Genomic DNA, 199,766 nt, shown 5'->3' with positions numbered 1-199,766 from the left:
AGGGTCTACCATCCGCCGCTCGTTCCTCGCGGCTCCCGCCAGGCCCGCCACGACCCGGCGCCACCGCCCCACCCACCCGGCTTCATCTCACCCCCGGCGCTGCTTCCTCAGCACGGCGGCAGCCGGTCACCTCGCGGTGACCGCCACGCACGACGGCGGCCGGTCACCGTGAGGTGACCGGCCGCCGTCGTGCGTGGCTCGGGTGCGTCAGTAGAGGCTGATCGCGAGGCGCTGGCGGGCCTTGCCGACGCGGGGGTCGGTGGGGCCCACGACCTCGAAGTAGTCGAGGAGGCGCACGCGGAGCTTCTCCTTGCCGTCCGCGTCGGCGCCGGGCAGGAGGTCGAGGAGCCGGTCGAGGGCGTCGTCGACGTGCCCGCCGAGCAGGTCGAGGTCGGCGATGGCGAGCTGGGCGTCGACGTCCTGCGGTGCGGCGGCGGCCGCGGCGCGGACCGTCGCGAGGTCGGCGTCGCGCGTGCGCTGGAGGAGGCGGACCTGCGCGAGCCCCGCGACGGCGAGGGCGTCGCGCGGGTCCTGCTTGATCGCCTTCTCGTAGGCCGCGACCGCGGCGTCGAGGTCGTCGCGCTCGATCGCGTCGTACGCCTCCTGGTGCAGCGGCGGGAGCTCGGGCTCGGGCTCCGCGACGGGCTCCGCGGGGCGCTCGGGCTCGCCGTCGGCGCCCTGTGCAGGCGCGCGGCCCGTCACGCCGTTCGCCTCGGCCGCCTGGAGCACCTGGTCGAGCACGGCGCGCACCTGCTCGACGGGCGCCGCGCCCTGGAACAGCGGCACCGGCTGGCCCTGGAGGATCGCGACGACGGTCGGCACGCCCTGGACCTGGAACGCGGCCGTGATCTGCGGGTACGCCTGGGCATCGACCCGGGCCAGGAGGAAGCGGCCGGCGTACTCGTCGGCCAGCGCGCCGAGGTCGGTGCCGAGCTGCGCGTTCGCCTGGTCCGTCGGGATCCACAGGAGCACGACGACCGGGTACTGCGCCGAGTCCTGGACGAGCTGACCGAACGTCTCGTCCGTGACGTCGACGACGTACCCGCCCGCGGCGGGCGCGCCGCCCTCCTCGCCGGGCGGGGGTGACTGCGGCCTGGTCAGCGCGGACAGGTCGACCGCGCCGCGCACGTCGAACGTGGGCTGGGTGGGTTCGCTCATGGACGCAATCCTACGGAGCGTCAGGAGTTCGCGACCGACGTCGCGACGTGCTCGTTGCCCACCACGCGGATCTTCTCCTCGGAGCCCGCCGGCGGCACGTAGAGCGCGACGACGTCGACGTACCCGACCTTCAGCACGTTCGTCGGGGCCGCGTCGCCGTACAGCGCCTTGATCGTCTCGGTGTCCGGCGGCACCTGCGCGCCCTCCTCGGCGGTCATCGACTCCTGCGAGGTCATGGCCCCGACCACGAGGGCGCCGCCGTCCGCGGTCCGGACCGCGCGCACGGGCTCGTCGGGGTTGGGCGTGAACGTCAGCGCGTAGGCACCCGCGGCGGGCTCGAGCGCCGTCGTCCAGTCCTGCGCGCGCTTCGCGAGCAGGGCGCGGAACGAGTCCTCCTCGAAGGACCCGGCGAACCCGGAGCCCCCGCCCAGGTTGAGCACGTCGGCGTACTGCGCGACGGCGTCCGTGGGCGTGACGAGCAGGCTCGAGTCGTCGGGCGCGACGTCCTCGCTGCCGATGCTCGGGTCCGCGAAGCTCGGCATGGTGACGCCCGGCAGGAGGCGGACCCAGGCCCAGAGCTGGTAGTCGCCGCGCGCCGTGTCCTGCTCCAGGACGGACAGGCGGGGCGTCTGCAGGTTCTCGGGCTGCACGCTCACGGCGAACGACGTGCGCGGCCAGGTCTGCGTCGTCGGGATGACGACCTGCTGCGCCTCCGTCGGGAGCTCGGTCACGAGGTCGGCGTTGCCCCGCGCTGCGGCGACGGCGAGCTGGCTCGATCGGATCGCGAGGGCGGGGCCCGTGACGCGGCCCTCGAGCTGCGCCGCGTCGTTGGTCTCGCTCGCTGCCGCGAGCGCCGCGGCGACCGCGTCGAGGACGGCGGTCTCCTGCGCCTCGGTGAGCACGGGCGGCGGCGGGTCCTGCGTGGGGTCGGGCTCGGGCGTCGGGAGGGGTGCGGAGCAGGCGGCGAGCAGGAGCGCGCCGACCAGTCCCCCGGCCACCCCGCCGAGGTGACGACGGGCGCGGCGGGCGCGGGCCGTGTCGCGGGCGGTGCTGGTCATCGGGTGCTGTCCTTCGTCTCGTCCGGGTCGCTCTCGGGTGCGGGCGCCGGGGCGCTCTCGCCGCTGCCGGGCGTGAAGCCCCACGCCCGGCGCCAGGCGTCGGCGCGCGTGGTCGCGCTGTCCTCCGTGGTCGGGTGCGCGCTCGCGTCGACGGCCGGCTGGGCCGCGGTCCGCGGGCGGCGCTCGCCGCGCGCGACGATCGGGATCTGGCCGGTGAGCCACGCGCGGCGCGGCTTCTGCCCGCGGGCCTGCTGCTGCGCGAGGCGGTCGGCCTCCTCGCGCTCGCGCAGCTCACGTCGCGTGAGCATGCGCACCTGGGCCGTGTCGGTCGGCACCTCGCCGTCGGGCGTGCCGTCGTCGTCCGACGACGTGCCCTCCGTCGCGCCGGCCGGCGAGACCGCGGGGGTCGCGGAGGTCGTGGTACCGCCGGAGGGACCGCGGCGGCGTGGCCGCAGGCTCGCCGCCCCGATGCCGAGACCGAGGAGGATGAGGACGGCACCGCCGATGACACCGGGCCACAGGAACGGCGTCTCGACCTGGCGCGGCCACGACAGCTCGACGGTCGGGGCGACGGCGCCCTCGCCCACGCCGGCAGCGAGGAGCTGCCAGCGGCCGGGCTGGTCGGACCAGCGCAGGCTCGCCGAGCCGGCGCCCGTCGCCTCCTCCAGCCACATGTCGGAGCCCGCGGGGTCGACGCCGGCCACGGGCGTCTCCGCGGTCGCGCCGCCCTCGGCGGGCGTCTCTCCCTCGGCCGGGCTCTCGCCGTCGGCGGGCGCGTCGCCCTCCGCGGGCTCGTCCTCCGCGGCCGGCGCGTCGACGGCGCGCGTCGCGAGCGCGTCCCAGTCGGACAGGCCGGTGACCACGCCGTGCGGGTCCTCGCCCACCCACCCGGTCACGTCGGCCTCGCGGCCGATCGCGAGGGTGACCTGCTGCTCGCCGGGTGCTGTCGCGCGGACCGTCACGTCCTCGGCGACGAGGTCCAGGACCCCGGGCGCGGTGACGAGCACCGTGCCGTCGCCGGTGTACGCCGTGGTCGCCACGACCGTGTCGCTGTCCCGCCAGACGGTGGCGGACGCGACACCGAGGCCGACGGCGACCAGCCCTCCTGCGAGCAGGAGGGCGGCGATGATTCGTTGCAGCACCGAGGTTCCCTTCGTCGATCGACGTTCCAGGATAGGTGCGAAACCCCTCGTAGATCGACCGAGACGGTTCGGCTGTGGATCCTCACGAACCGTTCACGCGCCCCTCCCGCGACGGTCTCACCGCTCCCAGGGAACGCCGCGCCCGACGGCCGGACGGGCCGCCGTCCGCGCGGGGGACGACGGCGCGCGCAGCACTGCGACCATCGTCTCACCCCCACCAATCCGGGTATTCAGGACAGCGTGATCCCCGTATCCTGGTCGGAGCACGGCGGGGCCGTGGCACGACCGCCGCGCCCTCCCTCCCCGGGAGGGGACGCCGCCCGGCGGCGGAAGCCGCGACGACTCAGCACCGGAGGTCATCGACGTGTCCGACGAGCGCACGCTCTTCCCCATCACGATGCGCGGGTACGACCGCGTCCAGGTCGAGGCCCAGCTCGCCAAGCTGGAGAAGGCCGTGGAGGACGCGCGGGCGCGCGTCGAGGCGGCGGACGCCCGCGCCATGCAGCTCACGAGCGAGCTCAACGACGCCCAGCGCCAGCTCCGCGAGGCGGACCGGCCGTCGTACGCGGGGCTCGGATCCCGCATCGAGCAGCTCCTGCGCTCGGCGGAGGAGCAGTCGGCGGACATCCTGTCGCAGGCCAACGCCCAGGCGGCCGACATCATGGCGCGCGCGAAGCTCTCCGCCGGCCAGGTCCGGTCCCGCGCCGAGAACGAGGTCGCCGAGCTGCTCAACAGCGCGCGCCTGGAGTCGGAGGAGATCCGCTCCACGAGCGCGTCGGAGGCCGAGGGCACGCTGCTCAGCGCCCAGCGCCGCGCGGAGGAGCTCGTGGGCTCCGCGGAGCGCGAGGCCGCGCGCATCCAGAGCGCGCTCGCCACGGAGGAGAGCGAGCGGCGCGCGTCGCTCGAGCGCGAGCTCGGCACGCTGCGTGCGACGGCGGAGCGCGAGACGACGGAGCTGCGCGTCACGACCGAGCGCGAGGCCGCGGAGCTCCGCGCGCGCGTGGCGGCGGAGACGGCGGCGCAGCGCGAGGCCGCCGAGCGCGAGTCGGCGGAGCTGCTGGAGAACGCCCGTCGCGAGGCGCAGCGCCAGGTGGACGAGGCGCAGCGCAAGGCGACCGAGGCGGCGAACGCCGTCACGTCCGAGATGGAGGCGCTGCGCGACCAGGCCCGCACCGCCCTCGCGGACGCCGAGCTCGAGGTCGTGCGTCGCCGCGAGGAGGCGGAGCGCGAGAACGCCGAGCGCCACGCCGCCGCCAAGGCGGAGACGGAGAAGCTCGTCTCGACGGCCGAGGAGCACGCCGCCGAGGCGGAGAAGCGTGTCGCCCACGCGCTCCGGCAGGCGGAGAAGGTCCGCAGCGAGTCCGACGCGTACGTGAAGGACCTCCTGTCGACGGCGCGCCGCAACGCCGACCAGGTCGTCGCCGAGGCCCGCGCGTTCGCCGACCAGACGGTGAGCGACGCCAAGGCCGAGGCCGAGCAGCAGCGCAACGTCGCCCAGCGCCAGCTCGAGGACCTCACGCGTCAGCACGACTCGATCAACACCTACCTCGACGAGCTCCGCGGTCTGCTCGGCAGCGAGGGCGAGGCCACGAAGGCCCCCGCGAAGAAGGCGGTGCCCGCCGGGACGCCCGCCCAGCAGGCGCGCGCCGCGACGCTCATGACGGCCGAGTTCCCGGTCGTCCCCGAGGAGTCCGCGCAGCGGGTCGGGACGGTCGAGGCGCCGGCGAAGCGCGGCCCGGCGAAGTCGGCCGACGCGAAGCCCGCCGACGCGAAGCCCACCGACGCGAAGCCCACCGAGACGAAGCCGGGCGCGGAGTCCGACGCCCCCGCCTCGGCCTGACGCGGTGCCGACCGGCGCGGGCCCGTCGGGCCCCTCGGGGTCCGCTGCCGACGACTGGCGTCGGCAGCGGACCGAGGCCGCCGCGCACCAGCAGCGCGAGCTCGACCGGCAGCGCGCCCGGGAGAGCGAGGTGGCGCGCGGCCTGCTCGCCGACTTCGTCGCGCGGGCGCGCGCACGGGGTCTCGCTCCGGAGCCGCTCCGCGCCCGCGCGTTCGACGGCACCGCGACGTACCGCACCCCGCTGCGCGGGTGGTACCTGCGCCGCAACCGCAGCGTCGCCGTCGGTGAGGACGGTGAGTTCTACGTGCTCTCCGTGCCCGGCGGCGTGCGCGCGCGCCTGCGCGGCGTCGCGGTCGAGCCGTCCGACCCGCCGCTCGTGCTCGGCAAGGGCGGGCGGGACGGCGAGTCGATCGACCTCGCCGACGCGCTCACGCTCGTGCTCGACGGGCGCTGACGCGCGGTCAGCGGCTCAGACGGCCGCCCGCGCCAGGAGGTCCGCGAGCGCATCGGCCACCGCGGCAGGGTCCTCGACCGCGCTCATGTGGCCCGCTCCCGTCACCTGCACGAGCTGCGCGGCCGGCGCGGCGGCGGCCATGTGCTCCGCCTCCGCGACGGGCGTGACCTGGTCCTCCTCGCCCACGACCACCGCGACGGGCCCCGCGAACCCCGCGAGGACGGACGTGCGGTCGGGGCGGGCCGCCATCGCCCGCTGCGACCACGCGACGCCGTCGGGCCGCTGCGCCCGGATCCACTCCTCGAGCCGGGGCGTCAGGTGCGGGCGCGCGGCCTTGCTCGTCTCGCCGAGGAGGACCCCCGGCATGCCGAGGACGGCGTCGACGGTCTGCGAGCTCGCCGCCTCGTCGGCGATGCGCAGCCGGTTGGCGCGGGCGTCGTCGGAGTCGGCCGTGGACTTGGTGTCGACGAGCCCGAGGCCGGCGACCAGCTCCGGCCGGCGCTCCGCGAGCGCGAGGGCCACGTAGCCGCCCATCGACAGGCCCGCGACGACCGCGCGCGTGATCCCCGCCGCGGCGAGCGCGTCGGCGGTCGCGTCGGCCGCCGCCTCGATCGACGGCGGCTCGTCCCCGAGCGGGCTCGCGCCCAGGCCCGGGAGGTCGACGGCGACGACGGTGGGCTCGCCCGGCAGGGCCTCCGCGACGTCGGCCCACATCCGGTGGTCGAGCGGGAAGGCGTGCAGCAGCACGAGCGGGGTCCCGTACCCCTCGCGCAGCGTGAAGGTCTCGAGCGGTGCCGTCGTCACGTGGTCCTCCTGGGGTCGGTCGGGTGCGCGCGGCGCCTCGCGCCGCGACGCGGTGTCAGTCGACGACGCCGTCGGACCGGCTCGCGTCGTAGCTCGCCTGGTCCGAGTCGGCCGTGTCGCGGTCCGCGGTCGCGCCGGCCTCGCCGTCCCACGTGGTCGGCAGCGGCAGCGGGAACCCGGGGCGCACGTGCCCCACGATCTCGTCGAGCACGCGCCGCACCGACGACTCCCCCACCCACAGGTGCTTGGCGCCCTCGACGCCGATCACCTCGGCGTTCCGCACGCGCGCGAAGCGTCGGCGCGCCTCGTCGGGGCGCAGGTAGTCGTCGAGCTCGGGCACGAGGACCACCAGCGGCTTGCCGAACGCGTCCCAGCGGTCGAGGTCCGCGTCCGTCGCGCGGTGCAGCGGGGGCGAGAGCAGGATCGCGCCCTCCACCGCCGGGTCCGTGCCGTGCTTGAGCGCGAGCTCCGTGCCGAACGACCACCCCACGAGCCACCGGTTCGGGAGGTCGTGGAACTCGGCGAACTCGATCGCCGCCGCGACGTCGAAGCGCTCGGCCTCGCCGCCGTCGAACGCACCCTCGCTCGTCCCGCGCGGGGACGACGTGCCGCGCGTGTTGAACCGCAGCACGGCCAGGTCCGCGAGCGCCGGCAAGCGCCACGCCGCCTTGCGGTAGACGTGCGAGTCCATGTACCCGCCGTGCGTCGGCAGGGGGTGCAGCGTGACGAGGGTCGCGACCGGGTCGCGGTCCGCGGGGAGCGCCAGCTCGCCGACGAGCGTGAGGCCGTCGGCGGTGTGCAGCTCGACGTCCTCGCGTCGCGCGGGCAGGACGCTGAGCGACCGGATGGGGGTCGGCTCCGTCGAGGCTCGGGCGGGGTCGGGCGCGGTCTCGGGTGCGGTGCTCATCGTCCCGAGCCTAGTGCGTCTACCGCGGCCGACGGCGGCCGCGCGCCTCCCAGCACGACGTGTGCCAGTGGCGACGGTGGTCGAGCGCCGTCTGGGCCCCGAAGAAGGAGTCCTCCTGCCACGCCACGACGTGCCCCGTGCCCGGCGGGATCTCCTGCTGGCAGCCCGGGCAGAGGTACGTCTTCGCGCCGCCGCGCACCGTGCGGACCTGCCACTCGCCGTCGGCTCCCGACTCCCGGCGCGCGCCGCCGAGGGCGCGGTCCAGGTCGAGGGGAGCAGGCTCCGCACCCCAGGGTCGCTTGCGGGACGGTCGGCGGGACGGCATGGGCCCATTCTCCCCCGCGGCCCCGTCGACGACCTCTTCGCACGGCGCTCGCCGGACCACGGGGCGGGGCGACGAGCAGCACGGCGCAGAGCGCCAGGCACGGGGGCTGCCGCTCCCAGCGGGCGTCCAGCCGCGACCGCTAGAGTGTCCGGGCCGGTGCTGCACCCGGCGTCCGACCGCGAGGTGGCCCGTCCCCGGGCGCCGACGACCGCCGTCGTGCGGGTGCGGCCCAGACCCGACGGCCCCCGCCGTCCCCCCGACCCGAAGGACCCTCCTCGTGAAGCACCGCACCCTGCGCGGCGTCGCCGCGCTCACCCTGGGCGCCGCCCTCGTTCTCTCCGGCTGCTCGTCGGAGGGCGGCGGTTCCGACGACGAGACGTCGGCGAGCCCGTCCGCCTCCGACGGCGCGACGTCGTCGCCCGAGGACGTCGCGGCGCTCGAGGCCGTGACGGTCACGGGCGACCCCGGCAGCGAGCCCACCGTCGAGTTCGAGGCCCCGCTCGAGGTCTCGGGCCCGGTCGCGCTCTCGCTCGGGGACGGCGACGGCGACGAGATCGCGAAGGGCCAGGAAGTGACGCTGCACCAGGCCGCGTACTCCGGCACGGACGCGTCGAAGCTCGGCTCCACGTGGGAGGACGACTCGGCGCAGCAGATCGTCCTCGACGACCAGGTGTACCCCCAGCTGCTCGACACGCTGGTCGGCAAGAAGGTCGGCACCCGCTTCCTGTTCGCCGCACCGGGGCAGGACGGCAGCGCCGTCCTCACCGTCGCCGAGGTGACCGAGGTCCGGGACGCCCCGGTCGCGCCGGACCCCGCCGACGTGCCGGACCGCGCCGAGGGCGAGGCCGTGACCCCGGCCGAGGGGCTGCCGGTCGTCACGCTCGACGACACGGGCAAGCCGTCGATCGAGATCCCCGAGGGCTACACCGCGCCGACCGAGCTCGTCGTGCAGCCGCTCATCAAGGGCACCGGCCCGGAGGTCACCGAGGACCAGACGGTCATCGCCCACTACACGGGCTGGAAGCTCGACGGCGAGCAGTTCGACTCGTCGTGGGACCGCGGCGAGCCCTCCACCTTCCCGCTGAGCGGCGTCGTCGCCGGCTGGACCCAGGGCCTGTCGGGCCAGACCGTCGGGAGCCAGGTGCTCCTCGTCATCCCGCCGGCCCTCGGCTACGGCGAGAAGAGCGACACCAACACGAACGAGCTCGCGGGCGAGACGCTCGTCTTCGTCGTGGACATCCTCGCGGCCTACTGATCCGGCGCCGCGTCACGGAGGGCCGCACCCCGCTCGGGGTGCGGCCCTCCGCACGTCCGGGGGCGTGTCGGGACGCGGCGCGGGCGGGTCGTAGGCTCGACGCATGACGGACGCCTCCACGACCTCGGTCCCACCCGTGCCCGACGACGCCCCCGCGACCCCCTCGGCCGCCCCGCCCGAGCGCGAGGTGCTCACATGGGAGACCTTCGGCGTCGCCGCGCGCGAGCTCGCCGAGCAGGTCGTCGCGAGCGGGTTCCGCCCCGAGGTCGTCGTCGCGGTCGCCCGCGGCGGGCTGCTCCCCGGCGGCGCGGTCGCGTACGCGCTCGGGACCAAGGGCGTCGGGACGCTCAACGTCGAGTTCTACACCGACATCGGCCAGACCCTCACCGACCCGCGCGTGCTGCCGCCCCTCATGGACACGTCCGACCTGCCGGGCGCGCACGTGCTCGTGGTCGACGACGTCGCCGACTCCGGCCGGACGCTCGCCCTGGTCATGGACATGCTCAGCACCCACGGTGCCGAGGCCCGCTCCGCGGTGCTCTACACGAAGCCGCGCACGATCATCCAGCCGGACTACTCGTGGAAGGACACCGACCTCTGGATCACGTTCCCGTGGTCGGCCGACCCGCCCGTCGAGGGCGCACAGTCCCGGCCGAACGACTGACCCGCCCGGACGACTGAGCCGGCTCGACGACGAAGCGGCCGCCCCCGTGGAGGGACGGCCGCTTCGTCGTGGATCAGGGTCGCGCGGGGATCAGAAGTCCCAGTCGTCGTCCTCGGTGTTGACGGCCTTGCCGATGACGTACGACGAGCCGGACCCGGAGAAGAAGTCGTGGTTCTCGTCGGCGTTCGGCGACAGCGCCGAGAGGATCGCCGGGTTGACGTCCGTCTCGTCCTTGGGGAAGAGCGCCTCGTAGCCGAGGTTCATGAGCGCCTTGTTGGCGTTGTACCGCAGGAACTTCTTGACGTCCTCGGTCAGCCCGACGCCGTCGTAGAGGTCCTCCGTGTACTGCACCTCGTTCTCGTAGAGCTCGAAGAGCAGCTCGAACGTGTACGCCTTGAGCTCGTCGCGCTCCTCCGGGGAGAGCTTCTCGAGGCCCTTCTGGAACTTGTAGCCGATGTAGTACCCGTGCACGGCCTCGTCGCGGATGATGAGGCGGATGAGGTCGGCCGTGTTCGTCAGCTTGGCGCGCGACGACCAGTACATCGGCAGGTAGAAGCCGGAGTAGAAGAGGAACGACTCGAGCAGCGTGCTCGCGACCTTGCGCTTGAGCGGCGAGTCGCCCTTGTAGTACTCCATGACGATCTCGGCCTTGCGCTGGAGGTTCGGGTTCTCCTCCGACCAGCGGAACGCGTCGTCGATCTCGCGCGTGGAGCACAGCGTCGAGAAGATCGACGAGTAGCTCTTGGCGTGCACCGACTCCATGAACGCGATGTTGGTGTACACCGCCTCCTCGTGCGGCGTGATCGCGTCGGGGATGAGCGACACCGCGCCGACCGTGCCCTGGATCGTGTCCAGCAGCGTCAGGCCGGTGAACACCCGCATCGTGAGCTCCTGCTCCTGCGCGGTGAGCGTGTGCCACGACTGGATGTCGTTCGACACCGGCACCTTCTCGGGCAGCCAGAAGTTCCCGACGAGGCGGTCCCACACCTCGAGGTCCTTCTCGTCCTCGAGACGGTTCCAGTTGATCGCGCTCACGCGATCGATGAGCTTGAGCTTCCCCGTGGGCGACATCTGCCTTCTTCTCTCCTGCTGACCCCGGACCGACCGGGACGACTTCGTGGGACCGAACCCCGCGCCGTCGGCCACGCCTCTCCGAGAGGGTGGCCGACGGCACCGGGCATCGAGGCAACCGGTAGCTGCCTCAGGCGACTACAGCATGCAGCTGACGCAACCCTCGACCTCCGTGCCCTCCAGAGCCATCTGACGGAGGCGGATGTAGTAGAGCGTCTTGATGCCCTTGCGCCACGCGTAGATCTGCGCGCGGTTGACGTCGCGCGTCGTGACCGTGTCCTTGAAGAACAGCGTGAGGCTCAGGCCCTGGTCGACGTGCTGCGTCGCGGCGGCGTACGTGTCGATGATCTTCTCGTAGCCGATCTCGTACGCGTCCTCGTAGTACTCGAGGTTGTCGTTCGTCAGGTAGGGCGCCGGGTAGTAGACGCGCCCGATCTTGCCCTCCTTGCGGATCTCGATCTTCGACGGCACCGGGTGGATCGAGGACGTCGAGTTGTTGATGTAGGAGATCGAGCCCGTCGGCGGGACGGCCTGGAGGTTCTGGTTGTAGATCCCGTGCTCCATGACCGAGGCCTTGAGGGCCGCCCAGTCGTCCTGGGTCGGGATGTGCACGCCGGCGTCGGCGAAGAGCCGGCGCACGCGCTCGGTCGCGGGCTCCCACACGCGGTCGGTGTACTTGTCGAAGTACTCCCCCGTCGCGTACTTCGAGTCCTCGAAGCCGCCGAACGCACGCCCGCGCTCGATCGCGAGGCGGTTCGACGCCGCGATCGCGTGGTAGGCGACCGTGTAGAAGTAGATGTTCGTGAAGTCGATGCCCTCCTCGGACCCGTAGTGGATCCGCTCGCGCGCGAGGTAGCCGTGGAGGTTCATCTGGCCGAGGCCGATCGCGTGCCCGGACTCGTTGGCCCGCTTGATCGACGGCACCGACTCGATGCTCGTCTGGTCGGAGACCGCGGTGAGCGTGCGGATCGCGGTGTCGATCGTCTTCGCGAAGTCGGGCGAGTCCATCGTCTTGGCGATGTTCAGCGAGCCGAGGTTGCAGGAGATGTCGCGGCCGACGTGGTCGTACGAGAGGTCCTCGTTGAACGTCGACGGCGTCGAGACCTGGAGGATCTCCGAGCACAGGTTCGAGTGGGTGATGCGGCCCTTGATCGGGTTCGCCTTGTTCACCGTGTCCTCGAACATGATGTACGGGTAGCCGGACTCGAACTGGAGCTCGGCGATCGTCTGGAAGAAGTCGCGCGCCTTGATCTTCGTCTTGCGGATGCGCGAGTCGTCGACCATCTCGTCGTACTTCTCGGTGACGGAGATGTCGGCGAACGGCTTGCCGTAGACGCGCTCGACGTCGTACGGCGAGAAGAGGTACATGTCCTCGTTCTTCTTCGCGAGCTCGAACGTGATGTCCGGGATCACGACGCCGAGCGACAGCGTCTTGATGCGGATCTTCTCGTCCGCGTTCTCGCGCTTGGTGTCGAGGAACCGCATGATGTCCGGGTGGTGCGCGTGCAGGTACACGGCGCCGGCGCCCTGGCGCGCGCCGAGCTGGTTCGCGTAGGAGAACGAGTCCTCGAGCAGCTTCATCACGGGGATGACGCCGGACGACTGGTTCTCGATGTGCTTGATGGGCGCGCCGTGCTCGCGGATGTTCGACAGGAGCAGGGCGACGCCGCCGCCGCGCTTGGAGAGCTGCAGCGCGGAGTTGATGCCGCGCGCGATGGACTCCATGTTGTCCTCGATGCGCAGCAGGAAGCAGGACACGGGCTCGCCGCGCTGCGCCTTGCCGACGTTGAGGAACGTGGGGGTCGCGGGCTGGAAGCGGCCCGAGATGACCTCCTCGACGATGTCCAGCGCGGCCTGCTCGTTGCCGTCGGCGAGGCCGAGCGCGACCATGCAGACGCGGTCCTCGAAGCGCTCGAGGTAGCGCTTCCCGTCGAACGTCTTGAGCGTGTACGACGTGTAGTACTTGAAGGCGCCGAGGAACGTCTCGAAGCGGAACTTCTTCGCGTAGGCGAACTCGAACAGCGACTTCACGAACTCGCGGTCGTACTTCGCGAGGACGGCCGGGTCGTAGTACTTGTTCTCGACGAGGTAGTCCAGCTTCTCCGCGAGGTCGTGGAAGAAGACGGTGTTCTGGTTGACGTGCTGCAGGAAGTACTGCCGCGCGGCCTCACGGTCCTTGTCGAACTGGATCTCGCCGTTCGGGCCGTAGAGGTTGAGCATCGCGTTGAGCGCGTGGAAGTCGAGCTGGGTGCTCGCGAGCGGCACCTCGGTGACCGTGCCACCGCCTGCCACGCTCACGCCGGAATCCGTGACTGTCGTTGCCAAAATCGTCCCAATCCGTCGCGGACGCGCGCGGCGTCCTCGGCTGTTCCCAGGAGTTCGAAGGCGTACAGGTAGGGCACCTGGCACTTCGCGGAGATGATGTCGCCGGCGATGCAGTAGGCCTCGCCGAAGTTGGTGTTGCCGGCGGCGATGACGCCGCGGATCAACGACCGGTTGTGCACGTCGTTGAGGAACTTCACGACCTGGCGCGGGACGGCACCGCCCTCGTTGCCGCCCCCGTAGGTCGGGACCATGAGCACGTACGGCTCCTCGACGCGCAGGAAGCCCTCGGTCGGACGCAGCGGGATGCGCTGGACGTCCATGCCGAGGGCCGACAGGTCGAGCCGCTGGACGAACCGGTGCGTGTTCTCGCTGACGCTGGAGAAGTACACGAGCGACCCCACGGGGACGCACCTCCGTCCTGCCCTGCTCCGCCTGCTTCCGTACGTGGTCCGGGCGCCTCGCGGCGCCGCGGGGAGACCGGTCAGGCGACGACCGGCGCGACCTTCTGCGCGAGGGCGGTGATCTGGTCGGGGCGGAACCCGGACCAGTGCTCGTCCCCCGCCACGACCACGGGCGCCTGCAGGTAGCCGAGACCGCGCACGAGCTCGAGCGCCTCGGCGTCCTGGGTGATGTCCACGACGGAGTACTCGATGCCCTTCTTGTCGAGAGCGCGGTACGTCGCGTCGCACTGGACGCAGGCCGGCTTGCTGTAGACCGTGACGCTCATGGGGTGGCTCCTCGTCTCGCGCTCTCGTCCGGGACGGTCCTCGGGGAGGGAGAAACTTCTCTGACCTCGAAGGACACCGGTGGAACTACGTCTGTGTGATTCGCCAGAAGGCCTCCGGCCCCCTGGGTGTGCAACCACTATACCTAGTGGTCGAGACCGTGCCACCGCACTAGATGTCGTGGTGGAACTTCACCCTGGCGGTTGTGCTAGGCGCCATGGATCCATGGTCCCAGGACCCTCTGACACTCCCTCCGAGCGGTCGTCCACAGCTCGTCGTCCACCGCTCCGGCGGTCCCGGAACGGCGTCTTCTCGCGGTCGGCGAGAGACCGTCCACAGGGTGGGGACGGCGTCGATCCACACCCTGTGCGGACTCGACCGGGCCACCTCCCCGGCCCGGCGCCGTCCTCCGGGACCGGCCCGGCGGCCCTCCCGAATCCCCCCAATCCGGACACGCAAGCCCTCCAACTCGTCGGCGTGTCGCGTTTCCTCGGCGTGTCGCGCCCCGGGACGCGCCCGTGCGACAAAGGTCACCTCGGCGCGGCCTGCCGCTCGACGCGCGACCGCGGGCGAGAGCGGCTGGGGGGCGAGCGCACGAAGGCCCGCCCGGAAGGACCGGGCGGGCCTGTCGAGGCGGTCGGCTCAGGCGGTCTCGTCGACCGTGGGGAGCGTGTTCGACGTCGCGAGCCGGCGGTACCAGTGCGCGGAGTCCTTCCACGTGCGCTCGAGCGTGTCGTAGTCCACGCGGATGATGCCGAAGCGGCGCTCGTACCCGTAGCCCCACTCGAAGTTGTCGAGCAGGGACCACGCGAAGTACCCGCGCACGTCGGCGCCGGCGTCGATCGCGGCGCCCACGGCGTCGACGTGGTCGTGCAGGTAGGCGACGCGGCGGTCGTCGTGCACGCGGGGGGTCCCGTCCGCGTCGACCGTGACCTCGTCGGCGAACGCGGCGCCGTTCTCGGTCACCATCATCGGCTGGTGCGGGTACGCCGTCGCCACGGAGACGAGCAGCTCGGTCATGCCGGCGGGCTCGATGTTCCAGCCCATGGCGGTGTACGGGCCGGGCTGCTGGACGAACTCCACGTCGTCGACGCCGATCCACGGGCTGTGGCTCGACGCGCCGTGGCCGTCGTTCTCGGACCGCTCGCCCTCGCCGGAGAAGTGGCGCACGCGCACCGTCGAGTAGTAGTTGACGCCGAGGATCGACAGCGGCTGGCGCACCGTCTCGAGGTCGCCCTCCTGCACGAACGACCAGTCGCTCACGTGCGCGGTGTCGGCGAGCAGGTCGGCGGGGTACTCGCCGTCGAGCATGGGGGCGAGGAACGCGCGGTTGGCGAGCGCGTCGATCTTCCGCACCGCGTCGAGGTCCGCGGCCGACGACGGGTCGTCGGGCCGGATGACGTGCAGGTTGAGCGTGACGGACGTCTTCGCGTCCTCGCCGAGCTCGTCACGGATCGCCTGGACGGCGAGGCCGTGCGCGAGGTTGAGGTGGTGCACGGCCGCGAGCGCCGCGGCGGGCTCGGTGCGGCCGGGCGCGTGCACGCCGGAGCCGTAGCCGAGGTAGGCGGAGCACCACGGCTCGTTGAGCGTCGTCCAGGTGTCGATCCGGTCCCCGAGCTCGCGCGCCATGTGGCGGGCGTACTCGGCGAACGCGTACGCGGTGTCGCGGTTGGCCCAGCCGCCGGCGTCCTCGAGCTCCTGCGGGAGGTCCCAGTGGTAGAGCGTGACGACGGGCTTGACGCCCTTCTCGAGGAGCGCGTCGACGAGGCGCGAGTAGAACGCGACGCCCTCGGGGTTGAGCGGGCCGGTACCGCCCGGCTGCACGCGCGACCACGAGATGGAGAACCGGTACGCGCCGAGGCCGAGGTCGGCGATGTGCTGCACGTCCTCCTGCCACCGGTGGTAGTGGTCGTCCGCGACGTCGCCGGTGTCGCCGTTGAGCGTGCGGCCCGGGGTGTGGGAGTACGTGTCCCAGATGGACGGCGTGCGTCCGCCCTCGGCGGCGGCGCCCTCGATCTGGTAGGCGGCGGTGGCGGAGCCCCAGAGGAAGTCGGTGGGGAACGTGCGGCGGCCCGACGACGCAGGCGCGGCCTGGGCGTCGACGTCGACGGGGGCGGTGGTGTCGGTGGTCACGAGGGTCCTCGCTGGTCGGTCGTCGGACGACGCGGTCCGCGACGGTGGTCGGGTCGGTGGTCGGCGCGGGCCGACGCCGGGCGGACGCACCATGGGAGCGCTTCCATGGTGCGTCCGCCCAGGATACGTCCTCAGCCGAGGTCGATCGTCACGCTCGTCGCGCCGTGCGCCTCGGCCGACGCCGCGCCGGCCCGCACGGACCAGGCCGCGGGGGCGTCGTCGGACGAGACGGTGAGGGTCGCACCCGACCGGCGCACGCGGAACGTGGCCCCGGCCGCGCCGTCCGACGGCGGGACGACCACGAGCTCGTCGTAGCCGTCGGGCAGCTCGAACGCGTGCAGCGTGACGCCGTCGGCCCAGTCGTAGTCCGGCCGGTCGGTGCGGGCGCCGACCGGGAGGACGGTCCCCGGGCGCACGAGCACCGGGAGCGAGTCGAACCCGTGCGTCTCGGTGACCCAGCGCGGGCCGGTCACGGTCTCGCTCAGGGCGGGGCCGCCGTCGGGCTGGACGAGACGCGTCCACGTGCCCTCCGGCACGTAGTACTCGACGCGGCCGTCCGCGCGGAACACCGGCGCGACGAGGAGCGCGTCGCCCAGCAGGTACTGCGTGTCCGCGGTGTACCCGGTGCGGTCGTGCGGGAGCTCGAGCACGAGCGGTCGCATCATCGGCACGCCGTCGGTGTGCGCCTCCTCGGCCACCCGCCCGAGGTACGGCATGAGCGAGAGCTTGAGGTGCGTGAACTTGCGCGTCACGTCGACGGCCTCGTCGTCGAACGCCCACGGGACCCGGACCGATCCCGAGCCGTGCAGGCGCGAGTGCGACGACAGCAGGCCGAACGCCGTCCAGCGCTTGAACACGCCCGGGTCGGGCGTGCCCTCGAAGCCGCCCATGTCGTGGCTCCAGTAGCCGAACCCGGACATCGACATCGACAGGCCGCCGCGCAGCGACTCGGCCATCGACGCGTACGTCGAGTCGCAGTCGCCGCCCCAGTGCACGGGGAACTGCTGCCCGCCCGCGGTCGCGGACCGCGCGAACAGCACCGCGTCGCCCTCGCCGCGCTTGCGCTCGAGCAGCCGGAAGACGGCCTCGTTGTAGAGCTGGGCGTAGTAGTTGTGCATCTTGCGCGGGTCGGAGCCGTCGTGCCACGCGATCCCGTCGACGGGGATCCGCTCGCCGAAGTCGGTCTTGAAGCAGTCGACGCCCTGGTCGAGCAGGCCCTCGAGCTTGCCCACGTACCACGCGGTCGCGTCGGGGTTGGTGAAGTCCACCAGTCCCATGCCGGCCTGCCACAGGTCCCACTGCCACACGGAGCCGTCCTCGCGCTGCACGAGGAAGCCCTGCTCCGCGGCCTCCGCGAAGAGCGGCGAGCGCTGCGCGACGTACGGGTTGATCCACACGCACACCTTGAGCCCGCGGTCGTGCAGGCGCCGGAGCATGCCCTCGGGGTCGGGGAACGTGCGCGGGTCCCACTCGAAGTCGACCCACTGGTACTCGCGCATCCAGAAGCAGTCGAAGTGGAAGACCGACAGCGGCAGGTCGCGCTCAGCCATGCCGTCGATGAAGCCGTTCACGGTCTGCTCGTCGTAGCTCGTCGTGAACGACGTCGTGAGCCACAGCCCGAACGACCACGCCGGCACGCGCGCGGGGCGGCCCGTGAGCGCGGTGTACCGGCGCAGCACGTCCTTGGGGGTCGGGCCCTGGATGACCAGGTACTCGAGCGCCTGGCCCTCGACGGAGAACTGGACGCGCGTGTTCACCTCGGACGCGACCTCGAACGAGACCTTCTCCGGGTGCTCGACGAACACGCCGTAGCCCTTGGTCGTCAGGTAGAGCGGGACGGACTTGTACGCCTGCTCGCTCGACGTGCCGCCGTCCTCGTTCCAGATGTCCACGACCTGGCCGTTCTTGACGAACGGCCCGAACCGCTCCCCCAGCCCGTACACGAGCTCGCCCGGCTCGAGCGCGAGCTGCTCGTGCGTCCACGTGCCGCCGTCGTCGGACGTGACGTGCCCGACCGACTTCGGCAGCGAGGACGTGAGGACCTCGCCGTCCGCCTCGAAGTCCACGCGCCAGCGGTCGCCCCGGTGCACGCGCACGGCGAGGTCCTTGGACCGCAGGACGGCGACGTCGTCGTGCACCTCGACCTCGGGCCGGAACCCCGGCTCGCCGGTCACCTGGAACGCCGGGCCCCGGCGCACCGCGCCCTGGTGGTGCTCGACGCGCACGCGGATCACACCGGGCGCGGGCGAGGAGTACGTGGTCGTGAGCATCGGGCGGTTGAGCGTGTCGCCCCGGCCGCGGATCTTCGCCGTCGGCGCGTACACGGTGAGCGTGCCGGCCGCCTCGTCCGCGCGGACGTCGTCGACCTCGACCGCGTAGAGCGGGTCCATGCCCGGTCGGACCTGCCAGTACCCGTCGGTGAACTTCATGGGTGGTGCTTCCTTCGTCGGTGCGTATCGGTGTCTCGGGGCGTCAGGCCGGGGGCCTCACTTGACGGCGCCGGCCGTCACGCCGCGGGTGAGGGTGCGCTGGAAGATGAGGAAGAAGATCAGCGCGGGGATGAGCGAGACCAGCGCGCCCGCGTTGGTCGTCGGGGCGTCCATCATCCGGTCGCCCTGGAGCGACGCGAGCGCGATGGGGATCGTCTGGGTGTCGTTGGTCGTGAGCATGACCAGCGGGATGAAGAACTCGTTCCAGGTCCAGATGAAGAAGAAGATCATGAGGACGCCGAGCGTCGGCCGGACGATCGGGTACACGACCTGCCACAGGATGCGCCAGCGGCCGGCGCCGTCGAGCTGCGCCGCCTCGAGGAGCGCGGGCGGGAACGTCCCGAGCACGGACGAGAGCAGGTAGGTGCCGAACGCCGCCTGGATGACCGTGAAGATGATGATGATCGACCACTGCGAGTTCGACAGGCCGACCTTCTGCGCCATGTCGAACAGCGGGTAGATGAGCGCCTCCTGCGGCAGCATGTTCGCCACGAGGAACAGCGTGACGATCCACAGCCGGCCCTTGATGCGGCCGACGCCGATCGCGTACGCGCTGAGGAGCGACAGGAGCGTCCCGAGCACGGCGACGAGCGCCGAGATGAAGACGGAGTTCCAGAGCTTCTGCGGGAAGTTCGTGCGCGTCCAGAAATTCTGGACGCCGTCGAGGTAGAGCTCGCTCGGGATGCTCAGCGGCCCGTCCTGGGAGTACTCGGCCGGGGACTTGAACGCGTTGAGCACCATGATGACGAACGGCGACAGCATGAGGAGCGCGACCAGGACCGCCGCGGCGAGCACGAACCAGCGGCCGATCCCGCGGCGGTAGCGCTCGTCCTGCCGCGTCGCACGGAGGGCGCGGCGGGGGCGGGACGCGTCGGCGCCCGGCGCCACCGCGTCCGCGGGGGTGGTGGTGACGGTGGACATCAGCGGCCCTCCTGCTCACGACGCTCGGCGCGGCTCTGCAGCGCGAGGATCACGACGGCGACGACGATGATGACGAGGGTGAGCACGGTCGCCACCGCGGCGCCGTAGCCGACCTTCGACTTGTCGAAGAAGTTCAGGTACGAGTAGTAGCTCGGGACGAGCGTGGAGCTCTCGGGGCCGCCGCGCGTGAGCACGTAGATCGGCCCGAAGACCTTGAGCGCCGCGACGGTGCAGGTGAGCGTGACGACGAACGTCTCGGGACGGATCTGCGGGATCGTGATGGCCCCGAAGCGCCGCCACCAGCCGGCGCCGTCGAGCTCGGCGGCCTCGTAGAGCTCGGGGTCCACGCGCTGGAGCGCGGACATGAAGATGACCACCGGGTAGCCGATCTGCACCCAGATGAGCACGAGCATGACGCTCGGCAGCGCGGTCGAGGTGTCGCCGAGCCAGTTCGGCGGGTTCTCGACCCCGATCCCGCGCAGCATCACGTTCAGCGCGCCGGTCTGGGCGTTGAGGATCCAGTTCCACAGCACGCCGGCCACGGCGACCGGGAGGATCTGCGGCAGGTAGTACGTCGCGCGCAGGAACGCCGCGACGCGCGGCCCGAACCGGCGGCCCAGGTAGTCGAACAGCACGGCCGCGAGGACGAGACCGACGAGCGTCGGCACGACGACCATCGCGAGGATCATCGCGATGGAGTTCTGGAACGAGGTCCAGAACGCCGAGTCGTGCATCAGGTCGGCGTAGTTCCCCAGCCCGTACCAGCGCATCGGCGCCATGCCGCCGCGCCACTTGAACAGGCTGTAGTAGACGTTCATCGCGAACGGGTAGCCGATCACGACGACGAACGCCACCGCGCCGGGCAGGAGGTAGGGCAGGTACGGGAGCCAGGCGGGCCGGCGACGACGGCGGCGTGCCGCGGTCGCGCGCGACGCCTCGCGCGCGGGTCCGGGCCCGGCCTCGGGCACGGTGTCGGTGCGGGTGGTCATGACGGTCTCTTTCGCGGGAGGTCCTCGGGTGGTGCTCGGGTGGTGCCCGGGCGGCCGGCCGACGCAGGTGCCGGCCGGCCGCCCGGGGCGGGCGGTTCCGCTCAGCTGTCGAGCAGGTCCGCCTTGCCGTCCACGTAGGCGGACTCGAGGCCGTCGAGCACCTCGGTCGGCGACTTCGACTGGTTGATGAGGGACTGGAGCTCGCTGACGATCACGTCGTAGTAGCCGGGCACGGGCCAGTCGGGGTAGAACGCGAGGCCGTCGTCGTCGAGGATCGCCTGGAAGTTCTCGGTGAGCTGCTGCGTGCGCTCGTCCGTGATGACGGACGCGTCACCGGCGACGGGCAGGCCGCCCTTCTCCGCGAGGATGTTCTGCACCTCGGGGCGCAGCGTGACGTCGATGAACTCCTCGGCGAGGTCGGGCGAGTCCGCGTTCGCGGGGACGACCCACAGGTTGCCGGACGAGCCGACCTGGAGCGTGTTGCCGGGGAAGTTGAACTGGCCCCAGTCGGCGTCCATCTCCTCGACGATGCGGCCGAACCACCACGAGCCGGAGACCATCATCGGGTAGGTGCCGTTGATGAAGGAGACGCCCATGTCCTCGGCGGTGAGCGCCGCGGAGTCGGACGCGACGTAGCCGTCCTTGATCCAGGAGTCGAGCGTCTCGGTCGCCTGCGTCATCTCGGGACCGTGGAAGTCGGGGTCGCCGTCGAAGAGCTGGTACTGGTCGACGAAGTCGCGGTCCGCGTTCGCGAGCACGAGCTCGTACCAGAGCTGGCCCATCGGGTACTCGGCGCCGGCCTCGGCGAGCGGCGTCACACCCTGGGCCTTGAAGGCCTGCATGACAGTCTCGAGCTCCTCGAGCGTCGTCGGCACCTCGAGCCCGAGCTCGGCGAACATGTCCTTGTTGTAGTAGACCTGCACGAACTCGCCGTAGTTCGGCACGCCGTACCACTCGCCCGAGCCCATGAGGCCCTGGTCGTCGTAGGTCGCGGTCGTCTGGAGCGAGCCGCTGAGCTTCTCGTCCCAGCCGCGCTCGGTCGCCGCGTCGGTGAGCGGGGTCAGCAGGCCCTGCGCGGCGAGCTGGCCGGCGGTCGCGTTGCCCTTGTTGTACTCCATGACGTCCGGCACGTCGTCGCCGGTGAGGACGATCTTGGCGTTCTTCTGGATCTGCTCGAACGTCTGCTTCTCGACGACGACGTCGACGTCCGGGTTCTCCTCCTCGAAGATCTCGATCGCCTTGGCCCAGGCCTGGCCCATGGCCGAGTCCTCGTTCTCGTAGTGCCAGATCGTCAGGGTCTGGTCGTCGGACCCGCCGCTGCCGCCGGAGCTCCCGCACGCCCCGAGGGCGAGTGGGAGCGCTGCCACGGCAGCGACGAGCGAGATCTTCCGGGATCGCAGCATGTGCGTGTCCTCCTCATCGAGTGTCCGGCGGGGGCCGGAGGGCGGCCGGGCGTCGCCCGGCCGGTCGGTTCTCAGCGAGCCGCGGGCTCGGGGTCGTCGTCCGGTGCCCGGCCCGCCGCGGGGGCGACGCTGCTGCCGGGCTCGAGGACGCACGGGATGAGCACGTTCGGTGTGCTCGGACGGGAGCCGTCCACGAGGGACAGCAGCTTCTGCACGCCCAGGCGGCCGAGCTCGGCCCCGGGGGCGTGCATGGTGGTGAGCGGCGGGTTGCTCATCTCCCCGACGCCGGGCGACGTGACGATCGACAGGATCGACATGTCGCCGGGGATCGCGACGCCGCGCTGCTGGAGCTCGGCCACGACGCCGAACGTCGCGATCTCGTTCATGGTGACGAACGCCGTGAGGCGGGGCTCGCGCGCGAGCAGCGTCGCGACGGCGTCGCGGCCCGCGCTCGGCGACTCGTCGACGCGCAGCGCGACCGGTTCGAGCCCGCGACGGCGCATCGCCGCCTCGAAGCCCTCCTCGGCGCGGAACGTCGGCGCGTAGCCGTCGTCCGCCGTCGCCTGCGAGTGGTTAACGAGCGCCACGTGCCGGTGGCCCAGGTCGACGAGGTGCTGGACCGCGTCGTCCGTCGTGCGCTCGAAGTCGATGTCGACCGACGGGCGGTCGGAGACGTCGCGCGTCCGGCCGATCATCGTGTACGGGACGCCGGCCTCGTGCAGCACGTCGACCCGCGCGTCGTCGAGCGCGACCTCCATGAGCAGGACGCCGTCCGCCATCCCCTGGCGCACGAGGTCGCGGACCTCCGGCGCCTGGGTCGTGCGGAAGGGCCACAGGACGAGGTGGTAACCGTTCTCGCGCGCGGTCTCCGCCGCCGACGAGACGAACTCGGCGACCGTGCCGCCGAGACCCTTCTCCATCGCGGGGTAGATGAGCGCCAGCACGTGGCTGCGGCGGGACGCGAGCCCGCGGGCCATCGCGTTGGGCTGGTAGCCGAGCTCGGCCATGGCGTCCTCGATGCGCCGGCGCGTGGCGTCGGAGACCGGGCGCGTGCCGGACAGGGCGTACGAGACCGTGCTCAGCGAGACCTGCGCGCGTCGCGCCACGTCCTGCATCGTCGCCATCCTCACCACTCCCCTGTGGTCCGGTCCCGCACCTCGGCCGTCGAAGCGCTTCGTCGAAACGCATCGTCGAAGCGCTTCGATGTTACGAGTATTGGTTGAACAAATGGGTGGAGTCAAGTCCGTCGGGCGAGAGCACGCTCTCTCGTTCCCCGCGGCACCCCGACCTGCGGCGACGTCCGGACGCGCACGAGCCGCCGGGCGGCAGCACTGCTGCCCGGCGGCTCGACCGGCACCACGGGCGCCGGGTGCGTCAGGCCGAGAGGTCGACGCTCTCCCCGGCGCGCAGCACCTCGCGCACCCGCAGGTCGGGGTCCGTCACGACGACGTCGGCCCGCAGCCCGGCGACCAGGCCGCCGCGGTCGTCCAGGCCGAGCACCCCGGCCGGGGTCCACGACGCCGCGCGGACCGCGTCCACGAGCGGCACGCCCGCCGCGACCGTCTCGCGCACGACGTCGAGCAGGTGGTACGTGCCGCCCGCGATGGCGCCGCCCTCGGTGAGGCGCGCGACACCGTGCGCGACCGTGACGCGCATCGGGCCGAGCTCGTACGAGCCGTCCGCCATGCCCGCCGCCGCCATCGCGTCCGTCACGAGCGCGACGGCGTCGGGCCCGGCGACCGCGCCGTCCGCCCCGACGTGCGCGCCGACGAGCTCGACGACGCTGCGGATCGTGCCGTGCGCGAGGTGGGTGCCGTCGGCGACGAGCTCGACGACCATCTCCCCGCGCGCGGCCGCCGCGAGGCACGCGGCGACGGGCCCGGGCTCGCGGTGGTGCAGCGGCCGCATCCCGTTGAACAGGTGCGTCGCGGTGAGCCGCGCGCCCGGCCGGCCCGCGGCCGCGAAGGCCGCGAGGCCCGCCGCGATCGCCGCCTCGGTCTGCTCGGTGGTCGCGTCCGTGTGCCCGATCGAGGGCACGGCGCCGACCTCGACGAGCGTCTCGATCACACCCCCGGGCCCGACGACGCCCGGCACCTCGGGCGCGACCGTCATGGTGCGCAGGTACCCGCGGGCCGCGGCGGCGATCTCCCGGACGAGGCCCGGGTCGCCGTCGAGCATGTCGTGCGGGTTCTGGGCGCCGCACCGCACCTCCGAGAGGAACGGGCCCTCGAGGTGGATGCCGACGATCTCGCCCGCCTCCGCGAGGTCGGCGAGCGTCGCCGCACGGGCGAGCAGGACGTCGCGCGGCGCGGTCACGAGCGACGCGACGAGGCTCGTGGTGCCGTGCCGCAGGTGCTCGCGAGCCCCGCCGAGCGCGTCGGCCGCGCTCGTCGCGTCGGGGAAGCTCGATCCGCCGCCGCCGTGGTCGTGCACGTCCACGAGGCCCGGGAGCAGGGTCGCCCCGTCCCCCGCGGGGACGTCGGGGAAGCCGGCGGCCGCCGCCCCCGCGCGCGGCCCGACCCACGCGACCCGTCCGTCGCGGACGGCCACGACGCCGTCGTCGAGCACCCCGTCCGGGGTGACGACGCGGCCCGCGAGGACACGCGCGGTGCCGGGCTGCTGGTCGGGACGGGGGCTGCGGGCGGCGTCGGTCATGAGGCCATTCTGGCGCACTTCGTACACCCGGCGTGCAAACCTCTCGGGTCAGCCGTCGGACGCCTCGAGGAGCCGCCGCGCACCCCGCCCGAGGTGCAGCGCGAACAGCCGCTGGAACGTCGGCACGGCGAACGAGAACGGGCGCACCCACCAGAGCACGGGCCGGCTGAAGACGTCGATGCGCCACCACAGGTCGCCGGCGTCGTCGCGCTCGACGGCGAAGCGCTCCTCCCCCACGAACGCGTGCCCCGGGAGCGTCCCGTACGCGAAACCCACGCGGTCCTCGGTGCGCTCGACCCACACGACCTCGCACGGCTCGTAGAGGCGCAGGCGGCCGACGCCGAGCAGCGTCGTGACCCGCACCCCCGGCGCGGCGACCGCGGCGTCCGTCTCGAGGCGTACGCGTGCCGCGGCGTGCACCTGCCACGTGAGGAGCTGCTCGCCCAGCCGGGCGAGGTCCTCGGGCGGCCGGGCGCGGTCGGTGAGGCGTCGGCGCACGTGCAGGTGCCGGTAGCCGGTGGGCCAGCGGTCCGTGCGCGTCGCCCCGACCTCGGGGTAGGTGAACGTCATGCCGTGCTCCTCTCGGCCCCCGGGCGGGGGCTCGTCGGGCCCGAGTCCCCTGCCGGGACCGGGGTCGTGCCGTCGCGCGCGAGCAGCCGGACGCCGAGCAGCGCGCACAGCACGAAGCCGAACGCGTTCCCGACCCCGTGCGTCGCGGCCATGACGTCGAGGCTCGGGTGCGCGAACCCGAGGGCCTCGCCACCCGCCCACCACAGCGCGAGCACCATCGACGCGCTCACGACGACGGCCGCCGTGCCGAGCAGCGCCCGGGCCGCGGCCGGTCGTCCGCCCGGCCGCGCGAGCGACCGCACGACGGCGGCCGCCGTCGCCCACAGCGCGAGCGTGAGGACGACCGCCCCGACGAGCTCGGCGACGTCGCCCACGAAGTACCCGACGAGCACGAGCGCCGTCCCGGCCGGGACGCCCCAGGCGCCCGCGGTCGCGAGCCGGTCGTCCGGGGCGAGCCGGGCCACCGCCCCGGCGACGAGCGCCGCCCCGAAGCCCGCGTAGAGCATGTGCGGCACCGTGAGCGCGAGGTAGGTGCCCGAGAACCCGAGCAGCCCCCACTCCGCCCGCTCGGCGACGAGGGCGCTCGCCCCCACCGCGGGCAGCACGAGCGCGGTCACGGTCGCCACCCGTGCGGCGAGGTCGACGCGCGGCGGTACCTCGCCCGGGATGTCGCCTCGGCCGCCAGGCCCGACGGCGCGTGCTCGCGGCCGGAGGGATCGTCCGGTCGCGGGGCGCAGCGTCCGCACCGCCAGACGGACGCCCGCCCCGAGCAGGACGGCGGACGCGAGCACGAAGGGCAACGCCAGCACGACGGCCAGCCGGCTGTGCGGCAGCAGGAGGCTCGCGACGGCGGCGGCACCGGCGAGCGGCCAGGCGGCGCTGCGCGGCGCCGGGACGACCTGCGGCCCGAGGAGCCGCAGGCCCAGCGGGAGCACGACCACCGCGCCGAGCGCCACCAGCAGCCCGACCACCGCCTCCCCCGCGGGGCTCACGACGACACCTCGCGGCCCGGGGTCGGCGCCGAGACGTCCCGGACGAGGCGCAGGGCGTCGTCGACCACGCCGCGCGCGACCGGCAGGCGCGCGAGCCGGACGAGGCTGCCGACGAGCGCGGCGCCGCCGTCGACGAGGCGGTGCGTGCGCGCGAACCCGGGCGACGAGTCGTAGACCCAGAAGAGCGTGATGCCGAGCTGCGCGAGCCACAGCAGCTCGGGAAGGCGCGGGCGGAGGTACGCCGGCACGCGCGACGACGTCCCCGCCACGACCTCCTCGAAGAGGTCCCGCGAGAGGTCGCGCGCGTCGGTCGACGCCGCCGAGAACGGGCTCGCGTCGGAGTCCGGACGGACCGCCACCGAGACGAACTCCGCGCCGAACGCGTGGAACGGGGCGAACGCGTCGATCGCCGCGCCCCACACCCCGCGCAGCCGGTCGGCGAGCGACCCGCCCGCCGCAAGGACCGGCGCGGCGAGCACGGCGTGCTCGCGCTGCACGTCGAGGTAGAGCTCTTGGACGAGCGCGTCCTTCGACGGGAAGTGGTAGTACGCGTTCCCCGTGCTCACGCCCGCCTCCGCCGCGACGGCGCGCATCGTCGTGCGCTCGTAGCCGACGTCGCGCAGCATCCGGATCGCGACCTCGCGCAGGTGCGCGCGGGTCCGCTCGGACTTCGGCGTCGCGCTCATGCGTCAGGGCCTTTTTTGAACATGTTCAAAAACTACCACGGCACGGTCCCGTCCCGTGCGAGCGCCCGGCGTGCGGTGCGGTGACGGCGCGAACGCCGAGTGGCCAGTTCCTGCTGTCAGCCGCCGAGCAGGCGGTCCTGGCGGGACGAACAGGCGGTGGTGGCTCGTCCTGGGGTCAGGACGAACCACGACCGCCTGCTCGGCGGGCGGGGGCGGGCGTCAGAAGAGGCGAGAGTCGACGTCGTCGACGCCGCGCATCGCGTCGTAGTCGAGCACGAGGCAGCCGATGCCGCGGTCCGTCGCGAGCACGCGCGCCTGCGGCTTGATCTCCTGCGCGGCGAACACGCCGCGCACGGGCGCGAGCAGCGGGTCGCGGTTGAGCAGCTCGAGGTAGCGCGTGAGCTGCTCGACGCCGTCGATGTCGCCCCGGCGCTTGATCTCGACCGCGACCGTCGCGCCGAGCGGGTCCTTGGCGAGGATGTCGACGGGGCCGATCGCCGTCGGGTACTCGCGGCGCACGAGGGTGTGGCCCGAGCCGAGCAGCTCGATCTGCGCGGCCAGCATCTCCTGGAGGTGCGCCTCGACGCCGTCCTTGACGAGCCCCGGGTCGATGCCGAGCTCGTGCGAGCTGTCGTGCTGCACCTCGTGCAGCTCGATCTCCAGCCGGTCGTCGCTCTTCGCGTGCTGCACGGCCCAGACCTCCGTGACGCCGCGCTCGCGCGCCTCGTCGGACGGCGCGCGGACTGCGAGCGAGCACGGCGGGCTCATCCAGTTCAGCGGCTTGTACGACCCGCCGTCCGAGTGCAGCAGCACGCTCCCGTCGGCCTTGACGATGAGCACGCGCGTCGCGAGCGGCAGGTGCGCGGACAGGCGGCCGGTGTAGCGGGCGGAGCAGCGGGCGACGACGAGGCGCATGAGGCGGGTCCTCCGGGTCGGTGGTGGGCGGTCCGGTCACGGCGTCTGCCCTCCGGGCGACGCCTCAGACGACGACGTCGCGCCGGCCCGGGGGCGCGGCCTCCAGCCAGGAGGCGAGGCCCTCGTAGGCGGCCCGCGACATCGTCAGCTCGAAGTCCTCGCCGCGGTAGCGGCACCGGACGAGGTAGGTGTCGGCGCTCCCGCCCGCGAGCGGTTCGCGACCCGCGATGACGAGGTCGTAGCGGGACCACGTGCGGGCCGGCCGGAGCGAGACCGACCACAGGCGCCACCAGTCGATCCGGCCGACGCCGTAGTGCGCGATGCCCGCGACCCACGGGGCCCCGGGGGCGGCCGCGCGTCGCGCGCCGCACTCGAACGAGCCGACGCGGTGCGACAGGGCCCGCAGACGCCACACCCCCAGCCCGATCGCGACAAGGACGAGGACGAGCAGTCCGAGCGCGATCCAGGCCAGGGGCGTCATGGTCGGGAGAGGGTCAGCGGGCCGGTACGGACTCGACCGAGTCCGCGACGATCGTGACCTGGTTCGAGTCGACGGAGAGGAACCCGCCGGAGACGCGGACCTCGAGGGACTCCCCCTCGCCCGCGATGCGTACCGAGCCCTCCTGCAGCACGGAGAGCAGCGGCGAGTGGTCCGCGAGGATGCCGATCTCGCCGTCCGCCGCGGGGGCCGTGACCCGCTGCGCGCGGCCCGACCAGATCTTGCGGTCCGCCGCCACGAGGTCGACGTTCAGCTGTGCCACGGGAACTCCTTCATGGGCGGTTCATGCCCGGTGTGCTGTCCGGGACGACGCCCGGTCCGCGTGCGGCGGACCGGGTCGGGAGCGACGCCCACGGGGCCGGACCGTGCGGCCCGGCCCCGTGCGAGCGTCGGGTCAGGCGCCGTACTCCTTCTGGATGCGGGCCCAGTTGCGCTCGAGGTCCTCGAGGCCACCGATGTTGTAGAAGGCCTGCTCGGAGATGTGGTCGAACTCGCCGTCGGCGATCTTCTTGAACGCCTCGATGGTCTCGCTCAGCGGGACGGTCGAGCCCACGACGCCGGTGAACTTCTCGGCCATGTAGGTGTTCTGGGAGAGGAACTGCTGGATGCGACGCGCACGCGCGACGACCGTCTTGTCCTCCTCCGAGAGCTCGTCCACACCGAGGATCGCGATGATGTCCTGGAGCTCCTTGTTGCGCTGCAGGATCGACTTCACGCGCGTCGCGACGTCGTAGTGCTCCTGGCCCACGTAGCGCGGGTCGAGGATGCGGCTCGTCGAGGCGAGCGGGTCCACCGCGGGGTACAGACCGCGCGAGGCGATCTCACGGGAGAGCTCGGTCGTCGCGTCGAGGTGCGCGAACGTCGTCGCCGGCGCCGGGTCGGTGTAGTCGTCCGCCGGGACGTAGATCGCCTGGAGCGACGTGATCGAGTGACCACGCGTCGAGGTGATGCGCTCCTGGAGCAGACCCATCTCGTCGGCGAGGTTCGGCTGGTAGCCGACCGCGGACGGCATGCGCCCGAGCAGCGTCGACACCTCGGAACCCGCCTGCGTGAAGCGGAAGATGTTGTCGATGAACAGGAGGACGTCCTGCTTCTTCACGTCGCGGAAGTACTCCGCCATGGTCAGCGCGGAGAGCGCGACGCGAAGACGCGTGCCCGGGGGCTCGTCCATCTGGCCGAAGACGAGGGCCGTCTTGTCGAAGACGCCCGCGTCCTCCATCTCGTGGATGAGGTCGTTGCCCTCACGCGTGCGCTCGCCGACGCCGGCGAACACCGAGACACCGCCGTGGTCCTGCGCGACGCGCTGGATCATCTCCTGGATGAGGACCGTCTTGCCGACGCCCGCACCACCGAAGAGACCGATCTTCCCACCCTGCACGTACGGGGTCAGGAGGTCGATGACCTTGATGCCCGTCTCGAACATCGTGGTCTTCGACTCGAGCTGGTCGAACGCCGGGGGCTTGCGGTGGATCGGCCAGCGCTCGGTGATCTCGATCGTCTCGCCGGGCTCGGCGTTGAGGACGTCGCCCGTGACGTTGAAGACCTTGCCCTTGGTGACGTCGCCGACGGGGACGCTGATCGGGGCGCCCGTGTCGGTGACCTGCGCGCCGCGGACGAGGCCGTCCGTGGGCTTGAGGGCGATCGCGCGGATGAGCGAGTCGCCCAGGTGCTGGGCGACCTCGAGCGTGAGCGTGAAGGACTTCTCGCCCTCGCCCTGCGACGACAGGTCGATGTCGACGGTCAGCGCGTTGTAGATGTCGGGGATGGCGTCCGCCGGGAACTCGATGTCCACGACGGGGCCGATCACACGAGCGACTCGGCCCACGCCGGGACCGCTGGAGTGCTCGACCTGTGCTTCCACGGTGGTGGCGGTCATTGCTGGCCTCGCTTCGCAGTGCCGGAGTGGTCCCCGGCGGGTTCGGTCAGGATGTCGGTGATGGTGCTGGCCGCGCGGGCCTCGCGGCCCGTCATGACGCCGCCAGGGCGTCGGCACCCGAGACGATCTCGCTGATCTCCTGGGTGATGTCCGCCTGGCGCGCCTGGTTCGCGAGCCGCGTGTAGTTGCGGATGAGGTCCTCCGCGTTGTCCGTCGCGGTGTGCATCGCCCGCTGACGCGCCGCGAGCTCGGACGCCGCCGCCTCGAGGAGGCAGCTGAAGATCCGGCTGCGGACGTAGCGCGGGAGCAGCGCGTCGAGCACGGCCTCCGGCGAGGGCTCGAAGTCGTACAGCGGGAGCACGTCGTGCTTGCCGGCGGGGGCGACGCCCTCGACGACCTCGAGCGGGAGCATCCGCACGACGCGGGGGCGCTGCGTGACCATGTTGACGAACTGCGTGTAGACGATGTGCAGCTCGCTCACGCCGCCCTCGGCGGCCGGGGCGAGGAACGCTCCGAGCAGGGTCTCGGCGATCTCGCCGGCGACCTCCGCGTTCGGGGCGTCCGAGCCGTACGACCACGTGCCCGCGAGCTCGCGCCCGCGGAACGTGTAGTACTGGATCGCCCGACGGCCGGCCGCGTAGAGCGCGACCTCCTTGCCCTCGGTGGTGAGCCGCTCCACGAGGCGCTCCGTCTCGCGGATGATGGACGCCGAGTAGGCGCCGGCCATGCCGCGGTCGGACGCGACGACGAGCACCGCGACACGGTTGGTGTCCGTGCGCTCGCTCGTCAGCGGGTGCTGCGTCGTCGTGTGCGTCGCGACGGCCGACACCGCCCGGGTGATCGCCCGGGCGTACGGCGCCGCGGCCGCGGTGCGGTCGCGGGCCTTGCCGATGCGCGACGCGGCGATGAGCTCCTGCGCGCGGAACATCTTCTTGAGCGACTGCGTCGACTTGATCCGCTGCTTGTAGACGCGCTGGGATCCGGCCATGCTCAGGCCCTCTTCTGCCGGACGATCTGCTCCTGCTCGATCTCCGTCTCGGTCTCGTCCTCGGTGTCGCCGCCGACGAGCGGCGTGCCGTCACCCTTGAGGAAGCCGGCACGGAAGGCGTCGACCGCCTCCGAGAGCTGCGCCTCGGTCGCGTCCTCGAGCTTGCCCGTCTCGACGATCGTCGAGAAGACGTCCGTGTTGCGACGCAGGTGGTCGAGCATCTCGGACTCGAAGCGGCGCACGTCCTCGACCGGGACGTCGTCGAGCTTGCCCTTGGTGCCGGCCCAGATCGACGCGACCTGCTCCTCGACCGGGAACGGGGAGTACTGGCCCTGCTTGAGCAGCTCCATGAGGACCGCACCACGCTGGAGCTGGCCGCGCGACGCCGCGTCGAGGTCGGACGCGAACATCGCGAACGCCTCGAGCGAGCGGTACTGCGCGAGCTCGAGCTTCAGCGTGCCCGAGACCTTCTTCATCGCCTTGACCTGGGCGTCACCACCGACGCGGGACACCGAGATGCCGACGTCGACGGCCGGACGCTGGTCCGCGTTGAAGAGGTCGGACTGGAGGAAGATCTGCCCGTCCGTGATGGAGATGACGTTCGTCGGGATGTACGCCGAGACGTCGTTCGCCTTCGTCTCGATGACCGGCAGACCCGTCATCGAGCCCGCGCCGAGCTCGTCCGAGAGCTTCGCGCAACGCTCGAGGAGGCGGGAGTGCAGGTAGAAGACGTCACCGGGGTACGCCTCGCGGCCCGGCGGGCGGCGCAGCAGCAGCGACACGGCGCGGTACGCCTCGGCCTGCTTCGACAGGTCGTCGAACACGATGAGGACGTGCTTGCCGCCGTACATCCAGTGCTGGCCGATGGCCGAGCCGGTGTACGGGGCGAGGTACTTGAAGCCCGCCGGGTCGGACGCCGGGGCCGCGACGATCGTCGTGTACTCGAGCGCGCCGGCCTCCTCGAGGGCGCCGCGGACCGACGCGATCGTCGAGCCCTTCTGGCCGATGGCGACGTAGATGCAGCGGACCTGCTTCGTCGGGTCGCCCGACTCCCAGTTCGCCTTCTGGTTGATGATCGTGTCGATCGCGATCGCCGTCTTGCCCGTCTGGCGGTCACCGATGATCAGCTGACGCTGACCGCGGCCGATCGGGATCATCGAGTCGATCGCCTTGAGGCCCGTCTGGAGGGGCTCGTGGACCGACTTGCGCGCCATGACGCCGGGCGCCTGGAGCTCGAGGGCGCGGCGGCCCTCCGTCGCGACCTCGCCGAGGCCGTCGATCGGGTTGCCCAGCGGGTCGACGACGCGACCGAGGTAGCCGTCACCGACCGGGACGGAGAGGACCTCGCCCGTGCGACGGACCTCCTGCCCCTCCTCGATGCCGGTGAACTCGCCGAGCACGACGACACCGATCTCGCGGACGTCGAGGTTGAGGGCGAGACCGAGGGTCCCGTCCTCGAAGCGCAGCAGCTCGTTGGCCATCGCGCCCGGGAGACCCTCGACCTGGGCGATGCCGTCGGCGGCCAGGGTGACCCGGCCCACCTCCTCGGACACGGCACCCTCGGGCTCGTAGGACTTCACGAAGCTGTCCAGAGCGGCCCGGATCTCCTCCGGCCGGATCGTCAGCTCAGCCATTGCTCTTCTCCTGTCGTGGCCGCACCTCGTGGTTCGGGTGCGGTCGAACGTTTGTCGGTTGTGCGGCCGGTGGCCGGCAGGACGGTCGTCGGTCGGAAGGGTGGGCTTCTTCAGCTCACGAGACGTCGGCGTGCGTCGGCCAGCCGGGACAGCACCGTGGAGTCCACGACGTCGGCACCGACCTGGACGCGCATCCCGCCGAGGACGGCGGGGTCGACCGTGACGTTGAGCTGCACGGCGCGCCCGTAGGCCCGCTCGAGCAGCGTCGAGAGCCGGTCGAGCTGTGCCTGCGTGAGCACCGTCGCCGACGTCACGGAGGCGACGAGGCGCTGCCGACGCTCGGCCGCGACCTCACCGATCCAGCCCAGCGTCGGGACGAACCGGCGCCCGCGCAGCGCGCGCGTCGCGTGGACCGCGAGGACCTCGGTCGCACGGTCGGCCTTCCCGCCGAGCAGCGCGTGCACGAACGCGGCGCGACGCTCGGGGGCGATCGTGTCGTCGGAGAGGATCTGCCGTGCCTCGCGCTGCCCGACGAGCGCGCGCGACGTCCGGAAGAGCTCGTCCTCGACCTGCTCGAGCGCACCGCGCGCCTGGGCGGACGCGAGGACCGCCTCCAGGCCGAGACGCTCGGTCGCGTCCGCGAGGTCGCTCTCGCGCGACCACCGCGACCGGACGAGCCCGGCCATGAGGTCGACGACGCGCTCGTCGAAGCCCGACGCGAGGACGGCCGTGACGAGCCCGGCCTTGTCCGCACCGGAGCGCGACGGGTCCGCGAGCGAGCGCCGCAGCGGCGCCGACTCGTCGAGCGCCGCCGTGACCGCGAAGAGCTGCTCGCCGAGCGCGAGCGCGCTCTCGCCCGCCGAGCGCAGGACCGGCTCGAACCGGTCCCGCGCCTGCGTCAGGGACTCGCCGCTCGTTCCGCGCATCAGCGCTCCTCGGTGCCGGGACCGGTGCCCGCCGCGCTCGCCGCCGCGGGACCCGCGGCCTCGAGCTCGTCGAGGAAGCGGTCGACGACGCGGCTCTGGCGTGCCGAGTCGGCGAGCGACTCGCCCACGATCTTGGAGGCGAGCTCCGTCGCGAGCAGACCGACGTCGTTGCGCAGCGAGACCGCGGCCTGCTGGCGCTCGGCCTCGATCTGGCGGTGCGCCGTCTCGACGATGCGCGCGGCGTCGTCGGACGCCTTGGCCCGCAGGTCGGAGACGATGGCCGAACCCTCGGCGCGCGCCTCCTCACGGATCTTCGCCGCCTCGGTGCGTGCCTCCTGGAGCTGCTGGTGGTACTCCGCCAGCGCCGCCGCGGCCTCGGCCTGGGCGGACTCCGCCTTGGCCAGACCGCCCTCGATCTTCGCGGTGCGCTCGTCCAGGACCGCCTGGAACTTCGGCAGGACCGCCTTGTAGAAGACGACCGCGATGATGACGAGGACGACGGCCGACCACAGGATGTCGTAGCCGGCGGGGAGGAACAGGTCGATGCCTGCCGGCTCCTCGCCGGTCTCCGCCGCGAGGGTCAGCGCGGCGTCAGCCAGCGCCGTCATCACTGGAAGAGGAAGCCGGCGACGAGCCCGAGCAGCGCGAGCAGCTCGACGAACGCGACACCGAGGAACATGGTGGCGCGGAGCTGGCCGGCGACCTCAGGCTGGCGGGCCATGCCCTCGACGGTCTTGCCGATGAGGATGCCGAGGCCGATGCCCGGGCCGATCGCGGCGATGCCGTAGCCGATCGTGTTGATGCTGCCGGAGACCTCGGCGAGGGTGGTGACGTCCACGTGTGCTCGTTCCTTCCGTTGGGCGCCCGACCGGTCGGCCGGGCGTCACATTGAGTGGTGCGTGGTGGGAGAGGGTCGGTCGGGGCGCGCGGTGCGGCCTCGGGTCAGTGCTCCTCTTCGAGCGCGATGTTGAGGTACACCGACGCGAGGAGCGCGAAGATGTAGGCCTGCAGGGCCGCGACGAGGAGCTCGAAGAGCGTGAAGATCAGCCCGCCGGCGAGCGTCAGGACGCCGAAGGCCTTCATCGCGGGGACCGCCTCGAACACGAAGTACTGCGTCGCGGCGAAGCACAGGACCAGCATGATGTGGCCGGCGACCATGTTGGCGACGAGACGGATGGCGAGCGAGGCCGGCCGGATGATGAGGATCTGGAGCAGCTCGATCGGGGTGACGATCAGGTAGATCGGCGCCGGGATCCCCGGGGGGAAGAGGCTGTTCTTGAGGTAGCCGCCGAGGCCGTGCGCCTTGATGCCCACGGCCCAGTAGGTGACGAGCACCCACAGCGCGAGCAGGAAGGGCAGGCCCATGCGGGCGGTCCCCGCCATGTTGAGGCCGGGGATGATGCCCGTGAGGTTGAAGGCGAGGACCGCGAAGAAGATCGTCGTGATCATCGGGACGAAGCGCTTGGCGTGCTCCTTGCCCATGATCTCCTCGACGATCTGGACCCGGACGAAGTCCAGCATCATCTCGATCGCGTTCTGGAAGCGCCCGGGGACCAGGCGCGCCCGGCGCGCGGCGACGACGAAGATCGCGAGGAGGACGATCGTGGCCACGATCCGGACGATCCAGATCCGGTCGATCTGGAAGATGGTGCCCTCGAAGAGGATCGCCGGCGGGAAGAAGTCGGCGATGGACGGCGCGTGGAAGCCACCTTCGCTCTCGGATGCAGCGAGGAGCACGGGGGTCGCAAGCGTGGACAGGGTGGACTCCCAATGGTCGTGTGGTCCGGGCAGCCGTCACCCGTGGGTGGGCACGCCGTCGGACCTGGCCGTCATGGATTCGCCAGTAGCCTAACGTATGGATCCGCGTGCTCTCGCCGTTCCCGGCCGCTTGTGACATTTTGCTCATGCTGCGGGACGAGGGTCCCTCCCCCGGCGCGGCGACCTCGTGGTACGTCGGCCGCCCGCCGGTGGTACGTCAGCGCGCCGCTGGGTCGACGTAGGGGATCCGTCCCCTGCTCACGGCCCGGTAGTCGAGCGCGGCGGAGCCCATCACCCCGACGAGCAGGACCCCGGCGAACACCCACCGGTCGTAGAAGTCCATGCCCCGCAGGACGACGAGGACCGCGACGAGCACCACCATCTTGCCGAGCCAGCTCGCCATGACGACCGCGGCCGTCGTGGTCGGGCTCGCGTCGACGGTGCGCAGCATCGTCCAGACCGTGGTCGCGGAGAAGACGAGCGCGACGCCCACGCCCAGGAGCGCGCCCCAGACCCCCGGCAGCCCGGCGACGAGCGCGCCGACGGCGACGCCGAGCACCGTCAGCGCCCCCAGCAGCACCAGCACGTCGCGCAGCGCGGTGCGGAACACCGCACGCACCGCGCGGCCGTGCGCGCCGATCGTCTGCTCGACGGGGACGTCGGTCGCCGTACCGTCCGACCTGCCGTCCGACGTGCCCTCCGACCTGGCGTCCGGTCGGTCGTCCGGGCGGGCGGGCTCGGGCTGGCTCGTCGTCATCTCAGGGCTTCCTTCGGCGGGGTGGGGACGGCGGACGGCGCGGCCGGGTCTGTCGACCCGGGCGCGGAGGAGGCAGGGGGCGCGAGGACCGGCGGGACGTCGACCGCCGCGGCGGCGTCGTCGTCGAGGAACCGCCCGCGCGTGCGCAACGGTCCGAGCGTGAGGAGCGCCGCGGCCACGACGGCCGCCGCGAGGCCCGCGGCGACGCCGTGCCAGTGCCACTGGACCAGCGCGACGGCGGCGAACGCGAACACGGCCGTCCAGACGTAGAGGATGAGCACGGCGCGCCGGTGCGAGTGCCCGATCGCGAGCATCCGGTGGTGCAGGTGCATGCGGTCCGGGTGGAACGGGGACTTGCCGCGCGCGACGCGGCGCACGACCGCCATGACCATGTCGAGCAGCGGCAGGAGGATCACCGCGAGCGGCAGGAGGAGCGGGATGAACGCCGGGATCTGCTGGGCGCCGGAGAGCGTGGCCGTGTCGACGCGCCCCGTCACGACGATCGCCGCGGCGGAGAACACGAGGCCGAGGACCATCGAGCCCGAGTCCCCCATGAAGATCCGGGCGGGATGGAAGTTGTGCGGCAGGAACCCGACGCAGATGCCGACGAGGGCCGCGATGACGAGGGTCGCGAGGCTCGAGTAGTCGTCGGCGCTCGCCTTCTGCGTGAGCACGTACGAGTAGAGGAAGAACGCGGCGCCCCCGATCGCGACGAGGCCGGCAGCGAGCCCGTCGAGGCCGTCCACGAAGTTCACGGCGTTCATGGCCACCACGACCACGAGGATCGTCGCGACGAGCTGGAGGCGCGAGGACCAGATGAGCTGCTGCTCCCCGATGGGGATGGGCAGCGTGAACAGCACGACGCCCTGGCTCGCCATGAGCCCGGCCGCGAGCACCTGGCCCGCGAGCTTGGTCATCCAGTCGAGGTCCCAGATGTCGTCGGCGATGCCGAGGAGGCAGACGATCGCCGCCGCCCCGACGATCCCCCAGATCCGGGCGTCGGCGACCATCCGCCCCGCGACCTCGCCGACGAACACGCTCTCGAGGAAGGGCATCTGCGACGCGAAGACGACCGCCACGACCAGCCCCAGCAGCATCGCGAGGCCGCCGAGCCGGGGGGTCGGGATCGTGTGGACGTCGCGGTCGCGCACCGCCGTGATGGCGCCCGTGCGCAGCGCGACCCAGCGCGCGAAGGGTGTCGCGAGGAACGTCACCGCCGCGGCGACGAGCATCACGAGCAGGTAGACCCTCACCCGCCGTTCGCCTCCGGCTCCCCGGCGTCGCCGGAGCCTCGGGTCTCGGCGGACGCGTCGGCCAGGGCGTCGGTGGGCGCGGACGCCGGCTCCTCCCGGGCGGCCTCGACGCCCGGCTCGACGCCCGGCTCGGCGGCCGGCTCGTCGTCGGGGCCGAGGACGGGCGCGACCTCGCGCAGCCGCTCGAGCGTCACGGCGCCCTGCCGCACGACGCGCAGCGCGCCGGACGTCGCGTCGACGATCGTGGACGCCACTCCCCCGGGTGCCGTCCCGCCGTCGAGGTAGACGCCGACGGCGCTGCCGAGCTGCGCGCGCGCGTCGTCGACGTGCAGCGCCGCGGGGCGGCCCGTCGCGTTCGCGGACGACACGGCGAGGGGCCCGGTGCGGCGCAGGAGCGCGAGCGCGGCCGGGTGGTCGGGCATGCGGAGCGCGACCGTGCCGTGGGTCTCGCCGAGGTCCCATGCGAGCGACGGCTGGGCCCGCAGGATGATGGTGAACCCGCCGGGCCAGAACGCCTCGACGAGGCGGCGGGCGTCGTCGGGCACGTCGGTGGCGAGGCCGTCGAGCGTGCGCGCGTCCGGGACGAGGACCGGCGGCGGCATGTGCCGGCCGCGGCCCTTCGCGGCGAGCAGCGCGGACACCGCCTCGGCGTCGAAGGCATCGGCACCGATGCCGTAGACGGTGTCGGTGGGCAGCACGACGAGGCCACCGCGGGAGATCGCGTTGACCGCCTCGTCGATGCCGGCGCCCCAGGTGTTCGGGTCGGTCACGGGGTGGACGGAGCTCACGGGTCCATCCTTCCACGCCCGTGCGGGGACCCTGGGTCACCGGCAGCACCGGCTCGGCGTGCCACGACCATGCGGTCGCGGCCCGTGAGGTCCGTCAGCGTGCGCACCTCGACGAACGCGTCCGCGGCACCGGCGGCGGCCCGCACGTCGGCGGCCTGCACCTCCGCGTGCTCCATGACGAGCAGGCCGCCGGGCCGCAGCAGGCGCGCGGCGGCGCGCACGACGGCGCGCGGCACCTCCAGGCCGTCGGCGCCGCGCCCGTAGAGCGCCAGGTCGGGGTCGTGGTCGCGGACCTCCGGGTCGACCGGCACCGCGTCCGGCGGGATGTACGGCGGGTTCGACACGACGACGTCGACCGTCCCGTCGAGCTCGGCGAGGAGCGCGGGGTCGCCCACGTCGCCGACGAGCGTGCGCTGGGTGCCCGACCCCACGCGCGCGGCGTTCGCCGTCGTCGCCCGGACGGCCTCGGGCGAGAGGTCGACCGCGACGACCCGCGAGCCCGGCACCTCGACGTCGACGCTGATCCCGATGACGCCCGACCCGCAGCACAGGTCCACGACGAGCGGCGGCCGGTCCGCGCGCTCCGGGTCGCCGCGGAGCCGTGCCGCCTCGTCGATCGCGACCTGCGCGACCGTCTCCGTCTCCGGGCGGGGCACGAACACGTCGTCGAGCACCTCGACCGTGACGTGCCGGAAGACCGTGTGCCCGACGATGCGCTGGAGCGGCTCGCGTCCGCGCCGGCGCTCCACCGCCTCCGCGTAGTCGGCGAGGAAGCGGTCGGTCGCGCCCGCGGGCAGCGCCGGGCCGAGCGGGGCGTCGCCCGCGGGCAGCCGGTACCACTCGAGGCGCGGCAGTCCGAGGCTCCAGGCCGCGAGGGCCTCCGCGTCGTGGCGCGCGGACGGGACGCCGGCCTCCGCGAGGATCCCCTCGGCGGCCCGCACGGCGCGCCGGAGGTCGTCCACGGTGAGCGCGGCCGGGACCGCGGTCCCGGCGGTCACCGCCGCCTCCGCGGGCACGGACGGCTCGACCGGCACGGGCGACCCGGAGCGCGCGTCGCGCATCTCAGGCCTCGCCCGCGGCCGCGAGCCGGGCCGCCTCGTCCGCCTCCACGGCCGAGCGCACGACGGGGTCGAGGTCGCCGTCGAGCACCTGGTCGAGGTTGTACGCCTTGTACCCGGTGCGGTGGTCCGCGATGCGGTTCTCCGGGAAGTTGTACGTGCGGATGCGCTCGGAGCGGTCGACGGTCCGCACCTGGGAGCGCCGCAGGTCCGCCGCCTCCGCGGCGGCCGCCTCCTGCTGCGCGGCGAGCAGGCGCGCGCGCAGCACGCGCATCGCCTGCTCCCGGTTCTGGAGCTGGGACTTCTCGTTCTGCATGGACACGACGATCCCCGTCGGCAGGTGCGTGATGCGCACCGCGGAGTCCGTCGTGTTGACGGACTGCCCGCCCGGGCCCGACGAGCGGTAGACGTCGACCCGCAGGTCGTTCGGGTCGATCTCGACCTCGCCCGCGTCCTCGACCTCGGGGAACACGAGGACACCGGCGGCGGACGTGTGGATGCGGCCCTGCGACTCGGTCACGGGCACGCGCTGGACGCGGTGCACGCCGCCCTCGTACTTGAGGTTGGCCCAGACGCCCTCGGCCGGGTCGGACGGCGTGCTGCGCGCCTTCACCGCGACCTGGACGTCCTTGTAGCCGCCGAGGTCGGAGTCGGTCGACTCCAGGACCTCCGTCTTCCAGCCGCGGCGCTCGGCGTACCGCAGGTACATGCGCAGCAGGTCGCCGGCGAACAGCGCCGACTCCTCGCCGCCCTCGCCCGCCTTGATCTCGAGGATGACGTCGCGGCCGTCGTCGGGGTCGCGCGGGACGAGCACGCGGCGCAGGCGCTCGCGCGCCTCCTCCTCGGTCGCGCGCAGGCCCGGGAGCTCCGCGGCGAACGCGTCGCCGTCGTCGCCGCCCAGCGCGGCGAGCTCGGCCGCTGCCTCGGCGTCGTCGCTCGCCTCGCGCCACGCGCGGTAGGCGCCCACGACCTGGTTGAGCTCGGCGTAGCGGCGCCCGAGCGTGCGGGCGCGGCCCGCGTCGGCGTGGACCGCCGGGTCGGCGAGCTGCGCCTCGATCTCGGCGTGCTCGGCCAGCAACGGCTCGACGGCGGCGAACGACTCGGTCACGGACGGCTCCTCGGACGGTACGGCGGTGCGGGACGGCGGTCGCGGCCCGGCGCGGCGGCGCCGGGCGTGCGGTCGCACGCGGGCGCGTCGCGGGGCCGGCCGGTCCGGCCGACCCCGACAACGCGACAGCGCCGGTGGTCCGAGCGCACCGACTGCCCCTGGAGAGGTTGTCGGGCTCGGACCACCGGCGCTGCGGTGCTGCTACTTGCCGGCGTCCTTCTTGCCGTAGCGCGCCTGGAAGCGGGCCACGCGACCACCGGTGTCGAGGATCTTCTGCTTGCCCGTGTAGAACGGGTGGCAGGCGCTGCACACGTCGGAGCTGATCTTGCCCGACGTCTCGGTGCTGCGCGTCACGAACGTGTTCCCGCAGGTGCACGTCACCTCGGTGACGACGTACTCGGGGTGGATACCAGACTTCACGGTTTTCTCCTTGGGGTGACGTCTCCGGGTCAGGTGCGGCTACCGCGCCTGTGAACCGGCGACAAGCGGCCTGACGAGCGCAGGCCGACGAACCATTGTGCCAGAACGCGCGGGGGCCCCGAGAACTTCCCGGGGCCACCCGCCGTCGGTGACCGGGCGACGCGTCAGATCGTGCGGCCGACGTTGTCGTCGTCGGCCAGCCCGCCGGGCGTCGTCTTCTGGACGTGCAGCAGGAACTCGACGTTCGTCTGCGTCTTCTTGAGCTGGCCGAGCAGCAGCTCGATCGCCTGCTGCTGGTCGAGGGCGCCCATGACGCGGCGGAGCTTGTAGATGATCTTCAGCTCGTCCTGCGACATGAGGATCTCCTCGCGGCGCGTGCCGGACGCGTTGACGTCCACGGCCGGGAAGATGCGCTTGTCCGCGAGGTTGCGGGACAGGCGGAGCTCCATGTTCCCCGTGCCCTTGAACTCCTCGAAGATGACCTCGTCCATCTTCGAGCCCGTCTCCACGAGCGCCGAGGCGAGGATCGTCAGGGAGCCGCCGTTCTCGATGTTGCGCGCCGCGCCGAAGAACCGCTTGGGCGGGTAGAGCGCGGACGCGTCCACACCACCGGACAGGATGCGGCCCGAGGCCGGTGCCGCGAGGTTGTACGCGCGCGACAGGCGGGTGAGCGAGTCGAGGAGCACCACGACGTCCTGGCCGAGCTCGACCAGGCGCTTCGCGCGCTCGATCGCGAGCTCGGCGACGATCGTGTGGTCCGACGCGGGGCGGTCGAACGTCGAGGCGATGACCTCGCCGCGGACCGTCCGCTCCATGTCCGTGACCTCTTCGGGTCGCTCGTCCACGAGCACCACCATGAGGTGGACCTCGGGGTTGTTCGCGGCGATCGCGTTGGCGATCTGCTGCATGATGATCGTCTTGCCGGCCTTGGGCGGCGCGACGATGAGACCGCGCTGGCCCTTGCCGATCGGCGCGACGATGTCGATGACGCGCGGGGTGAGGCGCGTGGCCTCGGAGTTCTCGAGGCGCAGGCGCTCCTGCGGGTACAGCGGCGTGAGCCGGTTGAACTCCGGACGCTCGCGCGCCGCCTCGGGCGACATGCCGTTGACCGTGTCGAGGCGGACGAGCGCGTTGAACTTCTGGCGCGCGGTGTTGCCCTGGTTCTCGCCCTCGCGCGGCTGGCGCACGGCGCCCGTGACGGCGTCGCCGCGGCGCAGCCCGGCCTTCTTCACCTGGCCCAGCGACACGTAGACGTCGTTCTGGCCCGGCAGGTAGCCGCTCGTCCGGACGAACGCGTAGTTGTCGAGGATGTCGAGGATGCCCGCGACGGGGAGCAGCACGTCGTCCTCGTTGACCTCGATGTCGTCGAGGCCCGAGAGGTCCGGTCCCTGGCGGTTGCGGCCACGCTTGCGGTCGCGGTCGCGGCCCCGGTCGCGGCCCCGACGACGGCGCCCGCCGCGCTCGTCGTCCAGGAGCTGACGGTCGTCGCGACGGTCGCCCTGGCGCTCGCCACGGGTCTGCTGACCGGGCTGCTGGCCGGACTGCTTCTCCGGCTGCTGCTCGCGCTGGCGCTCGCCGCCCTGCTGGTCGCGCTGACGGTCGCCGCGCGGCGCGTCGCCGTCGCCCTCGCCCGTGCGCGGTGCGCCGGCACCCCGGCCCGCACGGCGCGAGCCGCGCTCGCCCGTGACGAGACCGACGGCGGCGGCGGCGCGCGCGGCGCGCTCGTCGGGCGACTCGTTCGCGGTGTCCCGCGTGCGCACGCCCTCGCCGAGCGCCTCGGCGACCGCCGCGGCGGCCTCCGACCGCGCGTCGCGGCGGCCGTCGCGGCGCTCGCCACGCTGCTCCGTGCGCTGCTCGTCGGCGCGCACCGGGAGGTCGAGCACGGGAGCGGCGGTGCGCTCCTCGCGGCTCGCGGCCGACGGCGCGTCCTGGCGCGCCGCCGAGGAGTCGGTGCCGGCCGCGGGGCTCGCGGCGGGCCGCTCGGCGCGGCGGCTGCGGCCGCGCCCCGAGGCGACGGGCGCCTCGTTCGTCTCACGCGACGCGGCGGGCGCCGCGTCCGTGTCGCGCCGCGACGCGGCGGGGCGCTCGGAGGCGCCCTGCTCGCCGGTGCGGGCGCGGATGACGTCCACGAGATCGCCCTTGCGCATCTTGGACGTGCCCTTGACCCCGAGCTGCGAGGCGAGCGCCTGCAGCTCCGGGAGGCGCAGGGTGGAGAGCGCGCCGTTCCGGGCGGTACCGCCGGCAGCGGCCGAACCGGTCGCGCTGCTCGTGGCGGTGTCGATGGTGTCTGTCACGAAGGACCCTTCCCCCTCGTTTGCGTCCGTCTCTCAGAGGGCGGACCGCGGGTGGTCGACGCCCGGCCGTGACGGCCGGTGCGCAGGTGTCACCACGCGTCAGTGGTACGACGACGTCATCTGACGCGGGCTGGATTGCCTTCTCTCGGACGGGCTCTGTCGCGGCACTTCCGCGCTGGAGAACGCTCGACTGCTGATGCGAGAGCGTGACCGAAGGCTGAGACCATCCTAGCACCGGCAGGACAGCGGTCAGAGCCGTTCGGCCACGACCCCGCGCGTGTCGACGTCGAGGCGGCGGACCGACCAGTCCGCGCTCCCCCCGACGAGCTCGTCCGCGACGCCCGCGACCTCGTCGAGGCGCTCCGCCCCGGACAGGACGAGGACGGTAGGACCGGCACCCGACACCGTCGCCGCGAGCCCTCGCGCCCGCAACGCGCGGACGAGCTCGGACGTCGTCGGCATGACGCCGGCGCGGTACCCCTGGTGGAGCCGGTCGTCGGTCGCGTCGAGCAGCAGGTCGGGGCGCCGCGTGAGAGCCTCGACCAGCAGGGCCGACCGCCCCGCGTTGAACGCCGCGTCGGCGTGCGGCACCTGCGCGGGGAGCACCCCGCGCGCGCGGCTCGTCGCGAGCCGTGCCGAGGGGACCAGCACCGTCGCCCGCAGGTCGGGGTGCACGTCGAGCCGGACGGCACGCGCCCCGGCACCTGGCGTCCCGCTCTCCCACGCGACGGTCGCGCCGCCGAGCAGCGCGGGCGCCGCGTTGTCGGGGTGCCCCTCGATCGCGGTCGCGAGGCCGAGCGCGACGTCGTCGTCGAGGACCGACGGGTCGGCGACGAGCGCGCGCGCCGCGACGATGCCCGCGACGACGGCCGCGGCGGACGAGCCGAGGCCCCGCCCGTGCGGGACGCGGTTGACGCACGTCAGGTGCAGGCCCGTCTGCGGCGCACCCGCCACGTCGAGCGCGGCCCGCAGGGCGCGCACCACCAGGTGCGACGCGTCGCCCGGCACCTCCCCCGCCCCCTCGCCCTCGACGTCGACCACGACGTCGTCGCTCGCGAGCGCGCGCACCTCGAGCACGTCGTGGAGCGCGAGCGCGAGGCCCAGCGCGTCGAAGCCGGGGCCGAGGTTCGCGCTCGTCGCGGGGACGCGCACCCGTACGTGGTCCGCGCCGAGCTGCATCAGTCGAGCCCGAGGGCGTCGGCGATGGACACGACGTCGGCGGTCACGCGCGTCGGCTGGACCTCGGTGCCGTCGAGCGTGCGCAGCGCCCACTGCGGGTCCTTGAGCCCGTGCCCCGTGACCGTGACGACGATCCGCGCGTCGGCGGGCACGAGCCCGCGCTCGGCGCGCGCGAGGATCCCGGCGACGCCGGCGGCCGACGCGGGCTCGACGAACACGCCGACCTCGCTCGACAGGACGCGGTGCGCCGCGAGGATCTGCTCGTCGGAGACGGCCTCGATGACGCCGCCCGACTCGTCGCGCGCGGCCTCGGCGAGCGCCCACGACGCGGGGTTGCCGATGCGGATGGCGGTCGCGACGGTCTCGGGCTCCGTGATCGGGTGGCCCGCGACGATCGGTGCGGCGCCCGCCGCCTGGAAGCCCCACATCTGCGGCGTGCGCGTCGCGACGGCCGGCAGGCCCTCCCCCGCGTGCCCCGCGGCGCCCTGCCCCGCGTACTCGCGGAAGCCCTTCCAGTACGCGGTGATGTTGCCCGCGTTGCCGACGGGCAGCGCGTGGATGTCCGGGGCGTCGCCGAGCGCGTCGACGATCTCGAACGCGCCCGTCTTCTGGCCCTCGATGCGGTCGGGGTTGACCGAGTTCACGAGCTCGACCGGGTAGGCCTCGGCGAGCTTGCGCGCCGCGACGAGGCAGTCGTCGAAGTTGCCGTCGACCTGGAGCAGCCGCGCGCCGTGCGCGATCGCCTGGCTCAGCTTGCCCATCGCGATCTTGCCGTCCGGGACGAGCACCGCGCACGTCATCCCCGCGCGCACCGCGTACGCGGCCGCCGACGCCGACGTGTTGCCTGTGGACGCGCACACGACCGCCTGCGCGCCGCGCCCGGCGGCCGCGGAGATCGCCGTCGTCATACCGCGGTCCTTGAACGACCCCGTCGGGTTCATGCCCTCGACCTTGACGAAGACCTGGGCCCCCGTGCGCGCCGACAGGGCCGGCGCCTCGACGAGCGGCGTGCCGCCCTCGCCGAGCGTGACGATCCGCTCGGACACGTGCGCGGGCAGCCGGTCACGGTACTCGGCGATGATGCCTTGCCACTGGTGGGCCATCTCGTGGGCCATCAGGCTCCCTCGACTCTCAGGACGGACGTGATCGTGCGGACGGGCTCGAGCTCGGCGACCGCCGCGACGGTGGCCGACAGCGCCGACTCCGGCGCCGCGTGCGTGGTGATGAGGAGCTCCGCGACGCCGGGCTCGGCGACGTCGGCCCCGCCGCGCGCCGTCGGCTGGCGGACCGCCTCGATGGACACGCCGTGCTCGGCGAGCGCGTGCGCGACCTGCGCGAGCACGCCCGGGCGGTCCTCGACGTCGAGGCGCACCTGGTAGCGCGTGACCGCGGCGCTCGCCGGGAGGATCGGGAGCTCGGCGTACGTGGACTCCTGTGGTCCCTTGCCCCCGAGCACGCGGTGGCGGGCGGCGGAGACGACGTCGCCCAGGACGGCGGACGCCGTCGGGGCGCCACCCGCGCCGCGCCCGTAGAACATGAGCTCGCCCGCGGACTCCGCCTCGACGAACACCGCGTTGAACGAGCCGCGCACGTTCGCGAGCGGGTGCGAGGTCGGCACGAGCGCGGGGTGCACGCGCACGGACACGCCCGCCTCGGCGCCGGTGGCGTCGCGCCGCTCGGCGATGGCGAGCAGCTTGATGACGTGGCCCGTCTGCGCGGCCCACGCGACGTCGTCGGCCGTGATGGCCAGGATGCCCTCGCGCGCGACGTCGTCGAGGGACACGCGCGTGTGGAACGCGAGGCTCGCGAGGATCGCCGCCTTGGCCGCGGCGTCGTACCCCTCGACGTCCGCCGTCGGGTCCGCCTCCGCATAGCCGAGGTCCTGCGCCTCGCGGACGGCCTCGTCGAGGCCCCTTCCCGTCGAGGCCATCTGGTCGAGCACGTAGTTGGTCGTCCCGTTGACGATGCCGAGCACGCGCCGCACGCGGTCGCCCGCGAGCGACTCGCGCACCGGGCGGACGATGGGGATCGCGCCCGCGACGGCGGCCTCGAAGTAGATGTCCACCCCGGCCGCGTCGGCCGCCTTGTAGAGCGTGGGGCCGTCCTCCGCGAGCAGCGCCTTGTTCGCCGTCACGACGGCGGCGCCCGCCTCGATCGCGCGCAGCAGCAGCGACCGCGCGGGCTCGGTGCCGCCCATCACCTCGACGACGATGTCGGCGCGCTCGACGAGGGCCGCCGCGTCCTCCGTGAGCAGCGACCGGTCCACCACGGCGTCGCGCGGCGCGGACGCGTCGCGGACCGCGATCCCGACGAGCTCCAGGGGCGCCCCGACCCGGGACGCGAGGTCGTCGGCCTGCTCCGTGAGCAGCCGCGCGACCTGGGTGCCGACGACGCCGCACCCCAGCAGGGCGACGCGCAGGGGCGGGTGGGACTCGGCGGCAGACGGCACGACGGACCTTCCTCGGGTGGTCAGGACGGGTGCGGCACCGCGCACGGCCCGGGTCGTGCCCGGGTGGCTCGGGAGCCGCAGGCACAGGATACGGCGACGGGTCCGCCCGCCCGGGGCGTGCCCACAGGTCGGATGCCGACCGGCGGGCACGACCCCGGTGGGGTCAGCCCTCGTCGAGCGCGAGCAGGTCCTCGACGGTCTCGCGCCGCACGAGCACGCGGCTCGCGCCGTCGTGCACGGCGACCACGGGCGGACGCGTCAGCAGGTTGTAGTTCGACGCCATCGAGCGGCCGTACGCCCCCGTGGCGGGCACCGCGAGCAGGTCGCCCGCCCGCACGTCGCCGGGGAGCCGCACCTCGTGCACGACGATGTCGCCGCTCTCGCAGTGCTTGCCCACGACGCGCGCGAGCACGGGCCCGGCCTCGGACGCCCGCCCGACGACCTCCGCGTGGTACTGCGCCGCGTAGAGCGCGGGGCGGATGTTGTCGCTCATGCCGCCGTCCACCGACACGTACGTGCGCACGCGCCCGTCGTCGAGGGTCACGGGCTTCACGGTGCCGACCGTGTAGAGCGTGAGGCCGGCCGGCCCGACGATCGCGCGCCCCGGCTCGATCGAGAACCGCGGCAGCGGCGTGCCGAGCTCCGCAGCCACCGCCTCGACCGCGCGCGCGACGTCCTTCGCGACGCGCTCCGGGTCGAGCGCGACGTCGCCCGGGAGGTACGCGATGCCGTAGCCGCCGCCGATGTCGACCTCGTCGACGAGCACGCCCGAGCGGTCGGCGAGCCGCGCCCGCAGCTCCAGCACGGCGCGCGCCGCGACCTCGAAGCCCGAGGGGTCGAGGATCTGGGAGCCGATGTGCGAGTGGATCCCGAGCAGGTGCAGCTCGGGGCGCGCGACGACGTCGAGCAGCGCGGCCATCGCCGGGGAGTCGCCGGGGGCGCTGCCGTCCGCGGGGAGCGGCGCCGCGATCGACAGCCCGAACTTCTGGTCCTCGTGCGCGGTCGAGATGTACTCGTGCCCGCCCGCGTGGACGCCCGTCGTCACGCGGACCATGACGGGCGCGACGACGCCGCGCTCCCCCGCGAGACGTGCGACCCTCTCGACCTCGACGAGCGAGTCGACGATGATCCGGCCCACGCCCTCGTCGAGCGCCCGCTCGATCTCGGCGTCGGACTTGTTGTTGCCGTGCAGGCCGATCTCGGGACCGGGGACGCCGGCGCGCAGCGCGACGGCGAGCTCTCCCCCGCTCGCGGTGTCGACGCGCAGGCCCTCCTCGCGCGCCCAGCGCGCGACGGCCACGGTGAGCAGCGCCTTGCCCGCGTAGTAGACGTCGACGTCCGACCCGACGGCGCGGAACGCCGTCTCGAACGCCGTGCGGTACGCGCGCGCCCGGGCGCGGAAGTCCGCCTCGTCGAGCACGTACGCGGGCGTCCCGTGCTCGGCCGCGAGCGTGCGGACGTCGACGCCCGCGACCTCGACGACGCCGTCGTCCCGGCGCCGCACGCCGCGCGACCACGGCTCGCCGGGGTGACCCGGCAGGCTCGTGCTCACATGCGCTCCGGCGCGGTCACGCCGAGCAGCCCCAGGCCGTTGGCGAGGACCTGGCGCACCGCGTCGTTGAGCCACAGGCGCGTGCGGTGCGTGTCCGTGACCTCCTCGTCCGGGTACGGCAGGACGCGCTGCGACTTCTGCTGGTACCACGTGTGGTAGTCGCCGGCCAGGGCCTCGAGGTAGCGCGCCACACGGTGCGGCTCGCGCAGCTCCGCCGCCTGGGCGACGATGCGCGGGAACTCGGTGAGGCGCCCGACGAGCGCCGCCTCGCTCGGGTGGTCGAGGAGCGCGGGCTCGAACCCGTCGGCGCGCGAGACGCCGCGGTCGGCCGCGTTGCGGTCCACCGCCGCGGTGCGCGAGTGCGCGTACTGCACGTAGTAGACGGGGTTCTCGTTCGTCGCCCGCGCGAGCAGGTCGAGGTCGAGGTCGATGTTCTGGTCCGCGGACGAGCGCGCGAGCGAGTAGCGCGCGGCGTCGACACCGACGGCGTCCACCAGGTCCTCCAGCGTCACGACCGTCCCGGCACGCTTGGACATGCGCACCGGCTGGCCGTCCTTGACGAGGTTGACCATCTGCCCGATGAGCAGCTGGAGGTTCTTGCCCGGCGTGTCGCCGAAGGCCGCGCAGACCGCCATCATGCGGCCGACGTACCCGTGGTGGTCGGCGCCGAGCATGATGATGACCTCGTCGAAGCCGCGCTCGCGCTTGTCGAGGTAGTAGGCGATGTCGCCCGCGATGTACGCGGCGTCGCCGTCGGACTTGATGACGACGCGGTCCTTGTCGTCGCCGAAGTCGGTCGTGCGCAGCCAGGTCGCGCCGTCCTTCTCGAACATGTGCCCGGACCCGCGCAGGCGCTCGACCGCCCGCTCGACGGCGCCCGACTCGTGCAGCGAGTCCTCGTGGAAGTACACGTCGAAGTCGACGCCGAAGTCGTGCAGCGACGCCTTGATCTCGCCGAACATGCGCTCGACGCCGCGCGCGCGGAACACCTCCTGCGCCTCCGCGTCCGGGAGCGTGCGCGGGTCGGGGTCGCCCGCGGCGACGGCGTCCGCGACGACCGCGTCCGCGATCTCGGTGATGTACTCGCCGCCGTACCCGTCCTCCGGTGCCTCCTGGCCGCGCGAGCGCGCGAGGAGCGAGCGCGCGAAGCGGTCGATCTGCGCGCCGTGGTCGTTGAAGTAATACTCCCGCGTCACGGTCGCGCCGCTCGCCTCGAGCACGCGCGCGAGCGAGTCGCCGACGGCGGCCCAGCGGACCCCGCCGATGTGGATGGGCCCGGTCGGGTTCGCGGAGACGAACTCGAGGTTGACCTTCTTGCCCGCCTCGGAGTCGCCGCGCCCGTACGCCGGGCCGGCCTCGACGATGGTGCGCGCGAGCTCGCCCGCGGCGGCCGCGTCGAGGGTGATGTTGAGGAAGCCGGGGCCCGCGACGTCCACGGCCTTGATGCCCGGGTGCGCGGCGAGGCGGCGCGCGAGGTCCTCGGCGAGCGCGCGCGGCGTCGTGCCCGCCTTCTTGGCGAGCTGCAGCGCGACGTTCGTGGCCCAGTCGCCGTGCTCGCGCTGCCGGGGTCGCTCCACGTGGACGCGCTCGGGGACCGCGGTCGGGTCCAGGTCGAGGGTGCCGTCGGCGACGGCGGCGGCCAGGGCAGCGCTCAGCGCTTCGGAGAGCTCGTCGGGGGTCACCGGGCGATTCTACCGAGGCGCGGGCACCGTCCGTCGCGGGATTTCACCGGGTCGGCGCCGGGTCGGCGCCGGGCTGGCGCGCAGTCGGCTCGGGGGTCGGCCCAGGGGTCGGGCCGGAGGTGGGCCCGGAGGTCGGCGCACCCCGCGCGGGCTGGTAGTCTCGTGCATCGCGTCGGCGGTCACCGTCGGCGCTCGCCCTCGTAGCTCAGTGGATAGAGCGTCTGCCTCCGGAGCAGAAGGTCGTAGGTTCGAATCCTATCGAGGGCACCCGCACCGCTTCACGAGCCCGGCCCGCCTCGCGCGGCCGGGCTCGCGCCGTCTCCGGCCCACGCACGAGGTCCCGCCACGACCCCCGCGCTCCCGCTACGGTGGGGCCATGACCGACGGCGGCTACGGGGACTTCGAGTTCGAGCGCCGGTTCCTCGTGCGCGAGCTGCCCGAGGACCTGCGCGACGCGCCCGCCCTCATCGTGCAGAGCTACTACCTGGCCGACGAGGGCTACGCGCTGCGGCTGCGCGCCAAGGTGCCCACGGTCGACGCGACGATGGACGCCACGACCGACCCGGTCCGGCTCCTCGACCGCTACGCACCCGCCGTCGACCTGTGCACGCTCACCGTCAAGGGCCCGATGGCCGGCGGCACGCGCTACGAGGCGGAGCGCGAGGTCGACGTGGCGGTCGGCGTCCAGATGATCCGCCGCGGCGGTGCGCGCGTCGTCAAGACGCGGTACTCCGTGTGGGTCGGGGCCGACGGCTGGGTCGTCGACGTGTTCGGCGGGGCGAACCACCCGCTCGTCGTCGCGGAGTGCGAGCGCACCGGTCCCGTCACGGACCTGCAGATCCCCGCGTTCTGCGTCACCGAGCTCACGGACGACCCCCGGTTCTCCAACGACGCCCTCGCGGGCCGCCCCTACGGCGCGTGGCGCGAGGAGTTCGAGGCCGAGCTCGCCGCGTCCGGCCCGCGGTTCCTCCGGGACTTCGGCCGCAACGAGCGGCTCTCCGGCCCGTAGCCGCCGCGCGGCCGCGCCCGGCGGCGGTCCCCCGACCCGGTCAGCGCAGCGCGTCCGCCGCCGCGCACACCGCGGCGACGTCGAACCGGACCGTGCGCCCGTCGACCGGCACCCACCCGGGCTCGTGCCCGAACAGGACGGCCCACGGCAGCGCGCCGGGCGACACGTGCTCCCGTGCCCGGTCGTGCGCACGCGCCTCCGCGACCTCGCGCTCGACGGCGTCCTCCAGCGCGACGAGGTCGGCCCGCACCGCGTCGCCCTTCTCCGTGAGCCGGCGTGCCCGTCCCGCCTCCAGGTAGCCGTCGTGGCGCGCGCTGCGCACGACCCGGCGGGCGGCGTCGTGCACGCGGAGGCGCAGGGCGTCGTCGGCGGGGTCGAGCGCGACGCGGGCACCCTCGCCCGCCGTCTCGCCGAAGAGGGTCGACAGCGCGAGGTGCTCGCGCTCGGAGGCGGGCGACGCGTCGAGGAGGACGAGGACGGGGGGCTCGCCGGGCGCCGTCGGCTCCACGCGGACGAGGCCGCTCACGGCGAGGCTCAGCACCTGCGCGGCGAGCGCGTGCTCGGGGCGGCGCAGGACGACCGCGGCGAGGAGCAGGTCGGCCACGGTCCGACGATACGGCGCGGCACGGCCGCGCGCGGGGCGACCGGCCGGAGGCGCGTCAGGAGTTCTGGATCTCCTCGACGCCCTGGACGAACTCGAAGTGCCAGGGCTCATAGGCGCCGCTGCCGCCGCGCTTGGCCCACGCGGGGTTGGCCCAGCCGTACGTGGCGCCGTTCTGGTTGATCCACGCGTAGACCTCGCGCGAGCCGGTCTCGACGGAGCAGAGGTCGATCGCGAGCCCCCACCCGTGCATGGACCAGCCGGGGGGCGCCGCGAAGGCGCCGCGGGAGGACTTGAGCGAGACCTGCGTCGAGAGCGTGCGGTACGACGACACGAGGCAGAGGTCCCGGCCGAAGGTCGCCCGGAACGCCTCGTTCATCGCGGAGAGAGCGACGGCCGCGTCGGGCCGCAGGTGCTCGTCGGCCTGCCACAGCTCGCACAGGGCGTGCTCGTCGAGGTTGCCGTTCGTGCCCTCGGGCTTCACGGTCGGGTCGCAGCCCGGCAGCGGGTCGCGCGCGGCGGAGCGGGAGGCCGCCTCGCGGCGCACCTCGACGCGGGGGGCGGCGGCGACGCTCGGGGAGACGGCGGGCGCCGTCGGGGCGGCGGTCGCGAGGTCGAGTGCGCTCGGGCCGACGGGGCGGGTGTCCGGCTCGAAGGGCGAGCCGGTGCCGAGCGCGTCGTCGGCGCCCGCGGAGAGCGGCATCGCGATGGTCGCGGCGGCGAGCGTCCCGAGGACGGCGACGCGCGGCACCCAGCGGTGCTGGCTGGAGACCTGTGCCTGGGGGCGACGACGCCGGGAGCCCTGCTCCGCCTCGCGTCGGGCCCGTCGTGAGTCGAGGGCGGGTGCGCCGTTCTGCGACTCCACCCGCCACCTGCCTCTCACGTCGTCGGGGTGGCTCCGAGCCACCGATGACCGATCAATCACGGAACAGTAACGAAGGGCTCCGGCGATGCCAAGTCCCCTGCTCAGGGCCTCGGCGGAGCGTCCTCGGGGAACCCTGCGCCGACCGGGCCGCCGGCCTACGGCCGACGCTGCATCGCGTCGCGCACCTCGCCGACGAGCTCCTCGAGGATGTCCTCGAGGAAGACGACCCCGAGCGCGCCCCCGCCCTCCGGACCGTCGACGCGCGCCAGGTGCGCCCCCGAGCGCTGCATGGCGCGCAGCGCGTCCTCCACCTCGTCGTCGGGCGCGGCGGCCGCGAGCGCCCGCACGCGCCACGACGGGACGGGGGCCTCGCGCGTCGTCTCGTCCGCGTAGAGGACGTCCTTGACGTGCAGGTAGCCCACGAGGTCGCCCGTGACGTCCGCGACGGCGAACCGGGAGAAGCCGGTCTTCGCGACGAGGCGCTCGACCTCGTCGGGCGTGCAGCCATCCGTCACGGTGACGAGGTCCGCGACGGGCACCATGACGTCCTGCGCGGTGCGCTCGGAGAACTCGATGGCTCCCGAGAGCAGCCCCTGCTCGTCGCGCAGCACGCCCTCGGCCTGGGAGTGCTCGACGATGGACTGCACCTCCTCGGCGGTGAACGCCGACGCCACCTCGTCCTTCGGCTCGACGCCCGTGGCGCGCACCGCGTGGTTCGCGAGCCAGTTGAGCGCGACGATGACGGGGCGCAGCACGCGGCCGATCCACACGAGCGGCGGGCCGAACCACATGACGGCCGTCTCCGGACCGGAGACCGCGAGGTTCTTCGGGACCATCTCGCCCAGCACCACGTGCAGGTAGACGACGATCGCGAGCGCCACGACGAACGCGATCGGGTGCGCGAGCGCGGTGCTCACGCCGAGCGCGTGCAACGGGTCCTCGATGAGGTGCGCGATGGCGGGCTCCGCGACGACGCCCAGGCCGGTCGAGCACACCGTCACGCCGAGCTGGGCGCACGCGAGCATGAGCGACACGTGCTCCATCGCCCACAGGACCGTCTGGGCGCGCCGGTTGCCCTGCGCGGCGAGCGGCTCGATCGCCGAGCGGCGCGCGGAGATCACCGCGAACTCGGCGCCGACGAAGAACGCGTTGCCGGCGAGCAGGAGGAGTGCGACGAGCAGTGCCGTGGTCGAGCTCATGCGTCTCCCTCCGTCGGCGTCGCGCGGACCGAGAGCCGCTCGACGCGCCGCCCCTCCATCGCCTCCACGCGCAGCACCACGCGGTGCCGGCCCGCGCCTGCGGCGACCTCGTCGCCCGGCTCGGGCACCCGGCCCAGGCGGGCCATGACGAGTCCGCCGAGCGTCTCGTAGGCGCCGTCCTCCGGGACACGGAGCCCCGTGACCTCGGTGAGCTCGTCGGGCCGCATGACGCCGGGCACGAGCCACGAGCCGTCCGCGCGGCGGGCCGCGCCGGAGCGCCGGGGGTCGTGCTCGTCCGCGACGTCGCCCACGAGCTCCTCGACGACGTCCTCGAGCGTGACGACGCCCGAGGTGCCGCCGTACTCGTCGACGACGACCGCCATCTGGAGACCGAAGCCGCGGAGCTCGACGAGGAGCGGGCCGAGCCGCACCGTCTCGGGCACGCGCGGGGCGTCGGCCATGAGGGCCGCCGCCGGGACCTCGTGCCTCCGGCCGTACGGCACGGCGACGGCGCGGCGCAGGTGGACGAGGCCGACGACGTCGTCGCGGTCCTCGCCGATGACGGGGAACCGCGAGTGTCCGGTCCGGCGGGCGGCGTCGACGACGTCCGCGGCCGTCGCGTCGCGGTCCACGACGACCATGCGCATGCGGTCGGTCATGACGTCGACGGCGCTCAGCTCGTCGAGCTCGATCGAGTTGGTGAGGAGGGTCGCGACGGAGACGTCGAGCGTGCCCTCCTGGGCGGAGCGGCGCACGAGCGCGGCGAGCTCGGACGCCGAGCGCGCGCCCGACAGCTCCTCGCGCGGCTCGACCCCGACGCGGCGCAGGATCGCGTTCGCCGAGCCGTTGAGCACGGCGATGACCGGCCGGAACAGCTTGGTGAACTGCCGCTGCACGGGCACGACCTGCCGCGCGGTGGCGTAGGGGGCGCTGAGCGCGAAGTTCTTCGGGATGAGCTCGCCGAAGAGCATCGAGACGAAGTTCACGACGAGCAGCGCGAGGACGCCCGCGAGGACCGCGGAGGCCGCGCGGCCGAGCGGCGTCGAGCTCAGGGCCTCCCCGAAGAGCGAGAGGAGCGCCGGCTGCGCGGTGTACCCGAGGAGGATGGTGGTGAGGGTGATGCCGACCTGCGCCGAGGAGAGCTCGGTCGACAGGTGCTTGAGCCCGGCCCGGACGCTGCGGTCGCGGCGGTCGGGGCCGCCCGTCCCGCCCGACGGCGGGGAGCCGCGTCTGTCGCCCTCCTGGTCGGCGTCGTCCCCGGCGGGGAGGACGGCGGGGTCGAGGGTGACCAGGGAGAACTCGCTGGCCACGAAGACGGCGGTACCTGCGGTGAGGAGCACCCCGAGCGCGACCATGACCCAGTCGCCTACCACGAGGTGCTCCACCGATATCGGGAGGTGCTCTTCATCGTGCCGACGATGTTAGCGCTCGCCCGTCGGGCGGCGCCCGGGAGGGAGGGCGCGACGGCGCCCGACCGGCCGGCCGGGCCACGCGACCTCGGGCCCGGGACGACGACGAAATCCGGCCGACCTGGGCCGACGTGTGCCACGCTGTATCCCATGGCAGATCCGAGGGCAGCGAGCGCAGCACCGACCGGCGCGGGGGCCGGTCCCGTCCCCGGCCGCGGGCCCGTGCCCACGACCGCGCCGGTGGCCGGTGGCGGCACCCCGCAGCAGGCGGCCACGGTCCTCGTCGTCGAGGACGAGCCGGCCATCGCGACCGCCATCGCCCAGCGGCTGAGCGCCGAGGGCTGGCGCGTCGAGGTCGCGCGGGACGGTCTGTCCGCCGTCGACGCCGCGACGCGGCTGCGCCCGGACGCGATCGTCCTCGACGTCATGCTCCCGGGCATCGACGGGCTCGAGGTCACGCGCCGCATCCAGGCGGAGCAGCCCGTCCCGATCCTCATGCTCACCGCGCGCGACGACGAGACCGACATGCTCATCGGGCTCGGCGTCGGCGCGGACGACTACATGACGAAGCCGTTCTCCATGCGCGAGCTCGTCGCGCGCATCAAGGCACTGCTGCGGCGCGTCGACCGCGCCACGCAGGCCGCGAGCTCCGCCCCGAGCGACCCGCCCATGACGGTGGGCGACGTGACGATCGACAAGGCCCAGCGCCGCGTCTACCGCGCGGGCGAGGAGGTCCACCTCACGCCCACCGAGTTCGAGCTGCTCGTCATGCTCGCGAGCTCGCCGAAGACGGTCCTCACGCGCGAGCGCCTGCTCGCCGAGGTGTGGGACTGGGCGGACGCCAGCGGGACGCGCACCGTCGACTCCCACATCAAGGCGCTGCGCCGCAAGCTCGGTGCGGACCTCATCCGCACGGTCCACGGCGTCGGCTACGCGTTCGAGCCGCCCGCCGGATGACCTCCTCCCCCGCTGCCGACCCCACCGACCCCGCCGACGGCACGGACCAGGGGCGGGCGCAGGCTCCCGGCCCGGCGCGGCCGGGACCGCACCGGGCCCACACGATCCGCCCGCACCTGCCGGACGTCCGACCGCTCGACTCGTTCCGGTCGCTGAAGATCAAGCTCGGGGTGCTCGTCGCCGCGACGGTGACGCTCGCCGTCCTCATCACGTGGATCGGGCTGCAGAACCAGCTCGGGCCGTCACGCACGTTCCCGCTCGCGATCGTGCTCTCGCTGCTGCTCACGCAGCTCCTCGCGCGCGGCATGACGTCCCCCCTGCGGGAGATGACCGCCGCCGCCCGCGCGATGGCCGACGGCGACTACACGCGCCGGGTGCGCGCGACGAGCCGGGACGAGGTCGGGCAGCTCGCGGTGGCGTTCAACGTCATGGCGGAGGACCTCGCGACGAGCGACCAGGTGCGCCGCGAGCTCATCGCCAACGTCTCGCACGAGCTGCGCACCCCGATCGCCGCGCTGCAGGCCCAGCTCGAGAACGTCGTGGACGGCGTGACGCCCCCGACGCCCGCGACGATGGAGATGTCGCTCGCGCAGACCGAGCGCCTCACGCGGCTCGTCGCGTACCTCCTGGACCTGTCGCGCATCGAGGCGGGCGCGGCGGCGCTCAACATCACGCAGATCGACGTCGGCGACTTCCTCGAGGAGAACGCCGAGGCCGTGTCGATGGTCGAGGCGGGCAAGCAGCTGCGCTACGTCGTCGACGTCACGCCCCCGGACCTCGTGCTCGAGGCGGACCGCGAGCGGCTGCACCAGGTGGTGACCAACCTCCTGCAGAACGCGATCCGCCACTCGCCGCAGGGCGGGGAGATCCGGCTCGAGGCGTACCCGGTGGACGACGACGTCGTGCTCGAGGTCGTGGACGAGGGGCCGGGGATCGCCAAGGAGGACCGCGAGCGGATCTTCGAGCGGTTCGCCCGGGCCAGCGCGACGGGCGCGCACACGACGACGGGCGGCTCGACGGGCGGCACGGGGATCGGGCTCGCGATCGTGCGCTGGGCGGTGGACCTGCACGGCGGCCGGATCGAGGTCGCGGACTCGCGCCGCGGGGCGACGATGCGGGTCACCCTGCCCGCGCACGCGGGCTCCGCGCCGTTCCCGCCCGAGGACGGCGACACGTCGTACGCGGCGCACCCCGACGTGCGGTGACCCCGTCCTGACAGCGCGCGCACCAGCGCGCACCCCTGGGTGAGATGCGTCACACCGTCGCGCGGAGATACCTCGGGATGGCGTGGAATTCCGCGATCTTGCCCTCTGACGAGGTGCGCGTGGGGTCGCGTTTGCCTGGCCCAGACACGGCGTGAAGAACCCGCGAACAGGCCGCGCCGGAACGCTCCGCCCAACCCCCGAGGCCGACGACGAGGGCCTAGGCTGGAGTGGTCCGGAACCCGGACGAGCCCGTGCCGACGTCGGGGGCGCCGCAGGAGCGGTGCGCCGTCGTGCCACGGTCGCGGGCTGTGACCGACAGCGACCTGTGTGTGAAAGTGGGCGATCCTCGCGTGTCCCCGAAGGCTGAGTCAGAGGCGATCAGCGACGCAAGCTCCGTGTTCGGAGCGAACGAGTGGCTCGTCGACGAGCTGTACGAGCAGTACCTCCAGGACAAGAACGCGGTGGACCCCGCGTGGTGGGACTTCTTCGAGGACTACCGCCCTGCGGAGCGCTCGGACGCCGACACCACGAGCGACGCCCCCGCAGCGCCCGCGAACGGGGCCCGCCCGGCCGCGGCGCCGGTGAACGGCTCGTCCGCTCCGGCGGCGCCCGCCGCGCCCGCCCCCGCCGCGCCGGCTCCGGCAGCGCCGACCGCCGTGACCGACGGCTCGGCCGCCGCCGAGGCCGCGCAGCGCGTCAAGCCGCCGAAGCTCCCGGCCGACCCGGCGGTCAACGCCGCGGTCGAGGCCGTCCACGCGTCGCGCCCCGTCGCGACCGCCCAGCCCGCGACGGCGCCGTACGCCCAGGTGCCCGCTCGCAAGGTCGCCGGCGCCCCCGCGCCCGAGGACGAGGCCACGGACGACGTGCAGAAGCTCCGCGGCCCGGCCGCGCGCGTCGTGACGAACATGGAGGCCAGCATCCAGGTGCCGACGGCGACGTCGGTCCGCGCGGTGCCGGCCAAGCTCATGGTCGACAACCGCATCGTCATCAACAACCACCTCGCGCGCGGTCGCGGCGGCAAGATCTCGTTCACGCACCTCATCGGGTTCGCGCTCGTCGAGGCGCTGGCCGACATGCCGGTGATGAACGCGAGCTACACGCAGATCGAGGGCAAGCCCGCGATCAACCAGCCCGCGCACGTGAACTTCGGGCTCGCGATCGACCTGGCCAAGCCGGACGGCTCGCGCCAGCTCCTCGTGCCGAGCATCAAGAAGGCCGAGACGATGGACTTCGCCCAGTTCTGGGCGGCCTACGAGGACCTCGTGCGCCGTGCGCGCGGCGGCAAGCTCGGCGTCGACGACTTCGCGGGCACCACGATCTCGCTGACCAACCCGGGCGGCATCGGCACCGTGCACTCCGTGCCGCGCCTCATGCAGGGCCAGGGCACGATCATCGGCGTCGGCGCGATGGACTACCCGGCGGAGTTCGCGGGCGCCTCGACCGAGCGGCTCGCCCGACTGGGCATCTCGAAGGTCCTGACGATCACGTCGACCTACGACCACCGCATCATCCAGGGTGCGCAGTCCGGCGAGTTCCTGCGCATCCTGTCGCAGAAGCTCCTCGGCGAGGACGGCTTCTACGACCGCGTGTTCGCCGCGCTGCGCATCCCCTACGAGCCGGTGCGCTGGGTCCGCGACAACACGACGGACGCCGAGATCGAGGCGGCCAAGCCCGCCAAGATCGCCGAGCTGGTCCACTCCTACCGCTCGCGCGGGCACCTCATGGCGGACACCGACCCGCTCGCGTACCGCCAGCGCAAGCACGGCGACCTGGACATCCAGAACCACGGCATGACGCTGTGGGACCTCGACCGCACGTTCCCCACGGGTGGGTTCGGCGGCCGGACCAAGTCGACGCTGCGCGACATCCTCGGCCTGCTGCGCGACTCCTACTGCCGCACCGTCGGCGTCGAGTACATGCACCTCGCCGACCGCACGCAGCGCAAGTGGCTCCAGGAGCGCCTCGAGTCCGGGTACGCGCGCACGCCGCGCGAGGACCAGCTCCGCATCCTGCGCCGCCTCAACTCCGCCGAGGCGTTCGAGACGTTCCTGCAGACGAAGTTCGTCGGGCAGAAGCGCTTCTCGCTCGAGGGCGGCGAGGCGCTCATCCCGCTGCTCGACGCGATCCTGTCGAAGGCCGCGGAGAACGGCCTCGACGAGGTCGGCATCGGCATGGCGCACCGCGGGCGGCTCAACGTGCTCGCCAACATCGCGGGCAAGAGCTACGCGCAGATCTTCGCCGAGTTCGAGGGCAACCTCGACCCGAAGAGCGTCCAGGGCTCGGGCGACGTGAAGTACCACCTCGGCACCGAGGGCGTCTTCACGGCCGAGACCGGCGCGACCACGAAGGTCTACCTCGCGGCGAACCCCTCCCACCTGGAGGCGGTCGACCCGGTGCTCGAGGGCATCGTGCGCGCCAAGCAGGACCGCATCGACCTGGGCGGCGACGGGTTCTCCGTGCTGCCGATCCTCATCCACGGCGACGCGGCCTTCGCGGGCCAGGGCGTCGTGCCCGAGGTGCTCAACCTCGCGCAGCTGCGCGGGTACCGCACCGGCGGCACCGTGCACGTCATCATCAACAACCAGGTCGGCTTCACCACGGGCCCGTCGTCGTCGCGCTCGACGACGTACGCGACGGACGTCGCCAAGGGCTACCAGGTCCCGATCTTCCACGTGAACGGCGACGACCCCGAGGCGTGCGTGCGCGTCGCCGAGCTCGCCTTCGCGTTCCGCGAGCAGTTCGACCGCGACGTGATCATCGACATGATCTGCTACCGCCGCCGCGGTCACAACGAGGGCGACGACCCCTCGATGACGCAGCCGCTCATGTACAACCTCATCGAGGCGAAGCGCTCGGTGCGCAAGCTGTACACCGAGAACCTCGTCGCGCGCGGGGACATCACGCTCGAGGAGGCCGAGCACGTCCTCCAGGACTACCAGGCCCAGCTCGAGCGCGTCTTCACGGAGACCAAGGAGGGCGGGTTCACGCCCGCCGCGGACCGCGAGCCGGTCGCCGGTCTCGAGCGCCCGGAGTCCCAGCTCGAGGACGCCGGCACGATGGTCGGCTGGAAGACGGCGATCGACCGCTCGGTCCTCGAGCGCGTCGGCCAGGTGCACGTCGCGCCGCCGGAGGGCTTCACCGTCCACCCCAAGCTCGCGCAGCTCCTCGAGAAGCGTCGGCAGATGTCCGTCGAGGGCAACATCGACTGGGGCTTCGGCGAGCTCGCCGCGTTCGGCTCGCTCCTCGTCGAGGGCACCCCGGTACGCCTCGCCGGCCAGGACTCGCGCCGCGGCACGTTCGTGCAGCGTCACGCCGTCCTGCACGACCGCGAGACGGGCGCCGAGTGGACGCCGCTGCTCTACCTGTCGGCGGACCAGGCGAAGTTCTGGGTCTACGACTCCTCGCTCTCGGAGTACGCCGCGCTCGGGTTCGAGTACGGCTACTCGGTCGAGCGCCCCGACGCGCTCGTGCTCTGGGAGGCGCAGTTCGGCGACTTCGTCAACGGCGCCCAGACGGTGATCGACGAGTTCATCTCGTCCGCCGAGCAGAAGTGGGGCCAGTACTCCTCGGTCGTCATGCTCCTCCCCCACGGCTACGAGGGCCAGGGGCCGGACCACTCGTCCGCGCGCATCGAGCGCTTCCTCCAGCTCGCTGCCGAGGACAACATGACGGTCGCGCAGCCGTCCACGCCGGCGTCGTACTTCCACCTGCTCCGCCGGCAGGCGTACGCCCGCCCGCGCCGTCCGCTCATCGTCTTCACGCCGAAGCAGCTGCTGCGCCTCAAGGCCGCCGCGTCGAGCGTCGAGGACTTCACCACCGGTACGTTCCGCCCGGTGATCCCGGACGCGTCGGCCGACCCGGCGAAGGTCGACCGCGTGCTCCTGTGCACGGGCCGCGTCTACTACGACCTGCTCGCCGAGCGCACCAAGCGCGGCGACGAGGGCGTGGCGCTGGTCCGCCTCGAGCAGCTGTACCCGCTCGACGTCGACGGCATCCGGGCCGAGCTCGCGAAGTACCCGGGCGCCGAGGTCGTCTGGGTCCAGGACGAGCCCGAGAACCAGGGCGCCTGGTCGTTCGTGCACATCAACCTGCCCGAGGACCTGCCGCGCGTGAGCGTGGTCTCGCGCCCGGCGTCGGCCTCCACGGCCGCCGGCACGGCCAAGAAGCACCAGGCGCAGCAGGCCGTGCTGCTGGAGCAGGCGTTCGCCCGCTGACCGGCCCGCACGACCCGCGCACGGCGAAGGCCCCCTCCGCACGGAGGGGGCCTTCGTCGTCGGTGCGTCCGTCGCCCGCCGGCGCGGCTCGCGCGGGCCCCGGCCGGGAGTGGTGAGGTCGACCCGAGCGCCCGAGATCGGCCCTCAGGAGGCCGACGAGGCGACGCGCGGGTCGACCTCGCGGGACTTACCAGCGGTCGTGGATCTTCTCGCGCAGGTAGCGGTCGTAGATCTCGCGCACGCCGGACGTGAAGAGGGGGCCGAGGACGTCGGCGTCGCCCGCGGCGGCGTTCGAGCGCGCCTGCTCGATGTTGCGCGCGCCGGGGATGACCGTCGACACGCCGGGCTGCTGCCAGACCCACGCGATGGCCACCTGGGCCGGGGTGAGGTCCTGCCCGACGACGTCGTGCACGAGCGTGGTGAACTCGGCCGCCGCCTGGACGCCGGTCTCGAAGTCGACGCCGGAGAACGTCTCGCCCACGTCGAACGCGCTGCCGTCACGGTTGTACGTGCGGTGGTCGTCCGCGGCGAACGTCGTGTCCTTCGTGTACTTCCCGGACAGCAGCCCGGACGCGAGCGGGACGCGCGCGATGACGCCGACGCCGGCGTCGGACGCCGCGGGCAGCACCGCGTCGAGCGGCTTGAGCCGGAACGCGTTGAGGATGATCTGGACCGTGGCGACGCCGGGGCGCGCGATGGCGGTGAGCGCCTCGTCCACCGTCTCGACGCTCACGCCGTAGCTCGCGATCGCGCCCTCGGCGACGAGCGTGTCGAGGCCGTCGTAGACCTCGTCGCGCGAGTAGACGGCGGTCGGCGGGCAGTGCAGCTGCACGAGGTCGAGCCGGTCGGTCCGCAGGTTGCGGCGCGAGCGGTCGACCCACTCGCGGAACTTCGCGAGCGTGTAGTTGTCGGAGTCCTGCGGCTCCCGGCGGCCCATCTTCGTGGCGACCGTGATCCCGTGGCCGGGGTTGTCGGCGAGGTAGGAGCCGATGATCTGCTCGCTGCGCCCGTCGCCGTAGACGTCCGCGGTGTCGAAGAACGTCACGCCGGCCTGCGCGGAGGCGTCGAGGACGGCACGCGCGTCGTCCTCGCTCACGTCGCCCCAGTCGGCGCCGAGCTGCCAGGTTCCCAGTCCGACGACCGAGACGAGCCGTCCCGTCCGCCCGAGCACCTGTCGTTCCATCGTTCCTCCTCGTGCTGCGTCGGGTGCGCCGGAAGACACACCCGGGCACCGAGTCTGACGGGCGCGGGCGCATCGCGCACCCGCGCACGCCGAGTACCGTATGTGAGCGTGAACACCCATGCCCCCTCGGGGACCCAGGTCCGCATCGCCCACGGCGACCACGCAGCGACGATCACCGAGGTCGGAGCGGCCGTCCGCGAGTACGCGGTGGGGGGTCGGCCGGTCTTCACGCCCTTCGGCGAGGACGAGGTCTCGCCCGCGTTCAACGGCGCCGTCCTGCTCCCCTGGCCCAACCGGCTGCGCGACGGGCAGTACACGGTCGACGGCACGACGTACCAGGTCCCGATCTCGGAGCCGGACCGCGGGACAGCGCTGCACGGCCTCGCGTGCTGGCAGCGCTGGACGGTCGTCGAGCACGAGGCCGCGCACGCGACGCTCGAGCTGCACCTGCCGCCGTCCCCCGGCTACCCGTTCGACCTCGTCGCGCGCGTGACGTACTCGCTCGACGACGCGGGGCTGCGCGTCCACGTCCGCACGACGAACGTCGGGAGCGCGACCGCGCCGTACGGCGTCGGGTTCCACCCGTGGCTCTCGGCCGACGGCGCGGACCTCGACGCGTGCACGCTGCGCCTGGACGCCGCGACGCGTGTCACGACCGACGAGCGCCTCCTGCCGACCGGCACCGAGCCCGCCGCCGGCACGTTCGACCTGCGCGAGCCGCGCCCGCTCGCGGGCGTCGACCTCGACGACGCGTACGTCGACGTCCTGCGCGACGAGGACGGGCTGTCCTGGATCCGCCTCACCGCACCCGACGACCGCACGGCAGCGGTGTGGATGGACGGCTCGATGGACACGTGGCAGGTCTGCACGGGCGACCACGTGGGCGACGTCGCGTTCCGCCGCACCGGCGTCGCCGCCGAGCCGATGAGCTGCATCGCGGACGCGTTCCGCACGGGCGACCGCCTCGTCCGGCTCGAGCCCGGGGCGTCGCACGAGGTGACCTGGGGAGCGACGCTGCTCTGAGGCGTCCGCTTCGATTTCAACCCCCTTCCCAACCCCCCACGCCGTCCGCACCGGCTCGGATCGACCCGCGCGCCCCGCGTCGGGGAGAATGGCGCTCGTGGAAGACGCGGTGAGTCGTGAGGTACGGATCTGCGTCGTCGGCGACGAGCTGAGCGCCGGCGTCGGCGACGCGAAAGCCCTGGGGTGGGCGGGGCGCGTCGTCGCGCGCACGCGCTTCCCCCAGCCGGCGTACGTGTTCCCGCTCGCCATCCCCGGCGAGACGACGACGGCGCTCAGCCAGCGCTGGGAGGCGGAGACCGCGCGGCGGTTCTCCCCCGAGCCGGACGTCGACAACCGCCTCGTCATCGGCCTCGGCCGCCACGACCTCGACGCGGGGCTGTCGGTCGCGCGCTCGCGCCTCAACCTCGCGAACGTGCTCGACGTCGCGGAGTCCCATCGCCTGCCCACGTTCGTCGTCGGGCCGCCGCCCGGGCACGCGCAGGACGCGGAGCGCCTCGCCGAGCTGTCCCACGCGTTCTCCGACGTCGCGAACCGGCGCCGGGTGCCCTACGTCGACACGTTCAGCCCGCTCGTCACGCACGAGCAGTGGCTCGCCGACCTCGCGCAGAGCGGGAACGGCTTCCCCGGCCAGGCGGGCTACGGGCTCATGGCGTGGCTCGTGCTGCACACCGGCTGGCACGCGTGGCTCGGCCTGCCCGACGACACCGTCTGAGCCTGCGTCGGCACCCGCACCAGCAGGGGCGGACGCGCGAGGGGGAGGCATGGTCGCCGACCATGCCTCCCCCCCGCCGCCGGAGCGGCGCCGCTCAGCCGCGCGAGACCGTGAGGTCGCCCGACACGGTGCTCGCCGACACGTAGGCGCCGCCGGCGCCGTGCTGGTCGACGTGGTCGACGGACGTGGTGCGCTGGGCGCTGGAGTCGAGGCGCACGCCGTCGAGCACGGCCTTGCCGGTGACGCTGCGGGCCTTGAGGTTCACGGCCGAGCCGGCGCCGAGACGCACCGCCACGTCGCCGGAGACCGTGCGCGCGTCGACGAGCGGGGTGCTCTCGCGCGCGACGACCTCGACGCCGCTCGTGACGGTGTTGACCGACACGCGCCCGAGCGTCCCGCCGAGCGTGACGGTGCCGGACGCCGTGCTCACGTGGACGTCGCCCACGTGCTCGCCGACGTCGACGGACCCGGTGGCCGTGCGGACCGACGCCGTGCCGGAGACCCCCTGGACGCGGACGGCGCCGGTCCCGGTCGTGACGGACACGTCGGCGCGCGTCCCGACGACGGTCGCCGCGGCGCGCGCGGTCGTCACCTTGAGCGGCACGTTCGCGGGCACGGTGACCCGCACGACGGCGCGGTCCTTGTCGCGCAGGCCCTTCGCGCGGTCGACGAGGCCCTCGATGCCGGCGAAGTCGTACCCGACGCGCAGCTCGCCGTCGTGCACGCTCACCTGCAGCGGGCGCTCCGACACCTCGCTCACGTCGAGGTGCGCCCCGCTCTCGCGGCCGGGGTCGGCGACGACGTCGACCGACCCGTCCGTGAGCTGGACGACGACGCGCCGGACGTCCGCGACGTCGACGCTCCGGGGGGCGTTGATGACCCAGGACTCGGTGCTCATGCGCTTCTCCTCGTTCGGTTCTCTGGTGCGTGGTCGGTCGTTGCGGGTTCTGGGATCGTCCGTCAGGGCAGGGTCGCCCGCACGGCCCGGCGGGCGCTGTCGAGCACGGTGCGCAGGGTGTCGACCGTCAGCTCGGGCACGCCGCCGGTCGCGTCGGCCCGGCGCAGGTCCGCACGGAGCTCGTCGCGGAACCGCTGGAGCACGGCCTCGGCCTCGGCGCGCCGCGCGGTCGACTCGCGGCGACGGGTGTCGGGCTCGCCGTCGCGCGGACGGGCGCGGGCGGTCTGGGCGGCGGCCGCGAGCTCGGCGCGCAGCCCGCGCAGCGACCCCTGCACGTCGGCGCGCAGCGCCTCGGCGCGCTGGCGCACCGTCTCGGCGATGCCGTGCTCGAGCGCCGCGACGTCCGCGCGTCGCGCCTCGATCTCGGCGCGCCCCGCGGGGGTCAGCTCGTACGTCGTCTTGCGCCCGTCGGCGCTGCGGTGGACGAGGCCCTCGTCCTCGAGCCGCGCGAGGCGCGGGTAGATCGTCCCGGCGCTCGGGCGGTAGGTGCCCCCGAACCGCTCGGAGAGCTCGGTGATGAGCTCGTACCCGTGCTTGGGGCCCGACGCGAGGAGCGCGAGCAGGTAGAGCCGGAGCTGGCCGTGGGCGAAGACGGTGGCCATCAGCGGTCCACCGGGCCGCTCGCGGGAGCCGGCCGCCCGGCGGGAGCGCCGGGGCTGCCCCACGCCGGGGCGTCGGGGGCCGCGTCCTGCACCGGGGGCGCGTCGGCCGGGGCGGACGGCGCCCCGGCCGTCCCCCGCAGGACGGTGACGTCGCCCGAGACGGCGGAGACGCGGACGGGCGCCCCCGCGCCGCGCCGCGCCGCGCGGTGGAAGGAGCGCGCGGACCCGCGCTGCTCCTCGCCGTCGACCACGAGCCGGCCGCTGAGGCAGCGCACGGCGTAGTCCATCGCGTCCGGGTCGGGCAGGCGCACGAGCACGTCGGCGGAGACGGCGCTCACCGTGATCTCGTCCGGGGTCGTGCGCGTGTCCACGGTCACGGAGCCGGAGACCGAGTCGAGCCGCAGCGAGCGCAGTGCGCCCGTGGCGGTGAGGCCGCCCGAGACGGTCTCCATCCGGACCGGGCCGTCGTGCTCGCTCGCGGCGACCTCGCCGGAGACGGTGTCGACGCGCAGCGGGCCGCGCGTCCGGCTCGTCATCACGGCGCCGGACACGGTCGCGAGCCGCACGCCCTCGCGGGCGCCCGCGACGAGCGCCTCGCCCTGGACCGTCGCGACCTCGACCTGCACGCCCGCCGGGACGGCGACGTGGACCTCCGCCGAGTCCTTGCCGGTGTACGTGCGGAAGCGCTCGAGGAAGCCCTTCCAGCCCGCCTCGAACGGGCCGTAGCCCACCCGGAGCGTCGTCCCGTCGAGCCGCACCTCGAGCGCGCGCCCGCTCACGGAGTGCACCTCGACGCGCGCGTCGGTCCGGGCCGGGTCCTCGTGCGCGACGACGTCGATGCGCCCGCCGATCATCGTCGCGTCGAGCCGGCGCACGAGCGCGAGGTCGATGGCCTGCGGACCGGTGAGGGTCCAGAGCTCCTGCGTCATCCCGCGCTCCGTCCTGGTCGCCGCGCGCGCCGGGGCGGCCGGGGTCGGCCAGGAGGGCACTCGCGATATATCTCGTTCTGCCAGACACGATATATCGCGTGCTCGACCGTGACAAGGGGTCGCGTGTGGGACCATGGGAGACGGACTGGACACGCCGAGACCGGTCGTTCCACGTCGACACCCGTCGAGAACCGCCGAGACCGGCAGCACTCCCCGACCGTCAGGAGAACACCATGAGCAAGCGCGGACGCAAGCGTCGCAGCCGCAAGGGCAACGCCGCGAACCACGGCAAGCGCCCCAACGCCTGAGACGGCGCAGCCCCCGCGAGGGGGAGCAACGTGGAGAGGGCCCGGACCGACATCGTCGGTCCGGGCCCTCTCTCGTGTCTCGCCCCGCGCGCGGCCCGGGGATCCGCGCCGCGTGCCGCGGTCAGCGGGTCTCGACGACCGTCGTCGTCGTGACCATCACGGTGAGCTGCGTGTGGATGCGCTCCCGCAGGCCCGCCGGCGCCTTCTCGTGGCACGAGCGGCGCACGAGCTGCTTGACGAGCTCCTCGACGCTCAGCTCGGCCAGGCACGGCGAGCAGTGCGCGACGTGCTGGCGCATGCGCAGCTCGTCGTCGGGCGTCATCTCGGAGTCCAGGTACTCGTACAGGTGCGTGAGCGCGTGCTCGCACTCGGACTCGCCCGCGGTCGAGTGCGGGATCGGGGTCACCGGCTCCTCGACCGGACCCCGTCCGGGCTCACGGGTCTCTGACGTGCTCACGACTCACCTCCGGGGCTCTTCGCGCCCACCAGTCCTCGCCTCGCGGCGTAGTCGGCCAGCAGCTCGCGCAGCTGGCGCCTGCCTCGGTGCAGGCGGGACATGACCGTGCCGATCGGTGTCCCCATGATCTCCGCGATCTCCTTGTACGGGAAGCCCTCGACGTCGGCGTAGTACACGACCATGCGCCGGTCCTCGGGGAGCTCCTGGAGCGCGCGCTTGACGTCCGAGTCGGGCAGGCGGTCGAGCGCCTCCGCCTCGGCCGAGCGCAGCCCCTGCGACGTGTGCGACGCCGCGCGCGCGATCTGCCAGTCCTCGACGTCGTCCGTCTGCGCCTGCTGCGGCTCGCGCTGCTTCTTGCGGTACGTGTTGATGAACGTGTTCGTGAGGATCCGGTACAGCCACGCCTTGAGGTTCGTGCCCGGCCGGTACTGGTGGAACGCCGCGAACGCCTTCGCGAACGTCTCCTGCACCAGGTCCTCGGCGTCCGAGGGGTTGCGCGTCATGCGCAGCGCGGCGGAGTACAGCTGGTCGAGGTACTGCAGGGCGTCCCGCTCGAACCGGGCGGCGCGCGCGGCGTCGCTCTCGGCCTCCGGGGCGCGGTTCGTGTCCTCGGCGTCCGTCGCGTCGGCGGGCAGCGTCGTGCCGGCGGGCGCACCGGCGTCCGGCGTCGTTCCCGACGTCGTCGCGGGGCTGCCGGAGACGTCGCTGCCGGAGATTCGCTCTGTCATCAACAACGAGCCTAGTCCCCCGTTCGTCTGGGTGTTCGATGAGGCGTCCCGCGCACGGCTCGGCACCGACCACGCGGCGGCGAACGCGGCGTCCGGCGCCGGGGACCCCGGGGTCGGCGACGCGACCCGGGCGGCGGGTGCGGGGGTCTGGAGCAGGGCGGTCACGAGGGGTGCAACCCGCGAGCGTCCCCAGGCATTCCCGGCCCGGGCACCGCCGCGGGTGGCGCCGTCCCGGGGGGCGCGGCAGGCTGGGACCCACCGGAGGACGCCCGCCCAGGGCACCGGCGAGTCACCAGCGATGAGGAGAGAACCGATGCTGCTGCGTCACCTCGCGAGGCCCATGCTGGCCTCGTGGTTCGTCTACGACGGGGTCCAGGCCGCGCTCAAGCCCGCGGAGCACGTGCGAGCCGCGCGCGCGGGCGTCGAGCTCGTCGAGAAGCGCGTCGGGATCGAGGCCCCGCTGAGCGAGCGGCAGGTGACGACCCTCGTCCGCGCCCACGGTGCGGCGACGGCGGTCGCCGGCCTGTGCCTCGCCGTCGGCAAGGCGCCCCGGACCGCCGCGCTCACGCTCGCCGCGCTCACGGTCCCGCTGGCCGTCGTCAACCAGCCGTTCACGGGCGGCGAGGCCACGCGGACCGAGCGCACGCGGAAGTTCGTCGCGAACCTCGGTGCGATCGGGGCCGCCCTCATCGCCGGCGCCGACTACGAGGGCCGGCCAGGCGTCCAGTGGCGTCTCGAGCGCGCGCGGCACGACCTCGCGCTCGCCAAGCAGGCGAAGCAGGAGGCCGTCGTCGCCGGGGCGAAGAGCACGGCGAAGGACGTGTCGCGCTCGGCACGACGGGCCGCCAAGGCCGCCCAGGACGCCGCGCAGCACGCCGCGAGCAGCACCGCGGGCGCCGTGCACGACGCCGGGGCCGCCGTCCGCGCCAAGGTCGCCTGACGCGTCGCCCCACGCGGCGGCGAGCCGTCCGCCCGGCGGGACCGGCCGCCGTCGGGCCGCGACGCTCCACTAGCCTGGACGCCATGACGACGCAGCCCCCCGCGCCCACCGACGCACCGTCCCCCGCCCCGGCCGACGCCTGGGTCGCGCCCACGGCGCGCGGGCCGCTCGACGCGACGGTCGAGGTCCCGGGGTCGAAGTCGCTGACGAACCGGCTGCTGGTGCTCGCCGCGCTCGCCGACGGCCCGGGGACGCTGCGGGGCGCGCTGCGCAGCCGCGACGCCGACCTCATGATCGCGGCGCTGCGCGCGCTGGGCGTGGGGATCGAGGGGGGCGCGTCGCCGACCGAGCTGCACGTGACGCCCGGCGCCCTGCGCGGACCGGTCGACGTCGACTGCGGCCTCGCCGGGACGGTCATGCGCTTCCTCCCGCCGGTCGCGGCGCTGGCGGACGGCGCGGTGCGGTTCGACGGCGACGAGGGCGCACGGGTGCGGCCGATGGGCCCGGTGGTGGCGGCGCTCAGCGCGCTGGACGTCCCGGTCGCGGGCGACGACGGCGGCAGCCTGCCCACGACGCTCCCGTTCACCGTGCGCGGGCGCGGCCGGGTCCGCGGCGGGTCCGTGGACATCGACGCGTCGGCGTCGAGCCAGTTCGTCTCCGGGCTGCTCCTCGCGGCGGCGCGCTACGACCAGGGCCTCACGGTCCGGCACGTCGGGCACACGCTGCCGAGCATGCCGCACATCGAGATGACGGTGGAGGTCCTGCGCGAGGTCGGGGTCGTCGTCGACGACTCGCGCCCGGCGATCTGGCGCGTCGAGCCGGGGCCGATCGCGGCGCGCGACGTGCAGGTCGAGCCCGACCTGTCGAACGCCGCGCCGTTCCTCGCGGCCGCGCTCGTCGCCGGGGGCACCGTGCGCGTCACGGGCTGGCCGACGACCACCACGCAGCCCGGCGCGATGGTCCCCGAGCTTCTCGAGACCATGGGCGCCACGTCGTCCCTCGACGGGGACGTGCTCACCGTGACGGGCACGGGCGAGGTGCGCGGCGTCGACGTGGACCTCCACGCCGCCGGCGAGCTCGCCCCCACGATCGCCGCGCTCGCGGCCCTCGCCGACGGGCCCAGCCGCCTGCGCGGCATCGCGCACCTGCGCGGGCACGAGACCGACCGCCTGGCCGCGCTCGCGACCGAGATCACGCGCCTCGGCGGGCAGGCCGAGGAGACGCGCGACGGGCTCGTCATCACCCCGCGCCCCCTGCACGGCGCGGTCTTCCGCACCTACCACGACCACCGCATGGCGACCTCGGCCGCCGTCATCGGGCTGCGGGTGCCGGGCGTCGGCGTCGAGAACGTCGCGACGACGGCCAAGACGCTCCCCGGGTTCGCGGGCATGTGGGAGCGGATGCTCGGCGGCTCGGCCGGGCCGGGCGCCGGCTCGGGCACGGGCCCCGCAGCCGGCTCGGGGGCGGCGGCCCGCTGATGGCCCGCGTCCCGGACGAGTCCGACTTCCGCTCGCGCCCCGGCAAGCGCGGCAGCCGCCCGCGCACCAAGCAGCGCCCCGAGCACGCGGACGCGGTGACCGGGTTCGTCACGGGCGTGGACCGGGGCCGGTACACGCTGCTCGTGGGCGGGACCGACGACGGGACGGCCGTCGGCGCCGAGGACGAGCGCACGGTCCTCGCGATGAAGGCGCGCGAGCTCGGGCGCACCCGGATCGTGTGCGGGGACCGCGTCGACCTGGTGGGCGACGTCACCGGGGACGACGGCTCGCTCGCGCGGATCGTCCGCATCCAGGAGCGGTCGTCGGTGCTACGCCGCACCGCCGACGACACCGACCCGTACGAGCGGGTCATCGTCGCCAACGCGGACCAGCTCGTCGTCGTCACCGCCCTCGCCGAGCCCGAGCCGCGCACGCGCATGATCGACCGGTGCGTCGTCGCCGCGTACGACGCCGGCATGGACGTCCTGCTGTGCCTCACCAAGGCGGACCTCGCGGACCCCGCGCCGCTGCGCGCGCTGTACGAGCCGCTCGGCGTCTCGGTCGTCGTCACGCGGCGCGCGCCCGACGGTCTCGCGCCGGAGGGCTGGGCCATCGAGCCGCTCGACGCCGTGCGCGAGGCGCTGGCCGGGCGCACGTCGGTGTTCGTCGGGCACTCGGGCGTGGGCAAGTCGACGCTCGTCAACGCGCTCGTGCCCGACGCCCGGCGCGCGACGGGGCACGTCAACGACGTCACGGGGCGCGGCCGGCACACGTCGACGTCGGCGGTCGCGCTGCGCCTGCCGGGCGGCGGGTGGGTCATCGACACGCCCGGCGTGCGGTCGTTCGGGCTCGCGCACGTACAGGTCGACCACCTGCTGCGCGCGTTCGAGGACCTCGACGCCGTCGCCGCCGCGTGCCCGCGCGGGTGCACCCACCTCGACGACGCGCCGGACTGCGCGCTCGACGACTGGGTGGCGGACTCCCCCGACGACGCGACCCGCGACGCCCGCGCGGCGCGGTTGGAGTCGTTCCGGCGCGTGCTCGCGTCGCGCACCGGCGCCGCCTGAGCCCGCACCCCGCGCGGCGCCTCCCCCGGCCCGCGCGCGCACCGCTACGGTGTGAGCCATGACGCCCCCCTCGACGCGCGGCTACGACGACGACCTGCGCCTCGCCCACGTGATCGCCGACCAGGTCGACGCCCACACCCTGTCGCGCTTCAAGGCGCTCGACCTGCACGTCGAGTCCAAGCCCGACTCGACGCCCGTGAGCGACGCCGACCGCACCGCCGAGGAGATCATCCGCGGCCAGCTCGGCCGGGCCCGCGGCCGCGACGCGATCGTGGGCGAGGAGTACGGCGAGACGGGCCACGGAGCCCGGCGCTGGATCGTCGACCCGATCGACGGGACGAAGAACTTCGTGCGCGGCGTGCCCGTGTGGGCCACGCTCATCGCGCTCGCCGACGGCGACGAGGTCGTCGTCGGGCTCGTGTCGGCGCCCGCGCTCGGCCGCCGCTGGTGGGCTTCGAAGGGCACCGGCGCGTGGACGGGCAAGTCGCTCGCCGCCGCGTCGCGCCTGCACGTCTCGGGCGTCTCGTCGTGGTCCGACGCGTCGCTCGCCTACGCGTCGCTCGACGGCTGGGAGGAGCGCGGGAAGCTCGAGCCGTTCCTCGACCTCATGCGCGGCGCGTGGCGCACGCGCGGCTACGGCGACTTCTGGTCGTACATGCTCGTCGCCGAGGGAGCGGTCGACGCGGCCGCGGAGCCCGAGCTCGAGCTCTACGACATGGCCGCGCTCGTCCCGATCGTCACCGAGGCGGGCGGGCGGTTCACGTCGCTCGACGGCGCCGACGGCCCGTGGGGCGGGAACGCGGTCGCGACGAACGGCCTGCTGCACGACGAGGTGCTGGGCCGCCTGGGCTGACGGCGCTCGTCGCCCCGGCGGCGCCGCGGGTCCGTCCGGGGTTCGCCCCGGTCCGCCCAGGGGTCGCCCCGGCGTCAGCCGCGCGGCACGTCCTTGAGCTCGGACCAGTCGTACCAGAGCAGGTCGCGCTCGCCCACGCGCTCGATGGCCGCGTCGAGCGCGGCGTCCGCGTCGGGCCCGTCGTCGTCCGCCGCGGCGAGCACGGCCTCGACGTCCGCGACCGCCTCCGGCTCGTCGACGTGCACGCACACGATCGCGACGTCGGGCACCGTCCGCAGCACCTCGACCGCGCTCGGCGCGGGCGCGTCCTCGTCGTCGGAGTCCTCGGCCCCCACGACCTGGACCGCACCGTCGGGCACCTCGAGCGTGACGACGAGCCGCTGCCGCGGCGCGTCCGGGCGCGAAGCGACGAGCGCGAGCGAGTCGTCCGCCGCCTCGAGCGCCGCCGCGTACTCGAGGCCCTCCTCGTCCTCGTCGGGCAGCGCACGCGTCAACGCGGCGGTCACGGCGTGGGCGCCGCGCGGGGCGACGGTCCAGCGGGCGGCGTCGGCGGTCACGGTGACGGCGTCGAGCTCGTCGAGCGTCGCGGGGAGATAGATGCGCATGGGTTCAGTGTGCCGCCTCGAGCACCGGACCGGGCGCCGCACCACGCCCGGACGGGACGGCCTCGCGCACGTGCTCCGCGAGGCGGGCGAGCGCGCGCCGGGCGGGACTCGCCGGAGCGGTCTCGACGAGCGTCCTCCCCTCCCGGAGCGCCGCGTCCACCGCGGCGTCCTCCGGGACGACGTGCAGGTCCTCGACGCCGGCGTACCGCGCCATCGCGTCGCGCACCGCGCGCTCGGGCCGGGGCCCGACGACGCTCGCCCGCACCCGGTTCACGACGACGACCCGGGCCGCGGCGGCCGCCGCCCCGGAGTCCCCCAGCTCGTCGAGCGCGCGGACGAGGCGCTGGAGCCCGACCGGGTCGCCGCCGCCCACGACCACGACGACGTCCGCCGCCCCCAGCGCGCTGAGCGTCGCGTCGTGCCGCTGCGGGGCGCGGGTGTCGTAGCTGAGCAGCTCGTCCTGCTCGATGCCGAAACCGCAGTCGACGACCGTCCAGTCCGCGACCGACCGTGCCACCTGCCACACCGCGTCGAGCGACGGGCCCGGCAGCTCGGGCCAGCGCGCCGCACGGGCGAGACCCGTGAGGACGCGGACCCGGGGCACGAGCACCGGGGCCAGCGCCAGCAGGCCCGGGGCGTCGAGCACGCCCTGCCCGGAGCTGCGGGCGGCGGCCGCGAGCCCTGGGGACTCGTCGAGCAGCCCGAGGCGCTGCGCGACCGTCCCGCCGTAGGTGTCCGCGTCGACGAGCAGGACCTCGGCCGGTGGTGCCGCGGTGGTCGTCGCGGGCGCGTCGACCTCCGCCTCGCGGCGTCCGGCGCGGCGCCGCCGGGCCCGCCCCGCGGGTGCCGGGCCCGCGAGCTCGACGGCCAGGTTCGTCGCGACGGTCGTGCGGCCCGGCGCCCCGGTCGGGCCCCAGACGGCGACGGTCCGGCCGTCGCGCCGGTCGCCCTCGCCGTCGGCCGGCACGGGCGCCGGGACCCGGGCGGGCGCGCCGGGCGGGCCCGCGTGCGCGGTGCGCGCCGGCACGACCGCCCGGACGGCGTCGCACAGGGTGCCCGGGGACCGGTCCACGTCCACCACGGTGTCCACCCCGTGGGCCCGCAGCCGGTCCTCCTCCCACGTGCCCCCGGGGGCGAGCGCGACGACCCGGACGTCGTGCGCGTGCAGCTCGGCCACGGCCTGCCGGTCCAGCGCCGGGAGGTCGTGCGAGACGACGGCGACCCGCCCCGCCCCCGCGGCCGCCGCGGCGAGCAGCTCGACGACGTCCGCGCAGCGCCGCGTCACCCGCAGCCCCGACGCGTCGAGAGTCGTGACGACCTCCGCCTCGCGCGACCCGCGGACCGCGCACAGGACCGTCGTGACCGTGGTGGCGCCGCTCACCCCGCACCGCCGACCGGGACCAGCGCGAGGGTGCCCTCCCCCGCGACGGCGGCGAGCACGGCGGGGAGGTCGTCGACCTCGACGAGCAGGTGCACCGTCACCGGTCCGCCGACCACGAGCGTGCCCTCGCCCTCGTCGACCTGCGCGACCGTGACGCCGCCGACGAGCATCTCCGGCACGGCGCCCGGCCCGTCCGGGGCGTCCTGCGCAGCGTCCGGGGACGGCGCGGCGGCGGCCTCCGGGACGTGCCAGAGGTCGACGTCGGCGCCGGCCACGATCCGCTCCGAGAGACCGGAGGTGACCGGCACCGCGACCGCACGCACCGTGAGGTCGGTGGCGGCGCCGACCGCCGCCGCCGGCACGAGCTCGCCCGCGGCGACCGTCCGCAGGACGACCGCCTCGTCCGGGAGACCGTCCTCGACGAGCAGGTAGCGGTCGGTCTGCGCGCCGAGCCGGACCTCGACGGTGCGCAGCTCGGCCGCGCCCGCGGTCGTGCCGGGCGTGAGCGGCGTCCCGGCCGCGTACACCGCGACCGTCCGGCTCGCGCTGCTCACGGCCCAGGACCCCAGCGCGACGGACAGCGCCACCACGACGACCCCCACGAGGAGCCGCGGGTCCTTCCAGCCCGGCCGCCGCAGCCGCGCGGCGGGCGGGGGCGTCGTCGCCCCCGGGACGGGTCTTTCCACGGTCGTCGTCATCCATCTCCCCCTCGGTGGTCGGCACGTCGCCCGTGCCGCGGCTTCATGATCCCCGCTCGGCGGGGTGCGTGGCAGGGCCTGTGGACGAGCACCTCTCCGGGGCTCGTGCGTGCCAGACTGACGCCATGCCCCAGCGGTTCCTCACCCTCGCCGACGTCACAGACGAGCTCAACATCTCGGCGGCGCAGGCGTACGCGCTCGTCCGCTCGGGAGAGCTGCCCGCGATCCAGGTAGGCGGTCGCGGCCAGTGGCGGGTCGAGGTCAGCGAGCTCGAGGCGTACATCCAGCGCATGTACGCGCAGACGCGCCAGCGCATCGAGGCGGGCGACTTCGACGGCTGACGGCACGCCGTCGCGCCTCCGCCGCCCCGTGGCGCGTCCCCGCGCCGTCGTGCGACGGCGTGCCCGCTCCCCCGGCTCCCCCTGCCGCGTGCTCACCTCGGCACGAACCCCGACTCCGCGTCGCTGACGCACACGACGGCGGACCACGGGACCACCCGCGCGCCGTGCGCGCTGCCGGGTGACGGCTCGAGGTCGAGATGGTCCTTCCCCACGCGAGCGACCCACCCGGAGAACGACCCGGCGCTCGTCCGCACCTGGACCGGTCTCCGGTCCCGCTGGAGCGCGCGCAGGGCGTGCCCCAGACCGAGCGTCGCCGAGCGGGACGAGCGCGGCGGGTCGGCGTGCCGCCCGAGGCCGCGCACCGCGACGACGGCGCCCAGCGGGACGAGGTGCTGGCGGCGGCCGTCGGCGACGAGCGTCCACTCCTGCGCGACCTCCCGCACCTCACCGGTCACCGCGGACGCGTCGCGCAGGTCGAGCGTCACGGCCCCCGGCGCGGCGCGCAGCCGCTCGGCGAGCGAGACCGTCGCGTGCTCGGCCCGCGTCAGGTCGGCCACGGCCGCGACGCGGTCCTGCGACTCCGCTGCGGCGAGCTGCGCCGCGAGGTCGTCGAACAGGGCGTCCCATCGCATCGGCACACCGTAGCGGGGTGCCACCTCCCCGCCCCCTCGGTCGTCCACATCACGGGACGGCCCTGGACAGGCGCCGGTCCCGACCGATTAGATCGGGCCTGTCGTCATCAAACGACGTCAAACGACATCAAAGGCCGTCGAGTGCGCGACGGCAGGCAAGGGGGCATCGATGGACCGGGGTACTGCTGCACCCGGACGAGCCGGGGGTCTGCTCGTCCTCCTCGCGCTCGTCCTCGTCCTGGGCGGCGCGACGACCGTCCTGTCACTCCGGGCGGTGTACCTGGTTCCCGCGCTCCCGACGCATCGTGTGGAGCCCCTCGTCGAGCTCGGCGCCGTGTCGATCGGCGCGCTGGCGGCCCTCTGGGTGGCCCTCAGCGCGCTGGTCGCACTGGTCTGCGTCGCCGTCCGCGCCGCCGGACGGTCCTGGTCGACAGGCGAACGGCTGCTCCGCCGCGCGGCTCCGGGTGTCGTCCGGCACGCGGCGCGGGCCGCCGTCGGTGTCACCGTCGGTGCGGGCCTGCTCCTCGCCGGCGGGACGGCGCACGCCACGACGGCCTCGGCGGACGATCCGGGCGTCGTGGCCGTCGACCTCGGGTGGCGACCCAGCGGTGCCGGCGCCGGGACCGAGAGCGCCGTGCCGGGGAACGCCGCGTCGGAGGGCATCGCTTCGACGGCCCAGACGCCCGGCACCCCGCCTGCCGCAGCGAACGGCTCCACGGCGGCGACCAGTGGTCCGTCGGGCACCACGGCGGACACCGCACCGGGCCGGGCCGCGCCGGTCACCTCGGTGCCGCCGTCGTCGGTGCCATCGTCATCCGTGCCGCCCTCCGGGGTGTCGGGTGGCGCCGAGAGCACGGGTGCGAGGGACGCCGTGGACTCCGGAGGCACGCACGCCGCCGGGCCGGGCGACGTCGGCCAGAGGCCGGAGGCCTCTGGCGCCGCGAGACCGACGGTCGCCGTGGAGGCCGCCTCGCCGGACGCCGCCCGCCAGCGCGACGCGGCGCTGGCCGTGACGCGCGACGTGCCCGGTCCGGAGGCCGCGCCGGAGGTCGTCGTCGTGCGCGGCGACTCGCTGTGGTCGATCGCCGCCCGGCACCTGCCCGCGGGCTCCACCGACCGCCAGGTCGCGGACGCGGTGGAGCGCTGGTACGCGACGAACGCCCACGTGGTGGGTGCCGACCCGGACCTCGTCCGGCCGGGCCAGGTCCTCGTCGCACCGCTCGCCTGACCACCGCCGACCTCGAAGGAGCCCCACCATGACCGCTCCCCTGCTGGCCGGCGCGCACGCCCCGGTCGTGACCACGACGCCCACGGCCGCTCCGGCGGCCCCACCGACGAGCGGGGACGGCACCCGCCCGCTCCGCGCGACGAGCGTCCCGTCCGCCCCGCCGGCGCGGCTGCTCCGCTGCCTCGGCGACCCGACCGTCGCCGCGGTCGACGTGTCCGACCCGACGACCGCCCGCGTGCCGCAGCACGTCGTCCGGGGCCGTCCCCTCGGGCGCCCGACGACGCCCGTCCCCCTGCCGGACCCGACCGCGCTGTGCTGCGCCGTGGTCCGGGCGGCGGTCGAGGTCGTCCGGGGCGAGCGCACGGTCGGACAGCTCGCGCGATGGGTGTCGCCCGAGATCTACGAGGCGCTCGCCCGGCGCGCCCGGCTCGTCGCCGACGGTCCCGGCGAGACCCCGGCCCGCCCGGTCGCCGTCCGTCGCGCGCGGGTGCTGCGGATCGGCGACGGCGTCGCCGAGGGGACGGTCGTCGTCCAGGACGGGGACCGGGTCCGCGCCGCCGCGGCGCGACTGGAGGCGCGCCGCGGGGCGTGGCGCGTGGTCGCGCTCGAGATCGGCTGAGCCCTTCCCGGACCGGGCACGACGACGCCCTTCCCGGACCGAGGCACGACGACGGCGAGGCGCCCACCCGCAGGTGGACGCCTCGCCGTCGTCGTCAGGGCACCCGGCCTACGGGTGCCCGGTCAGTCCTCGTTCTGGCCGTGGCAGACCTTGTACTTCTTGCCGGAGCCGCACGGGCACTGCGCGTTGCGGGGTGTGCCCGGGAAGGTCCGGCCGTCGCTCTCGACCGCCGTCGCCTCGCCGTGCAGCGCGCGGCGCGAGCGTCGGCCCGCGTCGCCCGACACCACGGCCTGGCCGGTGCCGTCCTCGCTCGGGGCGGTGTACGACAGCGGGACCTGGCGGTCGGGGCCGTCGAGGCCCTTCGCGATGAGCGTGCCAGGGCGGTCGCCGCCCGGGCCCTCGGCCGCGGCACGTGCCGCCACCGGCTCCGGCGCGACCGGCGCGTCCTCGACGGGCGCGTCCTCCACGGAGGCGTCCTCGACCGGCTCGTCCGCGACGGGGGCGCCGTCGACGGGCGCGTCCTGCGTCGGAGCCGCGTCGCGCTGCGCCGCCGCCGCGAGACCGGCCGCCGCCCCGGCCGACGCGGCACCGGCCGCGCCTCCGAGCGCCTGGCCCGCGGCCGACTGCGCGGCCTGCGCCGCGCCCGCGACGGAGATCGCCGGCGCCTGGCCCGTGGCCGCGCCCGGCTCGGCGACCTTGACCTCGAGGTTGAAGAGGTACCCGACCGTCTCCTCCTTGATGGCCTCGGTCATCGCCTGGAAGAGCTGGAAGCCCTCGCGCTGGTACTCGACCAGCGGGTCGCGCTGCGCCATCGCGCGCAGCCCGATGCCCTCCTTGAGGTAGTCCATCTCGTAGAGGTGCTCGCGCCACTTGCGGTCGAGGACCGAGAGCGTCACGCGGCGCTCGAGCTGGCGCATGTTCGCCGCGCCGAGCTGCTCCTCGCGGTTCTGGTAGGCGATGCGGGCGTCCGAGAGGATCTCCTCGAGCAGCATCTCGCTCGTGAGGCGCGTCTCGCCGCCGGCCTGCTCCACGACCTCGTCCACCGTGATGGAGATGGGGAACACCGCCTTGAGCGCGGTCCACAGCCCCTCGAGATCCCAGCTCTCCGGGTTGCCCTCGGTCGTCGCACCCTCGACGTACGCGGTGACCACGTCGGTGAGGAAGTGCTGCACCTGCTCCTGCAGGTCCTCGCCCTCGAGGACGCGGCGACGCTCGTCGTAGATGACGGTGCGCTGGCGCGACAGGACGTCGTCGTACTTGAGGACGTTCTTGCGGATCTCGAAGTTGCGCGACTCGACCTGGCCCTGCGCGCTCGCGATGCCGCGCGTGACCATCTTCGACTCGAGCGGCACGTCGTCGGGGAACCCGGCGCGGTTCATCATCGACTCGGCGAGGGTCGAGTTGAACAGGCGCATGAGGTCGTCCTGCATCGACAGGTAGAACCGGGACTCGCCCGGGTCGCCCTGACGGCCGGAACGACCACGGAGCTGGTTGTCGATGCGGCGCGACTCGTGCCGCTCCGTGCCGAGCACGTACAGGCCGCCGAGCTCGCGGACCTCGTCGTGCTCCGCGGCGACCGCGGCCTTCGCCTTCTCCAGCGCGTCGGGCCAGGCGGCCTCGTACTCCTCCGGGTTCTCCGCCGCGTCCAGACCGCGCGCCGCGAGGTCCGCGACCGCCATGAACTCGGCGTTGCCACCGAGCATGATGTCCGTACCGCGGCCGGCCATGTTCGTCGCGACCGTCACGGCGCCCTTGCGACCCGCGAGCGCGACGATCGCCGCCTCGCGCTCGTGCTGCTTCGCGTTGAGGACCTCGTGGGGGACGCCCTGCTTCTTCAGCTTGGACGACAGGAGCTCCGACTTCTCGACGCTCGTCGTGCCGACGAGCACCGGCTGGCCCTGCGCGTGGCGCTCGACGATGTCCGCGACGACGGCGTCGAACTTGCCCTCCTCGTTCTTGTAGACGAGGTCGGGCTGGTCGACGCGCTGCATCGGGCGGTTCGTCGGGATCGGCACGACGCCGAGCTTGTAGGTGCCCTGGAACTCGGCCGCCTCGGTGTCGGCGGTACCGGTCATGCCCGCGAGCTTGGAGTACAGGCGGAAGTAGTTCTGGAGCGTGATCGTGGCGAGCGTCTGGTTCTCCGCCTTGATCTGCACGCCCTCCTTGGCCTCGATGGCCTGGTGCATGCCCTCGTTGTACCGGCGGCCGGGCAGGATGCGGCCCGTGTGCTCGTCGACGATCATGACCTCGCCGTTGAGCACGACGTAGTCCTTGTCGCGCTTGAAGAGCTCCTTCGCCTTGATGGCGTTGTTGAGGAACCCGATGAGCGGCGTGTTGAGCGACTCGTACAGGTTGTCGATGCCGAGGTAGTCCTCGACCTTCTCGATGCCGGGCTCGAGCACGCCGACCGTGCGCTTCTTCTCGTCGACCTCGTAGTCCGTCCCGGGGTTGAGACGGCGCACGACCTTGGCGAACTCGCCGAACCAGCGGTTCGTGTCGCCCGAGGCCGGGCCGGAGATGATGAGCGGCGTGCGCGCCTCGTCGATGAGGATCGAGTCGACCTCGTCGACGATCGCGAAGTGGTGGCCGCGCTGCACGAGGTCGTCCGTGGACCACGCCATGTTGTCGCGCAGGTAGTCGAAGCCGAACTCGTTGTTCGTCCCGTACGTGATGTCGGCGGCGTACTGCTCGCGCCGCTGCGCGGGCGTCTGGCCGGACAGGATCACGCCGGTCGACAGCCCGAGGAAGCGGTACACGCGGCCCATGAGCTCGGACTGGTACTTCGCCAGGTAGTCGTTCACCGTGACGACGTGGACGCCCTTGCCCTCGAGCGCGTTGAGGTACGCGGCCGTCGTCGCGACGAGGGTCTTGCCCTCACCGGTCTTCATCTCGGCGATGTTGCCGAGGTGCAGCGCCGCGCCGCCCATGAGCTGGACGTCGAAGTGCCGCTGGCCGAGCGTGCGCCGCGACGCCTCGCGCACCGCGGCGAACGCCTCGGGGAGCAGGTCGTCGAGGGTCTCGCCCGCCTCGAGGCGCGCCTTGAAGCGGTCGGTCTCCTCCCGCAGCTCCTCGTCGGTGAGATCCTCGAAGCCGGGCTCGAGCTTGTTCACCTGGTCGGCGATGCCGGACAGCTTCTTGAGGATCCGGCCCTCGCCGATGCGAAGGACCTTGTCGAGGATCGAAGGCACGCAGGACTCCCGTATCGATCGGTGCCCGGGCCGGGTGGTCCGGGAGCAGAGCCGACGCTCTGCCGCGCGGGCGCGCACGGCAGCGGACGTCGGCAACGTCACACAACATCGTAGGGGAGTCGGGGCCGCGCCGGTCCCGTCCGGGTTTCGCCGACGACGAACCTCTCCCCCGCGACGTCGACCGCCAGCCTACGGCGGGAGCACCCGGGCCGGGCGCCCCGTCCACCGCCGCCGCGGCGGTCCGGACGAGCGCGAGGGCGGCGACGCCGGCGACGAGGGCAGCGACGACGTCAGTGCGCCGCGACCTCGGCGGCGAGCGCCGGCGCCAGGTCCCCCACCGGGGCGACGTCGACCTCCGGCACCCCCAGCCACCGGCCGAGCACGTGCAGCTCGGCGGCGAGGCGCGCCGCCGTCTGCGGCCCGGCCGCCTGCTCACGGTGCGCCGACTGCACCCGCAGCACCCCGGCCCGGCGGTCGGCCTTGAGGTCGACGCGCGCGGTGAGCACCTCGCCCTCGAGGAACGGCAGGACGTAGTAGCCGTGGACCCGCTTCGCCGCGGGCACGTAGATCTCGATCCGGTAGTGCACGTCGAACAGCCGCTCGAGGCGGGTGCGCTCGAAGACGAGCGGGTCGAACGGGTTGAGCAGCGTCGTCGCCGTCGCGCGCCGCGGGAGCGCCGCGTCCGCGTGGAGGTAGGTCGGCTCGTCCCAGCCGCGCACGGTCACCGGGCGCAGGGTGCCCGCCTCGACGAGCTCGTCGAGCGCCGTGCGCACCGCGGGCCCCTTGAGCCGGAAGTAGTCGCGGAAGCAGCGCAGCGTCCCGACCCCGTGCGCGCGGGCACCGATCTCGAGCAGCGACCGGACGGCGTCGGCGTCCGCGACCGGTGGCGCCGTGACGACCTCCGGCGGGAGCACGCGCTCCGTGAGGTCGTAGCAGCGCTCGAACGCGCCGTTGCGCCGCGCGGACGTGATCTCCCCCGTGAAGAAGAGGAACTCGAGCGCGCGCTTCGCGACCGTCCAGTTCCAGCCCCACTGCGAGCGGTCGCGCGGGTGCGCCCGCCCCTCGGCCTCGAGGATCTCGTGCACCTCGCTCGCGGTGATCGGGCCACGCTCCGTGACGAGGCGCCGCACGTCCTGGACCGCCTCGGAGTGGCTCATCTCGACCGCGCTGATGGTGCCCCACGCCTCCGTGCGGTACCGGCGACGGCGCCACTCGAGCAGCGGCCACGTGCTGGGCGGCACGTAGGACGCGACGTGCGCCCACGTCTCCACGAGCCGACGCGGCGCGCGGCCCGCCGCGCGGTCGAGCAGCGCCGTGTCGTACGGGCCGAGCCGCGCGTAGAGCGGCATGAGGTGCGCCCGCGCGAGCACGTTGACCGAGTCGATCTGCAGGAGCCCGAGGCGGTCGATGACCCCCTGGACCTGGCGCATCGTCGGCGCACGGCCTGCGGACCCGGCACCCGCGCCGCCGTCCGGGCGCTCCCGGTGCAGCCCTTGCGCGGCGAGCGCCACACGGCGCGCCTGGGACAGGGACATCGACTCGGACCTCGACGACGTGGCGACCACCCCCCGATCCTGCCCGCCCCCACCCACACGCCCACCCTTGCGCGCACCCCGCCCCCGCCGAGCAGGTGGTCCTGGCGCGTCCCGGTCGCCGGACGCGCCAGAACCACCCGCTCGGCCGACCGGGAGCGCCTGTTCGGCGGCGGGTCCGGACAGCACGACGCGCCCGGACCCTCGAGGTCCGGGCGCGTCGCGTGCGGTCAGGCGCTCTTCTCGACCGTGGCGTCGGCGCAGTCGCAGGACGTGTCGAGCGCGACGACGCCGTACGTCCAGCCGCGACGGCGGTAGGCGACGGACGGGCGCGACGTCTCGATGTCGACGAAGAGGAAGAAGTCGTGGCCGACCATCTCCATCTCGTACAGCGCGTCGTCCACCGTCATGGGCTCCGCCGTGTGCAGCTTCTGCCGGATGACGACGGGCGAGTCGCCGAGCGTCGTCTCGACGGCCTCCCCGGGCTCGGTCGGCGCGGTCGGCGCCGGCGGCGGGGGTGCCTCGTGCGTGGCCGGGTCGTAGGGACGCACGTCGACGGGCGGCACGACGGTGTGGTTGCGGTGGTCCTTGCGACGGTCGCGTGCGCGGCGCAGCCGCTCCGCGAGCTTGTCCATCGCGAGGTCGAGGGCGCCGAACCGGTCGTCGGCCGCGGCCTCGGCGCGGACGACGGGTCCCTTGGCCCGCACGGTGAGCTCGACGCGTTCGCGGACCCCCGAGAGCCTCGGGTTGTTCTCGTGGGTGACCTCGACGTCCACGCGCTGCGCCGTGGGCGCGAGCTGCTGGACCTTGGCGAGCTTGTCCTCCACGTGCCGGCGGAAGCGGTCTGCCACTTCCGTGTGCCTGCCGACGACGACGATCTCCATGTGAGCCTCCGCGAGGATCTAGTGCGACGCCCGGCCCGGTGCGTCCGGGCGCCTCGTTCGGATTCGGTAGGAGCACCCGCTGCCGGGTGCGGTGGGCTACCACCTCCTTGCGGCGCAGGGCCGCGCGCTCGGTACGCTCGCGCGGCGGCGCACGTGTCCTGCACGTCCGTCGTCCGCGGCGACTGGCCCTCAGCCTAACCCCCGGTCCGGGGTGTCGGCAGCACCAACGGGAGGTGAACGAGGGGACCTTCGGCCCCCGCGACGCGGACCTCACGGAGGCTGCCCGGCAGACCGCCGCCGTTCGCTCGGCGAGGGGGTCGCGGCGAGCGCGACGGCGCCCAGCACGAGAGCGCCCGCGCTGGTCAGCGCCCTCTCGCACGCGGCGAGGGTCGCTCCCGTGGTGACGACGTCGTCCACGAGGAGGCACGCCACGACCGGTGCCGGCGCACCGGTCGACGGGCGCCGCCCGGCCGGTCCCCGATGCGCTCCGGCGGGCGGTCCGACGAGCGGTCGGACGACGTCTCCAGCACGGGTCGCGAGGAACCTCCTGGGCGCGACGGCGACCGCGCCGAGACGGGCCCCGCGCGCCCGAGCGCCGAGACCGACCTGGTCCCGGGCGCGCCCGCGGTGCACGAGGAGCGCGGCGCTCCGGGCGGGGGTCCCCGAGGCGTCGAGGCCGGCAGCGACGGCACGCGCGAGCAGAGCGACGGGGTCGCGGCCGCGGGCGCGCCGCGCGGCCCGCGTCGTGGGTGCCGGGACGACGAGCACCTGGCACCCCGCGGGGCCCTCCCCCGGGACCGCCCCGAGCCCGGGTCCGAGCGCGGGACCGAGCTCGGGGCCCCGCCCCGGTCCGAGCACAGCTCCGAGCACCGGCCCGAGCGCGGTGCCCGCGCGGCGCGCGACGTCGGCGAGCGGCCGGTCGAGGTCCACCCGGCCGCGGTCCTTCCAGGCGACGACGACGCCGCGCACCGGCCCCGTGTAGGGCGCCGGAGCCCAGACCGGCAGGGGCGCGGCGCCGTCGAGCCGGTCCAGGCGCGGTGCGTCACGCTCGCGCCGCCGGAGCGGGGCGCGCAACGGCGCGAGGCAGGACTCGCACCACCGGACGTCGGGCGCGTCGCAGCCGGGGCACGCGACGGGCAGGACGAGGCGGGCGACGTCGTCGAGAGCGGCGAGGAGCACCGGGCCAGCGTGCCCGGTGACGCGCTCGTCCGGCACCGGCGACCCGCCGCTGTGGACGACGCACGGGCCGACCGAGGGCTGTGGTCGACCGCCGCCCGACGCGGTCCGGCGCGGACGGACTCTCAGCCCGGGTACGTGGGCAGGCGGACCTCGGTCGCGATCTTCGTCCAGAGGCTCGACGTGCCCGCGGCGTACAGGCTGCTGTCGTTCGTCCCGACGAGCGTCGTGCTGACGCCCGTGGCCGACGCGAGCGAGACGGCACCCTCGACGGGCGAGGCGGCGACCGTCGGCCCGCCGACGGGCACCCGCTGGACGACGACCTCGGACTCCCCGGACGCCCGGCCGAGGACCCCGAGAAGCGTGCGGTCGACCCACGTCACCTGGGTGGCGGCGGCGATCGGCTGCCCCACCCGGACCGGTTCGGAGAGCTGGGTCGGCCGGCCCGCCTCGTCACGGACGATGCCCGCGACGTGCACCTGCGCCCCGGACCCCGAGTCGCTGACGACGGCCACCCGGGCGCCGTCCGGCGCGACCCGCAGCGACATCACGGTGCGCCCGTCGAGCCACGGCGCGGCCACCTCGGAGACGGCCGCGTCGCTGCCGCCCTCCTGCAGGTCCACGACCTGCAGCGACCCGGCCTGCACCTGCGGGCCGCTCCAGACGTACTGGAACCGGTCGATCGACGGCGCGACGAGGCTCGTCCCGGTGAGCAGCGTGACGGGCGCGGCCTCCGCCGTCGGTGCCGTGACGAGCCGTCCGGCGCCGTCCCGCACGACGTACGTGGCGTCGTCGGCCCGGCCGCGGAACGCGAGCGCGGTGGGCTGGAGCCCGGCGAGCGGCGCGGCCGACGGCACGGCCCGCGTCGTCCGTCCCTCCAGGCTCATGATCTGGTCGCCCGAGAGCACGACCGGCTCGTCGGGCGTGGTGGCGACGCCGATGGTGGGGACGGTGTCGGCCGAGAGCTCCGAGCCGCCCACGCCCACCGTGATGTCGACGGGCACGCCGAGCGAGGCCTGGAGCTGCGCGATGAGCATCGCGCGGTCGGCCGGCGACGCCGCCGTCACCGGATCGGTGAGGGGAACCGCGACCCTGCCCTCCACCGGGGGGACGGAGTCGATGCTCAGCGAGGTCCCCTCGGGCGCGACCGTCGCGACGGACCCCGCGAGCCAGTCCGCCGGGCCGCGCAGCGTCTCGCGGACCGCGAGCGCCTGCCAGTTCCGGCTCGGGAACCAGCGGGCGTCGGGCACGAGGTAGGTCCGGTCCAGGGTCGGGAAGTAGAGGTTCGCCTGCTTGAAGGTGCGCGCGAAGTTCGTGGCCGTGATCGTCAGCCCGTCGTCGACCACGTCGATGCGCCACTGGCCGTCGGCGTCGCGGACGAGGCCGTAGGAGACCTCCGTGGTCCGACCGGGTGCCTGCTCCGTGTAGACGCCGCGCTCGTCCACGGTGCCGACGACGTCGGCGGTGGCGCGGACCGTCGTCGTGCCGCCCTCGATCGCCGCCTCGTCGACCTCGAGCTGCGGCACGTCCTCGAGGATCGCGACCTGGGAGACGGGCGACCAGTCGTCCTGCGCGTCGCGCGTGAGGAACTCGGACGCGACGTCGAACGAGCCGCGCGCGCCCTGGGCCTGGGCGGCCAGGAAGCCGCGGACGATCTGGTCGGGCGAGGCGTCGCGGCGGGGGGAGGCGGCGCTGACGAACGGCTGGCCCGGGTCCTCCGGCGTCGCCTCGCCCTCGACGACGGGTCCGGACGTGGGGATCGAGGCGCACGCCGCGAGCGCGGCGACCCCCAGGGCCGCGAGGCCGGCCGCGAGCGCGCGCCCGACCCGGTGCCGCAGGTCCGCGCGCCCCGCGGTCGTGCGCCGCACGGTCCCCGTCGTGGTCATCGCCCCTCCTGGACGTCGTCGGGGCCCGCGGCCGGACCGCCGCCGGAGCCGGGCACCGTCGCCCGGCCGGGCCGGGGCGCGTGGTCGCGCGGGATGACGACGGGGATGCCGCCCGTGACCGACGGCAGGTCGGCGGGGCCCGCCGTCCCCTCGACGTCCTCGACGACCGGCGTCCGCACGCTCCACTCCGTCGGCAGCCCGCGGCCGGTCGCCGCCTCGGAGACGAGCGGCAGCGGGGACGACTGGAGCCGGATCCCGGCGCGCCGCGGGAGCGTGAGCCGGAAGCTCGCGCCCCGGCCGGGACGGCCCCACGCCTCGAGCCACCCGCCGTGCAGGTGCGCGTCCTCCAGGGAGATCGCGAGCCCGAGGCCGGTGCCGCCCGTCGTGCGGGCGCGTGCGGGGTCCGCGCGCCAGAAGCGGTCGAACACGTGCTGGACCTCGTCGGTCGTCATCCCGACCCCGTGGTCGCGGACCGTGACCGCGACGGCGTGCCCGTCGCCGTCGACCGTGATCTCGACGGGACGCTCCTCGGCGTGCTCGATCGCGTTGACGACGAGGTTGCGCACGATGCGCTCGACGCGCCGCGGGTCGATGTCGGCGGTGACGGGCTCGTCCCCGAGGTGGACCGACAGCCACACGCCCTTGCGCTCGGCGAGCGGGGCGGCGTGGTCGACGGCGGCGTTCACCACGTCGCGCAGGTCGCGCCGCTCGGCGTCGAGGACCGCGGCACCGGCGTCGAACCGGCTGATCTCGAGCAGGTCGGCGAGCAGGTCCTCGAACCGGTCGAGCTGGGCCTGCAGGAGCTCGGTCGAGCGTCGCGAGACCGGGTCGAAGTCCTCGCGCGACGCGTGCAGCACCTCGGAGGCCATGCGGATCGTGGTGAGCGGCGTGCGCAGCTCGTGGGACACGTCGGAGACGAACCGGCGCTGGAGCATCGACAGCTCCTCCATGCGCCCGATCTGCTCCTGGAGGCTCTGGGCCATCTCGTTGAACGAGTGCGCGAGGGACGCCATCTCGTCGTGGCCCTTGACCGGGAGCCGCTCGTCGAGGCGGCCGTCCGCGAGCCGTTCCGCGACGCTCGCGGCCTGGCGCACCGGGAGCACCGCCTGGCGCGTGACGAGCGCCGTGATGCCGACGAGGAGAGCGAGCAGCACGAGCGCCCCGACGAGCAGGACCGACTGGAGGAAGCGGAGCGTCTCCTGGTCCGCCTCGAGGTCGTAGAGGTAGTAGAGCTCGTACGTGCCCGCGACCGGCACCTCGACGGTCGAGCCCACGACGATCCCCGGCACCACCCCCGACGACTCCGGGTGCGCCGGGTCGACGGGGATCGCCACGGACTGGAGGTACTGCTCGCCGTCCGCCGCGACGGTCGCCGCGCGCATCTCGGGCGACACGAGGCCGTCGAGCTGCTGGTCGGTCGACTGGTCGAGGAAGCCGACCGTGCTCGACCCGCCGGACTGCCACAGGAAGACGTCGCGCGACGACCCGGTGGTCTGGAGCATGGAGAAGAGGTCGAAGAGGAGCGACTGCGCCTCGGTCGGCGTCGACGCGGGCGACGCGTCGAGCGTGCGGCGCGCCTGCTGCGTGGACTGGGCGCTCTCCTGGTCGAGCTCAGCGGCACGCCGCTCGTAGAGGCCGTCGCGCATGGCGTCGGTGAGGTAGGCGCCGAGCGCCCCGACGGTCAGCACGCCGACGACGAGCGCCGACGTGACGACGCGCAGCTGCATCGACGAGCGCCAGCGCCAGACCACGCGGCGGACGGTCGCGCGCGCCCGGCGTCGCACGCGACGCCAGAGCCCTCGCCCGCGCCCGTCGGCGGAGCCGGCCGTCGTGCTCACGTGCGCGTCGCGCCCGCCTTGTACCCGACGCCGCGCACGGTGAGGACGATCTCCGGGTTCTCCGGGTCGTGCTCGATCTTCGAGCGCAGGCGCTGCACGTGGACGTTGACGAGCCGCGTGTCCGCCGCGTGCCGGTAGCCCCACACCTTCTCGAGGAGCACCTCGCGCGTGAAGACCTGCCACGGCTTGCGCGCGAGCGCGACGAGGAGGTCGAACTCGAGCGGGGTCAGCGACACCTGCTCGCCGCCGCGCGACACACGGTGCCCCGTGACGTCGATCTCGACGTCGCCGATGGACAGGTGCTCGGGGGCGGGCTCCTCGGTGCGGCGCAGGCGCGCCCGGATGCGGGCGACGAGCTCCTTGGGCTTGAACGGCTTCGAGATGTAGTCGTCGGCGCCCGACTCGAGACCGAGCACGACGTCGACCGTGTCGCTCTTCGCGGTGAGCATGATGATCGGGACCCCCGACTCGGCCCGGATGAGGCGGCACACCTCCGTGCCGTCCTTGCCGGGGAGCATGAGGTCGAGCAGGACCAGGTCCGGCTGCGTGGTGCGGAACGTCTCGAGCGCGAGGTCACCGTCCGCGCAGAACACCGGTTCGAAGCCCTCGGAGCGCAGGACGATGCCGATCATCTCGGCCAGGGCGGTGTCGTCGTCCACCACGAGCACACGAACCTTCATGCGGACATCTTGCCATCGACGGGCCGTTCGTCGGGGCGGCCGGGGCCTGCGGCGAGGGTGAACCCGCGGGCGGGCGCCCCCGACGGCGCGGGCCGGACGGCCGACGCGCAGGGCCGCGTACTAGGGTGGCCTCGCCGCCGTTGCCGATCCTCGCCCGGCGGCCTGGACCGACGCCCGAGCCGACCGCGGGGGACCACGAGCACATGAGCACACCCGACACCTCCGGCACGCCGGACGGTGCCACGCCCGACCCGACGGCGACCCCCGGCACCACGCCGCCCGCCGCGCCCGGTCCGGGCGGCGACGCGAGCGGCTGGGGCGCGCCGTCGTACGGCGCCCCCGGCTACGGCGCCCCCGGCTCGCCGGCTCCCCAGCCGCGGTACGGCCAGTACGCACCCGGACACGAGCCCGGTCAGCAGGCCCCGACGGACCAGCCGCCCGCACCCGGCGCGTGGGGTGCCCCGGGCGCCGTTCCGGGACAGCCGGGGTACGGCCAGCCCGGCTACGGTCAGCAGCCGGGCTACGGCCAGCAGCCGGCCTACGGCCAGCCCGGCTACGGTCAGCAGCCCGGCTACGGCCAGCAGCAGTACGGGCAGGGCCAGTACGGGCAGCAGCAGTACGGCGCGCCGGGCTACGGTCCGCCCCCCGGCCTCGCGGGCGCGCCCTACGCACCGCTCGCCGCGAAGCCCGGCATCATCCCGCTGCGCCCGCTGTCGCTCGGCGAGATCTTCGACGGCGCGTTCGGCGCGATCCGTCACAACCCCCGGGTCGTGCTCGGCATGAGCGCGCTCGTCGTCGTGGTGGCGACGCTGCTCGGGACCTTCCTGGGCTGGGCGTTCTCCGGCTACGTCGCCCAGTACTTCGACGTCGTGCTCGACGAGGCCACGTTCCCCGGCTTCGACGAGAGCTTCGCGACGACGCTCGCCAGCTCCTTCGGGATCCAGGTGACGACGTTCTTCGCCGCTCCGGTCATCGCGGGACTCCTCACCGTCTCCGTCGGCCAGTCCGCGATCGGGCGCAAGGCCGGCGTCGGCGAGGTCTGGTCCCAGGTCGGACGGCGCACGTGGTTCCTCATCGCCTTCCCCCTGCTGACCGGGCTGGCCGCGTCCGTGGCGCTCGGCCTGGCGACGCTCCTCGTCATCGCGGGCTTCGCGGTCTCCGAAGGGCTCGGTGCGTTCCTCATCGTCGTCGCCCTGCTCGCCTGGCCCGTGCTCATGGTCTGGGTCGGGACGCGGACCGGGCTCGTGCCTCCCGCGCTCGCGCTGGAGGGGCAGCCGTTCTGGCAGACCGTCAAGCGGGCGTGGCTGCTCACCCGCGGCAGCTTCTGGCGCCTGTTCGGCATCTACCTGCTCGCCCTCGTGGCGATGAGCTTCGTCTCCGGGATCGTCGCGTACCCCGCGAGCCTCGCCTCCTCCTTCCTGCTCATGGCGGGCCAGACCTTCCTCTACCACGTCGTGCAGGCGATCGGCGTCGCGCTCTCGATGATCCTCACGTCGGTCTTCATGGGCTGCATCGTCGCGCTCCTCTACATCGACGTGCGCATGCGCCGCGAGGGCCTGGACGTCGAGCTCGCCGCGGCGGCGAGCGAGCAGCCGCCCGCATGACCGTCCGGTCGCTCGCGGCCGACGTGCCCGTGCAGCCGGGCGCCGACGAGGCCCGGCGCTGGCTCGTCGGGGAGCTCGCCGGGTCGGAGTACCGCACGGACCCGTCGCTCCTGCAGCGGTTCCTCGAGTGGCTCCAAGGGCTGTTCGACGGCGCGCCCACGCTCGACCTCGGCGGCCCGCTCACGGCGGTGGTCGTCGTCGTGGCGGTCGCCGTCGTCGCGGCGGTCGCCTACTGGGTGGCCGGCCCGGTGCGCCTGTCGCGCCGCGCGAAGGCCTCCGCCGTCGTGCTCGACGACGACGCGCGCACCGCGGCCGAGATGCGAGCCGCCGCCGACGCCGCGGCGGCCCGGGGCGACTGGGCGACCGCCGTGCTCGAGCGCTTCCGCGGCGTCGTGCGCTCGCTCGAGGAGCGCGCGGTCCTCGACCCGCGTCCCGGACGCACCGCGTGGGAGGCCGCACGGACGGCGGGCGAGCGCCTGCCCGACGTCGCGGACGGGCTCGAGCGCGGCGCCCACCTGTTCGACGACGTCGCGTACGGCGCGGCGACCGTCGGCCCCGAGGCGGACGCCTTCCTGCGCGCGCTCGACGAGCGGACGCTCGCGACACGTCCCGCGCTGCGCGCGGAGCTCGCCGCGGCCGCGGCGGGTGACGGCGCATGAGCGCCCCCACGACCCCGGTCTCCGCCGGCGCGGCACCCTCCGCGGGCGCGTCGGGCGACCCGCGGGCGGTGACGACGGCCTACGTGCCGGTCGTCGGCGACGGCACGACCGCCCGCTCGCGCGCTGCCGGCCGCTGGCGCCGGGCGCGCTGGCCCGTCGCCGTCGTCGGCGCGCTGCTGCTGCTCGCCGGGCTGTCGGCGCTCGCTCGGCCCGCGACGTCGGCCACGCCGCTCGCGCCGAACAACCCGGGCCCCGCCGGGGCGCGCGCCGTCGCGCAGGTGCTGGGCGACCAGGGCGTCGAGGTCACCTACGTGCGCACGGTCGCCGACGCGGTGCGCGCCGCCGACGAGGGCGGCACGCTCCTCGTCGCGCAGGGCGACTACCTGCTCGACGAGCAGGTGGACGCGCTCGTCGGGACCCCGACGGACCTCGTGCTCGTCGCCCCGCCCGACCACCTGCTCGCCGCCGCGACCGACGGCGGCGCGGAGCTCGCGTACGACTGGGGGTCCGGCGCGTCGGCACGCCCGGCGCGCTGCGCGGACCCGGCCGCCCAGGCCGCGGGCTCGCTGCGCTCCGACGGCGTCGGCTTCGTCGCGCTCGACGACGCGACCGTCCTCTGCTTCCCCTCCCCCGACGACCCGTCCCTGGGCGCCTACCTCGTGCACGAGGCCGACGGGCGCACCGTGCGCGCGGTGGACACCTCCGCCGTCCTGCGCAACGACACGATCACCGAGGACGGCAACGCCGCCCTCGCGCTCTGGACGCTCGGCGCGCACGACCGCCTCGTGTGGCTCGTGCCCGACCCGTTCGACACGTCGCTCACCGACGACGGGGACGAGGCACCCGCCCTGTCCCTGCCGCCGTGGTTCGGCGTCGTCGCCCTCCAGGCGCTCGTCGTGCTGCTCGTGGTCGTGCTGTGGCGCGGCCGCCGGCTCGGCCCCCTCGTCACGGAGGACCTGCCGGTCGTCGTGCGCGCCGCCGAGACGACGCGCGGCCGCGGCCGCCTCTACCGACGCGCGGGCGCGCGCGGCCACGCCGCCGCGGGGCTGCGCGCGAGCGCCGCCGACCGCCTCGCGCACCGCCTCGGCCTGCCCCGCTCGGCCGACGCCCCCACCGTCGTCGACGCCGTCGCCCGCGCGACGGGTCGGCCGGGCGACGAGGTCGCCCAGCTCCTGTACGGACCACCACCCGCCGACGACGCGGCGCTGCTCGAGCTCGCGCGTCACCTTGACCGGATCGAGAGCGAGGTCTACCACTCGTGACGCACCACCCCGACGGCTCCGTGCCGCAGCCCGACCGCTACGCGCCGCCCGCCCAGGACCAGGGCGTCGCCGACCGCGTGAGCGCGGCCGCCGGCCAGCCCGCGCACCAGCCCGGACCGGCGGCGCCCGCCCCGCAGGCGCCGTACGGCCAGGGCCAGGCGCCGACGGCGCCCGCACCGACCCCCGCGCCGGCGCCCGGCCCCGTGCACGACGACCCGCCCGCGCCGTCGCCCGAGCTGCGCCAGGCGCTCGCCGCCGTCCGCAGCGAGGTCGGCAAGGCCGTCGTCGGGCAGGACGGCGCCGTGACGAGCCTGCTCATCGCGCTGCTCTGCAAGGGCCACGTGCTGCTCGAGGGCGTGCCCGGCGTCGCCAAGACGCTGCTCGTGCGCACGCTCGCCGCGTCGCTCGACCTCGACACGAAGCGCGTGCAGTTCACGCCCGACCTCATGCCGGGCGACGTCACGGGCTCGCTCGTGTACGACGCGCGGACCGCCGAGTTCTCGTTCCGCGAGGGCCCGGTCTTCACGAACCTGCTGCTCGCCGACGAGATCAACCGCACGCCCCCCAAGACCCAGGCGTCGCTCCTGGAGGCCATGGAGGAGCGGCAGGTCTCGGTCGACGGCACGCCCCGCCCGCTGCCCGACCCGTTCCTCGTCATCGCGACGCAGAACCCCGTCGAGTACGAGGGCACGTACCCCCTGCCCGAGGCCCAGCTCGACCGCTTCCTCCTCAAGGTCGTGCTGCCCCTGCCCGAGCGCGAGCAGGAGGTCGAGGTGCTCGCGCGCCACGCCGCCGGCTTCGACCCGCGCGACCTCGCGGGCGCCGGGGTGCGCGCCGTCGCCGCGCGCGAGGTGCTCGACCGTGCGCGCGCGGAGGTCGCGCGCGTCCAGGTCGCGCGCGAGGTGCTCGGCTACGCCGTCGACGTGTGCCGCGCGACGCGCCACTCCCCGTCGCTGTCCCTCGGCGTGTCCCCGCGCGGCGCGACGGCGCTGCTCGCCACGTCGCGCGCGTGGGCGTGGCTCTCGGGCCGCTCGTACGTGACGCCGGACGACGTCAAGGCGCTCGCGCACCCCACGCTGCGCCACCGCGTGCAGCTGCGGCCCGAGGCCGAGCTGGAGGGCGTGACGGCCGAGAGCGTGCTCGACACCGTGCTCGCGTCCGTCCCCGTCCCCCGCTGAGGCGTCGCTCGTGGCCCTGACGTGGCGCGCCGTCGTGCTGGCGGCGCTCGGGACCGTCCCCGTGCTGCTCGTCCCCGTGCCGGGGACGGTGCTCGTGTGGACGCTGCTCGTCGTCGCGCTGTGCGCGCTCGACGCGGCCCTCGCGGCGTCGCCGCGGCGCGTCGCGATCGAGCGGCGCGTCGCGGGCTCCGTGCGGCTCACGGACGCGACGGCGTCCCGGCTCACGCTCACGAACCTCGCCTCGCGACGGTTGCGTGCGCTCGTGCGCGACGCGTGGCCGCCGTCCGCGGGCACGCAGGTCAACCGCCACGACGTCGATCTGCCGCCCGGCGAGGCGACGCGCGTGACGACCGTGCTCGTCCCGACCCGCCGCGGCGAGCGCGTCGCCGACCGCGTGACGATCCGCTCGTTCGGCCCGCTGCGGCTCGCGGCGCGCCAGGCCTCGATCCCCGTTCCCGGGCGCCTGCGCGTGCTCCCCGAGTTCGCGTCGCGGCGCCACCTCCCGAGCCGCCTCGCGCGCCTGCGCGAGATGGACGGACGGGCCGCGGTGCAGGTCCGCGGCGAGGGCACGGAGTTCGACTCGCTGCGCGAGTACGTCATCGGCGACGACGTCCGCTCGATCGACTGGCGCGCGTCGGCGCGGGGCCGGGACATGGTCGTGCGCACGTGGCGGCCCGAGCGCGACCGCCGCGTGCTGATCGTCGTCGACACGTCCCGCACGTCCGCGGCGCGCGTCGGCGACGCGCCGCGCCTCGACGCGAGCATCGAGGCGGCGCTCCTGCTCGCCGCCCTCGCGGGGCGCGCCGGGGACCGCGTCGAGCTCGTCGCGTACGACCGCACCGTGCGCTCGCGCGTCGCCGGGGCTGCGGGGCCGCGCCTCATGCCGGCCATGGCGGACGCCCTCGCGCCGCTCGAGCCCGCGCTCCTCGAGACCGACTGGCCGGGCCTCGTCAGCACCGTCCACGAGCGCCTGTCGCAGCGCGCGCTCGTCGTGCTCCTGTCGACGCTCGACGCCGCCGCCGTCGAGTCCGGCCTGCTGCCCGTCGTCGGGCAGCTCACGGCCAAGCACCAGGTCGTGCTCGCCGCGGCGGGCGACCCCGAGGTCGCCGCCCTGCGCGACGACCGCACCGGGACCGCGGAGGCGTACGACGCCGCGGCCGCCGCGCGCGGCGAGATCGAGCGCGCCGCCGTGACGACCGTCCTGCGCCAGCGGGGCGTCGAGGTCGTCGACGCCCTCCCCGACGACCTCGCCCCCCGCCTCGCCGACACCTACCTCGCGCTCAAGGCGGCCGGCCGCCTCTGAGCCCCGCGGGGGCCACCGAGCCGGAGCCGGTGGTCGCGCGAGACAGAGCCACGGTCGCGAGGTAGAGGGGCCCTCTCCCCCGACCGTCAGGGGCGGGGGGTAGGGTCGTTCAGCACGTCCGTCCCGACCTCAGGAGACCCCGTGGCCTGGCAGCCGACCGATCCCCGGCAGCGCGTCCGGCGCAACCGTCGTGTCGCGATCATCGTCGTGGTGGCGCTGCTCGCGACGTTCCTCGTCCCGGCCCTCGCGATCGTCCTGTCCTGACGGGGCGATGGTCGACGAGCGGTTCGGGCCGCGGCTGAACCACGACGACCTCAACCGCGCGCTGCTCGCGCGCCAGCACCTCTCGGCACCGCGCGACGCGACCGTCGTCGACGAGGTGCGCCACCTCGTCGGCCTGCAGTCGCAGGTCCCGTCGTCGCCGTACCCGGCGCTCTGGTCGCGCCTGACGGGCTTCACCCCGGACGACCTGGGCGACCGCCTGCTCGACCGCGAGGTCGTGCGCGTCGCGACGCTGCGCGGCACGGTGCACCTCGTCGCGGCCGACGACGCGCTCGAGCTGACGGCGCTCGCCCGTCCCGGCCTGGCGACCTACCTGCGGTCGAGGAACCAGCACGGGACGGCGCTCGCGCACGTCGACCTCGACGACCTCGAGCGCGTCGCGGACGACCTGCTCGCCGAGCCGCTGACGTCGGTCGAGCTCGGACGGCGCCTCGCCGAGCGGTGGCCCGACGTCGACGCGAAGCACCTCGCGTACGCGGCGCGCTGCCTGCTCCCGCTCGTGCAGGTGCCGCCCCGCGGCCTGTGGGGCGTGAGCGGGACGGGCACGACGACCACCTGGACCACGGCGCGGGCCTGGCTCGGCCGGTCCGACGCCGTCCTCGACGCCGTCGCGCACGGCACGGACCCGGACGCGACCCTCGCGGCGCGCGTGCGGCTCGTGCGCCGGTACCTCGCCGCGTTCGGGCCGGCGTCGGTGGCCGACGCACAGCGCTGGGCAGGCCTGACCCGGCTGCGCGCCGCGGTCGACGTGCTGCGGCCCGAGCTCGTGACGTTCACCGGCCCGGCCGGCACCGAGCTCCTCGACCTGCCCGACGCGCCGCGCCCGTCGGGCGACGAGCCCGTCCCGGTGGTCCTCGCGGGCGACTTCGACAACCTGCTCCTGTCCCACGACGACCGCACGCGCGTCCTCGGGGACCTGCCGGTCACGAGCGTCGTGAGCGTCAACGGCCAGGTCGCGGCGGCGGTGCTCGTCGACGGCCGCGTCGCGGGCGCCTGGACGGCCCGCCCGGCGGCCCCGGCGGCTCGCGGTGCCCGAGCAGCGACCCCGGCCGCGCGCGGTGCCCGAGCGGCGGACCAGGCCGACGGGACGCGCCCGGCCGACGGGACGGACGTCGTCGTGCACGTCGAGGTGCGGCCCCTGCACGCACCGAGCGGCCCCGGCGCGTCCGACGACCGCGCGCCGAGCCCCGCCGACCGCCTGCGCGACCCTGCGGTGCGCGACGAGGTCGTCGCGCGCGCCGAGGACTGGGTGCGGTGCGGGTGGCCGGGCGCGCGGGCGCGCGTCGTGCTCGACGACTGACGCCCGGCGTCGTGGGTCAGGCCGCGACGGGGGCCGCGTCGCCCGCGTGGTCGGCCGTGAGGTCGCCCGTCTCCCCGGCCCGGACCGCGCGGCGGCCGAGCACGATCGTGTAGACCCAGAACGCCGCGAGCGCGACGGCCCCGACGGCGATCTTGAGCCACCACGGCAGGTCCGACCCGGTGACGAACCCCTCGATGACGCCGGAGACCGCGAGCGCGATCGCGAGGCCGATCGCGACGGTGACGAGCGCCCGGCCCTCCTGCGCGAGGGCGCGCGAGCGCGGCAGCGGGCCGGGGTCGATCCACGCCCAGAAGATCCGCAGCCCGGCGGCGCCGGCGACGAAGATCGACATGAGCTCGAGCAGCCCGTGGGGCGCGATGAGCTGGAGGAAGAGCGGGAGCTCGCCGTGCGCGGCCATCATGCCGCCGATCGAGCCGACGCCGACCGCGTTCTGGAACAGCACCCACACGGGGAAGACGCCCGTGATCCCCAGGCCCACGCAGAAGGCCGCGATCCGCGCGTTGTTCGTCCACACGACGGCGGCGAAGTCGACGCCCGGGTCGTAGTAGGACGCGAACGCGTCGTTCACGTAGTCCTCCTGGACGCTGGGCGGGCCCATGGACGCGAGGCCCTCGGGCGTCGTCGCGACCCAGACGCCCGCGACGACCGCGACGAGGAGGAAGGCGGCGGTCACGCCGACCGACCACCACCGGATCCGGTAGAGCGCGGCCGGGAGGGACACGGTGAGGAACCGCACGACGTCGCGCCACGCGGGCTCGTGCGCCCCCGCGATGCGTGTGCGGGCGCGCCCGAGGAGCACGGACAGACGCGAGATGAGCACCGGGTCCGGCGCGACGGAGCGCACGGTCGACAGGTGCGTGGCGACGGACTGGTAGAGCCGGACGAGCTCGTCGGCCTCCGCGCCGTCGAGCGTGCGGCGGCGGACGAGCGCGTCGAGGCGGTCCCACTCCGCGCCGTGCACGTCGGTGAAGGCGTCGAGGTCCACGACCGATACCCTGCCACACGGGGCGTGCCGCCGGTGCGCCGACCGACGGGCGGGCAGGACCCGCGACGGCGAGGACGGGAGCGGGCGTGCGCGAAGGCATCGTGATAGGCGAGGGCGTGGTCCTGGACGCGCGACCGGCGTCGTTCGCGACGCGCGGGCTGGCGCTCGCGCTCGACCTGCTCGTCGTGCTCGTGTTCTTCGTCGCGACGCTCTTCGTGCTCGGCGCCTCGTTGGGGTCGCTCGAGCTCGACATGGTCACTGCGATCCTCATCGCCTTCTCGGTCCTCGTCATGGTCGTCATCCCGACCACGGTCGAGACGCTCTCGCGCGGCCGCTCGCTCGGCAAGCTCGCGCTCGGCATCCGCGTCGTGCGCGACGACGGCGGCCCGGTCCGGTTCCGGCACGCGTTCCTGCGGGCGCTCGTCGGGGTCGGGGAGATCTGGCTGACGTTCGGCTCCGTCGCGCTGGTCGCGTCGCTGACGAACGACAAGGGCAAGCGGCTCGGCGACATGGCCGCGGGCACGTACGCGATCCGGGTGCGGGGCGGGCGACCGACGCTCGCCCCCCTCGCGATGCCGCCCTACCTCGCCGCGTGGGCCGCGCACGCGGACATGCGGCGCCTGCCGGACGGCCTCGCGCTCGCCGCCCGGCAGTTCCTCGGGCGCGCCGCCCGCCTGCACCCGGCGTCGCGCGCGCGGCTCGGCCAGGAGCTCGCGGGGCAGGTCGAGCGGTACGTCGCGCCGGGCCCGCCGCCCGGCACCCACCCCGAGACGTTCCTGCTCGCCGTGCTCACCGAGCGCCGCGACCGGGACCGCGCGACGGCCCAGCGCGCGCAGGCCGCCGCGCGCGAGCAGGCCGAGCTGCTCCACCGGCTCCCCTACTCGGTGCCCGACCCGACGCGCTGACGCGTGCGGCGCCCCGTCGGGGCGTCCTCGAACCGCCCGACGACGCGCGCGATCCCGACGAGCACGAGGGCGAACGCGCCGAACCAGACGGGCCGGCTCGCCCACCAGTCGGCGCCGCCCACGGCCGGGAGCTCCTGGCCGAGCACCACGAGGACGACCCCGACCACGACCACCATCGCGGTGAGGTGCCACAGGTACACGGTCATCGAGCGCCGTGCGAGACCACGGACGACGGACCGTCCCCGGCCGTCGGCCCAGCGCACGAGCGGTCCCCGCGCGGCGAGCGCGAGCGCGACGAGCGCGACGGCGTGCAGCACGACGGGCGCGGTCGGCGGACCGAGGTTGGACATCGTGTCGCCCGGCATGCCGATGAGCGAGACCGGGTAGGGCCCGACGGCGACGAGCAGGGCGGCGAGGGCAGCCGCGGCGAGCCCGACGGCCACGAGCACCCGGGGGCGCGGCACGACGGCGACGGGGACGAGGCGGCCCCGGCGCACGACCCGCAGACCGGAGCGGGCGTCGGCGTAGAGGAGCCCGACGGCGTACGGCACGGCCCACACGAGCACCACGTTCACGAGCGCGAGCCGCTCGAAGCCTGCGCCGAACCGCAGCGCCTCGACCGCGAGCGGGGCGGCGGCGAGACCGGCGACGGCCCACCACCCGGCGGCGTGCAGCGCGCGGCGCAGGAGCGGCGTGAGCACGACGAGGCCGAGGTAGACCGCGAGGAACCACAGGAGCTGCGGCGCGAGCGTCGCGAGCGAGCGGACGGCGTCGGCCGGGAGCCCGACGGCCAGCAGGACGCCGACGGCGACCACCCACGCCCCGACGAAGACGGCCACCGGTCGCAGCAGGCGGGGCAGCCGGGCGCCGGCGAGGCGGACGCCGTCGGCCAGGTCGGCGACGGCGCTCGGACGGGTCACGACCCGGCCCCGGGCCGCGGTCCCCGTGCGGTCGTCGGCCCGCCGCAGCCCGTACGCCGCCGACGCGCCCGCCGCGAAGAACAGCAGGGCGAGCACCTGGAGCACCCACGTCACGACCCACCCTCCGCCGTGCGCGAGCGCGTTCCCGATCCGGAGCTGCTCGCCGTCCCACGTCGCGTCCGCCATGAGCCAGTGCACCGTGAGGACGCTGAGGGTCGCGACGGCGCGCACGGCGTCGACGAAGACGTCGCGCGACGGGCGGCGGGGTCCCTCGCCGGCTGCGGCCGCCGTGCGGAGCCGGTCCCGGCGCGGAGCCGGCGGGGCGGTGTCCCGGAGCCGGGGCTGAGCCGGGCGGACGGGCGACGACGCGCGGGGTCGGGCGGGGGGTGGCGACAGGACGGCCACGGGATGCTCCTCGGTCGGCGGGCCCGGGAGGTCTCCCGGTGCTCACCAGTCTCGAAACATCCTGTTCGTCCCGGTACGGGACGGTCCCCCGACCGCGTCGCGGTCGTCCACCGAGGCTCCGGGGGGTTGTCCCCCGCCGCTCGGACCGTGCGCCGCTCAGACCTTGAGGTAGCGCAGCACCGCGAGGACGCGGCGATGGTCGCCGGCGTCCTGCGGCAGCCCGAGCTTGCCGAAGATCGAGGTGACGTTCTTCTCGACCGCGCCGTAGGAGAGGAACAGGGCCTCCGCGATGGCGGAGTTCGACCGGCCCTGCGCCATGAGCTCGAGCACCTCGGTCTCGCGCGGCGTGAGGCGCGCGAGACCGTCGTCGGACCGCGACGCCCCCATGAGCTGGCTCACGACCTCCGGGTCGAGGACGGTCTGGCCCGCGGCGATGCGCGTGAGCGCGTCGACGAACTCCCCGACGTCCGCGACGCGGTCCTTGAGGAGGTAGCCGACGCCGCGCGCCCCGCCCGTGAGCAGCTCGCTCGCGAACCGCGTCTCGACGTACTGGGAGAACAGCAGCACCCCGAGGTCGGGGTGCGCCGCGCGCAGCGCGAGCGCGGCGCGCAGCCCCTCGTCGGTGAACGTCGGCGGCATGCGGATGTCGACGACGGCGACGTCCGGCAGCGCCTCCTGCGCCGCGAGCCGCGCGACCTGCGCGACGAGCTCGTCGCCGTCCGCGACCGCCGCCGCGACCTCGTGGCCGCGGCGGGTGACGAGCGCGACGAGACCGTCGCGCAGGATGGCGGAGTCCTCGGCGATGACGAGCCGCATGGTGTCCTTCCGGTCGGACGGGCCGGGCGGCCCGGGCGGGCGTGGTGCCCCGAGGACATCCTGCCCGACGCCGCCCCGCCGCCCGGGCAGGACCGTCCCCTCCGCGTGCACGTCAGACCCGCACGGGCAGGAGGACCGTGACGACCGTCGGGCCGCCCACGGGGCTCGTGAGCTCGAGCGAGCCGTCCACGGAGCGCACGCGCTCCGCGAGACCCGCGAGCCCGGAGCGGTGCCCGTCCGAGCCCGGCTGCACGACGCGCGCGCCGCCCTGGCCGTCGTCGCGCACCCGCAGGCGCAGGCGCGCCCCGCGGCCGCTGCCCTGGCGCTCCACGAGCACGTACACCCCGGTCGCGCGCGCGTGCTTGACGGCGTTGGTCACGAGCTCGGCGACGCAGAAGTACGCGATGGACTCGACCGCGGGGGCGAGCCGGCCGGACGCCTCGACGGCCGGGTCGACGTCGACCGTCACCGGCAGGGGCGAGCGCGCCGCGAGGGTCTCGAGCGCGACGGCGAGGCCGTTGTCGAGCGCGGGCGGGTGGATGCCCCGAGCGAGCTCGCGCAGCTCCACGAGCGCCTCCTTGGTCGACGAGTGCGCGAGGTCGACGAGCTCGAGCGCGTCCCCCGCGTCGCCGCCCGCCGCGAGCTGCTCCTTAGCCTCGCCGAGCTGCATCGCGACGGCGACGAGGCGCGCCTGGGTCCCGTCGTGCAGGTCGCGCTCGATGCGGCGCAGCTTCGCGTCGGCGTCCTCGACCGTGCGCCCGCGCGACTCCTCGAGGTCGGCGACGCGCAGGCTGGACAGCGTGGGGCCGAGCAGCGCGACGGTGAGCACGCGGAAGAGGTGCGCGAACGCGCGGGTCACGTGCGGCCAGACCCACAGGAAGAGCGCCCCGAGGAGCACGAGGCCGAGCTGCCGCGCCGGCGTGTCGACGTACCAGTCGACGCCGATCTGCGCGCCACGGTGCCACGATCCGTCCGCGGCCTGCTGCGGGGGCAGCCACCGCGACCAGAGCCAGTGCGTCATGCCGCCGAGCCCGACGGCGAGGAAGACCGTGCTCACGACGAAGGACAGGATGGCGAGCGGGAACGTCACGAGGAGGAACAGCACGGCCCGCCACCCGGTGCCGTCGCCGATCCCGCTCCACAGCGTGCTCCAGAAGCCGCGGCGGCGCGTGTACGGGGCGGGGGCGGCGACGTCGACCCCGAGGAGGGACCGCGCGAGCGACCGGTACATCGAGCCCCAGCCGCGCCCGCCGACCACGACCCACCCCGCGACGACGAGGCCCAGGACGGGCACGATCATCGCGACGAGGAAGACCACGGAGAACAGCCCGTAGGAGAACGCGAAGGGCGCGAGCAGGAGCGCGAGCGAGAGGTACCCGTACTCGCGCCACGTGCGCCCCGCGAACGGCGCGCGCGCGAAGCCGACGTGCTCGCGATGGTCCACGTACCGCGGGTCGGGCTGCGAGCCCGCGAACGCGCCCGGGATCCCGGGCGTACCGACCGCCGCGGGCGACGACGGCGCGGCGGCGGGGTGCGGCGTCGGCACGACCGCGTCGGGCGCGCCCGGCGAGGGCTCGCCCGCGGGCACGACGCTCGGCTGATCAGGGGTCACGGCAGTCATGGTGCCAGTCTGGGCGCGCGCGTGCGGCGGCGACAGCATGGCGTCCGCCGTGCCGAGGTGGGGACAACCCCCGTGGGCGCCGTCAGTGCAGCAGGTACTTGACCGCGATGACCACGCCGCCGAACGCCGCGGCGAGCAGCGTCTCCCCGACCAGCCGGCCGCCGCGCGCCCCGGCACGGAACGCGGCGAGGAACCCCACGACGCCGAGGAGGAGCACGGTGAACCACACCGCCACCAGGGCGGACTCCTCGACGCCGAGCCCGACCGCGAGCGCCACGAGGTACACGGCGATCCCGGGGACCGCCCCCAGCAGCACGCCGACGTTCGACCGCAGCGCGACGACCGTGCGGCCCCACAGCGAGTGCCCGGTGTCGTGGAAGCGCCCGCTCACCGCGTCCACGTAGCAGTGCGCGAGCCAGTAGCCCACCGCCACGAGGGACGTCGCGAGCACGACGCGGTCGCCCGTCGGGGCGTGCACGCTGGAGACCGCCATGACGAAGCCCGCGACGATCGCGCCGTACAGCAGGTCGTGCGGGGGCTCACACTCCCACCGGTCGCCCACGCGGTGCCACAGGGGCCGCACCCGCCCCGGCGGCGGCTCGTCGCGCACCTCGTCGGCCGGCCCCGCCGTGCCCTCGCCCGCGGGGGGCGAGGCCACGACCGGCGTGCGCTCGTCGGACGACGGGTCCATGCGACCTCCTCGGCGCGTGCCGGACGACTCGGGGCAGGGCTCAGTAGCGGTAGTGCTCCGGCTTGTACGGCCCCTCGACGGGGACGCCCAGGTAGTCCGCCTGGGACGGCGAGAGCTCGGTGAGCCGGACGCCGAGCGCGTCGAGGTGCAGGCGCGCGACCTTCTCGTCGAGCACCTTGGGCAGACGGTAGACCTGGCGCGCGTAGGCGCGCTCGCGCCCCTCGCGCGCGGCGGCCGTCGCGTCCTGGTAGAGCTCGATCTGGCCGATCACCTGGTTCGAGAACGAGTTGCTCATGACGAACGACGGGTGGCCCGTCGCGTTCCCGAGGTTGAGCAGGCGGCCCTCGGACAGCACGACGACCGAGCGGCCCGCGGGCTGCCCGTCGGGGCCCGGCTCCGCGAACGTCCACTCGTGGACCTGGGGCTTGATCTCGGTGCGCGACACCCCGGGCACCTCGGCGAGACCGGCCATGTCGATCTCGTTGTCGAAGTGGCCGATGTTGCCGACGACGGCCTTGTCCTTCATCGCGACGAGGTGCTCGGCGCGGATGACGTCCTTGTTGCCCGTGGTCGTGATGAAGAAGTCGGCCTCGCCGAGCACGTCCTCGATCCGGGCGACCTGGTAGCCGTCCATCGCGGCCTGGAGCGCGCAGATCGGGTCGACCTCGGACACGATGACGCGCGCGCCCTGGCCGCGGAACGCCTCGGCCGCGCCCTTGCCGACGTCGCCGTAGCCGGCGACGAACGCGACCTTGCCGCCCATGAGGACGTCGGTCGCGCGGTTGATGCCGTCGGGCAGCGAGTGCCGGATGCCGTACTTGTTGTCGAACTTCGACTTGGTGACCGAGTCGTTGACGTTGATCGCCGGGAAGAGCAGCTCGCCCGACTCGGCGAGCTGGTAGAGGCGGTGCACGCCCGTCGTCGTCTCCTCGGTGACGCCCTGGATCTCCTGCGCGATCGTCGTCCAGCGCAGCGGGTCCGCCTCGAGGGCGCGGCGCAGCACCGCGCGCACGACGTTCATCTCGTGGGTGTGGTCCGGCTCGCCCGGGAGCGTGTCCGGGGGGACGACGCCGGCGCGCTCGTACTGCAGGCCGAGGTGGACGAGCATCGTGGCGTCGCCGCCGTCGTCGAGGATGAGGTTGGGCGACTCGTCCCCCGGCCACACGAGGATCTGCTCGGTGCAGTCCCAGTACTCCTCGAGGCTCTCGCCCTTCCACGCGAACACCGGGACGCCCTGGGGGTCCTCAGGCGTCCCGTGCGGCCCGACGACGACGGCGGCCGCCGCCTCGTCCTGCGTCGAGAAGATGTTGCAGCTCGCCCAGCGCACCTGCGCGCCGAGCGCGACGAGCGTCTCGATGAGGACGGCCGTCTGCACGGTCATGTGCAGGGAGCCGGCGATGCGGGCGCCCGCGAGCGGCTGCGACTCGCCGTACTCGGCGCGCAGCGCCATGAGGCCGGGCATCTCGTGCTCGGCGAGGCGGAGCTGGTGGCGGCCCGCCTCGGCCAGGGACAGGTCGCGGACCTTGTACCGGCCGGGGATCTCGTCGAAGCCGGGCGTGGCGCCGGAAGTCGGGGCCTGCGCTGTGGTGGACATGGTTCTCCTGTGCGTTCTCGGCGCCTGCGGTCCGGTGGTGCCGGCTCCGCGGGTGGCGTCGATGGCTGGTCGGTTGCTGCGCTGGGGGCTCCCGTCCGCGCGGGACGGGACCGCGGCCCGCCCGGCACCAGCCTACCGAGGCCGACGCCGTCCGGCCGGGGCGCGGGCCGTCCGGGCCTTCGTCGCCACCGTTCGTCCGGCGCGCGCGCCCGGGCGCGCGCGTAACACGAATGCTTGACCATCTCAAGATCACGAAGGGATAACGATCCCGGTTCTGCCCTCGTCCGCAGCATTCCAACGATGTTCGGTCAAGAATCGTCCTGGAATCGCCCCCAGCGTGGGGGGCCTGGGTAGAAGTTGAACCTCGAATCAGGCAGGGTGGGCGCGAACCGATTGACATCGGATCAGCGTGAGGCCCTGTGTGCGCCGGCCCCTGCGGGGGCAACGGCCGGACGCGCCACCCCAGGGAGGACGTCCTCGCACCCGGGGCCTCCTGCCGTGCCCTCTCGTCGAGCGCCCGCACCCGGGTGCTCCGGAGGGGCGTGACGCTGGTCCACGACCGGAAGGTGGCGACACCCACCGCATGACAGCTCTCAGCACACCCGTGCCGACCGACCCGGCCGCGCACGCCGGCGCCGCGCCCGTCGGCACCGACGAACGCGCCACCGCGCTCTCGGTCCGCGACGTCTACAAGGTCTTCGGGCGCCGCCCCGTCGAGGCGATCCGCCGCCTCGAGCAGGGCGCGAGCCGCGACGACGTCAAGCCGCTCGGCACCGCCGCGGTCATCGACGCGTCGTTCGACGTGAAGCAGGGCGAGATCTTCGTCGTCATGGGCCTCTCGGGCTCCGGCAAGTCGACGCTCATCCGCATGCTCAACGGCCTGTGGAAGCCGACGTCCGGGCACGTGCTGCTCGGCGGCACGGACCTCGCCCAGGCCGACGCCAAGCAGATGCGCGCGCTGCGCCGCAAGCACGTGTCGATGGTCTTCCAGCACTTCGCGCTCCTGCCCCACCGCACGGTGCTCGACAACGCCGCCTACCCCCTGGAGATCCAGGGCGTCGGCAAGGCGGAGCGCCGCGAGAAGGCGCGCACGGCCCTCGGCCTCGTCGGGCTCGGCGGGTGGGAGGACTCCCTGCCCTCCCAGCTCTCCGGCGGCATGCGCCAGCGCGTCGGGCTCGCCCGCGCGCTCGCCGCCGACACCGACGTCCTGCTCATGGACGAGGCGTTCTCCGCGCTCGACCCGCTCATCCGGCGCGAGATGCAGGAGCAGCTCCTCGAGCTCCAGCAGACGCTCGGCAAGACGATCGTCTTCATCACGCACGACCTCAACGAGGCGATGCACCTCGGGGACCGGATCGCCGTCATGCGCGACGGCCGGATCGTGCAGATCGGCACCGCCGAGCAGATCCTGTCCGACCCCGCGAACGACTACGTCGCCCAGTTCGTCGCCGACGTGGACCGCACGCGCGTCCTCACGGCGTCGTCCGTCATGGTGCGCCCCGCCGTCGTCGTCCCCCTCTCCGGCGGTCCCCGGCAGGCGAGCCGCACCATGCGCGAGGCGCAGGTCTCGGCCGCGTACGTCGTCGACCGCCAGCGCCGCCTCCAGGGCGTCGTGCGCGACGAGGACGCGGTCGCGGCCCTGAAGAAGGGCCAGGACAGCCTCGACGGGCTCGTGCGCCAGGGCGTCGCGCCCGTCTCCCCCGACACCCCGCTCGCCGACGTCTTCGCCCCCGCCGCGGAGTCGCCGCTGCCCGTCGCGGTCACGGACGAGCAGGGCCGGCTCGTCGGCGTCGTCCCCCGCGTCACGCTCCTCGAGGCCATGGTCCCCGGCGACCAGCCGAAGACCGGCGAGATCGACCTCGGGCAGATGCCCGTCGTCCAGGACGCACCGGCGGCGGACGCCGCCCCGCTCCCGGCCGCCCCGACGGAAGGCGGTGCCGCGTGAACGACACCCTCGTCCCCCGCATCCCGCTCGGCGAGTGGGTCGACGCCCTCGTCGGCTGGGTCACCACCACGTTCCGCCCGCTCTTCCGGTTCATCAAGGACGTCCTCGTGGGCGTCTACGACGGGCTCGACACCGTGCTGTCCGGGCCGCCGTTCTGGGTCGTCGCGATCGCCCTCGCCGCGCTGGCGTACTTCGTCAAGGGCTGGCGGCTCGCGGTCGGCACGCTCGTCGGCTTCGTCCTCATCGCGGGCGTGAACCAGTGGGACAACGCGATGGACACCCTCGCGCTCGTCCTGCTGTCCGCCGTCCTCGCGATCGCGATCGCGATCCCGCTCGGCATCTGGGCCGCGCGCAACGACCGCGTCTCCGCCGTCGTGCGCCCCGTGCTCGACTTCATGCAGACGATGCCGGCGTTCGTCTACCTCATCCCGACCGTCGTCATCTTCCTCACCGGGCCCGTGCCCGGGATCATCGCGACGATCGTCTTCGCCATGGCGCCCGGCGTCCGGTTCACCGAGCTGGGCATCCGTCAGGTCGACAAGGAGGTGGTCGAGGCGGGCCAGGCGTTCGGCTCGACCCCCGGCCGCATCCTGCGCCAGATCCAGCTCCCGCTCGCCCTGCCGACGATCATGGCCGGCGTCAACCAGGTCATCATGCTCTCGCTCTCCATGGTCGTCATCGCCGGCATGGTCGGCGCAGGGGGCCTGGGCGAGGACGTCGTCGCGGCGCTCCAGCGCGTCGACGTGGCGCTCGGGTTCGAGGCGGGCCTCGCCGTCGTCATCCTCGCGATGTTCCTCGACCGCGTGACCTCCGCGCTCGGCGACCGCGCCCCCGTGGCGCGCGCGCTCGCCGCCGCCCGCGTCTGAGGGGCCGCACCACCGAGCACGCCACCGACCGTCCCCGGCCGCACGCCGGGACCCTGCCCACGCACCCGCCGTCGGGCACCCCGACCGGGCCTCACGGCCCACGGAAGGAACGCATGACCCCCGCACGCAAGCGCACCACCCGCACCGCCGCCGTCGCCGCGACCGCCGTCCTCGGCCTCGCGCTCACCGGCTGCGCGTCCGACTCCGGCTCGGGCGGCTCCGGTGACGGCGCCTCCTCCACAGGCGAGGACGAGACGTCGGTCTCCATCGGCATCCCGTCCGGCTGGGACGAGGGCATCGCCGTCTCCCACCTGTGGACCACCATCCTCGAGGACGAGGGCTACGACGTGTCGACGCAGACCGCCGACGTCGGCGTCGTCTACACCGGCCTCGTCGGCGGGGACTTCGACCTCACGCTCGACGTCTGGCTGCCCTACACGCACGCGTCGTACGAGAAGAAGTACGGCGGCGAGATCACCGACCTCGGCTACTGGTACGACGACGCCAAGCTCACCATCGCGGTGAACGAGGACTCCCCGGCCCAGACCCTCGAGGACCTGGCGGCCATGTCCGACGAGTACGGCAACAAGCTCGTCGGCATCGAGGCGGGCGCCGGCCTCACCGAGATCACCCAGGACCAGGTCATCCCCACCTACGGCCTCGAGGACATGGACTACTCCATCTCCTCGACTCCCGCGATGCTCGCCGAGCTCAAGGGCGCGACCGACGCGGGCGAGAACATCGCGGTCACGCTGTGGCGTCCGCACTGGGCCTACGACGAGTTCCCCGTCCGCGACCTCGAGGACCCCGAGGGCGCGCTCGGCGAGGCGGAGAAGATCCACATGTGGGGCTCGTCCGACTTCGAGGAGCGCTACCCGACGCTGACGAAGATGCTCGGCGCGTTCTCCCTCGACGACGAGCAGCTGTTCTCGCTCGAGAACATGATGTTCAACTCCGACGAGTACGCCGACGAGCAGGCCGCCGTCGAGGCGTGGCTCGAGGAGAACCCGACGTTCGTCGACGACCTCAAGGAGGCCGCGGGCGTCTGACGCCCCCGACCACCCGCGTACCGACGAGCCCTGCCGGGCCCTGCCGACGAAATCTGCAGGGCCGCCCCGGACGGGCTGCGGTCCCGGTTCGCCGCAGCCGTGCGGGCACCCTCGGTGCCCGACGCCGAAGGCCGGCTCCCTCGCGGGGCCGGCCTTCGGTCGTGCAGCGGGACGTGGCGCCCTCAGAGCTCGCGCGCGTCGTCCTCCAGCAGCACCGGGATGCCGTCGCGCACGGGGTACGCGAGCGGTCGTCCCGGGTCGGTCGAGTGCAGCTCCGGCTCCCCGGAGGGGCCTGTCCCGTCCACGAGGCGGGCGCCCGTCACCGGGCACCGCAGCGCCTCGCGCACCCAGGGGTCGATCTGCAGGCTCATGCTCGCTCCTCGTCGTCGTCCGTGCGCGCCGTGCTCCCGCGAGTCTACGGGGGCCGACGTCACGGGACGCGTCCGGCCCCCGCCCGGACGGACGGGGGCCGGACGTCACGCGTGGTCGGCCGTCAGCACTGCCGCAGGGCCGCGACCCCGTCGCCGAGCGCCCCGCGGCCACCGAGCAGGACGTAGCTGTCCACGCCGAGCGCCGCACCGTCGCCGAGCACCGCGGCGGGGACGCACGTGCTCGGGACCACCCACAGCGGGACGGGGATGAACCCCGCCGCCGCCGCACCCGAGAGGGCGTCGGCATACCCGGCCCCCGTCGCGAGGAACGCACCGTTCGCCCACTCGAAGACGCCGCGGTTGAGCTCCACCGAGGTCTCGTAGCGGTTCTTGCCCGCGAACCGCACCACGTTCCCGTTGAGGTAGGGCTCACCGAGGAGGTCGGCCTCGACGGAGGCGCTCACCGCGCCGTTGCCGCCCGCGATCCCGACCGCGCCGACCCCGAGGGCCTGGAAGAGCTGCTTGGTCGGGGCGTCGACGGTGGCCGCCTTGCCGTTGACCAGGACGACGGGCACCCCGTAGGCGCCGGCGACGGCGCCGGCCGAGAGCGCGTCCGGGAAGTCGGTCCCGGTGGCGACGTAGGCGACCTCGACGGTCTGGCCGGCGAACGCCCGCTCGCTGACCAGGCGGGACGTCGCGTACCGGTTCGCACCGGCGTCGCGACGGATCGCGGGGGCGTACCCGGCGAGCTGCTGGTAGACCGCGTCCGAGACGGCTCCCGAGCCACCGACCACGACGATGCGCTGCGGGGCGAGGCGACGGAGCTCGTCGGCCACGATCGTCGGGATCCCGTTGGGCTGGACCAGCAGGAGCGGTCCACCCTGCACCGCGGCCGCCGGTGCGGCGCTCAGCGCGTCGGCGAAGCCGGTCCCGCTGGCGACGTACACGACGGGAACGCCGGGATCGAAGACGCCGTACGAGACCCCCACCGCGGTCTGGTACCGGTCCTTCCCGGCGACCCGCTCGGTCCCCGCGGCGGCGAGCGTCGCCGCGTTCTCCTCGAGGACGGCGCGGCGCTCGGGCGTCAGGCGCGCCGCGAGAGTCTCCTGGAACGACGACGTCGTCGTCCCGGACAGGCCGTCGAGCGTGGCCGTCTCCGACGGCGGGGCCGTCTCCGCGCCGGCGGTGGCGCTGACGCCACCGACCACCGCGAGCGCCAGCGTCGACGCGAGGAGGGCGCGGGTGACGCGGCGCGCACGGACGGGGGATCGGCGACCGGAGTCCGCTCCCCGCAGGGGTGTTGCCATGGGTGTTCCTCTCAGCGGTTGTACAGGGTGCGCTGAGAGTAGCGGTCGGCCGGGCGTTCCCCTAACGCGTTTCGCGCACGAGCGACAGGACGTCGTCGCGCACCTTCTCCATGATGTCCTCGTCCGCGGCCTCGACGTTGAGCCGCAGGAGCGGCTCGGTGTTGGACGCCCGCAGGTTGAACCACCACTGCGGGTGGGAGCCCCAGTGCGAGACCGTCAGGCCGTCGAGCTCGTCGACCACGACCGGACCCGCACCCTGCTGCGTCACGTACGCCTCGACGACACGCTCCCGGGCCGCCGGGACGTCCGCCACGGTCGAGTTGATCTCCCCCGAGGCGACGTAGGGCTCGTACATCTCCGCGAGGTCGGACAGCGCGTGCGGCTGCGACCCGAGCGCGGCGAGGACGTGCATCGCCGCCAGCATCCCGGTGTCCGCGAAGAAGAAGTCGCGGAAGTAGTAGTGGGCGCTGTGCTCGCCCCCGAACACCGCGTCGTGCTCGGCCATCTGCGCCTTGATGAACGAGTGGCCCACACGCGTGCGGACCGTGTGCGCTCCGGCGGCGCCGAGGAAGTCGGGGACGGCGCGCGAGGTGATGAGGTTGTGGATCACCGTAGGGGTGCGCCCGGCCTCGAGCTCCTTCGCGACCTCGCGCAGGCCGACCAGCGCCGTGACGGCGGACGGGGAGACCGGCTCGCCGCGCTCGTCCACGACGAAGCAGCGGTCGGCGTCGCCGTCGAACGCGAGCCCGAGGTCGGCACCGTGCTCGACCACGGCCGCCTGCAGGTCCACGAGGTTCTTCGGGTCCAGCGGGTTCGCCTCGTGGTTCGGGAACGTCCCGTCGAGCTCGAAGTAGAGCGGGACGACGTCGAGCGGCAGGGCCGGCAGGCCTGCGCCCGTGCCCAGCACGGCCGGGACGGTGTGCCCGCCCATCCCGTTGCCCGCATCGACGACGACCTTGAGCGGGCGGATGCCCGACAGGTCGACGAGGCCGCGCAGGAACGCCGCGTACTCCGCGAGCATGTCGCGGTCCGTGAGGGTCCCGGGCTCCTCGACCGCGGGCGGCAGGCCGTCGTCCAGGTACCCCTCCGCGAGGGTCCGCACGTCGATCAGGCCCGTGTCCTGCCCGACCGGGCGCGCGCCCGCGCGGCACAGCTTGATGCCGTTGTAGACGGCAGGGTTGTGGCTCGCGGTGAACATGGCCCCGGGGACACCGAGGACCCCGGACGCGTGGTAGAGGCCGTCGGTGGAGCACAGCCCGATGCGCGTCACGTCCACCCCCGCGGCCGTGAGCCCCGCGGCGAACGCGTCGACGAGCTCCGGTCCCGAGTCGCGCATGTCGTGACCGAGCACGACGCTCGGCCGCGAGCCGGCCGGGGTCTCCGGCAGCACGACGGCCTGCGCGAACGCGGCGCCGACGGCCCGTGCCACCTCCGGGTTGAGCTGGTCCGGGACGGTGCCGCGGACGTCGTAGGCCTTGATGAGGTGGGAGAGGTCGGTGCTCACGCGGCCACCCTACCGACGTGGGGCGCCGCGGGCGGGGTCAGTCGGCCTCGGCGCGCAGGACCCGCAGGTGCCCGCGTCGCCCGACCTCGGTGACGTCCGGCGGCTCCGGCTCGGTCCGGACCTTGCCCGCCTCGCGGACGGCGTCGGCGAGCGCCGACAGGTCGTCGTCGCTGGGCCCGGTCTCGACGAACTGCGGCGACAGGCGCACGACCTCCCAGCCGCGCGGGGCGGTGAGCCGCTCCGCGTGCTCGGCGCACAGGTCGTAGCTGTGCGGCTCGGCGAGGTGCGCGAGCGGGCCCAGGACCGCCGTGGAGTCGGCGTAGACGTAGGTGAGGGTCGCGACGGCGGCACGGACGCACGCCGTGCGCGAGCACTGCCTGACGGATCTCACGGCCTGACCTTACGCCTTCCGGAGGCGTCGTGGAGACGCCACACGCCGTCCACGCCCCGCACCGGGCCGTGGCTGGTCGCGGCCGGGTTCGCGGCAGAGCGCTCCGAGCCCCGGTGCGCCGGGCGACGGCCGACTAGAGTCGTGGTGTGCGTGGCAACTCTCCGTCCCCCGGCTCGCGCCCCGACCCGGCCGGCGCAGGGCGCCGGGCCCGTGACCGCTGGTCGCGACGCAGCGCCGTCACCCCTCCCCCGGTCTCGTTCGACGAGCTCGTCATCCCGCCGCGCGCCCCCGGGCCGGGCGGCCACGGCCCGGTGCCGCGACGCCGCGACCGCCGGGGACGCGGCATCCGGGGCCCCCTCCTGCCGCCGACCGCGCCCGCGAGCCGCACGCGCGCGGAGAAGTTCGACGACGTCGTGCTCGACGTCGTGGAGCGCGTGCAGCGCTCGTGGGCGAAGCAGCTGCGCGGGACGGAGTTCGCGGTGGAGGACGTGCCGCCGTCGGACCCGGCGCCCTGGGAGGACGGCGGCGTGCCGCTCGGCCGGTGCTTCCCCGCCGAGTCGGGCCAGCCCGCGCGCGTCGTGGTCTACCGCCGGCCCGTCGAGGCGCGCGCGTTCGACGCCGAGGACCTCGAGGACCTCGTCCGCGACGTGCTCGTCGAGCAGGTCGCGCACCTGCTGGCGCGCACCCCCGAGGAGATCGACCCGCGCTACACGGGCGACCGCTGACCGGCGCCTAGCGTCCGAGCCCGGCCGTGTCCGACGCCCGGACCGCGACCTCGTGCGCGGCCGGGGCGTCCGTGACGGGCAGGAGCACCGAGAAGAGGCTCGGCGCACCGTCGCCGTCGTCGCCGCTCGGCGAGCCTGCGCTCGCCGTGAGCGACCAGACGGGGAGCAGGCCGCCGCCGTCGCCGACGACGTCGACCGTCACCGCCGCGGGGACGGCCTCGGACCACTCCGGCCGGACCGTCGCGGGGTCGAGCGTCTGCGTCGTGCCCGCACGGAGGGTCAGGGTCGTCGTGCCCGCCTCCGTCCCGCTCTCGTCGTAGACGCGGACGAGGAGCTCGAGCGAGCCCGCGGGCTCCTCCCCGTCCTCGTCGGCACGTGCCGCGGGGACGGCCGCGAGCGTGAGCGCCGAGGACGTGCCCGGGACGAGGGCCACCTGTCCGGCCCGGGACGCGGCGTCCGCGGGGCCGGTGCTCTCGTCGGCGCGCTCCGTGTCCTCCACGGGCGGCAGCGGTCGCGCGGCGACCCAGGCGCGGTCGTACTGCCGCTCCTCGTGGAGCAGGTCGGGGTCCGGTTCCCCGCGCCGGTCGACGGACGCGCCGCCGACGACGGGGACGTCGGCGTGCACGGAGACCGCGTACGCGCCCGCGGGCAGGCCGCCGAGCGAGAGGTCCGTCACGACGCCGGGCGTGATCTCGACCTCCTCGGCCCCGCGCAGCGGGACGGCGCCGTCCTCGCCGTAGACGGTGACACGCGCGGTCCCGGCCTCGTCGCCCGGGGCGAGCAGGCGCAGCTGCGGCGCGTGCGGGTCGTCGACCGCCTCGCCGACGCTCGCGACACCGGCCAGCGCGAGGTCCGTCGTCGGCTCGGCGCCCGGGACCACGTGGTCGACGCCGAGCGGCACGAGCCCGTCGAGCGTCGAGTGCTGCAGGTACGCCGACACCAGGCCGCCCGACGCGGCGACGTGCACGACCAGGCGGCGCTGCTCGGGGGCCGCCGCCTCGACCAGCGTCACGACCTCCTCGCCCGGTCCGACGAGCTGCTGCCCGCCGCCGGAGAGCACGACCTCGCCCCCCTGGCCCCAGACGCGGACCTGGACGACGGCGGGCGTGAGACCGGGGTTCTGGAGCACGAGCTGGGAGCTGCTGCCGATCTCCGTGCTCCCGCCGACGAGCCACTGGCTGATGCCGGGCCGCGAGCAGCTCGCCGCGGCGAGGCCGCGCAGGTCACCCTCCGTCGTCACGGAGCCGACGGACGCGGCCACGCGCGGGGAGGCGTCCGGACCGGGACGCACCGCCAGGACGGTGCCGTGCTCCGGGTTCTCGACGTCGCCCACGGTGACGTCGGCGCCCTGCCCGGGCGCGAGCTCCTGCTCCTCGGGGTCGCCGCCGTCGAGCACGCCGAGCCCGGCGGTCCCGGCGCCCTCGACGAGGGCGCGCAGCCGGCTGGACGTGCCGACCGGGGCGGGGCCGAACTGCGCGTCGCCCACCGTCTCCGGGTCCGTGAGGCGTGCCGGGCCCGGGCAGACCGAGACCTCCTGGGCGAGCTCGACCGTGACCTCCTCGACCGCGTCGGCCGGGGTCGGGGCCGCGGGCAGGAGCGCTGCACCCGTGCTCCCGAGCACGACGACCGCGCCGACCGCGAGGACGCCGACCAGACCGGCCCCCGTCGTCGTGACACGGCGCACCACCGCCCGGGTGCGCCCGGGGCGCGCACCCGTCTCCCGAGCCTCGTCGGGGCTCGTCCCGTTCGTCGTCGACACCGTTCCTACCTCGTTCCCGCGCGACGGCGCCGGACCGGCACCGCGAGCAGCACGTAGACGACCAGGGTCACGCCCGCCACCGCCATCCAGCCGGACCGGTGGTCCGCGGCGTGGTACACCTCGAGCCGCCCGGCGTCAGCTCCGAGGGCGAAAGCCTGCAGCCCGCCGGTCGTCGCCGGGTCGACCGCCTCCAGCGGGCGGCCGTCGAGCGTCGCGCGCCACCCGGACGACGCGTCCTCCGCGAGGACGACCTGCCGGTCCTCGGGCCCCTCGGGCACCGTCGTGACGACGGGCCGCAGCGCCTCGCGGTCCGCGGCGAGCGGCGCCACGTCCGCCCCGGACTCGACCCGCGCCCACGACGGCTCGCCTCCGGGGGGTGCGACGCGCCAGACCAGCGCCGACCGGCCCTCCGTCATGCGCTCGAGCCCGGGCACCATGTCGAGCCGGGCGACGAGCTCGGCCCGCGCCTGGTCCTCCGGCGCGGACGCGGGCAGCAGCACGGCCCCGACGCCGAGGCGCCCGAGCCCGGCGGCGGCGTCGGCCGACGTGCCGGCGACGAGCTCCGCGACGAGCCGGGGCAGCTCCCCCTCGGTGACCGCGGGGTCGGCCGCCTGCCACGCGTGCACGACGACCGAGGAGTCGACCGCCTGCGGGCCGTCCGAGCGCAGCGCCGCGTACTCGGCGACCCCGTCGGGGCCGAGCTCGAGCGTGAGCACGCGCGCCTGGCGCGGCGACGACTGCATCTGGCGACCGACCGGCGGCACCACCGGCTCGGTCGTGGCCACGACCGCACCGACGCGGGCGTCGTCACGGTCGAGCACGCCCACGGTCCACGACGTCGCGGCCCCCAGCGGGAGCAGCGTGACGACCAGGGCGAGCGCGACCGCGGCGCCCGAGCGCCAGGCCGGGGCCCCGGCACCGGGCCACCGCGGGACACCCACGAGCGCGGCGCCGAGGAGCGCGAGGAGAGCGAGCGACAGACCGGCCCCGGGCCAGCCCGTGACCGGGGCGTCGGGCGTCGTCCCGGCGGCCACCACGGTCGACCCGGCGAGGACGGCCGCGGCCAGCCCGAGCGCCGCGACGAACCACGCCCCCACAGCCAGACGGCGGCCGCGCAGCACCGCGAGCACGGCGAGCACCACGACGACCGCACCGGCGGCGAACGGGGCCCAGCGCGCCAGGAGGTCGGCGGCTCCGCCCCCGTCGAGCCCGAACCACGCCTCGGGCGCGGTCGGCAGCCCCAGGAGCTGCTGCCACGGCGCGGCCGGCGTCGCCGCGACCGGTGCTCCCGGGTCGGCGAGCAGCAGCCGCCACCCGCCGTCGCCCGCCGTGCGGGCCACGTGGACGAGGAACGGGGCGAAGAGCACGAGGGCCGGCACCGGGACGAGCGCGAGGTAGCGGCGGTGCGCCCGGGCCCCGAGCGCCACGACGACGAGCACGACCACGCCGACGGGCAGGAGCACGGGCGCCCCCGCGACGGCGACCGCGAACAGCAGGCCCGCGGTGGCGGCGGCGGCGAGCGAGCCCGGCTCGCGGCGCGCGGCGCGGCGGACGACGTCCTGCGTCGGGGGCGCGACGACGTCGAGCCGCTGGAGCCCGAGCGCGCGGACGACCGCGAGCGCGAGCCACGGGAGCGTGGCGTGCACGAGGACGGCGCCGACCCGGCCGGCGCCCACGGCCGTGAGGAGCGCGGGGGCGGCCACCCAGACGAGGGTCGCCCAGGCGCGGAGCGGCACGGAGCGCGTGACCGCGCCCGCGGCGAACCACGCGCCCAGGCCCGCGGCGAGGAAGCACGCGGGGACGAGCAGGTTCACGGCGGTCTGCGTGGCGCCCCCGGCGAGGAGCGACGCCGGGACGAGGGCGGACACGAACGGGTCCGCCGGCGCGGGCGCACCGAGCCCCGTGGTGACCCAGCCCGTCGTCGCCGCGCGCCACACGTCCCCGAGCGTCCCGGTGGCCGGGAGCAGCGAGCCGCCGACGAGCCGGCCGCCCGCGAGGAGGGCCCCCGCCAACGGCCCGAAGACGACGGCGGTGAAGCCCGTCAGCACGACGACGGCCCCGGCGAGCCCCGCCCGACGCCGCACCGCGAGGGCGCGGAGCTCGCGCCGCTCGATGTCGGTGGGCGCCCACGCGGTGCGCCGCTGCTCGGCGCGCGCGAGCCGCCGGTCGCGCCGCTCGGCGAGCACCTCGCGCCACGTGCCGCGCAGCGGGCGCAGCGCCCGGCGCGGGAGCCGCCGGGTCCGCCGTGCCACGCGACGCGCCCGGACGACCGGACCGACCCGCACGAGCGCCCACAGCGGCGCGAGCAGCTCGTCCCGGGCCTGCCCGGGCTGCTTGACGAGCAGCCGGAACGCGGCGTGGAAGGGCGCGCCGACGACCATCGCGAGCGCGACGAACGGGAGCCACGGTGCCGCGACGCCGACGAGCCGCGCATGGAGCTGGGAGTGGCGGCGCGCGGCCGACGACGCGTCGGGGTCCGGGGCGGGGAGCGCCGTGGTCCCGCGCCGGCGCTCGCGCAGCCCGAGCAGGGAGGCCTGCGCGTGCCGCACCACGGCCGACGGGACGACGACGACCCGGTGCCCCGCGAGGCGCGCCCGCCGGCACAGGTCCAGACCGTCGCCGAACGGGCCGAGCTCGGGGTCGGTCCCGCCGAGCTCCTGCCACACGGTCCGCCGGACGAGCGCCCCGGCCAGCCCGACGGCGAGCACGTCCTCCCGCGCGTCGTGCTGCCCCTGGTCGACCTCGTCCTCGTCGATGCCGGTCAGGCGGCGCCCCAGCGGGGTCGTGGTCACGCCCACCTCGACGAGGCGGCTGACCGTGCCCGGCTCGAACGGCGCCGCGGGCTGCGCGTCGGTGCCGGGCACCCAGCGCTCCTGCTTGGGGCCGGCCACCGCGACCGCGCTCGAGTGCTCGACGGCGCGCAGCAGCTCGGCGAGCGCGTCGGGCGCGGGTGCCGAGTCGTCGTGCAGGAGCCAGAGCCACGTGCCCGGCTCGACGTTCGCGAGCGCCGTGTCGACCGCGTCGCCGAACGACCGGGCGCGCGGGGCCGCGACGAACCGCGCGTCCCCGAGCTGCAGACCCTGGTGCTCGCTGCTCGCGTCGCCGGTCGCGGCATCGACGACGACGACCTCGTGGGGGCTCGTCGTCTGGGCGCGCAGCGCCGCCAGCGTGTGGGCGAGGAACGGGGTGCGGCCGCGCGTCACGACGACCGCCGTGACCGTGGTCACGACGGGCAGCGCGCCCGTCACGGCGGCGACGATCCCGGGTGCCGCGACGACGCCCGGCACGGCGGCGGCGCGCGCGGCGGCTCCCGGCGTGACGTCGCCGGGACGGGCGCTGCGCGCGGACGTGGTGAGGTCGGAGGAAGTCATGTCCCGTCGATCATGCGACGGACACGGCTCCAGGCGCGGCATTTGCGCGCCCCGGTGTGGCGGGTGTCGGCGACGCCCGGGTGTCAGACGACGCGGCGCTTGAGCTTGCGGCGCTCCCGCTCGGACAGCCCGCCCCAGATGCCGAAGCGCTCGTCGTGCTCGAGCGCGTACTCGAGGCACTCCGCGCGGACCTCGCAGCCCGTGCAGACCTTCTTCGCCTCGCGCGTGGACCCGCCCTTCTCCGGGAAGAAGGCCTCCGGGTCCGTCTGGGCGCACAGCGCGCGCTCCTGCCACCCCATGAGCGAGTCGTCGACCGGCTCACCGAAGAGCGGCAGCACCGGTGCCACGCGCTCCACCTCTCGCTCAGCGTCGGAGGGGAAGACCCCGCCCGTCCCGTCCAGCATGTTCCACATTGCTCGCCCCTTCATGCCGTTCGCCGGGCCTCGAGCGAGAACCAGGCAGGAAACTGCATTGAAGAAATTACACGCGTGTCATCCGCGGGCGTCAAGCCGAAATGTGATAGCCCCGCGGAGGCGCGGGGTGAAATCACCACATCTCGGGTGTCGATATCAGCACCCTAGGGTGGTGTCCATGGTGCCCGCTCCCCACGCCCCCGCCCCTCGCGGCGACCGTCCCGCCCACGTCGCTGACCTGCTCCGACTCGTCACGCGCGACCCCGGTCGGCCCCGGCTCACGTGGTACGGGGACGACGGCGAGCGGGTCGAGCTCTCCGGCGCGGTGCTCGAGAACTGGGTCAACAAGACCACGAACCTGCTCGTCGAGGAATTCGACGCCGGTCCCGGAACGAGGGTCGTTCTCGATCTCCCGGTGCATTGGCGCACCGTCGTCTGGGCGTTGGCTGCGTGGCGCGTGGGAGCCACCGTCGTCCTGGTCGGCGAGAATGCCACCGACCCGGCCACCACGCACGCCGACGTGGTCGTCACCCACCGCCCCGACGTGTGGACGGGTTCCGGCGCGGAGCTCGTCGCCGTGGCTCTCCCCGCCCTGGCGCGCCGGTTCGACGCCACGCTGCCCCCCGGGGCGATCGACGCCGCCTCGGCGGTCATGACGTACGGCGACCAGGTGGGCTGGGCCCCGGAGCCGGTCGACGGGTCCCCCGCGACGGACGACGGGCGCGAGACCCACGGCGAGCTCGTCGCGCGCGCGGTCGAGGACCTGGCGAGCGCGGGCGGCGACCTCGCGACGCCGCGTCGCTGGCTGCTCCAGGGCAGGACCGTCGCGGGCGTGCTCCGCACCGCGGTGGGGGTCTGGTCCACCGACGGCTCGCTCGTGCTGACGACCGCGGCCGCCGGCACGGACCTCGCTGGGCTGCGCGCCTCGGAGCGCGTCGACGGCGCGCCGCTCGAGGCCTGACCCTCCGCGGCTCGTCGACGGACCGGCCGTCATCTGTTGCCATCCGGCACCGGAGCGGCGAGGCTCGGGGGGTTCGCGGTCGTCGTACGCCCGCGAGCGCGACCCCACGAGGCCCGAAGGAGCACCATGGCAGGTCCGGAGACCGACGGCCCTGCACGGGACGAGCCGGCGGACGGCACCCGGCCTCGTCGCGTGGAGGACACCACGTCGCCCGAGTACGCGCAGCGGCTCGAAGAGCTCGAGGGCGCCCGCTGGAAGCGGTTGCTCGACGTGCAGGCCCCGTACCGGTGGAACCTGCGCCGCCTGCTCGGCACGCGCCGGACGCTCGACGTGGGCTGCGGGATCGGCCGGAACCTCCGCCACCTCGCCCCCGGGAGCGTCGGCGTGGACCACAACCCGAGCTCTGTGGACTTCTGCCGCGCGCGAGGGCTCGAGGCGTACCTGCCCGACGAGCTCGAGTCCCGCACGTCCGCGGACCAGCAAGGTTTCGACGGCGTCCTCGTCGCCCACGTGCTCGAGCACCTCGAGCCCGGCTCCCAGGAGTCGTTCCTGCGCCACTACCTCCGGTTCGCGGCACGCGGGGCCCGGGTCGTCGTCATCTGCCCGCAGGAGCGGGGCTTCGCGAGCGACGCCTCGCACACGGACTTCGTCGACGGCGACCGGATCGTCGCGACGTGCCGTGCCCTGGGCCTGCGGGTGACCGGGTCACGGTCCTTCCCGCTGCCTCGCGCCGCGGGCCGTCTCTTCACGTACAACGAGTTCGTCGTCACGGCCACCGTCCCGGGCTGACGCCGGCGCGCTCACCCCGTGTACTCGAAGTGCCAGTACTCCGGGTTGGAGCCGTCCGCCCAGGCCCACCGCGGCGCCACCCAGCCGTACGTCGGGGCGTTGGCGCGCAACCACGCGTAGGACGGCGAGCCGAACCCGTGACCGGCGCCCTCGGGGGTGTCGATCGCGAGACCCCAGCCGTGGTTGGACGTCCCGGGGACGGCCGCCACGGTCCCCAGCGTCATCCGGAGGTACACCTGCGTCGCGTAGGTGCGGTACCCGTAGTCCACGGCGAGCGGTCGACCGAACTGCCGCGTGTACGCGACGTTCAGCCGTTCGAGCGCACGTGCGGCGTCGCACCGCAGCAGCACCCCCGGCGACCAGGCGATCCCGCAGAGGGTCGCCGGGTCCAGGCGTCCGTTCCGGCCGGCGTACGGGACGGGCGACCCGGCGGCCTGCCACTCCGCGAACGAGACGTAGCGCGAGACGGTCGGCCCCGAGTACCGGATCCCGGGGCCCGTGAAGTCCTTCTCGAAGATGTCGCCGGGGAACCGGGGCGCGACGCGAGGAGTCGGGGCACCCTCGGCGAGCCAGGTCGCGTACGAGACCGGCGCCCCCTGCCCGTACCGCAGGTCGCGCACGCGGGCGACGGACCCGTCCCACGACAGGCGGACGAAGCCCTCGTTCGCGCGGACCGTGGCGGGCGGGCGCCCGGCGAGGCTCCACTCGGACCACGTGAGCTTGTGGATCGACGCGTCCTCCCCGCGCAGGAAGAGCTCGTCCGACGTCTCCCAGCGGTACACGGAGCTCCCGGGGATCCAGCCTGCGAGCTGTGCCGCCGGACGTCCCGCGTCCACCCAGCCCGCGTAGGACAACCGCTCCCACTCCGCCCCGTCCGGCCAAGAGGTGACGCCGTAGAGCGTGGACGACCACGCGTACCGGAAGTACGCGGTGGGCGACGGACCCGGGGTGGGCGACCCGGCGTCCCGCCACTCGGCGTAGCCGATCGCCCGGTGCGAGGTGGCCGTGACCGCGTAGATCGTGGGGCTGAACGGCTTCTTCACGTACGCCACCGCCGCGGCCTGCTCGACGGCGTGCGGGGCCGTCGCACCGGTCGCGTGCGCCGCGGGGGCCATCGGCGCCCCGAGCGCCAGGACGACCCCCACGGCGATGACGGCGCGCCGCAGCCGGCGCGGGCGCCGGGGGGCACGGAAGGGTCGCGGCGCTCCGGCCGGGGACTCGAGCATGACTTCTCCTGCGGTCGGACGACGACGTCCGGCCCATCGTGCCCCGGGCGCCCCCGACCGGCATCCGCGGGCCGTGAGAGGATCGCGGGCATGCGCGGAATCATTCTTGCCGGCGGCTCCGGGACGCGTCTGCACCCGATCACCCTCGGCGTGAGCAAGCAGCTCGTGCCGGTCTACGACAAGCCGATGATCTACTACCCGCTCTCGACGCTTATCCTCGCGGGGATCCGCGAGGTGCTCGTCATCACGACGCCGCACGACGCGGACCAGTTCCGCCGCCTCCTCGGCGACGGTTCGCAGTTCGGCATCTCGATCGAGTACACGGTGCAGCCCGAGCCGAACGGGCTCGCCCAGGCGTTCGTCCTCGGCGAGGAGTTCGTGGGCGACGACGCGGTGGCCCTCGTCCTGGGCGACAACATCTTCTACGGCCCCGGCCTGGGCTCCCAGCTCGTGCGCTTCGGCGACATCGACGGCGGCGCCGTGTTCGCCTACCGCGTCTCGGACCCGACCGCCTACGGCGTCGTCGAGTTCGACGACGACGGCAAGGCGCTGTCGCTCGAGGAGAAGCCCACCGCACCCAGGTCGAGCTACGCGGTCCCCGGCCTGTACTTCTACGACAACGACGTCGTCGAGATCGCCAAGAGCCTGCGGCCCTCCGCGCGGGGCGAGTACGAGATCACCGACGTCAACCGCGAGTACCTGCGCCAGGGGCGCCTGCAGGTCGAGGTCCTGCCGCGGGGCACGGCGTGGCTCGACACGGGCACCTTCGACTCCCTCCTCGAGGCGTCGGACTACGTCCGCACGATCGAGAACCGACAGGGGCTCAAGATCGGCTCCCCCGAGGAGGTCGCCTGGCGTCGTGGCTTCCTCGACGACGAGGGCCTGCGCTCCCGGGCCCAGGCCCTCGTGAAGTCGGGCTACGGCTCCTACCTGCTGAGCCTGCTCGACGAGTGACGCGCCGCGGTCGTCAGCCGACGACCGCGGCGGCCGCCGTCGCCCACCGCTCGTCCCAGGGCCCGATCGGCTCGACCCCGGCGGCGCGCAGCGCGTCGTGCCCCAGCACCGACCAGGACGGCCGCGGTGCCGGTCGCGCGAACGCCGCGCTCGTCGTGGGCGTGACCGCGGCCGGGTCGAGCCCGGCGGACGCGACGGCGGCACGCGCGAACCCGAACCACGTCGTCGCGCCGCTCGACGTGCCGTGGTACACCCCGCCCGGGGCGTCGGCGTCGACGAGCCGCACGATCAGGTCGGCCAGGTCGGCCGTCCACGTCGGCTGACCCCGCTGGTCGTCCACGACGGACACCGCGCCGCGCTCGCGGACGAGCCGCACCATCGTGGCGGCGAAGTTCGGGCCGCCCGCGCCGTACAGCCAGGCCGTGCGCACGACGAGGTTGCGCCCGTCGGCCGCGAGGACCGCCCACTCCCCCGCCGCCTTCGTGCGGCCGTACGCGGAGAGAGGGAGCACCGGCGCGTCCTCCGCGTAGGGAGCCGTGCCGTCGCCGGCGAAGACGTAGTCGGTGGAGACCTGGACCACCCGCGCCCCGTGCTCCCGCGCGGCGCGCGCGACGTTGGCCGCACCCACCGCGTTGACGGCGAAGGCCGCCGGCTCGCGCTCCTCGGCGTCGTCGACGGCCGTCCAGGCGGCGCAGTTGACGACGACGTCGGCCCCCGCGACCACCTGACGGCACGCCTCGGGGTCGGTCACGTCCAGGTCGTCCCGGCCCACGCTCCGCACGGGGCGCCCGGCGGCCTCGAGCGTGGAGACCACGTCCTGACCGAGCATCCCGCTCGCACCGGTCACCAGCCACCGGAGGCCATCCGCCATCGATCTCTCCTTCGTCGTCCGTGCCGGGCCAGGTACGACCCGTCCGCAGGTGAGGATATCCGGCGCACGAAGGCGGGTAGTGTGGCCGGGCCCCCCAGCAGAAGGAGACCCGATGGACGTCCGCGCACTCTCGATCGACGGAGCGTGGGAGCTCACGCCCCGGCAGCACGGCGACGACCGTGGCGTGTTCCTGGAGTGGTTCAAGGCCACCGAGCTCGAGGAGGCCACGGGTCGGTCGCTCGACCTCCGGCAGGCCAACATGTCGGTCTCGGCGCGGGGGACCCTCCGCGGCGTCCACTTCGCGGACGTGCCGCCGAGCCAGGCGAAGTACGTGACGTGCCCGCGGGGTGCCGTCCTGGACGTCGTCGTCGACGTCCGCGTCGGCTCGCCCACGTTCGGCCGTTGGGAGGCCGTGCTGCTCGACGACGTCGACCGGCGCGCCGTCTTCCTGTCCGAGGGCCTCGGCCACGCCTTCCTCGCCCTCGAGGACGACTCGGTCGTCACCTATCTCTGCTCCGCGCCCTACGCCCCGGGTCGGGAGCACGGCATCCACCCGCTCGACGACACCGTCGCGATCGAGTGGCCGACGCAGGGCCGGGACGGGCAGCCCCTGGAGTACCAGCTGTCGGCCAAGGACGCCGCGGCGCCGTCGCTCACCGACGCCGCGTCCGCCGGCCTCCTGCCCACGTTCGAGGCGGCGACGGCGTTCGTCTCAGGGCTCGGGGTCCGGCCTCCGCAGGCGTGACGCGGGGGCGGGTCAGCCCTCCTCCGGCGAGTCACCGGCCCGGTCGCCCGCGACCGCGTCGGTGCGCTCGCGCAGCTCCCCGACCTCGTGCCGCAGGAGCGCGATCTCCTCGGTGAGGGTGCGGTTCCGGTCCTCGATCGCCGTGAGGCTCACGCTCAGCTGGATGCACACCAGGAGCAGGACGACGAGCCCGAGCACGAACACGAGGTTGATGGGGGTCGCGACCCCGACGAGGCGCGCCACCGCGAACGACAGCCCCGGGAAGACGACGAGCACCACGACGGCCAGCGCCAGGACGATCCAGATCCCGGCGTACTTCTCGCTCACGCGGCGACGTCGCAGCAGGAAGAGCATGGAGACGACGAGGACGACGGCGACGAGGGCCGCGAAGAGGTAGGCGGTCACGCGAGGGGCTCCGGCTCCAGGGGTTCGGTCGGTCGGGTGAGCGCCACGACGAGGGCGACCACGGCACGCAGGAGGAACGCCGCGGCACGGACCGGGCCGTGCGAGGGTGTCCCGCCGGCCCGCGGGCGCATCTCGACGCCCTGCTGCTCGATGCGCAGCCCGGCCCGGGTGGCGATGACGATCGCCTCCACGGTGTCGCCCAGGTACTCGGCCGGGTAGTTGGACGCGAACAGGCGGATCGCGCGCCGGTTGCTCGCCTTGAAGCCCGAGGTCGTGTCCGTCAGGCGCGTGCGCGTCACCCGGGACAGGACTCCGGAGAGGAGGCGCATCGACCAGCGGCGCGGCCCCCGCGCGGTATAGGTGCCGACCCCGGCGAACCGCGCCCCGATGACGAGGTCCGCGCCCGTCTCCTCCATCCGACGCAGCAGCGACGCGACCTCGCGCGGGTCGTGCTGGCCGTCGGCGTCGAGCTGGACCGCGGTCTCGTACCCCCGGCGCAGGGCGAACTTGTAGCCCGCCCGCATCGCGCCGCCGACGCCGAGGTTGGCGGGAAGGTCGAGGACCTCCACGCCGCAGCGCGCGGCGACCAGGGCGGTGTGGTCGGAGGAGCCGTCGTTCACGACGACGACGTCGGCTTCCGGGAGCACCTCCCGCACCTCGCGGAGGACGGCGGGGAGCGCCTCCTGCTCGTTCCACGCGGGGATGATCAGCAGCAGGCCGCGTGGAGAAGGCGAAGGCATGAGAGGGAGTCTATCGACCTCGGTGCGCTGGCGCGGACGCTCCGCGAGCGGGTACGGTCCGGTCCGTCGCGCCTCGGCACCGACCGGCGCGTCCCCGTCCCTCCCGAAGGAGCTCCCGTGCAGATCGACGTCGTCATCCCGTACTGGGGGGACCCCGCGCTCCTGGAGGAGGCCGTCGAGTCGGTGCTCGCGCAGACGTCGCCGGACTGGACCCTGCTCGTCATCGACGACGCCTACCCCGACCCCACGGCAGCCGCCTACGTGCGCGGGATCGACGACCCTCGCGTGACCTACCGCCGCAACGAGGAGAACGTCGGGCTCATCGAGAACTTCCGACGCGCCGTGCGCTCCGCGACGTCGGAGTACGTCGTCGTGATGGGCTCCGACGACGTCCTCGGCCCCGACTACGTCGCGACGGTGCTCGAGGCGGCCCGCCGCTACCCCGACGTCGACATCCTCCAGCCCGGTGTGCAGGTCATCGACGCCTCGTCGCGGCCCCACCGTCCGCTCGCCGACCGGGTCAAGAGCCTGATGCGCGCGCGGTGGGAGCGGCGGACCGGGCCGTTCGCGGGCGAGCCCCTCGCCGCCTCGCTGCTCCACGGCGACTGGCTCTACTGGCCGTCGCTGGCCTTCCGGACGGCGACGGTCCAGCAGGTCGACTTCCGTGACGAGTACCGGATCATCCTGGACCTGGCCCTGATCGTCGACCTCCTGGACCGCGGGGCGACCCTCGCTCTCGTCCCCGCCGAGGTCTTCTCCTACCGGCGGCACGCGGAGAGCGTCTCCTCCGACTTCCGCAGCGGCGAACGCTTCCGCGGGGAGCGGCGCTACTTCGACGAGACGGCTCGGCACCTCGCGTCGCGCGGCTGGCACCGAGCCGCGCGGGCCTCGCGCCTGCACCTCACCTCGCGGGTGCACGCGCTGACGCTCCTGCCGGGGGCCGTCCGCGCGCGGGACGGCCGCTTCGTCCGCGAGCTGCTGCGCCACGCGTTCCGGTAGCCCGCGCGCTCAGTCCTCGCTCGGCCGCCGGACGAGCGCGCCACGGAGCGCGACGAGGTGCACGACCAGCCCGCAGTAGGGGCCGACCAGCAGCGCGGTGACGACCCGCGCGGTCATGTCGAGACCGCTCACCAGGACCGCGAGGGAGACCGCGAGCGCGACGAGCCAGCCGGCCACGAACACGCCGTGCCGCTTGAGCGCCTGGCAGAGCGCACCGCTGATGGTCAGGAGCGCCGTCCCGGCGGACGCGAAGGTCATCGCCGCGAGCTCGAGCCCGCCCACGCGGTAGTCGGCACCGAACAGCACCTGCATGAGCGTGGGGCCGACGAGGAACGCGAGAGCTCCTCCGACGACCCCGGCGAGGAGGAGCGCTCCGGTCACCCGGAGGAACAGACGGCCCGCCCCGTTCCTCTCCCGGACGAAGTGGGCCACGATGACGCTCTGGAACGACGTCAGCGGCACCATGATCGGCGCGCGGGTCAGGGAGATGGCGAGCATGAGCGGCGCGGCGGTCGCGTAGACGGCCGGCGACGTCGTGAGCGAGGTGAGGACGGGGAAGCCGACGAGGAGCACGGCGCTGGCGCCCGAGGCGACGGCCGCCACGGCGGCACGGCCCAGGAACGCCCGGGTCCGCGCGTCGACCCGCGCCCGCAGTGCGGCACGCGACGCCGGGGAGAGCGCGAGCATCAGGACCCACGCGGCGGCCGCCGCCCCGGCCGCCGCGGCGAGCGCGACCACGCCGGACAACCAGAGGCTCACGACCGCCACGACGGCGACGCGCCCCAGCGCCTCGAGCGCGATGACCCCGGCGTACGCGTCCCAGCCGCCACGTCCCGACAGCGCTCCCAGGAGCGACGCCTCGACGGCGTACGCGGACGCGGACAGGGCGACCACGAACGCCAGGGACACGTGGCCCGGACCGAACACCGCACCGCCCCACAGGCCGGCGGTCGACGCCAGGACGACGAGGACGGTCGCGGCGACGATCGCGGCGGTCACCGCGACCCGGGGCGCCCGGGCGCGGGGTGCGTCGTCGAGCGTCGCCTGGGCGACCCCGCGGGCCGTCTCGGTCCCGACCCCGGTGAGCACGCCGTACGTGGTGAAGAGCGCGGCCCAGAACGTCACGAAGAGCGCGTTCTCCTCGAGCGTCAGGGATCGCGCCGCGATCGCGAGCACCACGTAGCCGGCCAGCGCCCCGGCTGCGGACGCCGCCGTGATGCGCGCGCTCGAGCGGCGTCCGAGGGCACCGGGCACCGTGCCCCGGTCGGCTCGGGGCGGGACGGTGGTCGCGTCGTCGCTCACGCCGCGTCGTCCCGCACGACGTCGTACACCGTGAAGTCGGCGCCCGCCCAGCGCAGCGACGTGTCGCGCTCGAGGCACGGGACGTCGAGGTCCTGGGCCGAGACGACCTTCGAGAGCTCGGGGAACGTGTCCGCGAGGACGCACGGGTCCGTGCGCACCCACGTCTGGTCGAACCCGTCCGTCGCGACCTCCGTCTCACGACCCGGGACGAGCTCGAAGCCGAGGTACCCGCCGCCGCGGTTCCACGCCTCCTCGTACTCCCGCTCGGGGTCGATCCGCAGCCACTCGTCCTCGACCGGCCCGGACCTCTGCAGCCCCGAGAGAGCCGGGACACCGTTGGCGAGCATGACCGGTCCGAGGACGCTCGCGTCGCTCACCCAGAGGGTCCCGTCCGCCCGCGCGCGCTCCCCCTCCTCGGCGAGGTAGTCGGCGGTCGCGGAACCACGGAGGTCGCCGAGCCCGACGAGCAGCGGGTTGGCGCGGTACACGGGCAGCGCCGCGAGGAGGACCGCCACGCCGATCGCCCACCAGCGGTCCGGGAACCGCACCACGAGGGCCGCGACCGCCGCGACACCGAGACCGGCACCGACGATGGTCAGCGCGTTCGCCTGGGGCAGGAACGTCTCGCGCAGGAGCGAGACGGCGTACACGGTGACCGCACCGGCGACCGCACCGACGACGAGCGCCGTCGAGAGCTCCGAGCGTGGCAGCCGGGACAGCGCGAGGCACACGAGCAGCACGCCGAGGATGCCGACCACCTGCGCGGCGCGCGGCGCGGGCACGCTGCTGAAGATCGGGATGCGCGACCCCGCCCCGTACAGGGACACGGTGGCCCAGGCGAGCCACACGGCGGAGAACGCCGCGAGGGTCCACACCTCGGGACCGACAGCGCGCAGCCGGAGGGTCCGCTGCGCCACCAGCAGGACCACGAGCACGACGAAGGCCACCGTGAAGGAGGTCGAGAGCTCGCTCGCGTTGGTCCCCGTGGGATCGCCGGACTGGAGCGGGCCGAGCCCCGGGGCCCCGAACAGCATCGAGAAGGGCTGCGCCTCCGGACCGGACCGCCGGGCGCCGGGGTAGACGGTGTCGAGCAGGGCCGCGAGGCTGTCGCGGTACTCCCAGAGCGTGCCGAGACCGAAGACGACCGCGGTCCCGCCCGTGATGCCCGTGGTCAGGAGCCGTGGCGCCCAGGACCCCGGACGCGTGAGGACCCAGAGCGTGGTCGCGACGAGCAGGGGCAGCCCGAGGACGATGGACCAGGGCACGTAGAACGAGGGCATGCCCGCGATCAGGACCCCGCCCAGCACCGCCTGCACCACGGGCACGACACGACCGCCCCGCGCGAAGCGGTGGTAGGCGCAGGCCATCAGGGCGCACCCCGCCGCCGTGTAGGCGAACGCCCGCACCGGGATCAGCGACCACCAGGCGACCGCGGGCGACAGCACGGTGAGGAAGGCGGCCAGCCACCCGAGCCGCCGCGAGTGGCCGAGCGCCTGGAACCACACCGGAAGCGCCAGCAGCAGGAGCACGACGGGCATCCACCACCGCAGCGCGAACACCGTCGCGTCCGGGAGCACCCCGGCCGCCTTGAGGACCGTCGCGTCGAAGAACGTCACCGTCGAGAAGAAGCCGCCCGAGGAGTACCGCTGGACGAGACCGGCGTCGGCACCCAGCGGGCTGAGGGTCGGCTCGCCGTGGGTCGTCATGATCGACAGGTCGATCGGCGTGTTCGCGTTGTACTCGTCGGACCGGATGGCGCGCGGCGTCCCGACCTGGCTGACGTCCTCGCTCGAGCCCTCCTGCGTGAGGTGGCCGATGCCTGCCGACGACGTGGTCACGCCCGCGAGGACGAGGCCGGCGAAGAGCGCGAGCACCACCACGACCATCCACCGGTCTTCCCGGACCAGCCATCGCGCTGCACGACCAGTGTCCGGAAGTCGACTCATGGGAACGGCTCAGCTCCTCGTGGGCAGAAGGTGGGCGGAAGGTGGGTGCGGCCGGGGCGCGCGGCGAGCCTGACGAGTTTCCCACAAGCCGGGGCGCCCGGGTGCCGCGCTTCACCGCGGCGCGGGACGCTCGCGGAGGTATCGTGCTCGAGGTGGGCAGATCGTGCCAGCACGGGGGAGGACACGTGGCGACAGAGCTGACCAGAAGGACGTTCGTCGTCGCAGCGGCCCTGGGGGCCGCCGCGGTGGACGTCGTGGCGCGCGCGGGGAGGTCGTCGGCCGCGACCTCCGGGACGGCGGGCGTCCGCGTGCTGGCGGTGCGCCACCCCTGGACGGACGCGCTCCGCCGCGACGTCGGCGGGTTCGTCGGCCCGGGCGGCGCGGGGGCGTCCCTCACCGAGGTGGACACGTCCCCGGGGGGCCTGCTGCTCCAGGGGGCCGCGGAGGCCGACGTCCTCATGTACCGGACCCTGGAGGAGGAGGATCTCCTCCTGACCGCGGGGGTCCTGCGGCCGGAGACGGCGGCGTCGCTCGACGCGGCTCCCGACGCCCCTCCCCTCGTGGCGGCCGCGGCCGAGAGGTCGCGCCTCGGCGTGCCGGTCGCGCACGGCGCCCCGTCCCTCTTCGTGCACGACGACGTGCTGGCCGAGCTCGGCGACGTCCGCCTCGACACCTTCGACGACCTCTACGCGGCGGCCTACCGGCTCCACGTCCCGGGCACCCGCGCCGGCGTCGTCGTCAGCGACGAGATGTCCGTGCTCAGCCCGGTCCTGTACTCCTTCGGGGGCGCGGTGGCCGAGAACGGGCGGTCGGCGCTGGGCTCGACCGGCTCCGGGGCGATGTTCTCCTACCTGGGCCAGCTGCTGCGCGACTGCGCCGCCGGTGAGGCGTCCCTGCTGTCCCCCGACGACGCCGTGGCCGCCTTCGTGGCGGGCGGCGCCGCGCTGCTCGTCGCCGAGGGCGACCTCGAGCCGGCGATCCGCTCGCGCCTGGGGGCCGAGGCGGCGGCAGGGCTGCAGCGGCTGCCCGTCCCCGCCGGCCCGGACGGACGGGTCGTCTGCGACCTCCCCACCTGGAGCCTCGGGGTCGCCCGGAACGCCGCCGACCCTGCCGCGGCGCAGGCGTTCGTCGCGTGGGCCACCGGTCGGGGCGCCGTGCCCGGCGACGACGGGACCGGGGTGCCGGTCGCCTCTCTCGCCACCGGGGCGGCGCTCGAGGGCCCTGGAGTCGGGGCGGACGCGAGCCGGGCCGCGGACGACGACCTGACGCTCGTCGCAGGGACCACCGCCGACGCCGTCCGTGCTCCGCTCGCCGCCGCCGCCGCCGGTGCCGACGCGGGCGGCGCCCAGCAGTCGTCCGCCCGGCTGGTCGACTCGCTGCTCGGCTCCTGAGGCACCGCGCCGCGGCGGCTCGTCGTGGCGCCGGCTCGCCCGGCGGGCCGTCCACCGACGGCCCGCCGGGCGTCCTACGAGTTCGCTCGCGCGTCCGCGATGAGGTTCTTCAGCGTCCAGGCCTCGACCCAGACGACGGCGACGCCCGCCTGGATCAGGTTGTTGTACTCGGCACGGGAGCTCAGCTCGACCCATCCGCCGTTGTGGCCGAAGACCCCGTACGGGGTCCGCTCCCCTGCTGCCCGATAGATGATCGCCATCTCGTCTCCTCTCCAGTCCCGAAGGGGCGGCGGCAGCCGGCGCGCGGAGTCGAGCAGCCCAGCGAACTGGGCCACCCTCTGCTCACCGGGACAGACCTTGCCCGTCGGCCCCCAGACCTCACCGTTCGCCACCCGCCACGGGTCGACCCCGTAACGGTGCATCCCCACCCCGACCGCGTCGGGGCGGGACGTCCTCATGTCGCTGATCGGCAGGCTGTAGTACTGGCACAGCCACACGACCAGCCGCGCGAGCGCGCTCAGCTGCGCCGCGGTCCAGGCACCGTCACCGCGACCCTGCGTCTCGATGCCGATGCAGCTCGCGTTGCCCTCGCGCTGCGTCCACGCGATGCGGTCGGTGTCGATGTACTGCTCGACGCGTCCCGAGTACGTGACGTAGAAGTGGCTCGACGCCAGCGCCGCCGGGTTGCTGAACCACCCGTAGAGCGATTCGGCGCCGCCCGCGTCGACGTGCAGCACGACGGCGCGCGTCCGAGAGCGGACACCACCGACGTTGTTCGCGATCGGCATCCAGTGCGCACCTGGGTAACGAGCCATCGGACCTCCTTCCCCGCGAGGCTACAGGCGGCCCGCCCTCGACGCGCGGAGCAACGCGCGGGCGCCCGGCGACCTCCTCGACGCCGGGCGCTCGGCGCTCACTGCCCGGTCGCGGCGTACTTCGCCTCGACCTCGGCCTTGCGCGGCCGCCACCACTCCTCGTTCGCGCGGTACCAGTCGACCGTGGCCTCGAGGCCGGAGCGGAAGTCCGTGTAGCGGGGCGTCCAGCCCAGCTCCTCGCGCAGCTTCGTCGCGTCGATCGCGTAGCGCAGGTCGTGGCCCGGCCGGTCCGCCACGAGGTCGAAGTCGTCCGCGGGCCGCCCGAAGATCTCGAGCAGCGTCCGGACCACCTCGAGGTTGTTCTGCTCGCCGTCGGCCCCGATCAGGTAGGTCTCGCCCGGGCGGCCGGACTCGATGATCCGCCACACCGCCGTGTTGTGGTCCTCGACGTGGATCCAGTCCCGGACGTTCTTCCCCGCCCCGTAGAGGCGTGGGCGCACGCCGTCCACGAGGTTCGTGATCTGGCGGGGGATGAACTTCTCCACGTGCTGGTACGGCCCGTAGTTGTTCGAGCAGTTCGAGATCGTCGCCTCCACGCCGAACGAGCGCACCCACGCACGGACCAGGAGGTCGCTCGCGGCCTTGGTCGACGAGTACGGGCTCGACGGGTTGTACGGGGTGCTCGGCGTGAACTTCGCGGGGTCGTCGAGCTCGAGGTCTCCGTAGACCTCGTCGGTCGAGACGTGGTGGAAGCGCACGCCGTGCCGTCGGACCGCCTCGAGGAGGGTGAAGGTCCCGACGACGTTCGTCTCGACGAAGGGGGTCGGGTCGTCGAGCGAGTTGTCGTTGTGCGACTCGGCGGCGAAGTGGACGACGACGTCGGCGTCCCGCACGAGGCCGTCGACCAGGTCGCGGTCGGCGATGCTGCCCTCGACCAGCCGGACCGCGTCCGCGACCGGCTCGAGCGACCCGCGGTCGCCGGCGTAGGTCAGCGCGTCGAGCACGACGACGCTCGCGTCGGGACGCTCGCGCACGGTCTGCTGGACGAAGTTGGAGCCGATGAAGCCGGCCCCGCCGGTCACCAACAGCTTCACGGTCATCTCCTCAGGGTTCGGTGTCGTGGGCGCGGTCCGGCGTCCGGCCGGGTGTGCGCAGTTTGGTAGCGTACACACCGGCCCATTCCCGCTCCTCGTCGCTAGCGTGGTCATCCGATGTCAGAGTCCGCGGCACGTCCGCTCGTGTCCTATGTCTTCCCGATCTACAACGAGGCCGGGAACCTCGACCTGCTGTACTCGACCCTCCGAGAGCTCCTCGACGAGCACCCCGAGTACGAGTACGAGCTCGTCTTCGTCAACGACGGCAGCAAGGACGAGTCCCTCGAGATCCTCTTCCGGATCGAGGACGCCGACGACCGCGTCGTCGTGGTGGACCTCTCGCGGAACTTCGGCCACCAGATGGCGGTCACCGCCGGTCTCGACGTCGCGAAGGGCGACGCCGTGATCATCATGGACAGCGACATGCAGGACCCCCCGGCGGTCAGCTTCGAGCTCCTGGCGAAGTGGCGCGAGGGCTACGACGTCGTCTACGCGCAGCGGCGCAGCCGCAAGGACAGCGCGTTCAAGAAGCTCACGGCGAACGTCTACTACCGGTTCCTCCACCTCGTCACCGACATCGACATCCCGCGCGACACGGGCGACTTCCGCCTCGTGGACCGGCAGGTGGTCGACCAGATCGTCCGGATGCGCGAGCACTCCCGCTTCCTGCGCGGCATGGTCAGCTACGTCGGGTTCCGCCAGGTCGCCGTCCAGTTCGACCGGGACGAGCGCCACGCGGGCGAGACCGGCTACCCCTTGCGCAAGATGCTCAAGTTCGCCGCCGACGGCATCATGAGCTTCTCCACCGTCCCCCTGCGCCTCATCACCCGGATCGGGTACCTGTTCGCCGCGGCGAGCTTCGCCCTCATGGTGTGGGTCTTCGTCGCGCGGCTGGTCCAGCCCGCCACCGTCGTCGAGGGCTGGACGTTCATCGTGATCCTCCTGCTCCTCACGAGCGGGGTCCAGATGATCCTCCTCGGGGTGGTCGGGTCGTACGTCGGGCGCACGTACATCGAGACGCAGCACCGGCCGCTGTACCTCGTGCAGGAGAAGTCGCGCCGCGCGGTGCGCCCGTGAGCGCCTCGACCGCGGGAGCGCCGCGCGTCTCCGTCGTCGTGCCCGCCTACGACAACGCGGCGTTCATCGAGGAGACGATCGACTCGATCCTCGCGCAGACGTTCACGGACTTCGAGCTCGTCGTCTCGGACCACTCCTCGACCGACGGCACCTGGGAGCTCCTCCAGCGGTACGCGTCCGACCCGCGCGTCACCCTCGTCCGGACCGACGCCGGCGGCGGAGCACGCCGGAACTGGAACCGCGTCACGGAGCTGGCGACGGGCGAGCTGGTGAAGCTCGTGTGCGGCGACGACCTCCTGCGGCCCACCTGCCTGGAAGAGCAGGTGCGCGCCTTCGACGAGGGTGGACCGGACGTCGTGCTCGTCGCCTCGCAGCGGGACATCGTCGACGCGCGCGGGGACACGTTCATCCGCGGCCGCGGGCTCGCGCGCCTCGACGGGGTGGTCGACGGCGCGGAGGCGCTGCGTGCGACCGTCCGGTCCGGCAGCAACGTCTTCGGCGAGCCCGCCTGCGTCCTCCTGCGGCGGGACGCCCTCGAGCGTGCGGGCGGCTGGCAGGACCTGCGGTACTTCATCGACGCCGGCACCTACGCCCGCGTGCTCGTCCAGGGCGACGCCGTCGCCCTGAGGCGCTCCCTGGCCGCCTTCCGGGTGAGCGCGGCGCAGTGGTCGGTCCGGCTCGCGCGCCAGCAGGCGCAGGAGGCGGCCGAGTTCCACCGGTCCGCCCGCGCGCTGGCACCCGCGGTGATCCACGGCACGGACGTGCGGCTCGGCGACCTGAGGGCACGGGTCGCGGCCGTGCAGCGCCGGGTGGCCTACCTGCTCCTCGGGCGCAGGATGCACCCGGTCGAGCCCCGTCCGGCAAGCGCCAGGAGCGCGACCGACTGACCGACGCCCATCTCTCCCCGTGCGGAATTCGGTTTCCCTGGGATACTTGTTCCCGACGACCTGCACCGGGAACAGGGGGATACATGGGTGCTCGCTCTTCGCGACGTCGGGCGTGCGCGCTCGCCGTCGCTGCCCTGCTCATGGCGGGCTGCACGGGAGGACCGACGGAGGCCGGACCGGTCGACGACGCTCCGGTCCCGTCGCCGTCGGGCACGAAGGATCCTGCGGCAGCGACGGAGGGTGGCGACCCGGCGGACGAGGAGCCGACGCCCCCGGGCGACGACGACACCTCCGGCCCTGACGAGGCGGGCGAGGGTCAGGCGGGCTCGGACGACTCCGAGAACGCCCCGGCCGGGACCGCCGCCGCACCGACGATCACGTCGGCCGTCGCGGCTGACGGCACGCTCTCGGTCTCCGCGGGCGTCAACGGGGTCGTCGAGGACGGCGGGACCTGCACCGTCACGGTGACGTCGGCCGACGGTGCGGAGACGTCGCAGGACGTCGAGGCGTTCGCCGACGCCACCAGCACCCTGTGCGAGCCGATCTCGGTCCCCGCCGAGGGCACCGGACCGTGGACCGTCCGCGTCGCGTACTCCTCGGCCGCGCGTTCCGGCACCTCCGACCCGGTCGAGGTGTCCTGACGTGCGCGGTGCAGCATCCCGGACGCTCTCCGCGGCCCTCGCGCTGGTGCTCGCGGCGGTCCTCTCGGTCGTGCCCGTGACGGCACCCGAGCCGGCCTCCGCGGCGGGCCGCGAGACGTGGGACCCCGGCTTCATCATCTCCGACTCGGTCTTCTACGACTCCGGCGCGATGTCGGTCGCGCAGATCGACGCGTTCCTGCGCTCGAAGGGCGCGGGCTGCGTCGCGGGCGAACGCCCCTGCCTCAAGGACTACACGGAGAACACCCGGGCATGGCCCGCGGAGCCCGGGATCTGCTCCGGGTACACCGCGCGGAACGGCGAGACGGCGGCCCAGATCCTCCAGCGCGTGGGGGCGAGCTGCGGCATCAACCCGCGCGTCCTGCTGGTGATGCTCCAGAAGGAGAACAGCCTCGTCGACCGGACCCGGCCCACCGCGCGGAGCTACGACGCCGCGATGGGCTTCGGGTGCCCCGACACGGCGCCCTGCAACACGGAGTACTACGGGTTCTTCAACCAGGTCTACCGCGCGGCGCGCCAGTACAAGGTCTACGCCGCGAACCCGACCCGCTACAACTACCAGGCCGGCCGGTCGAACTACATCGCGTACAACCCGAAGGCCTCGTGCGGCGGCTCGCAGGTGTACATCCGCAACCAGGCGACGGCGTCGCTCTACATCTACACGCCGTACCAGCCGAACGCCGCCGCCCTCGCGAACGTCTACGGGTCGGGCGACTCCTGCAGCGCCTACGGCAACCGCAACTTCTGGCGGCTCTTCACGGACTGGTTCGGCAACCCGCAGCTGGGCGGCTACCTCGTGAAGTCCGACGCGTCGGTGACCGTCTACCTCGTCGTCGGCTCCCGGAAGTTCGCGATCCCCGACTGGCCCACCTATCTCGCCTACGAGCCGTTGGGCCCCATCGCCACGGTCGGCGCGGAGACGCTGGACCGGTACGCGTCGGCGGGCGAGCTCGGACGCCTCGTGCGCAAGCCCGGGACCGGGGAGATCTTCTTCGTCGACGCCGGACGGCGGTACCACGTCGGCACGTGCCAGCTGGTCGCGGACTTCGGCAGCTCGTGCCCGGCCGTCCCCGAGCTCGGCGCGGACCAGATCGCGCTCCTCGGCGCGGGCTCCAGCCTCTCCGCCACCGTGTCGCTGCCGAGCGGCCGGAAGTTCGCCATGGTCGCAGGGACGCGCCGCGAGGTCTTCGACGACGCGTCGCTCTCGGCCGCCGGCCTGCCGACCTCCGCCGTCCGGCTCTCCGAGCAGGCGCTCGACCGGTTCCCCCTCGGCACGCCGGTCGTCCGGGACCGGGTGCTCGTGGGCACCCGAGGATCGTCCGCGCTGGCGCTGTGGGCGGGCGGGCGCCTCGCGCCGCTGCCGTCGGCGGCCACGCGCTACCCCGGCGTGGCCCAGCTGGCGCGGGGGACGCTCGACGCCGCCTCCGTCGCGCGCATGGCCCGCTCGAACGGTGCGCCCGGGCTCGTCAGCCGGGACGGGGCCGGCGTCTACGCGCTGGGCGAGGGGGGCCTCGCCCTGCTCCGGCCGGCCGCGCTCGGGGCACGGCCGCCCGCGGCCTCCTCGCTGCCCGCCGCCACGTTCGACACGCTCCCCGTCGGCGCCGCCACGGGCTCCGCCGCGGCGCTCAAGCGCGCCGACAGCCCCACCGTCTGGGTCCTCGCGGACGGCGTCCTGCGCCCCGCGAACACCTGGGACGACCTCGTGTCCCGGTTCGGTGGGATCGCTCCGCCCGTGCACACCGTGGCACCGGAGACGCTCGCCGTCTTCCCCACCGGCCCTCCGATCCTCACCCAGGGGCGGCTCGTCAAGACGAGCGACAGCCCGGAGGTGTACCTCGTCAACTCCGGCGGTCGGGTCGTCTACGTCGACTGGTTCGGCACCCTCCAGGCGCTCGGCCACACCCGGATCGAGACGCGTCCCGCCGGTGCGTTGCGGGGGTACGCGATCGACCCCCTGCCGCTGCAGCCGTTGCTGCGCTGCGCCGACGGCGACCGCGTCGGGATCGCCGGCAGCGTCCGGCGCATCGACCGCAAGGAGGCCGGCCCGACGCCGGCGACGTCCCTCGGTCCGGTGGCGTGCCGGACGCTGGCACCCACCGGGTCCACCGTCACGGGGCCGCTCTTCGTCAAGGCGCCGGGAGACTCCGTCGTCTACCGGGTCGTCGCGGGCACCAAGCGGCCGGTGCGGAGCTGGACCGCGCTCGTCGCGATGGCCGGCACGGGGTCGCCGCGCATCGTCGAGGTCAGTCCTCGGGTGCTGTCGACGGTGCCGACCGGCGCGATGATGGGCTGAGCGCTCAGGAGGCCGGACGCTGCAGCCCGAGCGCGCTCTCGAGGCGCGGCTCGAGCGACAGCGCGTAGGTGTCCGTGAGGTGGTTGTCCCGGTAGACGAGGACGTTGCCCTCCACGGCACGACAGGTGTCGGCGCGGCACAGGCTGTCCGTGAGGTCGACGACCTCCACCTCGCCGAGCGCGCGGGCGGCGTCCACGAGCGGGTCGTCCTGCGCGGCGAGGCGACCCCGGGGGAAGGCGCACGCCGGGGACGCCGCGCCGTGCTCGGCCACGCACTCGGGGGCGACGAACGGGGGCAACGGCGTGTCGCGCACCACGACGACGCGGATGCCGGCGTCGACGATCGGCTCGAGCGTCTCGCGGTAGCCCGCGACCGCGTCGTCGAACTCGTCCCACCCCCAGTCGAGCGCCGCGCGGTAGCCCGCCGGCGTCATGGCGGAGACGACGACGAGCTCCGGACGCTCCCTGAGGATGAGCTCCTGGTTCCTCCGGTTGCGCTCCCCGCACTCCCCGAACGGGATCCCGTTGCTCGACATCGGGTCGACGTTGAACGGGCACCCGTTGCGGACGAGAACCGTCAGCGCGTACCCGTTCTCCTCCGCCGCACGGGCGAGCGGCGAGCTGAGGACCGCCGCGTGCGAGTCCCCGACGAGGACCACGCCGGGCCCGTCGTCGGCACCGTAGCGACAGGCGTCCGGGGAGCGGGTCTCCCCGTCCGGCACCGGGAGGGTGATGTCCTCGTCGATGCAGCCGTCGCGGTTGACGAGGCCCACGTCGCTCGCCGCGACGAGCGGGTCGGGCGCGACGGGCGCGCCCGACGGAGCGGACGCGCCCTCGAACACCGCGGCGCCCGGGTTCGCCTCGCCGGCGACGACGTTCGCCGCCGCCTCGGTCCGGGCCGTCACCTCGGCGAGCGGGACGAGCGCGACGAGGACGGACGCCGCGACGAGCGAGCCGCCCAGGGCGAACGTGCGCGCCAGGGGCTCCCGCGCGCGGGCGTGCCGGGCGAGGACGGGCCGGACGGCCGGACCGCGGCGGAACGGAGCCTCCACCCAGCGGGTCGAGGCGGCCGCGAGGCCCAGCGACAGCAGGACGACCCCGACGGAGAGCGGCACCGTGAGCCGGTCCTGCCCGCTCCAGGCGAGGACGAAGACGATCAGCGGCCAGTGCCACAGGTAGAGGCTGTAGGAGATGTCGCCGACGTACACGGCAGGGCGGGCGGACAGTGCCCGCGAGACGACCGTCGGGGCCGGTCCGGCTCCGCCTGCCGCGAGGAGGAGCGCGGTGCCGACCGTCGGGACGAGCGCCACCCACCCGGGGAACGCCATGTCCGTCGAGTACACGAACGCCGAGACCACGACGGCGACGAGGCCGAGCGCGGCCAGCGCCGACCACGCGCGCGGCCGGAGGCTCACCCGGGGCAGGAGGACGGCGACCAGACCGCCGATCGCGAGCTCCCAGGCCCGGGTCGTGGTCACGAAGTAGGCCGCGCCGGGGTCGGAGCCCGACAGCACGACCGACCAGGCGAGGGACGCGACGACCACCGCGCCGAGCACCGTCAGCACGACCCGCGCCGTGCGGTCGCGGCGACGACGGGTCACGAGCCCCACGGCGAGGAGCACGAGCGGGACGACGAGGTAGAACTGCTCCTCCACCGCCAGGGACCAGAAGTGCTGGAACGGGGAGACCCCCGCGGTCGCCTGGGCGTACTCGTCCGGGCCGTAGGCCAGCGCCCAGTTCTGCACCTGGAGGGCCGACGTCAGCGCGCTCTCCAGCACCGTGCGCCACTGCGACGCGGGGAGGACGAGCAGGGTCGCCACCACCGAGAGCACGATCACGACGGTCGACGCGGGCAGCAGCCGACGGATGCGCCGCGTGTAGAACGTGGCGAGCCGCACGGTGCCGGTCCTCGACACCTCGCGCACGAGCGAGCCGATGATGAGGTAGCCGGAGATCACGAAGAACACGTCGACCCCGACGAACCCTCCGGGCAGCGCGTGCGGCCACAGGTGGTAGACCACGACCAGCCCCACGGCCAGCGCCCGCAGCCCCTGGATGTCGGCGCGCGCGTGGCTGCGCGCGGGGCCGGCCGTCCCGCGTGCCGCGGTGGTCGACGACGCGCTCATCACGTCATCCGGCCGGCGACGACGCCGTCTCGCGGGCGCGTCGCGGACGACGACGCACGACGACCTCCGCGAGCGACCACAGCAGGGCCCCGGCGATCCCCACCGCGAGGGCGGCGACCTCCACGGTCCAGCCCGGCGGCGAGAAGGACACCGTGACCTCGTCCCCGCTCGAACCGGGTGCGAGCTCGACGACGACGAGGAAGTCGCGCAGCGGGTCGCCCAGCGCGGCCCCCTGGACGGAGTACCCCGGCCAGGCGAGGCGGGACAGCACGACCCGGCCGCCGTCGGCGGGCACCTCGTCCACGGTGAACCGGACGGACGTCTTCGAGACCTCCGTGCCGGACACGGTGGTCCCGTCGGACGTCCAGGTGATGCCGCCCGCGCCCGGGACCGGCTCGTCGCGCTGCCAGCCCACGCTCACGTCGCTGCGGGTCGTCTCGTGCCAGCCGGGGGGCGGGGTGGCGTCCGCGTACGGGTCGGGAGACTCGCCGTCGTCCCGCCGCAGGATCTGCACCGTGCTGACGCCGAGCAGGTCGGCGAGCGGGCGTCCCGTCTCGGGGTCCGTCTCGAAGAGCGTCTCCGCCGCGTCCCAGCACGACGCGCCGTGCGACGTCATGCACAGCTGCTCCGAGTAGGCCCGGAACTGCAACGGGGTGTAGACGTTCTGCACCGACGCCTCGTTGAGGTACCAGAGGTTCGCGTACGCGACGTCGTTCCAGGCGCCGCGCACGAACTGCGGCGTCCCGACGACGAAGACGTCCCCCTCGGCGTCGGGCAGCTTCTCCTGGTAGTCCGCCCGCTGCCCGGAGAGGCCGTAGTCCGGGAGCGGTGCCTGCGGGATGGTCGCGTGCTGGAGCAGCACCACGACGGCCGTGACCGCGAGCCCGCCGGCCGCGATCCTGCGCGTCGTGCGACGGCGGTCGCCCCCGGCGCGGAGGAGCAGGCCGAGGAGCACGACGCCACCGAGCGCGAGGAGCGTCGAGACGGCGTAGACCTTCCACCACGAGGGCGACTCCGCGTAGGCGAAGTAGGCGCCGACGAGGACGACGACACCGACGCCGACGATCCGTCGTGCGCTCGGGCGGCCCGCCGCACGGCTGAGCAGCACGACCGTGACGCCGATGACGCAGGTCGCGAGATAGGGCAGCAGGCGGGCGGGGAAGCGCAGCGGTCCCACCGCGCTGGGCCCGAGGACGAAGACCGCCGCGAACGCCCCCACCGCGAGCAGCCCCACCAGCGTCGGGACGGCGGCGCGCGCCCCCCGGGCACGGACGAACAGGACCGCGGGCAGGAGCCATGCGATGTAGAGGATCGGGCCTGGCGTGGGCAGCCCCCAGAAGCCGGACACCCAGGGCTGCGCCGTCGCGATCCAGGAGGTCGACAGCCCCGAGAGATCGGGCGACATGAAGTTGTCGTTGAGGATGCCGGTCGCGTCGCGGACCGTGACCGGGGCGGTCAGCAGGCCGGGGAGATACACCGCGAGCGCGACGAGGCCGAGGAGGGCACCCACGACGAGCGTGCGCACGACCGCGGCGCGGCGCCCCGCGAGGAAGGCCTCGACCATCGTGGCGGCGATGACCGCCACGAGCATGATCGTCCCGTGCACGTAGCCGATCGTGATCACGAGGTAGCCGCCCGCGAACGCCCAGAGCGGGCTGCCGCCGCGCGCGGCGGTGCGGCGCAACGCCCACCACGCCCACGGCAGCAGGGCCCAGACGAAGAGGCCCGTCACCCAGGACGCCGCGTCGACGTAGACGGTGAACCCGGTGCACGTGGTCAGCACCGCCCCGAGGAACCCCCACGTGCGGTCGGCACCGTACGAGCGGAAGAGGAGGAACCACCCTCCCGCCGCGAGGACGAGGAACACGACCTTGACCAGCGCCGCGTACGCCGTCATGTCGGCGGCGGCGCTCGCCCCGAGCCCGACGAGCATGACGAGCGGGTTGAACAGGCCCCACTGGCCCTCTGCCGCGTAGTTGCCCGCCATCCACCGACCGGGCTCGAAGAACGGCATGTGTCCCGAGCGGAGCGACTCGCCGATCGCGTACCAGATGCCGTACGCGCCCGTCTGCGTGTCGTCGTTGAAGTAGAAGCGCGCGTCGAACAGGTACGGCACGAACGCGAGCACGGCGGTCGTCACGACCAGGGCCGCCCCGAGGAGGAGACCACGCGGTCCGCGCTCGCCCCAGTGGCGGAACGAGTCCCAGCGCCCCTCGCGCGGGAGCGCTGCCCCGCTCTCGGTCGAGGTCGCCGACGCAGGGCGACCGTCGGTGCTCTCGGGATCGACCGCCGGGAGACCTGCCTGCGCCCCCTGCGTCACCGGTTCGTTCGTCACTCGATCTCCTATACGGCCCGGAGGAGGTCGACCATGTCCCTGGTCGGACCGTCGGCGCGGACGCGCCCGCCCTCGAGCAGGACGCCACGCTCGCACAGCCCCGCCACCATGTCGAGGTCGTGGCTGACGATGACGAGCGTCCTGCCCTCGTCGCGCAGCTCCCGGACCCGGGCCAGGCACTTCTTCTGGAAGGGCTCGTCCCCCACGGCGAGGATCTCGTCGATGAGGAAGACCTCGGGGTCCGAGTGCACCGCGACCGCGAAGGCGAGGCGCAGGAACATGCCCGAGGAGTAGAACTTGACCTCGGTGTCGATGAAGCGCTCGATCTCGCTGAAGGCGACGATCTCGTCGAAGCGTCGCTCGATGTCGTCCTCCTGCATGCCCAGGATGGCACCGTTGAGGAAGACGTTCTCGCGTCCCGTGAGGTCGGGGTGAAAGCCTGCGCCGACCTCGATGAGACCGGCGACGCGACCCCGGGTCCTGACCGTCCCCTGGTCGGGGCGCAGCACGCCGGAGATGAGCTTGAGGAGCGTCGACTTCCCGGACCCGTTGAACCCGAGCAGCGCGACGGTCTCCCCCTCGGCGACGGTGAGGTCGATCGCGTCGAGCGCGACGAACTCGTCCGCGAGCCGCTGCCGGCGTACGGCCGACATCGCGAGCTCCTTGAGCGACCGGTTGTGCCGGAGCGTGAAGCTCTTCCGGACGTCCCGGATCTCGATGCTGGTCGTCATGTCACAGCTCCTGGGCGAAGCGCCCCTCGAGGCGCCGGAAGACGGACTGGCCGAGGAGCAGGAGCAGCAGGGCGATGCCGAGGCCGGCCCACCCGAACGCCCACATCGACGGCGGGAGCTCGATGTCGGGCGACGTCGTCCCCGGGTACCAGAACGCGTAGTGGAACAGCTCGACCGCGCCCGTGAGGGGGTTGAGCTGGTAGACCGCGAACAGCCAGGTCGGCAGGACGTCCCGGACGGCCTCCCACGGGTAGAGCACCGGGGAGAGCCACGTCGCCACCATGACGATGAGGTCGACGAAGTTCTCGGCGTCGCGGTAGAAGACGTTCACCGCGCCGAACAGCAGCCCGAGCCCCAGGGACAGCACCGCGACGATCGTGAACCCGAGCAGCCCCGCACCGAGCTCCGCCGGGTTCGGCCGCCAGCCGAAGATGACCGCGCCCACGAGGAGGACGAGCAGCTGCGGGAAGAAGTGCACGGCGGACACCCAGAGCGACGACACCGGGAAGAGCTCGCGCGGCAGGTAGATCTTCCGGATCAGCGGAGCGTTGCCGACGATCGACCGGGTCGCGTTGGAGAAGCCCTCACCGAAGAAGTTGATGACGACGATGCCCGAGAACAGGTAGACCGCGTAGTCCTCGATCCCCTTGTTCAGCCCGAGGAAGAGCCCGAGCGCGAGGAAGAAGACGACGAACTGGACCGCCGGCTTGACGTACGACCAGAGCATGCCGAGCACGGAGCCCCGGTACCGGACGCGGACCTCCTTCTTGACGATCAGCCGGAGGAGGAAGCGGTTCCGCACCACGTCGACGAGCCCGTGCCCGTGCCCGGGCTCGATCATGGGCCGCTCGGTCACGACCGTCTGGCTCATCGGGGCGTGGGAGGGTTCTCGTCGAAGGTCTGCTTCCACGCCTCCATCGACGTGATGCGAGGCAGCGCGTCACGGTACGAGGACCGCAGCTCCGCCCAGCGGGCGAAGAGCTCCGCGTGCAGCCGCACCCCCTCCGTGAGCATCGTCCGCACCTTGCGCGGGTCGCGCTTGTGCCAGGACGCACCGGTGCCCTCGGCGTTCGACACGATGGCGCTGTCGAACTGGGACAGACGCCACCAGCGGGCGTCCTGGTGCGGCACCAGGGTCTGCGGCTGCTCGGTGAACCGCGGGTCGACCGGCTTGCCGACCTGCCGGATGACGGTCTTCGCCGCCCACGGGACGAGCGTGAGCCGGTTCGGGACCTGGACACCGCGGCCCTTGTTGCGCGGCTTGCTCGGCGCAGGGGGCGGGAACTCGTCGAAGTCGGCCTTGTACTGCGCGTCCGAGAACTCCGCGACCATGCCACGGATCTCCGGGAGCTTCTTCCCGATGATCCCGTGCAGCGCGTCCGGCCCCTCGAGCACGTCCCGCATCGCCATGAGCCGGCCCTGCTCGGAGTAGTACTGCATCGAGATGAGGTGCTTGACGTCCATGTACGTGGACTCGCGCAGCACGCGGCCGCCGCGCTCGTACAGCGAGTACAGGAGCGTCGTGATCAGGCGGTTGCGCTCGTGGAAGTACGCCTGCCACCCGACGAGGTCGTCCTTGTCCGCCCAGGAGACGTGCCAGACGGCGGCACCGGGCAGCGAGACCGTCGGGAAGCCGTGGGCACGCGCACGCAGGCCGTACTCCGCGTCGTCCCACTTGATGAAGACGGGCAGCGAGAGCCCGATCTCCCGGATGACGGCGGTCGGGATGAGGCACATCCACCAGCCGTTGTAGTCGACGTCGACGCGGCGGTGCAGCCACGGGGTCGCGCGCAGCCCGCCTCCGCGGAAGTCGTGACCGTTCTCCATGTCCGCGTGCGGGAGCCCGGGCTGGATGCGCCAGGGCTCGACGATCTCGCCGAACGTGTGCAGCGTGGACCGGTTGTACATGTCGAACATGTGCCCGCCGACGAGCGTCGGTACGCGGGTGTAGTCGGCGAACGTCACCAGCCGCACCACGCTCTCGGGCTCGAGGACGATGTCGTCGTCCAGGAGGATGACGTAGTCGCTCTTGCCGGCCTGGACCGTCTCGTACATGCTGCGCGAGAAGCCGCCGGACCCGCCGATGTTGCCCTGCTCGACGATCCGGAGCTGCTCGCCGAGCTCGGCCGCGACGGCGTCGAAGCCCTCCTCGTCGCGGACGCGCTTCGTGCCCTGGTCGACGACGATCAGCTCGTCGAGGATCTCGCGGACCTCAGGGCTCTCGGCGACCGTGCGGATGGTCTCGAGGCAGTAGTCCGCGCGGTTGAACGTCGTGATGCCGACGCTGGTGCGTCCGTGCCGTCGTCCGGCCTCGGGGACCGACCAGGCAGCCTCGACGAGCACGAGCTGGTCGGTCCCGCCGATGAGGTCGAACCAGTACCAGCCGCCGTCGCCGAACTGCGCGAGCGAGAGGTCGACGACGGTGCTGGCGTCGCCCGAGACGGTGTGCGACTCGACGCGCTGCTGCACGCCACGCGCGTTGGAGCGGTAGACGGTGACGGTCCCGGTCCCGCGCGTCCGGACGGTGAGGCGGACCGAGTCGACCACGGTCCAGCGGCGCCAGTAGCTCGCGGGGAACGCGTTGAAGTACGTCGCGAAGGAGATGCGGCGGCCCGGGCGCACGGACATGGAGAAGCGTCCGCCGATGTCCTGGGACCGGACCGACTCGGACCCTCGGGAGCCCAGGTCGGAACGGCTCTTCGAGCCCCACATCGACTCGAGGTCGGTCTTCACGGGCTGCGCACGGAGCTCACCCGCCTCGACGTAGAGGGGGAGGGAGTCGGAGTCCGCGTCGAGGGGCAGGATGATCCGCTGCACGACCCGGAAGCCGTCGTCGGCCGCCCGGTCGTCGGTGACGACCGCCGTCTCGGTCTTGGCGCTGCTCATGCGTCCACTCCCCCGCTCTCGATGCCCGCTCCCCGCGCGAAGTGCGGGGCGAGCTTGTTGTCCACCATCGACAGCGCCGAGCCGATGGCCATGTGCATGTCGAGGTACTTGTACGTCCCGAGCCGACCGCCGAACAGGACGTCCTTCTCCCCGGCCGCGAGGTCGCGGTACGCGAGCAGCCGCGCGCGGTCCGCCGCCGTGTTGACGGGGTAGTACGGCTCGTCCGCCTTCTCCGCGAAGCGGGAGAACTCGCGCATGATCACGGTCTTGTCCGTGGGGTACTCCCGCTCCGGGTGGAAGTGCCGGAACTCGTGGATGCGCGTGTAGGGGACGTCGGCGTCGGCGTAGTTCATCACCGGGGTGCCCTGGAAGTCACCGACCGGGAGCACCTCCTCCTCGAAGTCGAGCGTCCGCCAGGAGAGGTCGCCCTCGGCGTAGTCGAAGTAGCGGTCGACCGGGCCCGTGTAGACCACCGGCACGTTCCCGAGGACGTTGCCCTTGCTCACGGGCTGCGACTCGTCGAAGAAGTCCACGCCGAGCCGGACCTCGATGTTCTTGTGGTCCGCCATGCGCTCGATCCACGCCGTGTAGCCGTCGACCGGGAGCCCCTCGTGCGTGTCGTTGAAGTAGCGGTTGTCGTACGTGTACCGCACGGGGAGCCGCGAGATGATCGACGCCGGCAGGTCGCGCGGGTCCGTCTGCCACTGCTTCGCGGTGTACTCGCGGATGAACGCCTCGTAGAGCGGGCGGCCGATGAGGGAGACGCCCTGCTCGTCGAGGTTCTCCGGCTTCTTGTCCCCGAGCTCGGCCGAGAGCTCCTTGACCAGCGCGCGGGCGGCGTCCGGACCGTGCGCCGAGCGGAAGAACTGGTTGATCGTGCCGAGGTTGATCGGCATCGGGAAGACCTCGCCCTTGTGCGTGGTGTACACGCGGTGGACGTAGCTCGTGAACGCCGTGAAGCGGTTCACGTACTCCCAGACCCGCTCGTTGGAGGTGTGGAAGAGGTGGGCACCGTAACGGTGCACCTCGATGCCGGTCGTCTTCTCGGCCTCGCTGTAGGCGTTGCCACCGATGTGGGTGCGCCGGTCGATCACGAGGACCTTCCGGCCGTACTCCTCGGCGATGCGCTCAGCGACGGTCAGGCCGAAGAAGCCCGACCCCACGACGACAAGATCCGCGTCCACTCAATCTCCTAGCCTCGACGAACAGCCGCCCAAGCCTACAAGGTCGGGGGTCGCCGCTCCGACGGGCCGCAGGGCCGGGTCACATCGCCACAAGACCTTCACCACCGCGGAGCGGGGTGTCAGCAGGCGGTCACCTCGTAGAGCCTCGCGTCGCCCTCCTGGGCGACGAGCCGCGCGACACCTGCTTCCTCGAGCCCTTCGAGCCCGGCGAAACCACCCTGACCGCCGTCCGACAGGCGTCGCCCCATGTCGAGCACGTATCCGATGTCGAGGGCCTCGACGGCGTCGCAGACCGCCGGGTCGACGAGCGCCTCGTTGAGCGCCGACGCCACGAGCGCCCGGTCCGGGTCCATGACCATGCCCATGTGCGGGTAGACCGCCTCGCGGTCCGCGAGCGCCCACACGAGGGCGCTGCCGTCCCAGGGGTCGCCCGCCACCGCCGTGCCCTCCGGCACGATCTCGTCGAGCCTGCCGAGGAGCCGCAGCTCGCGCGCGTCGATCAGGCCCGTCGAGCTCGCGGCCTCCGGGTCCACCCGGTACGCATGGCCCAGGTACGAGAACGACTCCCGGAACGTCGCCGTGCGCGGCAGGACCACGGAGACGAGCAGGCCGACCACCACGGCGACGGCGGCGCCCGCCCACGGCGAGACCCGCCTCGGGTCGGCGGCGCGCACGCGCGCGACGGCGACGAGACCGAGCCGGGCCAGCGCCCCGACGGCGACGACCGCGAGCGGGACGCCCACCACGGGTAGGAGCGCGGCGAGCCGCTGGGGATCGGCGTACCAGTACCCGGTGAGCGTCCCCCGCAGCGGCACGTCGACGGCACGGACCAGCACGTAGAGCCCCGCGAGGATCGCGTACGCGAAGGGCAGCCAGCGCCAGCGGGCCACCACCAGCGAGGCGAGCGCACCGACCACGACCAGGGCCGCGACGACGAGGTTGGGCGTCCCCGGGCCGATCGTCTCCGGCTCGGGGAAGTTCGGCGTGATCGAGGGGTGCATCGCGGTCAGCCGCAGCACCTCTCCGACCGCCTGCTCCCGGCCCGCGGTGACGGCCCACACCACCTTGCCGCGGAAGGCGCTGACCAGCGGGAGGCGCCCCAGCAGCCAGTACCCGGCGACCACGACCGCCACGGTGACCGGCCACGGCAGCAGCGCGACCGGCCAGGACCGGCCACGGTGCCGCAGGCGCACCGTGACCTGCACGAGCGCGTGGACGGCGAGCGGCACGACGACGAACCCGAGCGCGAAGACGCCGTTGGGCTGTGCGAGCGCGAGGGCGACGAGGCCCGCCAGGACGCCGAAGAGCGCCGGCAGCCGGCCCCGGCCGTGCGTGCGGACCAGGGCGACCACGCACAGGCCGAGCACCGCGGGGAGGAGCGCGTACGAGAGCACGTTCGGGTAGAGGAGCCCGAACGACACGAGCCGGTTCGGGAACTGGGTCATGGCGAACGACAGCGGGACGACGGCTCCCAGCAGCACCGGGCGCGGCCCGAACAGCACCCGGCCGAGCGCGAGCATGCCGAGCGGCCAGGCGACGCACGTCGCGGCGAGGGTCACCCAGTTCGCCGCGACGGGGATGCTCGACCCGGTCAGCTGGACGACGAGGCTGACCAGCCCGTGCCACAGCCCGGGGTAGAAGACCGTCGTCGCCTCGGGCTGCGTGAGCGTCATGTGGAACGACGACGCGTCGCCGTTCTCGAGGATCATGCGCACGGAGTTGAGGTGGTACGGGGTGTCGAAGGTCTGCGCGATCCGGTCGGGGCCGCCGATCCCGGCGGCGGTACGGCGCAGCTGGAGCGCGACCGCCACGACCGCCGTGACGGCGACCGCGACGGCGACCGCGTTGCGCACCCGCCCGGGGCGCAGGGACCCCGTGCTGCGCCGGCCCGAGAGCCTCCACACCCCGTACGCCGGTGCCGACAGGACCGCGGACGCTGCCAGGACCCACAGGACGTTCCACCGGGCCCCGACCTCGCCCACCAGCACGGCGGTCGTCCCGACCACCGCACCGGACAGGACGGGCGCGGCCCCCCACGCCACGAGGCCCCGCAGGCCCAGGGCGTAGGCGGATGCGATGCCGGGGACCACGAGGACGAGGACGGCCACGAGCGCCACGGCCCACGTCCCGAGCCAGTCACCCACGCCGACGACCTCCCCGGTCCGCGAGGAAGGTGCGGTAGAGCAGGGTGCGGACCTTCTCCGGGACGAGGCGGTACCCGCCGCGCACCGCGACGTTGCGCACCGCCTGGGTCGCGGACGTGAACCCGAGGCGGCGCATCCTGCGCTGGAGCTCGAGCTCGGACCGCAGGAGCCGCAGGCCGCCCCGTCGTGCGTAGGCGCCGGCCCCGACCCGGTACAGCAGCAACGGCTCGGCGACGTTGCGACCGCGCGCACCGGAGGCGAGCATGCGCGCGAAGAGCCAGTAGTCCTCGAGCAGCGGGAGGTCCTGGTAGCCGCCGGCCGCCTCGACCACCGACCGCCGGAACACGACGGTCGGATGGTTGAACGGCGAGTGGAACCGCGCGCCCGCCGCGATGTCACGGCTCGACAGCGGGGGGACGCGCACGAGCCCGGGCTCGTCCTCGGCGACGAACTCCTGGATCGCGGACCCGACGACGTCGTACCCCTGCGCGAGGAGCGGGACCTGCCGCGCGAACCGCTCGGGTCGGCACACGTCGTCCGCGTCCGTCCGCGCGACGACCTCGTGGGAGCAGCGCGCGAGCCCTGCCTCCAGGGCGAGCGCGAGGCCGACGTTCCGCTCCAGCCGCACGACCGTCACCGTGGGGCCGCTGTCCTCGATCTCGGCGACGACCTCGGCGAGCGCCGGGCCGACGGGACCGTCCTGGACGAGCACGACCTCGTCGGGGGCGAGGTCCTGCTCGACCGTCGCCGAGCGGAACGCGCGACGCAGGTGGGCGGCGTCGTCCCCGTGGTACACCGGCAGGAGGAGCGAGAACGGCGGGAGCGTCCCGGTGGTCATGCGGGCTGCTCCGACCGGCCGCGGCGCGCGTCCAGCGCCCCGACCTCGGCGGTGACGGGCCCCATGGCGGCGAGCGCGGTCGCGTTGCTGCGCGGGCGACGGAAGACGCCGTCCCGCGCACCGCGCAGCCCGGCGGCGCGCAGCACCGGGCGGTTCTGCGACCGGCGGAACGTCCGCGCCCAGCGCCGGAGCGAGGCGCCGAGGTAGAGGACGCGCTCCTCGGGCGACAGCGAGGGAGAGCGCAGGAGCATCCACAGCTTGTTGCGCACCTCGTAGTAGAAGCGCTCGCCCGGGTCCGCGTCCGTCGCGCCGAACGTCCGCGTCCGGTGCTCCACGACCGACGCCGGCACGTGCAGCCCCGTCCCGCGCCGCAGGAGGCGGGCCGAGTACTCGAAGTCGTCGTTCCAGATGAAGTAGTCCGCCACGGGGATGCCGTGGTGCCGCACCGCGCGCGCGTCGACGAGCATCGAGACGAACGAGGAGGACCGCACCGGCAGCGCACCGGCCTCCCGGGCGCGCGCGATCTGCTCCGCGGACGCGCCGGGCCGCCGGCGAGGCGTGTTCATCGGGTGGTCCCGGCCGTCGTGCCACACGACGCGGCTGCCCAGGAGGGCGACCGGGCCCGGGTAGGCGTCGCGGGCGGCGAGCAGCTCGGCGAGCGCGGTCGGCGTCGGGATCGTGTCGTCGTCCATGAGCCAGACGAGGTCCGCGCCGAGCGCCTCGACCGCGTGCGCGATGCCGACGGCGAAGCCCCCGGCTCCCCCGGTGTTCCGCGGGAGCTCCAGCACCTCGGCCCCCACGGGGTGCTCGGCGGCGACGACGGCGGAGTCGTCGTGGGACGCGTTGTCGACGACGACGACGTCGTCGAGGGGGCGGCTCTGCGCGGCGAGGGCGTCGAGCGCCTCCACGAGCAGGTCACGCCGGTCGTAGGCGACGACGACCGCGGCGATTCGCATGGGGGGACCTCACGGATGAACCGGACAGAGACGCGCGGAAGCGCACGTGCAGGATAGTGCACCGGCCGGGCGCGACCGCGCGGGTCGCCCGCCCCGGAGGACGGGCGGACCGCGCGCGACCGGTGCCCCGCCCGACGGGTCAGGCCCGCTCGGGCGCGTCGCCGCGGCCGAGGACGACGCGCGGGACGCCGGACCAGCGCTCGGCGGTCGTCACCCCCCGGCCGTCGACGACGAGACGGGCGCCGGGGACGTCCTCGACGCCGGTCTCGCGGTACTCGGCGTGGTCGGTCTGGACGACCACGACGTCGGCCTCGTCGCCGGTCCGGAAGGGCGTCAGGCCCAGCGCCACCAGCTCGTCGTCGGAGTAGAGCGGGTCGTGCACGCGCACGGAGGCACCGGCCTTCTCGAGCGCCGCGACGGTGGCGAAGACGCCCGAGAACGCGGTCTCCTTGACGCCGCCGCGGTACGCGGCGCCGAGGACGACGGCGCGGAGGCCGTCGAGCGACCCGAGCAGGTCCACCGCACGGCCGACGACGCGCTCCGGCATGGCCGCGTTGACGGCACGCGCCTCGCGCACGATGGAGGCCTCGGGGTCGACGGACAGGTAGAGCCGCGGGTACACCGGGATGCAGTGGCCGCCGACGGCGATGCCGGGCCGGTGGATGTGGCTGTACGGCTGCGAGTTGCTCGCGTCGATCACGGCGTGCACGTCGATCCCCTGCTTGTCCGCGAACAGGGCGAACTGGTTGGCCAGCCCGATGTTCACGTCGCGGTACGTCGTCTCGGCGAGCTTCGCGAGCTCCGAGGCCTCCGCGGAGCCGAGGTCCCAGACGCCGTTGGGTCGGTCCAGGTCGGGCCGCTCGTCGAAGTCGAGCACGGCCTCGTAGAAGGCACGAGCCCGCTCCGCGCCCTCGGCCGACAGCCCGCCGACCAGCTTGGGGTACTTGCGCAGGTCGGCGAACACACGGCCCGTCAGCACGCGCTCCGGGGAGAAGACCAGGTGGAAGTCCTCGCCCTCGACGAGACCGGAGATCTCCTCGAGCATCGGCTTCCACCGGTTGCGGGTCGTGCCCACGGGGAGCGTGGTCTCGTACGAGACGAGCGTGCCGGGGGTGAGGTTCTCGGCCAGGGACCGCGTGGCGGCGTCCATCCACCCGAAGTCGGGCTCCGCCGTCTCCTCGTCCACGAACAGCGGGACCACCAGCACGACGGCGTCCGCACCGGGGACCCCCTCGGCGTAGTCGGTGGTCGCACGCAACCTGCCGGCAGGGACGAGCTCGGCCAGCTTCTCGGCGAGGTCGGCCTCCCCCGGGAAGGGCTCCTTGCCCTCGTTGACCGTGGCGACCGTGGCCGCGTTGACGTCGACCCCGATCACCTCGTGCCCCTTGGACGCGAACTGGACGGCCAGGGGCAGGCCGATCTTTCCCAGGGCGACGACGGCGATGCGCATCGGTGTTCCTTCCGGCGAGGGGTGGTCGGTCCGGGGGCTTCCCGCTCGGGACCCGCACCGAGGTCGTTCGGCGCGCGGCGCTCGAACCACCGTGCAGGATACGCGAGGTGGGGATCACCGCGGCAGGGTCGTGAGGACCTCCGGGCCCAGGACCTCCGCCAGGCGCTCCGCCATCGTGGCGGTCAGGTGCGTCCCGTCCCGGTACACCAGCGTGTCGTCGATGACGGCCGGGCACGACGCGTCGTCGCAGAGGTACTCGTCGAGCGTGACGAACCGCGCCCCGGCCCGCGCCGCGGCCCGCCGCTCCGCCTCGTGGACGACGGTGTTGCGTGCGTCGGGCGGCAGCGCGCACGCCGCCGCGTCGTCGAGGTGCACGGACAGGCACGCGGTGGGCGACGCCCCCGGGGTGGGCGTGTCGCCCACGACCAGCACGGGGGTCGCGCCGGGGAGCGCACCCAGGGTCCGGCCGAGCGCGTCGGTCCACTCCTGCGCGCCGAACCGCGCGCCGTCCGGGGCGCCGGACTGCCCGGCGTAGTCGGCGACGACCACCGCCGACGGCGGATCGCTCGCGAGCCGGTCCAGGACGCGCTCCCGCCACGGCGAGCACGTGGGGTACGGCTGCCCTCGGCCCGTGACCACGTCGAGGTCCGCGGCGGGGCAGCCGCTCTTCGTCATGACCTCGAGCACGACGGCCCCGGCGTCGGCGAGGGGCAGCAGCGCGGGCACCAGCTGGCTCGCATGGGAGTCGCCGAACAGGACGACGCGCGGCGCGCCCGGGTCCGCCCCGTACCGGCAGGACCGCGCCGGCTCCTGCTCGGCCGCGTCGAGCTGGCAGCCGTCCGCGTAGACGACGGGCAGGTCGTCGCCGGCCTCGGCGAGCGACGGCTCGAGGTTCGCCGGCACGACCGCCGTCCCCTCGGGCGAGCGCCGCAGGTCCCCGCTCGCGACGACGGCGCCCGAGGACTGCGGAGCGCGGTCCGCGACCCCGACCATGAGCCCGGCCCCCAGCGCGACGGCGCACGTGGCCGAGAGCGCGACCGCACCGACCCGTCGGGGCGACGCGGAGCGGAGCCGTGGAGCCGTGCGGAAGGGGGTCTCCAGGTACCGGTACGACGCCCAGGCCACGGGGACGCAGGCCGCGGCCACGAGCAGCTGCCAGAGGACGGGCAGCGGCTCCGTCCGACCGAGGATCGCCTGCGGCAGCGTCATGGCCGGCCAGTGCACGAGGTAGAGCGAGTAGGAGATGCCACCCACCCAGACCATGGACGGACGGGCGAGCACGGCGACCGGGCCGCGCGCCCCGGCGCTCGCACCGGCGAGGACCACCGCCGCGGTGCCTGCCACGGGGAGGGCCGCCCACGGTGCCGGGAACGGGGTGGCGGCGTCGAGCAGGAGCACCGCCGCGACGACCGCCCCCAGCCCCGCCCAGCCGATCGGCACGGCCAGCCCACGAGGCAGCGCCGCGCCACGATGCAGCAGCGCCGCGACGAGCCCTCCGGCGGCGAGCTCCCACGCCCGCGCGGGCAGACCGAAGAACGCCCAGGGCTGAGAGCTGACCGTCAGCACCGCGCACGCCACGAACGACACCACGACGACCGCGCCGACGAGCGCGGTCAGGACGCGGTGGGAGCGGCGCACCGCGAAGAACCCGACGAGCAGCAGCGGCCACAGGAGGTAGAACTGCTCCTCGACACCGAGCGACCAGTAGTGCTGGAAGAGGGACGGGGGCTCCGTCTCCTCGAGGTACTGCGTCCCCCGGTGGGCGAAGAGCAGGTTGGGCACGTAGGCCGCCGTCGCGAGCGCGTCCACGGCGGCCTCGCGCACGCGGACCGGACCGAGGGTGAGGGCCGCGACGACCATCGTCACGACCAGCACGGCGAACGCCGCCGGGAGGATCCTGCGGGCGCGGCGCGCGTAGAACTCCGCGAGACCGAGCCTGCCGTCCGTCTCGAGCGACCGGAGCAGGTGCCCCGTGATGAGGAAGCCCGAGATCACGAAGAAGACGTCCACGCCGACGTAGCCGCCGGGCAGCCACGGCACGCCCGCGTGGTAGAGGACCACGGCCGCCACCGCGACGGCGCGCAGGCCCTGCACGTCGAGACGGAACCGGTCGGGCGCAGCACCCGTCCCGGCGCGCGCCCGGACGCCGGACGACGGGCGCTGCACGGGCGCGGGCACGGGCCGGCTCTCTACCGACCGTCGGGACGGTCGGAGCGCCCGCCCGCGCGGTCGCGCCGCCGGGTCATGAGGCGCTCCCGCGCACGTACGCGGAGAGCGCCTCACGGACGGGTTCGGACACCGCGCCCGCGCCGCCGAGCACGACCACGCGCGCGGGATCCAGCCGGTCCAGCTCCGCGGCGACCGACGCCGGGATGCGGGTGCTCGCGGTGAGCAGCACGGGGCCGCCACCGATGCCGGCGGCCGGCGCGCCCGACAGGCTGTCCGGGAAGTCCAGACCGTTCGCGACGAAGACGACGGGGACCCGCGGCGAGAAGGCCCGTGCCGAGACGGCCGCCGAGGTGGCGTACCGGTCGGCGCCGGCGGTGCGGGTCACCCCGCCGGGCGCGAGCGTCGCGAGCTGGTCCGCGACCGCGGCGGACACCGAGCCGGCCCCGCCCAGGACGACGATCCGACCCGGGCGCAGGCGCCGGAGCTCGCCCTCGACGGAGGCCGGGACGGAGGTCGGTCCGACGAGCAGCACCGGCGCCCGCTCGGCGCCCGCGACCGGTGCCGCGGACAGCGCGTCGGGGAACGCCAGGCCGTTCGCCACGTAGGCGACGTCCGGGCCCGGCGCGAACGTGGCCGCCGAGATCGCGGCCGACGTCGCGAACCGGTCGGCGCCGGAGAGGCGGGTCACCCCGCCCTGCGTCAGACCCTCCAGCTGCGCGACGACCGCGCCGGGCACCACGCCGGTGCCGCCCAGCACGACGATCCGGCCCGGGCGGAGTCGCTCGAGCTCCTGCAGGACCGGTGTGGGGACGGCCGTCGACGCGACGAGCAGCACCGGCGCACCACCGACGACGGCCGCCGCGCCACCCGAGAGCGCGTCCGGGAAGGCCTGGCCGTTCGCGACGTACGCGACGGGGACGCCGGGCGAGAACGTCGCCGCCGAGATCGCGGCCGACGTCGCGTAGCGGTTCGCGCCCGAGATCCGCTCCGCCCGGACGACGTACTGCTGGAAGTAGCGCGCCGCGAGGTCCTGGACGTGCGCCAGCCGGCCGTAGGCGAGCCCACCGGGGCACTCCGTCTGGTGGGTGTCCCGGTGGCCGAAGACCTTCGGGAGGACGACCGACTGTCCTGCGGCGAACCGGCCGCCCGCGGTCCTGCTCGCCGCCGTGAACGTCGCGGTCCCCGCCGGGTCCACGCCGTAGCGCGCCAGGCGGTACGCGATGATCTTCGCGACGCCGTCGAGCTGGGCCTCCGGCGGCGCCGTGCTCGTGTAGGTCCCGACCATCGCGACCCCGACGGTGCCCGTGTTGAAGCCGCCCGTGTGGGCGCCGATCAGCGCCGTCTCCAGGCTGCCGGCGGCGCCCTCGTAGACGTTGCCCCACTTGTCGACCAGGAAGTTGTAGCCGAGGTCGCACCACCCGTTCCCGTTCGGGGCGGCGGCCTGGTGGAACGCCTGGTCGTTCCGGATGAGCTGCATGACCTGAGCGGTGGACGTGTAGTCGTTCGTGTTCACCGTGTGGTGGACCACGCCGCCCTTGAGGGCGGGGGCCGCGTCCCAGGCGCACCGGGCCGGGGCGGCGCCCCACTGCGCCCGCGTGACGATCACCGGTCCGGCGGCCGCCTGCGCCCGGTCCTCCGCGGGCACCGCCCCCGCTCCCCCGGCCCCGGCCGCCCCGACCGGCTCGGAGGACACCGTCGTGACGCGGACGCCGTCGGGGAGTTCGGCGCCCGGGTCGACGGTGGACACCTCGACCGCCTCCGACTCGCCCACGTAGACGGTGGTCGTCGCGACGACGTCGCCCGTCCCCGTGTCCGCGCCGTCGGTCGACCTCTCGGCATGCGTCCACGGTCCCCAGGCACCGTCCTCCTGGAGGGCTCGCAGCCGGAGCTCGGGCACCGCGCCGTCGAGGCGCGACGGCCATGTCAGCGCGGCGGTCTGGAAGCCGTCCTCGACCGTGATCACGCCGCCCGGCGTCAGGTCGTGGGTCACGACGGAGGCCGCGGCGGTGCCGACCTCCGGCAGGTCCGCGGTCACGGCGGGCACCTGGGCCGCGGCGTCCGGAGACTCGGGATCGGCAGGTCCCGGCGTGGCGCTCGCGGCCGGGGCGAGCGCCAGCGAGAGCACGAGGAACGGCGTCGCGGCGTACCGCAGACGGCGGGCGCCCCGGTCGCCGGGGCGCGTCCTGCCCGTCCGGGCGGTCGTCGACATGATGGTGCGTGCTGCGTGGCGCGCCACGATTCGCCTCCTGATGGTGGGCCCCCTGCGTCGGCACAGACGGCGACGGAGGCCGAACCTAGCCGAGATCGTCGACCGGGGAAAGCACCTCGCGCCCGCTAGCATCGACGCTCGTGAAGATCCTCAGCGTCGTCGGCGCGCGTCCGCAGTTCGTCAAGCTCGCCCCGATCGCGCAGGCGGCCGCGGCGGCAGGAGCCGAGCACGTCATCGTCCACACGGGTCAGCACTACGACCCGATGCTGTCCGACGTGTTCTTCCGCGACCTCGGGATCCCCGACCCGGACGTGCACCTGGGCGTCGGGTCCGGCAGCCACGGCGTGCAGACGGGCGCGATCCTCGGCGCCCTCGACGCCGTGCTCGACGAGCACCGGCCCGACTGGGTCCTCGCGTACGGCGACACCAACTCGACGCTCGCCGCCGCGGTGTCGGCGGTCAAGCTGCACGTCCCCCTCGCGCACCTCGAGGCGGGCCTGCGGTCCTTCAACCGGCGCATGCCCGAGGAGCACAACCGCGTCCTCACGGACCACGCCGCCGACCTGTGCCTCGCACCGACGCAGGTCGCGATGGACCACCTCGCGTCCGAAGGGCTGGGGGCGCGCTCCGTCCTCGTCGGCGACGTGATGACCGACGTCCTGCTCCAGGTCAGGGACGCGGTCGCCGACCGCGGCGTCCCGCTGCTCGCCGAGCTCGGGCTCGAGCCCGGCGGCTTCCACCTCGCCACGATCCACCGCGCCGAGAACACGGACGACCCGGAGCGGATGGCGGCGATCGTCGACGCGCTCGCCGGTCTCGACCGCCCGGTCGTGCTGCTCGCGCACCCCCGTGTCGTCGCCAAGGCGGCCGAGCACGGCGTGTCCCTCGACCGTGGCGCCCTGCGGTCCCACGCCCCGCTCGCGTACCCCGACCTCGTCGCGGCGGCGTTGCGCAGCGCCGGGGTGGTCACGGACTCCGGCGGCCTGCAGAAGGAGGCGTTCCTGCTGCGCGTGCCCTGCACGACGATCCGCACGGAGACCGAGTGGGTCGAGACCATCGGCCTCGGGTGGAACGTCCTGGCCGACGACGCGGAGGCGATCCGCGCGGCCGTCTCGCGACCCCGCCCCTCGGCGACCGACGCCGCTCCGTACGGTGACGGCCACGCCGCCCGGCGGGTCGTGGAGACGCTCGCGGAGGCGGCCGGCACCGCCTGACGACCGCCGGACCTGCCGCGATCCCCCTCGGATAGGATCGCGGTCGCGCCGGCAGGCGCCCGTCGACGAAAGGTGTGGCCGCAGTGACCAGCCCGAACGGACCGCGATCAGCGCTGGTGCTCTCGTACTCGGTCATCGAGTCCGACCCCCGCGTCCGGCGGCAGGTGGACTGGCTCACCGGCGCCGGGTGGGAGGTCGACACGCTCGGCCTGGGCGGTCGCCCGACGCCGGACGTCCGGGACCACTTCGCGCTGGCCGAGCCGTCCCGCTGGGTCACGTCGCGCGCCGGCGTCCTCGCCGCTCAGCTCCTCCTGCCGCCGCGGGCGCGGTTCCGGCGCCAGCTCGTGTCCCGGATCCCCGCGGAGGCGACGGCTCGGCTCCGCGCCGGAGACTACGACCTCGTCGTCTTCAACGAGACGGAGTTCGGCCCGCTCGTGGCCGACCCGAAGGTCTTCACCCCGGCCGCCCGACGCGCACGGCTCCACGTCGACCTGCACGAGTACCACAACCCCGTGCAGCGTCGCCGGACGCTCGGCGCGCGGATCACCGGCTCGCACTACCGCTGGGTGCGTCGCTTCATCGGCCACCCCGCCTTCACGTCACGCTCGGTCGTCAATGCCCCGATCGGCCGCCTCTACGTCGACGAGTTCGGCATCGCGGAGCCCGTCCCCGTGCGGAACATCCCGCCCTTCGTCGGGCAGGAGCCCAGCGCCGTCGACCCGGCCGAGGTCCGGCTCCTCTTCCACGGGCTCGCGTCGGCCCGGCGGGGATTCGACGAGATCCTCGAGGCGATGCGCGTCCTGCCCGCACGCTTCTCGATGACCTTCATGCTCATGCCCAACCCGGCGGTCCGTGCGCGGCTCCAGGAGCAGATCGACGTGCACCCCGCCCGCGACCGGATCCGGATCGTGCCCCCGGCGCCGATGCGCGAGCTCGCCGAGCGGATCAACGGGTACGACCTCGAGATCATCTTCTACCGCCCGCTTGAGCGGAACCTGGAGTTCGCCCTGCCGAACAAGTTCTTCGAGGCGGTCCAGGGACGCCTCGGCGTCGTGGTCGGCGAGAGCCCGGCGATGGCCGAGCTCGTGCGGGAGCACGGGATCGGGGTCGTCGTCCCGGGTTTCGAGGGGACGGACCTGGCCGCCGCCCTGGACGCCCTCACGCCGGACGACGTCGAGCGCATCAAGGCAGCGTCGCACCGCGCCGCCGACGTGCTCAACGCCGAGGTGGAGCGGGAGGCGTTCCTCGCCGCCGTCGGCGCCGCCCCGGCCGGCCGCTGACACGCCCCACCGTCCGCGTCCGCCCGGTCAGCCTCGCGCGCGAGCCGGGCGGAGTGCCGCGACCGCGCGCACCCACACCGGCAGCTGCGCCTCCGCGGAGAGCAGCTCCGCCGCCTCGTCGGCAGCGCGCTTCCACCCCGCCACCGCCTCCGGCGTCAGGGCGTCGACGACGGCCCGGATCGCGTCGACGTCGAAGCCCTCCGCCACGGCGCCGAGACCGTGCTCGCGCACGAGGCGCGCCATCGCCGGGGTCGGGCCGACGACGACCCCGACCCGCGCCTGGACGTAGTCGAAGAACTTGTTCGGCAGCGCCAGCGCGTTGTTGGTCACCGTCGGCGGGAGCACGTGGATCCCGACGTCGTGCGCGTTGATCACGTCGAGCAGCTCGTCGTGCGGGACGGCGTCCGCCACCTGCACGCGCTCGCCGAGGCGCCGGGCGAGCGCCCGGAGCTCCTCGACGTACGCCGGGTCGTTGCCCGTCAGGTACAGGGTGAGCCGCACGTCCGCCGTCGAGGTCGCCACCGCGGTCATCATGTTCTCCAGGCGCCGGCCCCGGAGCGACGCCCCGGGGTGGACGATCCGGACGGGCGAGCCGACCGGCGTCGGCGCCGTCCGGACGTAGGCGGGCGAGTTCGTCACCACGTCGGGGCGCAGCCCCAGCGGCTCGTACGCCTCGGCGACGCTCTCGCCGACCGTCGTCAACGAGTGCGCGCGCGACGCGTACCGCCGGACCAGCCACTCGAGGTAGGGCTTGCGGAGCCGGACCCACCGAGGGTTGTCGTCGTGCATCCCGGGGTAGAACTCGTGCAGGTCGCCGTGGACGCTGCTGCCCGGCGCGAGGCCGAGCGCGAGCGGCAGCGCGTCGATGTCGTTCGCCAGGACCCGGTCCGGACGCTCCCGGCGCAGCGCGCGCCGGGCCGACCGCACGGCCGGCTGGCTCCAGTAGAGGAGGCGGTACGCGTGGAGCCTCAGCAGCACGGCCTCCGCGTAGAACCGCGCCTTCCGGCGCCAGCCCGCCGACGCCGGGACGCGGAGCTCGACGTGGCGCGCCGCGCCGGGCACGGCCGGTCCCCAGCCGGCGGTGACCACGTGGTACCGGTCGGCGAAGAGCGCGATCTGCCGACGCAGTCGTGCGTCCTGCTCCAGGCGGGAGAACGAGAGGATGAGCAGCGTGTCGGTCGTCGTCATGGCTGTCCGCCCCGCGCTAGACGAGGCCGGCGAGGCTGGCCTGCAGGTGGAACGCGGGGTTGGCGGCCACGACGTCGTCGAACGTCCCGGAGGCCACGATCTCCCCCTCCTCCATGTAGAGGATCTGGTCGGCGTCCCGGATCGTCGAGAGACGGTGGGCGACGGAGATCACCGTGACATCCCCCGCGAGCTCGTTGATGGCCGCCGCCACGTCCGCCTCCGTCTTCGTGTCGAGAGCGCTCGTCGCCTCGTCGAGCACGACCACGAGCGGGTCGGAGTAGAGCGCCCGCGCGATGCCCAGGCGCTGCCGCTGACCCCCCGAGAGCGCGAGCCCTCCCTCGCCGATCCGCTCGTCCATCCCGCGCGAGCGAGCCGTGACGGCGTCCCACAGCTGCGCGCGCCGCAGGGCCTTCTCGACCCGGTCCCGGTCGAAGTCCCCACCCCACGTCAGGGCGACGTTCTGGGCGATCGAGCCGTCGAACAGGGCGACCGCCTGGGGGACGTAGCCCACGTGCCGGCGCCAGTCCGAGGGCCGCTGGGCGTGGACGCCACCACCGAACGAGACGGTCCCTCCGCTCGGCTCGAGCAGGCCGAGCAGGATGTCGACCAGCGTCGACTTCCCGGCTCCCGACGCCCCCACGATCCCGACGGTCGAGCCGAACGGGATCGTCAGGTCCACCTCGCGGAGGGCGGGCTCGGAGGCCGTCGGGTAGGTGTAGGAGACGCGGCGCATCTCGATCGCCAGGGACCCGGGAAGGTCCGGGCCTGCGTCGTCGTCCCGGGGCTCCGCCGCCGTGACCCTCTCCCGCGACCGCTCGATGTCGCCGATGATCGTCCGGATGTACGGGTCCGCCGAGACCGAGCTCGTGATGATCGACTGGAACGACGTGATCGAGGGAACGAGCCGGAAGCCCGCGATCCCGAAGAGCGCGAGCGCCGAGACGGCCTCCGTCATGCCCCCCATGAGGTACCCCACACCACCGGTGAGCACGAAGCCCCCGATGACCGCCGCGTCGAGCACGAACCTCGGGACCGCACGGAGGAAGTAGAGGTTGGACCGCGCGCGCGAGGTCCGCATCCGCGTCCGGGCGACCGCCTGCGCCACCTCGTCCTCCTTCTCGCGGAGGGTGATCTCCTTGAGCGCCGCCATCATGCCCGTGAGGAGGCCGGCGACCTTGAGCGACGAGTCCCGCGCGACGCGCGCGGCCACCCGGGTGCGCTTCCCCAGCACGTAGTACTGGAGGACGCCGATCCCCCCGAGGTAGGCCAGCGTGATCACGGCCGTGAGGGGCTGCTGGATGAAGATGATCACGACGACGCCCACCGCGGTGACGAGCAGGCCCGGGACCGTCGTCAGGGGCAGCAGCAGGCCACCCACCACGCTCGACACGCCGCCGTCGGTGAGCTGGATCACGCGGGGGGTGCTGATGTTGATGCGCTCGGTCCAGGGCGAGTGGATGTAGGACCGGAAGAGATGGTCGCCCACCGAGAGCTCGAAGCCGGCGAAGTGCCGTGTCGCCTTCCACTGCAGGGCGACGCCCAACGCGGACTTCAGCAGGACCACGCCCGAGAGGACGAGGATGAGCGCCGGTACGGAGTCCGCGGGGATCGTGCCGAGGAAGGGGATGGAGAACTCCCCTCCCCCCACCGCCGCCGCGAGGACGCTCGAGAGCAGCATCAGCGCGATGACGTCGAGCACCGACAGGAAGGCCGAGCCGATCGAGAAGACCACGAGGAACCGTTGCGCGCTGCGCGGCAGGTAGGGAGCGAGCGAGCGGTACTGGTCGAGAAGCCGCTTCATCGGGCCACCACCGCTTCGTAGAGCTCTGCCGCGCGAGCGAACTCGTGCTCCCAGGTCATGTCCGGCGCAGCACGCCGTGCCGCCTCGCGGTAGACGTCGCCGGACTCCAGCACGTCCTCGATCGCCCGGGCCAGGGCCTCGACGTCCCGTGCCGGTGCGACGACGCCGACCCCGAGGGACGTGACCACCTCGGCGACGTCCTCCGCGTCGGACGCGACGAGAGGCAGCCCCGCCTGGATCGACTGGAACAGCTTGTTGGGCAGGCTGTAGACCGAGTTGAGGCTCACGGGCTGGGGGTAGACGACGGAGACGTCGGCGTCGAGGATCGCGGTCGGCACCGCGTCGGAGTCGACGGGCGGGACGAAGCGGACGCGGTCGGCGACCCCGTGCTCCCGCGCCACGGACGCGATGTGGTCGCGCGAGCGCTGGGGCGCGGGACCGATGAGGGCGAGGTAGACGTCGTCGGGCAACGACGCCAGCGCCCGGACCGTCTCGGCCACGCCGCGCGCGGGCCCGATCAGGCCGACGTGGACCAGGAGACGGGCACCCTCCGGGATCTCCGCCGAGGCGCGCAGGAGCCCCTGGGCGCCGGGTGCGGGGAGCGACGCCGCCACGGGGACGTTCCGCACGAGCGTCGGCTCGACGTCGAGCGAGAAGCGGTCCACCATCCATCGCTGGATGCCCGGGGAGACGGTGATCGTCCCCGCCCACCGGGACGACGCACGGTCGAGGATCCACCGGTAGTACGCGGCGATCCGGGGCGGCAGCGTCTGCGCCTCCCAGATCTCGTGCGCGTCGTAGACGAACGGGACGCGGGACACCAGCCGCACGAGCAGGGCGGCGAACAGCGTGTCGGCGTCGTGCGCGTGGACGACGTCGGGCTTCCACCGGCGGACGGCCACCGCGGCGCGCAGGGCGAAGGTCCACTGGCGCAGGCCGAGCTGGAGCCAGCGACGTCGCGACTTCGGACCGGGCTTGACCCGGTCCGTCGTCCGTGCCCGCGGGCCGAGGCGGACGATCACGCCGCCGCTCGGCCGGCGCTCCTCGCCCGGGGGGAACCGGGTGACCCCTCCGCCCACGGCGAAGAGGCGCGCCTCGTGACCGTTCTCCGCGGCGGAGTCGAGGTACTTGAGGACCCGCGCGTCGCCATGGGTGTCGTTGTGGACGATGTATGCGATGCGCATGGGTCTCCAGGTCAGGGTTCGAGAACCGGGCGATTCTACCGAGCCCGCGTCAGGTCGATGACGGGGTCCGGCCTCCGACCGCGCCGTCCGGGTCCGGGCTCACCGCCGGCACAGCACCGACGCGGTCATGAAGCGCAGGGGCGCCTCGCGCGCCAGGAGCCGCGACGGGTCCCGGGTCAGGAGGGCGGCGGGGCTGCGGAACCGGCGGCGGGCGACGCTCCTCGCGAAGAGCACCGGCACGGGTGTCCGCGGGTCGAGGACGGCGTCGAGGACCCGGCGGTCGGCGATCGAGAGGACCCGCTCCGCGCCCGGCGCCAGGTCCAGGACCTGCCGGGTCACCGCACGGAGGTCGTCGCGTTCCTGCCGTGTCCAGAAGTCGGGGTCCGGCCGGTTGTGCACGGCGCCGAACACCTGGACGCGCAGGAACTTCACCGCGTACGACGCCTTCTCGCGCGGACCGAGCGCGGCGAACCGCGCGTCGTCGAGCAGGCTCGAGAGGTAGGTGAACTCCTCCGCCACGGGCTTGGGTCGGAAGGTCACCCGGTCGGTGGCGTCGGCCCCGATGACGTACGCCGGGCCCGTGCGGTCGTAGCTGATCCGCCGCCCCGAGAACCACAGCGAGAGCACGAACGCGATGTCGCCGCCGACGGGCGCGCCCTCGGTGAGCCGGAGCGTCGGGAAGGCGTCCCGGCGGAGGATGCCCAGCGGGGCGCTGCGGTACGAGAGGCGGTCGCGCGTGCCCTCGAGACGGCGGGTCCGCCAGGGCCGCACCGGCGGCGTGGGGACGTAGGCGCCCGCCGCGTGCCGCAGGTGCGTCACCACGACGTCGGCGTCGTCGGTCCGCTGCCGACGCACCCACGAGTCCACGGCGCCCGGTTCGAGCAGGTCGTCCGAACCCATGATCCCTACGAAGGGCGCGGTCGCCTCGTCCAGGCCGCGGTTGAAGGGGCCCGACGGCGACCGGACGCCGTCCCGGTGCTCGACGAGCCGCAGCCGCGGGTCGCCCGCGTGCGCCCCGAGCTTCTCGGCGATCGCGCCGGCCTCGACCTCGTGGCAGACGACCGTGACCCGCAGCGGCGTGCGCGTGTGGTCGAGCACCGACGCCACCGCGCGCTCGACGGGTCTCGCCGTGCTGTGGACGGCGATCACGAGATCGACGACAGGACCGGACGACGGTTCCACCACTGCTCCTCCTGCTCCATGGTCGGTGCGCGGTGCACCGGGCGACGGCTCACGGCTCACGGCTCACGGCTCACGATCCGAGGAGGAACGGTCGCAACGCCGCCGCCGCGAGAGCGCCGTCGTGCACCGCGGCGACGAACTCCGGGCCGTCGGCAGCCAGGTCCCGGTAGCGCTCACGGTGCGCCACGACGTCGAGGAGGACGCCCCGCAGGGTGTCCGGGGTGGCCTCGACCACCGGGAGCTCCTTCCCCGTCGCCCGGCGCACGCGCTCCCGCACCTCCGGGGTGACGTGACCCACCACGACCCTCCCCGCCGCCATCGCCTCGCACGCGGCGACGCCGTAGCTCCCGATGCGGAACTGGTCGAGGACGACGTCCGCGCCCGCGTAGAGGTCGGGCATCCGCGCCGCGGGCACGCCCTCGACGACCTCGTAGTCCACGACGCCCTCGGCGGCGAGACGCTCGACCACCGGTGCGACGAGGGCCGTCCCCTTCACGGCGGAGCTGCTCGGCACGTGCACGATGCGAGGACGTGCCCGCTCGAGCGCGGCGGCGTCGGTGCGCCAACGAGCCGGGTCGACCACGACGGGGCACCACGTCGCCGTCGGGACGTCGTCGAGCAGGTCCGGGGTGGAGACGAAGACCGGCGCACCGAGCGCCTCCAGGCCGGCCAGGTTGCGGCGCGCGGTGTCCTCGAGGACCTCGAACCGCGGGTCGTCGTGGAACGGCGACCACCGACCGGCGGCCCGGTGCCGGCTCGGCAGCCGGACGTCCGTGCCGTGGCACATCATCGCGACGTGCAGGCCCGCGTCGCGCAGCGACCGCGCCTCGGCGAACGCGTCCCCGGCGTGGAGCCGTCCGAGCAGCGGGCGCTCGGCCTCGAACAGGACGTGCGTGAACCGTCGGAGGTACGCCTCGCGCTCCTGCTGCCAGCGGTGGCTCATGAGGTAGGTGGCGATGGGCACGGCGTCGTCGGCCGGGAAGCGGAACCCGTGGTCCGCCTCGGCGGCCATGTTGACCGCGCCGACGCCGTCCAGGTGGCGCTCCACCGCTCGGCTCCAGAGATACCCCTGGCCGGCGTAGTTGGTGGGCCCGACGTACAGGCGCACGGGCGCGTCGGGGACGGGCGGCGGCGGGACCGTCCGGCCGGACGCCGCACCACCGATCCGCTGGACCGCACGACCGAGCGGGCCGCTGCCGGGAGCCACGATCCTGTCGATCATCGCGTTGACCGGGCGCGGCAGCCGGGAGCGTCGCGCCACCAGCGCGCTGACCAGGCGGTTGACGACGCTCACGGGCGGCTCCGTCCGTCGCGACCCGGGCGCGGACGCACTGCCGCGCGTGGGCCGTCAGGGGTGTCGTGGTCATCCATGGGGGCGGGGGCGGTACGCATGACGCTCCTGGTCGGGGGACGGACCGGCCGAGTCTACCGAGGCGGGCGGGCGGGACGGGCCGGACAGGAAGGGGTCGAGCGCCCGCACCGACGCCCGGCCGTCGTGCAGCGCGCGGACGAACCCGGGCCCGCGCGCCGCGACGGCACGCGCTCGCTCCCGGTCGCCGACGACGTCCAGCAGGACCTCCCGCAGGGTATCGCCCGTGGCCTGGACCACCGGGAGGTCCTGACCGGCCGCGCGGCGCGCCGCCTCGCGCGAGTGCTCCGCCACGGAGGAGACCACGACCCTCCCCGCGGCCATCGCCTCGCACGCCGCGACGCCGTAGATCCCCAGCCGGAGCTGGTCGACGACGACGTCCGCGTCACGGTAGAGCGCGAGCATGCCCGCCCGGTCCAGCCCGGTCGCCTGCCGGTACTCGAGGAGCCCGTCCCGCTCCAGGTCGCGCAGGACCGGCTCCACGAGGTCGGTCCCCTTGAGCGCGGCACGGCTCGGCGCGTGCACGACGACGGGGACCTCACGCGTGAGGGGGACCGAGCTCACGGCCCACCGGTCGACGTCGACCACGACGGGGAGCCACGTCGCCCACGGGACGTCGAGGAGCAGGTCCGGGGTGGACACGAAGGCGGGCACCCCCTCGCCGCGGAGCTCCTCGAGCAGGGCGCGGTTGCGCTCCGCCCGGGACTGCAGCAGGGGGACGTCGGCATACGACTCGAGGAGGAAGGGAGACCACGGCTCGCGCCGGGCGTGGGCGCTCGGGAGCCGGACGTCGCTCCCGTGGCAGAGCGTCGCGACGGCGAGGCCCGCGGCACGGAGGCGGCGCACCTCCGCCGCGACGTCCGACCCGAGCGCGGGGAACAGGGGCAGCTGCGCCTCGACGACGACGTGGCTGAACCGCAGCGCCGCCCGGCGCTGCGCGCTCTGCCATGCGCGGGACCCCCGCAGCGCCGCCGGGGCGTCGACGTCCGCGGGGAACCGCAGCGCCCGGCGGTAGACGAGGTTCTGCGCGCCGACGTCGTCCCGGTGCCGCTCGGCGGCGCGCGCCCAGGCCCAGCCCTGGCCCGCGGAGTTGGCCGGCCCCACGAGGAGGCGCACCGGCGTCTCCGGCACCCGCAGGCGCGGGACCCGGACGTCACCCGGCGTCCCCGTCCAGGTCCGCAGCCGGAGGAGGAGCGCGGGCGGGAGCCACGAGGCGACCCACCACGCTCCTCGCCGCCACCACGGCGCACGGCGCGCGGTCACGGGGCCACCCCTCCTGGCCGGGCGCCGAAGGTCCGCGGCGCGCCGGCCCGCGCGTCAGCTCGCGGCACGTGCGCTCCGGGGCCCTCGCGCCCGGCGCCCGGCGCGGGCTGCGGCGAGGACCCGTCGTGCCGCGACCGCCGAGGTCGAGCGGCCCGAGAGGTTCTTCTCGCTCCACGTCGCGACGCGGACCCGCTCGGCGGCAGGCACAGGGGCGGTGAACATCTCCGTGAGGGCGCGCCCGACCTCGTCGGCGGTGTACCCCACCACGCGCCCTCCGCGCGCCTCGTCGATGATGCGCCCGACGGGGCCGGGACCGGCCTGCAGGACCGGTGTCCCGACGGCCATGGCCGCGAGGGCCTTGGTGGGGATCGCGAACTCGTACCCCGAGCCGGGCTTGATGCTCGAGAGCGCGACGTCGGCGCTCCGGAGCCAGCGCGCGGCGAGGTCCGCGGGCTGCTGGGGCAGGAACGTCACGCTCGCGCCGCCGTCGGGCAGCGCGGCGGCGAGCTCGGCGAGGCGCGCGTGCATGCTGCCCCGGCCGAGGAACACGAGGCGCGCGTCGGGGACGTCCCGCAGGACGCGCGACCAGGCCTCGAGGAACACCTCCGCGCCGTGCCACTCGGACGCGTTGCCCGCGTACACGGCGCACGGCCCCGTCGTCTCCGCCCCGAGCGGCGCGACGTCCGCGTGGAAGACCCGCGTGTCGACCCCGTGCCGCACCACGGCCGTCCTCGCGGCGCCGAGCTCCGTCGCCCTCTTCTCCACCGAGCCGGTGACGGTGAGGACCGTCGACGCGCCCCGGAGCGCGAACTTCTCGAGCGCGCGCACGGCCGCCACCACGACCTGCGGCGCACCCGTGGAACCCGCCGCGTCGGACACGATGTCCGCGGCGTAGTAGACGTACGGCACCCGCCGCAGGGCGCACACGACGCGGACCACCGCTCCCGTCGTCGGCGGCGGCTCTGCCACGACGACGTCGGGGCGCCGTCGGCCGAGCAGCCGGAGGAGCAGCGGCACGTCGAAGCTCAGGTAGGGCAGGTAGCCACGCACGTACCCGCTCGCGTCCCGCAGCACGGGGCGCCGCCGCACCCGCACCCCCGGGCGGTCGGGTTCGGTGCCCATCGTGTCGGGCACCGACGCCGTGACGACCGTGACCTCGGCGCCCTCGTCGGCGAGCGCGGCCGCCAGGGCGGCGAGGCGGAAGGACGCCGCGGCGGGCTCGGGCAGGTAGATCCGCGTCGCGATCGTGACTCGGGTCGGTCGTTCCACGGGGCGACCGTACCCTCCCGCGCCACGATCCACGGCCTCCGGAGGACGCGACGCCCGGCGGAGGCCCGGCGCGCCTCCGCGGCGGCCGGGCGCCGAGGTCACAGGGTGACGGCCCGCCCGGACGCCGCGGACTCCAGGACGGCCTCCGCCACCTCGAGGGTGCGCAGCCCTTCTCGCATCGTCACCACGTCCTGCCGCAGACCCAGCACGGCGTCGCGGAAGGCCTCGTGCTCGACGCGGAGCGGCTCCCGCTTGGCGAACGCGTACCGCGTGACGTCGCCCTCGGACACGCCCCGGAACGCCGAGACGGCCTCCCACTCCGTGGGGATGACGCCGTTCGCGTAGAACGTGAGGTCGGCGGTGCCGGTGTCCGCGACGAACGCTCCGCGCTCCCCCGTCACGATCGTCACCCGCTCCTTCATGGGCGACAGCCAGTTGACGACGTGGTTGGTCACGACGCCGTTCTCCAGCCGGCCCGTGGCGGTGACCATGTCCTCGTGCGGGCGCCCGCTGCGGTGGGTCGTCTGCGCCGCGACCGAGCGGTACGGGCTCTGCGCGACCCAGGCGGTGAGGTCGATGTCGTGGGTACCGAGGTCCTTGACGACGCCGACGTCGGCGATGCGCGCGGGGAACGGTCCCTGGCGCCGCGTCGCGATCTGGAAGACCTCGCCGAGCTCGCCGGCCTCCGTACGACGGCGCAGCTCCTGGAGCGCGGGGTTGAAGCGCTCGATGTGCCCGACGGCGCCGACCAGCCCGGCGTCCTCGAACGCCGCGGCGACCTTGCGCCCGGCGTCGCTCGTCGCGGCGATGGGCTTCTCGACGAGCGTGTGGACGCCCGCGGCGGCGAGGGCGAGCGCGACGTCCTCGTGGAAGACGGTCGGGACCGCGACGACCGCCATCTGGATCCCGGCGGCGATCAGCGCCTCGACGTCGGGCAGGACGTCGAGCTCGCCCGACACGCCGTAGGGGTCGCCGCCCGGGTCCGCCACCGCGACCAGGTCGACGCCGTCGATCTCGCGGAGCACCCGGGCGTGGTGCCGGCCCATGGCCCCGAGCCCGATGAGGCCCGCACGGAGGTCCGCCATCACGCACCTGCCTTCACGACGGTGTTGACCGCGGCGACGATGCGGTCGAGGTCGGCCTGGGTGAGCGACGGGTGCACGGGCAGGGAGATGACCTGCTGCGCCGCGATCTCGGTCTCCGGCAGGTCGAGGCCCGGCGCGAAGTGCCGCAGGCTCTCGAGACGGTGGTTGGGGATCGGGTAGTACACGCCCGAGCCCACGCCGTGCTCCTCCCGGAGCGCGGTCACCACGCCGTCGCGGTCGTCGGCGACCCGGATCGTGTACTGGTGGTAGACGTGCACCGCGCCGTCGGCGACGGGCGGCGTGACGACGCCCTCGAGGTTCGCGGTGAGGAACGCGGCGTTGCGCTGGCGGTCCGCGGTCCAGCCCTGGACCTTGGTGAGCTGGACCCGGCCGATCGCGGCGTGGACGTCGGTCATGCGGGCGTTGAAGCCGACGACCTCGTTCGCGTACTGACGCTCCATGCCCTGGTTGCGCAGCAGCCGGACGTTGCGGGCGACGTCGTCGGTCGCGCAGGACACCATGCCGCCCTCGCCCGACGTCATGTTCTTCGTCGGGTAGAGGCTGAACATCGCGAACGTGCCGAACGAGCCGACCGGACGACCGTCGAGCGTCGCGCCGTGCGCCTGGGCGGCGTCCTCGAAGAGGAGGAGACCGTGCTCCTCGGCGACCGCTGCCAGCGCCGTCATGTCCGCCGGGTGCCCGTAGAGGTGCACCGGCATGATCGCCCGGGTGCGCTCCGTGACCGCCGCGCGCACCGCGTCGGGAGACAGGCAGAAGTGGTCGGGCTCGATGTCCACGAACACGGGCGTCGCGCCCGTGAGCGCGACCGAGTTGGCGGTCGCGGCGAACGTGAACGACGGGACGATCACCTCGTCGCCGGGCCCGATGCCGGCCGCCAGGAGGCCCAGGTGCAGCCCGGACGTCCCGGAGTTCACCGCGACGCACGTGCGCCCGCCGACGAGGACGTCGGCGAACTCCTGCTCGAACGCGGCGACCTCGGGGCCCTGAGCGATCATCCCGCTGCGCAGGACGCGGTCCACTGCCGCGCGCTCGTCGTCCCCGACGATCGGCTTCGCCGCGGGGATCAGTGTCTGGCTCATTCGGCCGCAACCTCTCTGATGGACTCGTCGTGCTCTTCGTAGCGGGCGCCCGTCACCGGGCACACCCAGTGGTCGCCCTCCGGCCGCAGGGGCTGTCCGGCACGACCCACCCAGCCGACCCGCCGCGCGGGCACCCCGACGACGATCGCGTGGTCGGGGACGTCCTTGGTGACCACCGCCCCGGCGGCGACGGTGGCCCACGCCCCGACCGTCACGGGTGCGACGCAGACCGCCCGCGCGCCGATCGAGGCGCCCTCGCCGATCGTCACGCCGACCGCGTGCCAGTCGTCGGCGCTCTTCAGCGAGCCGTCGGGGTTGACCGCTCGCGGGTAGGTGTCGTTGGTGAGCACCGCCGCGGGACCGATGAAGACGCCGTCCGCGAGGGACGTCGGCTCGTACACGAGCGCGTAGTTCTGGACCTTGCAGTGGCGCCCCATGCGGACCCCGGTCCCGATGTAGGCGCCGCGACCCACCACGCACGCCTCCCCCATCGTGACGCCCTCGCGCACCTGCGCGAGATGCCAGATCTGGCTGCCGTCCCCGATCGACGCGTCGTCGGCGACGTCGGCGCTGGGGGCGATGCGGACTCCCATCCGGGCTCCTTCGGTCTCGGGGCGACGGCCGGCTGCCGGGTCGGCGGACGCCGCGTCGGCAAGGTTACCCGGCGACCGGACCCCCAACGAGCGCCGAAGGTCCCGACTCCTCCCGGCGGCTGCAACAATGGGCGCCATGCACGAATCGGACGCGGCGACGCGTGGTCGCCCGCGCGCCGGGGCGGTCCGATCCTTCGAGGACGCCTGCCTCGTGGTCCCGCTCTACAACGAGGGCGCGGTGGTGGCGGACGTCGTGAAGGACGTGATCGACGTCTTCCCGCACGTCGTCTGCGTCGACGACGGGAGCTCGGACGACTCGGCCCGGCGGGCCGCGGACGCGGGTGCGACCGTGCTGCGGCACGCCGTCAACCTCGGCCAGGGCGCCGCCCTCCAGACGGGGATCGAGTTCGCCCGGTCGCTGCCCGGGGTGCGGTACCTCGTGACGTTCGACGCCGACGGCCAGCACCAGGTCGAGGACGCCGCGGCGATGGTGGAGCTCGCGCGGAGCGAGGACGTCGCCATCGTCTTCGGCTCCCGGTTCCTCGACTCCCGCACCCGGCCGGGGCTGCTCAAGCGTGCCGTGCTGCGGACCGCGGTCTGGTTCACCAACCGGAGCACCGGCCTGCGCCTGACGGACGCCCACAACGGGCTGCGCGTGATCCGCGTCGACGCGGCACGGGCCCTGGAGCTCCGCCAGGACCGCATGGCGCACGCGAGCGAGATCGTCCTCCAGCTCGGCCGGACCGGGCTGCCCTGGCGCGAGCACCCGGTGCACGTCCTCTACACGGACTACTCCCGCGCGAAGGGCCAGTCGTTGTGGAACTCCGTGAACATCCTGGTCGACCTCGTGTTCAAGTAGTCGGGAGCGGCACATGCTCATCCAGATCGTCCTCGTCGTGGCCATCGCCGTGGTCACCGTCCTGCTCACGCGCTCCACGGTCGACTCCCGGCACCAGGCCATCCGGCGCCTGCTCCTGGTGGGCTTCGTCGTCGTCGCCGGGCTCTCCGTCCTGTTCCCGGAGTGGCTCACCTACCTGGCCAACCTGCTCGACGTCGGCCGCGGGACCGACCTGCTCCTGTACGCGCTCGTCATCGCGTTCGTCAGCTACATCGCGACGAGCCACCGCCGCGCGAACGAGCTCGCCCGCAAGATCACGCTCCTCACGCGCGAGCTGAGCCTGGCGGAGGCGAGGCTCAGCCGGGTCGACGCGTCGGTCGACGAGCTGGAGCAGCGCGAGGAGCACGAGGACCGCCCGGACGGTCCCGCCCGGCCCTGACGCGCCGGACCGCCCGCCCGCCGGTCCGGCGCCCGGCGTCCCTGCACAACTCCTCCACCGCCCGGGCCCCGCAACCTCGCGGCGGCGTTGCACGTGCGGCCTATGCTCGATCCCCGTGACGTCCCGTACCCGTGCCCAGGACCGCGCCGCGGTGGCAGCCTCGCCGACGCGCGGGCCCGCGCACGCACGGGCGCAGCGCACGCACCGCGTGGCGCGCTCGGTCGGTCTCGTCGCCACGGCGGCGCTCGCGTTCGGGGCGGTCGGCGGGGCGTCGGCGCTGTCGAACATCCAGGGCAACATCACGTCGTCGACCGCGCTCGACCTGCTCGACGACCGCCCCGCGCAGACCACCCCGGACCCGAGCGACCCCAACGCCGGGAAGCCGCTCAACATCCTCGTGATGGGGTCCGACGCGCGCGGCGGGGAGAACGGTCACGAGGTCGAGGGCGTCGAGGGCATGCGGTCGGACACGACGATCCTCGTGCACGTGTCGTCCGACCGCTCCCGCGTGGAGATGATCTCGATCCCCCGCGACTCGCGCGTCGACGTGCCGGCGTGCACCACGACGAACGGGAAGACGACCGCACCGGCGAACACGCGCTTCAACGCAGCGTTCGCCAACGGCGCGACGGTCGGCGGGGACGTCGACTCCGCAGCCGCCTGCACCGTGCAGACGGTCGAGAGCCTCACCGACGTCTTCGTCGACGGCTTCGTCGTCGTCGACTTCGCAGGCTTCCAGAACATGGTGACCGCCATCGGCGGCGTGCCGCTGTGCATCCCCGAGGCGATCGACTCCCCCAAGGCGGACCTGCAGCTCGCCGCGGGGTGGCAGACGCTCGACGGCGCCCAGGCGCTCGGGTTCGCGCGCGCCCGGTACGGCGTGGGCGACGGGTCGGACCTCAGCCGCATCGGTCGTCAGCAGCAGCTCCTCGCCGCGACGGTCAACCAGGTGCTGTCGAAGAACGTGCTCTCGGACCTCGGCCAGATCTACGGCTTCGTCGACGCGGGGACCAGGTCGCTGACGATGAGCGACAACCTCTCGTCGATCCCGAGCCTCGCCGGGCTCGCCTTCAGCCTCCAGGGGGCGACGAGTGGCAACATCACCTTCATGACCGTTCCCAACGCGCCGGACCCGCGGGCTCCCGACGCGAAGGTCGTCTGGACGGCGGAGGCCGACGAGCTGTGGGCGAAGGTGCGTGCGGACGAGCCGATCGCCGCGCCCGCTCCCGCCGCCGACCAGCCGGCGGCCGACGCCGCGACCGACGCGCCGCCGGCCGGCGAGGGCGACGACGCCCCCGCGCCGGGCACCGCCGCGGACGAGCCCGCGCCGGTGCAGACGAAGGAAGCCGGCAAGGAGGCGTTCTCCGCCGCCGACGAGACCGCGCAGTGCGGGTGACGCCATGACCGACTCCCGCGATCCCCGTTCGCTGCCCCCGAGCTTCACGCCGCAGGGCGGTCGCTCGCCGCGGCCGACGTCGGCCGACGACGCGATCGCCGTCGGGAACAGCGGTCGCCCCCGGCCGCTGGCCCCGGCCGTGCCCGACGACGCCGTCCGGGCCGAGCCGCGCATCCGCCGCCAGTCCTCGCGGGAGATCCCTGTGACCCCGGCGCGCAAGGGCACCCCGCCCCCGGCGCCGCCCGCGGGCCGCACCCGCCCCCGGGGCGAGCCCGCGGCGGCGGCGATGCCCCCGTCCGTCGCACCGGCGCGGTCGCCCGAGCGCGCGGCTCCGGCCCGCGTCTCGTCGTCCCCGCACGCGAGCGCGCGCGCCGCGACCGCGAGCCCGGGACGGCGGCCCACGGCGGGGCCCCGCCCGCGCACGGGCGGCCCGGGCGGTCCGGGCGGCGGACGCCCGCCGTCGACCCCCGGAGCGTCCCGCCCGGGGCGCGGCTTCCGGGTCCGCAGGGGCCGCGTCGTCGGCCTCGTCGCCGGCGTCGTCATCGTCGCGCTCCTCGCGTGGCCCGTCGGCCTGCTCCTCTGGGCCAACGGCAAGATCCAGCACGTGGAGGCGCTCTCCGGCGCGCCCGGCACCGCGGGCAACACCTACCTGCTCGCCGGGTCCGACGCGCGGGGGGACGGCATCAGCGAGGACGGCACCGAGGGTGCCCGCACGGACACGATCATGGTCCTCCACGCCCCTCCGAGCGGGCCGGTCGCGCTCATCAGCCTGCCGCGCGACACGTACGCGGAGATCCCGGGGAACGGCTCGAGCAAGCTCAACTCGGCGTACTCCTGGGGCGGCCCGGCGCTGCTCGTGCAGACCGTCGAGCAGCTCACCGGCCTCACGGTCGACCACTACGTCGAGGTCGGGTTCGGCGGTGTCGAGGGGATCGTGGACGCCGTCGGCGGGGTCGAGCTGTGCCTCGACTACGACGTGGACGACCCGAAGAGCGAGCTGGTCTGGACGGCGGGCTGCCACGTCGCCGACGGGCACACCGCGCTCGCCTTCTCGCGCATGCGGTACTCGGACCCGAAGGGCGACATCGGGCGGGCCGAGCGCCAGCGCCAGGTGATCGGCGCGATCAGCTCGCAGGCCGCGGACCCCAGCCTCCTCTTCCGCCCGGGCGACCAGGTCTCGCTGCTCGACTCCGGGCTGGGCGCGCTCACCGTCGACGAGAAGACCGGCATCGTGGACCTCGGCAAGCTCGCGCTCGCGTTCCGCAAGGCCAACGGACCCGACGGCATCACCGGCACCCCGCCGATCTCGAACCCCGACTTCCGTCCCGGCGGCAACGTGGGCTCGACGGTGCAGCTCGACCCCGAGACGGTCGGCCAGTTCTGGGTCGACGTCCGGGACGGCAACCTCGCGCCCGGTCAGGTGGGCGGCCTGCCCCAGTGAGGCCCCCTCACCACCAGCCGAGGACCGGCTCCAGACGGTCGCGCAGCACCGGGGCCAACGACTCGACGTAGGTCGCCGTGAGGTGGTGCCCGTCCCGGTAGACGAGCCGCCCTCCCTGGACGAACGCGCAGACGTCGTCCGCGCAGATGACGTCGTTGACGTCCACGAAGCGGACGAGCTCGGGCGTCTCGGCGTCGAGCGCGACCAGAGGGTTCTCGTCGTCCAGCACCGTGGCGCGCTCGACCGCGCACTCGGGGGCGGTCCCGTGGACCGCGACGCAGTCCACCGGCGACCCGGGCAGCCACGGGTTGTCGCGGATCGCCACCGTGACGACCCCGGAGTCCGCGAGCCGGAGCCACGCGGCGAGGTACGCCGCCGGGACGGTCTCGCGCCGGGGGTCGTCCTCGGGCGCCGGACGCGTCGCCGTGGTGAAGACGACGTCCGGCGCGTCCCGCTCCAGCCGGTCCAGCGCCCGCTCGGACCATGCGGGGCACGTCGCGTCCTCCCCCACCACGTGCTCCACCTCGTCGGTGCCCTCGATGAGGGAGCACCCCCAGCGGATCATCGTGTCGACGCGGAAGCCCTCCTCCTCGCCGATCGCCGCGAGCGCGTCGATCCACTGCTCGGCGTGCGACCCGCCGACGACCGCGATGACCCGCGCGGCGTCCAGGTCTCCGTACGAGCAGACCCGCAGGGTGTCGTCCCCGGGACCCGTGCCGCACCCGTCGTCGACGGCGCGAACCTTGTCGTCAGGGGCGGAGACCACGTCCGGGATCGGATCGAGCGCGGCGTCCACGGCGAAGACCAGGGGGTCCACGACGGAGAGCGCCCCGGGATACGTCTCCAGGTCGACCCCGGCGACGCGGGACTCGCTCCGCACGCCGTCGACGTGGCGCAGCCAAGCGGTGGGCACCGCCGCGACGGCGAGCACGAGCGCCGCCGTCGCCACGACGGGGAGCGCGCGCGGGACCCCGCGCGTCCGCGCCGGTGCTGCGGCCGGCCGCCCCGACCGGACGGGGTCCTCCACCAGGTGCTTGGTCGCGACGGCGAGCGCCGCCGACGTCAGCAGCACCGCCGTCCCGGCCAACCACCCCACGGGACGGTCGCGCACCACCAGGGCGAACACGAGCACCGGCCAGTGCCAGAGGTAGAACGCGTACGCGTAGCCACCGGCACGGGCGACGGCGGGTCTCCCGAGGAGACGTGGCACGGACCCGGCGGGCGCCGCGTGGCCACCGCCGGCGCCCGCCACGACGACGAGCGCGGCGCCGGCGAGCGGGACGAGCGTGGCGGGGCCCGGGAAGAGCGCCCCGCCGTCGACGAGGACCCCGCTCGCGACGACGAGGACCAGGCCGGCCCAGCCCGCGACGACGGCCCAGAGGCCGGGCAGGCGGACCCGCGCCACGACGACCGCGAGCACCATGCCCGCGAGGTACTCCCACGCGCGGGCGAACGTGTCGTAGTACGTGAACGCCTGGTCGGCGCGCACACCGAGCGACGCGTGGACGAACGACGCGACGGCGAGGACGACCACGGTCGCGTGCACGACGACGAGCCGCCGCTCGACGCCGGCACGGCCCGACAGCCACCAGACGATCAGGAGCAGGACGGGCAGCCCCACGAAGAGCTGGCCCTGGACCGAGAGCGACCACACGTGCTGGAGCGGGCTCTGGGTCGCGTCCGCGGCGCCGTAGGCCTGCTCGGCAGCGGCGAGCCGCCAGTTCTCCACGTACAGCAGGGACGCGAGCGTCTCGCCGGAGACGCCCGTCCAGCGGGTCCGGGGCAGCAGGGCCGCGCTCGCGACGAGGACCGCGGCCAGCACGACGGCGAGCGCGGGCAGGAGCCGGCGCGCGAGCCGCGGGACGTACGTGCGCAGCCGCACCGGCGTGCCGCGGGCGAACGAGCGGAGCAGACCGCCGCCGACGAAGAACCCGGAGAGCATGAGGAAGACGTCGACCCCGCCCGAGACCCGGTGGACCCAGACGTGGTAGATCGCGACGAGCACCACGGCGAGCGCACGCAGGCCGTCGAGGTCGTGCCGGTACGCGGCCGGTGCGCCCTTCGGCGCGCTCGGGGAACCCGGCCGCACGTGCCGAGCGGGCGGAGCCGGACGCCTTCCGCGCGGCCTCACGCCGGACGCGCGCGCCGGGAGCTGGAGCCGCGGTGTGCCGTGGGCCGTCGGGAGGGGCTCGCTGTGCTGGTTCACCGTCGTCCTCGGCATCGTCGTGGTCGTCGTCCCTGCTGCAGCCCCACCGCGCACCGGCGCCCGGCGCTCACGACGCTCCCCCTCGCAAGGGCGCGGCGTCCGCTCCGAACGACGGCAGCTGGTCCTCGAGGAAGGGCGCGAGCGAGCGTGCGTAGTCGGCCGTGAGGTGGTTGTCGTCCAGGAAGACGTGCACGTTGCCCACCACGGGGACGCACCACCCGTCCGGGCAGACGGCGTCGGTCAGGTCCGTGAGCACCGAGCCGTCCCCCAGGCGCAGGTCCTGCGCGGGGTTGCGGGGCGCCGCGACGGCCGCGAGGTCGCGGCGGCACGCGTCCGCGTCGGGGCCGAGCTGCTCCGCGCACGCGAACATGTCGGTCGAGAACCGCGGGGTGTCCCGCACCGCGACCGTCGCGATCCCGGCGCGGGCGAGCTCGTCGACCGCCTCCTGGAGCCCGGTCACCACCGACTCCCCCGGACCGTCGACCTCTGCCACCGTGGCGACGGTGAACACCGCGGCGGGCGCCAGGTCGAGGACGTGGGCGAGCACCTTCTCGTTCCAGCCGGCGCACGGGTGGTCGCCCAGACCGAAGGAGCACCCGCCGCGCAGGACGGAGACGAGCGACCACCCCTCGCGCTCCGCGACGGGGATCAGCGCTCCCATGAGCTGCTCGCTGTGCGAGTCGCCGACGACGACGATCGTCACCGCGTCCGGGTCGTCGTGGACCGTCTGGCCGCAGCTCTTCGCCAGCTCCCGGTCCGCGGGCGCGAGGCTGCCCGAGCACGGTTCGGCGAGCGACACCCACTGCGCGTCCAACGCCGTCGCCGCGGGGATCGCGGCCGCGGCCGGGTCGCCCTCCGCCCGGTAGCCCGGCAGCAGGACGTGCGCCCCCGGGTGGTCCGCCGCCGCGCCGACGAGCGCGTCGCGAGCCCTGCTGCGCTCGGCCTGCTGCCACGTCGCGAGCGGCACGACGACGACCGCCGCGGCGGCGAGCACGGTGACCGCCCCCCGCCACGGGACGGCGCGGGACCAGGCGAGGTCGCGGACGGGGCGCTCGACGAGGGCCGTGAGGACGCGGGCCAGGACGAGCGAGACCACGACGATCGCAGCGCCCTCGTACCAGGTGGGGGCGTGCCGCCCGGTGACGACGCGCCACGTGATGAGCACCGGCCAGTGGACCAGGTACAGCGCGTAGGCGTCCCGGCCGAGGGAGCTCAGCACGGGGTGCGCGAGGACGCGCCCGACCGCCCCGGGGTGGTCGGGCGCCGTGCCGGCCACGACCACGCCGGCCGCCGCGAGCGTGGGCCAGAGCGCGAAGTAGCCCGGGAACCCGCCCTGGACGTCCAGCACGAGCCCGCACGTGACGACCAGGGCGAGCCCTGCCCAGCCGACCAGCACCGCGAGCCGGGCTGGCAGGCGCACGAACGGCAGCAGGACCGCGAGGAGCGAGCCGAGCGCGAACTCCCACAACCGGGCTCGCGTGTCGAAGTAGGCGAGCTCCTGGTTCGCCGCCGTCTCGACCACCGAGAAGGCGAGCGACGCCACGAGCACCGTGCCGAAGACGACCAGCAGGACCGCCGTCACCGGAACCCGCAGGCGCCGGACGACCACACCGGAGAGGAGCAGCAGGAGCGGCCACAGGACGAAGACCTGGCCCTGGACGGAGAGCGACCAGTAGTGCTGCAGCGGGCTCGCCACCGCGCCGTCCCGCGCGTAGTAGTCGACCGCCTCGCGCGCCAGCTCCCAGTTCTGGACGTAGCCGAGCGACGTCCAGGTCTGGGTCCAGACCGTCGGCCAGGCCGACGGCGGGTAGACCAGGTACGTCACGCCGAGCACGCCGAGGAGGACGACCGCCGAGACCGGCACCAGCCGCTTGAACGTCCGCGCCCAGTAGGCCCCGACGGCGACCGGTCGGCCGGCGCTCAGGCGCCGCGCGAAGGAGCCGGTGAGGAAGAAGGCCGAGAGCATGAGGAACACGTCGACGCCGCCCGACACCCGGCCGAGCCACACGTGGTAGACGACGACGAGCAGGATCGCGACGGCCCGCAGCCCGTCGAGGTCGTGCCGGTAGCCGTCCCGGGCCGGGGCGCTTCGCGGGCGGGCGTGCCGCGGGACCAGGCCCGTCGGTGGGGCGACGGTCTCCGGGGTCGCGTGGGACGACGCCGTCGGCGTCGTCCCGTAGGACAGGTGCGGTACTGCCACGTGCGCGTTCTCCGGAGGGGTGTCGGACCGACCCGTTCCGGCCGTCTCAGGCCTCGCCCCCGCGTCGCGGGAGGCTCCCGCAGGCTAACCCGGCACCCGCCCGGCGCAGAAACCCGTGGCGTGTCGGTCAGGCTCCGAAGCCGGTGCGCTGCCCGCCGGCGCGCGACGCACGCAGCCGGGCGCCCTTCGCGCGCGCCTGGTCTCCCAGGTCCGCCTGGAAGGCGACCATGCGCTCGCGCAGCCGCGCGGCGTCGTCGTCGGTGCCCGCGGCGAGGATGCGCGCGGCGAGCAGGCCGGCGTTGCGTGCGCCCCCGACGGACACGGTCGCGACGGGGACCCCCGCGGGCATCTGCACGATCGACAGGAGCGAGTCCATGCCGTCGAGGTGGCGCAGCGGCACGGGGACCCCGATGACGGGCAGGGGCGTGACGGCGGCGAGCATGCCCGGCAGGTGGGCCGCTCCCCCGGCGCCCGCGACGATGACGCGCAGGCCGCGCTCCGCGGCGGTGCGACCGTAGTCGATCATCTCGACGGGCATGCGGTGGGCGGAGACGACGTCGACCTCGACGGGCACGTCGAACTCGGCCAGCGCGTCGGCGGCGGCCTCCATGACGGGCCAGTCGGAGTCCGACCCCATGACGATGCCGACGACAGGGTTCTGGCTCATGCGCGCTCCTCGTTCGGGTCGGTCGCGGGGTGCTCGCCCCGCAGGATCGCGGCGGCGGCCAGGGCCCGACGCCGGACCTCGTCCAGGTCGTCGCCGCTCACGTTGACGTGCCCGAGCTTGCGCCCGGGGCGTACGCCCTTGCCGTAGAGGTTGACCCGGGCGTCGGGGAACGCGGCGAGGACGTCGGGCAGCGCGTCGGTGAGCGCGTCGAGCGTCGAGCCGAGGACGTTCGCCATCACGGTCCAGCGCGCGGTCGCCGCGGTGTCGCCGAGCGGGAGGTCGAGCACGGCCCGCAGGTGCTGCTCGAACTGGCTCGTCACCGCGCCGTCGATCGTCCAGTGGCCGGAGTTGTGGGGGCGCATCGCGAGCTCGTTGACCAGCACGCGCGGTCCGTCCTCCCCCGCGACCTCGAACATCTCCACCGCGAGCACGCCGGTGACGCCGAGCCCCTCGGCGATCCGCACCGCGGCGTCGCGCGCACGCTCCGCCTCGGCGTCGGTGAGACCGGGTGCGGGCGCGATCACCTCGGCGCACACGCCGTCGCGCTGGATCGACTCCACGACGGGCCACGTGCGCACCTCGCCCTGCTCGTCGGCGCCGCCGCTCGGGCGCCGGGCGACGAGGACGGCGAGCTCGCGCGTGAACGGGACCTTCTCCTCGACGAGGAGCTCGGGGCCGTCCGTCGCGGCCGCCTCGATCCACTCCGCGACCTGCTCGGGGCCGCCCTCCGCGGCCGAGACCACGCGGACGCCCTTGCCGTCGTACCCGCCGCGCGCCGTCTTGACCACGGCCTCGCCGCCGACCTCGGTGAGGAAGTCGGTGAGCGCGGCCCGGGCCGCCGCCGGCTCCGTGGGGAGCGCGGCCCAGCGCGGGCACGGCACGCCGAGCTCGGTGAGCCGGCGGCGCATGACGATCTTGTCCTGGGCGTGGACGAGCGCGTCCGGCCCGGGGCGCACGGGCGTGCCGTGCTCGAGGAGGTCGGTGAGCAGCGCGTTCGGGACGTGCTCGTGCTCGAACGTCAGGACGTCCGCCGGGGCGGCGCCCGCCGGGGCGATGAGCGAGCGGACCGCGGCCTCGTCGGACGCGACGCCGACGGGCGCGTCCACGACGACCTGGGCCGCGGACGAGTCCGGGGCCTCCACGAGCACGCGCAGGTGCACGCCGAGCTCCCCGGCCGCGGGGGCCATCATGCGTGCGAGCTGTCCTCCGCCGACCACGGCGATCACTGGGGCTGCCACGTGCACCCACCCTAGTGCCTGGCCGCGAGGCGGCCCGTCCCGGACCGCCCGTCGGACGGGCGGCACCCGGACGCCGGGTGGAGGGCGGACGGGAACCGGGTGGAGGCCGGACGACGGACCGCACCCGGGCGGGGCCCCGGACCGCCCGGTAGCCTCGAGGGGTGGTGAGCGACCTGGACCGGCGAGCGGAGTCGTCCGCGACGTCCGGGTCGCGCCGCGGGCGGGTGCTCGCGCGGGTCCGCGAGCTCGCGAAGTTCGGCTCGGTCGGCGCGCTCGCGTACGTCGTCGACCTCGGCCTGTTCAACCTGCTCAGCTTCGGCCCGGGCGAGCTGCTCGGGCACAAGCCGCTCACCGCGAAGATCGTCTCCGTCGCCGTCGCGACGCTCGTGGCGTGGGTCGGCAACCGGTACTGGACGTTCTCGGACCGGCGCACGCAGTCGCGCGGGCGGGAGCTCGCCGCGTTCGTCGTCGTCAACGTGGGCGGCATGCTCATCGCGGTGGGGTGCCTCGCGATCTCGACGTACGCGCTCGGGCTGACGTCGCCGCTCGCCAAGAACATCTCGGCGAACGTCGTGGGGCTCGCCCTGGGCACGGCGTTCCGCTACGTCGCGTACCGCCACCTGGTCTTCACGGGAGACCGCGACGCCGCGGCCACCCCGGCGGGCACCGCCGACGACGCGGCCCGCCCTCCCGCGGACGTGCGGGCCGACTGAGCCCTCCGCGTCCCGGGGCGCGTCAGCCGCGCCGGCGCCGGCGCCGACCGGCCGCGACCGCCGTCCCCGTCGGCAGCACGACCCGCGGGTCGAGGCGCCGCGGCACCCCCGCGAGGAAGAGCGCGAAGACCGCGGGCCGGCGCTGCGCGAGCTCCAGGCGACCGCCGTCGGACGCGGCGAGGTCCCGGGCGAGCGCGAGACCGAGGCCCGTCCCCGCGCCCGACGTGACCTCGCGCTCGAAGATGCGCGGCGCGAGGTCGTCGGGGACGCCCGCGCCCTCGTCGGACACCTCGGTGACGATGGCGCCGCTCGTGCCGGACGGGCGGGCGCGGACCGTCGTCGTGCCGCCGCCGTGCTTGAGGGAGTTCTCGATGAGCGTGGCCAGCACCTGCGCGAGCGCACCGGGTGTCGCGAGCACCTGGTACTCGGGCGGCACGTCGACGACGAGCCGGCGCCCCGCCTTCGCGAACGTCGGCACCCACTCCTCCTCCTGCTGGTGCACGACGTCGAGCAGGCTGACCGCCTCCGTCGTCCCGCCCTGCGCACGCCGGGACGACGCGAGGAGGTCGTCGACGACGCCGACGAGGCGCTCGACCTGCTCGAGGGAGATGCGCGCCTCCTCCTGGACCGCCGGGTCGTCGGAGGCGAGGGAGATCTCCTCGAGCCGCATGCTCAGGGCCGTGAGGGGCGTGCGGAGCTGGTGCGACGCGTCGGCGGCGAACTGGCGCTCGGCGGCGAGCCGGCCCGCGAGCCGGTCGGAGCTGCGCGCGAGCTCGGCCGCGACGAGGTCGATCTCCTCGACGCCCGAGGGTTCGAGGCGTGGCCGGACCTGCCCCGAGCCGAGCTGCTCCGCGGACGCCGCGAGGTACACGAGCGGCGCGGCGATGCGGTTCGCCTGCCACACCGCCATCCCGATGCCCGCCGCGAACGCGACGATCGCCGCGGCCACGACGAGCAGCACGACCTGCGCGGCCTGGAGGTAGGCGTCCCAGTAGGAGACGGTGAGGGTCACGAGCGCGCCGGAGTCGGAGTGCAGGGGCTGCTCGATCTCACGACCGGTGATCTCGTCGCCCGCCGTGAGCACCGTGCCGTCGGGCAGCGCGACGTAGACGTGCGCCGGCGGGTCGCTCGCGCGCGGCTGGACCGCGTCCTCGATGACGTAGTCCGGGATCTCGTCGCCCGCCGCGAGACGCGCGTCGATGGACCGGGACAGGCGCTCCACGCGCGAGGAGACGTCGTCGACCTCGCCCTGGAGCACGAACCGGGCGCCGTAGAAGGCGAGGGGGAACCCGAGGAGGATCACGGCGACGGCCACGGCCGCCACCGTCGCCTGCAGCATCCGACGCCGCACGCTGCCCCTCGCTCCCCGTGTCCCTCGTCCCGTCAGGGGACGGTCAGCTCTCGCCGGTCTCGAAGCGGAAGCCGAGGCCCCGGACGGTCGAGATGTAGCGCGGTGCGTTGGCGTCGTCGCCGAGCTTGCGACGCAGCCACGACACGTGCATGTCGAGCGTCTTCGTCGAGCCGACGGGCTCCGAGCCCCACACGTCGCGCATCAGGGCGTCGCGGACGACGACCGAGCCCGCGCTGGCGACGAGCACGCGCAGCAGCTCGAACTCCTTGGTGGTCAGGTGGAGCTCGCGCTCGCCCTGGAACGCCCGGTGCGCGGAGACGTCGATGCGGACGTCCTGCGCCGCGAGCTCCTCCTCGTCGACCTGCTCGCCGTGCGAGCGGCGCAGGAGCGCCCGGACCCGGGCGAGGAGCTCCGCGAGGCGGAACGGCTTGGTGACGTAGTCGTCGGCACCCGCGTCGAGGCCCACGACGAGGTCGACCTCGTCGGCGCGCGCGGTGAGCACGAGCACGGGCGTGGTCAGGCCCTTGTGACGGATCTCGCGTGCGACGTCGAGGCCGTCCATGTCCGGAAGGCCCAGATCGAGCACCACGATGTCCGCACCGCTGGCCGAGTCGATCGCCCCTTGACCAGTTCCTTGGACGACGACGTTGTAACCCTCACGTGTCAGTGCGCGCGCCAAAGGTTCGGCAATCGCCGGGTCGTCCTCCGCTAGCAGTACGTGGGTCATTCGCTCATGCTAGGGCATCAGTACGACTTCGGTCCCATCGTGCTCGGTGAACTCTGCGACCCTGGTCGGACGCCGTGCGACCGCCCGCTGCCTAGGCTGGACGCATGGGTTGGTACGAGCGCCTCGGGCAGTGGTCCGACGAGCACCGCTTCGGTGTGGACCTCACCGTCACGCTCGTCCTCGCGGTGGCGTTCGTCCCCGCGTCGGCGGCGTTCTCCGCGTCCGGTGCGAGCGGCGTCGGCACGAGCGGCGGCTGGGCCGCGTTCTGGGCCGTGCTGCTCCTCGCGCCGCTCCCCTGGCGACGCTCGTACCCGCTCGCGTCGGCGGTCACGGTGTACTCGGTCGCGCTCGTGCACCTGCTCGCGGGCTACCTCCTTATCTTCCCGGCCGACTTCGCCGTGCTCGTCGCGCTCTACTCGGTCACCGTCTACGGGCCGCGCTGGGCGCACCGCACCGCGATCGTCGCGTCGCTCGTCGGCGCGGTGGTCCTGGGCGTCGCGCTCGGGCTGCTGTCGGGCCGGCTCACCGACCTCGCGCTCATGGTCTTCCTCACGTCCGCGTTCGGCGGGATGACGTTCCTCGCGGTCTGGGCGTTCGGCCTGGTGCGGCGCTCCCGGCGCGAGACGATCGCGGCGCTCGTCGACCGCGCGGAGCGCCTCGAGGTCGAGCGCGACCAGCAGGCCCAGATCGCGACCGCGGCCGAGCGGGCGCGCATCGCCCGCGAGATGCACGACATCGTGGCCCACTCGCTGTCCGTCATCATCGCCCAGGCCGACGGCGGCCGGTACGCCGCCGCGCACGACCCCGACGCCGCGGCCCGCGCGCTCGCGACCGTCTCGGAGACGGGGCGCACCGCCCTGGCCGACATGCGCCGTCTGCTCGGCGTGCTGCGGTCCGAGCCGCCGCGGCCGCCCGCGCCGGGACCGGCCGTCGGGCCGGCGGGCACCCTCGCGCTGCCCGCGGGACGCGGCGCCCCCGGCCCAGGACCCTCCGGACCGGGTGCGGCCACGCAGCAGCTCCCGGGGAACCCCCCGCCGGCCGCGCTCGAGCGCGCGCCCCAGCCCGACGCCGCCGACCTCGAGAGCCTCGTCGCCCAGGTGCGCGACAGCGGGATGCGCGTGTCGTTCGTGCGCGTCGGCGAGGCGCGCACCTTGCCGCCCGGGGCCGGGCTCACGGTCTACCGCGTCTGCCAGGAGGCGCTCACCAACGTCCTCAAGCACGCGGGCCCCGACCCGGAGGTGACGGTCGTCGTGCGCTGGGGCGCCACGACCCTCGACCTCGAGGTCGAGGACGACGGCCGGGGCGCCTCGAGCGCGGCGGAGGCCCGGCAGGAAGCCCGGTCCGGCGGCTACGGCGTGCTCGGCATGCGCGAGCGGGCCGCGCTCTTCGGCGGGTCCGTCCAGGTGGGGCCGCGCGCCGGCGGCGGGTTCCGGGTGCACCTGCGCCTGCCCGTGCCGGCGGTCCCCGGTCGCGCGCCCGCGCCGCCCGCCCCCGCGCCGTCGGGCAGGACGGCACCGTCGGGCAGGATGGGACCGGGCAGGACGGGACCGGGCCCGACCGCCGCGGGACCGGGGCCGGGCGTCTTCGCCCCGCCCCCGCCGCCCGCCCGACCCGCGCGCGAGACCCCGACCGGACCGACCGACAGGACACCATGACCGACGCCCTCCCCGTGCCCGACGACACGTACGCCGCCGAGCCGCACGCCCCCGTGCGCATCGCGCTCGTCGACGACCAGCAGCTCGTGCGCGCGGGCTTCCGCATGGTGATCGACTCCCAGCCGGACCTCACGGTCGCCGTCGAGGCGGGCGACGGGCTCCAGGCGCTGCGCCTGCTCGCGGACCACCCGGTCGACGTCGTGCTCATGGACGTCCGCATGCCGCACCTCGACGGGCTCCAGACGACGGCGCGCCTCACCGCGGCGGCGGCCGACGGCGCGCACGCCCCCAAGGTCATCGTCCTCACGACGTTCGACCTCGACGAGTACGTGCTCGAGGCCATCCGCTCGGGCGCGAGCGGCTTCCTGCTCAAGGACGCGCCGCCGGAGGAGATGCTGGCCGCGATCCGGACGGTGCACCGCGGCGACGCGGTCATCGCGCCGTCGTCCACGCGGCGCCTGCTCGAGCACCTCGTGACGGCGCTGCCCGCCGAGCAGGTCCAGGACTCGCCCGCGCACGCGGCCGTCGAGGGCCTCACCGAGCGCGAGCGCGAGGTGCTCGTGCTCATGGCGCGCGGCCGCTCCAACACGGAGATCGCGAGCGACCTGTTCGTCGCCGAGGCGACGGTCAAGACCCACGTCGGGCGCATCCTCGCCAAGCTCGGCGCGCGCGACCGCGTCCAGGCCGTCGTGACGGCCTACGAGACGGGCCTCGTGCGCCCCGGCGCCTGACCCCGCACCGCCCGCGCCCCACCGGTCCCCGACCGGTGGGGCGCCGTCGTGTCCGCCCTGGGCGGGGGACGTCTACGACCAGAGGATGACCCGGCCCGCGGCCAGGACCCGACCGTCGCGGGACGCGGCGGGCCCGGCCCGCTCCGTAGCGTCGTCCACGATCCCGACGCACGCCCGTGACCACCGGTCCGCGTGCGGCACGACGAACCAGGAGACGACGTGGACACGACCGTGTACCGACCCACCGACCCGGCCCCCGCCGGCCCGCCCGCGGTGCGGGCCCGCACGCTGCGCAAGACCTACGGCACGGGCGAGGCGGCGGTGCACGCGCTCGACGGCGTCGACGTGGACTTCGAGCGCGGTCACTTCACGGCCATCATGGGCCCGTCGGGCTCGGGCAAGTCGACGCTCATGCACCTGCTCGCGGGCCTCGACACCGCGACCAGCGGGCACGCCTTCATCGGGGACACCGAGGTCACCGGCCTCAACGACAACGCGCTCACGCAGCTGCGCCGCGACCGCGTCGGCTTCGTGTTCCAGTCGTTCAACCTGCTGCCGATGTTCACGGCGGAGCAGAACATCACGCTCCCCGTCGAGCTCGCGGGCGGCAAGGTCGACCGTGCGTGGTTCGAGACGCTCGTGCGCACGCTCGGCCTCGAGGCACGCCTGAGCCACCGTCCCAGCGAGCTGTCCGGCGGGCAGCAGCAGCGCGTCGCCATCGCGCGCGCCCTCATCGCCGGCCCGGAGGTCGTGTTCGCCGACGAGCCGACGGGCAACCTCGACTCGCGCTCGGGCGCTGAGGTGCTGAGCTTCCTGCGCCGCTCGGTGCGCGAGCTCGGCCGCACCATCATCATGGTCACGCACGACCCGACGGCCGCGGCCTACGCGGACCGCGTCGTGCTCATCGCCGACGGGCGCATCGCGGGCGACATCACCGACCCGACGCCCGAGTCGGTGCTCGCGGGGCTCGACGCGCTGCGCACGCTCGACGCCGGCACCGACGGCCCCGCCCCGACGGCGTCGCAGGCGGTGCGCGCCTGATGTTCCGGCTCACCCTGGCGCAGATGCGCCGCAGCATCGGCCGCCTCGTCGCGGCCGGCGTCGCGATCGTCATCGGGACGGCCTTCGTCACGGCGACGCTCATCGCGGGCAACGTCATCACCCAGACCACGAACGACTCGATCGCCGCGCAGTACGCCGACGCCGACCTCGTCGTGTCGGCCCCGGACGACCTCACGGCGCCCGACGTCGAGGCGCTGCGCTCCGTGCCCGGCGTCGAGGCCGTCGACGCGGTCTCGTTCACCTACCTCGACCTCTCCCACGGCGCGAAGCGCGTGTTCCAGCTCGGCGTCCCGGCGCCGTCCGACCCGCGCTTCGAGGCGCTCGAGGTCGTCGAGGGCTCGATGCCCACCGCCTCGGGCCAGATCTCGCTGCCCACCGCCGTGGCCGAGCGCCTCGGCGTCGGGATCGGCGACACCGTCACCAGCTCGCGCAACGTGTGGGACGACACCGCGCCCGACGGCGGCGACTACACGGAGGTCCGGGACGAGCTGACCGTCGTCGGCACGACCGACGACCCGTTCGGCGCGTACGCCCAGATGGGCGGTGCCGTCGTGGTCCCGGCCGAGGACGTCGCGGCCTGGGAGGCCGCGCAGACCGCGCCCGACGACCCGGCCCGCACCTACTCGTCCGCGATGGTGGGCCTCGCGCCCGGCACGGACCTCGAGACGGCGCGCGCCGAGCTCGTCGCCGCCTCGCCGGACGGGGCGAAGGCCGTCACGCCGGACGAGCACGCGCAGGACCAGGCGCGCAAGATGACCGGCGACCAGGACGTCTTCACCTACGTCATCCTCTCGTTCGCCGCCGTCGCGCTGCTCGTCGCGGCGCTCGTCATCGCGAACACGTTCCAGGTCCTCGTCGCGCAGCGCACGCGCACCCTCGCGCTCCTGCGGGCGGTCGGCGCGAACAAGGCGCAGCTCGCCCGGTCCGTGCTCACCGAGGCGACGATCCTCGGCGTCGTGTCCTCGCTCGCCGGCATCGTCCTGGGCGGCCTGCTCACGCAGATCGCGCTCCTCGTGGCGCGCGGCGCCGACCTGGGCGTCCCGGTCCCCGCGACCATCACGGTGACGCCCGTGGTGGTGCTCGTGCCGCTCGTGGTCGGCACGCTCGTGACGGTCGTCGCGTCGCTCGCCCCCGCCCGCGCCGCGACGCGCGTCGCCCCGCTCGAGGCGCTGCGCCCGGCCGACGCGCCGAGCATCCTGCGCGGCGGCGGCCGCGTGCGGCTCGTCCTCGCGTCCCTGCTCACGCTGGGCGGCGTCGCCGTGCTCGCGGGCGGGATCTGGCTCGGGCTCACCGACAAGCCCGAGATCGGGCTCCTCGCCGGGGTCGTCGGCGGCGCGCTGTCGTTCGTGGGCGTCCTCGTCGGAGCGGTCTACTGGCTGCCCGCCGTCGTGGCGTTCGTCGGCCGGCTGCTCGCGGGCACCGGGTCGACGGCGCGCCTCGCCACCGCGAACACGCTGCGCAACCCGCGCCGCACCACGGCGACGAGCACCGCGCTCCTCATCGGCGTCACGCTCGTCGCCATGATGTCGACCGGCGCCGCGAGCGCCCGCACGTCGCTCGACGCGGCGCTCGACGACCAGTACCCCGTCGACGTCATGGTCGCGACGGACGCGTACGGGTCGACCGGCGAGCCGGTGCCGTCCGACGTCGTGCGCGCCGTGTCCGGCACCGAGGGCGTGTCCCGCGTCGTCGAGCTGTACGCCACGGCGGTGACCATGCCGGACGGCACCGAGACGTCGTTCCACGGGGTCGACCCCGACGCCGCGCGCTCCGTGGTGCGGACGCCGGACGACCTCGCGGCCTTCGGTCCGGGGACGGTCCTCCTCTCGGAGGGCGAGGCGGAGAACTACGGTCTCGCGGACGGCGAGACCGCCGAGCTCACGGGCCCGACGGGCGAGACGCTCGACGTGGTCGTCCGCACCGGGGGCATCGGCTCCGGCGGGCTGCTCACCGTCGACGACGCGCGCGCCGTCGACCCGACGGGCCTCATGTCCCGGCTGTGGGTCGGCCTCGACGACACCGGCGCCGCCGCACAGGTGGTGCCCGCGATCCAGGACGCCGTCGTGGAGTCGGACACGCCCGTGGAGGTCGCCGGGATCGCCGTCGAGCGCGCGGCGATGCAGAGCGTCATCGACACGATCCTCGGGGTCATCGTCGGGCTGCTCGCGGTCGCGGTCGTCATCGCGCTCATCGGCGTGGCGAACACGCTCTCGCTCTCGGTCATCGAGCGGCGACGCGAGTCGGCGACGCTCCGGGCGATCGGCCTCAGCCGCTCCCAGCTGCGCTGGATGCTCGCGATCGAGGGCATGCTCATCGCGGGCGTCGGGGCGGTCCTCGGGATCGTGCTGGGTGTCCTCTACGGGTGGGCCGGAGCCGCCACGGCGCTGAGCGTCATGGGCGACGTGTCGCTCGCCGTGCCGTGGCGCGACATCGTGCTCGTGCTCGTGGTCGCGCTCGTCGCGGGTCTCGTCGCCTCCGTCGTCCCCGGCCGCACCGCGGCTCGGACGTCGCCCGTCGCGGCGCTCGCCGTGGACTGAGCCACACGCACCACCGGCCGTCGGCCGACGCGCGCCCCTGTGGACGTACCCCCGTCCACAGGGGCGCGGTCGTGCGCGGTCGGCACGGACCGCCGTCGGGCACGATCGCCGGGTGCGCTCCCCCGCCCCGTCCCTCGCTCCCGGTGCACCGCCGGGCGGCACGCCCGCGCCCCGGCCCGACGGCGCGGCGTGGGTGCGCGTGACGGTCCACCCGGGCACGGACGTCCTGCTCGCCGCGGGCACCCGCCTCGGCGACGCGCGGCCTGCGCTCGCCGACCTCGGCTGCCGTCCTGAGCTGCGCACGGCGTCGCTGGCCGTGGACGGCGTCCCGGTCGACGACGACCAGCGCTGCGGCACGCGGCCGCTCCTCCCCGGGACGACGATCGCGGTCGCGCGGAGGGGCCCCGAGCCCCGGGCCCGCGACGACGGGCCGCCTCCGGAGCACGTGCTCGCGGCGCCCCGGCACGTCGCGGTCCTGGGCGGCCCGGACGCCGGGCGGCTCGTCGCCGTCGGGCACGGCTCCCGCGGGCGGGCACGCGTCGACCGGCTCGACGTCCGCTGGCGCACCACGCGGCGCGGGCCCCGGGTGCGGGTGCGCGTGCCGCGCGGCACGCGCCGCGTGCCCGACGACGCCGCCCTCCTCCGCGCGCGCCCGGCCCGGGCCGGGCGGCGGGTGCGCTCGTGGCGCGCGGTGCGCTGGCGCGACGGTCGCGCCCTGGTGACGCCCGACGGCGCCTACGCGCTGCGTGCGCGGCCCGCGCTCGTGCACGGCCCCCGGACCGGACCCGCCGTGGCTCCGGGCCGTCCCGCCGACCCGGGGCGCCTCGGGACGACGCAGCTCGCGACCGCGCTCGTGCCGGCCGTCGCGTCGATCGGGCTCGCGGTGGCGCTGCGCCAGCCCCTCCTCGCCCTGCTCGCGCTCGTCGGGCCGCTCGCGGTCCTCGGGCCCGCGCTCGCCGAGGCCCGCCGCCGGCGCGCCGCGAAGCGAGCCGCCCCGCCCGGTCCCGGAGCGTCGGCGGACGTCGAGGCGGTCCGCGGGACCGCGCCGGTGGATCCGCTGCACCCTCGGCCCGCGGACGTCCTGCTGTGGGCGACGGTCGCCCGGCTCGCCCCGGCGGTCGCCGACCCGGCGGCGGGATCGTCGGGCGCTCTGTCGGCGCACGCCGGGTCGTCGGGAGCGGCGCCGGGAAGGACCGCCGCCGGAACGGTGCCTGGCCTCCCCGTGGGCTCGGCCGGTGGCGGGGCGCTGATGGCGGCGCGAGGCGCGACGACCCCGTCGCGGGTCCGGCTGCCGGACGGCTGCGTGGCCGTCGTCGGGCCTCGCCGTGCCGCGCTCGCCGCGGCCCGCGCCGTGCTCGCGGAGGTCCTCGCGGCGGGGGCGGTGCTGACGGTGCGGCACGCCCCCCAGGAGCCGCACGCGTGGTCGTGGTGCCGCTGGCTGCCGCAGGCCCGTGCCGTCCGGACGCTCGATGCCCTGGCCGCCGGGGACCCACCGGACCTCGTCGTCGTGGACGGCCCCGTGCCGGCGGGCGAGCTCTCGCGGGCGTGGGAGCGGTGCGCAGCGGGAGGCACGGACGTGCTGCTGGTCCTCACGGACCGGGGGCACGTCCCGGCGTGGTGCCGGACGCTCGTCGACGTGTCGGGAGCCGTCACCGTCGTGGCGGGTCCGGACGGCGCCCCGACGCCGCGCGAGCACGTCGGCGTGAGCGCCCGGTGGGCCCTCGGCCTCGCGCGGCGGCTCGCCGCGGCCGAGCACCTCGGTCGGCTCGGCGACGGCGCCGGGGACGGCGCGGGCGAGCCCGGGCCGGGCGACCCCACCGCGCGGTCGCTGCCGTCGGCGGTCGCGCTCGCTCCCCTGCTGGGGGCGCCGCGAGCGCCGCACCGGCTCCCGACGTGGGTGGCCGAGCGCTGGCAGGACGCGCACGAGCGTGACGGGCACGGCCTGCGGACCGTGCTCGGCGTCGGCCCCGGGGGTGCGCCCGTCGCCGTCGACCTCGTCCGCGACGGGCCGCACGTGCTCGTCGCCGGCACGACGGGCGCCGGGAAGTCGGAGCTCCTGCAGACTCTCGTCACCGGGCTCGCGCTCGGGCGCCCGCCCGCCGAGCTGTCGTTCGCGCTCGTCGACTTCAAGGGTGGGGCGAGCTTCGGTGCGTGCGGGCGGCTGCCCCACGTCGTGGGTCAGGTGACCGACCTCGACCCGGGGCTCGCGGGGCGCGCGCTCGCCGGGCTCCGGGCCGAGCTGCACCGGCGTGAGCGCCTCCTGGCCACGACGGGCGTCGCGAGCATCGACGACCTCCCGCGCGGACGGCTCGCGCGCCTCGTGGTCGTGGTGGACGAGTTCCGCGCGCTCGCCGACGACCTGCCGGACGTCGTGCCCGGGCTGCTGCGCGTGGCCGCGCAGGGCCGGTCGCTCGGCGTGCACCTGGTCCTCGCGACGCAGCGGCCCGCCGGCGCCGTCAGCGCCGACGTGCGGGCGAACGTCACGCTGCGGCTCGCGCTCCGGGTCGTGGACGTGGCCGACTCGCGCGACGTCCTCGACGCGCCGCACGCGGCCCACGTCCCGGCGTCGATCCCGGGACGCCTGGTCCTGCGCCGCGGCGCCGAACCGCCGGTCGCCGTGCAGTGCGCGCGTGCCGGCGGGCCGCTCGTCCCGCCGGAGGCGCGCGTGCGGATCGCGGACCCGTGGGGCACCGAGCGCGGGCCGGGCGGGCCCGCGCCGGGCCCGGCGGCCGACCACCTGCCGCTCCTCGTCGCGGCGGCACGCGAGGTCGCCGCGCGGTCGGGCCTGAGTCCCCACCCCGCGCCATGGCTCCCCGCCCTGCCCGCACGCGTCGAGCCGGACGACCTCGACGGGGTCGACGAGCCGGACGACGAGCCGGGCGTGCTCACGGCGCGCGACCGCGAGACGGGCGCGCCCGTGGCGGGCGACCCGGCGGCGGACGACCCGGCGGCGGACGGGCCGGCGGCGGACGGGCGCGGGCCGGGTGGGGGGCGCGGAGCCATCGAGGAGACCGAGGACGGGGGTGGGGAGGTGCGCCGCGACGACCCCGCGCTACCCCTCGCGCTCGGTGACCTGCCGGCCCTCCAGCGCCGCACGGTGGTCCGCTGGGACCCGCGCGACGGTCACCTCGCGGTCCAGGGCCGGGCCCGGTCGGGCCGGACCACGGCGCTGCGCACCGTCGGGCGGGCCGCGCTCGAGCGCGGCTGGACGGTCCACGCGATCGGGTCGGGGCTCGCCGGCCTCGCGGCGCACCCCGGCACCGGGACGGTCGTGGACCGGAGCGACCCGCGCCGCGTCGTCCGCCTCCTCCGGCTCCTGGCCGGGCACGACGACGGTCAGCCCCGGCCCGCGGGGCTCGACCGCACGACCGGCCGCACCCTCCTCCTCGTCGACGACGTCGAGCCCGTCCGCGGCGTGCTCGCCGGGGTCGCGGGCGGGGCGGGCGCCGACGCCCTCGCGGACGTGCTCGCCGACTCCCCCGCCGCGGTCGCGGTGAGCGCGAGCGGGCCGACGGTCGGCGGGCTGGCGTCGCTCGTCGGCGTCCGGGCGGTCCTCGCCTCACGCGACCGGCACGACGACGTGTCGCTCGGCGTGCCCGCGGTGCTCGCCGGACAGGGCGGCCTGCCGGGCCGGGCCGTGTGGCTGGGCCCGGGCGACCCCCTGGTGTGCCAGGTCGCGGTGCCACCGGAGGATTCGCGGGGATGGGCCGAGCGCCCCGCGACGACCCGCCGGGGTGCGTTCCGGCTGCACCCGCTCCCCAATGACGTCGCGGCCGCCGAGCTCGACGTCGCCGGACGTGCGACCGCCGGCGTCGACCGGGCCCCCGCCGGGGCCGCTGCGGGCCCGGACCGCACGGGCGCCTCGGCCGACGGCGACGACGCGGACGCTGCACCCGGCCGGGGACCCACCGACGTCCCGGTCGGCCGGGGCGGCGACGACGGCCGGACGCTGTGGATGGAGGTCGGGCGCGGCGCACTCGTGGTCGGGCCGCCCGGCTCCGGCCGCACGAGCACGCTCGCGCTGCTCGCCCGGCACGTGGCCGCCACCGGCTCGCTCCGCGCGATCGTCACCCGGGACGACGCGCTGGTCGGCACGGCGGTGCCCGGCCCCGGACGCATCGCGCGCACCACCGGCCGGAGCAGGGGCGGGCAGGTGGACGACGACGGCAAGAGGACCGGGAACGGGGACGGGACGATCGTCGTGCGGCGGTACGCGCCCGCGGACGTCGCGCGACTCCTCGACACGCTGGGGGCGGGTCGAGCCGGCGCGGCGTCCCTGGGCAGAGCGACGGCACCGGACGTCGTGGTGGTCGACGACCTGGACGTGCTGACCCAGCTCTGCGTGCTGGAGGCCGACCGGCTCGCGGCGCTGTGCCGCGACGGGCTCGTGCTGCTCGCGTCGGCGACGACGGGCGCCGCGGCCTCGGCGTTGCGCGGTCCGCTCGCGGACCTGCGCGGGGTGCGCTGCGGGGTCGTCCTCGCGCCGCGGGAGCGCGGGAGCGCCGAGGTGTTCGGGCACGGGCTGGAGTGGCTCACCGAACCCGGCCGGCCCCGACCGGGTCGAGGGGTGCTGGTCCAGGGCGCGCGGCTGACGCCGCTCCAGGTCGCCCGCCCGTGACGGCCGAGCCGCAGCCCGGTGCCCGCCCGTGCGGGACGAGCCACCCGGCCGGCGGGCCGGGAGTCAGGCAGCCGGGCGGACGTCGCGCGTGGTCGCCTCGACGACGGGTCGCAGCATGAGGAGGACGAGCACGACGACGGCGAGCACCAGCGCGACGACGACCCACGGGGTCACGCCCACCTGGAGCGAGCTGACCGCGACGACCCCCTGGAGGATCTGCCAGGTCGCGACAGGCGACCGCGCCCAGCGCTGCCCGCGCAGCAGCCCGCGGACGCTCGCGGCGAGCACGGCTCCCACGCCGAGCGCGAAGACGACGAGGAAGACGCTCACCCCGAACGACTGCGAACCACCGCGGAGGAGCTCGACGAGGATCAGCACGGCGCCCACCGCGAGCGCGGCGATCTCGAGGCCCACCCCGGCGACGAGCGCCGTCAGCGCGGGCGGCCGCGACCCCCCGCCGGACGACGGTCCCGGGGGCGTCGGGCGGGGCTCGGGCGGGGTTCCGGAGGGCTCGCGGGAGGGCACGATCACCCAGCGTACGCGCCGACCTGCGGCTTCACACCCGTGTGACGAAGGCCTCACGATTCATGCGACGGAAACTTTCTCGTAACCCCTTGTGCTGTGCTTCACGAGGTGTGAACCTGGTTCAAGCATCAATCACCCCCCGCCTCGAGCCCCTGGCCCGGGCAGCCCCCTGCCGGGTCGCCCAGCGACGAGTCATCACCTCGCGACCAGGCTCCCCTCTGCCCGAAGGAGACGACGAACATGGACTGGCGCCACCGCGCAGCCTGCCTCGACGAAGACCCCGAGCTGTTCTTCCCCATCGGGAACACCGGCCCTGCGCTCCTGCAGATCGAGGAGGCGAAGGCCGTCTGCCGCCGCTGCGACGTCGTCGACACGTGCCTCAAGTGGGCCATCGAGTCCGGCCAGGACGCCGGTGTCTGGGGCGGCCTCTCCGAGGACGAGCGCCGCGCCCTCAAGCGCCGCACCGCGCGCGCACGTCGCGCCGGCTGACACGACACGCCGCTCCGCCCTCCGGGCGTCGAGCAGCACGACGGGCCGTCACCCTCCGGGGTGGCGGCCCGTCGTCGTACCGGCGGTCAGCCCTGGCGGTTGCCGTCGCGCAGCACGAGCGCGAGCACGACCTGGGTGCCCCCGCCGGGGCGCGGCGACCACTCGATGGTGCCGCCGAGCTCGTTCGTCACGAGGGTCTGCACGATCTGCGAGCCCAGGCCGCTCTTGGCGGCCTTGCCCGCCCGGGCGACGTCGCCGTCGGGCATGCCGACGCCGTCGTCCGCCACGACGATCCGCAGGGCCGAGCCGTCGCGCTCGACCGCGACCTCGACCGTGCCGGTCTCCTGCTTCGCGAGGCCGTGCTCGACCGCGTTGGTGACGAGCTCGGTGAGGATGAGGGCGAGCGGGGTCGCGTCCTCCGCGGGCACGAGGCCGAAGCTCCCCGTCCGGACGGTCCGCACGCTCGTGTCGGCGGAGGCGACGTCGGCCGCGAGGCGCAGCGCGCGACCGACCATGTCGTCGAACTCCACCTCCTCGTCGAGCGTCTGCGACAGGCTCTCGTGCACGAGCGCGATCGTCGCGACGCGGCGCATCGCCTCCTCCAGCGCGGCGCGCGCCTCCGGGACGTCCATGCGCCGGGCCTGCAGCCGCAGGAGCGCCGCGACGGTCTGGAGGTTGTTCTTCACGCGGTGGTGGATCTCGCGGATCGTCGCGTCCTTGGTGATGAGCTCGCGCTCGCGACGGCGCAGCTCGGAGACGTCGCGGCACAGCAGGACGGCGCCGATGCGCTGACCGGACTCGGTGAGCGGGAGGGCGCGCAGCGACAGCGCGACGCGCTGCGCCTCGATCTCGGTGCGCCAGGGCGCACGGCCCATGACGACGAGCGGCAGCGACTCGTCCACGGGGGTCTGGTGCTCGATGAGGTCGGCCGTCACCTCGGCGAGCGAGCGCCCGACGAGCGGGCCGATCACCCCGAGGCGGTGGAAGCAGCTCAGCGCGTTGGGGCTCGCGTAGAGCACCTCGCCCTCGGAGTTCAGCCGGATGAGGCCGTCGCCGACGCGCGGCGCGCCGCGCCGCGGCCCGGTCGCGGCGTTCGGGAACGGGAACTCCCCGCGCGAGATCATCGCGATGAGGTCGTCCGCGGCCTCGACGTAGTTGAGCTCGAGGCGGCTGGGAGTGCGCCCGCTCCCGAGGTTGGTCTGCCGCGCGACGACGGCGATCGCCTTCCCGGAGTGCAGCACCGGGATGGCCTCCTCGCGCACGGCGTACGCGCCGAACCAGCGCGGCTCGCGCGAGCGCTGCGACCGCACCTCGGTGAGCGCGCGCTCGAGCTGCGGGCGCTGCCCCTCGGGGGCGAACGACCCGACGATGTCGTCGTAGTGGACGGTCGCGCCCGTCGACGGCCGGCACTGGGAGACGGCGACGAAGTTGCCGTCGCTCGTGGGCAGCCACAGCACGAGGTCGGCGAACGCGAGGTCGGAGATCACCTGCCAGTCGCCCACGAGCAGGTGCAACCACTCGTTGTCCGCCGGGCTGAGGTCGGCGTGGCGGGAGATGAGGTCACTCATGGCAGACACGGACCCCAGCGTAGAGGGGCGCGACCGGTAGAGTCCCCTCAGCGCCCGCGTGCGCGGTCGCCAGAACCGTCAGCCGTCCCGTCGACCGGCCCGTCACGGGCCGGCGCAGGGTCCGAGGAGGTCCCGTGCACCTGAGCGTCGAGCTCCGCTACCCCGCCCCCGTCCCCGCCGTCGGGGCGATGCTCGCGGACGAGGAGTTCGTCCGCTGGCGCGCTGCCCGCTCCGGCGGCGACGGCGCCCACGTCGAGCAGGTCGACGTCACCGGCGGGCCGGACGAGGGGTTCACCGTCGCGGTGCGGCGGACGCTGCCCACGGACCAGATCCCCGCGCACGTCCGGTCGTTCGTCGGGGGTCGTCTCGAGATCCGGCAGGCGGAGGTCTGGGAGCCGGAGCGCGACGGCGAGCGGTCGGGCACGGTGTCGCTCGAGATCACCGGCGCGCCGGTACGCCTCACGGGCACCGTGACGCTCTCCCCCGAGGGCGACGGCACGGTCGAGCGCTACGACGGCGAGGTCAAGGCCAACGTGCCGCTCTTCGGCGGCGCGATCGAGCAGGCTGCGGCCGAGGCCGTGCGGACGGCGCTCGCCGCCGAGGAGTCCGCCGGCCTCGCGTGGCTGTCGCGCTGACCGCCGACCGGGCGGAGTCCGGCGTGGCCCGACCGACACGGGCGCTCGTCGGCACCGCGCGGAGACCGGTCTCGAACCGGTAACGATTTCCACAGAATCCGACCAACTGGTAGGTCCCCGCAACGCCCTGACCTGCACAGATACCCGGGTGGGAGCGCGACCACACCCCTGCCACGATGAGCGTGGCTTGACACGGGTTCGGGCGGGAACGCACGATCAGGCCGTTGTGTGGAAGCGCTACCACATTGGAGGTGGGAGCGCTGCCACGACCCCGCCCCACCGACAAGGGAGTCACCGTGCTGAGCAGCACCCGTACGACCCGCCGGCCCCGCAAGGCGATCGCCGCCGTCGCAGGCCTCGCGGCCATCACCCTCACCCTGACCGCGTGCTCGAGCGGCTCCGGCTCGAACGACGACGCGACGGGCTCCGGCGACGGAGACAAGATCACGCTCACCGTCGCGACGTTCAACGACTTCGGCTACACGGACGAGCTCCTCGCCGCGTACACCGCGGAGCACCCGAACGTCACCGTCAAGCAGACGAAGGCCGCCAAGTCCGAGGACGCGCGGACCAACCTCACCACGAAGCTCGCCGCCGGCGGCGAGGGCCTCGCGGACATCGAGGCCATCGAGGTCGACTGGCTCCCGGAGCTCATGCAGTACCCCGACCTCTTCACCGACCTCACCGACTCGTCGCTCGACGGCCGCTGGGTGGACTGGAAGGTCCAGCAGGCGACGACGACGGACGGCAAGCTCATCGGCTACGGCACCGACATCGGCCCGAGCGCGATCTGCTACCGCCAGGACCTGTTCGAGGCCGCGGGCCTCCCGAGCGACCCGGCCGGCGTGGCCGAGCTCCTCGGTGGCGAGGACGCCACGTGGGACGACTACTTCGCCGCGGGCGCCACGTTCGTCGCCGCGAGCGACTCGGCCTGGTACGACTCCGCGATGTCCATCTCGCAGGCCATGGTCAACCAGATCGACAACGCCTACGAGGAGTCCGACGGCACGCCCAAGGACCTCGCGTCCAACCAGCCGATCATCGACATCTACGACACGGTGCTCGAGCAGTCGACGACGAACGAGCTCTCCGCCGGCCTCGAGCAGTGGTCGGGCGACTGGGACGCCGCGTTCCAGAACGACGGCTTCGCGACGATGATCTGCCCCGCGTGGATGACCGGCCCGGTCGAGGAGCGCTCGGGCGGCGTCACCGGCTGGAACGTCGCGGACGTCTTCCCCGGCGGCGGCCTCAACTGGGGCGGCTCGTTCCTCACGGTGCCGGCCTCCGGCCCGAACGCCGAGGCGGCCAAGGAGCTCGCCGCGTGGCTGACCGACCCGGCGCAGCAGACGACGGCCTTCGAGAACGCGGGCACGTTCCCGTCGCAGCTCGAGGCGCAGGAGTCCGACGCCGTGCAGTCCTTCACGAACGACTTCTTCAACGACGCCCCGGTCGGCACGATCTTCGTGAACCGTGCGCTCGCGATCGACAGCGCGCCGTTCAAGGGCGCGAACTACTTCTCGATCCACACGACCGTCCAGGACGGCATCAAGCGCGTGGACGTCGAGAAGACGGACGACGCCGCCTCCTCGTGGCAGAAGACGCTCCAGTCCTTCCAGGACCTGGGCCTGTGACCTGACGGGGCCGGGGGGGGGAACAACCACCAGCCCCCGCCCCACCACGCCCCCCC

169 protein-coding genes, 1 tRNA gene and 1 pseudogene are annotated in these 199,766 nt (G+C 74.5%); 56 read left to right on the top strand and 115 right to left on the bottom strand.

Features of this window, described 5'->3' with window-relative positions:
* Positions 1–207: 207 nt before the first annotated feature.
* The 3 genes from AC3WT4_RS11385 to AC3WT4_RS11375 are packed head-to-tail and all read right to left on the bottom strand — an operon-like array spanning position 208 to position 3,358.
* Entirely contained in the window at positions 208–1,158 is a 951-nt protein-coding gene (locus AC3WT4_RS11385; protein ID WP_074807478.1) for a tetratricopeptide repeat protein, read from the bottom strand.
* A gap of 20 nt (positions 1,159–1,178) precedes the next feature.
* Positions 1,179–2,216, bottom strand: a complete 1,038-nt coding sequence (locus tag AC3WT4_RS11380; protein ID WP_108051074.1) for a DUF8094 domain-containing protein — start codon at positions 2,214–2,216, stop codon at positions 1,179–1,181.
* On the bottom strand, positions 2,213–3,358 hold the full coding sequence (locus tag AC3WT4_RS11375) for a hypothetical protein (RefSeq protein ID WP_492315469.1): 1,146 nt from the start codon (positions 3,356–3,358) through the stop codon (positions 2,213–2,215). The genes AC3WT4_RS11380 and AC3WT4_RS11375 overlap by 4 nt, the downstream gene beginning before the upstream one ends.
* Before the next feature lie 364 nt (positions 3,359–3,722).
* Here AC3WT4_RS11375 and AC3WT4_RS11370 point away from each other — a divergent pair, with 364 nt between their 5' ends.
* Both AC3WT4_RS11370 and AC3WT4_RS11365 read left to right on the top strand, forming a co-directional pair.
* The gene (locus AC3WT4_RS11370; RefSeq protein ID WP_492315468.1) at positions 3,723–5,198 is read left to right on the top strand and encodes a coiled-coil domain-containing protein; all 1,476 of its coding nucleotides are present in this window, start codon (positions 3,723–3,725) and stop codon (positions 5,196–5,198) included.
* Positions 5,199–5,202: 4 nt separating this feature from the next.
* Positions 5,203–5,652 (top strand): hypothetical protein, encoded by a 450-nt coding sequence (locus AC3WT4_RS11365; protein WP_257417166.1) that lies wholly within the window; start codon positions 5,203–5,205, stop codon positions 5,650–5,652.
* A gap of 15 nt (positions 5,653–5,667) precedes the next feature.
* Here the strand turns inward: AC3WT4_RS11365 and AC3WT4_RS11360 are convergent, their stop codons facing one another.
* From AC3WT4_RS11360 to AC3WT4_RS11350, 3 genes are read right to left on the bottom strand one after another with little or no spacing between them, the layout of a single operon-like run.
* A complete protein-coding gene (locus AC3WT4_RS11360) occupies positions 5,668–6,456 on the bottom strand; it encodes an alpha/beta fold hydrolase (RefSeq protein ID WP_492315467.1) in 789 nt (262 codons plus the stop codon).
* A 55-nt stretch (positions 6,457–6,511) separates the two neighbouring features.
* Positions 6,512–7,363: an alpha/beta hydrolase gene (locus AC3WT4_RS11355; protein ID WP_354051657.1), complete on the bottom strand. Its 852-nt coding sequence runs from the start codon at positions 7,361–7,363 to the stop codon at positions 6,512–6,514.
* Positions 7,364–7,382: 19 nt separating this feature from the next.
* Positions 7,383–7,688, bottom strand: coding sequence for an Rv1322 family protein (locus AC3WT4_RS11350; RefSeq protein ID WP_074807491.1), 306 nt, complete (start codon positions 7,686–7,688; stop codon positions 7,383–7,385).
* Between the two features lie 277 nt (positions 7,689–7,965).
* On the opposite strand from AC3WT4_RS11350, the gene AC3WT4_RS11345 reads away from it, so the two are divergent.
* A complete protein-coding gene (locus tag AC3WT4_RS11345; protein WP_074807494.1) occupies positions 7,966–8,943 on the top strand; it encodes an FKBP-type peptidyl-prolyl cis-trans isomerase in 978 nt (325 codons plus the stop codon).
* 103 nt (positions 8,944–9,046) lie between these two features.
* Positions 9,047–9,607, top strand: a complete 561-nt coding sequence (locus AC3WT4_RS11340; RefSeq protein ID WP_163188238.1) for a phosphoribosyltransferase — start codon at positions 9,047–9,049, stop codon at positions 9,605–9,607.
* A gap of 90 nt (positions 9,608–9,697) precedes the next feature.
* Here AC3WT4_RS11340 and nrdF read toward each other — a convergent pair whose 3' ends face one another.
* From nrdF to argS, 36 genes are all read right to left on the bottom strand, one after another.
* A complete protein-coding gene (nrdF, locus tag AC3WT4_RS11335) occupies positions 9,698–10,678 on the bottom strand; it encodes a class 1b ribonucleoside-diphosphate reductase subunit beta (RefSeq protein ID WP_074807497.1) in 981 nt (326 codons plus the stop codon).
* 138 nt (positions 10,679–10,816) lie between these two features.
* Positions 10,817–12,976, bottom strand: coding sequence for a class 1b ribonucleoside-diphosphate reductase subunit alpha (gene nrdE, locus AC3WT4_RS11330; RefSeq protein ID WP_083385132.1), 2,160 nt, complete (start codon positions 12,974–12,976; stop codon positions 10,817–10,819).
* Complete coding sequence (nrdI, locus tag AC3WT4_RS11325; protein WP_492315466.1) at positions 12,973–13,404, bottom strand: class Ib ribonucleoside-diphosphate reductase assembly flavoprotein NrdI; 432 nt, start codon at positions 13,402–13,404, stop codon at positions 12,973–12,975. The genes nrdE and nrdI overlap by 4 nt, the downstream gene beginning before the upstream one ends.
* A gap of 80 nt (positions 13,405–13,484) precedes the next feature.
* Positions 13,485–13,730, bottom strand: coding sequence for a glutaredoxin-like protein NrdH (nrdH, locus tag AC3WT4_RS11320; protein WP_074807501.1), 246 nt, complete (start codon positions 13,728–13,730; stop codon positions 13,485–13,487).
* A gap of 640 nt (positions 13,731–14,370) precedes the next feature.
* A complete protein-coding gene (locus AC3WT4_RS11315; RefSeq protein WP_492315465.1) occupies positions 14,371–15,861 on the bottom strand; it encodes a GH1 family beta-glucosidase in 1,491 nt (496 codons plus the stop codon).
* Positions 15,862–15,992: 131 nt separating this feature from the next.
* Positions 15,993–18,290, bottom strand: coding sequence for an alpha-xylosidase (gene yicI / locus AC3WT4_RS11310; RefSeq protein ID WP_492315464.1), 2,298 nt, complete (start codon positions 18,288–18,290; stop codon positions 15,993–15,995).
* A gap of 57 nt (positions 18,291–18,347) precedes the next feature.
* Positions 18,348–19,271 (bottom strand): carbohydrate ABC transporter permease, encoded by a 924-nt coding sequence (locus AC3WT4_RS11305; RefSeq protein ID WP_083385134.1) that lies wholly within the window; start codon positions 19,269–19,271, stop codon positions 18,348–18,350.
* On the bottom strand, positions 19,271–20,260 hold the full coding sequence (locus AC3WT4_RS11300) for a carbohydrate ABC transporter permease (RefSeq protein ID WP_081599874.1): 990 nt from the start codon (positions 20,258–20,260) through the stop codon (positions 19,271–19,273). The genes AC3WT4_RS11305 and AC3WT4_RS11300 overlap by 1 nt, the downstream gene beginning before the upstream one ends.
* Before the next feature lie 101 nt (positions 20,261–20,361).
* Positions 20,362–21,663 (bottom strand): ABC transporter substrate-binding protein, encoded by a 1,302-nt coding sequence (locus AC3WT4_RS11295; protein ID WP_074807509.1) that lies wholly within the window; start codon positions 21,661–21,663, stop codon positions 20,362–20,364.
* 71 nt (positions 21,664–21,734) lie between these two features.
* Entirely contained in the window at positions 21,735–22,778 is a 1,044-nt protein-coding gene (locus AC3WT4_RS11290) for a LacI family DNA-binding transcriptional regulator (protein ID WP_198285596.1), read from the bottom strand.
* A gap of 259 nt (positions 22,779–23,037) precedes the next feature.
* A complete protein-coding gene (locus AC3WT4_RS11285; RefSeq protein ID WP_492315463.1) occupies positions 23,038–24,318 on the bottom strand; it encodes an N-acetylglucosamine-6-phosphate deacetylase in 1,281 nt (426 codons plus the stop codon).
* Between the two features lie 48 nt (positions 24,319–24,366).
* Complete coding sequence (locus tag AC3WT4_RS11280) at positions 24,367–24,888, bottom strand: DUF1990 domain-containing protein (protein WP_074807514.1); 522 nt, start codon at positions 24,886–24,888, stop codon at positions 24,367–24,369.
* Positions 24,885–25,880 (bottom strand): YndJ family transporter, encoded by a 996-nt coding sequence (locus AC3WT4_RS11275; RefSeq protein ID WP_492315462.1) that lies wholly within the window; start codon positions 25,878–25,880, stop codon positions 24,885–24,887. Before AC3WT4_RS11275 ends, AC3WT4_RS11280 begins: the two co-directional genes overlap by 4 nt.
* Positions 25,877–26,566, bottom strand: coding sequence for a TetR/AcrR family transcriptional regulator (locus tag AC3WT4_RS11270; protein ID WP_492315461.1), 690 nt, complete (start codon positions 26,564–26,566; stop codon positions 25,877–25,879). Before AC3WT4_RS11270 ends, AC3WT4_RS11275 begins: the two co-directional genes overlap by 4 nt.
* Before the next feature lie 219 nt (positions 26,567–26,785).
* Positions 26,786–27,481 (bottom strand): endonuclease NucS, encoded by a 696-nt coding sequence (gene nucS, locus AC3WT4_RS11265; protein ID WP_074807522.1) that lies wholly within the window; start codon positions 27,479–27,481, stop codon positions 26,786–26,788.
* A gap of 64 nt (positions 27,482–27,545) precedes the next feature.
* Positions 27,546–27,962, bottom strand: coding sequence for a DUF2550 domain-containing protein (locus tag AC3WT4_RS11260; RefSeq protein WP_108051044.1), 417 nt, complete (start codon positions 27,960–27,962; stop codon positions 27,546–27,548).
* Positions 27,963–27,975: 13 nt separating this feature from the next.
* Positions 27,976–28,242, bottom strand: coding sequence for a F0F1 ATP synthase subunit epsilon (locus AC3WT4_RS11255; RefSeq protein WP_021480887.1), 267 nt, complete (start codon positions 28,240–28,242; stop codon positions 27,976–27,978).
* Between the two features lie 132 nt (positions 28,243–28,374).
* Complete coding sequence (atpD, locus tag AC3WT4_RS11250) at positions 28,375–29,856, bottom strand: F0F1 ATP synthase subunit beta (RefSeq protein ID WP_021480886.1); 1,482 nt, start codon at positions 29,854–29,856, stop codon at positions 28,375–28,377.
* Between the two features lie 91 nt (positions 29,857–29,947).
* Positions 29,948–30,844, bottom strand: coding sequence for a F0F1 ATP synthase subunit gamma (locus AC3WT4_RS11245; protein ID WP_074807528.1), 897 nt, complete (start codon positions 30,842–30,844; stop codon positions 29,948–29,950).
* A 2-nt stretch (positions 30,845–30,846) separates the two neighbouring features.
* A complete protein-coding gene (gene atpA, locus AC3WT4_RS11240; protein WP_034653508.1) occupies positions 30,847–32,478 on the bottom strand; it encodes a F0F1 ATP synthase subunit alpha in 1,632 nt (543 codons plus the stop codon).
* A 110-nt stretch (positions 32,479–32,588) separates the two neighbouring features.
* A complete protein-coding gene (locus tag AC3WT4_RS11235) occupies positions 32,589–33,404 on the bottom strand; it encodes a F0F1 ATP synthase subunit delta (RefSeq protein WP_074807531.1) in 816 nt (271 codons plus the stop codon).
* Positions 33,404–34,012, bottom strand: a complete 609-nt coding sequence (locus AC3WT4_RS11230) for a F0F1 ATP synthase subunit B (protein WP_034653505.1) — start codon at positions 34,010–34,012, stop codon at positions 33,404–33,406. The genes AC3WT4_RS11235 and AC3WT4_RS11230 overlap by 1 nt, the downstream gene beginning before the upstream one ends.
* The gene (locus tag AC3WT4_RS11225; RefSeq protein WP_021482769.1) at positions 34,012–34,242 is read right to left on the bottom strand and encodes an ATP synthase F0 subunit C; all 231 of its coding nucleotides are present in this window, start codon (positions 34,240–34,242) and stop codon (positions 34,012–34,014) included. The genes AC3WT4_RS11230 and AC3WT4_RS11225 overlap by 1 nt, the downstream gene beginning before the upstream one ends.
* 104 nt (positions 34,243–34,346) lie before the next feature.
* Positions 34,347–35,141: a F0F1 ATP synthase subunit A gene (gene atpB / locus AC3WT4_RS11220; RefSeq protein WP_021482770.1), complete on the bottom strand. Its 795-nt coding sequence runs from the start codon at positions 35,139–35,141 to the stop codon at positions 34,347–34,349.
* 238 nt (positions 35,142–35,379) lie between these two features.
* Positions 35,380–35,919, bottom strand: a complete 540-nt coding sequence (locus tag AC3WT4_RS11215; protein ID WP_257417175.1) for a Cg1360 family ATP-synthase-associated protein — start codon at positions 35,917–35,919, stop codon at positions 35,380–35,382.
* Positions 35,916–37,172, bottom strand: coding sequence for a glycosyltransferase family 4 protein (locus tag AC3WT4_RS11210; protein ID WP_108051038.1), 1,257 nt, complete (start codon positions 37,170–37,172; stop codon positions 35,916–35,918). Before AC3WT4_RS11210 ends, AC3WT4_RS11215 begins: the two co-directional genes overlap by 4 nt.
* Positions 37,169–37,960 (bottom strand): L-threonylcarbamoyladenylate synthase, encoded by a 792-nt coding sequence (locus tag AC3WT4_RS11205; RefSeq protein WP_492315460.1) that lies wholly within the window; start codon positions 37,958–37,960, stop codon positions 37,169–37,171. The genes AC3WT4_RS11210 and AC3WT4_RS11205 overlap by 4 nt, the downstream gene beginning before the upstream one ends.
* On the bottom strand, positions 37,957–39,021 hold the full coding sequence (prmC, locus tag AC3WT4_RS11200; RefSeq protein ID WP_492315459.1) for a peptide chain release factor N(5)-glutamine methyltransferase: 1,065 nt from the start codon (positions 39,019–39,021) through the stop codon (positions 37,957–37,959). Before prmC ends, AC3WT4_RS11205 begins: the two co-directional genes overlap by 4 nt.
* A 1-nt stretch (position 39,022) precedes the next feature.
* Positions 39,023–40,126: a peptide chain release factor 1 gene (gene prfA, locus AC3WT4_RS11195; protein ID WP_074807538.1), complete on the bottom strand. Its 1,104-nt coding sequence runs from the start codon at positions 40,124–40,126 to the stop codon at positions 39,023–39,025.
* Positions 40,127–40,327: 201 nt separating this feature from the next.
* The gene (rpmE, locus tag AC3WT4_RS11190; RefSeq protein ID WP_074807541.1) at positions 40,328–40,546 is read right to left on the bottom strand and encodes a 50S ribosomal protein L31; all 219 of its coding nucleotides are present in this window, start codon (positions 40,544–40,546) and stop codon (positions 40,328–40,330) included.
* Between the two features lie 164 nt (positions 40,547–40,710).
* A complete protein-coding gene (rho, locus tag AC3WT4_RS11185) occupies positions 40,711–42,840 on the bottom strand; it encodes a transcription termination factor Rho (protein WP_492315458.1) in 2,130 nt (709 codons plus the stop codon).
* A gap of 249 nt (positions 42,841–43,089) precedes the next feature.
* Complete coding sequence (gene thrB / locus AC3WT4_RS11180) at positions 43,090–44,019, bottom strand: homoserine kinase (protein ID WP_074807545.1); 930 nt, start codon at positions 44,017–44,019, stop codon at positions 43,090–43,092.
* A complete protein-coding gene (gene thrC / locus AC3WT4_RS11175) occupies positions 44,019–45,122 on the bottom strand; it encodes a threonine synthase (RefSeq protein WP_108051413.1) in 1,104 nt (367 codons plus the stop codon). The genes thrB and thrC overlap by 1 nt, the downstream gene beginning before the upstream one ends.
* A gap of 11 nt (positions 45,123–45,133) precedes the next feature.
* Positions 45,134–46,468 (bottom strand): homoserine dehydrogenase, encoded by a 1,335-nt coding sequence (locus AC3WT4_RS11170; protein WP_492315457.1) that lies wholly within the window; start codon positions 46,466–46,468, stop codon positions 45,134–45,136.
* Between the two features lie 163 nt (positions 46,469–46,631).
* A complete protein-coding gene (gene lysA / locus AC3WT4_RS11165; RefSeq protein ID WP_492315456.1) occupies positions 46,632–48,020 on the bottom strand; it encodes a diaminopimelate decarboxylase in 1,389 nt (462 codons plus the stop codon).
* Positions 48,017–49,702, bottom strand: a complete 1,686-nt coding sequence (argS, locus tag AC3WT4_RS11160) for an arginine--tRNA ligase (RefSeq protein WP_074807555.1) — start codon at positions 49,700–49,702, stop codon at positions 48,017–48,019. Before argS ends, lysA begins: the two co-directional genes overlap by 4 nt.
* Positions 49,703–49,896: 194 nt before the next feature.
* Between argS and AC3WT4_RS11155 the strand changes: the two genes are divergently transcribed.
* Positions 49,897–49,969 (top strand) — tRNA-Arg (locus AC3WT4_RS11155).
* 109 nt (positions 49,970–50,078) lie between these two features.
* Positions 50,079–50,711 (top strand): CYTH domain-containing protein, encoded by a 633-nt coding sequence (locus tag AC3WT4_RS11150; RefSeq protein WP_492315455.1) that lies wholly within the window; start codon positions 50,079–50,081, stop codon positions 50,709–50,711.
* A 40-nt stretch (positions 50,712–50,751) separates the two neighbouring features.
* Here AC3WT4_RS11150 and AC3WT4_RS11145 read toward each other — a convergent pair whose 3' ends face one another.
* The 4 genes from AC3WT4_RS11145 to AC3WT4_RS11130 all read right to left on the bottom strand — a co-directional run bounded on the left by AC3WT4_RS11145 (position 50,752) and on the right by AC3WT4_RS11130 (position 54,749).
* A complete protein-coding gene (locus AC3WT4_RS11145) occupies positions 50,752–51,315 on the bottom strand; it encodes a hypothetical protein (RefSeq protein WP_061269454.1) in 564 nt (187 codons plus the stop codon).
* A 55-nt stretch (positions 51,316–51,370) separates the two neighbouring features.
* Complete coding sequence (locus tag AC3WT4_RS11140) at positions 51,371–52,177, bottom strand: M15 family metallopeptidase (protein WP_108051409.1); 807 nt, start codon at positions 52,175–52,177, stop codon at positions 51,371–51,373.
* A gap of 155 nt (positions 52,178–52,332) precedes the next feature.
* Entirely contained in the window at positions 52,333–53,376 is a 1,044-nt protein-coding gene (locus AC3WT4_RS11135; protein WP_492315454.1) for a hemolysin family protein, read from the bottom strand.
* Positions 53,373–54,749 (bottom strand): hemolysin family protein, encoded by a 1,377-nt coding sequence (locus AC3WT4_RS11130; protein ID WP_074808371.1) that lies wholly within the window; start codon positions 54,747–54,749, stop codon positions 53,373–53,375. The genes AC3WT4_RS11135 and AC3WT4_RS11130 overlap by 4 nt, the downstream gene beginning before the upstream one ends.
* Positions 54,750–54,935: 186 nt before the next feature.
* On the opposite strand from AC3WT4_RS11130, the gene AC3WT4_RS11125 reads away from it, so the two are divergent.
* From AC3WT4_RS11125 to AC3WT4_RS11115, 3 genes are all read left to right on the top strand, one after another.
* Positions 54,936–55,742 carry a response regulator transcription factor gene (locus AC3WT4_RS11125; RefSeq protein ID WP_228088118.1) on the top strand — a complete coding sequence of 269 codons (807 nt, stop codon included), beginning with the start codon at positions 54,936–54,938 and terminating at the stop codon, positions 55,740–55,742.
* The gene (locus tag AC3WT4_RS11120) at positions 55,739–56,947 is read left to right on the top strand and encodes a sensor histidine kinase (RefSeq protein ID WP_400113025.1); all 1,209 of its coding nucleotides are present in this window, start codon (positions 55,739–55,741) and stop codon (positions 56,945–56,947) included. Before AC3WT4_RS11125 ends, AC3WT4_RS11120 begins: the two co-directional genes overlap by 4 nt.
* A gap of 395 nt (positions 56,948–57,342) precedes the next feature.
* A complete protein-coding gene (locus AC3WT4_RS11115; RefSeq protein ID WP_428978468.1) occupies positions 57,343–61,161 on the top strand; it encodes a multifunctional oxoglutarate decarboxylase/oxoglutarate dehydrogenase thiamine pyrophosphate-binding subunit/dihydrolipoyllysine-residue succinyltransferase subunit in 3,819 nt (1,272 codons plus the stop codon).
* A gap of 187 nt (positions 61,162–61,348) precedes the next feature.
* Here AC3WT4_RS11115 and AC3WT4_RS11110 read toward each other — a convergent pair whose 3' ends face one another.
* Entirely contained in the window at positions 61,349–62,344 is a 996-nt protein-coding gene (locus AC3WT4_RS11110; RefSeq protein WP_492315453.1) for an aldo/keto reductase, read from the bottom strand.
* 108 nt (positions 62,345–62,452) lie between these two features.
* On the opposite strand from AC3WT4_RS11110, the gene AC3WT4_RS11105 reads away from it, so the two are divergent.
* Together AC3WT4_RS11105 and AC3WT4_RS11100 are read left to right on the top strand one after the other, a co-directional pair.
* Entirely contained in the window at positions 62,453–63,367 is a 915-nt protein-coding gene (locus tag AC3WT4_RS11105) for an aldose 1-epimerase family protein (protein WP_492315452.1), read from the top strand.
* A gap of 88 nt (positions 63,368–63,455) precedes the next feature.
* Positions 63,456–64,079, top strand: coding sequence for a GDSL-type esterase/lipase family protein (locus AC3WT4_RS11100; protein WP_031316757.1), 624 nt, complete (start codon positions 63,456–63,458; stop codon positions 64,077–64,079).
* Positions 64,080–64,173: 94 nt separating this feature from the next.
* On the opposite strand, the gene AC3WT4_RS11095 is transcribed toward AC3WT4_RS11100, so the two are convergent.
* The 3 genes from AC3WT4_RS11095 to AC3WT4_RS11085 form a co-directional block, all read right to left on the bottom strand.
* Positions 64,174–64,977, bottom strand: a complete 804-nt coding sequence (locus AC3WT4_RS11095) for a DUF4097 family beta strand repeat-containing protein (protein WP_074807571.1) — start codon at positions 64,975–64,977, stop codon at positions 64,174–64,176.
* Between the two features lie 62 nt (positions 64,978–65,039).
* On the bottom strand, positions 65,040–65,639 hold the full coding sequence (locus tag AC3WT4_RS11090) for a PadR family transcriptional regulator (protein ID WP_108051657.1): 600 nt from the start codon (positions 65,637–65,639) through the stop codon (positions 65,040–65,042).
* Entirely contained in the window at positions 65,639–66,568 is a 930-nt protein-coding gene (locus tag AC3WT4_RS11085) for a DUF4097 family beta strand repeat-containing protein (protein ID WP_492315451.1), read from the bottom strand. The genes AC3WT4_RS11090 and AC3WT4_RS11085 overlap by 1 nt, the downstream gene beginning before the upstream one ends.
* A gap of 233 nt (positions 66,569–66,801) precedes the next feature.
* Between AC3WT4_RS11085 and AC3WT4_RS11080 the strand changes: the two genes are divergently transcribed.
* Positions 66,802–66,876 carry a 50S ribosomal protein bL37 gene (locus AC3WT4_RS11080; RefSeq protein ID WP_099052597.1) on the top strand — a complete coding sequence of 25 codons (75 nt, stop codon included), beginning with the start codon at positions 66,802–66,804 and terminating at the stop codon, positions 66,874–66,876.
* A gap of 121 nt (positions 66,877–66,997) precedes the next feature.
* On the opposite strand, the gene rsrA is transcribed toward AC3WT4_RS11080, so the two are convergent.
* Complete coding sequence (rsrA, locus tag AC3WT4_RS11075; RefSeq protein WP_021483111.1) at positions 66,998–67,333, bottom strand: mycothiol system anti-sigma-R factor; 336 nt, start codon at positions 67,331–67,333, stop codon at positions 66,998–67,000.
* Positions 67,330–68,061 (bottom strand): sigma-70 family RNA polymerase sigma factor, encoded by a 732-nt coding sequence (locus AC3WT4_RS11070; RefSeq protein ID WP_228075465.1) that lies wholly within the window; start codon positions 68,059–68,061, stop codon positions 67,330–67,332. The genes rsrA and AC3WT4_RS11070 overlap by 4 nt, the downstream gene beginning before the upstream one ends.
* Before the next feature lie 313 nt (positions 68,062–68,374).
* Here AC3WT4_RS11070 and AC3WT4_RS11065 point away from each other — a divergent pair, with 313 nt between their 5' ends.
* From AC3WT4_RS11065 to hisN, 4 genes are all read left to right on the top strand, one after another.
* Entirely contained in the window at positions 68,375–69,001 is a 627-nt protein-coding gene (locus AC3WT4_RS11065) for a DoxX family membrane protein (RefSeq protein WP_492315450.1), read from the top strand.
* Between the two features lie 83 nt (positions 69,002–69,084).
* The gene (gene aroA, locus AC3WT4_RS11060) at positions 69,085–70,479 is read left to right on the top strand and encodes a 3-phosphoshikimate 1-carboxyvinyltransferase (protein ID WP_492315449.1); all 1,395 of its coding nucleotides are present in this window, start codon (positions 69,085–69,087) and stop codon (positions 70,477–70,479) included.
* Positions 70,479–71,546: a ribosome small subunit-dependent GTPase A gene (rsgA, locus tag AC3WT4_RS11055; protein WP_257417829.1), complete on the top strand. Its 1,068-nt coding sequence runs from the start codon at positions 70,479–70,481 to the stop codon at positions 71,544–71,546. Before aroA ends, rsgA begins: the two co-directional genes overlap by 1 nt.
* Before the next feature lie 58 nt (positions 71,547–71,604).
* Positions 71,605–72,399, top strand: coding sequence for a histidinol-phosphatase (hisN, locus tag AC3WT4_RS11050; protein ID WP_021482063.1), 795 nt, complete (start codon positions 71,605–71,607; stop codon positions 72,397–72,399).
* A 74-nt stretch (positions 72,400–72,473) separates the two neighbouring features.
* Here the strand turns inward: hisN and AC3WT4_RS11045 are convergent, their stop codons facing one another.
* Genes AC3WT4_RS11045 through AC3WT4_RS11035 form a run of 3 tightly spaced genes read right to left on the bottom strand, consistent with a single transcriptional unit; the run spans position 72,474 to position 75,083 of the window.
* The gene (locus AC3WT4_RS11045; RefSeq protein WP_043655874.1) at positions 72,474–73,004 is read right to left on the bottom strand and encodes a DUF6912 family protein; all 531 of its coding nucleotides are present in this window, start codon (positions 73,002–73,004) and stop codon (positions 72,474–72,476) included.
* A 4-nt stretch (positions 73,005–73,008) separates the two neighbouring features.
* Complete coding sequence (locus tag AC3WT4_RS11040; protein WP_492315448.1) at positions 73,009–74,385, bottom strand: CpaE/TadZ family protein; 1,377 nt, start codon at positions 74,383–74,385, stop codon at positions 73,009–73,011.
* Positions 74,382–75,083: a hypothetical protein gene (locus AC3WT4_RS11035; protein ID WP_108051119.1), complete on the bottom strand. Its 702-nt coding sequence runs from the start codon at positions 75,081–75,083 to the stop codon at positions 74,382–74,384. The genes AC3WT4_RS11040 and AC3WT4_RS11035 overlap by 4 nt, the downstream gene beginning before the upstream one ends.
* Before the next feature lie 125 nt (positions 75,084–75,208).
* Here AC3WT4_RS11035 and AC3WT4_RS11030 point away from each other — a divergent pair, with 125 nt between their 5' ends.
* Complete coding sequence (locus AC3WT4_RS11030) at positions 75,209–75,424, top strand: helix-turn-helix domain-containing protein (RefSeq protein ID WP_061269161.1); 216 nt, start codon at positions 75,209–75,211, stop codon at positions 75,422–75,424.
* Positions 75,425–75,516: 92 nt separating this feature from the next.
* Here the strand turns inward: AC3WT4_RS11030 and AC3WT4_RS11025 are convergent, their stop codons facing one another.
* Complete coding sequence (locus AC3WT4_RS11025) at positions 75,517–76,056, bottom strand: hypothetical protein (protein WP_108051123.1); 540 nt, start codon at positions 76,054–76,056, stop codon at positions 75,517–75,519.
* Between the two features lie 169 nt (positions 76,057–76,225).
* Here AC3WT4_RS11025 and AC3WT4_RS11020 point away from each other — a divergent pair, with 169 nt between their 5' ends.
* Both AC3WT4_RS11020 and AC3WT4_RS11015 read left to right on the top strand, forming a co-directional pair.
* A complete protein-coding gene (locus AC3WT4_RS11020; protein WP_492315447.1) occupies positions 76,226–77,284 on the top strand; it encodes a LysM peptidoglycan-binding domain-containing protein in 1,059 nt (352 codons plus the stop codon).
* 28 nt (positions 77,285–77,312) lie between these two features.
* A complete protein-coding gene (locus tag AC3WT4_RS11015) occupies positions 77,313–77,903 on the top strand; it encodes an Rv3235 family protein (RefSeq protein WP_257419422.1) in 591 nt (196 codons plus the stop codon).
* Between the two features lie 122 nt (positions 77,904–78,025).
* Here AC3WT4_RS11015 and AC3WT4_RS11010 read toward each other — a convergent pair whose 3' ends face one another.
* The 8 genes and pseudogenes from AC3WT4_RS11010 to mtrA form a co-directional block, all read right to left on the bottom strand.
* Positions 78,026–78,187 carry an SEC-C metal-binding domain-containing protein gene (locus tag AC3WT4_RS11010; RefSeq protein ID WP_492315471.1) on the bottom strand — a complete coding sequence of 54 codons (162 nt, stop codon included), beginning with the start codon at positions 78,185–78,187 and terminating at the stop codon, positions 78,026–78,028.
* Between the two features lie 407 nt (positions 78,188–78,594).
* Positions 78,595–81,091, bottom strand: a pseudogene (gene secA, locus AC3WT4_RS11005) (preprotein translocase subunit SecA); the annotation flags it as partial.
* A 290-nt stretch (positions 81,092–81,381) separates the two neighbouring features.
* Positions 81,382–82,626, bottom strand: coding sequence for a winged helix-turn-helix domain-containing protein (locus tag AC3WT4_RS11000; protein WP_074808394.1), 1,245 nt, complete (start codon positions 82,624–82,626; stop codon positions 81,382–81,384).
* Between the two features lie 227 nt (positions 82,627–82,853).
* The gene (gene hpf / locus AC3WT4_RS10995; protein ID WP_074807601.1) at positions 82,854–83,507 is read right to left on the bottom strand and encodes a ribosome hibernation-promoting factor, HPF/YfiA family; all 654 of its coding nucleotides are present in this window, start codon (positions 83,505–83,507) and stop codon (positions 82,854–82,856) included.
* Positions 83,508–83,777: 270 nt separating this feature from the next.
* The gene (locus AC3WT4_RS10990; RefSeq protein WP_492315446.1) at positions 83,778–84,686 is read right to left on the bottom strand and encodes a ComF family protein; all 909 of its coding nucleotides are present in this window, start codon (positions 84,684–84,686) and stop codon (positions 83,778–83,780) included.
* A 122-nt stretch (positions 84,687–84,808) separates the two neighbouring features.
* Complete coding sequence (locus AC3WT4_RS10985) at positions 84,809–86,569, bottom strand: LpqB family beta-propeller domain-containing protein (RefSeq protein WP_074807603.1); 1,761 nt, start codon at positions 86,567–86,569, stop codon at positions 84,809–84,811.
* Positions 86,566–88,296, bottom strand: a complete 1,731-nt coding sequence (mtrB, locus tag AC3WT4_RS10980) for an MtrAB system histidine kinase MtrB (protein ID WP_083385205.1) — start codon at positions 88,294–88,296, stop codon at positions 86,566–86,568. Before mtrB ends, AC3WT4_RS10985 begins: the two co-directional genes overlap by 4 nt.
* A 107-nt stretch (positions 88,297–88,403) precedes the next feature.
* Positions 88,404–89,087 carry an MtrAB system response regulator MtrA gene (mtrA, locus tag AC3WT4_RS10975; RefSeq protein ID WP_034655451.1) on the bottom strand — a complete coding sequence of 228 codons (684 nt, stop codon included), beginning with the start codon at positions 89,085–89,087 and terminating at the stop codon, positions 88,404–88,406.
* A gap of 203 nt (positions 89,088–89,290) precedes the next feature.
* Here mtrA and AC3WT4_RS10970 point away from each other — a divergent pair, with 203 nt between their 5' ends.
* The 7 genes from AC3WT4_RS10970 (at position 89,291) to AC3WT4_RS10940 (ending at position 96,675) form a co-directional block, all read left to right on the top strand.
* Positions 89,291–90,691: a DUF7847 domain-containing protein gene (locus AC3WT4_RS10970; protein WP_492315445.1), complete on the top strand. Its 1,401-nt coding sequence runs from the start codon at positions 89,291–89,293 to the stop codon at positions 90,689–90,691.
* Positions 90,688–91,350, top strand: a complete 663-nt coding sequence (locus AC3WT4_RS10965; RefSeq protein ID WP_492315444.1) for a DUF4129 domain-containing protein — start codon at positions 90,688–90,690, stop codon at positions 91,348–91,350. Before AC3WT4_RS10970 ends, AC3WT4_RS10965 begins: the two co-directional genes overlap by 4 nt.
* Positions 91,347–92,612 (top strand): DUF4350 domain-containing protein, encoded by a 1,266-nt coding sequence (locus tag AC3WT4_RS10960; protein WP_492315443.1) that lies wholly within the window; start codon positions 91,347–91,349, stop codon positions 92,610–92,612. Before AC3WT4_RS10965 ends, AC3WT4_RS10960 begins: the two co-directional genes overlap by 4 nt.
* A gap of 203 nt (positions 92,613–92,815) precedes the next feature.
* On the top strand, positions 92,816–93,790 hold the full coding sequence (locus AC3WT4_RS10955; protein WP_492315470.1) for an AAA family ATPase: 975 nt from the start codon (positions 92,816–92,818) through the stop codon (positions 93,788–93,790).
* A 10-nt stretch (positions 93,791–93,800) separates the two neighbouring features.
* Positions 93,801–95,093 (top strand): DUF58 domain-containing protein, encoded by a 1,293-nt coding sequence (locus AC3WT4_RS10950; RefSeq protein ID WP_074807613.1) that lies wholly within the window; start codon positions 93,801–93,803, stop codon positions 95,091–95,093.
* A gap of 141 nt (positions 95,094–95,234) precedes the next feature.
* Positions 95,235–95,357 (top strand): hypothetical protein, encoded by a 123-nt coding sequence (locus AC3WT4_RS10945; RefSeq protein ID WP_255179365.1) that lies wholly within the window; start codon positions 95,235–95,237, stop codon positions 95,355–95,357.
* 7 nt (positions 95,358–95,364) lie between these two features.
* Complete coding sequence (locus tag AC3WT4_RS10940) at positions 95,365–96,675, top strand: winged helix DNA-binding domain-containing protein (protein WP_492315442.1); 1,311 nt, start codon at positions 95,365–95,367, stop codon at positions 96,673–96,675.
* A gap of 16 nt (positions 96,676–96,691) precedes the next feature.
* Here the strand turns inward: AC3WT4_RS10940 and AC3WT4_RS10935 are convergent, their stop codons facing one another.
* Positions 96,692–97,681, bottom strand: a complete 990-nt coding sequence (locus AC3WT4_RS10935) for a stage II sporulation protein M (RefSeq protein ID WP_074807619.1) — start codon at positions 97,679–97,681, stop codon at positions 96,692–96,694.
* An 86-nt stretch (positions 97,682–97,767) separates the two neighbouring features.
* Between AC3WT4_RS10935 and AC3WT4_RS10930 the strand changes: the two genes are divergently transcribed.
* Positions 97,768–98,586, top strand: a complete 819-nt coding sequence (locus AC3WT4_RS10930) for an RDD family protein (RefSeq protein WP_074807620.1) — start codon at positions 97,768–97,770, stop codon at positions 98,584–98,586.
* Here the strand turns inward: AC3WT4_RS10930 and AC3WT4_RS10925 are convergent.
* From AC3WT4_RS10925 to ahcY, 5 genes are all read right to left on the bottom strand, one after another.
* Positions 98,559–99,911, bottom strand: a complete 1,353-nt coding sequence (locus AC3WT4_RS10925) for an acyltransferase family protein (protein WP_492315441.1) — start codon at positions 99,909–99,911, stop codon at positions 98,559–98,561. The genes AC3WT4_RS10930 and AC3WT4_RS10925 overlap by 28 nt on opposite strands.
* A 156-nt stretch (positions 99,912–100,067) precedes the next feature.
* Positions 100,068–100,727, bottom strand: coding sequence for a response regulator transcription factor (locus AC3WT4_RS10920; protein WP_492315440.1), 660 nt, complete (start codon positions 100,725–100,727; stop codon positions 100,068–100,070).
* 112 nt (positions 100,728–100,839) lie between these two features.
* The gene (locus AC3WT4_RS10915) at positions 100,840–102,348 is read right to left on the bottom strand and encodes a sensor histidine kinase (protein WP_074807625.1); all 1,509 of its coding nucleotides are present in this window, start codon (positions 102,346–102,348) and stop codon (positions 100,840–100,842) included.
* 82 nt (positions 102,349–102,430) lie between these two features.
* Complete coding sequence (locus tag AC3WT4_RS10910) at positions 102,431–103,039, bottom strand: MntP/YtaF family protein (protein ID WP_492315439.1); 609 nt, start codon at positions 103,037–103,039, stop codon at positions 102,431–102,433.
* 40 nt (positions 103,040–103,079) lie between these two features.
* The gene (gene ahcY / locus AC3WT4_RS10905; RefSeq protein WP_083385142.1) at positions 103,080–104,633 is read right to left on the bottom strand and encodes an adenosylhomocysteinase; all 1,554 of its coding nucleotides are present in this window, start codon (positions 104,631–104,633) and stop codon (positions 103,080–103,082) included.
* Positions 104,634–105,216: 583 nt separating this feature from the next.
* Between ahcY and AC3WT4_RS10900 the strand changes: the two genes are divergently transcribed.
* The 3 genes from AC3WT4_RS10900 (at position 105,217) to AC3WT4_RS10890 (ending at position 108,493) form a co-directional block, all read left to right on the top strand.
* Positions 105,217–106,578 carry a quaternary amine ABC transporter ATP-binding protein gene (locus tag AC3WT4_RS10900; RefSeq protein ID WP_492315438.1) on the top strand — a complete coding sequence of 454 codons (1,362 nt, stop codon included), beginning with the start codon at positions 105,217–105,219 and terminating at the stop codon, positions 106,576–106,578.
* The gene (locus AC3WT4_RS10895; RefSeq protein ID WP_492315437.1) at positions 106,575–107,444 is read left to right on the top strand and encodes an ABC transporter permease; all 870 of its coding nucleotides are present in this window, start codon (positions 106,575–106,577) and stop codon (positions 107,442–107,444) included. The genes AC3WT4_RS10900 and AC3WT4_RS10895 overlap by 4 nt, the downstream gene beginning before the upstream one ends.
* Positions 107,445–107,557: 113 nt before the next feature.
* Positions 107,558–108,493: a glycine betaine ABC transporter substrate-binding protein gene (locus AC3WT4_RS10890; RefSeq protein ID WP_074807633.1), complete on the top strand. Its 936-nt coding sequence runs from the start codon at positions 107,558–107,560 to the stop codon at positions 108,491–108,493.
* Positions 108,494–108,675: 182 nt separating this feature from the next.
* Here AC3WT4_RS10890 and AC3WT4_RS10885 read toward each other — a convergent pair whose 3' ends face one another.
* From AC3WT4_RS10885 to AC3WT4_RS10870, 4 genes are all read right to left on the bottom strand, one after another.
* Positions 108,676–108,864 (bottom strand): Trm112 family protein, encoded by a 189-nt coding sequence (locus tag AC3WT4_RS10885; protein WP_074807635.1) that lies wholly within the window; start codon positions 108,862–108,864, stop codon positions 108,676–108,678.
* A 122-nt stretch (positions 108,865–108,986) separates the two neighbouring features.
* Positions 108,987–110,171 carry a cell wall-binding repeat-containing protein gene (locus tag AC3WT4_RS10880; RefSeq protein ID WP_492315436.1) on the bottom strand — a complete coding sequence of 395 codons (1,185 nt, stop codon included), beginning with the start codon at positions 110,169–110,171 and terminating at the stop codon, positions 108,987–108,989.
* A gap of 61 nt (positions 110,172–110,232) precedes the next feature.
* Entirely contained in the window at positions 110,233–111,675 is a 1,443-nt protein-coding gene (locus AC3WT4_RS10875; RefSeq protein ID WP_492315435.1) for a phosphomannomutase/phosphoglucomutase, read from the bottom strand.
* A gap of 37 nt (positions 111,676–111,712) precedes the next feature.
* Entirely contained in the window at positions 111,713–112,066 is a 354-nt protein-coding gene (locus AC3WT4_RS10870) for a DUF3499 domain-containing protein (protein WP_009863301.1), read from the bottom strand.
* Between the two features lie 146 nt (positions 112,067–112,212).
* Here AC3WT4_RS10870 and AC3WT4_RS10865 point away from each other — a divergent pair, with 146 nt between their 5' ends.
* Positions 112,213–112,791, top strand: coding sequence for a metallopeptidase family protein (locus AC3WT4_RS10865; RefSeq protein WP_083385144.1), 579 nt, complete (start codon positions 112,213–112,215; stop codon positions 112,789–112,791).
* 7 nt (positions 112,792–112,798) lie between these two features.
* Here the strand turns inward: AC3WT4_RS10865 and AC3WT4_RS10860 are convergent, their stop codons facing one another.
* The 3 genes from AC3WT4_RS10860 to AC3WT4_RS10850 all read right to left on the bottom strand — a co-directional run bounded on the left by AC3WT4_RS10860 (position 112,799) and on the right by AC3WT4_RS10850 (position 118,334).
* Complete coding sequence (locus tag AC3WT4_RS10860) at positions 112,799–114,550, bottom strand: DUF5719 family protein (RefSeq protein ID WP_108050135.1); 1,752 nt, start codon at positions 114,548–114,550, stop codon at positions 112,799–112,801.
* 5 nt (positions 114,551–114,555) lie between these two features.
* Positions 114,556–117,921: a glycosyltransferase gene (locus tag AC3WT4_RS10855; RefSeq protein ID WP_083385145.1), complete on the bottom strand. Its 3,366-nt coding sequence runs from the start codon at positions 117,919–117,921 to the stop codon at positions 114,556–114,558.
* Between the two features lie 83 nt (positions 117,922–118,004).
* Positions 118,005–118,334: a WhiB family transcriptional regulator gene (locus AC3WT4_RS10850; RefSeq protein ID WP_021482334.1), complete on the bottom strand. Its 330-nt coding sequence runs from the start codon at positions 118,332–118,334 to the stop codon at positions 118,005–118,007.
* 178 nt (positions 118,335–118,512) lie between these two features.
* Between AC3WT4_RS10850 and AC3WT4_RS10845 the strand changes: the two genes are divergently transcribed.
* Entirely contained in the window at positions 118,513–119,295 is a 783-nt protein-coding gene (locus tag AC3WT4_RS10845) for a TIGR03089 family protein (protein ID WP_108047918.1), read from the top strand.
* 126 nt (positions 119,296–119,421) lie between these two features.
* A complete protein-coding gene (locus AC3WT4_RS10840; protein WP_083385146.1) occupies positions 119,422–120,084 on the top strand; it encodes a class I SAM-dependent methyltransferase in 663 nt (220 codons plus the stop codon).
* 11 nt (positions 120,085–120,095) lie between these two features.
* On the opposite strand, the gene AC3WT4_RS10835 is transcribed toward AC3WT4_RS10840, so the two are convergent.
* On the bottom strand, positions 120,096–121,310 hold the full coding sequence (locus AC3WT4_RS10835; RefSeq protein ID WP_074807648.1) for a M15 family metallopeptidase: 1,215 nt from the start codon (positions 121,308–121,310) through the stop codon (positions 120,096–120,098).
* A gap of 90 nt (positions 121,311–121,400) precedes the next feature.
* On the opposite strand from AC3WT4_RS10835, the gene rfbA reads away from it, so the two are divergent.
* Entirely contained in the window at positions 121,401–122,264 is an 864-nt protein-coding gene (gene rfbA / locus AC3WT4_RS10830; protein WP_108047916.1) for a glucose-1-phosphate thymidylyltransferase RfbA, read from the top strand.
* Between the two features lie 13 nt (positions 122,265–122,277).
* On the opposite strand, the gene rfbD is transcribed toward rfbA, so the two are convergent.
* A complete protein-coding gene (gene rfbD / locus AC3WT4_RS10825; RefSeq protein ID WP_074807655.1) occupies positions 122,278–123,135 on the bottom strand; it encodes a dTDP-4-dehydrorhamnose reductase in 858 nt (285 codons plus the stop codon).
* A gap of 112 nt (positions 123,136–123,247) precedes the next feature.
* Here rfbD and AC3WT4_RS10820 point away from each other — a divergent pair, with 112 nt between their 5' ends.
* Positions 123,248–123,880: a dTDP-4-dehydrorhamnose 3,5-epimerase family protein gene (locus AC3WT4_RS10820; RefSeq protein WP_074807658.1), complete on the top strand. Its 633-nt coding sequence runs from the start codon at positions 123,248–123,250 to the stop codon at positions 123,878–123,880.
* Between the two features lie 12 nt (positions 123,881–123,892).
* Here AC3WT4_RS10820 and AC3WT4_RS10815 read toward each other — a convergent pair whose 3' ends face one another.
* Both AC3WT4_RS10815 and AC3WT4_RS10810 read right to left on the bottom strand, forming a co-directional pair.
* Positions 123,893–124,285 carry a DUF2304 domain-containing protein gene (locus AC3WT4_RS10815; protein WP_074807661.1) on the bottom strand — a complete coding sequence of 131 codons (393 nt, stop codon included), beginning with the start codon at positions 124,283–124,285 and terminating at the stop codon, positions 123,893–123,895.
* On the bottom strand, positions 124,282–125,025 hold the full coding sequence (locus tag AC3WT4_RS10810) for a glycosyltransferase family 2 protein (protein ID WP_074807664.1): 744 nt from the start codon (positions 125,023–125,025) through the stop codon (positions 124,282–124,284). The genes AC3WT4_RS10815 and AC3WT4_RS10810 overlap by 4 nt, the downstream gene beginning before the upstream one ends.
* Before the next feature lie 117 nt (positions 125,026–125,142).
* On the opposite strand from AC3WT4_RS10810, the gene AC3WT4_RS10805 reads away from it, so the two are divergent.
* Complete coding sequence (locus tag AC3WT4_RS10805; RefSeq protein ID WP_074807667.1) at positions 125,143–126,024, top strand: glycosyltransferase family 2 protein; 882 nt, start codon at positions 125,143–125,145, stop codon at positions 126,022–126,024.
* 9 nt (positions 126,025–126,033) lie between these two features.
* Here AC3WT4_RS10805 and AC3WT4_RS10800 read toward each other — a convergent pair whose 3' ends face one another.
* Positions 126,034–127,326: a hypothetical protein gene (locus AC3WT4_RS10800; RefSeq protein WP_492315434.1), complete on the bottom strand. Its 1,293-nt coding sequence runs from the start codon at positions 127,324–127,326 to the stop codon at positions 126,034–126,036.
* Positions 127,323–129,212, bottom strand: a complete 1,890-nt coding sequence (locus AC3WT4_RS10795; protein ID WP_400112632.1) for a DUF7657 domain-containing protein — start codon at positions 129,210–129,212, stop codon at positions 127,323–127,325. The genes AC3WT4_RS10800 and AC3WT4_RS10795 overlap by 4 nt, the downstream gene beginning before the upstream one ends.
* Positions 129,213–129,457: 245 nt before the next feature.
* Here AC3WT4_RS10795 and AC3WT4_RS10790 point away from each other — a divergent pair, with 245 nt between their 5' ends.
* Positions 129,458–130,663 (top strand): extracellular solute-binding protein, encoded by a 1,206-nt coding sequence (locus AC3WT4_RS10790; RefSeq protein ID WP_492315433.1) that lies wholly within the window; start codon positions 129,458–129,460, stop codon positions 130,661–130,663.
* Positions 130,664–130,737: 74 nt separating this feature from the next.
* Here AC3WT4_RS10790 and AC3WT4_RS10785 read toward each other — a convergent pair whose 3' ends face one another.
* Together AC3WT4_RS10785 and rfbB are read right to left on the bottom strand one after the other, a co-directional pair.
* Complete coding sequence (locus AC3WT4_RS10785; protein ID WP_083385148.1) at positions 130,738–131,478, bottom strand: N-acetylmuramoyl-L-alanine amidase; 741 nt, start codon at positions 131,476–131,478, stop codon at positions 130,738–130,740.
* A 98-nt stretch (positions 131,479–131,576) separates the two neighbouring features.
* Positions 131,577–132,572 carry a dTDP-glucose 4,6-dehydratase gene (rfbB, locus tag AC3WT4_RS10780; protein WP_074808430.1) on the bottom strand — a complete coding sequence of 332 codons (996 nt, stop codon included), beginning with the start codon at positions 132,570–132,572 and terminating at the stop codon, positions 131,577–131,579.
* Positions 132,573–132,689: 117 nt separating this feature from the next.
* Between rfbB and AC3WT4_RS10775 the strand changes: the two genes are divergently transcribed.
* From AC3WT4_RS10775 to AC3WT4_RS10760, 4 genes are all read left to right on the top strand, one after another.
* A complete protein-coding gene (locus AC3WT4_RS10775; RefSeq protein ID WP_074807680.1) occupies positions 132,690–133,649 on the top strand; it encodes a glycosyltransferase family 2 protein in 960 nt (319 codons plus the stop codon).
* A complete protein-coding gene (locus AC3WT4_RS10770) occupies positions 133,646–134,536 on the top strand; it encodes a glycosyltransferase family 2 protein (protein WP_492315432.1) in 891 nt (296 codons plus the stop codon). The genes AC3WT4_RS10775 and AC3WT4_RS10770 overlap by 4 nt, the downstream gene beginning before the upstream one ends.
* Positions 134,537–134,619: 83 nt before the next feature.
* Positions 134,620–135,177, top strand: coding sequence for a hypothetical protein (locus AC3WT4_RS10765; protein WP_257416594.1), 558 nt, complete (start codon positions 134,620–134,622; stop codon positions 135,175–135,177).
* 1 nt (position 135,178) lies between these two features.
* Positions 135,179–137,488 (top strand): serine/threonine-protein kinase, encoded by a 2,310-nt coding sequence (locus tag AC3WT4_RS10760; protein ID WP_492315431.1) that lies wholly within the window; start codon positions 135,179–135,181, stop codon positions 137,486–137,488.
* A 4-nt stretch (positions 137,489–137,492) separates the two neighbouring features.
* Here the strand turns inward: AC3WT4_RS10760 and AC3WT4_RS10755 are convergent, their stop codons facing one another.
* The 12 genes from AC3WT4_RS10755 to AC3WT4_RS10700 form a co-directional block, all read right to left on the bottom strand.
* The gene (locus AC3WT4_RS10755) at positions 137,493–139,613 is read right to left on the bottom strand and encodes an acyltransferase family protein (RefSeq protein ID WP_492315430.1); all 2,121 of its coding nucleotides are present in this window, start codon (positions 139,611–139,613) and stop codon (positions 137,493–137,495) included.
* 4 nt (positions 139,614–139,617) lie between these two features.
* Positions 139,618–141,948, bottom strand: coding sequence for a hypothetical protein (locus tag AC3WT4_RS10750; RefSeq protein ID WP_074807692.1), 2,331 nt, complete (start codon positions 141,946–141,948; stop codon positions 139,618–139,620).
* A gap of 8 nt (positions 141,949–141,956) precedes the next feature.
* Positions 141,957–142,679, bottom strand: a complete 723-nt coding sequence (locus AC3WT4_RS10745; protein WP_021480446.1) for an ABC transporter ATP-binding protein — start codon at positions 142,677–142,679, stop codon at positions 141,957–141,959.
* Between the two features lies 1 nt (position 142,680).
* Positions 142,681–143,550 carry an ABC transporter permease gene (locus tag AC3WT4_RS10740; RefSeq protein WP_021480445.1) on the bottom strand — a complete coding sequence of 290 codons (870 nt, stop codon included), beginning with the start codon at positions 143,548–143,550 and terminating at the stop codon, positions 142,681–142,683.
* Positions 143,547–145,565: a glycosyltransferase gene (locus AC3WT4_RS10735; protein WP_074807695.1), complete on the bottom strand. Its 2,019-nt coding sequence runs from the start codon at positions 145,563–145,565 to the stop codon at positions 143,547–143,549. The genes AC3WT4_RS10740 and AC3WT4_RS10735 overlap by 4 nt, the downstream gene beginning before the upstream one ends.
* Positions 145,562–146,749, bottom strand: coding sequence for a UDP-galactopyranose mutase (gene glf / locus AC3WT4_RS10730; protein ID WP_074807698.1), 1,188 nt, complete (start codon positions 146,747–146,749; stop codon positions 145,562–145,564). The genes AC3WT4_RS10735 and glf overlap by 4 nt, the downstream gene beginning before the upstream one ends.
* Positions 146,750–146,868: 119 nt before the next feature.
* Positions 146,869–148,893: a DUF6541 family protein gene (locus AC3WT4_RS10725; RefSeq protein ID WP_492315429.1), complete on the bottom strand. Its 2,025-nt coding sequence runs from the start codon at positions 148,891–148,893 to the stop codon at positions 146,869–146,871.
* Complete coding sequence (locus tag AC3WT4_RS10720; protein WP_074807702.1) at positions 148,886–149,731, bottom strand: glycosyltransferase; 846 nt, start codon at positions 149,729–149,731, stop codon at positions 148,886–148,888. Before AC3WT4_RS10720 ends, AC3WT4_RS10725 begins: the two co-directional genes overlap by 8 nt.
* Complete coding sequence (locus AC3WT4_RS10715) at positions 149,728–150,687, bottom strand: glycosyltransferase family 2 protein (RefSeq protein ID WP_492315428.1); 960 nt, start codon at positions 150,685–150,687, stop codon at positions 149,728–149,730. The genes AC3WT4_RS10720 and AC3WT4_RS10715 overlap by 4 nt, the downstream gene beginning before the upstream one ends.
* 139 nt (positions 150,688–150,826) lie before the next feature.
* Positions 150,827–152,137, bottom strand: a complete 1,311-nt coding sequence (locus tag AC3WT4_RS10710; protein WP_492315427.1) for a nucleotide sugar dehydrogenase — start codon at positions 152,135–152,137, stop codon at positions 150,827–150,829.
* Positions 152,138–152,251: 114 nt separating this feature from the next.
* A complete protein-coding gene (locus tag AC3WT4_RS10705) occupies positions 152,252–154,315 on the bottom strand; it encodes an acyltransferase family protein (protein ID WP_492315426.1) in 2,064 nt (687 codons plus the stop codon).
* 64 nt (positions 154,316–154,379) lie between these two features.
* Positions 154,380–156,542, bottom strand: coding sequence for a cell wall-binding repeat-containing protein (locus AC3WT4_RS10700; RefSeq protein ID WP_492315425.1), 2,163 nt, complete (start codon positions 156,540–156,542; stop codon positions 154,380–154,382).
* 113 nt (positions 156,543–156,655) lie between these two features.
* On the opposite strand from AC3WT4_RS10700, the gene wecB reads away from it, so the two are divergent.
* Positions 156,656–157,729, top strand: coding sequence for a non-hydrolyzing UDP-N-acetylglucosamine 2-epimerase (wecB, locus tag AC3WT4_RS10695; RefSeq protein WP_074807713.1), 1,074 nt, complete (start codon positions 156,656–156,658; stop codon positions 157,727–157,729).
* A gap of 83 nt (positions 157,730–157,812) precedes the next feature.
* Positions 157,813–159,009: a glycosyltransferase family protein gene (locus AC3WT4_RS10690; protein WP_492315424.1), complete on the top strand. Its 1,197-nt coding sequence runs from the start codon at positions 157,813–157,815 to the stop codon at positions 159,007–159,009.
* 27 nt (positions 159,010–159,036) lie between these two features.
* On the opposite strand, the gene AC3WT4_RS10685 is transcribed toward AC3WT4_RS10690, so the two are convergent.
* The 10 genes from AC3WT4_RS10685 to AC3WT4_RS10640 all read right to left on the bottom strand — a co-directional run bounded on the left by AC3WT4_RS10685 (position 159,037) and on the right by AC3WT4_RS10640 (position 171,043).
* A complete protein-coding gene (locus AC3WT4_RS10685) occupies positions 159,037–160,197 on the bottom strand; it encodes a glycosyltransferase family protein (protein WP_108047889.1) in 1,161 nt (386 codons plus the stop codon).
* Between the two features lie 16 nt (positions 160,198–160,213).
* The gene (locus AC3WT4_RS10680) at positions 160,214–161,998 is read right to left on the bottom strand and encodes an ABC transporter ATP-binding protein (protein WP_108047886.1); all 1,785 of its coding nucleotides are present in this window, start codon (positions 161,996–161,998) and stop codon (positions 160,214–160,216) included.
* Positions 161,995–163,182, bottom strand: coding sequence for a glycosyltransferase (locus tag AC3WT4_RS10675; RefSeq protein WP_492315423.1), 1,188 nt, complete (start codon positions 163,180–163,182; stop codon positions 161,995–161,997). Before AC3WT4_RS10675 ends, AC3WT4_RS10680 begins: the two co-directional genes overlap by 4 nt.
* 99 nt (positions 163,183–163,281) lie before the next feature.
* Positions 163,282–164,331 carry a glycosyltransferase gene (locus tag AC3WT4_RS10670; RefSeq protein WP_492315422.1) on the bottom strand — a complete coding sequence of 350 codons (1,050 nt, stop codon included), beginning with the start codon at positions 164,329–164,331 and terminating at the stop codon, positions 163,282–163,284.
* Between the two features lie 103 nt (positions 164,332–164,434).
* Positions 164,435–165,658: a hypothetical protein gene (locus AC3WT4_RS10665; RefSeq protein ID WP_492315421.1), complete on the bottom strand. Its 1,224-nt coding sequence runs from the start codon at positions 165,656–165,658 to the stop codon at positions 164,435–164,437.
* A 69-nt stretch (positions 165,659–165,727) separates the two neighbouring features.
* Complete coding sequence (locus AC3WT4_RS10660) at positions 165,728–166,996, bottom strand: glycosyltransferase (protein ID WP_492315420.1); 1,269 nt, start codon at positions 166,994–166,996, stop codon at positions 165,728–165,730.
* Between the two features lie 54 nt (positions 166,997–167,050).
* Positions 167,051–168,265, bottom strand: coding sequence for a glycosyltransferase (locus tag AC3WT4_RS10655; RefSeq protein WP_492315419.1), 1,215 nt, complete (start codon positions 168,263–168,265; stop codon positions 167,051–167,053).
* Positions 168,266–168,363: 98 nt separating this feature from the next.
* A complete protein-coding gene (locus tag AC3WT4_RS10650; RefSeq protein WP_108047874.1) occupies positions 168,364–169,350 on the bottom strand; it encodes a Gfo/Idh/MocA family protein in 987 nt (328 codons plus the stop codon).
* Positions 169,350–170,450 carry a DegT/DnrJ/EryC1/StrS family aminotransferase gene (locus tag AC3WT4_RS10645; RefSeq protein WP_257419355.1) on the bottom strand — a complete coding sequence of 367 codons (1,101 nt, stop codon included), beginning with the start codon at positions 170,448–170,450 and terminating at the stop codon, positions 169,350–169,352. Before AC3WT4_RS10645 ends, AC3WT4_RS10650 begins: the two co-directional genes overlap by 1 nt.
* Positions 170,447–171,043, bottom strand: a complete 597-nt coding sequence (locus tag AC3WT4_RS10640; protein WP_492315418.1) for an acyltransferase — start codon at positions 171,041–171,043, stop codon at positions 170,447–170,449. The genes AC3WT4_RS10645 and AC3WT4_RS10640 overlap by 4 nt, the downstream gene beginning before the upstream one ends.
* Before the next feature lie 136 nt (positions 171,044–171,179).
* Between AC3WT4_RS10640 and AC3WT4_RS10635 the strand changes: the two genes are divergently transcribed.
* From AC3WT4_RS10635 to AC3WT4_RS10620, 4 genes are all read left to right on the top strand, one after another.
* A complete protein-coding gene (locus AC3WT4_RS10635) occupies positions 171,180–171,902 on the top strand; it encodes a glycosyltransferase family 2 protein (protein WP_031315077.1) in 723 nt (240 codons plus the stop codon).
* Positions 171,903–171,915: 13 nt separating this feature from the next.
* Positions 171,916–172,320, top strand: coding sequence for a DUF2304 domain-containing protein (locus AC3WT4_RS10630; RefSeq protein WP_021479749.1), 405 nt, complete (start codon positions 171,916–171,918; stop codon positions 172,318–172,320).
* A gap of 115 nt (positions 172,321–172,435) precedes the next feature.
* The gene (locus tag AC3WT4_RS10625) at positions 172,436–173,716 is read left to right on the top strand and encodes an LCP family protein (RefSeq protein ID WP_286185736.1); all 1,281 of its coding nucleotides are present in this window, start codon (positions 172,436–172,438) and stop codon (positions 173,714–173,716) included.
* Positions 173,717–173,720: 4 nt separating this feature from the next.
* The gene (locus AC3WT4_RS10620) at positions 173,721–175,157 is read left to right on the top strand and encodes an LCP family protein (RefSeq protein WP_492315417.1); all 1,437 of its coding nucleotides are present in this window, start codon (positions 173,721–173,723) and stop codon (positions 175,155–175,157) included.
* A 7-nt stretch (positions 175,158–175,164) separates the two neighbouring features.
* Here AC3WT4_RS10620 and AC3WT4_RS10615 read toward each other — a convergent pair whose 3' ends face one another.
* The 4 genes from AC3WT4_RS10615 to AC3WT4_RS10600 all read right to left on the bottom strand — a co-directional run bounded on the left by AC3WT4_RS10615 (position 175,165) and on the right by AC3WT4_RS10600 (position 181,468).
* Positions 175,165–177,246, bottom strand: a complete 2,082-nt coding sequence (locus AC3WT4_RS10615) for an acyltransferase family protein (protein WP_167405828.1) — start codon at positions 177,244–177,246, stop codon at positions 175,165–175,167.
* A 184-nt stretch (positions 177,247–177,430) separates the two neighbouring features.
* The gene (locus tag AC3WT4_RS10610) at positions 177,431–179,563 is read right to left on the bottom strand and encodes an acyltransferase family protein (protein ID WP_492315416.1); all 2,133 of its coding nucleotides are present in this window, start codon (positions 179,561–179,563) and stop codon (positions 177,431–177,433) included.
* A gap of 127 nt (positions 179,564–179,690) precedes the next feature.
* Positions 179,691–180,230: a 5-(carboxyamino)imidazole ribonucleotide mutase gene (gene purE / locus AC3WT4_RS10605; protein WP_074807746.1), complete on the bottom strand. Its 540-nt coding sequence runs from the start codon at positions 180,228–180,230 to the stop codon at positions 179,691–179,693.
* A complete protein-coding gene (locus AC3WT4_RS10600) occupies positions 180,227–181,468 on the bottom strand; it encodes a 5-(carboxyamino)imidazole ribonucleotide synthase (protein ID WP_492315415.1) in 1,242 nt (413 codons plus the stop codon). The genes purE and AC3WT4_RS10600 overlap by 4 nt, the downstream gene beginning before the upstream one ends.
* 161 nt (positions 181,469–181,629) lie before the next feature.
* On the opposite strand from AC3WT4_RS10600, the gene AC3WT4_RS10595 reads away from it, so the two are divergent.
* Positions 181,630–182,181, top strand: coding sequence for a GtrA family protein (locus AC3WT4_RS10595; protein ID WP_286186306.1), 552 nt, complete (start codon positions 181,630–181,632; stop codon positions 182,179–182,181).
* A 22-nt stretch (positions 182,182–182,203) separates the two neighbouring features.
* Here the strand turns inward: AC3WT4_RS10595 and AC3WT4_RS10590 are convergent, their stop codons facing one another.
* Complete coding sequence (locus tag AC3WT4_RS10590; protein ID WP_074807749.1) at positions 182,204–183,532, bottom strand: sensor histidine kinase; 1,329 nt, start codon at positions 183,530–183,532, stop codon at positions 182,204–182,206.
* Positions 183,533–183,575: 43 nt separating this feature from the next.
* Positions 183,576–184,259, bottom strand: a complete 684-nt coding sequence (locus AC3WT4_RS10585; RefSeq protein ID WP_031316534.1) for a response regulator transcription factor — start codon at positions 184,257–184,259, stop codon at positions 183,576–183,578.
* A gap of 104 nt (positions 184,260–184,363) precedes the next feature.
* Here AC3WT4_RS10585 and AC3WT4_RS10580 point away from each other — a divergent pair, with 104 nt between their 5' ends.
* From AC3WT4_RS10580 to AC3WT4_RS10560, 5 genes are all read left to right on the top strand, one after another.
* A complete protein-coding gene (locus AC3WT4_RS10580; protein WP_108051328.1) occupies positions 184,364–185,914 on the top strand; it encodes a sensor histidine kinase in 1,551 nt (516 codons plus the stop codon).
* On the top strand, positions 185,911–186,645 hold the full coding sequence (locus AC3WT4_RS10575; protein WP_074807753.1) for a response regulator: 735 nt from the start codon (positions 185,911–185,913) through the stop codon (positions 186,643–186,645). Before AC3WT4_RS10580 ends, AC3WT4_RS10575 begins: the two co-directional genes overlap by 4 nt.
* A 219-nt stretch (positions 186,646–186,864) precedes the next feature.
* Positions 186,865–187,686, top strand: a complete 822-nt coding sequence (locus AC3WT4_RS10570; RefSeq protein WP_021482458.1) for an ABC transporter ATP-binding protein — start codon at positions 186,865–186,867, stop codon at positions 187,684–187,686.
* Between the two features lie 23 nt (positions 187,687–187,709).
* Complete coding sequence (locus AC3WT4_RS10565) at positions 187,710–190,244, top strand: ABC transporter permease (RefSeq protein WP_492315414.1); 2,535 nt, start codon at positions 187,710–187,712, stop codon at positions 190,242–190,244.
* 112 nt (positions 190,245–190,356) lie between these two features.
* Entirely contained in the window at positions 190,357–194,862 is a 4,506-nt protein-coding gene (locus tag AC3WT4_RS10560; RefSeq protein WP_492315413.1) for an FtsK/SpoIIIE domain-containing protein, read from the top strand.
* 63 nt (positions 194,863–194,925) lie between these two features.
* Here AC3WT4_RS10560 and AC3WT4_RS10555 read toward each other — a convergent pair whose 3' ends face one another.
* Positions 194,926–195,387: a hypothetical protein gene (locus AC3WT4_RS10555; RefSeq protein WP_257418967.1), complete on the bottom strand. Its 462-nt coding sequence runs from the start codon at positions 195,385–195,387 to the stop codon at positions 194,926–194,928.
* A gap of 240 nt (positions 195,388–195,627) precedes the next feature.
* Here AC3WT4_RS10555 and AC3WT4_RS10550 point away from each other — a divergent pair, with 240 nt between their 5' ends.
* A complete protein-coding gene (locus AC3WT4_RS10550) occupies positions 195,628–195,876 on the top strand; it encodes a WhiB family transcriptional regulator (protein WP_021481972.1) in 249 nt (82 codons plus the stop codon).
* A gap of 86 nt (positions 195,877–195,962) precedes the next feature.
* Here AC3WT4_RS10550 and AC3WT4_RS10545 read toward each other — a convergent pair whose 3' ends face one another.
* Positions 195,963–197,444 carry a sensor histidine kinase gene (locus AC3WT4_RS10545; protein WP_021481971.1) on the bottom strand — a complete coding sequence of 494 codons (1,482 nt, stop codon included), beginning with the start codon at positions 197,442–197,444 and terminating at the stop codon, positions 195,963–195,965.
* A 134-nt stretch (positions 197,445–197,578) separates the two neighbouring features.
* Between AC3WT4_RS10545 and AC3WT4_RS10540 the strand changes: the two genes are divergently transcribed.
* The gene (locus AC3WT4_RS10540; RefSeq protein ID WP_074807760.1) at positions 197,579–198,079 is read left to right on the top strand and encodes a DUF2505 domain-containing protein; all 501 of its coding nucleotides are present in this window, start codon (positions 197,579–197,581) and stop codon (positions 198,077–198,079) included.
* A gap of 296 nt (positions 198,080–198,375) precedes the next feature.
* Positions 198,376–199,710: an ABC transporter substrate-binding protein gene (locus AC3WT4_RS10535; RefSeq protein ID WP_108048653.1), complete on the top strand. Its 1,335-nt coding sequence runs from the start codon at positions 198,376–198,378 to the stop codon at positions 199,708–199,710.
* Positions 199,711–199,766: the final 56 nt, after the last annotated feature.

It is taken from the genome of Cellulosimicrobium sp. EB106-03-01-XG111 (assembly GCF_058792115.1).
The sequence above is the reverse complement of the archived record's forward strand: the minus strand, read 5'-3'. Positions and strand labels throughout refer to the sequence as shown.

Bases quoted from the DNA above. Each gene is read 5' to 3' on its own strand.
- AC3WT4_RS11385 (WP_074807478.1), bottom strand. From the start codon at position 1,158: ATGAGCGAACCCACCCAGCCCACGTTCGACGTGCGCGGCGCGGTCGAC.
- AC3WT4_RS11380 (WP_108051074.1), bottom strand. From the start codon at position 2,216: ATGACCAGCACCGCCCGCGACACGGCCCGCGCCCGCCGCGCCCGTCGT.
- AC3WT4_RS11355 (WP_354051657.1), bottom strand. From the start codon at position 7,363: ATGAGCACCGCACCCGAGACCGCGCCCGACCCCGCCCGAGCCTCGACG.
- AC3WT4_RS11350 (WP_074807491.1), bottom strand. From the start codon at position 7,688: ATGCCGTCCCGCCGACCGTCCCGCAAGCGACCCTGGGGTGCGGAGCCT.
- AC3WT4_RS11340 (WP_163188238.1), top strand. From the start codon at position 9,047: ATGACGGACGCCTCCACGACCTCGGTCCCACCCGTGCCCGACGACGCC.
- nrdF (WP_074807497.1), bottom strand. From the start codon at position 10,678: ATGTCGCCCACGGGGAAGCTCAAGCTCATCGATCGCGTGAGCGCGATC.
- nrdH (WP_074807501.1), bottom strand. From the start codon at position 13,730: ATGAGCGTCACGGTCTACAGCAAGCCGGCCTGCGTCCAGTGCGACGCG.
- yicI (WP_492315464.1), bottom strand. From the start codon at position 18,290: ATGAAGTTCACCGACGGGTACTGGCAGGTCCGACCGGGCATGGACCCG.
- AC3WT4_RS11305 (WP_083385134.1), bottom strand. From the start codon at position 19,271: ATGTCCACCGTCACCACCACCCCCGCGGACGCGGTGGCGCCGGGCGCC.
- AC3WT4_RS11300 (WP_081599874.1), bottom strand. From the start codon at position 20,260: ATGACCACCCGCACCGACACCGTGCCCGAGGCCGGGCCCGGACCCGCG.
- AC3WT4_RS11295 (WP_074807509.1), bottom strand. From the start codon at position 21,663: ATGCTGCGATCCCGGAAGATCTCGCTCGTCGCTGCCGTGGCAGCGCTC.
- AC3WT4_RS11290 (WP_198285596.1), bottom strand. From the start codon at position 22,778: ATGCAGGACGTGGCGCGACGCGCGCAGGTCTCGCTGAGCACGGTCTCG.
- AC3WT4_RS11285 (WP_492315463.1), bottom strand. From the start codon at position 24,318: ATGACCGACGCCGCCCGCAGCCCCCGTCCCGACCAGCAGCCCGGCACC.
- AC3WT4_RS11280 (WP_074807514.1), bottom strand. From the start codon at position 24,888: ATGACGTTCACCTACCCCGAGGTCGGGGCGACGCGCACGGACCGCTGG.
- AC3WT4_RS11270 (WP_492315461.1), bottom strand. From the start codon at position 26,566: ATGAGCGCGACGCCGAAGTCCGAGCGGACCCGCGCGCACCTGCGCGAG.
- nucS (WP_074807522.1), bottom strand. From the start codon at position 27,481: ATGCGCCTCGTCGTCGCCCGCTGCTCCGCCCGCTACACCGGCCGCCTG.
- AC3WT4_RS11260 (WP_108051044.1), bottom strand. From the start codon at position 27,962: ATGACGCCCCTGGCCTGGATCGCGCTCGGACTGCTCGTCCTCGTCCTT.
- atpD (WP_021480886.1), bottom strand. From the start codon at position 29,856: ATGACCGCCACCACCGTGGAAGCACAGGTCGAGCACTCCAGCGGTCCC.
- AC3WT4_RS11245 (WP_074807528.1), bottom strand. From the start codon at position 30,844: ATGGCCGGATCCCAGCGCGTCTACAAGCAGCGGATCAAGTCGACGCAG.
- atpA (WP_034653508.1), bottom strand. From the start codon at position 32,478: ATGGCTGAGCTGACGATCCGGCCGGAGGAGATCCGGGCCGCTCTGGAC.
- AC3WT4_RS11235 (WP_074807531.1), bottom strand. From the start codon at position 33,404: ATGCGCGGAACGAGCGGCGAGTCCCTGACGCAGGCGCGGGACCGGTTC.
- AC3WT4_RS11230 (WP_034653505.1), bottom strand. From the start codon at position 34,012: ATGACGGCGCTGGCTGACGCCGCGCTGACCCTCGCGGCGGAGACCGGC.
- AC3WT4_RS11215 (WP_257417175.1), bottom strand. From the start codon at position 35,919: ATGACGACGAGCCAGCCCGAGCCCGCCCGCCCGGACGACCGACCGGAC.
- prmC (WP_492315459.1), bottom strand. From the start codon at position 39,021: ATGCGCGACGCGCGCTCCGGGTCGCCCGTGCCGGTCGAGCCGTCCGTG.
- thrB (WP_074807545.1), bottom strand. From the start codon at position 44,019: ATGCAGCTCGGCGCGGACCACGTACGGGTGCGCGTCCCCGCGACGAGC.
- thrC (WP_108051413.1), bottom strand. From the start codon at position 45,122: ATGGCCCACCAGTGGCAAGGCATCATCGCCGAGTACCGTGACCGGCTG.
- AC3WT4_RS11150 (WP_492315455.1), top strand. From the start codon at position 50,079: ATGACCGACGGCGGCTACGGGGACTTCGAGTTCGAGCGCCGGTTCCTC.
- AC3WT4_RS11135 (WP_492315454.1), bottom strand. From the start codon at position 53,376: ATGAGCTCGACCACGGCACTGCTCGTCGCACTCCTCCTGCTCGCCGGC.
- AC3WT4_RS11125 (WP_228088118.1), top strand. From the start codon at position 54,936: ATGGCAGATCCGAGGGCAGCGAGCGCAGCACCGACCGGCGCGGGGGCC.
- AC3WT4_RS11120 (WP_400113025.1), top strand. From the start codon at position 55,739: ATGACCTCCTCCCCCGCTGCCGACCCCACCGACCCCGCCGACGGCACG.
- AC3WT4_RS11110 (WP_492315453.1), bottom strand. From the start codon at position 62,344: ATGGAACGACAGGTGCTCGGGCGGACGGGACGGCTCGTCTCGGTCGTC.
- AC3WT4_RS11100 (WP_031316757.1), top strand. From the start codon at position 63,456: ATGGCGCTCGTGGAAGACGCGGTGAGTCGTGAGGTACGGATCTGCGTC.
- AC3WT4_RS11095 (WP_074807571.1), bottom strand. From the start codon at position 64,977: ATGAGCACCGAGTCCTGGGTCATCAACGCCCCCCGGAGCGTCGACGTC.
- AC3WT4_RS11090 (WP_108051657.1), bottom strand. From the start codon at position 65,639: ATGGCCACCGTCTTCGCCCACGGCCAGCTCCGGCTCTACCTGCTCGCG.
- AC3WT4_RS11085 (WP_492315451.1), bottom strand. From the start codon at position 66,568: ATGACGCAGGAGCTCTGGACCCTCACCGGTCCGCAGGCCATCGACCTC.
- AC3WT4_RS11070 (WP_228075465.1), bottom strand. From the start codon at position 68,061: ATGACAGAGCGAATCTCCGGCAGCGACGTCTCCGGCAGCCCCGCGACG.
- AC3WT4_RS11065 (WP_492315450.1), top strand. From the start codon at position 68,375: ATGCTGCTGCGTCACCTCGCGAGGCCCATGCTGGCCTCGTGGTTCGTC.
- aroA (WP_492315449.1), top strand. From the start codon at position 69,085: ATGACGACGCAGCCCCCCGCGCCCACCGACGCACCGTCCCCCGCCCCG.
- rsgA (WP_257417829.1), top strand. From the start codon at position 70,479: ATGGCCCGCGTCCCGGACGAGTCCGACTTCCGCTCGCGCCCCGGCAAG.
- hisN (WP_021482063.1), top strand. From the start codon at position 71,605: ATGACGCCCCCCTCGACGCGCGGCTACGACGACGACCTGCGCCTCGCC.
- AC3WT4_RS11045 (WP_043655874.1), bottom strand. From the start codon at position 73,004: ATGCGCATCTATCTCCCCGCGACGCTCGACGAGCTCGACGCCGTCACC.
- AC3WT4_RS11035 (WP_108051119.1), bottom strand. From the start codon at position 75,083: ATGACGACGACCGTGGAAAGACCCGTCCCGGGGGCGACGACGCCCCCG.
- AC3WT4_RS11030 (WP_061269161.1), top strand. From the start codon at position 75,209: ATGCCCCAGCGGTTCCTCACCCTCGCCGACGTCACAGACGAGCTCAAC.
- AC3WT4_RS11025 (WP_108051123.1), bottom strand. From the start codon at position 76,056: ATGCGATGGGACGCCCTGTTCGACGACCTCGCGGCGCAGCTCGCCGCA.
- AC3WT4_RS11020 (WP_492315447.1), top strand. From the start codon at position 76,226: ATGGACCGGGGTACTGCTGCACCCGGACGAGCCGGGGGTCTGCTCGTC.
- AC3WT4_RS11015 (WP_257419422.1), top strand. From the start codon at position 77,313: ATGACCGCTCCCCTGCTGGCCGGCGCGCACGCCCCGGTCGTGACCACG.
- AC3WT4_RS11000 (WP_074808394.1), bottom strand. From the start codon at position 82,626: ATGTCCCTGTCCCAGGCGCGCCGTGTGGCGCTCGCCGCGCAAGGGCTG.
- hpf (WP_074807601.1), bottom strand. From the start codon at position 83,507: ATGGAGATCGTCGTCGTCGGCAGGCACACGGAAGTGGCAGACCGCTTC.
- AC3WT4_RS10985 (WP_074807603.1), bottom strand. From the start codon at position 86,569: ATGACCACGACGGGGACCGTGCGGCGCACGACCGCGGGGCGCGCGGAC.
- mtrB (WP_083385205.1), bottom strand. From the start codon at position 88,296: ATGCAGCTGCGCGTCGTCACGTCGGCGCTCGTCGTCGGCGTGCTGACC.
- mtrA (WP_034655451.1), bottom strand. From the start codon at position 89,087: ATGAAGGTTCGTGTGCTCGTGGTGGACGACGACACCGCCCTGGCCGAG.
- AC3WT4_RS10970 (WP_492315445.1), top strand. From the start codon at position 89,291: ATGAGCACACCCGACACCTCCGGCACGCCGGACGGTGCCACGCCCGAC.
- AC3WT4_RS10965 (WP_492315444.1), top strand. From the start codon at position 90,688: ATGACCGTCCGGTCGCTCGCGGCCGACGTGCCCGTGCAGCCGGGCGCC.
- AC3WT4_RS10960 (WP_492315443.1), top strand. From the start codon at position 91,347: ATGAGCGCCCCCACGACCCCGGTCTCCGCCGGCGCGGCACCCTCCGCG.
- AC3WT4_RS10940 (WP_492315442.1), top strand. From the start codon at position 95,365: ATGGTCGACGAGCGGTTCGGGCCGCGGCTGAACCACGACGACCTCAAC.
- AC3WT4_RS10920 (WP_492315440.1), bottom strand. From the start codon at position 100,727: ATGCGGCTCGTCATCGCCGAGGACTCCGCCATCCTGCGCGACGGTCTC.
- AC3WT4_RS10915 (WP_074807625.1), bottom strand. From the start codon at position 102,348: ATGACTGCCGTGACCCCTGATCAGCCGAGCGTCGTGCCCGCGGGCGAG.
- AC3WT4_RS10910 (WP_492315439.1), bottom strand. From the start codon at position 103,039: ATGGACCCGTCGTCCGACGAGCGCACGCCGGTCGTGGCCTCGCCCCCC.
- ahcY (WP_083385142.1), bottom strand. From the start codon at position 104,633: ATGTCCACCACAGCGCAGGCCCCGACTTCCGGCGCCACGCCCGGCTTC.
- AC3WT4_RS10900 (WP_492315438.1), top strand. From the start codon at position 105,217: ATGACAGCTCTCAGCACACCCGTGCCGACCGACCCGGCCGCGCACGCC.
- AC3WT4_RS10890 (WP_074807633.1), top strand. From the start codon at position 107,558: ATGACCCCCGCACGCAAGCGCACCACCCGCACCGCCGCCGTCGCCGCG.
- AC3WT4_RS10885 (WP_074807635.1), bottom strand. From the start codon at position 108,864: ATGAGCCTGCAGATCGACCCCTGGGTGCGCGAGGCGCTGCGGTGCCCG.
- AC3WT4_RS10880 (WP_492315436.1), bottom strand. From the start codon at position 110,171: ATGGCAACACCCCTGCGGGGAGCGGACTCCGGTCGCCGATCCCCCGTC.
- AC3WT4_RS10855 (WP_083385145.1), bottom strand. From the start codon at position 117,921: ATGACTTCCTCCGACCTCACCACGTCCGCGCGCAGCGCCCGTCCCGGC.
- AC3WT4_RS10850 (WP_021482334.1), bottom strand. From the start codon at position 118,334: ATGTGGAACATGCTGGACGGGACGGGCGGGGTCTTCCCCTCCGACGCT.
- AC3WT4_RS10845 (WP_108047918.1), top strand. From the start codon at position 118,513: ATGGTGCCCGCTCCCCACGCCCCCGCCCCTCGCGGCGACCGTCCCGCC.
- AC3WT4_RS10840 (WP_083385146.1), top strand. From the start codon at position 119,422: ATGGCAGGTCCGGAGACCGACGGCCCTGCACGGGACGAGCCGGCGGAC.
- AC3WT4_RS10835 (WP_074807648.1), bottom strand. From the start codon at position 121,310: ATGCTCGAGTCCCCGGCCGGAGCGCCGCGACCCTTCCGTGCCCCCCGG.
- rfbA (WP_108047916.1), top strand. From the start codon at position 121,401: ATGCGCGGAATCATTCTTGCCGGCGGCTCCGGGACGCGTCTGCACCCG.
- rfbD (WP_074807655.1), bottom strand. From the start codon at position 123,135: ATGGCGGATGGCCTCCGGTGGCTGGTGACCGGTGCGAGCGGGATGCTC.
- AC3WT4_RS10820 (WP_074807658.1), top strand. From the start codon at position 123,248: ATGGACGTCCGCGCACTCTCGATCGACGGAGCGTGGGAGCTCACGCCC.
- AC3WT4_RS10810 (WP_074807664.1), bottom strand. From the start codon at position 125,025: ATGCCTTCGCCTTCTCCACGCGGCCTGCTGCTGATCATCCCCGCGTGG.
- AC3WT4_RS10795 (WP_400112632.1), bottom strand. From the start codon at position 129,212: ATGGTCGTGGTGGTGCTCGCGCTCTTCGCCGGCCTCGTCCTCGCGGGC.
- AC3WT4_RS10785 (WP_083385148.1), bottom strand. From the start codon at position 131,478: ATGGCTCGTTACCCAGGTGCGCACTGGATGCCGATCGCGAACAACGTC.
- AC3WT4_RS10775 (WP_074807680.1), top strand. From the start codon at position 132,690: ATGTCAGAGTCCGCGGCACGTCCGCTCGTGTCCTATGTCTTCCCGATC.
- AC3WT4_RS10765 (WP_257416594.1), top strand. From the start codon at position 134,620: ATGGGTGCTCGCTCTTCGCGACGTCGGGCGTGCGCGCTCGCCGTCGCT.
- AC3WT4_RS10755 (WP_492315430.1), bottom strand. From the start codon at position 139,613: ATGAGCGCGTCGTCGACCACCGCGGCACGCGGGACGGCCGGCCCCGCG.
- AC3WT4_RS10745 (WP_021480446.1), bottom strand. From the start codon at position 142,679: ATGACGACCAGCATCGAGATCCGGGACGTCCGGAAGAGCTTCACGCTC.
- AC3WT4_RS10740 (WP_021480445.1), bottom strand. From the start codon at position 143,550: ATGAGCCAGACGGTCGTGACCGAGCGGCCCATGATCGAGCCCGGGCAC.
- AC3WT4_RS10735 (WP_074807695.1), bottom strand. From the start codon at position 145,565: ATGAGCAGCGCCAAGACCGAGACGGCGGTCGTCACCGACGACCGGGCG.
- AC3WT4_RS10720 (WP_074807702.1), bottom strand. From the start codon at position 149,731: ATGACCACCGGGACGCTCCCGCCGTTCTCGCTCCTCCTGCCGGTGTAC.
- AC3WT4_RS10715 (WP_492315428.1), bottom strand. From the start codon at position 150,687: ATGCGAATCGCCGCGGTCGTCGTCGCCTACGACCGGCGTGACCTGCTC.
- AC3WT4_RS10710 (WP_492315427.1), bottom strand. From the start codon at position 152,137: ATGCGCATCGCCGTCGTCGCCCTGGGAAAGATCGGCCTGCCCCTGGCC.
- AC3WT4_RS10685 (WP_108047889.1), bottom strand. From the start codon at position 160,197: ATGACGACGACCGACACGCTGCTCATCCTCTCGTTCTCCCGCCTGGAG.
- AC3WT4_RS10680 (WP_108047886.1), bottom strand. From the start codon at position 161,998: ATGAAGCGGCTTCTCGACCAGTACCGCTCGCTCGCTCCCTACCTGCCG.
- AC3WT4_RS10675 (WP_492315423.1), bottom strand. From the start codon at position 163,182: ATGCGCATCGCATACATCGTCCACAACGACACCCATGGCGACGCGCGG.
- AC3WT4_RS10650 (WP_108047874.1), bottom strand. From the start codon at position 169,350: ATGGCGGACCTCCGTGCGGGCCTCATCGGGCTCGGGGCCATGGGCCGG.
- AC3WT4_RS10645 (WP_257419355.1), bottom strand. From the start codon at position 170,450: ATGAGCCAGACACTGATCCCCGCGGCGAAGCCGATCGTCGGGGACGAC.
- AC3WT4_RS10640 (WP_492315418.1), bottom strand. From the start codon at position 171,043: ATGGGAGTCCGCATCGCCCCCAGCGCCGACGTCGCCGACGACGCGTCG.
- AC3WT4_RS10635 (WP_031315077.1), top strand. From the start codon at position 171,180: ATGCACGAATCGGACGCGGCGACGCGTGGTCGCCCGCGCGCCGGGGCG.
- AC3WT4_RS10630 (WP_021479749.1), top strand. From the start codon at position 171,916: ATGCTCATCCAGATCGTCCTCGTCGTGGCCATCGCCGTGGTCACCGTC.
- AC3WT4_RS10620 (WP_492315417.1), top strand. From the start codon at position 173,721: ATGACCGACTCCCGCGATCCCCGTTCGCTGCCCCCGAGCTTCACGCCG.
- purE (WP_074807746.1), bottom strand. From the start codon at position 180,230: ATGAGCCAGAACCCTGTCGTCGGCATCGTCATGGGGTCGGACTCCGAC.
- AC3WT4_RS10585 (WP_031316534.1), bottom strand. From the start codon at position 184,259: ATGACCCACGTACTGCTAGCGGAGGACGACCCGGCGATTGCCGAACCT.
- AC3WT4_RS10580 (WP_108051328.1), top strand. From the start codon at position 184,364: ATGGGTTGGTACGAGCGCCTCGGGCAGTGGTCCGACGAGCACCGCTTC.
- AC3WT4_RS10575 (WP_074807753.1), top strand. From the start codon at position 185,911: ATGACCGACGCCCTCCCCGTGCCCGACGACACGTACGCCGCCGAGCCG.
- AC3WT4_RS10565 (WP_492315414.1), top strand. From the start codon at position 187,710: ATGCGCCGCAGCATCGGCCGCCTCGTCGCGGCCGGCGTCGCGATCGTC.
- AC3WT4_RS10550 (WP_021481972.1), top strand. From the start codon at position 195,628: ATGGACTGGCGCCACCGCGCAGCCTGCCTCGACGAAGACCCCGAGCTG.
- AC3WT4_RS10545 (WP_021481971.1), bottom strand. From the start codon at position 197,444: ATGAGTGACCTCATCTCCCGCCACGCCGACCTCAGCCCGGCGGACAAC.